General features: G+C 43.8%; 217 protein-coding genes and 2 pseudogenes (2 of these 219 only partly in view). 98 read left to right on the top strand and 121 right to left on the bottom strand.

Translation table 11 applies throughout. The annotated features are described in order from the left end of the window. The 4 genes from AAFX28_RS05475 to AAFX28_RS05460 form a co-directional block, all read left to right on the top strand. On the top strand, nt 1-169 hold the end of the coding sequence (locus tag AAFX28_RS05475) for an ABC transporter ATP-binding protein (protein WP_408686374.1). The gene continues 821 nt to the left of window position 1, outside the view; 169 of the gene's 990 nt are visible here — the last part of the coding sequence; its start codon lies beyond the left edge, outside the window; its stop codon occupies nt 167-169. Between the two features lie 8 nt (nt 170-177). Further along, on the top strand, nt 178-1176 hold the full coding sequence (locus AAFX28_RS05470; RefSeq protein WP_408686372.1) for an ABC transporter ATP-binding protein: 999 nt from the start codon (nt 178-180) through the stop codon (nt 1174-1176). Beyond that, a complete protein-coding gene (locus tag AAFX28_RS05465) occupies nt 1173-2960 on the top strand; it encodes an aminopeptidase P family protein (protein ID WP_408686371.1) in 1788 nt (595 codons plus the stop codon). The genes AAFX28_RS05470 and AAFX28_RS05465 overlap by 4 nt, the downstream gene beginning before the upstream one ends. A gap of 179 nt (nt 2961-3139) precedes the next feature. After that, nucleotides 3140-3265 carry a hypothetical protein gene (locus tag AAFX28_RS05460; protein ID WP_408686369.1) on the top strand — a complete coding sequence of 42 codons (126 nt, stop codon included), beginning with the start codon at nt 3140-3142 and terminating at the stop codon, nt 3263-3265. A 260-nt stretch (nt 3266-3525) separates the two neighbouring features. Here AAFX28_RS05460 and AAFX28_RS05455 read toward each other — a convergent pair whose 3' ends face one another. The 3 genes from AAFX28_RS05455 to AAFX28_RS05445 form a co-directional block, all read right to left on the bottom strand. Continuing rightward, nucleotides 3526-4503, bottom strand: a complete 978-nt coding sequence (locus AAFX28_RS05455) for a histidine ammonia-lyase (RefSeq protein ID WP_408686367.1) — start codon at nt 4501-4503, stop codon at nt 3526-3528. A 95-nt stretch (nt 4504-4598) separates the two neighbouring features. Further along, nucleotides 4599-5150 carry an outer membrane beta-barrel protein gene (locus AAFX28_RS05450; RefSeq protein ID WP_408686365.1) on the bottom strand — a complete coding sequence of 184 codons (552 nt, stop codon included), beginning with the start codon at nt 5148-5150 and terminating at the stop codon, nt 4599-4601. Nucleotides 5151-5341: 191 nt separating this feature from the next. After that, nucleotides 5342-7813 carry a collagenase gene (locus tag AAFX28_RS05445; RefSeq protein ID WP_408686363.1) on the bottom strand — a complete coding sequence of 824 codons (2472 nt, stop codon included), beginning with the start codon at nt 7811-7813 and terminating at the stop codon, nt 5342-5344. A 238-nt stretch (nt 7814-8051) separates the two neighbouring features. On the opposite strand from AAFX28_RS05445, the gene AAFX28_RS05440 reads away from it, so the two are divergent. After that, nucleotides 8052-8552 carry a hypothetical protein gene (locus AAFX28_RS05440; RefSeq protein WP_408686361.1) on the top strand — a complete coding sequence of 167 codons (501 nt, stop codon included), beginning with the start codon at nt 8052-8054 and terminating at the stop codon, nt 8550-8552. Nucleotides 8553-8602: 50 nt separating this feature from the next. Here the strand turns inward: AAFX28_RS05440 and AAFX28_RS05435 are convergent, their stop codons facing one another. Next, entirely contained in the window at nt 8603-8842 is a 240-nt protein-coding gene (locus tag AAFX28_RS05435; protein WP_408686359.1) for a YdcH family protein, read from the bottom strand. Between the two features lie 240 nt (nt 8843-9082). On the opposite strand from AAFX28_RS05435, the gene AAFX28_RS05430 reads away from it, so the two are divergent. Continuing rightward, nucleotides 9083-9868, top strand: coding sequence for an SDR family NAD(P)-dependent oxidoreductase (locus tag AAFX28_RS05430; RefSeq protein ID WP_408686358.1), 786 nt, complete (start codon nt 9083-9085; stop codon nt 9866-9868). A 52-nt stretch (nt 9869-9920) separates the two neighbouring features. On the opposite strand, the gene AAFX28_RS05425 is transcribed toward AAFX28_RS05430, so the two are convergent. The 3 genes from AAFX28_RS05425 to AAFX28_RS05415 form a co-directional block, all read right to left on the bottom strand. Beyond that, nucleotides 9921-10877, bottom strand: coding sequence for a LysR family transcriptional regulator (locus tag AAFX28_RS05425; protein ID WP_408686356.1), 957 nt, complete (start codon nt 10875-10877; stop codon nt 9921-9923). A 10-nt stretch (nt 10878-10887) separates the two neighbouring features. Continuing rightward, a complete protein-coding gene (locus AAFX28_RS05420) occupies nt 10888-11346 on the bottom strand; it encodes a YaiI/YqxD family protein (protein WP_053439592.1) in 459 nt (152 codons plus the stop codon). Between the two features lie 148 nt (nt 11347-11494). Beyond that, nucleotides 11495-12883 carry an MATE family efflux transporter gene (locus AAFX28_RS05415; protein ID WP_408686355.1) on the bottom strand — a complete coding sequence of 463 codons (1389 nt, stop codon included), beginning with the start codon at nt 12881-12883 and terminating at the stop codon, nt 11495-11497. A gap of 178 nt (nt 12884-13061) precedes the next feature. Here AAFX28_RS05415 and AAFX28_RS05410 point away from each other — a divergent pair, with 178 nt between their 5' ends. Next, complete coding sequence (locus tag AAFX28_RS05410; protein ID WP_408686353.1) at nt 13062-13967, top strand: LysR family transcriptional regulator; 906 nt, start codon at nt 13062-13064, stop codon at nt 13965-13967. 59 nt (nt 13968-14026) lie between these two features. Here the strand turns inward: AAFX28_RS05410 and AAFX28_RS05405 are convergent, their stop codons facing one another. Then, a complete protein-coding gene (locus tag AAFX28_RS05405) occupies nt 14027-14908 on the bottom strand; it encodes a LysR substrate-binding domain-containing protein (protein ID WP_408686821.1) in 882 nt (293 codons plus the stop codon). Nucleotides 14909-15035: 127 nt separating this feature from the next. Between AAFX28_RS05405 and AAFX28_RS05400 the strand changes: the two genes are divergently transcribed. Beyond that, entirely contained in the window at nt 15036-16214 is a 1179-nt protein-coding gene (locus AAFX28_RS05400; protein WP_408686351.1) for an MFS transporter, read from the top strand. A gap of 40 nt (nt 16215-16254) precedes the next feature. Here the strand turns inward: AAFX28_RS05400 and AAFX28_RS05395 are convergent, their stop codons facing one another. Together AAFX28_RS05395 and AAFX28_RS05390 are read right to left on the bottom strand one after the other, a co-directional pair. Then, nucleotides 16255-16518 carry a hypothetical protein gene (locus tag AAFX28_RS05395; RefSeq protein WP_408686349.1) on the bottom strand — a complete coding sequence of 88 codons (264 nt, stop codon included), beginning with the start codon at nt 16516-16518 and terminating at the stop codon, nt 16255-16257. A 2-nt stretch (nt 16519-16520) separates the two neighbouring features. After that, nucleotides 16521-17141 (bottom strand): LysE family translocator, encoded by a 621-nt coding sequence (locus tag AAFX28_RS05390; RefSeq protein ID WP_408686347.1) that lies wholly within the window; start codon nt 17139-17141, stop codon nt 16521-16523. Nucleotides 17142-17579: 438 nt separating this feature from the next. Between AAFX28_RS05390 and AAFX28_RS05385 the strand changes: the two genes are divergently transcribed. Beyond that, a complete protein-coding gene (locus tag AAFX28_RS05385; RefSeq protein WP_408686345.1) occupies nt 17580-18884 on the top strand; it encodes a dicarboxylate/amino acid:cation symporter in 1305 nt (434 codons plus the stop codon). 404 nt (nt 18885-19288) lie between these two features. Then, nucleotides 19289-20407 (top strand): M28 family metallopeptidase, encoded by a 1119-nt coding sequence (locus AAFX28_RS05380; RefSeq protein WP_408686343.1) that lies wholly within the window; start codon nt 19289-19291, stop codon nt 20405-20407. Nucleotides 20408-20485: 78 nt separating this feature from the next. Here the strand turns inward: AAFX28_RS05380 and AAFX28_RS05375 are convergent, their stop codons facing one another. Genes AAFX28_RS05375 through AAFX28_RS05365 form a run of 3 tightly spaced genes read right to left on the bottom strand, consistent with a single transcriptional unit; the run spans nt 20486 to nt 22826 of the window. Next, entirely contained in the window at nt 20486-21610 is a 1125-nt protein-coding gene (locus AAFX28_RS05375) for a M20 family metallopeptidase (protein WP_408686342.1), read from the bottom strand. Between the two features lie 8 nt (nt 21611-21618). Further along, the gene (locus AAFX28_RS05370) at nt 21619-22086 is read right to left on the bottom strand and encodes a YjiG family protein (protein ID WP_126572850.1); all 468 of its coding nucleotides are present in this window, start codon (nt 22084-22086) and stop codon (nt 21619-21621) included. Continuing rightward, a complete protein-coding gene (locus AAFX28_RS05365) occupies nt 22086-22826 on the bottom strand; it encodes a nucleoside recognition domain-containing protein (RefSeq protein ID WP_408686340.1) in 741 nt (246 codons plus the stop codon). Before AAFX28_RS05365 ends, AAFX28_RS05370 begins: the two co-directional genes overlap by 1 nt. A gap of 337 nt (nt 22827-23163) precedes the next feature. On the opposite strand from AAFX28_RS05365, the gene nhaD reads away from it, so the two are divergent. Further along, entirely contained in the window at nt 23164-24600 is a 1437-nt protein-coding gene (gene nhaD, locus AAFX28_RS05360) for a sodium:proton antiporter NhaD (protein ID WP_408686338.1), read from the top strand. Between the two features lie 77 nt (nt 24601-24677). Here the strand turns inward: nhaD and AAFX28_RS05355 are convergent, their stop codons facing one another. Genes AAFX28_RS05355 through AAFX28_RS05345 form a run of 3 tightly spaced genes read right to left on the bottom strand, consistent with a single transcriptional unit; the run spans nt 24678 to nt 26896 of the window. After that, complete coding sequence (locus tag AAFX28_RS05355; protein WP_408686336.1) at nt 24678-25055, bottom strand: hypothetical protein; 378 nt, start codon at nt 25053-25055, stop codon at nt 24678-24680. A gap of 3 nt (nt 25056-25058) precedes the next feature. After that, nucleotides 25059-25535 (bottom strand): methylated-DNA--[protein]-cysteine S-methyltransferase, encoded by a 477-nt coding sequence (locus AAFX28_RS05350; protein ID WP_408686334.1) that lies wholly within the window; start codon nt 25533-25535, stop codon nt 25059-25061. Next, the gene (locus AAFX28_RS05345; protein ID WP_408686332.1) at nt 25532-26896 is read right to left on the bottom strand and encodes a DNA-3-methyladenine glycosylase 2 family protein; all 1365 of its coding nucleotides are present in this window, start codon (nt 26894-26896) and stop codon (nt 25532-25534) included. The genes AAFX28_RS05350 and AAFX28_RS05345 overlap by 4 nt, the downstream gene beginning before the upstream one ends. 149 nt (nt 26897-27045) lie before the next feature. Between AAFX28_RS05345 and AAFX28_RS05340 the strand changes: the two genes are divergently transcribed. Continuing rightward, nucleotides 27046-27249, top strand: coding sequence for a hypothetical protein (locus AAFX28_RS05340; RefSeq protein ID WP_408686330.1), 204 nt, complete (start codon nt 27046-27048; stop codon nt 27247-27249). Here the strand turns inward: AAFX28_RS05340 and AAFX28_RS05335 are convergent. Both AAFX28_RS05335 and AAFX28_RS05330 read right to left on the bottom strand, forming a co-directional pair. Continuing rightward, nucleotides 27235-28509 carry an ATP-binding protein gene (locus AAFX28_RS05335; protein WP_408686328.1) on the bottom strand — a complete coding sequence of 425 codons (1275 nt, stop codon included), beginning with the start codon at nt 28507-28509 and terminating at the stop codon, nt 27235-27237. The genes AAFX28_RS05340 and AAFX28_RS05335 overlap by 15 nt on opposite strands. Continuing rightward, nucleotides 28506-29189 (bottom strand): response regulator transcription factor, encoded by a 684-nt coding sequence (locus AAFX28_RS05330; RefSeq protein ID WP_408686327.1) that lies wholly within the window; start codon nt 29187-29189, stop codon nt 28506-28508. The genes AAFX28_RS05335 and AAFX28_RS05330 overlap by 4 nt, the downstream gene beginning before the upstream one ends. Before the next feature lie 163 nt (nt 29190-29352). Between AAFX28_RS05330 and AAFX28_RS05325 the strand changes: the two genes are divergently transcribed. After that, nucleotides 29353-30129 (top strand): efflux RND transporter periplasmic adaptor subunit, encoded by a 777-nt coding sequence (locus tag AAFX28_RS05325; RefSeq protein WP_408686325.1) that lies wholly within the window; start codon nt 29353-29355, stop codon nt 30127-30129. A 10-nt stretch (nt 30130-30139) separates the two neighbouring features. Further along, nucleotides 30140-33133 carry an efflux RND transporter permease subunit gene (locus tag AAFX28_RS05320; RefSeq protein WP_408686323.1) on the top strand — a complete coding sequence of 998 codons (2994 nt, stop codon included), beginning with the start codon at nt 30140-30142 and terminating at the stop codon, nt 33131-33133. Nucleotides 33134-33293: 160 nt separating this feature from the next. Here the strand turns inward: AAFX28_RS05320 and AAFX28_RS05315 are convergent, their stop codons facing one another. Next, a complete protein-coding gene (locus AAFX28_RS05315; RefSeq protein ID WP_408686321.1) occupies nt 33294-34190 on the bottom strand; it encodes a LysR family transcriptional regulator in 897 nt (298 codons plus the stop codon). 196 nt (nt 34191-34386) lie between these two features. Between AAFX28_RS05315 and AAFX28_RS05310 the strand changes: the two genes are divergently transcribed. Beyond that, a complete protein-coding gene (locus AAFX28_RS05310; protein ID WP_408686319.1) occupies nt 34387-34749 on the top strand; it encodes a DUF413 domain-containing protein in 363 nt (120 codons plus the stop codon). A 151-nt stretch (nt 34750-34900) separates the two neighbouring features. Here AAFX28_RS05310 and AAFX28_RS05305 read toward each other — a convergent pair whose 3' ends face one another. The 3 genes from AAFX28_RS05305 to AAFX28_RS05295 are packed head-to-tail and all read right to left on the bottom strand — an operon-like array spanning nt 34901 to nt 37674. Then, a complete protein-coding gene (locus tag AAFX28_RS05305) occupies nt 34901-36148 on the bottom strand; it encodes an NAD(P)/FAD-dependent oxidoreductase (RefSeq protein WP_408686318.1) in 1248 nt (415 codons plus the stop codon). A gap of 35 nt (nt 36149-36183) precedes the next feature. Next, complete coding sequence (locus AAFX28_RS05300) at nt 36184-37251, bottom strand: methyltransferase (protein ID WP_408686316.1); 1068 nt, start codon at nt 37249-37251, stop codon at nt 36184-36186. A gap of 30 nt (nt 37252-37281) precedes the next feature. Beyond that, nucleotides 37282-37674: a hypothetical protein gene (locus tag AAFX28_RS05295; RefSeq protein ID WP_408686314.1), complete on the bottom strand. Its 393-nt coding sequence runs from the start codon at nt 37672-37674 to the stop codon at nt 37282-37284. A gap of 71 nt (nt 37675-37745) precedes the next feature. Between AAFX28_RS05295 and AAFX28_RS05290 the strand changes: the two genes are divergently transcribed. The 17 genes from AAFX28_RS05290 to AAFX28_RS05210 are packed head-to-tail and all read left to right on the top strand — an operon-like array spanning nt 37746 to nt 52933. After that, nucleotides 37746-38471, top strand: coding sequence for a beta-ketoacyl synthase chain length factor (locus tag AAFX28_RS05290; RefSeq protein ID WP_408686312.1), 726 nt, complete (start codon nt 37746-37748; stop codon nt 38469-38471). Next, nucleotides 38471-39235 carry a lysophospholipid acyltransferase family protein gene (locus AAFX28_RS05285; RefSeq protein WP_408686310.1) on the top strand — a complete coding sequence of 255 codons (765 nt, stop codon included), beginning with the start codon at nt 38471-38473 and terminating at the stop codon, nt 39233-39235. Before AAFX28_RS05290 ends, AAFX28_RS05285 begins: the two co-directional genes overlap by 1 nt. Continuing rightward, a complete protein-coding gene (locus AAFX28_RS05280) occupies nt 39222-39512 on the top strand; it encodes a phosphopantetheine-binding protein (protein ID WP_408686820.1) in 291 nt (96 codons plus the stop codon). Before AAFX28_RS05285 ends, AAFX28_RS05280 begins: the two co-directional genes overlap by 14 nt. A gap of 15 nt (nt 39513-39527) precedes the next feature. Further along, a complete protein-coding gene (locus AAFX28_RS05275) occupies nt 39528-39785 on the top strand; it encodes an acyl carrier protein (protein ID WP_408686308.1) in 258 nt (85 codons plus the stop codon). Further along, on the top strand, nt 39785-40345 hold the full coding sequence (locus AAFX28_RS05270) for a hypothetical protein (protein WP_408686306.1): 561 nt from the start codon (nt 39785-39787) through the stop codon (nt 40343-40345). The genes AAFX28_RS05275 and AAFX28_RS05270 overlap by 1 nt, the downstream gene beginning before the upstream one ends. Before the next feature lie 5 nt (nt 40346-40350). Further along, entirely contained in the window at nt 40351-41748 is a 1398-nt protein-coding gene (locus AAFX28_RS05265) for an AMP-binding protein (protein ID WP_408686304.1), read from the top strand. Between the two features lie 12 nt (nt 41749-41760). Beyond that, nucleotides 41761-42120, top strand: a complete 360-nt coding sequence (locus AAFX28_RS05260) for a 3-hydroxyacyl-ACP dehydratase (protein WP_408686302.1) — start codon at nt 41761-41763, stop codon at nt 42118-42120. A 1-nt stretch (nt 42121) separates the two neighbouring features. After that, nucleotides 42122-43825 (top strand): glycosyltransferase family 2 protein, encoded by a 1704-nt coding sequence (locus tag AAFX28_RS05255; protein ID WP_408686300.1) that lies wholly within the window; start codon nt 42122-42124, stop codon nt 43823-43825. Continuing rightward, on the top strand, nt 43806-45359 hold the full coding sequence (hutH, locus tag AAFX28_RS05250; protein WP_408686298.1) for a histidine ammonia-lyase: 1554 nt from the start codon (nt 43806-43808) through the stop codon (nt 45357-45359). The genes AAFX28_RS05255 and hutH overlap by 20 nt, the downstream gene beginning before the upstream one ends. Continuing rightward, complete coding sequence (locus tag AAFX28_RS05245) at nt 45359-45805, top strand: acyl-CoA thioesterase (protein ID WP_408686296.1); 447 nt, start codon at nt 45359-45361, stop codon at nt 45803-45805. The genes hutH and AAFX28_RS05245 overlap by 1 nt, the downstream gene beginning before the upstream one ends. Further along, nucleotides 45802-46413 carry a LolA family protein gene (locus AAFX28_RS05240; RefSeq protein WP_408686294.1) on the top strand — a complete coding sequence of 204 codons (612 nt, stop codon included), beginning with the start codon at nt 45802-45804 and terminating at the stop codon, nt 46411-46413. Before AAFX28_RS05245 ends, AAFX28_RS05240 begins: the two co-directional genes overlap by 4 nt. Continuing rightward, the gene (locus AAFX28_RS05235; RefSeq protein WP_408686292.1) at nt 46385-48715 is read left to right on the top strand and encodes an MMPL family transporter; all 2331 of its coding nucleotides are present in this window, start codon (nt 46385-46387) and stop codon (nt 48713-48715) included. Before AAFX28_RS05240 ends, AAFX28_RS05235 begins: the two co-directional genes overlap by 29 nt. Further along, entirely contained in the window at nt 48715-49341 is a 627-nt protein-coding gene (locus AAFX28_RS05230; protein ID WP_408686290.1) for a DUF3261 domain-containing protein, read from the top strand. Before AAFX28_RS05235 ends, AAFX28_RS05230 begins: the two co-directional genes overlap by 1 nt. 5 nt (nt 49342-49346) lie before the next feature. Then, nucleotides 49347-50534 (top strand): beta-ketoacyl-[acyl-carrier-protein] synthase family protein, encoded by a 1188-nt coding sequence (locus AAFX28_RS05225; RefSeq protein WP_408686288.1) that lies wholly within the window; start codon nt 49347-49349, stop codon nt 50532-50534. Continuing rightward, on the top strand, nt 50527-50991 hold the full coding sequence (locus tag AAFX28_RS05220) for a hotdog family protein (RefSeq protein WP_408686286.1): 465 nt from the start codon (nt 50527-50529) through the stop codon (nt 50989-50991). The genes AAFX28_RS05225 and AAFX28_RS05220 overlap by 8 nt, the downstream gene beginning before the upstream one ends. Then, entirely contained in the window at nt 50988-51713 is a 726-nt protein-coding gene (locus AAFX28_RS05215; protein ID WP_408686284.1) for a 3-ketoacyl-ACP reductase FabG2, read from the top strand. The genes AAFX28_RS05220 and AAFX28_RS05215 overlap by 4 nt, the downstream gene beginning before the upstream one ends. After that, a complete protein-coding gene (locus tag AAFX28_RS05210; protein WP_408686283.1) occupies nt 51710-52933 on the top strand; it encodes a beta-ketoacyl-ACP synthase in 1224 nt (407 codons plus the stop codon). The genes AAFX28_RS05215 and AAFX28_RS05210 overlap by 4 nt, the downstream gene beginning before the upstream one ends. 68 nt (nt 52934-53001) lie before the next feature. Here the strand turns inward: AAFX28_RS05210 and AAFX28_RS05205 are convergent, their stop codons facing one another. Next, on the bottom strand, nt 53002-53433 hold the full coding sequence (locus AAFX28_RS05205) for a GNAT family N-acetyltransferase (RefSeq protein ID WP_408686281.1): 432 nt from the start codon (nt 53431-53433) through the stop codon (nt 53002-53004). A 253-nt stretch (nt 53434-53686) separates the two neighbouring features. Between AAFX28_RS05205 and AAFX28_RS05200 the strand changes: the two genes are divergently transcribed. After that, on the top strand, nt 53687-54328 hold the full coding sequence (locus tag AAFX28_RS05200) for an HAD family hydrolase (protein ID WP_408686279.1): 642 nt from the start codon (nt 53687-53689) through the stop codon (nt 54326-54328). Nucleotides 54329-54392: 64 nt separating this feature from the next. Here the strand turns inward: AAFX28_RS05200 and AAFX28_RS05195 are convergent, their stop codons facing one another. The 3 genes from AAFX28_RS05195 to AAFX28_RS05185 form a co-directional block, all read right to left on the bottom strand. Further along, nucleotides 54393-55094 (bottom strand): DUF1028 domain-containing protein, encoded by a 702-nt coding sequence (locus AAFX28_RS05195; RefSeq protein WP_408686278.1) that lies wholly within the window; start codon nt 55092-55094, stop codon nt 54393-54395. Between the two features lie 20 nt (nt 55095-55114). Further along, on the bottom strand, nt 55115-56506 hold the full coding sequence (locus AAFX28_RS05190) for a YfcC family protein (protein ID WP_408686276.1): 1392 nt from the start codon (nt 56504-56506) through the stop codon (nt 55115-55117). Nucleotides 56507-56617: 111 nt separating this feature from the next. Further along, entirely contained in the window at nt 56618-57865 is a 1248-nt protein-coding gene (locus AAFX28_RS05185; protein WP_408686274.1) for a M20 family metallo-hydrolase, read from the bottom strand. A 230-nt stretch (nt 57866-58095) separates the two neighbouring features. Between AAFX28_RS05185 and AAFX28_RS05180 the strand changes: the two genes are divergently transcribed. Continuing rightward, complete coding sequence (locus tag AAFX28_RS05180; protein WP_408686272.1) at nt 58096-58842, top strand: FadR/GntR family transcriptional regulator; 747 nt, start codon at nt 58096-58098, stop codon at nt 58840-58842. A gap of 61 nt (nt 58843-58903) precedes the next feature. Here AAFX28_RS05180 and AAFX28_RS05175 read toward each other — a convergent pair whose 3' ends face one another. Next, a complete protein-coding gene (locus AAFX28_RS05175) occupies nt 58904-59386 on the bottom strand; it encodes an Lrp/AsnC family transcriptional regulator (RefSeq protein ID WP_408686270.1) in 483 nt (160 codons plus the stop codon). A 119-nt stretch (nt 59387-59505) separates the two neighbouring features. Between AAFX28_RS05175 and AAFX28_RS05170 the strand changes: the two genes are divergently transcribed. Together AAFX28_RS05170 and AAFX28_RS05165 are read left to right on the top strand one after the other, a co-directional pair. Beyond that, on the top strand, nt 59506-60111 hold the full coding sequence (locus AAFX28_RS05170) for a LysE family translocator (protein WP_408686269.1): 606 nt from the start codon (nt 59506-59508) through the stop codon (nt 60109-60111). A 438-nt stretch (nt 60112-60549) separates the two neighbouring features. Further along, on the top strand, nt 60550-65544 hold the full coding sequence (locus AAFX28_RS05165) for a hypothetical protein (RefSeq protein WP_408686267.1): 4995 nt from the start codon (nt 60550-60552) through the stop codon (nt 65542-65544). A 179-nt stretch (nt 65545-65723) separates the two neighbouring features. Here AAFX28_RS05165 and AAFX28_RS05160 read toward each other — a convergent pair whose 3' ends face one another. From AAFX28_RS05160 to AAFX28_RS05130, 7 genes are all read right to left on the bottom strand, one after another. Further along, on the bottom strand, nt 65724-66470 hold the full coding sequence (locus AAFX28_RS05160; RefSeq protein WP_408686266.1) for a phosphatase: 747 nt from the start codon (nt 66468-66470) through the stop codon (nt 65724-65726). A gap of 18 nt (nt 66471-66488) precedes the next feature. Next, nucleotides 66489-67223, bottom strand: coding sequence for a nucleoside/nucleotide kinase family protein (locus AAFX28_RS05155; RefSeq protein ID WP_408686264.1), 735 nt, complete (start codon nt 67221-67223; stop codon nt 66489-66491). 11 nt (nt 67224-67234) lie between these two features. Further along, the gene (locus tag AAFX28_RS05150) at nt 67235-67753 is read right to left on the bottom strand and encodes an MltR family transcriptional regulator (protein WP_408686819.1); all 519 of its coding nucleotides are present in this window, start codon (nt 67751-67753) and stop codon (nt 67235-67237) included. 57 nt (nt 67754-67810) lie between these two features. Further along, nucleotides 67811-69082: a zinc-binding dehydrogenase gene (locus tag AAFX28_RS05145; protein WP_408686262.1), complete on the bottom strand. Its 1272-nt coding sequence runs from the start codon at nt 69080-69082 to the stop codon at nt 67811-67813. 49 nt (nt 69083-69131) lie between these two features. After that, nucleotides 69132-70538, bottom strand: coding sequence for a PTS mannitol transporter subunit IICB (locus AAFX28_RS05140; RefSeq protein WP_408686260.1), 1407 nt, complete (start codon nt 70536-70538; stop codon nt 69132-69134). Between the two features lie 59 nt (nt 70539-70597). Beyond that, complete coding sequence (locus AAFX28_RS05135; RefSeq protein ID WP_408686258.1) at nt 70598-71041, bottom strand: PTS sugar transporter subunit IIA; 444 nt, start codon at nt 71039-71041, stop codon at nt 70598-70600. Nucleotides 71042-71614: 573 nt separating this feature from the next. Then, entirely contained in the window at nt 71615-73003 is a 1389-nt protein-coding gene (locus tag AAFX28_RS05130) for an SLC13 family permease (RefSeq protein ID WP_408686256.1), read from the bottom strand. Nucleotides 73004-73325: 322 nt separating this feature from the next. Between AAFX28_RS05130 and AAFX28_RS05125 the strand changes: the two genes are divergently transcribed. Both AAFX28_RS05125 and AAFX28_RS05120 read left to right on the top strand, forming a co-directional pair. Further along, nucleotides 73326-74102, top strand: coding sequence for an SDR family NAD(P)-dependent oxidoreductase (locus AAFX28_RS05125; protein ID WP_408686254.1), 777 nt, complete (start codon nt 73326-73328; stop codon nt 74100-74102). Nucleotides 74103-74107: 5 nt separating this feature from the next. Further along, nucleotides 74108-75102 (top strand): annotated as a pseudogene (locus AAFX28_RS05120) (AraC family transcriptional regulator ligand-binding domain-containing protein). A 52-nt stretch (nt 75103-75154) separates the two neighbouring features. On the opposite strand, the gene AAFX28_RS05115 reads toward AAFX28_RS05120, so the two are convergent. Both AAFX28_RS05115 and AAFX28_RS05110 read right to left on the bottom strand, forming a co-directional pair. Further along, nucleotides 75155-76003, bottom strand: a complete 849-nt coding sequence (locus AAFX28_RS05115) for an alpha/beta hydrolase (protein ID WP_408686252.1) — start codon at nt 76001-76003, stop codon at nt 75155-75157. 108 nt (nt 76004-76111) lie between these two features. Continuing rightward, on the bottom strand, nt 76112-76699 hold the full coding sequence (locus AAFX28_RS05110; protein WP_408686251.1) for a TetR/AcrR family transcriptional regulator: 588 nt from the start codon (nt 76697-76699) through the stop codon (nt 76112-76114). A gap of 232 nt (nt 76700-76931) precedes the next feature. Between AAFX28_RS05110 and AAFX28_RS05105 the strand changes: the two genes are divergently transcribed. Beyond that, nucleotides 76932-77954: an acyltransferase gene (locus tag AAFX28_RS05105; protein ID WP_408686249.1), complete on the top strand. Its 1023-nt coding sequence runs from the start codon at nt 76932-76934 to the stop codon at nt 77952-77954. A gap of 44 nt (nt 77955-77998) precedes the next feature. Here AAFX28_RS05105 and AAFX28_RS05100 read toward each other — a convergent pair whose 3' ends face one another. From AAFX28_RS05100 to AAFX28_RS05075, 6 genes are all read right to left on the bottom strand, one after another. Then, nucleotides 77999-78520 carry a DNA mismatch repair protein gene (locus AAFX28_RS05100; protein WP_408686248.1) on the bottom strand — a complete coding sequence of 174 codons (522 nt, stop codon included), beginning with the start codon at nt 78518-78520 and terminating at the stop codon, nt 77999-78001. Beyond that, a complete protein-coding gene (locus AAFX28_RS05095; protein ID WP_408686246.1) occupies nt 78521-78907 on the bottom strand; it encodes an MAPEG family protein in 387 nt (128 codons plus the stop codon). A 124-nt stretch (nt 78908-79031) separates the two neighbouring features. After that, nucleotides 79032-79721 (bottom strand): glutathione S-transferase family protein, encoded by a 690-nt coding sequence (locus tag AAFX28_RS05090; RefSeq protein WP_408686244.1) that lies wholly within the window; start codon nt 79719-79721, stop codon nt 79032-79034. Nucleotides 79722-79829: 108 nt separating this feature from the next. Next, nucleotides 79830-80402: an RNA polymerase sigma factor SigZ gene (sigZ, locus tag AAFX28_RS05085; protein ID WP_408686242.1), complete on the bottom strand. Its 573-nt coding sequence runs from the start codon at nt 80400-80402 to the stop codon at nt 79830-79832. After that, nucleotides 80389-80682, bottom strand: a complete 294-nt coding sequence (locus AAFX28_RS05080; protein WP_408686241.1) for an ArsR/SmtB family transcription factor — start codon at nt 80680-80682, stop codon at nt 80389-80391. The genes sigZ and AAFX28_RS05080 overlap by 14 nt, the downstream gene beginning before the upstream one ends. A 93-nt stretch (nt 80683-80775) precedes the next feature. Next, entirely contained in the window at nt 80776-81093 is a 318-nt protein-coding gene (locus AAFX28_RS05075) for a helix-turn-helix transcriptional regulator (RefSeq protein WP_408686239.1), read from the bottom strand. 152 nt (nt 81094-81245) lie between these two features. On the opposite strand from AAFX28_RS05075, the gene AAFX28_RS05070 reads away from it, so the two are divergent. From AAFX28_RS05070 to AAFX28_RS05055, 4 genes are all read left to right on the top strand, one after another. After that, the gene (locus AAFX28_RS05070) at nt 81246-81569 is read left to right on the top strand and encodes a hypothetical protein (protein ID WP_408686237.1); all 324 of its coding nucleotides are present in this window, start codon (nt 81246-81248) and stop codon (nt 81567-81569) included. A 215-nt stretch (nt 81570-81784) separates the two neighbouring features. Next, the gene (locus tag AAFX28_RS05065) at nt 81785-82885 is read left to right on the top strand and encodes a permease (RefSeq protein WP_408686235.1); all 1101 of its coding nucleotides are present in this window, start codon (nt 81785-81787) and stop codon (nt 82883-82885) included. Nucleotides 82886-83027: 142 nt separating this feature from the next. Beyond that, nucleotides 83028-83297 carry a DksA/TraR family C4-type zinc finger protein gene (locus AAFX28_RS05060; protein ID WP_134835472.1) on the top strand — a complete coding sequence of 90 codons (270 nt, stop codon included), beginning with the start codon at nt 83028-83030 and terminating at the stop codon, nt 83295-83297. Nucleotides 83298-83561: 264 nt separating this feature from the next. After that, complete coding sequence (locus AAFX28_RS05055) at nt 83562-84725, top strand: amino acid permease (protein WP_408686818.1); 1164 nt, start codon at nt 83562-83564, stop codon at nt 84723-84725. A 64-nt stretch (nt 84726-84789) separates the two neighbouring features. Here AAFX28_RS05055 and AAFX28_RS05050 read toward each other — a convergent pair whose 3' ends face one another. From AAFX28_RS05050 to AAFX28_RS05000, 11 genes are all read right to left on the bottom strand, one after another. Further along, on the bottom strand, nt 84790-85146 hold the full coding sequence (locus tag AAFX28_RS05050; RefSeq protein ID WP_408686233.1) for a YibL family ribosome-associated protein: 357 nt from the start codon (nt 85144-85146) through the stop codon (nt 84790-84792). A 204-nt stretch (nt 85147-85350) separates the two neighbouring features. Next, nucleotides 85351-86769, bottom strand: coding sequence for an alginate export family protein (locus tag AAFX28_RS05045; RefSeq protein WP_408686231.1), 1419 nt, complete (start codon nt 86767-86769; stop codon nt 85351-85353). 98 nt (nt 86770-86867) lie between these two features. Beyond that, nucleotides 86868-88451 carry a PTS transporter subunit EIIC gene (locus AAFX28_RS05040; RefSeq protein WP_408686230.1) on the bottom strand — a complete coding sequence of 528 codons (1584 nt, stop codon included), beginning with the start codon at nt 88449-88451 and terminating at the stop codon, nt 86868-86870. A gap of 3 nt (nt 88452-88454) precedes the next feature. Further along, nucleotides 88455-89861, bottom strand: coding sequence for a Sapep family Mn(2+)-dependent dipeptidase (locus tag AAFX28_RS05035; protein ID WP_408686228.1), 1407 nt, complete (start codon nt 89859-89861; stop codon nt 88455-88457). Between the two features lie 59 nt (nt 89862-89920). After that, a complete protein-coding gene (gene rpiA / locus AAFX28_RS05030) occupies nt 89921-90625 on the bottom strand; it encodes a ribose-5-phosphate isomerase RpiA (RefSeq protein ID WP_408686226.1) in 705 nt (234 codons plus the stop codon). Between the two features lie 2 nt (nt 90626-90627). Further along, a complete protein-coding gene (gene tkt, locus AAFX28_RS05025) occupies nt 90628-92622 on the bottom strand; it encodes a transketolase (RefSeq protein WP_408686224.1) in 1995 nt (664 codons plus the stop codon). Between the two features lie 11 nt (nt 92623-92633). Further along, complete coding sequence (tal, locus tag AAFX28_RS05020) at nt 92634-93587, bottom strand: transaldolase (RefSeq protein ID WP_408686222.1); 954 nt, start codon at nt 93585-93587, stop codon at nt 92634-92636. Between the two features lie 4 nt (nt 93588-93591). Then, nucleotides 93592-94326: an HAD family hydrolase gene (locus tag AAFX28_RS05015; protein ID WP_408686220.1), complete on the bottom strand. Its 735-nt coding sequence runs from the start codon at nt 94324-94326 to the stop codon at nt 93592-93594. Nucleotides 94327-94346: 20 nt separating this feature from the next. Further along, on the bottom strand, nt 94347-95504 hold the full coding sequence (locus tag AAFX28_RS05010; protein WP_408686218.1) for an iron-containing alcohol dehydrogenase: 1158 nt from the start codon (nt 95502-95504) through the stop codon (nt 94347-94349). Between the two features lie 79 nt (nt 95505-95583). Continuing rightward, complete coding sequence (locus tag AAFX28_RS05005) at nt 95584-96306, bottom strand: ribulose-phosphate 3-epimerase (RefSeq protein WP_053439523.1); 723 nt, start codon at nt 96304-96306, stop codon at nt 95584-95586. Between the two features lie 9 nt (nt 96307-96315). After that, nucleotides 96316-97158: an HAD family hydrolase gene (locus AAFX28_RS05000; protein ID WP_408686216.1), complete on the bottom strand. Its 843-nt coding sequence runs from the start codon at nt 97156-97158 to the stop codon at nt 96316-96318. Nucleotides 97159-97372: 214 nt separating this feature from the next. Between AAFX28_RS05000 and ulaR (AAFX28_RS04995) the strand changes: the two genes are divergently transcribed. Continuing rightward, nucleotides 97373-98146 (top strand): HTH-type transcriptional regulator UlaR, encoded by a 774-nt coding sequence (gene ulaR / locus AAFX28_RS04995; protein WP_408686817.1) that lies wholly within the window; start codon nt 97373-97375, stop codon nt 98144-98146. A gap of 159 nt (nt 98147-98305) precedes the next feature. Beyond that, nucleotides 98306-101194, top strand: a complete 2889-nt coding sequence (locus tag AAFX28_RS04990; protein ID WP_408686214.1) for an alkaline phosphatase family protein — start codon at nt 98306-98308, stop codon at nt 101192-101194. Between the two features lie 50 nt (nt 101195-101244). Here the strand turns inward: AAFX28_RS04990 and AAFX28_RS04985 are convergent, their stop codons facing one another. Further along, on the bottom strand, nt 101245-101883 hold the full coding sequence (locus AAFX28_RS04985; RefSeq protein ID WP_408686212.1) for a CatB-related O-acetyltransferase: 639 nt from the start codon (nt 101881-101883) through the stop codon (nt 101245-101247). Nucleotides 101884-102102: 219 nt separating this feature from the next. On the opposite strand from AAFX28_RS04985, the gene AAFX28_RS04980 reads away from it, so the two are divergent. The 8 genes from AAFX28_RS04980 to guaD all read left to right on the top strand — a co-directional run bounded on the left by AAFX28_RS04980 (nt 102103) and on the right by guaD (nt 112480). Beyond that, complete coding sequence (locus AAFX28_RS04980; RefSeq protein ID WP_408686210.1) at nt 102103-102873, top strand: DUF4344 domain-containing metallopeptidase; 771 nt, start codon at nt 102103-102105, stop codon at nt 102871-102873. A gap of 36 nt (nt 102874-102909) precedes the next feature. Beyond that, nucleotides 102910-103293 (top strand): thiol-disulfide oxidoreductase DCC family protein, encoded by a 384-nt coding sequence (locus AAFX28_RS04975; protein ID WP_408686209.1) that lies wholly within the window; start codon nt 102910-102912, stop codon nt 103291-103293. A 197-nt stretch (nt 103294-103490) separates the two neighbouring features. Then, nucleotides 103491-105152 (top strand): methyl-accepting chemotaxis protein, encoded by a 1662-nt coding sequence (locus AAFX28_RS04970; RefSeq protein ID WP_408686207.1) that lies wholly within the window; start codon nt 103491-103493, stop codon nt 105150-105152. 199 nt (nt 105153-105351) lie between these two features. Then, the gene (locus AAFX28_RS04965) at nt 105352-106083 is read left to right on the top strand and encodes a GntR family transcriptional regulator (RefSeq protein WP_408686205.1); all 732 of its coding nucleotides are present in this window, start codon (nt 105352-105354) and stop codon (nt 106081-106083) included. Between the two features lie 312 nt (nt 106084-106395). Next, a complete protein-coding gene (gene xdhA / locus AAFX28_RS04960; protein ID WP_408686203.1) occupies nt 106396-107841 on the top strand; it encodes a xanthine dehydrogenase small subunit in 1446 nt (481 codons plus the stop codon). Further along, a complete protein-coding gene (xdhB, locus tag AAFX28_RS04955) occupies nt 107834-110221 on the top strand; it encodes a xanthine dehydrogenase molybdopterin binding subunit (protein WP_408686201.1) in 2388 nt (795 codons plus the stop codon). Before xdhA ends, xdhB begins: the two co-directional genes overlap by 8 nt. Before the next feature lie 30 nt (nt 110222-110251). Beyond that, complete coding sequence (gene xdhC, locus AAFX28_RS04950) at nt 110252-111103, top strand: xanthine dehydrogenase accessory protein XdhC (RefSeq protein ID WP_004411205.1); 852 nt, start codon at nt 110252-110254, stop codon at nt 111101-111103. A 39-nt stretch (nt 111104-111142) separates the two neighbouring features. Next, on the top strand, nt 111143-112480 hold the full coding sequence (guaD, locus tag AAFX28_RS04945; protein WP_408686199.1) for a guanine deaminase: 1338 nt from the start codon (nt 111143-111145) through the stop codon (nt 112478-112480). Nucleotides 112481-112552: 72 nt separating this feature from the next. On the opposite strand, the gene AAFX28_RS04940 is transcribed toward guaD, so the two are convergent. Both AAFX28_RS04940 and AAFX28_RS04935 read right to left on the bottom strand, forming a co-directional pair. Next, complete coding sequence (locus tag AAFX28_RS04940) at nt 112553-114667, bottom strand: ATP-binding protein (protein WP_408686197.1); 2115 nt, start codon at nt 114665-114667, stop codon at nt 112553-112555. Beyond that, the gene (locus AAFX28_RS04935; protein WP_408686195.1) at nt 114660-115151 is read right to left on the bottom strand and encodes a hypothetical protein; all 492 of its coding nucleotides are present in this window, start codon (nt 115149-115151) and stop codon (nt 114660-114662) included. Before AAFX28_RS04935 ends, AAFX28_RS04940 begins: the two co-directional genes overlap by 8 nt. 305 nt (nt 115152-115456) lie before the next feature. On the opposite strand from AAFX28_RS04935, the gene AAFX28_RS04930 reads away from it, so the two are divergent. Then, nucleotides 115457-116245 carry a hypothetical protein gene (locus tag AAFX28_RS04930; RefSeq protein ID WP_408686193.1) on the top strand — a complete coding sequence of 263 codons (789 nt, stop codon included), beginning with the start codon at nt 115457-115459 and terminating at the stop codon, nt 116243-116245. A gap of 45 nt (nt 116246-116290) precedes the next feature. Here the strand turns inward: AAFX28_RS04930 and AAFX28_RS04925 are convergent, their stop codons facing one another. Then, the gene (locus AAFX28_RS04925; protein ID WP_408686191.1) at nt 116291-117235 is read right to left on the bottom strand and encodes a LysR family transcriptional regulator; all 945 of its coding nucleotides are present in this window, start codon (nt 117233-117235) and stop codon (nt 116291-116293) included. Between the two features lie 173 nt (nt 117236-117408). Between AAFX28_RS04925 and AAFX28_RS04920 the strand changes: the two genes are divergently transcribed. The 3 genes from AAFX28_RS04920 to AAFX28_RS04910 all read left to right on the top strand — a co-directional run bounded on the left by AAFX28_RS04920 (nt 117409) and on the right by AAFX28_RS04910 (nt 121407). After that, nucleotides 117409-118386, top strand: coding sequence for a hypothetical protein (locus tag AAFX28_RS04920; RefSeq protein WP_408686189.1), 978 nt, complete (start codon nt 117409-117411; stop codon nt 118384-118386). A 271-nt stretch (nt 118387-118657) separates the two neighbouring features. Beyond that, on the top strand, nt 118658-120472 hold the full coding sequence (locus AAFX28_RS04915) for a hypothetical protein (protein WP_408686187.1): 1815 nt from the start codon (nt 118658-118660) through the stop codon (nt 120470-120472). Nucleotides 120473-120717: 245 nt separating this feature from the next. After that, nucleotides 120718-121407, top strand: a complete 690-nt coding sequence (locus tag AAFX28_RS04910) for a hypothetical protein (protein ID WP_408686185.1) — start codon at nt 120718-120720, stop codon at nt 121405-121407. A 124-nt stretch (nt 121408-121531) separates the two neighbouring features. Here the strand turns inward: AAFX28_RS04910 and AAFX28_RS04905 are convergent, their stop codons facing one another. Then, a complete protein-coding gene (locus tag AAFX28_RS04905) occupies nt 121532-122863 on the bottom strand; it encodes an MFS transporter (RefSeq protein WP_408686183.1) in 1332 nt (443 codons plus the stop codon). Between the two features lie 299 nt (nt 122864-123162). Between AAFX28_RS04905 and AAFX28_RS04900 the strand changes: the two genes are divergently transcribed. Together AAFX28_RS04900 and AAFX28_RS04895 are read left to right on the top strand one after the other, a co-directional pair. Next, complete coding sequence (locus tag AAFX28_RS04900; protein ID WP_408686181.1) at nt 123163-123882, top strand: SDR family oxidoreductase; 720 nt, start codon at nt 123163-123165, stop codon at nt 123880-123882. A gap of 207 nt (nt 123883-124089) precedes the next feature. Then, nucleotides 124090-125145: a hypothetical protein gene (locus AAFX28_RS04895; protein ID WP_408686179.1), complete on the top strand. Its 1056-nt coding sequence runs from the start codon at nt 124090-124092 to the stop codon at nt 125143-125145. 81 nt (nt 125146-125226) lie between these two features. Here AAFX28_RS04895 and AAFX28_RS04890 read toward each other — a convergent pair whose 3' ends face one another. Continuing rightward, a complete protein-coding gene (locus AAFX28_RS04890) occupies nt 125227-126027 on the bottom strand; it encodes an arylamine N-acetyltransferase family protein (protein WP_408686177.1) in 801 nt (266 codons plus the stop codon). A 13-nt stretch (nt 126028-126040) separates the two neighbouring features. Continuing rightward, nucleotides 126041-126562 carry an NADPH-dependent FMN reductase gene (locus AAFX28_RS04885; RefSeq protein ID WP_408686175.1) on the bottom strand — a complete coding sequence of 174 codons (522 nt, stop codon included), beginning with the start codon at nt 126560-126562 and terminating at the stop codon, nt 126041-126043. Nucleotides 126563-126898: 336 nt separating this feature from the next. Here AAFX28_RS04885 and AAFX28_RS04880 point away from each other — a divergent pair, with 336 nt between their 5' ends. From AAFX28_RS04880 to AAFX28_RS04865, 4 genes are all read left to right on the top strand, one after another. After that, a complete protein-coding gene (locus tag AAFX28_RS04880; RefSeq protein WP_408686173.1) occupies nt 126899-128134 on the top strand; it encodes a membrane dipeptidase in 1236 nt (411 codons plus the stop codon). A 152-nt stretch (nt 128135-128286) separates the two neighbouring features. Continuing rightward, entirely contained in the window at nt 128287-128724 is a 438-nt protein-coding gene (locus tag AAFX28_RS04875; RefSeq protein ID WP_408686171.1) for a hypothetical protein, read from the top strand. Further along, entirely contained in the window at nt 128724-129710 is a 987-nt protein-coding gene (locus AAFX28_RS04870; RefSeq protein ID WP_408686169.1) for an efflux RND transporter periplasmic adaptor subunit, read from the top strand. The genes AAFX28_RS04875 and AAFX28_RS04870 overlap by 1 nt, the downstream gene beginning before the upstream one ends. A gap of 325 nt (nt 129711-130035) precedes the next feature. Next, nucleotides 130036-131262 carry a dipeptidase gene (locus AAFX28_RS04865; RefSeq protein WP_408686167.1) on the top strand — a complete coding sequence of 409 codons (1227 nt, stop codon included), beginning with the start codon at nt 130036-130038 and terminating at the stop codon, nt 131260-131262. A gap of 115 nt (nt 131263-131377) precedes the next feature. On the opposite strand, the gene AAFX28_RS04860 is transcribed toward AAFX28_RS04865, so the two are convergent. Continuing rightward, on the bottom strand, nt 131378-132316 hold the full coding sequence (locus tag AAFX28_RS04860; RefSeq protein ID WP_408686165.1) for a helix-turn-helix domain-containing protein: 939 nt from the start codon (nt 132314-132316) through the stop codon (nt 131378-131380). Nucleotides 132317-132726: 410 nt separating this feature from the next. On the opposite strand from AAFX28_RS04860, the gene AAFX28_RS04855 reads away from it, so the two are divergent. Next, the gene (locus AAFX28_RS04855) at nt 132727-134049 is read left to right on the top strand and encodes a carbohydrate porin (protein ID WP_408686163.1); all 1323 of its coding nucleotides are present in this window, start codon (nt 132727-132729) and stop codon (nt 134047-134049) included. 112 nt (nt 134050-134161) lie between these two features. After that, nucleotides 134162-134635, top strand: coding sequence for a GNAT family N-acetyltransferase (locus AAFX28_RS04850; RefSeq protein ID WP_408686161.1), 474 nt, complete (start codon nt 134162-134164; stop codon nt 134633-134635). Nucleotides 134636-134688: 53 nt separating this feature from the next. Here the strand turns inward: AAFX28_RS04850 and AAFX28_RS04845 are convergent, their stop codons facing one another. The 6 genes from AAFX28_RS04845 to puuE form a co-directional block, all read right to left on the bottom strand. Further along, nucleotides 134689-136608 carry a methyl-accepting chemotaxis protein gene (locus AAFX28_RS04845; RefSeq protein ID WP_408686159.1) on the bottom strand — a complete coding sequence of 640 codons (1920 nt, stop codon included), beginning with the start codon at nt 136606-136608 and terminating at the stop codon, nt 134689-134691. Nucleotides 136609-136749: 141 nt separating this feature from the next. Next, on the bottom strand, nt 136750-138030 hold the full coding sequence (locus AAFX28_RS04840; protein WP_408686158.1) for a urate hydroxylase PuuD: 1281 nt from the start codon (nt 138028-138030) through the stop codon (nt 136750-136752). Between the two features lie 23 nt (nt 138031-138053). Next, complete coding sequence (locus AAFX28_RS04835; protein WP_408686156.1) at nt 138054-138605, bottom strand: ureidoglycolate lyase; 552 nt, start codon at nt 138603-138605, stop codon at nt 138054-138056. Nucleotides 138606-138619: 14 nt separating this feature from the next. Then, a complete protein-coding gene (gene alc / locus AAFX28_RS04830) occupies nt 138620-139606 on the bottom strand; it encodes an allantoicase (RefSeq protein WP_408686154.1) in 987 nt (328 codons plus the stop codon). Nucleotides 139607-139684: 78 nt separating this feature from the next. Next, a complete protein-coding gene (uraD, locus tag AAFX28_RS04825) occupies nt 139685-140200 on the bottom strand; it encodes a 2-oxo-4-hydroxy-4-carboxy-5-ureidoimidazoline decarboxylase (protein ID WP_408686152.1) in 516 nt (171 codons plus the stop codon). A gap of 1 nt (nt 140201) precedes the next feature. Further along, the gene (gene puuE / locus AAFX28_RS04820; protein WP_408686150.1) at nt 140202-141125 is read right to left on the bottom strand and encodes an allantoinase PuuE; all 924 of its coding nucleotides are present in this window, start codon (nt 141123-141125) and stop codon (nt 140202-140204) included. Nucleotides 141126-141470: 345 nt separating this feature from the next. Here puuE and uraH point away from each other — a divergent pair, with 345 nt between their 5' ends. The 6 genes from uraH to AAFX28_RS04790 all read left to right on the top strand — a co-directional run bounded on the left by uraH (nt 141471) and on the right by AAFX28_RS04790 (nt 148193). Then, on the top strand, nt 141471-141824 hold the full coding sequence (gene uraH / locus AAFX28_RS04815) for a hydroxyisourate hydrolase (RefSeq protein ID WP_408686148.1): 354 nt from the start codon (nt 141471-141473) through the stop codon (nt 141822-141824). A gap of 134 nt (nt 141825-141958) precedes the next feature. Then, nucleotides 141959-143302 carry an NCS2 family permease gene (locus AAFX28_RS04810; protein WP_408686146.1) on the top strand — a complete coding sequence of 448 codons (1344 nt, stop codon included), beginning with the start codon at nt 141959-141961 and terminating at the stop codon, nt 143300-143302. Between the two features lie 146 nt (nt 143303-143448). Beyond that, nucleotides 143449-144858: a nucleobase:cation symporter-2 family protein gene (locus AAFX28_RS04805; RefSeq protein WP_408686144.1), complete on the top strand. Its 1410-nt coding sequence runs from the start codon at nt 143449-143451 to the stop codon at nt 144856-144858. Nucleotides 144859-145007: 149 nt separating this feature from the next. Further along, nucleotides 145008-146369, top strand: coding sequence for an 8-oxoguanine deaminase (locus AAFX28_RS04800; RefSeq protein WP_408686142.1), 1362 nt, complete (start codon nt 145008-145010; stop codon nt 146367-146369). Nucleotides 146370-146558: 189 nt separating this feature from the next. Further along, the gene (locus AAFX28_RS04795; RefSeq protein ID WP_408686141.1) at nt 146559-146936 is read left to right on the top strand and encodes a hypothetical protein; all 378 of its coding nucleotides are present in this window, start codon (nt 146559-146561) and stop codon (nt 146934-146936) included. Between the two features lie 198 nt (nt 146937-147134). Continuing rightward, entirely contained in the window at nt 147135-148193 is a 1059-nt protein-coding gene (locus AAFX28_RS04790) for a GGDEF domain-containing protein (RefSeq protein WP_408686139.1), read from the top strand. A gap of 17 nt (nt 148194-148210) precedes the next feature. Here the strand turns inward: AAFX28_RS04790 and AAFX28_RS04785 are convergent, their stop codons facing one another. From AAFX28_RS04785 to AAFX28_RS04775, 3 genes are all read right to left on the bottom strand, one after another. Then, entirely contained in the window at nt 148211-149230 is a 1020-nt protein-coding gene (locus AAFX28_RS04785) for a hypothetical protein (RefSeq protein ID WP_408686137.1), read from the bottom strand. Nucleotides 149231-149337: 107 nt separating this feature from the next. Then, nucleotides 149338-149811, bottom strand: a complete 474-nt coding sequence (locus tag AAFX28_RS04780) for a PaaI family thioesterase (RefSeq protein WP_408686135.1) — start codon at nt 149809-149811, stop codon at nt 149338-149340. A 111-nt stretch (nt 149812-149922) separates the two neighbouring features. Then, on the bottom strand, nt 149923-150768 hold the full coding sequence (locus AAFX28_RS04775; RefSeq protein ID WP_408686133.1) for a DMT family transporter: 846 nt from the start codon (nt 150766-150768) through the stop codon (nt 149923-149925). Between the two features lie 180 nt (nt 150769-150948). Here AAFX28_RS04775 and AAFX28_RS04770 point away from each other — a divergent pair, with 180 nt between their 5' ends. Further along, entirely contained in the window at nt 150949-151290 is a 342-nt protein-coding gene (locus AAFX28_RS04770; RefSeq protein ID WP_408686131.1) for a rhodanese-like domain-containing protein, read from the top strand. Between the two features lie 26 nt (nt 151291-151316). Here the strand turns inward: AAFX28_RS04770 and AAFX28_RS04765 are convergent, their stop codons facing one another. Next, nucleotides 151317-151910: a hypothetical protein gene (locus AAFX28_RS04765; protein WP_408686129.1), complete on the bottom strand. Its 594-nt coding sequence runs from the start codon at nt 151908-151910 to the stop codon at nt 151317-151319. 146 nt (nt 151911-152056) lie between these two features. Here AAFX28_RS04765 and AAFX28_RS04760 point away from each other — a divergent pair, with 146 nt between their 5' ends. The 3 genes from AAFX28_RS04760 to AAFX28_RS04750 all read left to right on the top strand — a co-directional run bounded on the left by AAFX28_RS04760 (nt 152057) and on the right by AAFX28_RS04750 (nt 155609). Continuing rightward, on the top strand, nt 152057-152605 hold the full coding sequence (locus tag AAFX28_RS04760) for a TetR/AcrR family transcriptional regulator (RefSeq protein ID WP_408686127.1): 549 nt from the start codon (nt 152057-152059) through the stop codon (nt 152603-152605). Nucleotides 152606-152685: 80 nt separating this feature from the next. Next, nucleotides 152686-153546, top strand: a complete 861-nt coding sequence (locus tag AAFX28_RS04755; protein ID WP_408686125.1) for a tetratricopeptide repeat protein — start codon at nt 152686-152688, stop codon at nt 153544-153546. A 332-nt stretch (nt 153547-153878) separates the two neighbouring features. Further along, complete coding sequence (locus AAFX28_RS04750; RefSeq protein ID WP_408686124.1) at nt 153879-155609, top strand: ABC-F family ATP-binding cassette domain-containing protein; 1731 nt, start codon at nt 153879-153881, stop codon at nt 155607-155609. A gap of 57 nt (nt 155610-155666) precedes the next feature. On the opposite strand, the gene AAFX28_RS04745 is transcribed toward AAFX28_RS04750, so the two are convergent. From AAFX28_RS04745 to AAFX28_RS04720, 6 genes are all read right to left on the bottom strand, one after another. Next, nucleotides 155667-156146 carry a hypothetical protein gene (locus AAFX28_RS04745; protein WP_408686122.1) on the bottom strand — a complete coding sequence of 160 codons (480 nt, stop codon included), beginning with the start codon at nt 156144-156146 and terminating at the stop codon, nt 155667-155669. 13 nt (nt 156147-156159) lie between these two features. Continuing rightward, nucleotides 156160-157833 (bottom strand): LruC domain-containing protein, encoded by a 1674-nt coding sequence (locus AAFX28_RS04740; RefSeq protein ID WP_408686120.1) that lies wholly within the window; start codon nt 157831-157833, stop codon nt 156160-156162. A 251-nt stretch (nt 157834-158084) separates the two neighbouring features. After that, a complete protein-coding gene (locus AAFX28_RS04735) occupies nt 158085-158399 on the bottom strand; it encodes a DUF1992 domain-containing protein (RefSeq protein WP_408686118.1) in 315 nt (104 codons plus the stop codon). Between the two features lie 25 nt (nt 158400-158424). Further along, nucleotides 158425-159054 carry a TetR/AcrR family transcriptional regulator gene (locus AAFX28_RS04730; RefSeq protein ID WP_408686116.1) on the bottom strand — a complete coding sequence of 210 codons (630 nt, stop codon included), beginning with the start codon at nt 159052-159054 and terminating at the stop codon, nt 158425-158427. Nucleotides 159055-159210: 156 nt separating this feature from the next. Beyond that, nucleotides 159211-159795, bottom strand: a complete 585-nt coding sequence (locus AAFX28_RS04725) for a type II secretion system protein (protein ID WP_408686114.1) — start codon at nt 159793-159795, stop codon at nt 159211-159213. A gap of 48 nt (nt 159796-159843) precedes the next feature. Further along, nucleotides 159844-160770, bottom strand: a complete 927-nt coding sequence (locus AAFX28_RS04720) for a LysR family transcriptional regulator (RefSeq protein ID WP_408686112.1) — start codon at nt 160768-160770, stop codon at nt 159844-159846. Between the two features lie 115 nt (nt 160771-160885). On the opposite strand from AAFX28_RS04720, the gene AAFX28_RS04715 reads away from it, so the two are divergent. Both AAFX28_RS04715 and AAFX28_RS04710 read left to right on the top strand, forming a co-directional pair. Beyond that, a complete protein-coding gene (locus tag AAFX28_RS04715) occupies nt 160886-161821 on the top strand; it encodes an SDR family NAD(P)-dependent oxidoreductase (RefSeq protein WP_408686110.1) in 936 nt (311 codons plus the stop codon). A 16-nt stretch (nt 161822-161837) separates the two neighbouring features. Then, complete coding sequence (locus AAFX28_RS04710) at nt 161838-162218, top strand: DUF4345 family protein (RefSeq protein ID WP_408686108.1); 381 nt, start codon at nt 161838-161840, stop codon at nt 162216-162218. Between the two features lie 87 nt (nt 162219-162305). Here the strand turns inward: AAFX28_RS04710 and choV are convergent, their stop codons facing one another. The 8 genes from choV to AAFX28_RS04670 form a co-directional block, all read right to left on the bottom strand. Continuing rightward, nucleotides 162306-163493 carry a choline ABC transporter ATP-binding protein gene (gene choV, locus AAFX28_RS04705; RefSeq protein ID WP_408686106.1) on the bottom strand — a complete coding sequence of 396 codons (1188 nt, stop codon included), beginning with the start codon at nt 163491-163493 and terminating at the stop codon, nt 162306-162308. A gap of 2 nt (nt 163494-163495) precedes the next feature. Further along, nucleotides 163496-164338 carry a choline ABC transporter permease subunit gene (gene choW / locus AAFX28_RS04700; RefSeq protein WP_171758201.1) on the bottom strand — a complete coding sequence of 281 codons (843 nt, stop codon included), beginning with the start codon at nt 164336-164338 and terminating at the stop codon, nt 163496-163498. A gap of 90 nt (nt 164339-164428) precedes the next feature. Beyond that, a complete protein-coding gene (locus AAFX28_RS04695; protein ID WP_408686103.1) occupies nt 164429-165367 on the bottom strand; it encodes a choline ABC transporter substrate-binding protein in 939 nt (312 codons plus the stop codon). A 34-nt stretch (nt 165368-165401) separates the two neighbouring features. Then, nucleotides 165402-167093, bottom strand: coding sequence for a choline dehydrogenase (gene betA, locus AAFX28_RS04690; protein WP_408686101.1), 1692 nt, complete (start codon nt 167091-167093; stop codon nt 165402-165404). 21 nt (nt 167094-167114) lie between these two features. Then, entirely contained in the window at nt 167115-168575 is a 1461-nt protein-coding gene (gene betB / locus AAFX28_RS04685) for a betaine-aldehyde dehydrogenase (RefSeq protein WP_408686099.1), read from the bottom strand. Nucleotides 168576-168588: 13 nt separating this feature from the next. Further along, on the bottom strand, nt 168589-169191 hold the full coding sequence (gene betI / locus AAFX28_RS04680; protein ID WP_408686097.1) for a transcriptional regulator BetI: 603 nt from the start codon (nt 169189-169191) through the stop codon (nt 168589-168591). A gap of 475 nt (nt 169192-169666) precedes the next feature. Beyond that, on the bottom strand, nt 169667-170461 hold the full coding sequence (locus AAFX28_RS04675; RefSeq protein WP_408686095.1) for an MBL fold metallo-hydrolase: 795 nt from the start codon (nt 170459-170461) through the stop codon (nt 169667-169669). A gap of 148 nt (nt 170462-170609) precedes the next feature. Continuing rightward, a complete protein-coding gene (locus AAFX28_RS04670) occupies nt 170610-172226 on the bottom strand; it encodes an NAD(P)/FAD-dependent oxidoreductase (RefSeq protein WP_408686093.1) in 1617 nt (538 codons plus the stop codon). A gap of 182 nt (nt 172227-172408) precedes the next feature. Here AAFX28_RS04670 and fdxA point away from each other — a divergent pair, with 182 nt between their 5' ends. From fdxA to AAFX28_RS04640, 6 genes and pseudogenes are all read left to right on the top strand, one after another. Then, entirely contained in the window at nt 172409-172732 is a 324-nt protein-coding gene (gene fdxA, locus AAFX28_RS04665) for a ferredoxin FdxA (protein WP_269977949.1), read from the top strand. Between the two features lie 391 nt (nt 172733-173123). Next, nucleotides 173124-173549 (top strand): annotated as a pseudogene (locus AAFX28_RS04660) (response regulator transcription factor); the annotation flags it as partial. A gap of 8 nt (nt 173550-173557) precedes the next feature. Then, a complete protein-coding gene (locus tag AAFX28_RS04655; RefSeq protein ID WP_408686090.1) occupies nt 173558-173860 on the top strand; it encodes an AcfA family outer membrane beta-barrel protein in 303 nt (100 codons plus the stop codon). A 230-nt stretch (nt 173861-174090) separates the two neighbouring features. Beyond that, nucleotides 174091-174393, top strand: coding sequence for a NirD/YgiW/YdeI family stress tolerance protein (locus AAFX28_RS04650; protein ID WP_408686088.1), 303 nt, complete (start codon nt 174091-174093; stop codon nt 174391-174393). Nucleotides 174394-175277: 884 nt separating this feature from the next. Then, the gene (locus AAFX28_RS04645; protein WP_408686086.1) at nt 175278-176285 is read left to right on the top strand and encodes a phosphatidylinositol-specific phospholipase C; all 1008 of its coding nucleotides are present in this window, start codon (nt 175278-175280) and stop codon (nt 176283-176285) included. A gap of 1094 nt (nt 176286-177379) precedes the next feature. Beyond that, nucleotides 177380-180580 carry a chitinase gene (locus AAFX28_RS04640; RefSeq protein ID WP_408686084.1) on the top strand — a complete coding sequence of 1067 codons (3201 nt, stop codon included), beginning with the start codon at nt 177380-177382 and terminating at the stop codon, nt 180578-180580. Nucleotides 180581-181129: 549 nt separating this feature from the next. Here AAFX28_RS04640 and AAFX28_RS04635 read toward each other — a convergent pair. The 6 genes from AAFX28_RS04635 to AAFX28_RS04610 all read right to left on the bottom strand — a co-directional run bounded on the left by AAFX28_RS04635 (nt 181130) and on the right by AAFX28_RS04610 (nt 186630). After that, nucleotides 181130-181864 carry an RNA methyltransferase gene (locus AAFX28_RS04635; RefSeq protein WP_408686082.1) on the bottom strand — a complete coding sequence of 245 codons (735 nt, stop codon included), beginning with the start codon at nt 181862-181864 and terminating at the stop codon, nt 181130-181132. Between the two features lie 110 nt (nt 181865-181974). Beyond that, nucleotides 181975-183513 (bottom strand): response regulator, encoded by a 1539-nt coding sequence (locus AAFX28_RS04630; RefSeq protein WP_408686080.1) that lies wholly within the window; start codon nt 183511-183513, stop codon nt 181975-181977. 155 nt (nt 183514-183668) lie between these two features. Next, the gene (locus AAFX28_RS04625; RefSeq protein ID WP_408686078.1) at nt 183669-183890 is read right to left on the bottom strand and encodes a DUF6500 family protein; all 222 of its coding nucleotides are present in this window, start codon (nt 183888-183890) and stop codon (nt 183669-183671) included. A gap of 163 nt (nt 183891-184053) precedes the next feature. Beyond that, on the bottom strand, nt 184054-185154 hold the full coding sequence (locus AAFX28_RS04620) for an alkene reductase (protein WP_408686076.1): 1101 nt from the start codon (nt 185152-185154) through the stop codon (nt 184054-184056). Nucleotides 185155-185166: 12 nt separating this feature from the next. Further along, the gene (gloA, locus tag AAFX28_RS04615) at nt 185167-185547 is read right to left on the bottom strand and encodes a lactoylglutathione lyase (RefSeq protein ID WP_408686816.1); all 381 of its coding nucleotides are present in this window, start codon (nt 185545-185547) and stop codon (nt 185167-185169) included. A 159-nt stretch (nt 185548-185706) separates the two neighbouring features. Further along, complete coding sequence (locus AAFX28_RS04610; RefSeq protein WP_408686074.1) at nt 185707-186630, bottom strand: DMT family transporter; 924 nt, start codon at nt 186628-186630, stop codon at nt 185707-185709. Nucleotides 186631-186827: 197 nt separating this feature from the next. On the opposite strand from AAFX28_RS04610, the gene AAFX28_RS04605 reads away from it, so the two are divergent. Then, nucleotides 186828-187406: an HD domain-containing protein gene (locus AAFX28_RS04605; RefSeq protein WP_408686072.1), complete on the top strand. Its 579-nt coding sequence runs from the start codon at nt 186828-186830 to the stop codon at nt 187404-187406. Nucleotides 187407-187411: 5 nt separating this feature from the next. Here the strand turns inward: AAFX28_RS04605 and AAFX28_RS04600 are convergent, their stop codons facing one another. The 6 genes from AAFX28_RS04600 to AAFX28_RS04575 all read right to left on the bottom strand — a co-directional run bounded on the left by AAFX28_RS04600 (nt 187412) and on the right by AAFX28_RS04575 (nt 191096). Then, nucleotides 187412-187876, bottom strand: coding sequence for a hypothetical protein (locus tag AAFX28_RS04600; protein WP_408686070.1), 465 nt, complete (start codon nt 187874-187876; stop codon nt 187412-187414). Then, nucleotides 187876-188283: a hypothetical protein gene (locus AAFX28_RS04595; RefSeq protein ID WP_408686068.1), complete on the bottom strand. Its 408-nt coding sequence runs from the start codon at nt 188281-188283 to the stop codon at nt 187876-187878. The genes AAFX28_RS04600 and AAFX28_RS04595 overlap by 1 nt, the downstream gene beginning before the upstream one ends. Nucleotides 188284-188338: 55 nt before the next feature. Further along, nucleotides 188339-188836 carry a hypothetical protein gene (locus AAFX28_RS04590; protein ID WP_408686066.1) on the bottom strand — a complete coding sequence of 166 codons (498 nt, stop codon included), beginning with the start codon at nt 188834-188836 and terminating at the stop codon, nt 188339-188341. A gap of 2 nt (nt 188837-188838) precedes the next feature. Further along, a complete protein-coding gene (locus tag AAFX28_RS04585) occupies nt 188839-189279 on the bottom strand; it encodes a hypothetical protein (protein ID WP_408686064.1) in 441 nt (146 codons plus the stop codon). A gap of 2 nt (nt 189280-189281) precedes the next feature. Then, the gene (locus tag AAFX28_RS04580) at nt 189282-189629 is read right to left on the bottom strand and encodes a hypothetical protein (RefSeq protein ID WP_408686063.1); all 348 of its coding nucleotides are present in this window, start codon (nt 189627-189629) and stop codon (nt 189282-189284) included. A 234-nt stretch (nt 189630-189863) separates the two neighbouring features. Continuing rightward, nucleotides 189864-191096: a peptidoglycan DD-metalloendopeptidase family protein gene (locus tag AAFX28_RS04575; RefSeq protein ID WP_408686061.1), complete on the bottom strand. Its 1233-nt coding sequence runs from the start codon at nt 191094-191096 to the stop codon at nt 189864-189866. A gap of 159 nt (nt 191097-191255) precedes the next feature. Here AAFX28_RS04575 and AAFX28_RS04570 point away from each other — a divergent pair, with 159 nt between their 5' ends. After that, nucleotides 191256-192125: an aspartoacylase gene (locus tag AAFX28_RS04570; RefSeq protein WP_408686059.1), complete on the top strand. Its 870-nt coding sequence runs from the start codon at nt 191256-191258 to the stop codon at nt 192123-192125. Between the two features lie 74 nt (nt 192126-192199). On the opposite strand, the gene AAFX28_RS04565 is transcribed toward AAFX28_RS04570, so the two are convergent. From AAFX28_RS04565 to AAFX28_RS04540, 6 genes are all read right to left on the bottom strand, one after another. Beyond that, complete coding sequence (locus tag AAFX28_RS04565) at nt 192200-193534, bottom strand: dihydroorotase (RefSeq protein ID WP_408686057.1); 1335 nt, start codon at nt 193532-193534, stop codon at nt 192200-192202. 139 nt (nt 193535-193673) lie between these two features. After that, nucleotides 193674-194630 carry an HTH-type transcriptional regulator YidZ gene (yidZ, locus tag AAFX28_RS04560; RefSeq protein WP_408686055.1) on the bottom strand — a complete coding sequence of 319 codons (957 nt, stop codon included), beginning with the start codon at nt 194628-194630 and terminating at the stop codon, nt 193674-193676. Then, nucleotides 194605-195795: an MFS transporter gene (locus AAFX28_RS04555; RefSeq protein ID WP_408686053.1), complete on the bottom strand. Its 1191-nt coding sequence runs from the start codon at nt 195793-195795 to the stop codon at nt 194605-194607. Before AAFX28_RS04555 ends, yidZ begins: the two co-directional genes overlap by 26 nt. A 124-nt stretch (nt 195796-195919) precedes the next feature. Then, nucleotides 195920-196105 (bottom strand): hypothetical protein, encoded by a 186-nt coding sequence (locus AAFX28_RS04550; RefSeq protein ID WP_408686051.1) that lies wholly within the window; start codon nt 196103-196105, stop codon nt 195920-195922. 182 nt (nt 196106-196287) lie between these two features. After that, complete coding sequence (locus tag AAFX28_RS04545; RefSeq protein WP_408686050.1) at nt 196288-198447, bottom strand: TonB-dependent siderophore receptor; 2160 nt, start codon at nt 198445-198447, stop codon at nt 196288-196290. A 135-nt stretch (nt 198448-198582) separates the two neighbouring features. After that, a complete protein-coding gene (locus tag AAFX28_RS04540; RefSeq protein WP_408686048.1) occupies nt 198583-199545 on the bottom strand; it encodes a helix-turn-helix domain-containing protein in 963 nt (320 codons plus the stop codon). Between the two features lie 145 nt (nt 199546-199690). Here AAFX28_RS04540 and AAFX28_RS04535 point away from each other — a divergent pair, with 145 nt between their 5' ends. Further along, nucleotides 199691-200458 carry a siderophore ferric iron reductase gene (locus tag AAFX28_RS04535; protein WP_408686046.1) on the top strand — a complete coding sequence of 256 codons (768 nt, stop codon included), beginning with the start codon at nt 199691-199693 and terminating at the stop codon, nt 200456-200458. A gap of 95 nt (nt 200459-200553) precedes the next feature. After that, on the top strand, nt 200554-201504 hold the full coding sequence (locus tag AAFX28_RS04530; RefSeq protein ID WP_408686044.1) for a LysR family transcriptional regulator: 951 nt from the start codon (nt 200554-200556) through the stop codon (nt 201502-201504). 17 nt (nt 201505-201521) lie between these two features. On the opposite strand, the gene AAFX28_RS04525 is transcribed toward AAFX28_RS04530, so the two are convergent. After that, nucleotides 201522-203003, bottom strand: a complete 1482-nt coding sequence (locus tag AAFX28_RS04525) for a DUF1254 domain-containing protein (RefSeq protein WP_408686042.1) — start codon at nt 203001-203003, stop codon at nt 201522-201524. Between the two features lie 325 nt (nt 203004-203328). Here AAFX28_RS04525 and AAFX28_RS04520 point away from each other — a divergent pair, with 325 nt between their 5' ends. Next, the gene (locus AAFX28_RS04520; RefSeq protein ID WP_408686040.1) at nt 203329-203928 is read left to right on the top strand and encodes a class I SAM-dependent methyltransferase; all 600 of its coding nucleotides are present in this window, start codon (nt 203329-203331) and stop codon (nt 203926-203928) included. 53 nt (nt 203929-203981) lie between these two features. Here AAFX28_RS04520 and AAFX28_RS04515 read toward each other — a convergent pair whose 3' ends face one another. The 5 genes from AAFX28_RS04515 to catB all read right to left on the bottom strand — a co-directional run bounded on the left by AAFX28_RS04515 (nt 203982) and on the right by catB (nt 209508). Continuing rightward, a complete protein-coding gene (locus tag AAFX28_RS04515) occupies nt 203982-205106 on the bottom strand; it encodes a DUF1254 domain-containing protein (protein WP_408686038.1) in 1125 nt (374 codons plus the stop codon). A gap of 275 nt (nt 205107-205381) precedes the next feature. Next, complete coding sequence (locus AAFX28_RS04510; protein WP_408686036.1) at nt 205382-206230, bottom strand: pirin family protein; 849 nt, start codon at nt 206228-206230, stop codon at nt 205382-205384. A 129-nt stretch (nt 206231-206359) separates the two neighbouring features. Continuing rightward, complete coding sequence (locus AAFX28_RS04505) at nt 206360-207994, bottom strand: methyl-accepting chemotaxis protein (protein WP_408686034.1); 1635 nt, start codon at nt 207992-207994, stop codon at nt 206360-206362. Nucleotides 207995-208271: 277 nt separating this feature from the next. Beyond that, a complete protein-coding gene (locus tag AAFX28_RS04500) occupies nt 208272-208775 on the bottom strand; it encodes a DUF2867 domain-containing protein (RefSeq protein ID WP_408686032.1) in 504 nt (167 codons plus the stop codon). Between the two features lie 106 nt (nt 208776-208881). After that, a complete protein-coding gene (gene catB, locus AAFX28_RS04495) occupies nt 208882-209508 on the bottom strand; it encodes a type B chloramphenicol O-acetyltransferase (protein WP_408686030.1) in 627 nt (208 codons plus the stop codon). A 193-nt stretch (nt 209509-209701) separates the two neighbouring features. On the opposite strand from catB, the gene AAFX28_RS04490 reads away from it, so the two are divergent. Both AAFX28_RS04490 and AAFX28_RS04485 read left to right on the top strand, forming a co-directional pair. Next, complete coding sequence (locus tag AAFX28_RS04490) at nt 209702-210997, top strand: alpha/beta fold hydrolase (protein ID WP_408686028.1); 1296 nt, start codon at nt 209702-209704, stop codon at nt 210995-210997. Between the two features lie 99 nt (nt 210998-211096). Continuing rightward, complete coding sequence (locus tag AAFX28_RS04485) at nt 211097-211309, top strand: hypothetical protein (RefSeq protein ID WP_408686026.1); 213 nt, start codon at nt 211097-211099, stop codon at nt 211307-211309. 184 nt (nt 211310-211493) lie between these two features. On the opposite strand, the gene AAFX28_RS04480 is transcribed toward AAFX28_RS04485, so the two are convergent. The 6 genes from AAFX28_RS04480 to AAFX28_RS04455 form a co-directional block, all read right to left on the bottom strand. Continuing rightward, nucleotides 211494-212375 carry an L-ribulose-5-phosphate 3-epimerase gene (locus AAFX28_RS04480; RefSeq protein ID WP_408686024.1) on the bottom strand — a complete coding sequence of 294 codons (882 nt, stop codon included), beginning with the start codon at nt 212373-212375 and terminating at the stop codon, nt 211494-211496. A gap of 8 nt (nt 212376-212383) precedes the next feature. After that, the gene (locus AAFX28_RS04475; RefSeq protein WP_408686022.1) at nt 212384-213031 is read right to left on the bottom strand and encodes a 3-keto-L-gulonate-6-phosphate decarboxylase UlaD; all 648 of its coding nucleotides are present in this window, start codon (nt 213029-213031) and stop codon (nt 212384-212386) included. Between the two features lie 4 nt (nt 213032-213035). After that, complete coding sequence (locus AAFX28_RS04470; protein ID WP_408686020.1) at nt 213036-213857, bottom strand: pyridoxal phosphatase; 822 nt, start codon at nt 213855-213857, stop codon at nt 213036-213038. Nucleotides 213858-213877: 20 nt separating this feature from the next. Then, complete coding sequence (locus AAFX28_RS04465) at nt 213878-214576, bottom strand: L-ribulose-5-phosphate 4-epimerase (protein WP_408686019.1); 699 nt, start codon at nt 214574-214576, stop codon at nt 213878-213880. A 9-nt stretch (nt 214577-214585) separates the two neighbouring features. Beyond that, on the bottom strand, nt 214586-215053 hold the full coding sequence (locus tag AAFX28_RS04460) for a PTS sugar transporter subunit IIA (RefSeq protein WP_408686017.1): 468 nt from the start codon (nt 215051-215053) through the stop codon (nt 214586-214588). A 72-nt stretch (nt 215054-215125) separates the two neighbouring features. Next, nucleotides 215126-216958 carry a PTS ascorbate-specific subunit IIBC gene (locus tag AAFX28_RS04455; protein WP_408686015.1) on the bottom strand — a complete coding sequence of 611 codons (1833 nt, stop codon included), beginning with the start codon at nt 216956-216958 and terminating at the stop codon, nt 215126-215128. Nucleotides 216959-217298: 340 nt separating this feature from the next. Here AAFX28_RS04455 and ulaR (AAFX28_RS04450) point away from each other — a divergent pair, with 340 nt between their 5' ends. From ulaR (AAFX28_RS04450) to AAFX28_RS04440, 3 genes are all read left to right on the top strand, one after another. Beyond that, nucleotides 217299-218054: an HTH-type transcriptional regulator UlaR gene (ulaR, locus tag AAFX28_RS04450; protein WP_159657777.1), complete on the top strand. Its 756-nt coding sequence runs from the start codon at nt 217299-217301 to the stop codon at nt 218052-218054. A gap of 122 nt (nt 218055-218176) precedes the next feature. Continuing rightward, nucleotides 218177-219244, top strand: coding sequence for an L-ascorbate 6-phosphate lactonase (gene ulaG, locus AAFX28_RS04445; RefSeq protein ID WP_408686013.1), 1068 nt, complete (start codon nt 218177-218179; stop codon nt 219242-219244). A 264-nt stretch (nt 219245-219508) separates the two neighbouring features. Continuing rightward, nucleotides 219509-220006, top strand: coding sequence for a fasciclin domain-containing protein (locus tag AAFX28_RS04440; protein WP_408686011.1), 498 nt, complete (start codon nt 219509-219511; stop codon nt 220004-220006). Between the two features lie 130 nt (nt 220007-220136). Here AAFX28_RS04440 and argF read toward each other — a convergent pair whose 3' ends face one another. The 3 genes from argF to AAFX28_RS04425 all read right to left on the bottom strand — a co-directional run bounded on the left by argF (nt 220137) and on the right by AAFX28_RS04425 (nt 223848). Then, on the bottom strand, nt 220137-221183 hold the full coding sequence (gene argF, locus AAFX28_RS04435) for an ornithine carbamoyltransferase (protein ID WP_408686009.1): 1047 nt from the start codon (nt 221181-221183) through the stop codon (nt 220137-220139). Between the two features lie 120 nt (nt 221184-221303). Next, nucleotides 221304-222395 (bottom strand): agmatine deiminase, encoded by a 1092-nt coding sequence (gene aguA, locus AAFX28_RS04430; protein ID WP_408686007.1) that lies wholly within the window; start codon nt 222393-222395, stop codon nt 221304-221306. 16 nt (nt 222396-222411) lie between these two features. Continuing rightward, nucleotides 222412-223848 (bottom strand): APC family permease, encoded by a 1437-nt coding sequence (locus AAFX28_RS04425; protein WP_408686005.1) that lies wholly within the window; start codon nt 223846-223848, stop codon nt 222412-222414. A gap of 397 nt (nt 223849-224245) precedes the next feature. On the opposite strand from AAFX28_RS04425, the gene arcC reads away from it, so the two are divergent. Further along, nucleotides 224246-225154, top strand: coding sequence for a carbamate kinase (gene arcC / locus AAFX28_RS04420; RefSeq protein WP_408686003.1), 909 nt, complete (start codon nt 224246-224248; stop codon nt 225152-225154). Between the two features lie 145 nt (nt 225155-225299). After that, the gene (locus AAFX28_RS04415; RefSeq protein ID WP_408686002.1) at nt 225300-225926 is read left to right on the top strand and encodes a TetR/AcrR family transcriptional regulator; all 627 of its coding nucleotides are present in this window, start codon (nt 225300-225302) and stop codon (nt 225924-225926) included. A gap of 75 nt (nt 225927-226001) precedes the next feature. Here AAFX28_RS04415 and AAFX28_RS04410 read toward each other — a convergent pair whose 3' ends face one another. Together AAFX28_RS04410 and AAFX28_RS04405 are read right to left on the bottom strand one after the other, a co-directional pair. Further along, the gene (locus AAFX28_RS04410; RefSeq protein ID WP_408686000.1) at nt 226002-226382 is read right to left on the bottom strand and encodes a VOC family protein; all 381 of its coding nucleotides are present in this window, start codon (nt 226380-226382) and stop codon (nt 226002-226004) included. 112 nt (nt 226383-226494) lie between these two features. Further along, nucleotides 226495-227031, bottom strand: a complete 537-nt coding sequence (locus AAFX28_RS04405; protein ID WP_408685998.1) for a dihydrofolate reductase family protein — start codon at nt 227029-227031, stop codon at nt 226495-226497. A 98-nt stretch (nt 227032-227129) separates the two neighbouring features. On the opposite strand from AAFX28_RS04405, the gene AAFX28_RS04400 reads away from it, so the two are divergent. The 3 genes from AAFX28_RS04400 (at nt 227130) to AAFX28_RS04390 (ending at nt 228855) form a co-directional block, all read left to right on the top strand. Beyond that, nucleotides 227130-227696 (top strand): TetR/AcrR family transcriptional regulator, encoded by a 567-nt coding sequence (locus AAFX28_RS04400; RefSeq protein WP_408685996.1) that lies wholly within the window; start codon nt 227130-227132, stop codon nt 227694-227696. Between the two features lie 41 nt (nt 227697-227737). Continuing rightward, complete coding sequence (arfB, locus tag AAFX28_RS04395) at nt 227738-228151, top strand: alternative ribosome rescue aminoacyl-tRNA hydrolase ArfB (protein ID WP_408685994.1); 414 nt, start codon at nt 227738-227740, stop codon at nt 228149-228151. A 62-nt stretch (nt 228152-228213) separates the two neighbouring features. After that, a complete protein-coding gene (locus AAFX28_RS04390) occupies nt 228214-228855 on the top strand; it encodes an START domain-containing protein (protein ID WP_408685992.1) in 642 nt (213 codons plus the stop codon). Between the two features lie 76 nt (nt 228856-228931). On the opposite strand, the gene glgB is transcribed toward AAFX28_RS04390, so the two are convergent. Next, nucleotides 228932-230686: the 3' portion of a 1,4-alpha-glucan branching protein GlgB gene (gene glgB, locus AAFX28_RS04385; protein WP_408685990.1), read on the bottom strand. 423 nt of this gene lie beyond the right edge of the window; 1755 of the gene's 2178 nt are visible here — the last part of the coding sequence; its start codon lies beyond the right edge, outside the window; it ends in the stop codon at nt 228932-228934.

The following is a 230686-nucleotide window of genomic DNA, read 5'->3' as shown; positions in this document are numbered from 1 at the left end:
AAGTGCGCTGATTCATAACAAGGGCTGCCCGTTTAAAGAGCGTTGCAGTAATTACAGAGCAGAATGCAGCGCAACTGTACCACCGTTTCGTTCGCTATCTAGTCACCAAGGTCTTGCTTGCCATGTTAATGCACCAGCGACCATTGCCAATATTGCCCGCTCAGCTTAGGAGAATGTATGACAAAACCTGAAATATTGCTCTCAGCACGCGATCTCAAAGTCCACTTTGCTATCAACAAACATATTCTGCCAAGCAAACGTAAAGTCGTTAAAGCGGTTGATGGTATCGATCTCGACGTTTATCGCGGTGAAACATTAGGTATTGTTGGTGAGTCTGGCTGCGGTAAATCGACCCTTGCACGGGGTTTACTACGTCTTATTGAACCAAGCGACGGGCAACTGCACTGGAAAGGTGAAGATATGCGAGGCTTTGGCAAGAATGAACTGGCAAAGCGTCGCCGAGAGTTTCAGATGGTCTTTCAAGATCCGTCAGCCTGTTTAAACCCTCGATTGACGATTGCCGAATGTATCGCTGAGCCTTTACTGACTCACGAACCACAATTAACGCGCAAAGAAATCGAAAATCGAGTCATTGCTATGATGGACAAGGTTGGCCTGCTTGCGAGCCAACGAAATAGATACCCTCATGAGTTCTCAGGTGGGCAATGTCAACGCGTGGGCATTGCTCGTGCACTGATTTTGAAGCCTGATTTAGTCGTGTGTGATGAGCCCGTCAGTGCTCTCGATGTCTCGATTCAAGCTCAGGTCATCAACCTACTTGATGACCTTAAGCAAGAAATGGGGCTGACACTGGTGATGATCGCCCACGATCTAAGCGTCGTTCGACATATCAGTGACCGTGTAATGGTGATGTATTTAGGTAAACCGATGGAAGTCGGACGCTATGACAAAGTGTTTGATGATGCTAAACACCCTTATACAAGAGCGCTGCTCTCTGCGGTACCCATTGCTCACCCAACACTCGCGCGCAATCGCGATATTCAATTGTTGCCGGGAGATTTGCCATCACCGCTTAACCCACCAAGCGGTTGCGTGTTCAGAACCCGCTGCCCAAGCGCGACGGAGCTCTGCGGAGAACAAAAGCCAACCAAGAGTGGGCAGATTGATCACCATATTTTTTGTACACATACTTTGCTAGGAAGCCAACAACTATGACAATCACTACGGTTCCACAACGCCTTGACGCCTTACGCAAAGGCATGAACCAGCATAACTTTGACGCTTACATCGTCACAAACAATGATCCTCATGCCAGTGAATATTCAGCAGACTACTGGTTAGCGCGCCAATGGATTTCAGGGTTTACTGGCTCCGCCGGAGATGTGGTTGTTACGAAAGATGGCGGCGGCTTATGGACAGACGGCCGTTACTATATTCAAGGTGCAGAACAACTGGAAGGTTCTGGGCTAGCATTGTTTAAGGCAAGACTCCCAGAAACACCAACAATAGCTGAATGGCTAGCTCAAACTCTGCCAGAAAACTCCACAGTAGGTGTAGATGGTCGCAGTATCAGCCAACAGTTTTTTGCCGAGCTTAAAGCAGCCTTTAGCGGTCAATCGATACGTATTGTGCTCGACCAAGACCTGATTTCTCCGATATGGCATGACCGCCCTGCTCGTCCTTCGTCTCCATTATTCAACCACCCAATAAGTGTTGCAGGGCTGAGCGCAACAGATAAAGTGACACAGATTCGTCAGTACCTAACCGAACAATCTACCGACGCTATACTTATTAGCACGCTCGACGACGTGATGTGGACGCTGAATGTCCGTGGCGGTGATACCAATTACTGCCCGATTTCCGAAGGCTACCTACTGATTGACCAGAGTAGTTGCCGCTTGTTCATTGATCCGAGCAAGTTGACTCATTCTGTAAGCCAACAGCTCGCTCAACATCAAGTCCACATCCATGACTATGAGCACCTTAGCACAGCGCTAAACCTTATAAACCAGGGTTCTACACTTATTTATACTGCGAAGAATAGCGACAGCCTGCTCATCAGCCAAATTAAATCAGAGCTTACGCTTGTCGATAAACCATGCCCAGTGACTGTAATGAAAGCGCAAAAGAACCAGACCGAGCTTAACAGTCTAGAAGAAACTCTACGCCAAGATGGTGCAGCTATGGTCAAGTTCATGAAATGGCTCGACGAACAAGTTCCTAGCGGCAACGTAACCGAACTCAACGCCGAACACAGATTAATGAGTTATCGCAAGCAAATCGATGGTTACATCTGCGATAGCTTTAGAACAATTGCTGGTTATGCTGAGCACGGCGCAAAAATGCATTACGCAGCAAATGAAGAGAGCAGTTATCAGGTCGGCGAATCTTATTTCTTTTTAGTCGACTCCGGCGGTCAATACCCTGGTGGTACTACCGATATTACGCGCACATTCCATTTCGGCTCGCCGACTGAACAAGAAAAACGCGACTACACTTTGGTGCTCAAAGCAGTCATTCGCCTCACCCAATCTCGCTTCATGAAAGGGTCGACCGGTGCGAATCTCGATATTATGGCGCGCGGTGTTCTTTGGCAGCATGGTATTGACTACAAATGTGGCACTGGTCATGGAGTGGGCATTTGCTTAAACGTTCACGAAGGGCCGCAAAACTTCTCACAGAATCCTCGAGAAGTCGCCTTATTGCCAGGAATGGTCATCACCAATGAGCCAGGAGTTTACCGCGAAGGAATCCATGGTGTGCGTATCGAAAACATCATGAAAGTTGTGGAAGTTGAAGAAAACGAATTTGGAACATTCTACGGCTTTGAAACCATTACTCTGGCCCCAATTGCGACATCGATGATTGAAAAATCTATGCTCGATTCAGGCGAGGTAGCTTGGTTGAATGGTTACCATCAGAAATGCCAATCTCAGCTTGATTCTTACCTTTCTGCCGACGAGTGTGAGTGGCTCAATAAGGCAACGCAACCAATTTAATTCTGAATCTCCTTTTGTTGTGTTTACAACTTAAGTTTGCCGGCCTTCGGGTCGGCTTTTTTCTCCGTTTTCCCCATGTTTTCTGCAAATAAACACGACTCATCTACACTAATTAAAAAGCACAACTAAGTTCGAACAACGACAAGCTAGGAACCCAGATAGGAAAAGGGAGCCTATTTATGGATTCTGTTGCGCTGTATATTACGTTGGAAGTATTCATAACGACTTGTTGTACCTACATTGCTTCTCAGATGCTGCTAGGCAAGGTTCATTTTGCGAGCCTTGCACTGATCGTCATTTTTTAGCTCCTTACTTACATTTATTCCAGTTGTTGGCTGGGTGATCAGTTTAGGGATACTGGTATATCTTTTACATCGAGTCACCACCATTTCTGTCGAAGAGAGCTTGCTCATTGCTGTCGTGGGGAAAGTACTTAGTTATTTCATCACCGAAGGCGTTCTCTACTTCGCAGCGCTCTGAGCATTCGTTAGCGCACAATTCGAGATTGGACACTCAAAAAGGGGCGCTTATCCCCTTTCTATCGTTAACACTTGAACCCGTAGACCTAGTATATCTTCGATTCATTGACGAAGAAGTTTTCGTTTAAATACTTAGCCACTGGAACAAACGCAGAGTTTGAAAAGTTGGACGCATTATTCGCCCCAGAGCCTACCTTTAAACCATCCGTCGATTCTAAAGGTGTAGAAGGTGCAGATGTCCATTCGGCGCTGGTTTTGAACTTCCCAGTCAACATATATTCGTAGACAACACCAAAGCCAGCTCCTGGATTTAGGTTAGCCTTAATATCATGAATTTCGTCCAGTTTTCCGTTGCTTTCATCTACTGAATCACTCGGGTCTTCATCACAATCTACAGCAGTACCCTTAACCCTAGGTGTCGTAACGTAACCATTGCCGTAATTACATTCATTGTAATAGAGCGAGCTATCGTAGTTGATCAACGATATATGATCGTCGTAGGCATTTTTGAGCTTCATCCCCAATGCATGGTTATCGTCACCATCGATGTAATAGTCAAACAACTGCATCATTTTTTGATAAGCGGTTGTGGTCAGTGTTTCATCTGTTCCACCAATATCGGTATAGACCAACTCAATACCTTCGAGTGTCGAACTATTATCAGCAAAGCGAGAAAGATCGAGTATAAACTCTTCATCCAATGTACTACCGCTAGGTTCACCAGTAGTTACACCGATAACAATGGTACGATTAGAAAACCTCTGGTTAACATCACTTGATGCCATATGTAGAAAGTCTTCAACTTGCTTAATAACCGTTTCATGTTGCTTCTGAGTGGCAGTGTTCATCGGCAATACATAGACACCATCTTCAAACGCACAATTCGCAACATCAACACGCTGTGATATAACCGTACCATAGCTCTTTTCATAACAATCGAGCTTACTATAAACCTGTGCATTAACCGGATTTGGTTTCGCATTGGTTGATGAGCCATCATCACAAGCCGTTAAAGTAATAATCAGCGGAAGAACAAGCGATATCGGGTGTCTTTTGAAGTTCATGGACCGAGCCTTGAGTTTGCAACTCTGTAGAGTATTGGAAGATAGATATTAAGGTCGGGCGTCCTTGCCCTATGCAAAAATGCCAACGTGGCAAATTAGAATTTGTATGCCAGACCAACGTTGGCTGACGCTACGTCATTATTGCTTGCACTAAATACTTCGTATGTTGTTTGCAGTGTGAAGTGCTGAGTAACGTCCCATCCAAGGCCTAAGCCATATACTGCACTAGTGTCACTGTCAGATAGAGTTCTTGACTGTCCCGCTTGAATTGTCGCAACGGCGTCAATATCAAAGTTGTGATAACCAAGCTTTGCCATTAGGTGAAAATGGTCGCCAAAATAAACTTTAGGTAACAGGTTCACACCGTATGAAGTGACGCTCGCTTTTGTCGAGATATTGGCCCACTTTTCGGTTGTTGATCCTAAATCCTTGTATTCCACTTCTGTCGCCAAAACAAAACGATCGCTCAACGCAAAGTTGTAACCTGTGTAAGCGGTAAAGCCATCTTCAACTTCATTACTAGAGGCTAGGATGGTGTCGTAGTGCATCATTGAATATGCGCCACCGACGTAAAAGCCATCGCGTGCCACTGCTGCTGTTGAAAGTGACGCAGCAATCAGTGACATCGCTAGAATCGTTTTTTTCATAATGGTTCCTATGATTTTTATCAGTCGTGTTGTTGCGACGAATCATAGCAATACTCATTTTTCTTGTGTGTAAGCGCACGTAAGCCCATGTAAGGGATACAGGAAATGGAAAGAGATGAAAGGCGAAAGCCAGCTAAAATTTACATTGTAAATCTTTTGCTGGCTTGGATTTAAATCAATTTAGTTGAGGGTTATTGGCGACAAGTTTGCGTATCAAAATCCACCGCAATCGCTGCGTTTTCAAAGCTTCCTGACACTTTTAAATACCCCCAATAGTTTGCTTGTCTGCCTAAAGTGATGCATTCACTTGTACCAGGATTGTCAGACCAACCATGCAAGTTTGAACCCTGATCATTTGGCCAACCATAGTTGCTATACTCAAGCTTCAGCTCTCCTGAACCATTACCAGAGGTAATCGCCATAGACTGATACTGATCCACCCCTTCAATGCTCAGCCATACGACTGATTGAGTAGCAAGACATGCAGGCTCAGACGCAACAAGTCGCCCCCCGCTAACCTTACCTTTCACCACACAATCATTTGGCAATCCACCAACACCACCAGCGGCTGTAATGGTGATAACTGCTGTAGCGGTATTCGCATAACCTTCGTTATCCGTCACCGTTAGGCGGACTGTGTAGTTCCCTGCGCTTGTGAATTGGTGCGTCGGATTGGGCGATGTGTTGGTCGTGCCATCACCGAAGTCCCATAGGTATTGGGTAATCTGGCCATCTTGGTCTTGGCTACCTGCACTGCTGAATGATATTGATTCATTGACTTTACCTTCACTCACAACGTTAATTACTGCGGTTGGTGCAGATGGCTGCTCACCACCACCATTGACCAATTGCTGCTGCCATTGCTCAAATTCGCTCTGATATTGCGTGGCCCATTGGCTAATTATGGTTTTGTATCCGCTCCAATTACCGCTACGTGTTTCCACTAGCATCTGGTTAACGTCGTCCATGTGACGCTCGAACATAAAGCGAACTGCGAGATAACCCCAACGATAGATTCGATCAACATCAAAGCCGTCATAAGTTGTTTCAAAGATTTCCTGCAATGTATAGGTCGAACCATCCAAAATTGTTTCAATCGCACGCGGATTGTTGTCTTCATTGGCAACATATTCCGCTACCCCTTCGCTCCACCACACCACTTTTTCTGTCGGGTGGTTAAACCCGCCATACATATCAAAGCGTCCATCGAGGTAATGAACATACTCGTGTTCTAAGTTCCACACGAAATGGTCTGCATTGGCGTAAGAAGCCTCGTAAGCGATGAAGTTCGGAATATTCCCTGGGGTCGCAGGATCGCCTTCGAGGTACATCCCGCCGTTATTGGTATCAATATCGAAGATTGGGCCGGCATATTTGCCATAATCATCACTGGTATCAAAAATATTGACTTGAAGTTGAGTGTTGTGGTCATCAGCAACTGGCTGATTACCTGTTTCAAGACGGGTATGGAAATAGCCTTCTTCGTACCCCATTTTGTCACAAGCTGCTTGGTGTTGTGCAGGCGTCATATTTTGCGACAAGATTCGTATCGTTGGACTACAGGTATAACTTTGTGCCAATACCAAAGATTTTAGCTCTTGCTCAAAGTTACATATTCCAAATTCTGAACACTCCACGTAATAAGATGCCGTGTCAGCAGTTGCAAGCCAAACACTATCACCGTAGCCAAACATCTCATATTGGCTGAAGATGCTCTTCACTTTCGTTTTTACGTTCGATTCAATCGCAGTATTGGTGTATTGAAGCAGCCGGCCAAGCTCACGACCTGCATTCGCTGTCATGAACTCATCATCTCGGCCGATAGAATCACGGTTCGCGGCAAAGTTACCCAATGCATCCACTAAACTTTGTTGTGCGCCAATTTTCGCGACGAACTCATCATTCCATTGACCGCCGAATAATATAGTAAACACACCGTTTACCGCGTTTCTCATATACCATTGCTGCGCGTATTGAGCATTCCAACGAGTTAACCACTGTGTCACAACATCAATGTATTCATGCTGAAGTCCCGCACTGTCCATTGCAATAATGACTTCACTGAGCACCTTGCCATGCGCGTCACTATTTTCATAGAACGCAGCATTTCTCACAAACGCATCAATCGCTTCTCGCACCGCAGGCTGCACCCAAGAAACGAAACTAATACGGTCATTGTAAAACTCGGCGTAATAACCCGCTCTGAGGTATAAGAACAGAGCTTCAAGCTCATCACTACCACCACCTTGATAGGAGCGCGCTAAAGAGGCGGTATGCTTGGCGACGTTGTACATATTGCCAGATTCAAATGCCGATTCTTGTATGCGACTTTCCGCCGAAAAAAGCTCATTAACACAATCGCTGCCTTGGCTAGTAATAGCATTTATCAAAGCACTGCTACTTGAGGTTGCAAAGGCTTCAATATCACAAACAACCGCGGCTTCCACTGACATTTGTGAAAACATTTGCATCGTTGGCTGCGGCTTTTTTACAAGGGTCTTAGTTGGTGCATACTCATGTTTGTTTTGTTCAATACCATGATGAGCGTCATGCTCATGATTTGTCGTATGATCAACAACTTGAGGGGTTGGCTCACTGAACGCATAGGCATTCAGACTAAATATCGCGCCTGCCACGGCAATTGCTAACTTCTTAAGTTCCATCTTAACTCTTCTATCGTTTGACTATTCAAATAAGGAGGTCTTTCTTGACCAACGCATAGGTGCGTCAACCTGAATCTAGACCCGAAGCATCATTCAATGAAACATTTTGTTAACATTCATTTTTTGAGTCTCAATTTGTAAGCTATGAAGATTCGATAACTAAGCTCCTTTTGATTTAGACCAAAGCAACATGTTGTTTATGAAATAGAATACGCAATAAAAAGATTGGAGTGTAATTGTGAAGTTGATGGCCGATCGAACTGGTGAGCAGTTCCTTGAAATCAAACAACAAAATGGAGACGAGCTTGAAGTTCAGTTTATTTCCAATAAAGGTGACCCCAAAGGCAAAGTATTTAAGGACTCTTTGAAAGGGTTGTTGTTAGCCGGCTGGAGTCATCGAACAACCTCTACAGCCATTGGGTTAAAACGCTTTAAGCAAGGATATGTCAACGACGCTCATGTCAGTTTTGCATTGCATCAGTTATACCCTCTAGGCCGTATGGTCCGTCTACCAAATGGCGACAAAGTGCGCATAGCTAGCTACGCAAATACCCATCACGACGGATACTACATGTTTGTTCGTAGTAATGATGACAAGTTAGTCAGAATGAAAATAACGCCCGATTGGGAGTTAATGGCGTCTGAAAAATTACTCGCTTTACCTTACTACCCCGCTCCAAGAAGCCAAAAAGAGAACGATAACATCAATGAGTTTGATGCTTGGGCTGGTGGTTTTTAGAATATCACTCAAAAAAAAGCCCCTACGGCTGGGGCTTAATGGTGTGTTTGCTACAGCGATTGAATCTTGGCGTGCAGTATATCTTTTAGTTCGGCACGATCATGTTTCATCTTATGCATGTCCTCGTCACTGATTGGTGAGTCTCTTAACTCCAATTTACGGATCTCTTTATCTAGAGCATTGTAATCTTTCATCATGCGCGCAAAATCTTCATTATCACGCGCGAGTGCGTTGATAGCGTCTTTGTGTTCAGGGAATTCTTTAATCAGAGAGTGATCTTCACCAAGCATACTTGCACCTTATTTTGATTGGAATAAATCTGTTCGAAATTTAACCATAGCAAGAAATTAATTCACTGTGTGTGTCACTGCGCACTTCCTTGCATTTCACTATTACATCTGACCCTGAATAAAATGAGTTAACCACTCTATTATGGATTTTTAGTTCCATAATGATTGGTGTTTTAAGTTAATGCTAAACAAGATGCATTGCACCATACTAGAGCCATCAGCAACGAAGAGGACAACACAATGCAAAAAGTTATTTTGGTCACAGGCGCTACAGACGGTATTGGTTTCGAAACAGCAAAAGTGCTGGTTGAGCAAGGTCACCACGTATTAGTCCACGGTCGCAGTCCTTCAAAACTAAAAGGCGTTGAAGAGAAGCTTTCTGCACTAGGTAAAGTGTCGAGTTACGTTGCTGACCTTTCTAATTTAGCCGAGGTCGACACTTTGACAGATACCCTAAAGCGAGATTTTTCTAACATCGACGTGGTGATCAACAACGCCGGTGTCTATGCAACAAATCAACCGGCAACACAAGATGGGTTCGATGTGCGCTTTGTGGTGAACACACTAGCACCTTACAAATTGGCCAAAGCGCTATTACCAATTATCCCAACTTCTGGCCGAGTAGTGAATCTCTCTTCAGCAGCACAAGCAAGCGTTAATATTGACGCGCTAAACGGAAAAAAAACGTTAGGCGATGGAGAAGCATACGCACAAAGCAAGTTAGCGCTTACTATGTGGTCACGCCATTTAGGGTTGGAGAATAGAGAGCAAGGACCAATCATCGTTTCTGTAAATCCTAAGTCGTTCCTAGGCAGCAAAATGGTAAAAGAAGCTTACGGGGTGGCAGGTAACGACTTAAGTTTAGGCGCAGACATTCTGGTACGAGCAAGCCTATCTGACGAGTTCAACCAAGCCGCCGGTCTTTACTTTGATAATGACGTGGAAGCGTTTGCCGACCCACACCCTGACGCCCTAAATCAAGCAAAGGTTAACCAAGTAGTCGAGGCGATTGACGCGCTGATTTAGATAATCAGCGCAAGGCGATAAACACGCTTTCCTATGCTGAGTAGCTGTAAGGTCATTTAGTTGCTTTATAGCTCTCAGCAAAGTGAGGGATATATTGCTCCCAAATTGGTGGCGTGCCTATATAAGCTTGAGCCGCAGCAATAAACTCTCTAACTAGTGCTGTCTGCTTACGATGGGGATATAGTGCATACAAAGCTAGGCCTTGGTTGCATAGTAGATGGTCAGTTAACAAAGGTTTGAGCTTCAAATCTTCAATGTTTTGATTGAGGTTTGACGATGCAATCCATGCGTAGCCTAGTCCATCCGCTACGGCGTCAATTAAGACAGAGACATCATTGACCTTACAATTGCCTTTCATCTTGTAATTCGTCGCGACTGTCGCTTCAGGTGTTTCACCCAATCTCATTGTATCAACGGTCAAAGATCGGTTGGTATATATCACTGATGGCAACTTAGCTAACTCTTCTGGCGTTTTCGGCTCACCATACTGCTCGATAAAGCTATGTGATGCCAAAAGGACCGGACGAATATTTGCAATCTTCTTAGCAATCAAGTTTGAATCATCCAAACGACCTAAGCGGAAAGCAAGATCAAAGTGATCAGAAATAATGTCTGAGCGCTTATCATCTAACAGCAATTCAATTTCTACATCCGGATAGCTCGCCATAAACTTGGTGATCACTGGCTGTAGGTGGTTACGACCAACATGGTACGGAGCGGTGATTCGGATTCGGCCTTTTGGCTGAGTGTGATAAGAGTCAGCAATTGACTGAACGTGATTTAGCGTGCCAACCAAGTTATGTGCTTGCGTTAAGATTTCTTCGCCCGCTGGCGTCAGTGAAAAAGAGCGGGTCGAGCGGTTGAGAAGTTGTACCCCAAGCTCAGACTCCAGTTTCTTAATCTGCTTAGACAAAGAAGAGTTATCCATGTCATGAAGTGCTGCCGCCTTAGTAAACGAGCCTTGCTGTACGACATCAATAAAAAGAGAGAGTTGATTCACTAACGCCATCTAAATAAACCTATTTTTGCGCACGTTGCCACTGTACTAACCACTTATCTAAATGATTAGCGAATTGCTGACGGTCGGCTTGGCTCAGCGGTGCAGGCCCACCAGTCTGAATGCCACTGCTGCGCATGGTTTCCATAAAGTCACGAATATTCAGACGTGATTTGATGTTCTCTTTAGTGAACATTTCTCCGCGAGAACTCAGCGCATGACCACCTTTAGTGATAATTTCATCAGCCAGAGGGATATCACTTGTGATTACAAGGTCACCCGTTTCACAACGTTTAACGATTTCATTGTCGGCAACGTCAAATCCGGCTTGGACTTGTAACATGGTCACTTTTGGTGATGCTGGTGTACGAATAAACTGATTGGCAACCAATGTCACCTCTACACCCGTACGCTCAGACGCGCGAAATAAAATATCACGAACCACAACTGGACACGCATCCGCATCAACCCAAATCTTCATCAAACTAATTTTCCTTTATATAGGGGCTTGTTATACCCCACCATTAGACCGCAATTCATTCCAGCTTAATAGCGATATTTACTCATCAACAATATCAGCTTCTTAAACTTTGTTGCGTTCACTCCCTTATCAGCCCTGCACAGCTCTATCAATTACGTGAAAAAGTGCCTTTAACATCTCGAACATAGTCCTTTAGCGGGTTACGGTTTATCAGCGGTGATTCGTTTTTCGTCAGCCAACCATCAAGCAACTTTTTCGCGTAAAGGCACCCCAATATATTGGCAACCGCTACTCCAGTCCAAAGTAGCTCAATCGTGAACAAACCACCAATAAATGCTAACGGGATGGTGAGCAACAATGACTTCACTAAGGTGACTCGCAGTGACATTTTTGCTTGCTGAACACCATTGAAGAACGACGTCGCCATTAACACGAGACCAAACGCTGGGAACGTAGCGCCAACAATATAGAAATACCAACGCCCGAACTCAATCACCTCAGTATCAATGCTAAAAATACCAATAACCGATTCAGCAAATACAATGGTTAGCAAACCAAATGCAATCCCCCAATACACCGTCATACGCCCTGAGAGAGCAACAATATTATCCAGTCGACGATATGCTTTAGCACCATAGTTTTGGGCGGTTAACGGCGTCACAATAACACTTAAAGCAAGTATTCCAGTCAATACCAACGACTCAATTCTCGTCACAATACCAAATGCTGCCATTGCACTTTGACCGTATTGCGATACAACAGCAGTAATCACGGCAATCGCGATTGGGTTTAAAATTTGAGCGACGACTGCTGGGCTAGAAATTAACACTATCTCTTTCAATTGCAGTCTTATTTGGTATATCGAAGTGAGTGAGAACAATTTGTTTTGTAACAGTAATAGCAGCATACAAAACAGAATCACGGCCCAAGATATAACGGTCGCATACGCAGCCCCCGCCAGTCCATAATTAGGAAAACCTGCATTACCGAAAATCAGCAAATAGTCAAAGACCACATTGACGATTCCACCTAATGCCATAACCACCATCGTTTTGATCATGATCCCTTTCGCCATCAGGGCTGAATTTGCGATTAAACCACCGACTAAGATCATCATTCCTAGGTAAATTGGCTGCATATATTGCTCGATTAAATCGATAGAACCGCTATTCGCCCCCAGCAAAGAAAAGGTATTTTCCATAGTGAAAACACCTATTACACCAAGCACTGCCGACAACGCACTGAAAGACAACACCGAAATGGTGACCAATGATTGAGCCTTAGTTGCATTCTTTTCACCGAGTGCGCGTCCAACCGTTGCTGATACCCCTGCAGATATCCCCATAAATAAGCTAATAATGAAGATGTAAACCGGGTAGGTATAACTGATTGCAGCCAATTCTTGCGTTCCTAATTGGCCAATAAAATAGCTATCCACAAGCTGAAATAAGAAAGTCATCAGCATTCCAAACGCTGCAGGAGCTGCCATCGTCAGCAATGATATTTTCACCGGTTTATCAAGGAGTGGGTTTTCCATCTTACATGCCCTCAAGCGTTTAATTAGCGTCGTAATGAACAAGACTCAGCCTGTTTGTCATAAAGTCAGCTTGCTCAGTTGTGATGTAATTAGCATAGATTGTGCTCATTTATTTATTAATAGGGTAAATGTGCAATGATTATTTCCATATGAATTGGAATAAAACTTAGAGGCTGAAATGGCGAGCGCGAAAACAGATTTACTCGATGGCATCGTAATATTTGTCGAAGTCGTTAATAGCGGCAGTTTTACCAATGCAGCGCAAGCGACCTTACATTCGACATCGTATATCAGCAAAGAGATTAATAAACTCGAATCTCGACTAGGAGTGAGACTACTTCAGCGTACAACTCGCACTCTTAAGCTCACCCCAGAAGGCAAAGAGTTCTATGCGCGCTGTCAGCAGATCATTGATGATGCTGTAACGGCGGAAAACCTAGTGTCTGGCAGTCAACGAGAGCCTCAGGGGACGTTAAGGATAAGCTGCCCGGTCAGTTTTGGGTTAACTAAGCTTCAACCTGTTTTAGTTCAGTTTGCTCAACAGTTCCCTAAAGTACAACTTGATGTTGATATCAATGATCGCATGGTTGATGTGATTGATGAGGGTTTTGACATCGTGATTAGAGCATCAGAAGCAATGGATGATTCCAGCCTAATAAGCCGTAAGCTTTGTTCTAGCTTTGGCGTGACCGTTGCCTCCCCTCAATACCTTAAAGATTATGGTACGCCTAGTCACCCGTCAGAGCTAGAAAGCCATCGCGTCATTGCCTACAGCCTGAGCAAACAGCCTCATAAATGGGTATATCAAGAGCGTAACGGTGAGCCTATCGAAGTGCTTACCACAGCAAGAATGATCACGAACAGCCCTCAACTTGAACTAGCAATGTGTAAAGCTGGCCAAGGCATTACTCGTTTACCAAGGGATCACATTAATGATGAATTCGAACAAGGGTCACTCATAGAGCTTTTTCCTGACTTTCCTCCTCTACAGTTACCTATCTATTTGGTCTATCCGAGCAAGAAGCATCTGTCAGCCAAAGTCCGTGCCTTCATTGATTTCGCCGTCACTCAAATAACGGATTAAGAGAACAGTGGAGAGTTAGTGACGTCTTGGTGGCTATCTCAGAATAAAGCTGCTTTGCCTCACAAAGAGAGCCTAGGTTGAATAAAGTCGATAAACGCAGAAATTCGCCTCGCGACGGACGAGGATTTGTAATAGACGGCGTTAACCAACTCTCTATCAGTATTGAGCAGCTTTTCATCCTCTAGAATCGATACCAGTCGCCCTGCCTCCAGATCTTGTTTCACCATGAAGCCTGATAAACATGCGATGCCATTTGAGCTAAGAGCGAGCTGCCGAACCGTTTCTCCATTGCTGGACAGTAAACTTGGCTCTAACGACTTAAACCCTTTTAGCGGCCATTGGTTGAGAACCTTAGGTGCGTTAAAACCTATGATTTGATGTTGCGATAACTCTGGTACTGACTTAGGTATCCCATGTTGAGCTAGGTAATCGGGAGAAGCGACAATATAGAGTGGGCTTTTCCCGAGAGGTTTCGCATGCAATGTCGAATCTTTGAGTTGACCAATACGAATCGCGACATCGGTACGTTTCTCTAATAGGTCAACAAAACCTTCATTCGAAGTGAGCTCCAACTCTATATCTGGATAGGCTGATTTAAACTCATGTATAAGAGGCACTAACTGATGAAAAACAAACGGACTAGCAGCATCGACTCGTAGGTGACCCTTAGGTAGCTCCCCACGCGAAACGATCTCCTCTTCCGCTTGCTTAATGATATCTAGCCCTTTACGAATCGACTCAATGAACTGGCGCCCTTCATCGGTGAGTTCTATGCGTCTGGTGGTTCGATTAAGAATCGACACCCCAAGCTGTTTTTCAATTTTACTCACCGCTCTTGATACGCGAGCGACCTGTATATCTAACGCATCGGCGGCTGCGGAGAACCCGCCACTGTCGACCACGGTAAGTAACATGTCCAATTCATCGGAACGTGTGCGCATGTCATTCATCTCTATAATCCAATTACCATCATTTATAGCAAAAGTAATTTGATAAGAGCACTATTTTTCACAAATAAAGTTTCTTGAATAATGCACGCCATCAAACAACACAACGATGAGAATCATTATGCCAATTGCTCTATTCGCATTAACGCTGAGTGCTTTTGCTATCGGCACCACCGAATTCGTCATTGTCGGACTCATTCCTACAATGGCAGCAGACCTTTCCGTTTCACTACCTTCTGCTGGTCTGTTAGTTAGCTTGTACGCTTTAGGAGTTGCGGTTGGCGCTCCTGTTCTTACGGCTCTAACAGGTAACTGGCCGCGTAAGAAGGTGCTACTTACAGTGATGGCACTGTTTGTTCTAGGTAACCTATTGGCGTGGCAAGCACCTGGCTACAATACCTTGGTCATGGCTCGTATCCTGACAGGTCTTGCACACGGGGTGTTCTTCTCGATAGGCTCTACCATTGCAACCGGGCTGGTTTCCAAAGAGAAAGCAGCCAGCGCTATTGCCATCATGTTTACTGGCCTAACCGTTGCGCTAGTAACCGGAGTACCACTGGGTACCTACATCGGTCAAACTTTTGGCTGGCAAGCAACGTTTTTGATTGTCGCAATCTTAGGTTTAATTGCTCTAGTAGGTAGTGCAGCGTTAGTACCAAGTAACTTAAAGCAGCCACCAGCGACAAAACTCTCTGCGCAGCTTAAGGTACTCACACAGCCTCGCTTGCTATTGGTTTACGCCATCACTGCATTAGGTTACGGCGGCACGTTTACGGCCTTTACCTTCCTTGCGCCGATTCTTGAAGAGATCTCTGGCTTCAACTCTAGTGCTATTGGCTTAATCATGCTGGTTTACGGCGTCTCGGTTGCGGTAGGTAATATTTGGGGCGGAAAAATGGCTGACTCTATGGGCCCAATCAAAGCGCTAACGGTTATCTTTGTCGGCTTAGCCTTAGTATTACTTGTATTCAACTTTACCGCTTACAACCCTATCGCAGCTGTTCTTACCATTCTGGTTTGGGGAGCGTTCGCATTTGGTAATGTACCTGGCTTACAAGTATACGTGGTAAACCTTGCTGAAAAATACGCACCAGACGCGGTGGACGTGGCTTCTGGCCTCAACATCGCGGCATTCAATGTGGGTATTGCGCTGGGCTCTTGGGGCGGCGGTTTGATCGTCGAAGACTCAGGGCTGATGAATACGCCTTGGGTTGGTGCGGCAATCGTACTGGGTGCGCTTCTATTGACTCGCTTAAGCGGCGCATTGGATAAACGTTCTCTAACGCTTCAACAAGCTTAAAAAAACAGCCCCTAAGTATTCGCTTACTTAGGGGCTGGAATCATTTCACACGCATGAGTCGATGTTTTACTTTTTCTAGCTCAAACTCCTTTACTTGCGAGCGCTGCATCTTTTCAATCTGTTCGATCATCGTTTCCGAATACCCTTTGCGTTTCATCCATTGCATCGGTTCGGAAAAGCTGTCTTCGTTGACCACATAAGACTCCCCTTTGTGTTCACCGGCATAAACACTGACAACCCAAACTCGTGACTGGAAATCCAGAACTTCCATCAAACCTGCTTTAATTCGATTGAGTAAACCCATCACTAACTCGTTAACAGCCAAACGCCAACGCCCATCATTAAAGTGCCAGCAATACGATTCATCAAACGAACATTTTGTGATTGACCAAGTAATTTTTTCAATCCTTTACCGCCAGTGGCATAAAGCGTCATACAGATGAATTCGAACAACAAGATAATAGATACCAGAACAATCAATTGTGGCGCTAGTTCAGCGGATTGATCGATAAACGGCGGTAGCAAAGAAATCATAAATGCCCACCCTTTAGGGTTCGCAATAGCAGTAACAAAGCCTTGTACAACTAGATCCCAATCACTTTGTGGTGCAGGTGCGCTTTCGTCTATGTTAATCGCAAGCTTTCCCTTTGAACGCCACATTTGGACACCAAGGTAGAACAGGTAACCTCCACCAATCAGCTTGAGTGCAACAAACAGCCATGGGTAATTGAGCATCACTGCGGCAATACCCAGCACTGCTGCTACAGCAACAAGCCCGACCCCAACAAGCTCACCAGCCATCATCCAAAGCGCTCGACGGTAGCCAATACTCATTCCTAGCGTTAATGCTAAGGTCATACACATTCCCGGAGTAATCGAGACAAAAAAGAAAGTTGGAATAAACATTCCCAGCAAAGCGGTATTCATAACTATCGATAGTTTTATTTATTGTATTAGTGACCGTCTAACATAGAACAATACCTTGTTAAAACCAATACATCTTATGTGCTATTTGGAAGGGTTTGTCAGGATAAAGGTGGGAGAAAATATCAAGACATGTGCATAACTCATGACTATATATGCAGCTCTAAGTAGAGCCAATTGATATATGCACTTAATTTCTCAAGTAATGAGAAAGAGCTCATGTTTAACAATTTGCATTAAAATCGTTAAAAAACAACATTTACAGATAACACCGTTAATCATACTGGTTACCACCAGGTTAAATCTGCATTTTTTCTAGTGACCATTATCACATCTATAAATCTGAGCGGTTATTTCTCTTTTTTATTTTTGAAGTCGCCTGCTAACCTCCTGCTCGCCTTGAAGTGAACTCAAGGTGCATAACTATAAGGAGTGTTCACTATGAATACCAAGAAACCGATGTCGCTAACTGGCCGTGTTATTTTAGGTATGGTTGCGGGTATCTTGACCGGGTTTGCGATTCGCAGCCTATTTGCTGACAACGGATTTGTCGATGCATACATTGTAAATGGATTATTTGAAGTCGGCGGCCAAATCTTTGTTGCCAGCTTAAAAATGCTTGTTGTTCCACTGGTGTTTGTGTCGCTTGTTTGCGGTACAAGTTCACTGAAAGACCTATCTACTTTAGGTCGTATGGGTGGTAAAACTCTCGGATTTTACGTTGCTACCACGGCTGTAGCCATCACTTTAGCCCTAACTATGGGTAACCTATTCCAGCCAGGTGCCGGTGCAGATCTTACCGCGGCAAGCTCTTTCAAATCAGCTGAAGCACCATCATTGGGCCAGGTGATCATTGATATGTTCCCAACCAACCCAATTAGCGCAATGGCGGAGGGCAAAACACTGCAAGTAATCGTATTTGCTGTGTTGTTCGGTATCGCTATTAGTGCAGCTGGTAAGCCTGGTGAACGTATCGCTTCATTCTTCTCTGATTTGAATGAAGTCATCATGAAGCTAGTTGCTATCTTGATGAACCTTGCACCTTACGGTGTGTTCTTCCTAATGGCGAAGCTATTCACTGGCCTAGGGCTAGGCGCTATCGTTAACTTAGCAGAATACTTCCTCGTACTAGCAGGTACACTTCTGCTACATGGTTTAGTTACTTACAGTGTAATGCTAAAAGGCTTTACTGGTCTTAGCCCAATTACCTTCTTGAAGAAAATGGAAGATGCGATCATGTTTGCCTTCTCTACTGCTTCTTCAAACGCGACGATTCCAGTAACTATGGAAACAGCGAAGAACCGTATGGGTGTTGAAAACCGAGTATCTTCGTTCACCGTTCCACTAGGTGCGACAGTGAACATGGATGGTACGGCGATCATGCAAGGTGTTGCGACTGCTTTCATCGCGCAGGCATTTAATATTGACCTGACGATGGGTGACTACCTAATGGTCATCATGACAGCAACACTAGCTTCTATCGGTACTGCAGGTGTACCTGGTGTTGGTCTAGTCATGCTGGCAATGGTACTGAACCAAGTAGGTCTACCGCTAGAAGGCATCGCACTTATTATGGGTGTTGACCGTCTACTTGATATGATTCGTACTGCAGTAAACATCACTGGTGACAGCGCTGTTACGATCATCGTTGCGAAATCAGAAGGTGCTCTTGATGAGTCTCGCTTTAACGACCCAATGGCGGGCGTTAAAGAAGAAGAAGTGCATCTGAAGCGCACTGAAGCATAAGTTATACTGCTCACACATGGCCCTCAACCTTAGGTTGGGGGCTTTTTGTATTTGTAACATTTGGCCTTCCATCCCTGTATCTATTCGAATAATATCCTTGCTTTCCTATCCCTCACTCAGATAATCACGCCGTAATTTGTATGACCTTCACATAAACGGACTCAAGCACCGCTGAACAAACCAACGTGCAAGAACCATCTATGCATGTATAACCGCTTAACTCGCAATTTTAATTACTCACACCATTGCCCCATTAATTCCCACACCAATAATCATTCACCGACGCATATTTTTCACATAATTAGTCGGTGCTACTGTTGAGCTATTTCACAAAATTTCTGGTATCCCCTGTGTTAATTTAAAGGCCACCCTCTTATTTACCCAATCAATATCAAGGACATGCGATGAAAACAACAATACTGTGCTCTGTGATTACGGGCCTACTCTCCTTCTCTGCTTACAGCAACAGCAATAACGAAATACCCATCGATTATGGCCAAAACGCTATTCAATACTTAAGTCAAATAGCACAAGAAAAACAAGGTATTGGGGCTAGACCTGCAAGTACTGAACACGAACAAGAGGCAGGGGCTTGGATACACGACAAGCTCTCCAGCTTTGGCTATGAGGTTCAGGTACAACCATTTACTTATAAGATAAAAAACAAATCTAAAGCCTCGACCAACTATATTGTCGAGAAAAAAGGGCTATCCGATAAAGTCATTGTTTTAGTCGCCCATTACGATTCAACTGGAGATGACCACGGTTCATTAGGCGCAACGGATAACGGTGCTGGTCTAGCGGCTGCAACCGCAATAGCTGAAGCATTACAAAACAAAGAGTCCATCCCATACACAGTTCGTATCATCTTTGTTGGTGCGGAAGAGAACGGCTTAAATGGATCAAAATACTACGTAAAAAATGCAGCCGAGAGTGGAAAACTAGATGACGTCATCGCGATGATTAACTACGACACGGTTGGCGGTGGTGATATCGTTTATGTCCACTCAGCTCACTCAGACTATGGCGAGTACAAGAAGGTATGTAAAACCCTTGGCTTCAATGAGTCGACCTACAACAATCAAGCTTGGGTCAGAGACGGTATGCTAAAGGCATCGGTCAGTCAAATTGGTGAAGCGAATAAATACGTAATCCACCCAGAATTCCCAGGCTATCCTGAGGGTGAAACAGGCTCTTGGTCAGATCATGCACCATTCGCTTGTGCAGGAATTCCTATCGCTTACGTAGAAGCGACGAACTTCAATATTAACGGTCAAGATGGTTTCGATGGTTATTCACAAACAGAAAACCCAATGATGTGGGACTGCTACGACAAAGAAAACAAAACCGCATGTGACCGCGATACGGAATCCAAATGGGGAAAAATTTGGCATACAGAGTTTGATCGATTAGATGTTCTAGAAAAAGCATTCCCCGGAAGAGTGAATACCCAAACATCAAACAACGTTGAAGTCGTTGTGGAGTATCTAACCAATAAAGATTACTTCCCAAACAACAGCTAGCCACTACTGTGTGAAATACCAAAAAGCCCGGAATTGTCCGGGCTTTATCTTTATCGTTAGTCAGCTATTTTTAATAACCTATTTTGCTAGCTTCTCTAATACACGCATTAACATCTTGATGCGCGGTTCAATCGACTCTAACAACAGGTATTCTTGATCACTGTGGAAGCCAGCACCAATAGGACCTAACCCATCAAGAGTTGGAACACCTAAGATTGCGGTATTGTTCGCATCGGAACCGCCACCAACTTCTTTCCAATTGATGTCGATGGCCAGCTCATCAGCAGCTTGCTCTACCAATGTCATCAACCCTTGAGTTTGCTCACTTGGTACCATGGATGGTTTGTACGCTTCTCGCTCTAGCTGGATAGAAACACCATCAACAAATGGGCGCTGAGTCAGTGCGTGCAGCTCAGTATCAACGTCATCGTACTCCGAGTTACTCCAGAATCTTACATCCACAATCGCTTCAGCGTGGTCAGGTACGATATTCGCACCAGCGCCGCCAGAAACAATACCAACATTCAGTGTTGTTCCAGACTCAAAATTAGTCATTGCATTAATCGCAATGATCCAATTCGCCATTTCTGTAATAGCACTACGACCGTTTTCTGGTTCGTTGCCAGCATGAGCAGCGACACCGCTAAAGGTCATCTTATAACGGGCCATGCCTTTACGTGCTTTCACTAAGCCACCATCAGCACGAGCCGCTTCTGCAACCAACACATTTTTAGCGTGTTTAGCCGTCGCTTGAATCCAATCCACAGAGTCGAGCGACCCTGTTTCTTCATCAGGATTCATGCAGATACAAATCGACAACTTATCGAGTACTGATGGATCAAGGTTACGCATTGCATAAACAACGTTCAGCAAGCCAGATTTCATGTCAGATACACCCGGCCCATACGCTTTTTCAGCATCGGTTGTCATTGGACGTAATTCCGCTGTGCCGACTGGGAATACAGTGTCCATATGACCAATCAGCATCACATCAATGTGTTCTGCTTCAGGTTTGTTACGAATCTCCAATCCAACGCCTGCTTTACCGCAGTCAACTCGCTTTACCTGCCAGCCTACTAGCTCGGCAAATTTTGCTTCAAACTGATCAGCGATAAATTTAATACCATCAACAGTGTAGGTACCGCAATCGACATCAATCAGAGGGCGTAGCTCTTCCAAGTATTCATTCAATGAGAAGTTCATAGCTCACCCTACACAAACAAGTTCATTACAAGCATTGCACCGAACGCGTTAAGAACAGAGATAGCAATCATCACTGGAATGTAGCGGCCTTCAGTACCAATTGGGCCCATAATACGTCCCATGTACTGAACCTGAGAGCCCATAAGGTAGATAGCCGGTGCTAAAATCGCAATGTGAGCACCGTTTAGAATGCCTTGGTCAAACAATGTGATGACAACGCCAACTGCACCACCCATCGACATCCACGCACCGATTAGAACCGCTGCAGCTTCACCAGGAAGACCAAATACCGCCATGATAGGGGCAAAGATCGTCCCCATCGCATCTAACGCACCTGTAATTTGTAGCGCTTTAATGATCACGAATGCCATCAATACATTCGGTACGGTTGATGTTGTTGCGATAACCCAACCTTTCTTAGCACCTTCAACGAAAATATCAGTAACCATTGGTTTTCTTGCTTTAACTTCGCTCATTATGCTGTCTCCTCTTTTAGGTTCTGGGCATCGTTGTTTTTGTCTTCTTTGTCTGCTTTCCCTTCAGTCAGGTTTAGGTAGATACGGAATAGGTTCGCACCAACAAACTTGAACACGAACATAATTGCGACCGCTAGACCAATTGAAGTAGTTACTGCTGTCGAACCGTCAGCCAAAGTCAGAGTAAACAGCACTGCACCTGAAGAGAAGAAGTTAACGATGGTTGCACCTGCTGTGAACTGGAACATTGTGAAGACATCGGTTTCACGTTTCGTGAGTCGCCCTTCGTCTTTCAATTGACGAGTCATCGCAGCACCTGCATCAGTACTTTGTAGAGATGCAATTAGAGCAAGGCCCGAGCTGCCAGGGATACCCATTAGTGGACGAAGTAGAGGAGTAAGAAGCTTACGAGCGGCATCTAAAGCACCGTAATGTTCAAGAACGTTGATAACACCAAGAGCGAACATTACAGTTGGGATAAGAGTTAACGCAAAGATAAAGCCGTCGCGAGCACCGCTACCGCCTTTACCACGTAAAGAAGTAGTCGCTGCTTCGACACCTTCTGCGGTATCTTTGACGTCGTAAGCAACTTTACCAAATGAACCATTTAGCGTCGTAAAATCGAGTACACCGTACCATTCATTTGACTTCATTAAGCCTGAAAAGAATACCACCGCAAACGCTAGGGCAACGTAGCATCCCCACGTAACCTTGCGCTCTTTCTGAGTTGGATTGGACATAAATCACCTATGTTTTTCTTATGTGGAACAGAACACATAGGATCTTGAGTCAAAGTCATACCGGTAGTGATGATCATAATCAAATAGTGATACAAACTATTAATAACTTTCAACCCGCTATCATATTTTGTGATTAACGCCATAAACAGAACATCGACCCAACCATAAAAATCAACATTGCATATCATAAAGATTCATACTTTAGTCATAATCGGTTAATTAACCGGTGACAATTTAAACAGATCAAACTTACTTCACATATCAGTTATCAATTACTCACTAGAATGGATTCACCATAAAAACAACAACTTTCCAAAAACTTTCAAGGAGTGAAAGTATGAAAATGTCGTGGTCCATTTTTGTTGCCCTTTTTTTACTGCCCGTATCTGCTTTTGCCGCCACTACTACCAACCAAACTCTACCATTAACTGATTCAACCATTGGCTACGCCGCTTTGATTATCTTTGGTTTTGCTTATGCGCTGGTGATGCTCGAGGAATACTTGCAATTACGCAAATCTAAGCCTGTGTTGCTCGCAGCGGGTTTAATTTGGGCAATGATTGGTTATGTTTATTCTCAATATGATCAAATCGAGATCGCCAAAGCCGCTCTAGAGCATAACTTGCTCGAATATGCTGAGCTGCTGCTATTCCTGCTTGTTGCCATGACGTACATAAGTGCTATGGAAGAGCGACGTCTGTTTGATGCCCTACAAGCTTGGATGGTGGGTAAGGGATTTAATTTTAAAACCCTCTTTTGGCTAACCGGTATTTTGGCTTTCTTTATCTCGCCAATCGCGGACAACCTCACCACAGCACTTTTAATGTGTGCAGTGGTAATGAAAGTCGGTGGCGATAACCCCCGTTTTATTAACTTAGCGTGTATCAACATTGTTGTTGCGGCTAACGCAGGGGGCGCATTCAGCCCGTTTGGCGACATCACAACCCTAATGGTGTGGCAAGCTGGTCATGTTTCCTTTGCTGAGTTTATGCCTTTGTTCATTCCATCCGTTGTGAACTATGTACTTCCTGCGATCATCATGTCGCTATTTGTTCCGAACACGAGTCCAAATGTGGTCCACCAACACGTCGAGTTAAAGCGAGGTGCCAGACGCATCGTTGCCCTGTTTATCCTCACTATCGCGACCGCCGTTGCCTTCCACGCGGTACTTCATTTCCCGCCAGTCATTGGCATGATGATGGGACTGGCCTATTTGCAGTTCTTTGGTTTCTTTCTGCGCAGAACACTCAAGGCATCTCTACACAAGAAAGCGGCTAAAGCGATCGAGAACCGCGACGATCTCGCTTTAAAACGGTTAGGTTCAGTTGTCCCATTCGATGTATTCAGACGTGTTTCTCATGCCGAATGGGACACTCTACTGTTCTTCTATGGTGTTGTGATGTGTGTCGGCGGGCTGAGCTTACTCGGCTATTTAGGGTTAATCTCTGAGGTCATGTATACCCAATGGGACCCTATTTGGGCTAACGTGATGGTGGGAATTTTGTCTGCTATTGTCGATAACATTCCAGTGATGTTTGCAGTACTAACCATGGAACCCGCAATGGATATGGGGAACTGGTTGCTTGTTACATTGACTGCTGGGGTCGGAGGTAGCTTGTTATCAATAGGTTCAGCAGCAGGAGTTGCATTGATGGGGGCTGCACATGGTAAATATACCTTCTTTGGTCACCTTAAGTGGATGCCCGTCATTGCCATCGGTTATGCCGCCAGTATCGCAGTCCATTTAATGATGAATTCGGCGTTATTTACCTAACCATCCTTAAAAACAATATAAAAAGAGCTGCCATTGAGCAGCTCTTTTCGATATGGGGATTAACCTTGGAAGTCATGTTATTCATAGCGTTTCAACCAAGTACTCGACAGTTGATATTTAGCACAGACACTGCAAGTTAACAGCTCGTTATCGCCATGAATACGCATGACAATATCGTCTCGCTTTTCTTTAGAGTTATTCCGCATCTGTATGATGAGGTTATTATCTTTAACTTCGAATGGTTTGGTAAAGCTATCACCGTCGTCTTTGATTACGGTCACTTGCGCGTCGCTAAACTCAAGCAAATCACCATTGTGCTGGTTCTCGTAAACACCGATAAATGAGTAAGTTTTTTTATTGAGCATTCTCTCAGCTTTTTCTTCTGAGCAGCCCAATAGAACAGTAGACATCAAGCCGACAACACCAAGGGTCACTTTCCAGTGTTTTGTTCTCATGAATTACTCCACTTTCTCCAGCTCTAAAAGTTTAGCTTTTCGTTCAACACCACCAGCATAGCCAGTGAGCTTGCCATTTTTACCAATAACGCGATGACATGGAACAATAATCGAAATCGGATTTTTCCCATTGGCCAACCCAACCGCTCTTACCGCTTTGGGATTGCCGATCGCATCCGCTAAGTCTTGATAGCTCCACGTCTGGCCGTATGGGATGGTCGTTAGTGCATGCCACACTTGTTTTTGGAACTCTGTACCTTGCGCAGCTATTGGTAAGTCGAACGTAGTACGTTTCCCCGAGAAATATTCCTCTAACTGGTTGATACTATTAGTTAGTATAGGATCAGACTTAGTATACTCACCCAAATTTTCTGGTTGTGTGGTCTGAGTCTCAAACCATGCGCCCAATAGGCCTTGCTCATTCGCTTGTAGCGTTATTGTCCCCAAAGGCGACGCAAAGTGGGTATAACGATTGTTCATGTATTGCTCCAGCAATGAAATGTCGCGTAGCTCCCCCATGGAGAGACTGCGTCGGAAGTTAATTGAGTAAAGGACTCACACGCTTTTTTGACCACTAAATCGCTATCAAGGAAACAGTTTGGCTCACTACTCCCACGCAATCGTGCATAGTTGACCGTCCAAGGACCAATCCCCTTTAAACGTAGCCAATCTTCTAACGGTTGTTCTTGATGGTCAATCATATAATTCGCAAACCTCGCCAGCGTCTCTTTTCGGCTTTGTGGCATCCTTAGAAACGACAAGTCAGCTTGGTTCACTTCTGTAGGTGTAGGAAAATGAGTGATTCCCGATGGTTGCAAGGTGTTCACGAGCAAGTTCAATTGACCAATAGCAGCCTTAATTGACACTTGCTGACCTAAGATAGCTCTTACCCCTGCCTCCCAAGGACTCCATACACCGGGAATTCGGATTCCTGATCGCTTAATAAGCGTCGGTTCAATGGAAGATAGGAGATCTTCTATTTGCAATATATCGCTGTCTAGATCGAACATACGGCGAATTTGGTTGACCAGTAAACGTAGTTTCTTCATATCGTCGAGTTTGAACTCAACCCTCATGACACCGGGTTTGGTATTCGCGATAGAGAACCATCCCTTACAACCATCTATTTCAATAGTTCGTTCGTACGAGTTTTTCGAAATTCTCTCTAGTCCTCCGATTGAACGGAGCTGATAAAAGTCGAGCATATACTGCCAATCTAGTGGTCCTCTGAAAGCAAGGTCAATATGATTAAATCGACCATCGGATTGTGTTTCTTTACGAACTTGGCTCGGTGCGAGGCGCATTGTCTGCTTAAACGCATCATTAAAGCGACGAACACTGTTAAAACCACTCGCAAGTGCAATGTCGGTTATCGAAAGGTGACTAGTATGAAGCAGTTGTTTTGCAAACATCAGCTGATAGCAAATCGCATATTGCTTGGGAGACATTCCTATATGCTGATTAAATAGCTTACGTAGATAACGATCTGAAACGCCGAGTCGCTCTGACAATTCAAGAAGTGAAGAGTGAGTCAGTGCTCCCTGCTCGATCAGGCTAACTGCCCTGTGAAAAGTTGCTTCGATACCTTTCCATGCCCAAGAACTTGGTGCACTGTCAGGGCGACAGCGTAAACATGGTCTATACCCAGCCTGAAGTGCCTGAGCTTTATCGAGGTAATATTCGACATTTTCTTCTTTAGGCAAATTGGCTGGACAGATCGGTCGACAGAAAATACCTGTTGTTTTCACCGCTACGTAAAAACGGCCATCAAAACGACGATCCCTCGCCATTCGAGCAATATGACAATCTTTTTTTGTTAATGTGGTGTGCCCGGTTTCCATTATCTTTCTGCTATTCTTCAGACTGTTATGTAAAGTTTAAAACTTCACCATCTAAATACTAGCCATTTTCGGAACTCAAGCGAATTTACCAACCTATATTCTTCTTCTAGGATTAGAGTGCAGACAAATAAATAATAAGGAAGTTGGCTATGAACCTGCACTCTTGCACTATTGTGCTTAAAGACGATCTCACCATGACGTGTGATAATGTCGAGCAGACACTCGGCATTATTGACGATCACGGTCCCACCAATATAGACCGTATACTGATTGATGCTTTTGATGGTCAGTCTATACGCTCTTTCCATGAAATGAGCATAGAGGAATCGATCGAGAGTTTAATGAGTCTCTAATCGTATTAACTGTGCAAGACAGCCCTGTTGTTGTGGGCTGTCTTGTAACGAAAATCCCCAGCCATAACTCTGACAGATTCGTTCTACAATCAATAACCCTAGCCCATGATCTGTTTCTGGTTCTTCACTTAACCCTCGCCCGGTGTCTATCACCTCAATTTTATCGTGGCCAATACATAAAGTGATACTACCGGCTTCAGTAAATCTGATCGCGTTATCCAATAGGTTTTTCAACACCATGTTAAGAACACTCACTGGCATATTCAAAGTGCACTCCTCCTCCACCGAAACATTCAAGGTCACGCCAGAAGCAAGCTTATTACGATAGATGTCTAACCCGAGTTGTGACTCCAAAATAGGGTGTTCTTGTTTGCTTTGAGTCGCGTTCTCTTGCTTCACGATATTGAGCAGTACTTCAATCGTCTCTTGCATTCCCTTACCCGCTTTCAATATACGCTCCCGCTGGCGTACTTGAAATTCAGGATCATTCTTCATCGCTTGAAGGTTCGCTGCACCTAAAATGACAGAAATAGGAGTCTTCAATTCATGACTAGCATATTTAGCAAACATCAATTCCTGCTTAGCTACACGCTCCTTCATATGCGAATAACTATTAAGATGGGCGGTCAGCTGCTTTAACTCATCAATGGCATGTTTAGACGTTGAAAAGTCTTCTTCTCTATGTGTCGCAAGCTGATGACTCAAATCAGAAATTGGAGACATTAGCCCATCAAAGACTCGTTTTAGGGAATAGCGAAGTACGGTGATCAAAAAGATCATCAACAGCATAGAAATCACCATCAAGGCGTCCCAACTGTCATCACCAAAGTCGATTGCTCTGGAGTCGATCGTCAAGTAAAGCGGCAGGCGCTTTCCTTGATAATCAAACATTTGGTGGAAAACCATATAGCCATCAAAATCAAAAGAACGAAAGCGAGTCACTTCGTTCGGCTTATAAGGGAGTAGTCCACGGAACTTATCGGGTAACGCGTCCGTCTGGTAATAGGCCGTCACATGCTTACTCAGCTCAGCACTTGCCACCTGATCTAATTCATAATGCTTTAAGGCAATATCTCGAAAAGACTTTAAGTGATTTTCTATTTGATTATCTTCATAAAAAACTAAGCGAATAGAAAAGGCAAAAAAGACAATAAATGATGTGGTGAGAGCAATGACAGAGAATGTCGTCAGCAAACGCGATTTCACATCTTCGATTGAGTTACCACGCTTTTTCTTGAATGCGCTTTTGGTCAGGATCATTGTGTCACCAACTTAAAACCAAACTTAGGAACCGTCACCAGCATAGAAAATTCAAACGGCTTATCAAGCACATTCCTCAGCAAATAGATATGACTGCGCAGTACATCTTTGTCAGGTGCATCTTCTCCCCACAATTGATGAATTAACGCATCTCGAGAAACGACCTCTCCCTGGGCTTTCACCAACATCAATAGAATTTGATACATGGCCGGAGTGATGTCTAAAGCCTTTCCGTCTCGTGCAATGGTATGCGCCTTTTCATCAATGACTAGGTCACCAAATGCCAATTGGGTACGGGCAACTTTACCTTTGAAACGTTTGATTAAGGCGCTTAAACGAACTTCTAGTTCTGGAAACTGGAAGGGTTTCGTGACGAAATCATCAATGCCCGAATCAAAGCCCGATAGCAAGTCTTGTTGTCCATTGAGTGCCGTCAGCATTAGAATCGGAGTGGTACAGCCCTGCTCCCTAAGCTCTTGTGCGGCTTGAAAACCGTCCTTTTTTGGCATCATGACATCAAGAATGATCGCATCAAACTCACTTTCCAGCGCGAGATTCACACCAAGTTCACCATTGCTGGCAAAGTCCACCTCTGCACCTTTCACTTCAAGAAAATCCGCCAAGATACCTTGTAATTCTTCATTGTCTTCCACAACGAGAATACGACTGCCTTCAATCATGGTTTACCCCTTCCAACTGTACTATTTAATGCTCATGTAACCGGTGTCGAATTTATGTCGAAATTAGTGTGGGTGATATTCTTTTTATTGTCGAATCCAATTCGACAAAAACTCGACATAGCCAAGATGAAAATCTCCCCCAAGAAATCACGGGGAAATCATCATGAATGCAAAACTAACAACGCTTTCTTTAGCAACAATGCTTATTGCTGCACCTGCACTCGCTGTCGAGCTCATCGGTCAAGTAGAAAGCAAGAATAGACAAAGCGTCGTTGCTGAAGTTAACGGCGTTGTAGAAAGCGCAAACTTCGAACCGGGTGATAAAGTTGATCAAAACGCCTTACTGGCGAACATCAAAACTCAAAACTTCGACTTCGAGTTGTCCAAGAAACAGGCTGGCCTAGAGCTCGCTCAAGCTGATTTACACCTCAAACAAACCACTTTTGAGCGTTTCCAAGAATTAGTGCGAAAGAACAGCTTGTCCGCCAATGACCTCGATACCGCCAAAGCTGAATACTTGAATGCCAAAGCCAATCTCCAACTGGCTGAAATTGAATTAGAACAGGCTAGGCAAAACCTCGATGACACCAAAGTAACATCGACAATGGGCGGCTTCATTGTCAGCCGAAGTGCCGAAGAAGGTGCATGGGTAAACCAAGGGGACCTGCTATATCAATTGGTCAACATTGACACCGTTACCATCAAGCTTTTAGCAAGCGAATATGACATGACATCTTTGAACGTTGGTCAAGCCATTGAAGTTTGGTCTGAAACTGAGCCATCCAAAAAGATTCAATCGGTAGTAAAACGCATAGGTGTCGAAATGGATGCCAATGCTCATGCCTACCCGATTGAGGTCGAAATCAATAACCACGATTACTCGCTAAAGCCAGGGATGTCTATTTATGCCTCAACCGACATCACCGAATCAAATCAATAGGTCCTAAATTATGATTGCTTACTTCGCTCAACGGGGCTTTCTTGCTCGAATCATTACCCTTATGGTTCTGTTACTCGGCGCGGCATCGCTCACAACACTCAAGCTCCAAGAGTATCCGGATGTTGCATTTGATTCCGCGGACATCATCACCCAATACCCTGGCGCTACCGCTCAAGATGTCGAACTCAATATCACTAATCCGATAGAGAAAGAGTTGCGCACCGTTCAAGGCATCAATCACTTTATCTCTGAATCTACGGATGGACAGTCCTTTATCGAGTTGGAATTCAACGAAGGCGAAGACTCTGCCAAGATATTACGAGACATCCAGCAAGCGGTTGACCGTGTCAGCGGTTTACCCAAAGACATTACGAGTCCACCAGTCGTCACTCAAAGGCAGACCTCCTCATTTGAGGTACTGACTTTTGGCGTGAGCCTAGCGCAAGACAATGACGATGCAGCGGCGCTACAGCATTACGCCCGTCAATTAGAGAAAAGCCTACTCGATGTCTCAGGAGTCAGCTCTGTTTCCATGAGTGGATACAACGAGCGCGAGTTTTGGGTTGAGATAGATCCGACCAAAGCGAGTCGTTACCAAGTGTCGTTAAGTGAAGTCAGCACAGCCATTTCACAACATAACCTGTCTCAGTCTGGCGGAGTGGTCGAATCATGGAATAATGAGCAGAAAATCGTCACCATGACTCAGGTTCAATCTGCCGAAGATATTGGTGATATCGTCGTTAAAGCCCTTAGTAACGGTACGATTGTCAAAGTGTCTGATGTTGCGAATGTGGAAGATACATTTGCCAAAGCCACTCAACTCGGTCTACTAAATGGTCAATCCGCAGTACTTTTCTCAGTAACGAACAGTGGCAGTGCGGACATAATCACTACGGTTGATAACGTCAAGAACCTGATCAGTTCAGAACAAGAACGTTTCGTCACTCAGTACCAATTTGATTACGGTATGAACCTCGCTGACGATATGCAAAACAGATTTTCGATCGTGTCAATGAATGGAGTCATTGGTCTAGCACTGGTTCTTATCGTATTGAGTATGGTGCTAAAGCGTCAGGTTGCGTTTTGGGTTTCGCTCTCTATTCCATTTTGTATTCTAGGGGTGCTTGCTGTCCTCCCAATGTTAGGGCTTAACCTTGATAGCATTACTTTAGCGGCACTGCTGTTAGTGATCGGTATTATTGTCGATGATTCAGTGATCGTCGCTGAGAGTATCTACCAAGAAAAAGAAAAGGGGAAATCAGGTCTAGATGCCGCTGTGTCGGGCACGAAAAAGGTGGTCAAGCCTATCATTGCGAGCCTATCAACCACAGCATTGGTATTTATTCCGATGATGTTCATTCCTGGAACAATGGGTAAAGCGGTACTCGTTATTCCTATCACCGTAATCGCAGCGCTGCTGTTCTCGCTGATGGAGTGTACGATCACCCTTCCGGCACACTTATCCGGTGCATTGGAAAGTAAAAAAGGCAACTCAAAGGGCAAGTTTAACGGCATTAGCCATGGTTACCGCCGCCTATTAACCAAAGCTTTGAGGTTTAAGAAAAGTGTCATTCTGGCTGCTCTGGGAGTCAGCATTGCATCAGCGGGGCTGATCTCAACATTAAAAATAGATATCTTCCCATCGGAAGCGGCAAAATACATTGAAGTCTATACCGAAGCTAAGCCTGGTACACCATTAAACGAAATTCGTTCTGCGCATCAAGCAGTAGAGCAAGCCATAAACGAACTACCAAAGAATGAGCTTGCTAGTTATGAGCTTACTTATTCTTCACCGGTTAGCACTGGTGTCATTACATTAACGAACTACGAGCAACGTGACCGAACGGCCGCCGAGATCATCAAGAGCTTAAATGCGCATCTAGCAAAATCAACGCAGCAGCTCTTCGTCAAGTTTTCTATTGATGCTGGCGGTCCACCACCGGGGGAACCTGTAGAAATTAGAGTATTAGGCGGTACCACAACGGAGCGAGATCAAGCCGTCACATTAGTGTCGGACTGGCTAAACAAACAATCAAGAATCAGCGGCGTCACTAACAATGAAGCACTTAAAGATCCTCAGTTAAATATCGTGCCGCAATACGATTGGTTAGCCAAATATAACCTAACGGTCTCAGATCTCGCTTCTGCTCTGCGAATTGCTTTTGATGGGGACTCTGTCACCTCTACCTGGCTTGGCGACCAAGAAGTGGATATACGTGTCATTCTTAATGAAGAGCATCGTGATTTTGAAAAATTAAAAACCACCAAAATCTATACTGCGGAAGGTAAGCACGTACCACTTAGCCGACTAGCAAAAGTGGAAGAAATTGAAGCACCTCGGCTTATAAAACACTACAACGGTGAACGTGAAGTCACAGTGACCGCACAAATTACTGATGAGTCACTTTCACCTGTGACATTGTCAGAGCAACTTGTCACTGAACTGGCCGGTCAATATCCACAGAGTGTCACCATTGACGTCGGTGGTGAAGCAGAGAATACCAATGAAACCATGAGTGGCTTTATGGTGGCTTTCCCTGCCGCAATGGTAGCGATTTTCTTTGTCCTTGCCGTGATGTTTAACTCGTTGCTACAACCACTATTGGTCATGGCTGTGATTCCATTTGCTGTGATAGCGTCTTTGATGGCACTAGTCGTCCACATGCAAGCACTCTCCTTGTTTGCCTTGATTGGTGTACTCGGTATGACTGGCGTTGTCGTGAACAATTCACTGGTGTTGATCAATCGCATTAATGAATTAAGACAAGAAGGTCAACAAGCTATGGACGCAGTTATCAACGCCTCTGTAAGCCGTCTTCGCCCAATCTTATTGACGTCGGTCACAACGGTGGTAGGACTGTTGCCTTTAGCTTATGGCCTTGGTGGAACCGACGTGTACATGGGACCAATGTCACTCACACTTGGCTACGGTCTATTGTTCTCGCTCCCCGTTGTTCTACTCGTTATACCGAGCTTGTATGCACTGTTCTTTGCCCGTAAGTGACCTTTCATGCCATCTAGATGACGCAGCCTCATACGTTTGCGTCAATCCACTGCCTAGGAATTCTTTGCTAGATGGGCTTTTTATCCAACGCAACGGCTCATAGATACGAAAAAGCCTCGGACTTCCGAGGCTTTAATCTATTCAGTTGACTGATTATGACTTACTCTTCATCAACAGGAAGGTCGGCCATCTGCTGCAAACTGTAAGCGGTTACTGGGTCAATCGTCTTAACTAGCTCTTCAACTTGTTTAATCGCATCTACCGACGTACTCGCTTTGCGGTAGCTGAGGTAAATCGGACGATACCAATCTTCAACACCTTGTACTTTGAACAACTGCCCACTCGCTAAGAACGGCTCAACAAGTGACGCAGGTAAGTAAGCACTTCCTCCCTTTTCAAGGATGAAGTCTAGAGCGATACGCGCTGTCGATGTACGTAAGTATGGCGCTGGAATCTTTGGATGTCGCTCAGCATGCTCAGAAGCAAACTTCGTCCCCCAATCGACATAAACGTACTTATCTTCAAATACGGTCTCTAATGCTTCTTCTCGGGTCGACACCAAAATCAGCACCACATCAGCGACTTTCTTGCAGTTAAGCTCGTCTGCTTTAATTTGGTCAAATGCAAACGCCATATCCAGTGTACGCTCTTGCAACTGACGATTCAGCACTTCACGGCCCATGATCTCTGCCATAAAACCATAGCCTTCAAACTGATCAGTGACCAAGCTTAAACAGTTCTGTAAGTAAGCATCCCAAACGCTAGGCGTACCGCCTAAAGTCAGCTGAAGGGCTTTACCGCTTTCAAGAGAGAGTTCTAGTTTTGCTTGCTGCAAAGTGCTGACCATCACTTCTGCATAGCCAATTAAACGCTCACCAGATGAGGTCAACTTGATGTTGTTGCGGTCACGAATGAACAACTGAGTATCAAAGTAACTTTCCAGTTGCTTAATACGAGCACTCACCGCTGCTTGGGTGATGTACAGGTTTTCTGCTGCTTTACCAAAATGCCTGACTTGAGCCAGTTCTAAAAACGTTCTAAAGACTTTTACGTCCATTGGATTACCTCTACCGACAATCTTGTAAGGTTAGCAAGTGCGGTGAAATTTTATAATCTTTCAATCACTAAAGTGTTATCTAAATTTAATAAAACTATTCAATAGTTAAGATAAAAAGGTTTTGTTTTTCTTTTATGAATTTTCCGCCTACTTTTCGCTCTAGTTCCACATGTAGGTATTTATAGAGGCTACCAAAATGTCAGACACTCAATTTCGTCATGGCAAAAAACGTTTTTACGACAACACTAAATTCCCACGAGGCTTTGCTAAGTCGGGTGATTTTACGCTTGCAGAGGAAGAAATCCTAACCCTTTATGGTGATACCATGCTGGGCTTAGAGTCTGGCGAACTGCAAGCTGAAAATGCGGAAGAAAAACATTTCGTTAAAGTACTGGTCCACCCAGGAAAAGCGAAATCAAAACTAGAACGTGTTTGGTTGAAGTACATTCAACTTGCGCGTGGCCGTAAGCGTTTTCATACCTTAAATGGCCGCACCAAGCCTGATGCTAGCAGCATTGAGGACTACTCAGATGATGTGAGCTTGGTAGAAGAAGATTAATCCCGAATTAAAAAGCCCTGATATAAACAATTCAGGGCTTTTTATTACTTGGCTAACATGGCGACTTTTTTCAGAAAGCTATCTCGTAGATGCTCTTGTACAAGCAAAAGGCAGATATTTCGCTATGAAGACCCTTGAGGAAAATCAATCCTTATGCGGTTTGCTCTTCACGAATGATCTCAGCCAGCGTCTTTAGCCTCTGCGAACTGTGCTTAACATACGGGTTATCAACATCCCAAGCATAGCCAGCTAGAATTGAACTTATCATTTGTTTGATACGTGGATTTGGGTTTTGGTAAAAAATGACATCTTGCAGAGTGCCGTTGTACCAACCTTCAACATATGTTCTAAAGGTGTTCACTCCTACCATCAGAGGTTGTGCGTAATCTTGCTGCCAATCGACTTTCTCACCGTTCAACTGACGTACCACACATTCTGCTGCATACTGAGCCGACTTCATGGCAATAGTCACACCAGATGAGAATACAGGATCAAGGAACTCACCCGCGTTACCAAGCAATGCATAATGTGGCGTCGCAAGGTGCTTCACATTAGCAGAATAACCGCCAAGTTCACCGGCTGGATTCGGGTATTCAGCATTAGCAAGCAATTGTTGTAGACCTGGTTCTTCATTGGCTAGTTGCTTAATCGCCGCTATTTTATCTTCAGGGTAGCTGTCGAAAAACTCAGGTTCACCAACAACACCGAACGAACAAATACCGTTTGAGAAAGGAATCAACCAATACCAGACATCATGATTATCGGGGTGTACTGAAATCAGAATTTTATCACGATCATACTGAACATCTGATGCATCAATATTGTCTACAACATGAGTAAAAATCGCTTTACGTGGAGGCAAACATGAAGGCTCTTCAAGACTAAGCATTCTCGGTAACACACGGCCAAAGCCGCTTGCGTCTAACACATAGTCAGCTTCTATTTGATATGGGTTACCTTCAGCATCATTAACGGTTAAAAGGGAACGCTCGCCTACAAATTCCATCGCTAAAAGTTCATGTTGATAACGAATTTCAACGCCTTGATCTTCGGCACTATCGGCAAGCACCTTGTCAAAGTTACCGCGCTGAACTTGAAAGGTTGTGCCAGGCCCTGGTGTAAACTTGTCAGTAAAATTGAATTGGGTGTACACGCCCTCACGTCTAAACGCTGCGCCATCTTTATACTGAAAACCAGCTGCGTTAACCGCATCTAACATGCCAGCTTGCTCAACAACTTCCATGCAAGCGGGTAACAAGCTCTCGCCAATAGAAAAACGAGGAAACTGCGCTTTTTCAATCACAGTAACCTTAATATTTTGCGCATGAAGTAACGCAGAAACGGTAGAGCCAGACGGCCCAGCCCCGACAACTAAAACTTGGGTATTTTCTTTATACATAACGACTGTTCACTCGCTCACGGTCAGATGACCATTTATTGCGCTTTTAATTTTAATAATGTGTGGCCAAGGCCAATATTGTCAGTGCGTTCTTCGACCACCAAACCCGCTTCTTCAATGATCTCAAGGAAATCATCACTGCGGTAGAAACGGCTGTTACCATTCGCAAGACACGTAAAGTAAAGCGACGTCGCATTTAAGCTGTATGAGGCGGCATCATACTTTTGCGCATCCCAGAACAACTCTAGGATGTAAACTGAATCACCACTACGTAGCTGGTTTTTAACCCGCTTCAAAATGCTTAAGATTTCCATCGGTGAAAAACAGTCTAAGAACTGACTCATCCACCATACATCAGCGTGTTCAGGTAATGTTTGCTTCTTATCAAGCATGTTGGCTGGAAACGGAGTAACACGGTGAGAATGACCATTGAGTTCAGCATTAGCCATCGCCATTTCCAGCTGCTGAGGAAGATCAACAATAGTAATTTCAACGTCCGCATTATGATTGCAACACTGCATTGCCCACTTACCTGTGTTCCCACCAATATCCACTAAGGTTTTTGGTTTATCTTTGAACACTTCCTCTAATAAGATCGGAAACGAACGATCAGAGTAGAAGTGATCAAACTTAAACCAACTTTGTTTTGCTTTTTCCGGCAACTCTGACAAGCCTTGATAAATGGTTTCCCACTCACCAAGCTCTTTAAGGCCAGCAGGCTTACCTTCCACAATGGACTCTGTTAAGTGCATCATAGCCGCATAACAAACGTCAGCAGTGAAATCCATGTTGGCGTTAGTCATTCCATCATGAAGAATAAAGTAACCTAAGTTAGCTAAAGAATAGTTAGGCTTTTCCCATAAAACGATATCAGCACTGATCGCCATATCCAGAAGGACTTTGACACCATATTCAGAAACACCTGTTTGCTGCGCAATTGTCTCAGCGGGCAAACCTTGGCTACCTGCATTATCTAGTGCCTTTAAAACACCGATATCACGCAACGTTCTGGCGGTGTGGAATGCAATGGGTGCAAATGAAAGCTTTTGAGCTTCTGTCTTTGCCTGTAAAGCGTTAAATCGATCTTTATTTTTATCTAGCACGAAAAACCTAACTATTTATCTTCTAATTTCTTACTCAGCCGCTGCGACTAGCGACAGTTGACGTTTAATATCTACATTCAGGTTGTTCACCCAACGATTGTAGTTGCGATGGATTTTGCCACCTTCTGCTTTCAAATTATCTGAGTTGAGATAAAGAATGGAGTAGAATTTAGCGTTATATGGAATTTTGACTTCCGCATAATGCGAGCGAACGTGAATTTTGGCGTTAAGTTCACCTGAATTAACTTCTTCCACAACCCAACCGCGATTCGTTGCCGCTTGCATAATCGCCATCTTAACTTGTTTACTTTGAAGATTATATCCAACTGGAGTATCCTCAACATTCATTACTGGCTGAACACGCCCACATCCGACAAGTAATAAAGCAAGCAATAGTGAGCTGAGTAACTTAAGTGGTGACATATTAATAATTCCTTATTAGGTTTGTAAGTCGGTAATAGTATTTCGCTGTAAACACAACAATTCAATCTATTATGCCAACATCAGTTCTAAACATTTCATTTAATATCGATTCATGGCTCGCGCATTCTAACGGATTCTCGCTGTCTCAAGATTGGGAAAATTGGGCAATTAGTTTGCAGTGGCCAGAAGAAAGTAAACTGATTACATCTGCAATTCCGCCAATGATGCGCCGACGAATGAGCAATTTGTCCAAACTTGCGGTACAAACGGCGATTGAGTTATTGAATGAACATAAGGTTGATTACTTAGTTTTTTCTAGCCGACATGGTGAGTTACAACGTAGTGCCTTACTCATTAAAGAGATACTACAAGGAGAAGAGGCGTCTCCAATGGCATTTGCTCAGTCCGTGCACAATACTGCCGCTGGCCTCGCAACCATTGCAACGAAAAAACCGATTCCTTTGACCTCCATTTCTGCGGCAGAAAACACGTTCCAAAGTGCGATTCTAGAAGCTTGGCTTTATCTTGACGAACACCCAGATCATAAAGTGCTCGTCATAGACTTTGACGAACCTTTACCTGAGCCCTACACAACCTATGAAGCTCAGGTTTACCGCGGCTATGGCCTTGGGCTAGTCCTTTCAAACGGTGAACAGATTAGTATCTCTGCTTGTGAATCAACGGAAGAAAGTAACTCTGCACTGCCTCAAGGTTTAGAGTTTATCCGTCACTACTTATCACCACAGAATGAATGGCATATTCATTCTCCTCACCAATCTTGGCATTGGAAGCGCTAATGAGAATGCTCAATCAATATTGGCGCGTATTCGCTACTGGATTCTGTTTTACTGTTTTTGGACTCGGAGGCTTAGTCCTCAGCTTTATTGTGATTCCTATTATTCGATTATTATCGAAAGGACAGACGGAAACCGAATATAGAGTTCAAGGTGCAATACAGCGTTCGTTTAATTTCTTCTGTCAAACGATGAAGTTTACTGGCGCGATTGACTACAAGATCGTTGGCGCTGATATATTAAAAAATGATAGAAATTGTTTGATTGTCGCTAATCACCCAAGCTTAATAGATTATGTGCTCATCGCCTCTCAACTCGAACGTTGTGATTGCTTAGTAAAATCAGCGATATGGGTAAATCCATTTATGAAACATATCGTAAAAGCTGCTGGGTATATTCCAAACGAAACACCGGATGATTTATTGTCTATTTGTGAACAGCGCTTTGATCAAGGGAACGTATTATTAGTTTTCCCTGAAGGCACACGAACAACGCCCGGTGTTGAATCTAAATTACAACGTGGTTCGGCACAAATAGCCGTGCGCACAAAGCGAGATTTACGTCTAGTACATATCACAGTCTCTCCGAGTTTTCTCACAAAAGAGAAAAAGTGGTATCAAGTACCCCCAACCAAGCCTTTTTTCCTCGTTGAAGTTAAGGATAAAGTTGAGGTTGAGCCTTTTATCAAGCAAACTACGACCCCAACGCTAGCGGCTCGCCGTTTACAACAGCATTTGGCTGACACACTCTTTCCTGAAAACCCATAGTCACAAGCAGGTCCAAGTGGAAAAACTACATAACGAAATCAAACAACTTATAATTGATGCGCTTAATCTAGAAGATTTAACCATTGAAGATATTGAAACTGACGCGCCTTTATTCGGCGACGGCTTAGGTTTGGATTCTATTGATGCGCTCGAACTAGGTTTGGCGATCAAGAAAAAGTACAACATTGTTATTGATGCAGACGACTCGAATACCCGTGAGCACTTTGCATCGGTAAGCAATCTTGCTAACTATATCTCTGCCCAAACAAGTGAATAATTCGTAGGTACTTTCATGACAGATGTAAACAAAGAACAAGTATTTGACCAAGTGAAAAATGCACTTGAAGAATTGTTTGAAATTGATGCAGCGGATATTGTGCCAGAAGCACACTTATACCAAGACCTAGATTTAGATAGCATTGATGCTGTGGATCTTGTGGTTCACCTACAGAATGTAACAGGCAAAAAGATCAAACCTGCGGAATTCAGTACCGTTCGCACGGTTGATGACGTAGTAAACGCAGTGACAGAGCTTCTTAAGGAAGCCTAATGCGTCAATTGCTGACAATCTTGTCCGCAGTTGTTCTGCTTGCCTACCCATTTGCAATCTATTTTGGCATAGAACGCTATGGTATTTCCTTGGTGGGGATAATACTTATCTTCGCCTTGGGAATTCGGCTGCTGTCCGTTCAACGAACCCAGCTTAAAGAACTTAAATCTGTTGCTCAGATCAGCGCGATAATTGGGATTTCATTGGTCGGCCTTAGCATCCTATTTAAGCAACATGGATGGATGACGTTTTACCCTGTTGTCGTTAACCTATGTATGCTGATTGTGTTCGCATCCAGCTTTAAGCAGCCACAAACCATCATTGAGCGCCTAGCTCGCCTTCAAGAGCCTAATTTGCCAGAAAGTGGGGTGGTTTACACCCGTAAAGTTACTGCAATTTGGTGCGGTTTCTTCATTTTAAATGGACTGATAGCACTCTATACCTGCTTTCAATCTTTAGAAATTTGGACGCTCTACAACGGTTTCATCAGCTATGTACTGGCTGGCCTGTTAATGGCGGTCGAATGGGTAGTTCGCCAGTTTATTCGTAAGGATCACTAGACATCATGCATTTATCCTCCAATGACTTTGTGTCACTAGAGAACTTACTCTGCGCGTCACGTTCTGCCACTACCCCAGTTGCGTTCGATCATGAGAACACCATTAGTTGGGCTGAGTTTCAGCATGATGTTGCCTGCTATGCAAAAATGCTCTCAACGCATAACGCTGAGCGCATCGCACTGTGTTTTAGTGACAGTTACCTATTTTCAGTCGGCTTTTTTGCAGTTTGCTATACACAAAAATCCTTGGTGCTACCAGGTAACTACCAAACAGAAGCAGTAAAAGAGCTGCAAGAGCACTTTGATTTACTGATGCATGATGATGCTGTGTCAATCGCCGATGGGATTCCTGAACTCACCGTGCGCAAGCAATCCCATTTATCAACTTCACCCCAGCCTATAGGCGGACAAAGCTCAGAGAACTTGCAGCCTTTAGATGCATCAACAATTGACCTAACTCTTTTTACGTCAGGCTCAAGCGGCAAAGCGAAAGCAATCAACAAAAGCCTCGCTCAACTCGATACTGAAATTGCAATCTTACAATCCCTGTGGGGTGAGCAACTTGAAGGTACTCGCATTGAGAGTACTGTGTCTCATCAACATATATACGGATTGCTTTTCCGATTGTTATGGCCGTTATGTGCAGCGCGACCGTTCGCTATCCAGAACCTAGAATTTCCAGAGCAGATTGTTCATCATGCCAACTCAGATACTGCTTTGATCAGCAGCCCTGCACTGCTGAAAAGGCTAACTGAAGAACATCAGCGCACTCCCCTAAGAGCGGTTTTCTCTTCGGGAGGCCCATTGCCAAATTCAGCTGCTACGCACAGTGAGGAGCTATTTTCTCAGTTACCAATCGAAGTCTTTGGCAGTACCGAAACTGGTGGTATTGCTTATCGTCAACAGTTCTCTGCATCCACTTATTGGACTCTTTTCCCTAGTGTCGAAGCAGAACTGAATCAGGAGCGCTGTTTAAGGTTATGCGCCCCTCATATCAATGGTTCACACTGGTATCAAACTGCCGATGAATGCTATTTTCATGATAAGGTTTCATTTGAGCTTAAAGGCCGAACTGACCGCATCGTTAAAGTAGAAGAAAAACGGATCTCTTTGGTAGAAGTAGAGAAACGCCTAGAACAGTTGGCGTGGATCAGCGAAAGTGCTGTTATTCCAATGACTGAAGGTAACCGCTTGTCTCTTTGTGCTGTTTTAGTACTAACAGATGCGGGCAAACAAGAGATAGAGACTTTAGGTAAAGGCAAGTTCTGGGTAGCCCTAAGAAAAGCGTTACGTGACTGGTTAGAGCCGATTGCGATCCCTAGAAAGTATCGCGTAGTCGACGAGGTTCCCTTAAATAGCCAAGGGAAAAGACAAGTCGCCGAGATAGAAAAGTTATTCCAATAAAGATTAATAGAAATGGAACAGAGAAAACCAACCATTACTGACGTGAACGTTGTCGATAACAGCGCTACCATCATTATGAAGGTAGACGCGAATATCTTGGACTTTCGTGGTCATTTTACTCACTTCCCATTGCTGCCGGGTGTGAGCCAAATCGATTGGGCGCTTTTTTACGCCATCGAGCATTTAAACACGCCGCCCCTATTCAAAGGGATGGAAGTGATAAAATTTCAAGAACCGATCCTGCCAGATAGCACTGTAAAACTTGAGCTAATTTGGGATGATGACAAACAAAAGCTCGCGTTCAAGTACAGCTCTCAAACATCAGAACGTCTTATCATTCACTCTTCTGGCAAAATGAAGTTAGGTGAATAGTGTGAGCCATTATCAAGCTTGTTTTTTGATCCCTTGCTACAACCACGGCAATACCATTGCTGACGTGGTATCGTCCCTACGCCTTTTTGAACTCCCTTTTATTATCGTGGACGACGGCAGTAATCAAGAAACGAAACAAGCACTAAGCAAACTGTCTCAACAAGAAAACCTCACCTTAGTCACCTTAGAGAATAACCAAGGTAAAGGCGGCGCGGTGATGGCAGGTATTCGCCAAGCAGACCAACTAGGCTTTAGTCATGTCATTCAAATTGATGCCGATGGTCAACATGATGTTGAAGCTTTACCTAGGCTCATGGCGTGCTCAACAGACAATCCTGAACACCTCATTTCAGGCCAGCCTATTTATGATGACAGCGTTCCTAAAGCGCGTTTATATGGTCGCTACGCAACCCATATCTGGGTATGGATAGAAACTCTCTCTCTTGCAATTAAAGATAGCATGTGTGGCTTCCGCGCTTATCCCGTACAGAGCACTATCGAGGTATTGGATAAATACGACATCGGCACTCGCATGGACTTTGACATAGAGATTCTAGTGCGCATGTACTGGGAAGGCGTCGAAATAGACTTTGTCGAAACACGGGTAATTTATCCAGAAGGTGGAATATCTCACTTTGACGCACTTTGGGATAACGTAAAAATCAGCTGGATGCATACGCGATTGTTTTTTGGCATGTTGCCAAGAATCCCAAAACTTCTCGCTCGTAAACACCGAAAAACCTCCAATGCTCATTGGTCTAAGCGCCAAGAACAAGGGACTATCATCGGCATAAAGCTGATGTTGGCAATATACAGCCTGTTAGGCCGCAAAGCATTTAATCTTATCCTTAAGCTCGTCATTCGCTACTACCACCTCACAGGAAAGGATGCGAAGCAAGCTTCAGAGACCTATTTGACCCAACTCTCTAGCTACGCATCTCAGCAGCAAATTGAATTGCCTCAGCCATTAGATAGCTATCACCATCTACTCTCTTTTGGCCACACCATGATCGATAAGCTTGCCGCATGGAAAGGTGATTTTAGTGTTGATAACCTCACTATCCATGGTCAAGAACAGTTTCAGGAGATGGTGGATAATAAACAAGGTGTCTTATTGCTAGGCTCACACCTAGGTAACATCGAACTGTGTCGAGCCCTGGGTCGTCGACACAAGCACATAAAGATCAATGCCCTTGTCTTTACCGAACACGCTGAGCGATTTAATGCAGTAATGAAAGCCGTCAACCCAAACTCTGAGCTGAATCTAATACAGGTTAGCTCCATGGGGCCTGACACCGCTATCCTATTGCAACAAAAAATAGAACAAGGCGAATGGGTAGTAATTGTGGGTGATAGAACATCCACCAGCAAAGAAAGCCGCTCTGTTTGGGCTGACTTTTTAGGTAAATCTGCTCCTTTCCCGCAAGGGCCATTTATGCTGGCTTCGGTGTTGAAAGCGCCGGTATATTTACTATTTGGCTTGAGAGATGACTCAAGTGAAACTCCTCACTTCAACGTCTACTTTGAGCATTTTAGCGACAAAATCGTATTACCAAGAAAAGAGCGTCAAAAAGCGCTACAAGAGGTTGTGCAGAGCTATGCCAAGCGACTGGAGCACTACACGCTACAAGCCCCTTTACAATGGTATAATTTTTTCAATTTTTGGACATTAAGTAATCAGCAAGATGACGACGCAAAACAATAAAACCATTACGTTTGGCGCACAGGCTCTTACCATCGAAGATGTGGTAGCCATTGCTCAAGGTGCCAATGCCGACCTAAATAGCTCGCCAGAATTTACCGCTAAGATCGACCGCGGTGTTGCATTTCTTGAGCGACTATTAAAAGAAGAAGGCGTCATCTATGGCGTAACAACTGGCTATGGTGACTCGTGTACGGTTGCGATTCCGCCAAACTTAGTCGATGAACTACCCTTGCACCTGACGCGTTTTCACGGATGTGGATTAGGTGATGTACTTTCTCACGAACAAGCACGTGCTGTACTCGCAACTCGTCTTTGCTCTCTGGCTCAGGGTGTATCCGGCGTCACGCACGACTTACTCAATCAAATCGTTACGTTGATCAACCAAGATATCGCTCCGCGTATCCCGCAAGAAGGTTCTGTTGGTGCAAGTGGTGACTTAACGCCTCTTTCATACTTAGCGGCTGCACTTATTGGTGAACGCGACGTACTGTACAAAGGTGAAACACGCCCAACAGCGGAGGTTTTCGCTGAGTTAGGTATTGACCCTATTCACCTTAAGCCGAAAGAAGGCTTAGCGTTAATGAATGGTACGTCAGTCATGACTGCGCTCGCCTGCCTTGCCTACAAACGCGCTGAATATTTAGCGCAGCTATGTACCAAGATTACAGCAATGGTCTCTGTTGGCATGCACGGCAATGACTTCCACTTTGACGAAGCGTTATTTGCGGTTAAACCTCACCCAGGTCAGCAACAAGTCGCCGCTTGGCTACGTGACGATCTAAAAGCAGAACGTCCACCGCGCAACAGTGACCGCCTCCAAGACCGTTATTCTTTGCGCTGCGCGCCGCATGTTATTGGCGTAGTACAAGACTCTCTGCCATGGCTACGTTCAATGATCGAAAATGAACTGAACAGTGCCAACGACAACCCAATCATCGATGGTGATAACGAACGTGTGCTGCACGGTGGACACTTCTACGGTGGTCACATCGCAATGGCAATGGATACGCTAAAGACTGGTATCGCCAACCTTGCTGATCTGCTTGATCGTCAAATGGCACAGCTAATGGACTATAAGTTCAATAACGGTCTACCATTTAACCTAACGGGTGCTGAAGGTGAGCGTAAGCCAATCAACCATGGCTTTAAAGCAGTACAAATCGGTATCTCGGCTTGGACAGCAGAAGCGCTGAAACACACCATGCCAGCCAGCGTGTTCTCTCGCTCTACAGAATGTCACAACCAAGATAAAGTGAGTATGGGCACTATTGCTGCTCGCGACTGCCTACGTGTTCTAGAACTAACAGAACAAGTAGCTGCTGCGTCCTTACTTGCGAGTATTCAAGCCGTAGAAATCCGCCGTCGTCACAATGAACTCGACGAGCACCATATGAGTGACAACTTGAAGATGATTCGTGATGCAGTGTTAAGCGAATTCGAATTCGTCATCGAAGACCGTCCATTGGAACACGATTTACGTCACTTTATCGAGCGTATCCAGCAGCGTCACTGGTCGCTCTATTTGGAGGCGTAATGGAGCAAGAGATCCTTTTTCCTCTTGAGTCGGAGGTGACTATGGTCACCTCTTTCCAAGATGCTGATCCTATGGGTGTGATATACCACGGTAACTACTTCCGCTTTTTTGAAGAAGCTCGCCGTATCATGATGGATAAAATTGGCTACGGTTACTTGGCTATGAACGAATCTGGCTATATGTGGCCGATCATTGATACGCGAGTAAAATACGTCAAAGCGATCCCATTTAACCATGAGATCCGAGTGACTGCGAAGCTGACCGAGTGGGAAAACCGCCTGCGTGTTGACTACATCATTTACGATGCCCAAACGGGTAAACGCATGTGTAAAGCGCACACAACCCAAGTGGCGGTTTCTATCAAAGAACAAGAGATGTGTTTCGCCTCTCCGCATATCTTTATCGACAAAGTAGAGCAATGGCACCGAGAAGGAAAAATAGCATGATCAAACGCTGTCTGGCTTCACTGCTAATTTTGGGCTCTCCTCTTGCATGGTCATCTGTCACTGATTTGGCGTCGCTGCAGGTTCAACTTGCTCAACACGAAACCGTACGAGGGGATTTTGTTCAGCAACGTCACATTGAAATGTTTGAGCAGCCTTTAAGCTCAGAAGGTAAGTTCACTCTAAATAAAGAGCAAGGCTTACTGTGGCAGCAAGAAACCCCCTTCCCTGTCGGTTTAGTTCTAACACAAGACAAACTTCGTCAGACCTTTGCGGGTCAGCAGCCACAAGTTATTACAGCCAAAGAAAATCCGATGGCGTTCTACTTTAGCCACATATTTCTAGCAGTATTTCATGGTGACACTGACGCACTAAAAGAGCAGTTTGATATTGCTTTCAACACAGAGTCAGACCAATGGACAATCGAACTGACACCACTGAGTCCTCCGCTAAATTCGGTATTCGAGTCGATAACTCTGTCAGGAAGTGACAATATCGACCAACTAGAACTGTTAGAAATTCGTGGCGACAAAACCGACATTAGCTTCTCAAACCAAACACATCAGCCTGAAAGGTTAACCGATGTTGAAAAGCAACAATTCAACTTCTAACCCTTGGTTTATGGGCAAACGAATTGCTATTGCATGGCTTGGACTGGTCTGCCTGTTCTTAGCCTTGCTGGCAAATCAATGGTTTTTTTCTCCTCAATCGCCCATTGAAACAAACATTCTAAAACTACTGCCTAAAAACCAGCAAAACCCAGTCGCCGAGCAAGCATTTGAAAGCGTATCGAATAATCTGAGTGATAAGGTCGTTTTTGTTGTCAGTGCTACAGAACCTAACAACAGCTATATAGCCGCAGAAGCTCTCGCTCATTCACTTAAATCTACAGGGCTATTTTCAGAAGTCGTGGGAAAAGTCGAAGCCGAGCAACAAAGTCGTTGGGCAGAGTACTACTATCAGCACCGCTTCCAACAACTGACGCCTGAACAACGTGTGCGTTTGACTGACCAACCACAAGCGCAAGTCCAATATGTCTTACAGTCTCTTTATAACCCTTTTTCTGGTGTCACTGGTAAAGAGCTGAGCAACGATCCATTTCTGATCTTCCGCGACTATCTCTCACAGCTGACACAACTTAATAACGCTTTTACTTTAAACAATGGCTTTCTTACGACCAATTACCAAGACCAACAATATGTACTGGTTAGTGCGACGCTTAAAGACTCGCCCTACAGCCTTAGCGCACAAAACGGCGTCAGTGAGATTCAAAGAATAGAACAAGCACTCACCGATCAATATGATGCACAGTTTTATCATACAGGGGTGCTTTTCTATGCTGAGTTTGGTACCCAAAGCGCTAAGTCAGAAATCAGTACCATTGGGCTATTTTCACTACTTGGTGTCGTGGTATTGATCATTGGCGTCTTTCGTAGCACCGCCCCACTTTCTTTAGCATTGCTCTCGATAACCGTCGGTTTGGTCGCAGCCTTAGCAGTCACGACTTGGCTATTTGGCACCATACACCTATTTAGTTTAGTGTTCGGGGCTAGTTTGATTGGTGTATCGATCGACTATGCGTTCCACTATTTAACCGAGCGTTTGGCCGCTGGGAATCAATGGGATAGTCGACAAGGCTTAAAGCATATTTTTGCGGCCATCACTATGGGCCTGTTGACCAGTTTGATTGGCTATATGGGCATGCTGATTGCGCCATTTCCTGGCTTGCAGCAACTCGCGCTATTTTCATCGATTGGATTAGCTGCTGCCTATGCGACTGTTGTGGCATGGTATCCCGTTCTGGCAGCTAAGCCCGCGAAAACAAGACCACTTCCAGGACTGACTATTTGGCAAAGCTGGCTCACTTTATGGTCTAAGCCAATAGTTCGTCGCTCACTGCCATTAACTTGTTTGATTGTCGCGTTACTCCCACTTGCTAATCTTCAATACGATGATGACATTCGCCAACTTCAAGCGATGCCAGAGTCATTAAAACAACAAGAAGCGTTTATTTCACAGCTAAGTGGCTTAAATTCCTCGCAGCAAATGATTGTTGTTACAGCGAAAAACGATGAACTGCTACTACAGAAGCTAGAGTCCTTTGATGAACAGCTTGCGCTTTGGCAGGAACAAGGTGTTATCGAAGGCTATCAAAGCCTTACTCAATTCATCAGCTCCACTTCGACGCAACAGCGTGATTTTGAGTTGATCAAGCAGCTTTACCACAATCAGGGAACCACTCTGGCGAGTACATTAAAGCTCTCGTCGTCACCGCAATTTGAACAGAGCTTTGAATCGGTTTCTTTGCAAGATTATCTATCTCACACAGTTTCAAAACCTGTACGCTTTTTGTATGTAGGTCAGGTCGGCGATCACACAGCAAGCGTCGTTCTACTCAAGAACCTCGCTAATGTAGATATCATCAAAGAGTTTGTCGCTACGCAGCCTAATATGATCTATCTAAATAAAGCCGAAGAAATCTCCGCCTTGTTTGCCGAGTACCGTATCAAAGTCATGGAGCTTATCGCCATTGCATTAGTGGTTATTGGCGCGGTATTAGCTAAGCGCTATGGGGTAGTACATACTGCCAAGATTCTTATTCCATCGTTAATAGCCTGTATTGCCGGATTAGCCGCAGCATCCGCTATTGGATCAACACTAAATCTGTTCAATTTATTAGCACTTATTCTCATTATTGGGATCGGCATCGACTACACGCTGTTTTTTGCTGAAAAAGCCCGTAGTACGAGTACATTACTCGCCATTACACTATCGGCTATGACAACGTTGCTTTCATTTGGCTTACTTTCATTAAGTCAGACTCATGCGATTCATAGTTTTGGTATCACGGTCTTGTGTGGCATTTTTGTCGCGTGGCTATTGTCTCCACTAGCAATTAAAGAGAGGAACTAGTGAAACTGACTCACATCACTAAAGTGCTAACGACCATCGTCCTCTCTGGGGCTCTCGCGGCATGTGTGACTGCCCCTCAAAGCACAACACCCCAAGTCGAAATAGCACAGGGGCAAAATGTCAGTTTGCCGTCACCAAGCTCTCTTGGTTATGGTCTAAGCGCCAGCCAACTGATTACGGCAACTTGGAATGTAGATAGTAAAACCCGCTCAGAACAATTACCTGTTCAACTACAAGTTAATGAAGACAAGCTCGTTCTCGCTGGTTTTTCATCATGGGGAACGCGCATTTTATCTCTTAGCTATCAAGACGATGCAATTTCTACTGATGTACTTAGCGGATTAGGCAGCATACTTCCTGCGCCAGAACAGGTGCTATTTAACCTAATGATCACTCTGTGGCCTTCTTCTGCTTGGGAAGCCCCGCTAAATAAGGTAAGGTGGCAAATGATTGATAGTGCTGGTTCTAGAAAAATTTTTGATAGTGAAGGCAATCAAGTTATCGACATAAAGTACGATAATACCGAGAAACTCGAAGGGGATATTCTCTTCCACCATCTCATTGATGGCTACACTATAAAAATCAATACTCTCCAGCATCAAAAAGTACAACTGACACCGCAGTAGATCCCATGAAAGTAAACGTTTCTAACCCCATTTTTATCCAAAGCTGTGGCTTTCATAGTGCTATGGGCTCAAATGAACTTGAGATACATCAGTGCTTAAATGGTCAGCGTCAGCCCAATATGGTGGCAGACTCCCAGACCTTAAACACTGGTGTATCTACTGTGGTTGGCCAAGTCAATACAACGCTGCCGAGTATTCCAAGTCATCTTGAGGACTTTGACTCCCGCAACAATCAATTAGCCCTATCAGCTTTGTTACAAATAGAAGATAGCGTTAACCAAGCCATTCAACAGTATGGACACTCACGTGTTGCCGTCGTCATCGGAACCAGTACCTCAGGAATCTCGGATGGAGAAGCCGCGTACAAGCAGCAGATAGAAACTGGTGCGTTCGCTGATGACTTCCATTACCGCAAGCAAGAGCTCGGTAATACTAGCGAGTTTATCGCTCAGTACTTTGGCATTACAGGTCCCTGCTACGCAATATCAACCGCTTGCTCATCCAGTGGGCGCGTCTTTATCACAGCTCAACGCTTGTTACGAAGTGGCATTGTCGACGCCGTAATTGTAGGTGGTGTGGATAGCCTTTGTCGACTAACGTTAAACGGATTTCATGGCCTAGAAGCGTTATCACAAACCTTGTGCCAACCATTTAGTGCGGACCGTGATGGTATCAATATTGGTGAGTCAGCTGCGTTGATGTTAGTCAGCAAAGAGCCTGCAAAAATTGCCTTACTCGGCGCCGGAGACAGCTCTGACGCTCACCACATTTCAGCTCCACACCCTGAAGGAAATGGAGCTGAAATGGCAATGCAAAAAGCACTTGATACTGCGGGGCTGACAGCTAATGATATTGGCTATATCAATGCTCACGGAACAGCGACACCACTCAATGATAGTATGGAAAGCAAAGCCATCTATCGAGTGTTTGGTTCAAGCGTACCAGTCAGTTCGACCAAGCCTCTAACTGGGCATACCCTTGGAGCAGCAAGCGCAACTGAAGCCGCCATTGCGTGGCATATTTTAAAACATGATTTAGAGCTACCAATTCAGCGTTGCCAAAACAAAGCCGACGACATTGCTGTTTCACTTGTAGAAACACCAACAAAGCTTGCAGGCAAAGCGATTTTAAGCAACTCTTTTGCATTTGGTGGTAACAACATTAGTCTAATTTTTGGTTACACCCATGACTAACTTTCCCTCAATTGATCAGCTATTGCCTCATGACGATCCTATGATTTTGATCGATGAGGCTCTAGACATACAGCAAGACACCATTCACTGCCAAGTCGAGATCGGTGCGAAAAATCCATTCTTCGATCAAGAGACTCAATCACTCCCTGCCTATGTGGGTATAGAGTTTATGGCTCAGTCTGTGGCAGCTTGGTCTGGCTACCACTCATTACAAAATGGTGAACAGCCGCCAATTGGTTTTTTACTAGGCAGCCGCCGCTATACTTCTCATTGCGATAGATTCCAAAATGGACAACGACTTGATGTGTTCGCTGAAAAAGTAATGGAAGATAATGGTATGGCGGTGTTTACGGCGCGTATCGAATTCGAACAACAAATAGTGGCAAGTTGCCAACTCAACGTATACGTCCCAACAGAAGAAAAATTACAAGAAATGAAAATCAGGAGTCAACAATGACCCGACAAGTATTAGTTACAGGTGCAAGTAAAGGGATCGGCAAAGCGATTGCAACCCAACTTGCAGCAGACGGATTTACAATTGTTGTCCACTACATGGGCGACATGAAAGGTGCACAAGACACCTTAGACATGATTGAAACCAACGGTGGCAATGGTCGCCTCATTCAGTTCGATATTAGCAATCGCGAAGAATGTCGCGAGAAGCTTGAAGCCGATATTGAACAACATGGTGCTTACTATGGCGTCGTGAACAATGCGGGTATCACACGTGATACTGCTTTCCCTGCTATGACAGAAGAAGAATGGGATGGCGTTATCCATACCAACTTAGACAGCTTCTACAACGTACTACACCCTTGTGTAATGCCGATGGTACAAAAGCGCAAGGGCGGCCGTATTGTGACGCTTGCATCGGTATCAGGCCTGATGGGTAACCGCGGCCAAACCAACTACAGTGCAGCAAAAGCAGGAGTGATTGGCGCGACTAAGTCCTTGGCACTCGAGCTAGCCAAACGAAAAATCACCGTAAACTGTGTTGCGCCAGGTCTTATCGATACTGGCATGGTGGATGAGCACGTCAAAGAACATGCGATGCCGCAGATCCCTCTACGCCGCATGGGTGAGCCAGAAGAAGTGGCAGGCCTAGTCAGCTACCTGATGTCAGACATTGCAGGCTACGTTACCCGCCAAGTTATCTCGGTAAATGGAGGCCTAGTATGAGTCGCCGCGTCGTAGTCACTGGCATGTCTGGCGTAACCGCTTTTGGTAACGACTGGCAAGCGGTTGAGCCTAAGCTTCGCGCTTGTGAGAACGCCACCCAATACATGGAGTCTTACGAGCAGTATGACGGCTTAAACACCAAACTGGCTGCGCCTGTTGACAACTTTGAACTACCGAAACACTACAAACGTAAACAGGTTCGTGGCATGGGTCGAGTATCCAAACTAGCTACTGTCGCAACCGAAAACGCACTTCTCCAAGCGGGTCTTATCGGTAACGATGTCCTGACTAACGGACAAACGGGTATTGCTTATGGTTCATCAACGGGCAGTACGGATGCGATTGGTGCATTTGGCGTCATGCTGAATGAAAAGACCACCAGAGCGATTACCGCAACCACTTACGTGCAAATGATGCCGCATACAACAGCGGTCAACGTCGGTCTGTTTTTCGGACTAAAAGGCCGCGTAATTCCAACCAGCAGTGCTTGTACATCTGGCAGCCAAGCGATTGGTTACGCTTACGAAGCCATCAAGCATGGTTACCAAACCGTCATGGTCGCTGGTGGTGGTGAAGAGCTTTGCCCTACCGAATCTGCGGTATTTGACACTCTGTTTGCGACGAGCTTAAAGAACGAAGCCCCGAAATCTACTCCGCGTCCATATGACAGTCACCGTGATGGCCTCGTCATTGGTGAAGGTGCTGGTACCCTAGTGTTAGAAGAGTATGAACATGCTAAAGCACGCGGCGCTAAGATCTATGCAGAGATCATCGGCTTTGCTAGCAACTGCGACGCAGCCCACGTCACTCAACCACAAATGGAAACCATGCAAATTTGTATGGAAATGGCGTTGCAAAATGCAGGTATCGAACCAGAAAAGATCGACTACGTATCGGCACACGGTACAGCCACCGATCGCGGTGACATTGCGGAAAGTAACGCGACGGCAAACGCTTTAGGCAAAGTGCCTATCAGTTCACTGAAGAGCTACTTTGGCCATACACTCGGAGCATGTGGCGCCATTGAAGCGTGGTTGAGCCTTGAAATGATGCATACTGGTTGGTTTAGCCCAACACTCAACCTAGACTCTCTAGACGAGCAATGTGGCAACCTAGACTACATTATAGGCACAGGCCGTGAGCTTGAAGTGAAATACCTAATGAGCAACAACTTTGCCTTTGGTGGCATCAACACCTCAATTATCTTTAAAAAGATCTGAGCCTAGACTCGATTGGTAAATATAAAACGGACTGGCCATCACCAGTCCGTTTTTTTATTCATACTTCGCTACGGCAGCTTGCGCATATGTACAAATTGGCTATCTTGAACTGTCACCTCAAAGCCATATCTTTCATATAACCTGCCAACGCGGTTACCCTGTAAATAGCACAGATTAATGGGTAGGTTATGTTGAGATGCTAACGTGATCACTTCCTTCAGCACCGTGCTACCGATGCCTTGACCTTGACACTGTGGAAGTAAAAAGAATCGACCAAAATACAAATGGTCATTGTGGACTTGAACCAGATAACTGCCTACTCGCTTTCCATCGATTTCGATAATAACAGGCTTATCTTCTTGCCATTCTTGCTGATGAATCGATTGTTGGATTTCTTCATCCCAGCCAAATATTGCTTTTATCGGTTCGTACTCTGCGGCTTTCTTAAGCTCGAACAAAAAATCAAAATCTCCCTGCTCTGCTTCTCGCGTGCTATACACTTAACGCTCCAAATAATGAGTAAAAATAAATCACGGGGCGATTGTAACTACTTTGACGCATATGCACGATACCCACCAATAGATAGAGCCAGCAATTGCTTTCAAACCCACTCATAATGGTGGATTTTATGTCACTTTCTAATCAAAATATTCTTTGATTTAGGAACAAAAATACGACAATTTTCTCCGCGTTTTTTCTTATCTAACATGGTAAAAATAAAGTCTGAACTTGTTACCAATGCGAGAGAAATTAATGATAAAAGCAGTATTGTTTGACATGGATGGACTCATCTTCGATACAGAGTCTATCTATAAAAAAAGTTGGCAGTTCGCAGCAAAAGAACAAGGTTTAGAACTAACGGATGAGTTTTACCAACAGTTCTTCGGCGTTCAAGATCCAGAATGTGAAGCTATGCTAGAAAAGCATTTTGGTGACCGCATTGATATGACCCTATACAAGCGTACACGCGATACAGATTTTCAAAGACTCCGTGAGCAAGGTATCGCAATGAAACCGGGCTTTGACGCTCTGTTTCAAGCCATTAGACAAAGAGATCTTAAGCTAGCAATAGTCACCTCATCTTACCTTTCTGACGTACAACATAACTTCCGTAATACCGAGTACTTAGAAAAATACGATCTGATCGTTACAGCTGAAGATGTCGATAAAGGTAAGCCAAGCCCTGACTGTTATATGATGGCTTATAACAAACTTGGTATTGAACCACACGAATGCTTGGTGCTGGAAGATTCGAATAACGGAGTCCGCTCAGGACTGGCAGCCCAATGCCAAGTGATTATGGTCCCTGACTTGCTGCCCGCTGACGAAGATAACAAACACGTTATACAAGTCGCCACACTTGAAGATGTGATCCCTTATTTAGACTCATTGTAGCCCTAACAAAAAGGCCAAGTAGGGAATACCTCTTGGCCTTTATTCTTTTCAAGACGAGCATTAACTACTTATTGGGTAAGTGACTAAGAAACTCTTGGAAACTCGCTTCACGAACATGACTGAGCACTTTTGTCAGTGCATCGATTAAATCCCCGTCAGCCCAATCGACTCGAATATCTATTGGTGCATGAGTGAGGCTTTCAATTCTCAAAGACGCGGAAAATGTACCTCGCTTATCTCCACCAGCTCGCAACGCTGCGGCCAACGCTGCTATCAAGGTTTCTGGTAGCTGGGACTCATAGTCTTGACGATATTCCGGCTCCGCTCCTGTTTTCACAGATGCGAAGTTAAGCACTGTCTGCTCAAGGAAAGAATTACAAAACGCGTCCAACACAGATTGGCTTTCCAGCATATTCCCTGCAACAGCAACGGTTGGTAGAGCAATAGACCCTACTACCGCAATGTTATCCTCTCCATGAATAAAGGCACTGCTACCTAGTCTGTCCATTACCATACACTGACGCTTTGAGAATTCAGGATCCCCCATCTTCAGATGTTCAATCGTCTCACGAGCACTCATGCCTTGTGACAAACATTTACGCGCTTGCTCTGCATACCAAGGGTTCGTGTATAAACCTTGTGTCGCACAGCCACCTAAATTGCGCCAACTGTGATTTACATACCCCCCAACAGCCACACCACCTGTGGCTGTAATAGATGCGGAAAGGCCTGTTTTAGGATTTACATGAATAAGTGAAATCGTCATACATTCTCGTATACAAAGACTTAGTAACCGACCATTTGGCCAATAAATAGAGCAACCCAACATAGAGCGTAAACGAACACCATGAAAGGCAAAATCGCTTTTAGCCATTGTTCATAAGAGACACGACCAAGAGCCAGCATCGCCAATGTGCCACCAGACGTAGGAACAATTAGGTTTGTTAGACCATCACCAACTTGGAAAGCCGTGATCATCAGCTGACGACTCATGCCGACCAAATCCGCAACTGGAACAAGAATTGGCATTGTCACCATTGCTTGACCAGAGCCCGATGGAACAAATAGGTTAATCACACCTTGAACAACACTGGCCACAATCGCTGAAACCGCGATAGGCATATCTTGGATTAATGAGCTTAATGCATTGACGATAGTGTCGATGATTTGCGCTTGATCTAATACCACTTGAATCGATGCAGCAACACCAATAACCAACGCGCCAGCTGTAACGCCTGAAGCACCTTCCATCATTTGCTTCACAATATCATTAGCGCCTAAACCGTTAACGGCGCCAATAACAATTGCCATCAATAAAAACAGACCCGCAATTTCGTTGATGTACCAACCATTTGCAAACACACCGTAAAGCATCACTCCTAGACCAACTAGAAAAACACCCAGCGTTAACTTGTCTGTTTTCTCCAAACGGTAGTCGGATAGATCTTTACTCAACCCTTCGGCAGACTCAGGCTCTTTGAAGTCCATTTTCACTACGCGTGAACAGATGTAGTACGAAAGCAATGCCAGAGAAGCAACAACCATGACAACACGTAGCCATGCACCAGAGAAGGTTGGCAATTCAGCAATCCCTTGAGCGACGCCAACGGTGTATGGGTTGATTGGCGACAGCGCAAAGCCAATACCAATGCCACCGACGGCCATGACTGTACCGACGAGGCTTGAGTAGCCTACCGCGGCAGAAATAAGCACAGCGACAGGAACAAGAGCGATATTGTTTTCAAAGCCGACCGCGACACCAAAAAAGCCATAGATAAACGTACCGATAGTAATAATCAGGTTACGGTTCTTAACACCGGCTTTATTCACTGCTACGCCAGTTGCATTTTCTAACGCGCCAGTACGCTGCAGAATATGAAATAAGCCACCAGCGATAAAAACAATAAATAAATAGGGAGCTGCGCTAATCAACCCTTTCGGTATTGCTACAAAAATATCGAAAAAGTGAACCGAGGGTACATCATTTAAATACGTGAATGAATCCGCCACGACTGACGTTCTACCATCATTCACCACTCGTTCAAATTCACCAGCTGGTACAATAAAGGTAAGCACATATGTTGCCACCAGTATCATAAAGATCAGTACCATTGGGTCTGGCATATTCTTATACCATGGCCTCTTTTGAGCTGTTTCCATATTCTTTGTCATATCCATAACAAATCTCTCCTTAGTATAGGGACGAACACTCGGGTAAATGAGCATTCTTGTCCACAAGCAAAACGAAATGAATCGGTACAGTAGGAGTAACTCCCTACTTTAAATTGTTTATTGTTGTTTCATTAGCAGACAGAAGTGGTTCAAAACCTCGACTGCTGCAATAAGATCTTTCTGTAGTATCGCTTCTTCTGGGTGATGACTTACCCCGTCGGTACAACGAAGGAATAACATCGCAATGTCCGTCAGTTTGCTGACCGCTAGCCCATCATGACCGGCACCACTGTATAGATGCATCGGCTCTATTCCTGCTAACTCAACCGCTTCGCTCAACGTTTGCGACAATGCATCCGCACACTTAACCGCAGATTGCTCATAGGTTTGTTCATGGCGATAAGTTAGGTTGTATTGAGTCATTAGGCTTTCGATATTCGCTAACATTTCCTCTCTTGCTTTAATGCGAGAAGTGTCATTTGGCGAGCGTAATTCAATGGTGATATCTGTTTGCTGAGGGATTACGTTGACACCATTCGGGAAGTTGGCAATTTTTCCGACTACCCCTACAAGGTCTTCTTCACGCTTACATAGTTGGTCGAACATATGAATCACTTGTGAAGCACCGACCAAAGAATCTTTTCGCAAATGCATTGGAACTGTACCTGCGTGGCTCGCTTTACCAATAATCGACAGTGTATGACGTTCAATACCCGTCATTGCCGTTACCACGCCAACAGGCAAGTTTGCTTGTTCAAGCTGAGGGCCTTGCTCAATGTGCAGTTCAACAAAACCTAGTACATCATCTTTGTTGTAAGCATCTTGACTGATCAAATCGGGATTACAACCAAATGCCGCCAACGCCTCTTTCATCGTGACACCATCAGCATCTTGCGCATCAAGCATGGCTGGATCAAAAGTTCCTGAAATCGCTTTCGAACCTAACAGAGTGGATTGGAAGCGTGTACCTTCTTCATCACTGAAGGCAATAACCTCGATATGGAATGGAAATTCAATTTGGTTCTGGTGGAAATAGTTCACCATCGCAATAGGTAGGATTACACCAAGAATACCGTCATATTTTCCGCCATTGGGAACCGTATCTTGATGCGAGCCAAAAATCAGCGTTTTGGCATTAACGTTCGAGCTAGCGTAACGACCGATCAGGTTCGCAGCATTGTCCATATGGACGTTCATTCCTGAATCTGTCATCCATTCACGGAGTTTTCGGTTAGCACCAGCGTGCTGTAATGTCGCACAAAGGCGCGTCACACCTTCGACGTCCGGTTGCTTAGTCTCACTACATTGAGCTATCGACTCAAGCCATTCCCACGCTAGACTCGCCGTTTCTACAAATTTGTCCATTTTTCGCTCTACCTTTGCCCGTATTTAATTTAATTTATCATGATAAATATCAAATTAAACTTATTTATCATGATAAATTGACATTTTTGTGAGTGTTATTCGATCGATAATCGGATAGTTTCATAACGATTGTACTGAGCGAAAAAGGTCATTTAGAGCAGAAAACAGATGACATTCGACGAAATTACGTCAAAATTCAACGAGTAGGAAAATGGTGAGGCAAAAAGTACGTGGCGAGCAGCGCAAAAGGACGAAGAACACAACAATTGGCAGAATCCATTAAGAATTGGATTGTGGATCAAGCATTGCAGCCTGGAGATCGTCTGCCCAACGAATCAGAGGTTATGGAGACCTTCGATGCTTCAAAAAGCACCGTACGCGAAAGTATGCGTATTCTTGAAGCTCAAGGTATATTAACTACAAAGACAGGCCCAAAAGGAGGCGTCTTTGTCAGTGAGATGAGTGAAAGTAAAGCACAATCACTCCTCAGTAATTATTTGTTTTTTAAAGATACTTCTATTTCTGACTTGTACCAGATGCGCTTATCCCTTGAGCCTGAAATCGCAGCCTCATTGGCGGGAACGTTGAGCGAAGCTCAGTTGCAAGCTCTTCACCAACAAATAGACAAGTATCAACACCCACCAGAGGATATCTATCAAGAACGGGAGCACCATATCGCTTCTCTTGAATTTCATAGCCTACTTGCGGGTTACTCTCAAAATGAGTTACTGAAGTTTGTTGTCCGATTTACAGCCCAAATGCTGACTGAGTTGACCATTTATCGCAAACTATACGAACCAGGAAACCACAAGCTTTGGCACACTGGTGTTCAAAGCCAGCGTACCTTGGTCGACGCGTTACGCTCGGGAGATGCGGTAAAAGCAAAACATGTTATGCAGAAACACATGCTGACTGCTCATCAACTGATGATCCAGCAAGAAGCAGAAGTCGCTCACCGCTTTATCTCAGAAAGCTAGTCAGCAGAGAGAAGCTACCCTACTAAACGTTCAGCTTCTCTCATCAAAAGAAGTCAATAGCTTAATCCAAAGGCAATTGGAAAGTGCTTTTGATCTCTTTGACGGAAACATTTGATTGGATTGAGCTCACCCCTTTAACGCGTCTCATCGAGCTGATGCGTTCAAAGTATTCATCTAGGTCTTTGGCTACGACTTGAACCAAATAATCAGCCCCACCGGCTATACAATGACACATCACAATCCAATCAGACTCTCGCACGAAGTCTTCAAAAGGCTCAGTATTTTCAACTTCATGGCTACCTAACGTCACCTGCGTGAAACCAGACACTTGAAAACCAAGCTTTTTGCGGTTCAATTTAGCCGAATAACCTTCAATGTACCCTTCTTCTTCCATTTTTTTCCAACGGCGCCAGCAAGGAGTCTCACTTAAGTTCACCTTCTCAGCTAGCTTACTGTTGCTTATTCGGCCATCCGTCTGAATGTGACGCAATATGGTTAAATCTGTGTCATCCAGCACATTGTTAGTGGATTCTTTCTGTTTCATAACCCAATTAGAAATAGTCTGCCCAACTTAACGTTCACTTTAACCTATTTAGCAATTTTATTCCTACTCACTTCGTTAGACTGTTTACAAACTAAAACAACGACAGACTAGGAAGTGTTATGAGTGTCGAATTAATGACAGCATTTATGCTGTTTGCTGTGTCTATTTCTCTGGTTCCAGGAGCAGGCAATATTGCTTTGTTGGGGTTATCCAGCCGCTATGGTTTCTTTGCGACTTTGCCTTTCGTTTTAGGCAGCGCGGTCGGAGTCATTATTTTGCTCGTTGGTGCGAGCGTTGGACTAGTAGGACTGTTCAGTGTGTATCCCGAACTTTATACATTGCTAAAATGGCTTGGTGCTAGTTACTTGCTCTACATGGCATGGGGGATTGCCAACTCACGACTAGAAGCGGACAGTGACGCCCAGAGGTCTGGCTTTGCTTCGGGTGTGTTTGTTCAGATCCTCAATCCGAAAAGTTGGGTGGCCTCTTTAACTGTGTTTTCACAGTTTATCTCCCCAGACAGCAGCTACTGGTTCCAAGCATTGATCATTATTACTGGCATGGTCGTTACTGGGGTCATTGGTATGCTGATATGGGCTTACTTTGGCACGATGCTAAGCCAAATTATTCAATCGCCTAAGAAACTTACCGTTATTAACCGCTGTTTTGGCGGAAGCTTGGCATTCGTAGCACTAGTTGTGCTTATTCAGCCAAATGTAATCTGAGATAAGAAATAAAAAGATGAGGAAAACAAATTAAAAACCTCATCTTTCTATTATTATTCACACTCAATGAAAATTAATATAGATATTATACTAAATAACTTTACGAATATAAAATAAACCTAGTAAACTTGCACATAAAAATAAAGCAAACACTCTACAAAAACGAATCAAAACCCTTGTAAAAACCACTCAAAAAACACCCCAAACCCCAATAAAACCAAGCCATGCCTCATAACAAACTAGCAAACAAGATTCCCCCTACAAATACATAAGATATTACTTCATTTGCTCATAAATAGTTAAATATATAATTAGGAAAATCCAACCTATAAACCAATTAACACTAATTGGTTAGTCTTCAGTTTAAATAAAAACTTGGTTCCAAACATTATTTAATAACTCCAACATTCGTTTACTCTATGTACTAGGAGAAATACGATGAGAGCAATTCCTTTTTTAAAGAATTCTATTGCTATCAGCACATTAAGTTTCTTATTAGCCGGTTGTAACCTTGACAGCAACGGTAATTCCGTTTCCGATAGTGAGAACAACTTTACAAGCAGCAATATGCTGATCAGTTCAAAATCAGATAACCAATTTCTGCCCTCGACTACTGGTCAACTTGTCACCTATACCTTAAGAGAACTTGACGGTACCCCTATCAGTCACCAAAAGGTCAATTTAGCTATTACTGGACACGCCACCTTTGGAGAGACTCAAGCAGTCATCCAAAGTTCAGGCAATCACAGTCAAAAGCCGACTCTTACTGTACAAACTGATGAAAACGGAGAGTTTTCAGCACATATCTACGCGACGGCCACCGGAGAATTTACCCTAACGGCTTATATAGATAATGAACTGATACTCTCTGATAGCTATCTAGTGAGTAACCTAAATCAAGACGGTTCACCGGCTATTGCTGTCACCCGCCTAAGCGTAGTCGGTAATATTAATCCAGTAATTGCAGATTTTGCTTCACCAACTAAAGTGACCGAAATCGCGGCTTACGATGCGTTTGATAACCTATTTTCTAATGCCAACTTAGATCACTTCGTCGTATCAGCCGATAATACTCAGAGTGGATACAGTGACATAAAGGCCACTATATCAACGAACTCAGGAAATTCAGGTAACGTATTGGTTAGCGCCTACGTTGACACGAACGCGTCTGCGACACCAAGCAATAACACTTTAGCAGTGACCTATGACCCCACCCCTGACGCCTTCGGCCAACCTAATGGCAGCGGCGATGAGGTCGAGATTCAAGTTGCACTAACATTTGAAACCCTTCCTGCAGAAGCGAACGATATTAGTGACTTTATTAGCAACAACTTGGATACCATCGGTGGCACTAACGGTTCGGTCGAATTAATGAAAGATGAGTCCGGTGTTGTCATAGGAGTGACCGTTCACGATCCTGATACTCAACAAGTTTCTGAAGTAAAAAATGTACAAGTCACTGATGAAGAAAAATCGAAAGCAGTAAACGCATTGCCAGACGCTGTGACGGTAGACCCTGATGCTGACTCAACGACGTTAACTCAGTTTGAGTCAGTAACTAAAGATGAAAACGGAAATATCGTCTCTAATTCAGTCACGACCACCATTGAATTTGATGATGGGGCAAGCGGAACACAAACGGCTACAGTAGTTGAGACGGTGAAAGAGTCAGCCAGCCTAGAACTGAATGCTAAAAGTGATGATGCTGACCTAACATTACTTGATAACTTAACAGGTCGCGTTGAAGAAACCCAAGTCACTTTACCCGATGGTACGGTAACGAAAGAGACCACTGTGACCAGTGTACAACCAGATGGCAGCGAGATTACGGCTCAGCATAGCGCGTCGACAAATGGGAGTGAATCATCTATAGCTGGCACACTCACTGGCGAGGTTGAATCAGTAACCGTTACTCAAAAAGACGCATCTGGAGAAGTACTTCAAGAGCAGACTTTATCGACAGGTAAAGACGTACAGGGCAACGATGTCATAGCAACCTCTGACTATCAGTCAAATGGTGTATTACAGGTAGATGGAGAAGTCGTTGCCGGAGCAGTAGACCAAAGTTCAGTACAAAAAACTGATGACCAAGGTACGCAAACATCAGAGCAGGTAGCAGCCGTCACACCAAATGGTCGTGGTGATCTGATCATTGCTCCACCGTCCACAACCATCGTACCCGATGGTATCGATAAAGGAGATGTCGCTCCGCAGAACGTACCTGTGAATGGTAATGCTACAGATGCAACGGTCAATGCACTAGCTACCGTTTTTGAACGAAACTATGGTATTGATTTCGACGGTTGGGACATCAATAAACGAGTTGTCACTTACATCATGCGTGACGTTATGGACTATGATGCCATGCTTACCATGCTGAAAAACAAGCAAGACGACTCTCTTAAACAGTTTATGCAGAACTATCCGATGAGCAGCACCAATGGCTTTATCACCGTATTGTCGGTGGCTGGCCAACATAAAACATTGGTCATGGTCGGTAATAAAGATGACGAGACTAAAAAAGAGTTGGTGTTTGATAGCCGACCTAAACAATGGCAATTCATGGCAAACATGGCATCAGAAGAGAATGGCTTCCAGTTTCCACGAAACATGTTGCTTAGTTTAGATGATGGTCGTACCTACATAATCAAAAATGGCGACTTCGTAGACCCAACAAGTAACATCAATGATGCTGGACTAGGAAATAATGCCTATGGCACTGATGATGACGGTAATGTATACCTAAAAAATTCCGTAAGTATGGGGTATGCAGCACGACAACATCGCTTTAACCTCGACTATGCAAACGCTGTTTTATTATTGCAGCCGACAGGGAGTGCAAAGAAAATATTATGCGTGCCAATTGATAACGACATATCAAACCAATGTAGCCGATTGAATGCCTTAAATGACGGTAGCGTTACATGGTTAGATCTATTTAACCAACCTGAATCACTCGAAGGGAAAAATTTAGGAGTAACCGTCGAAGGTGAATATGGTAACAAGATTTTCGCTCTCAATAACGAAGGGACCTTCTATCTTCAAGGTTATCATACTGACTTCTTCCCTGGCATCCAAGCAAGCAAAGATAGCTTCGATTATGGTTCAATTAACGGTGGCGTTTCTTGGATACGTACTGGTGATAAAATCTATGTTACAGGCAAAGTCTATGGGTTTGATAAAACTCGAAATGCGATAAATATTGACCAATATAAAGTATCGGGCAAAACCTATGACTACCTGCTCTCTGGAGCTAAGTTCACACAGATTCTTACTGAGGAATCAGGTTCGACTTTGCACTTAGTCGCTAACGATGGTAACAACATTTACCTTAAAGGACAGAGCCTAAACTACGTATACCATACCAATGGCTATCCATCCCGCGGGACAACTTATCCAACGGTTACAGTCACATCCGAAGATAGCATGGACCAACCAACAGCCTATCTGACTGCATCTCCTATGGATGAATTCCGAAATTTAGCCGATAAAAACTTTGCCTACATCCTTCCAGATGAAGATGGGAATGTATTGGATGAAAATGAAACAAACACAGTAAACCAGCCGTATAAACCGGCGATCAACCTTGATGGTTTCTCTACACCTTACAAAAACTTGTGTGTTCTGGATAAGGATAACGCGGGTGTGACAGACTTTTCACTGTGTAGCGACCGCTATGTATTAGGCGTAGAAGCGCCGACGGTCTTACCAACTGTAGTTCAGCGCTTTGTTGACCAAAACCAATCCGCGGGTTGGAAAGAGAACACACTTTGGGGAGAATGTAAGTCATCGTCTTCAGACGTCGATACGTCTGGCCCTGATACCAAAGCACACATACCTTGTGATTATGACAACAATGGCACTGCAGACGATGGTTTCCGTGTATTACCATACAGCACAACAGGTGATACAAGTACAATCAATGGCCAAAGCCGATTAGCTGAAGAAAACTTCTCGAAGCAAGTGACATCGACGGATGATCTATTTGGTTATTACCTACCAGTAGTGAAAGTGTATGGGAAAGGAGACAGCACGTTTAAAGTAAAAGGAATCAGTAATGATTTCGCACAAGGCATCACTCCACTTGTCTACGTGTTAGCCGACGGGGGAATACTCGTCGGAGTTGATTACTTGAGTATCAACAGTACACATTATAGCGATAATGACGGTATTAACCCTGATGTGGTCCAAGGCGACAAAGGCAATGAGTATGCTACTCCTACAGACGTCTTTGCTGAGCTTCTAGAGCCAACAGATGATTTAAACAGCATTGCTGTCAACATCGATAACAATCCACCAAATAGTTGGCGAGTAAAAGCATACTACACAATTACAATACGCAAAGACGATAAAGAGTATGTCATTACTCGCTCAAACACTCAGGCCTTTACTCATGAGAACGGCAATGACATAGCGACGGCTATCACCGTCAACGCAAGAACTGACGGCTACGATAGTAATGCACCTAGCACTAACACCGAAAAGCCTAAAGCGCAGATAATCGCTGAAAAGCTATTGGATCATTGGAATGCAACTTACCAAACCAACCGCCAGTACCGCGACATTGTCGAAAGCGGAAGTATGCAGTGGAGCTACCGCTTTAAAGATGGATCTCTTGCCTTGTTTGACACACTTGTAGATCTTGACCCTGAAGGAGACAGTGCGCAGCCTCTAACAAACTTTGAGGATTTTGTGGGCAAGAAGTTCTTAGCCTCACTTCGACTAGATGATAACTTTACTGGCCTAAGTACATTGTCAGTCCTCAAATTCGAGAACGGTTTGTATTGGCCATATGCGAAGGAAGATACTGAATGGCTTAGAATGCATGTGACTTACTTCCTCAATCAGTCACCAATCAAACTTCCTGACCCGGCGACTGGTAAAGACGGAATTTGGATACGAGAGCCAGATCAATCAGTGTATGACGAACTAAACAACCACAATAATGACTACTGGAAAGCTAATATTTATGGCCTTCATCTAAACCCTGATTATGTTTTTGGCAGTTTGAAAAAAGACGTAGATTCACTTGACTACTACCTGTCATTCTATGCAGATAAAAATAACGCTGGTTTTTACGATTTTAATGTATTTTCTACTATCAATCGTAACTGGGTAGGTTCACCGGTTTGGCAAGCTCAAAACTACTGGAACCGCCTACCAACAAGCGACGCAGTGCTATTTTTTGATGAAGATGGAAACAATCGTTTCTATGACTCTCAAGGAGATTTCGTAGTAGACAATGTAATTTCAGTCACACCGCATTTAGGTTATTGGGTTACCGCGTTGGCTTTCTATCATTACGATAGTGGAAACAACCAATTTACGACTCAAATGGTGACTACTCAAGAAAGTGATTACACCAGCGATTGTTTGAACTATATCCTTGGAAAATCAGAAGCAACCTGTAGTGAGGTCATTACAGCTCCATAGCATTGTAAAGCCAAGCTGTAACTGATGATCATAAGCTTAAGTCCTTCGGTAACTACCGAAGGACTTTTTTGTAAGAAGCCACTTTGAAAAATTAATTGTAGATTGACGAAAATAGCCATACTAAAAAGCCCTACGTGCAACAGCAGATAGGGCTTATCATGTATCTGGACTTTTAACTGCTAGTACAGCTCTGAGAACTCTTCAATACGAGCTTTTCCGCGCAGTAGTAAGAAGTTTAGGAAACGTGATGTAGAGGTTGTGATGATTTTCTCTTCATCTACACCATGTTTTTCTAACAATGCTTTTGCTAGGTCTAATTTAGCAATTTCTTCGCAAAAATGAGCATCAGAGCCAGTCGAAAAATAAACTCCAACCTGTTTACCAATTTCCACGATTTCCGAGCATCTCACGTCGCTACCTTTGCGGCTTTTTCCTGTCAAAGATGTGTTGTTTACTTCAATAGCAACATTGTGCTCTTTTGCGCATTCCAACACTGCTCGAATATCGAAAGGAAAGTTAGGGTTACCTAAGTGACCTAGTACATCCGCTTTACCATTCTTTATTACGTTGATTAGAGCTTGAGTATGGACCTCTTCAGTCGAAGGCGGAAACACTGGCTCATGGAAACTGGCAATAAGCCAATCAAGATGCTGGTAAGATGATGGCGGTAAGTCTAACTCTCCCTCCACATTTAAGGTGTTCGCTTCACAACCTCTAAGGATTCCGACATCGTGGAGAAAGCGGGGTAAGATTCTTTGATTATTGAAAAACCAGTAATGGGGGGCGCCTGGCATTTCAGGAGCATGATCCGTTGTACAAAGAAGCTTTAACCCCTTATCTTTGGAGGCCTGCGCATTTTCTATAATAGTGCTGTAAGCGTGCCCACTGGCAATCGTGTGAGTATGGCTATCGACAACGATTTCCATCGTGCCTCCTAAATTCAGTTAGTTGATTTCAAACGAACCATCTTGATTCATGTAAAGCGTTAAATCAGCAGCGATTGAGTGATTTAGAACTTTATCGACGTTCTTCGAGTCTGATTTCTCGTAGAATGCTTTTGCTTCTTCTGCTGACGTACCACCACGGATCTTACGGTTAACTAATCGCTGTTCAAGATATTTTGGATCAGTATTGATGAAAATCGTAAAGTCCGCGAGCTCATGCAGCCCATTCCAAACAGGCTCATCAAGCAGTAGCCAATTTCCTTCAATCACTACAATCTCTTTTTCAACAGCGATAGCATCATCGACAGGATCATGTAAGTTACGATCATAATATGGCCACTTTGGGTCCGTCACTTTCAATTGCTTTAACTTATCGATCAGAGAGGTCAGGTTGAACGTTTCGTGCGCCCCTTTAATTGAACGCAGCTTTACTCTTTCGCCATCACGCTCGATTTCATTACTATCTAGAATCTCATTTGGGTAATGAAAGCCGTCGAAAGGCAACACTTGCAGTGGTTGTACATTCTGTTCGGTATGCGATAAGTGTTCCCAAAACGCAGCCAATGTTGATTTACCACTGCCAGGAGGAGCAGCAAGAAAGATCACGGTACGTTGCTGTTTTTCGTTAAATAGTCGAGAGAACTTTTCAACAAGCGGTTTATGGATCTGTTCGATATCTTTATCGGGGAACGTCGCTTCTGTTTCGAAGCCACTGACATTTAATGACACTTTCATGCTAATAGCCTTTAACTGGTTATTTCACTTTCAACCGTTTCAAGTAGCCCTTCACAAGACAACTTCAGGACCGTTTTGATCAAAGAGTTATAACGTACTTGAGAAAACGCATCGAAAGAGGAGAATTTGAGTTGGTTGATGGAGTCCAAATAGAAACTGCCGTCAGACTTTTTTAATGTCGATTGATTGCTAATGAAGTCGTAGACCATGTCATCACTGAACGCGATATCTTCGCTGTGTTGACAAACATAGCCATACATTTGGTCGAACAAGTTAAGATCAGCATAGGTTTCAAGAGATATTTTACCCATTGCGAACATCAACTTAGACACAACATCAATCCCCACCAGCGGACCATCCTCCTTTAGAAGAGGCGTCACTGCATATTCAATTACCAAAGGGTCTTGAACAAACACTCGTGGCAACAACGTTTTTAAATGGGCTGAAATTAGTTGATGGGACGCCCTCATAAAAGTGGTTGCGGTTTCGCAATCCTCTAGTGCATCCAATAACTCTTCTTGTACTGAAATAAGTGATTCCCTCATAGATTGTGGTAGCCCTTCGACTACCACAATAACAACCGTTCATTAAGCCGTTAGGCTAACACCGTAAAACTCAAGTAATGCTTTCTCTGCAACTTCATTCCACACGTAGTTATTCTCACGAAGAATTCGGTCTAACTCCCCAAAGAATGGGTTCTGGTCAGCCAGCTTATGGAACTCATCAATTGCCGTCAGTGGCAGATCGATATGTGGATAGATAAGCTTCTTACCACCTGGAATATCCAATTGATTCAATATGGTATGAGGCGCGGCTTCTAATCCACCAACGTGCGTTAGCATGAATGAAGGGTTAATCTTACCAGCTTCAGAAAGCTCTAGCGATTCGACCATGTCACCTGTTGAGCCACCAGACGTGCCAACAATGTGAGTTGCTTCATAGTGTACGTTGTAGAAGTTAAACGGTACTTTAAACTGCTTATCTGTTGGGCCAGCAAAGAAGTTCAGACAGCCATCATTCCCGAGCAAGTCATCCGCTTGTTCTAGAACTTGTGCAACCGCTGCATAAACCATGACATCGTCATAGCCCTGCCCACCATTAAGCTCTTTCAAATACTCTACAGGGTTATCTACTGTTGCCGTGTTTACGTAATGAAGTTCAATGCCATTTTCAGCGGCTTTCGATACTGGAATTAAGCTTTCTGCTCGCTCCAATCGCGCTTTATCAATGTCAGTGACGACAATGCGACTAGGTTTCACTGGACCATTAATTGCGTAGTCGATTGCACCAATACCCATAGGGCCTGCACATGCTAATAGTGCTAAAGAACCACCCTCTTTGATACCCATCTCATGTTCGTAAACATATGGCGTAGTATGGTAACTCGCATGGAATGCACCGATGATGCATGACATTGGCTCAGCAAGTGAAGCGTTCGCATAGTAAGAACTCTTGTATGGAAGAACGCAGTCTAGATCAATCGCCACTTTAGGAATAATTGAATAAGTGGCATTACCACCAAATGTTTCGTAGCTGTAACCCGCAGAGTACCCTGTAGGCAGTCCCATTGCAGGTTGAAGGACAAAAGGTTCACCCGGTGAAAACTTATCGCGTAGATTTGCGCCTACCTCAACAATCACACCCGCGTATTCATGACCAGTCATCACTGGCACTTCATCAATGTTTTCAGGAACACGTTTGTGTTTACTACCAAGCAAGGCTGCTTTATAAGTAGATAGGCAAATGCTGTTTGATACGTTTTTAACTAATAGCTCATCATCTGAAATCTGAGGAAGTTCAAACGTTCTCAATTGAACATCTTTCTCGCCACAAATAACCGCTGCAGTTGTTTGAACCATGATTTTCTCTCCAAAGATGGGGCCATTAACTGACCCCAGAATTTTAAATTTATGCTTGCTGACCGATGGTATCCATTAGGTTGTCTAATGCAGGGTCATGTAAGAAGTTCTTGATTGTAATGACTGGCAAACCTGTTGCTTTCACCGCTCGACTTTCTAAGCTTTCGTGGGTAACGACCACATCAGCATCACTCGGTACCTTCTCGATAGCAAAGTTCTTCACTTCGACGTTGTAGCCCGCTTTTTCGAGTTTACGTTTGAAGGTTGATGCCCCCATCGCACTTGAGCCCATGCCTGCATCACAAGCGAATGCTACAAACTTAATCTCTTTTGATGTTGCTTGAGTCGCTGCCTGCGCTGGCGCTTTTGCTACCGCGCCCTCAGCTTTCATATCTTTCATATCAGTGATTGATTGCTCGAACTCATCTTCTGACTCTTCTTTCTTACTCACTTTCAAGATTGCGCTAGCGACTAGGAATGAAACGATAGTGGCCGTTGTTACACCTGCGATAGTCGCTAAGAAACTGCCTTTAGGCGTTAGAGCCAGGTAAGAGAAGATTGAGCCAGGACTTGGACCTGCTACCAAACCGCCATCTAACAGATTGAAGGTGGCAATACCCGTTGCAGCACCAGCGATCATTGCGACAATCATGATTGGCTTCATTAGTACGTATGGGAAGTACAGCTCATGGATACCACCAAAGAAGTGGATAATGATGGCACTTGGCGCTGATTTCTTACTTAGACCTTGACCAAATTTCGCATAAGCCAACAGCATACCTAAACCAGGACCTGGGTTAGACGCCACCATAAAGAAGATTGATTTACCCGTTTCAGCCGCTGCCTGCAGGCCAAGTGGGTAGTAAATACCTTGGTCGATTGCGTTGTTCAGGAATAAAACTTTTGCTGGCTCGTTGATAATAGCCAATAGAGGAAGAAATCCTGTTGCAACTAGCGCTTCGATACCTGATTTAACAAAAAGATTAGCGGCAGTTACCGCAGGGCCAACAATCGCGTAAGCAAATAGACACATGATCATGCCGAAAATGCCTAGCGAGAAGTTGTTCACCACCATCTCAAAACCTGATGGAATTTTGTCTTGTAGACGTTTGTCGATTTGCACAATCACCCAACCACTCAGTGGACCCATGATCATTGCACCCACAAACATTGGGATTTCAGCGCCAGCGATTACACCCATAGTACCGATAGCACCTGCTACTGCACCACGTTTGTCACCAACAATTTGACCACCTGTATAACCAATTAATAGTGGTAATAAATAGGTAATCATAGGACCAACAAGCTCACCAAAATACGCGTTTGGCATCCAGCCTGTTGGAATAAATAAAGCGGTAATAAAGCCCCAAGCGATAAAGGCGCCGATATTTGGCAATACCATTGCAGTCAAATGACCGCCAAAGGCTTGCACTTTTGCTCTTACATTTGTACTCACGTTATGTTCCTTCTAACAAAGGTTATTATTTTGTAGCTCATAAATTGTAGAATTGAGACTTAGTAATTCTTAATAATCTCTAAGACTTCTTGCTTTGATGCGGACGCTGATAATTTTGCTATGTTTTCTTCATCAACCAGCATTTCGCTAAGCGCTTGAATCACTTCGATATGTGTATCTGAGTCTTTTGCGGCTAGTGTCAGTAATACATTTGCTGGTCCCATATCTGAACCAAAGTCGACGGGTGATTTGAAGACATGGATGCCAAGGCCAGTTTTTAGTACACCAGCTTCCGGTCGTGCATGTGGCATTGCAATCCCTGGACAAAGCACGTAATAAGGTCCATTATCGTGAGTTGATTGGATGATTGCGTCTGCGTAATCTGCGGTTACGTAACCTTTATCCTGAAGGTAGCGCGTTGTCTCTTTAACAGCATCTTCCCATTGATAGTCAGAGTGGTTAATGACATCAATTAGGTCGTGGTCAATAAGGTCGTAAAGCATAATAAACCCCAGTGGTTCGTGTTCGTTGTTGTTGGGTTTATTATTAATGGAAAGGGACGGGCTGAGAAGTAAGGTTAATTTGTGAACCAGCTCAACAAAAATAACGAGTCAATCACTATTAACAGATCAACCAATCATTTTCTCAATGAAATTTAATTACAGATTTTATCTGTATTACTTTTCAATAGCCAAAACAAATCAAAAGTCACATTATTGATTTATTTTTAAATATAGAAAAATTAGACATAGATCCAATTAACCATCTTGACTAAGAATTATCTGTGATTATCGTCTCACATAATTTTTCAAATTCGGCTAAGTTAGCACGGATTGATTGTGATAAATCTCTCAATTGAATTCCAAAATAACTAATTTCGTACTTAAAGTACCAAATTTCAGATTTGTTCATGCTGACACCTTCTTCCACCCTCCATAAATAGAAAAACTCCCCCTTTGAGGTAGATATTCAAGAGAATTCATTGAGTAGCGGAGCGCGCTTATCCACTTTGATCGCACCAATAGAAAAGCCCTACTAATTGATAGTAGGGCTTTGGTGTAATTAAAAGTAAGGTGTTACGCCCAGAACGTTAGTGCAATGAAGGTCAGCACACCGATACAAGCTAGGTTTAAGATGATCCCAACACGCATCATTTCGCTTTGTTTGATATGACCTGAGCCGAAGACAATTGCGTTTGGTGGCGTCGCAACTGGCAACATAAACGCACATGAAGCAGCAACCGCAATCAACACAGAAAGAATGACCGGCGACATGCCAAATGCCTCAGCCACAGTTGCGAAGACAGGAATAAGTAGTGCTGCACTTGCTGTATTACTCGCAAACTCCGTCAAGAAGACAACAAAGATCGCGATGACAGCAATGATGAAGAAAATGCCTAGATGAGCAATCATTTCACTCAAACCATTCGCGAGGAATACGCTCGTACCCGTTGCTTTTAAAACATTACTCAAACAGATACCACCACCGAATAGCAATAACACGCCCCAATCAGCAGTCTTCTCAATATCTTTCCAGTGCACTACTCTCGCAAAGTTCACTGCAACAATGGCACCTAGCGCAACTACGGTATCAAATTTAGCGTATCCGCCTAACATTGCGTTGATTGGTTTACTAAAGATCCAAAGACATACTGTTGCTGCAAAAATACTTAATGTAACAACCTTACCTTTGTCCCATTCAATCGGATTATGGTTAAGTTCGAAGTCTCCACTTAGATCAGGTTTTAATACTGCGAACAAAACCGCAATCGCTACAGGCAATAGGATTATCGCAGTCGGTAAACCAAAGCTCATCCACTCTGTAAAAGTCAAACCAACTTCAGCAGCAGCAATAGCGTTTGGCGGGCTGCCAACAATCGTCGCGATTCCACCAATACTTGCACTGTAAGCAATGCCCAGTAAGACAAACACATAAGTCTTATGGCCACTTTCCGAATTCACTTTACTAAGTACGCCTAAAACAAGCGGTAACATCATCGCAGCTGTTGCTGTGTTACTGATCCACATTGATAGGGCTGCGGTGACACCAAACAGCATGAATACCGCAACGCTCATTTTACCTTTCGCTATGATCAGTACTTTATCGGCAATCACTTTGTCTAATCCCTGGCGATGCATAGCCGCAGCCAGCGCAAAGCCACCTAAGAATAGGAATATTATCGAGTTAGCAAAGTTATTGAGGGCCGTTTGGGTATCAAACACACCAAATAACACCGCCATGATCGGCACTAAAATAGCAGTAACTGTGACGTGAAGCGCTTCTGTTAACCATAAGATGGCAACAAATGTGAGCATACTGATCCCTAATACAACTTGAGGATCAAACGGAAGAGTAAAATACAGGGCTGCAAACAGGGCTACATCAGCTAAGACTATTAGACTGTTGCGATTGAAGAACCATTCTCGGGTATTGCTGGGTAAAGGGACACTATCATTTCTATTCATTATTATATTTCCTTATGAGGGCCTGATGGCATATCAAATGATCCCACACAAACCGTTTTAGAAATATTTTCCATTGCGAAATTGTTAACCACATCAATTTTAAGGTTAACAATGTTAAATACATGATAAATTTAACTATTTTACATACATTTAATAGCTCAGTATCTCGCAGTCTATTCTACAATAGTTATCAGTTACTCCATGAAGATAAATATAACTTGGCACCATCGGCTAGCAATGTGTCATCTTTTGCCAGTGATTGGCGCGATTAGATTGCCTATTATTTCCCCATCAGCACAATAGATAAATTGAGGAAGTAACTATGGCGAACACAGCACTCATTACAGGCGCATCTGGTGGTATTGGATTGGAACTAGCCAAAATACATGCAAGTAAAGGCGGCGACCTAGTTTTAGTCGCACGATCTGAAGATAAATTGAATGCACTTAAATCAGAGCTAGAAGCTCAGTTTAAGAGTCGTGTCTTCGTAATTGCTGAAGATCTATCTGATCCACTATCAGCCGACCGTGTCGCCCAAAAAGTATCTGAATTAGGCCTTAAAATTGACACGCTGATCAACAACGCTGGATTCGGTGGCCATGGTAAGTTTCATGAAAGAGATTTGCACGATGACCAAGCAATGATGCAACTCAATATGGTGACACTGACCAATCTCACTCACCATTTCCTAAAAGGAATGGTAGAACGTCGCAACGGAAAAATACTAAACGTCTCGTCTACTGCTTCGTTTATACCAGGCCCTTTACAGGCAGTTTATTACGCAACCAAAGCGTATGTTACCTCTCTGACTCAGGCAATCGCAGAAGAGGTTGCCGAGTATAATGTCACTGTCACTGCACTTTGTCCTGGTCCTGTTGCGACTGGCTTTGTTGAGTCGGGTGATCTAGACGGTGTTGATGCTTGGAAAAACGCTAACTCTCCTCGCTCTGTTGCTGAGTGTGGTTACAAAGCTATGGAGAATGGTGATCTCGTCGCATTTAATGAGGCAGGCCTGAAATTTCAACTCAATTGGGTAATACCTTTCTTACCACGTAAGATGGTGTTAAAAATGTCACGTAAGTTTATGGAAAAGAGCTGATTATCATGAAGCGAGCGAATCGATTTGCGGTCTCTCCGGTTTGGAAAGTGCTGCTCACGGATATGAATATAAATTTTAGAGATGTGCTCGCTTACGCACAGCTTCCTAGTGATTTATTTAATCGTAGTAACGCTTCGCTCGCACCTCATGAGTACTTTCAGCTTTGTGAAGGATTAGAAAAAGCATCAGGCGGCAAAGAAGTCCCTTTACTCATGGCTCAGCATTTATCGGTTGAAGCATTTGATGCGCCCTTGTTTGCAGCGATATGCAGTCCAAACCTAGACACGGCCCTCAAACGTATCAGTCAGTATAAGCCGCTGATTGGGCCAATGATGTCACAAGTGGATAAGCAGTCACATTTCACTCAGATCACCGTTCGCTGTTACGGGCACCGAGGTGAGCTGCCTAAAACGATTGGGCTAATTGAGACCGTATTTTTTACTCAGCTTGCTCGGTTAGCCACAAGACACCACATTGAGCCGTTATCGATCACGCTACAAACTCTACCGACAGAAATCGCTCAATATGAAGACTATTTTGGTTGTACATTGAAACAAGGTAATGAAGTCTCTATTCGCTTCTCTGCAGAAGATGCAGAGCGCCCTTTTCTCACTTCAAACGTCGCTATGTGGGAGTTTTTTGAAAACAAGTTAAATCAAAAGCTCGAAGACTTAGATAATGATGCCTCTACCGCCCTACGTGTACGTGCTGTTCTTTTGGAAGCACTCCCTAGCGGGCATAGCTCAATTGAAGATGTGGCGGATAAGCTCGCGATGAGTAAACGCACGCTTCAGCGAAAACTCAGCTCAGAAAATGAGAGTTATCAAGATTTGCTGCAAACTGTGCGCGCGGAACTTGCCGATCACTATTTAAAAAATCGCAAATGTCTTTAGCTGAAATATCCTTTCTGCTTGGCTTTCAAGAATCTAACTCCTTCATTCGCGCTTACAGTAACTGGAAAGGTATATCCCCGGGCCACTTCCGAGAACAGTGCCATTAAATTAAGATCAAAAAATGGGGCTAATTGAGCCCCATTTTTCTTAAGAAATGAACTACTTCACTAATGCATCAAAGCTATCCATCACTTCTGAACATTTCATGACTCGCCCATGGCCCTGCCCTTGAGTCGCTACCAAAGTAACATTTTCCATTTCATTCGATGCCTTTTCTGAGACACTAAACTTAGCGAACTTATCACCTTCATCATGAACAATAATCGTGGCAGATGTACGTAGCTTGAGCTTATTATATGGATCCACCGATTGGATTGGGTAACGATACTGCTCTTCAATTTCAGAAACCACTGCGTTAAATAGCTTCATCGAATAGCCCGAACGCGCCACACTGCCAAACAAATTATCAAGATAATCCAACACAGGCGCAATCAATAAGAAAGGCTTACCATTTAGCTTTTGGTGATGACATTCGATCGATGAAGCAGATCCCATGCTATGAGCGACTAAACCTGCGACGTCATCCACACTATCTAGAATAGCTTCTAGGCCTTGTACAAACGCAGGAATATGTCCATAAACACCACCACTTTGCCCATGACCAGGATGATCGTATGCAAGTGCCGTAAACCCTCGGCTCGCAATATGTTCCATTAGCGGATAGAACTGACTTGCACTGCCAGACCAGCCGTGTGCCAACACCCAAACAGGGCCACTACCCAAAGTATAAGTCTGAAGAGTCCCTTCTTTTGAAGAGACTTCCCCTTTCACCAACCCGGTTGGCTCTGCATTCTTAGGTTTAGTTCGAGCGGGAGTCAGCAGTAGCTTGCGCGCGGTATTTTCCGCATGTTTTGGAGCAATAGTATGATGTAGACGCGTTGTTAGGTTAATAAGGCTCTTTTTCACACTGAATTTTTGCGAGGTATTAAAGTAAATCTTCTCACTCATGGTTCTTTCCTTTTAAGGCTCAGCCTGTTCATATTACAAAAACGAACGACCGTGCTATTTTTATATAAATAATAAGCCAAACGCATTGCTTGGCTTAGTTAAATTCTATTATTTCCAGCTCGCTATTTGGCGTTTCACACCTTGCCAAAAGTGCTCGTAGCTCGCTTGCTCTCCATGAATGGAGTAAAACAAATGCGCACTCAGATAAAGACCGTACAATTCAAAAATCGCCTGTTTAGGGTCAAGGTCAGCACGAAACTCACCGTTCTCAACCCCTTTTGCGACCTGAATAGTCAAATAGCCAATCCAAGTCTCTATCGTTTTCTTAAGTACCACTTGTGTCGGCGGTGTCTCTGACCCTGTCTCTTTCCAAGCATCAAGGAACATACAACTCCCTTGGAATGAGTGATTCCAACCCAACCAGTTATCGAGGAGTAGCGTCAGTTTTTCTTCAATCGATATCGACGTACTCACGCGCGCAGGCGCAATCACTCGCTCGGTAAAGATCTGGTTTGCATGTTCTAATACTGAGATCTGTAAGTTGTCTTTCGAATTAAAATGGGCGAAAAGGCCACTCTTTGACATCTCACACTGCTTGGCCAACTCACCTATGGTCAGACTCTCTAATCCATTGATGCTGGCTAATTCAAAAGCTTTGTTCAAGATGTTATCTCGGGTGACTTTGCCTTTACTCATACAACTCTCTCATCAGTAATCTTATTATTTTTAGCACACTCGTACTTTTTTTCAACCAATCAATACACTTTCTTTCTCTTCCTACTGCTTAAAAACTAAACACTCGAGTTTTGAAGTGCATCTCAAAGTCAGAGAAAGAGTGCCTCAATTCGACCACAACTTGATTTTGCATGACTATCAATAGCCAGAAAACTGGTATATGTGCGCTACTTTGTTTGTTTTGTTTATCGTTATGGAAAATAAAAAAATTCAGAGCATCGAGCTCGGTCGAGTCATTGCTATTTTGGCTATCGCGGCTATGCACTGCCAGATGTTTCTAACCTATTGGCAAGTTGATGGCACGCCATGGTTTGGATACATATTCAACCAAATCACTCGATTTGCCGTCCCCCTGTTCTTCTTGATTTCCGGCTACCTTATTCAGCCTAAATTGATCACAGATCCGATAGGTACGTTAAAGCGCTACGTTTCGCCTCTACTTAGGGTGTTCATTGTTTGGAGCATCATCTGTTTGGCGATGCCGTTCAATCTCGGAAAAGTGGCTGAAGTGGGCTACTTGGCAGAGCGCCAAGGCTATTGGGGTTTTCTCGCTCAAACACCACTAAACACGCTATTTGAAGGGGGACTCGTTCACCTGTGGTTTATTCCCGCACTAATATCCGCAGCGGTTATCACGGCTTTGCTTGCCAAGTGGAATAAGCTCACCCTACTGGTTCCGCTTGCCTTTGCAATGTACATCTATGGCGTTTTAGCAGGTAGTTACCAAGGTCTAACTGAGTTCTGGGCACCAATTTTTACCCGCAATGGTCCTTTCTTTAGCACCTTATTGTTTGCGATTGGCTTTACCATTCGCCAGAAAGGCATTCGAACAACAACACGTCAGGCATTCACTTTGACTTTGTTAGGATTCGCTATGCACTTTACAGAGGCCTACCTTTTGAACCAGCACGAACAACCATTCAATGCCAATGATTTCTTATTTGGTACAGTGCTATGGGGGACAGGTTGCTTCATGTGGCTTCTCGCCAATCCGACGCTAGGAGAAGGTCGTTGGTTAACAAAGCAATCTAAATACGTACTTCCTTTGTATGTCGCTCATTTACCTATGATCATCGTAATGATGAACGTTTCAGGAATACTTCAATTCACCGGCTTTACGAAAGATATGACAACATTGTTTGGTGCTATTGTTGTCACTTTCCTGCTCATCAAAGTATTAGAAAAGACACCGCTGTATCGCTGGTTATTCAGATAAAATACACAAACGTTAAAGCGATGGTTGGTTCCATCGCTTTTTCTTTAACTAGGCTTCCTCGCCAAGTCTCTTGCCAGAATCAACGCCAATCCAAACACTTGAAGAAATAAACCTATATTTTTGTACCAGGCTACTTGCTCATTTAAGGCCGACATCAATTCGGTAATACTCAAGTTTTCCAAATACAACTCATCAATTTGGTCACGATATGTCTGTTGTGTCTGATTGATAAGGCTCATTAAATCGACTAATGAATCTAACTTTATTGGTGGGATCTCTTCACCAACCCAATGACCCAATTGTGCTCGTATTACCTGTTCGACTTGCGGCGAAAGCGTTTGTCCTTGTCCAATATGTAGCAACAACATTTCCCGCTTTCGTTCTAACATTTCAACGCTGTTCCAAGCTAATTGAATCGAATAGACGTTCTCATTTTTTTGCTCTGAAAGTCCAGCGTTCTCAGCACTCAGCTTATCAAGCACCACGCTCGACATAAGCAGTGCCATAACATTGAGGATCAAACCTGTGAGTACAAGTACCCATGCTGGAGGCGCTTTCATTGTCATCTACCACAATTTATCAAACGGTAAATAGGTAACATTGAGAACGATTAACACTGCCATAACCAAAAACGTTAGTTTCATGCCTGACACACGACCTTTCAGTCTGTCTGCCAGAATTCCTTTGGCATGAAGAATACGCCCAACAACAAAGGCAAGACCACATAGGTGAATCATCCAAGGGGCTGCTCCGTTATACTCCAGCAAAGCCATCAAGATGAGTGTAATTGGAACATAATCGACCGCATTACTGTGGGCACTTCTCGCGATAGTTAAAGCATCAACACCACCATCCGCGTATTTCACCTGAGCTTTTCTGCGTTGCTTTATCACCTGTATCGATAACCAAATCATTAAGGCTGCCAAAATTGCCGCATAGAGCGCTGTTACCATTATTTTTCTCCATATCTATCAGATAACTAAGACCTTATCAGTGTAGATAATCTTTCATCGATACCAAGCAGCAAAAATAAAAAAGCCTCGCAAAATAGCGAGGCTCAATCACACTTATGGAATATTAGCAGCAGTTAGTGCCGCAGCCGTTGTTTGGCTTACAATCTTCACCTTTACCTAAGAAAGTTTGTTCCGACAAGTAGAAGCCCGTGAACGCAGCTTCAAAATCTTCAGACACAGTCTTCTCAACTAATCCTGTCTCCATGATTTGTTTTTGCCACTCTTGCACTTTTGGAAAACCATCCAACATATCAAAGCAGGTGTGCGATTTAATGATGTGCGCACGATGAAGAAGTGGTAGCCATGCCATGTCGACATTACTTAATTGCTGACCTTTAAAGAAAGGACCTGCAATTTGCTTCTCAACTTTGGCAAACGCTTTAGCAAGGTTAGCCACTTTTTCTGTTAAAGCCCCTTTGTCATTGCTACGCATGGTGCCACACTGAGCAAGGTAGTGCTTTGAGCCTAAATAACTCCAAGCACGGTCTAGAGCACGCTGCTCATTTGTTACGCCCTGCTCTAGCGGCCCAAATTCATCTTCAATGTATTCAATGATCGCATCAGATTCAAAAAGCGCGGTACCGTTTTCGGTTACAAGTAGTGGTACTTGCCCATTTGGAGAAATATCCAAGAACCATTGAGGTTTGTTACTTAAGCTAATGTATTCGATTTCGTATGGAATTTTTTTCGCTTCTAATGCAGCAGTGACACGTTGAACGAATGGACAAATTTTAAAGCTGATAATCTTAATCATGTTACGACTCTTCTCATTAAAGGGGATGCTCGTTTGCATCACTTACACCCCTAAGACGAGCCGCCAAATCAAAAGACGAAAATTAAGTGAAGTTTTTTCAAATTAATTTCAGCAGCTTCCACAACCATCTGATTTAACTTCACATTCCATAACATTGCCGTGTTTGTCCAACTCTAAAGTACAGCAACCTTCAAACAATTTACGAAGCTCAACTCGCCCTTTTTGCACGCGTGATTTCAATGTTGAGTAACTAATGCCGACTTTGTCAGCGAGTTGTTTTTGACTAACGCCCTGTAAATCAACCGAATCAAGTAACTTAGACTGTTCTTCAGGCAAAGCGTCAACAAATGGCTTGATACATTCCGCCATTTCTTGTTCTAAGGATGCATCTTCTTGTTCGAACCATAAATCTTCAGCTTGGAGCTCACCATCTCTTTGATACCTCGCTCTCTTGCGATAGAAATCAATAATGGTGCGGTTTGCCAATTGAAATAGCCAAGACTTCACGCTATCAGCATCTTTCACAGTACTCAGGCTTTGATGAGTTTTGATTAAGATCTCTTGTTGTAGGTCATCCACATCATCAGGATTACTCACTTTTGAATGAAGAAACGCTTTTAGTGCTTGTTGATATTGGCCCCAAACAGTTTCCAAGGTCAGGGTTGAATTAGCAATGTTCATCGGCACAACACTCGTCTTGTAAGAAGCCAATCACGCCTTCTAGGCACTGATACTCTGCAACACAATAAAGTGTGCGGCCTTCGCGTCGTTGACTTAATAGTCCAGCTGAGGCGAGGCTTGAGATATGATGTGATAGTGTAGAACCGGGGATGCCGAGTTGTTCTTGAATAGTACCGACAGCAACACCCTGATAGCCCGCTTTAACAACAGCTTTATAGATGGATAGCCGAGTAGGATGCCCGAGCTCTTTTAGTGCTTTTGCAACAACTTCAAGTTCCATGGGAAACTCCGAAATAAACAATATATTTCCAAAATAATCGAAATATCTATTTTTTGCAAATATCATTGTTATGTGGAGTAGAGGATAGCCCTTTTAGTTTTTGAATGACTTAGATATCTGCAAGATAAACCGAATCAACAGCAACTTCGACTCTTTATCTAGCAAGCGAACAGCTGAAACCAGATCATCCGATTCAATTTTTCTAACCGACAATTCATCCATCGCTACATCAAGGTGAGTCATCCCAAGTGTACGTAAGATAGAACGATATTGGGAAAGCTTAAGGTCCGATTCACCACGCTCTATTCTTTGATAAGTTTTCGTGCTCATCCCCGCCAACTTTGCTACTTGATCTTGGGATAACCCAGCTTGTTTCCTGCGTTCCATTATCACACGAATAATTGGGTCCATAGCTTTCCCCCTGCGAAAATTGGACTTATTTGTCCTATTTAACGCAATAACTGGACCATATTTTCCCCACCACATTTACCCGAAATAGGTAGGTCCATAAAATTGAGTAAAAAAAGAGACTTACACAGTTTTTCGCTTATTTAGGGACAATCATGCGCTACCCACTCAACGCAAATTGCAAAGTTCATACACGCAATTTGCAAAAGATCACTACCGTCCACTGCGACCTAAAATGGCAGCTGACGGAGCCTCTCTCTGAAGAGGCCAAGCTGTCACTAACGCAAGTTCAACAGAGGTTGATGACGTATAAAGAGTTAAAACTACACGAAGGAATGATCGCCCTCAGCGAGATCGAAAGCATACTGAGTCATATGTCAGAGCCCGAGCGTGAGATAGCGTTTTGTGGCGTCGTGTGTATCGATTTCCACATACGGTTGATTGATAGCTGGCTAGCTCAAAACCGAACTCGATTCTAACCTCCCCCAAGCATTTCCCCTCCGAGAGCTGCAAACATGTCGCAGCTCCAAATCAAACTCAAACTTTAAATCACTATTAATCAATACCTTATGAATTTATTTCGATATTTATCGAAATATTTATTGATCTCATCATTTTTACTTCTATAATTCGAGAAAAGTCGAAATGAATTTGAAGATTCAAGTTCATTAATTGAAGAATTTGGAGTTACCTTATGAATACCGTTTTTCCAAGCAATGAGTTGATGTCAATGGCAGGTGAAGCACTCGACATGTTTGCCTTCCTTGCAACCGAATTGATCATTCTCTTTTTAGCAATCAGTTACATCGTTGGCGTACTACAGGAGTTTTTAACACCAGAAAAGATCCAGTCGATCTTAAGTTCACGCAACGGTAAAGGTTACGTGGTCGCAGCTCTACTTGGTGCAATCACACCGTTTTGTTCTTGCTCCACAATTCCTTTCTTGAAAGGTCTTTTAAGAGCTCGTGCAGGTTTCGGCCCTATGATGGTGTTCCTGTTTGGTAGCCCACTACTAAACCCAGTCATCATCGGTTTATTTGTTGTCACCTTTGGGTGGAAGGTAGCTCTGTTCTACTTCCTAATTGCGATGACAGTATCTGTTGTGGCTGGCTACGTACTTGAGAAGTTGGGTTTTGAGCGTTACGTGAAGCCAGAAGCTTACCAAGCTGCATCTGAATCTAGCTGTGGTACAAGTTGCGGTGATAGCAAACCTGCACCGAAGAAAGAGAGTGCTTGTGGTACTTCTTCAAGCTGTGGTGAGTCTGCTCCAGTTATGGCAAAAACTGACGCCTGCTGTGGAACAAAAGAAGAACCTAAAGTAGAAGTAAGCTGCTGTGGTACAGATGGCACAGCGACCGCAACAGTTGTGGAGACAAAAGAACCAAACCGTTGGGTGAAGATCTGGCACTCAACTTGGAAAGACTTTAAACAAGTGTTCCCATACTTGATGCTAGGTATTGCGATTGGCTCATTCATCTATGGCTTTATCCCAACAGAACTGATTGCAGAATATGCTGGTGCAGGTAAGTGGTACGCAATCCCTGTGGCTGCGGTGATTGGTATCCCACTATACATTCGCGCAGAAGCAGTGATTCCGTTAAGTGCAGCTTTGGTACAGAAAGGAATGGCTTTAGGGTCGGTAATGGCGTTAATTATTGGTAGTGCAGGCGCAAGTCTAACAGAAGTGATTTTGCTAAAATCAATCTTCAAAAACCAAATGATCGCTGCGTTTCTTACCGTCATCCTGAGTATGGCAATCGGCGCTGGTTTCTTATACAGCTTCATCTTTGGTTAATCTTTAACTACGTCAATAAAAGCCCTTATCTTAGGGCTTTTATTACATCTGGGTAACAGTGATTAACGATTCCAATTATTATCAATTGAGGTGAATTAAACGATAATGAGCTCCTAGTCATTCATTACCTTTGGAGACCATTATGGCGAATGGATTTACAAAAGATGGTGGCGTTCAAGACCAAATCGATGCCACTGTTATTGATGCAATTAATCGCGCTCGTGCGCACCTACACCACGAACATAACGACAGCGAATACTGCTTAGAATGCGGCGAACTGATCCCGGCAGCACGAAGAAAGATCCTTCCTGGTGTTGAGTACTGTATCGAGTGCCAAGAGAAGCAAGATGCACGCGAGAAAGCATTTAGTTCCTACAACCGTAGAGCCAGTAAAGATAGTCAATTACGATGACAACAAAGGCGTAGTCGTCGACTTCGCCTGATATGAACATGCACACTCATTGTAACCATCCCATCAACGCCATTACATTCACCACAAAAATTTCTCATTTCAAAAACTATTCACTCAGTAATTACCAGCAAAATATTTTAGAAAAAATCAATAATTCTTAGAAAAAACCAACTCCGTTTTGAGCTCAAGTTTGTTAGGCTTGTGGAAATATTTTTTTACAACTTAATCTGTATTTATTTTTAGGTAAGGTATTTTCTTTTGAATATGAAGTTATTTGGCAGTTCCTTGATCTTAGCGGGAACCGCTCTTGGGGCAGGCATGCTTGCGATCCCCATGGTATTGGCCCAATTTGGTTTTATCGTCAGTTCCGTTTTAATGCTGTTTATCTTTATTGGTACCACTTTCTCTGCTCTTCTTCTCGCTGAGGCTTGCAGTAAAACGAAACAAAGTAACAGCATGAGCAGTGTGGCGTATTTAACCCTAGGCAAGTCAGGTCAGCACTTCATTAATATCTTGTTCTACCTACTGCTTGTTTGTATGTCCATTGCTTACATCCTTGGCATTGGTGACATCCTCAACAAACTGCTGAATGATGTAGGGATCTCAGTGTCTACCTCAACCTGTTACACCCTATTTAGTTTACTGATGGGTGTAATCGTGGTTGCGGGCAAAGGGCATATCGACCGCCTTAACCGTGGTTTATTCTTAATGATGGTCGCGATGCTGTTTATCGTCATTTTCTCGTTGCTCAACAACATTAATCTCGATTACATCACTCAAGACTCAGATTACTCAGTCAACGATATCGTAAAATACAGCGCGATTATCTTTACCAGTTTCGCGTCGATGGTAGTGATCCCGTCTTTGATTGACTACAACCGTGAAGCAAGCCAAAAAGAAATCAGAAACATGATTTTGCTAGGCTCACTGATCCCACTATTCTGTTACCTAGTATGGTTGTTTGCCATCATTGGCAACCTTGGAACAGAGGCCATCAGTCGCTTCCATAATATCTCTGAACTGATTAACGCCTTCAGTGAATCGCAATCGATGATAAAAACGATTGTGGGAATCTTCTCAGCGCTTGCGCTTGTGACCTCTTTCCTTGGTGTTTCGATGGCGCTTTACGATCAAAACCAAGATGCAATTACAAAAAGTAAACCAGCCGCTTACTTGCTGACGTTTGTGCTACCACTGGCTTTAGCAAGCCTATTCTCAAACCAGTTTGTCAGCATGCTCGACTACGCAGGAATGGTATTAGTATTCTTAGCGATTTGGGGACCATTAATGATGGTAAAAAAGGTACGCAAGCCAGATTTTCCTGACCTGTGTTTAGAAAGCTCTTATACCGCAGGCGGAGGCACTTTGGCACTCAATGTCACTTTCTTGTTTGGTGCCTTGATCTTCGTTTCTTGGTTTATGAGTTGATCCCCAGCTGTAAAACGAAAAAAGCGCCAAATTCGGCGCTTTTTTGATATCTGTTGAAGCTCGATTAAAACTTCTTCGGTGCGTAACCTGTCATCACTTGAAGTTTTAGTTCTTTGCCCAGCTTTGTCATTGGGTGAACAACTACTAAACCGCGCACAGACTTTTTCAGTTTGCCCATATCAGCCTGTTCTGCTTTAGTGATTTCACGAGAAAATGGCATATCTAGCAGACTTTTACGCTCTTTGTTCATGTCGTATTTCTGCTTGTGCTTCATTGAGCTCACTTTCTTGTTTAGCTTTTCTAGCTCATCAGTGAACTTCTTGATCATTTCACCATCACCACGGCCTTTTGCAGCATCAAGTTTGCGATTGCAGTTGTCGATACGGTTGTTCAGGTTTTGTAGTTCTTTCTTAAGGCTCATGGTCATTATCTCGTTGAAACAGAAAAGGGCGGCGAGTGTAGCACAGGGCTAATCACTCCCCTAATGATTATCGTCAATTTGTACAAATATCGTTCAAGAAAGCAGTTTGACCATTAAAAAAACGCCCAACCTAAAGGCTGGGCGAAAAGACAGAGGATTATTTCTGAGTCACAAGACTCTCGTAATCAAATAGGACAAGACAAATTAGAAGTTGTAAATAAGCGCCAACTCTACACGCGCGATATCTTTGCTATCAGGACCAACAACATCATCTGTGTAGTCACTTGATAGAGCATAGTAAGTATTCACTTCTGTTTTTAGATTACCGGTAATGTAGTTATGGAACTGTAGATAGAACTGGGTGTACGCGTATTTCTCATCAGAGTCTTCACCAAACAGTACGTCTTGGTTAAGGGTGTAAATAGCATCATCCGTATTTGCACGCCATGTAGACATGAAGCCAGTGATAATTGTCTGCTTAGGTGCGTATTCAATGACCGAATACCCCCCCACTTGCATGGCGTTACCGTAAGCGCCATCATGAGCAAAGCCCAATGGGTCACCCGTCCATAATGGATTAAACGTAGTCACTTTATCACTATCTGCGTCAGACCCCGAAGCGTAATGCAGATTCATACCCACACGGTAGTTCCAATCCGCTTTCCAGTTGTAGTTCAAGTCTGCATAAACCATATATGCTGAAATGTCTTTACCTGCATGATCACCAAACTGGTAAACACCATCAAGCATGTAACCAAAACCTTCACTCACAAAATCATGCGCATGCAAACCAAGCACTTGAATGTCTACGTCACCATCAGGTGCGTTTACAAAGCTAGAATTGGTCAGCTCATTACTCATCACGTAAGCTTGCATTGCACCAAAGTCAGTGCGCCAGTTGGCAAAAAGGCCTGTCGACTTCTTACCGTTGGTTTTATCATCCCAGTTCCCACTAAAGCTGCCATCTTCATACAATGGGAACACTTCTTCACCGTAGTAAGCGTCAAAGTTAATCCCACTCACACTATATTTCGCGCTGACTGCGTTCCAGCTTGATTGAACCGGGGTCGGTTCACGGTTCATCATCTGCCATTCATTCAAGTAGATTTCTTGACGACCAAGACGCGTACTTAAATATTGCTCACCATCATCCAGTAACTTAAATTCGGTGAAAAGTTGGTGAAAATCCGTACCCGCATCATCCACAGGACCTGGCGCGTCTAAGTTGGTGTAGTTGGTACGAATTTCACCAAATACTCGCATCCAATCTTGGTACGTTACATCAGTAGAGAGTTGTAAGCGTGAACGCAATTCATTGTGCTTGCGTGAGTCAGGGTCATACATATGATTCCAACGATTATCGAACGCTACCTTCACGTTACCCGCAAACGATACTTTCCAATCGCCATCCTCTGAGATATCCAAACGCTTTAACTTCTCAGAAAAGCTCTTTTGACTCTCATCCAAATTATCTACGTAGCTCCAGTCTTCATTCGCACGATCACCCCAGAACACTATTGGGTTGCGTTCACTCCAAGTCGAGGTCTCGGTTTCAGCCGCATGTAAGACACCAGAAATTGATAACGCCAGTAAGCTTAATGAACATTTTGTAATGGTTTTCATTATTGTATTTCCATATTTTGGGCACAAAGAATCCTTCCTGCGACCCAATGGCCACAGGAGGAGTTTGTTGTTATAGGTAATTTTTTATTATTGGAGAGTTACGAGTCCACGCCGAGCGCTTCTTTGATACCAGATGCGATAGTGATTACATTGGCACCGTAGATAACTTGGATTCCTTTTGGCATGCGGACCACACCAATGGCGTTAAGCTCTTTCTTCCAGAAGTCATCACTTGCTGCGAGAGTTTCATCGTGTAATGACACTCGTAGTCGTGTTGCGCAGTTGGATACGTTCTCGATGTTCTCTGCGCCGCCTAATGCTTTGATGATTTCAACAGGCAGACCTGCCGTGTTTTGCTTCTGTTTCTTCTTGAAGTCTTCTTTGCTGTACAGTGCGATATCACCGTCTTCTTCTTCACGACCAGGCGTTTTAGAATCAAACTTCAAGATAAAGAACTTAAAGGTGTAGAAGTAAATCACGAAGTAAAGCGGAATGATCCACAGTAGTGCCCAAGCATGTACCTTTTCAGGTTGCAGAAGGTTTGGCACCATGAACAACAGCTGGTTGCCGTGGATAGATACGCCCATCATTTCAGTAATCACATACGCAAGACCATTTAGCGGTACGTGCACTGCGAAGAACAGGAATGGTTGAACGAATAAGAAGGTGTACTCTAACGGCTCAGTAATACCAATAACCGCCGCAGTAAATACAGCTGGAACCATGATTGCAGCTACTTTCTTACGGTTTTCAGTTTTCGCTGTTACATACATCGCGTAAGCGGCACCAGTAAGACCACCAATCTGAATTGGAATACGACCACTTGTGAAGTTGTGAGTGATATAGCCAGTTGCATCTGGCGAGCTCATTTGACCGTTCATGATGTTACGAACACCTTCGTAAATCACGCCGTCAATTTCCATCACGCCACCCACACGAGTGTATTCAATAGGGAATGCGATCAAGTGGTGAAGACCAAATGGCAGCAAGCCTTTATCGAAGACACCGAATAAGAATGAGCCAAAGATACCTGAGCTTGTGATAAGCGTTGTAATCGACTGTAGACCGCCCGCAATCGGTGGCCAAGCATAGTATGTGATTAAACCAACAGGCATGATCGCCATGTAAGAGAAGATCACAACAGCACGAGGACCAGAGAAGAAGCTTAACATTGAAGGCATTTCAAATTTGTAGAAACGGTTATGTAGCCATGCCGTCAAACAACCTACGATGATACCGCTGAAAATACCCATGTTGTATGAGAATACACCTAGGTTTTCACCCCATAGTGAGTTGAAGTTTTGTGCATCTACTTTGTCGTAACCTAATGTGTTTACAAGGTAGTCAACGCTTGTTGTTTCTGGTGTCCAACCATTGAACGCAGCTATTGAGCCGACCGCAACGTTGAAACACATAAACATAGTGAAACCAGTGAATGCCGCCCACCCTTTTTCTGATTTAGAAAGGGCAAACGCCAAACCAATGGCAAAGAATGGTGGTAGGTTGCGCATCACCATCAAACCGAGATCCAACATCAGTTTGAAGAATGCGAAAATAACAGAGTCTTGCGCGGACATTTGGTTTACTACGCCCGCACCAACACCGATGTAAATACCTGCAACTACTAACACGATGATAGACACCATCATGCCGCCAGCAAGTGCTTGAACCTTATCTCTCATAATTTACTCCTGAAGTGATATGAGAACTTTCACGTATATTGTTATTGCTTTTCTCAATGACTCTAGGCTGAGCTGTTCATTTGGCTCATGTACCTTGGTCACATCACCTGGAAAAGTAGGTCCGAATGCCACACCATTGCTTAGCGCTCGTGCATACGACGCTGCACCTTTGCTAAAACATTGAGCTTCCATTCTCGTAACTTCGGAATACGCTTTTCCCATCGCTTGGATTAAGTCACTTTCGGGTGAGAGGTAAGATAGAGGTAAGTGCTGCTGTTCGATGATACTCACTCCATACTTTTGGGATAAGTGTTGGAGTTGGGTACGAGTCTCTTCGATAGTTAGCCCTTTAGGAAACCGAAAATCAAAATCCAAGTTGTATCCATGTTCATCAAGGTTGATTGAAGAAACGCAGCAGCTTGTGCCGCCCATTTCATCGTCCATATGTGCTAAGCCTAACTTCGCTCCATCAATGGACTCTGCAAAGCAGTTATCCAATAAGTCGATGAAACTTTGCGAGTTAGCATCTAACCCTTCAACATGGCGCATCACAGCCATAAACTTGTCCATACAATTTGGGACGCGATGCGGGTTGCGAGATTTCTCCCACGGCGTTGTCAATACAACGCGATACAGCTCCTTCTGCTGAGTTACATCGGCAACGCTGTCAAAACGTTGCGCCACTCTTGCTGCCTCTTGACCGGAAAACCAAACCGAAAGGTGGTGACACGTTGAAGTACGGTCTCTCTCGCTTTCAATGTGGTGGATCTGGCAAGTTCCTAAGTTACATAAAGTTGGGAATTCTTTTTGTAACTCGGCATACAAGATACCTTTTTCTCCATTGACGATTGGGAAGTCGCCGTCGGGAGAAAAACCAAAAGCCGGTTGTGGCTGATGGCGAAAGTAATGTTCTACACATTCCCAAGTTGTCTCTTCAGCTCCTCCAATAATGACGCGAATTTTTCGCTTCATCGGTATGTTGAACTGCTTAAACATCTTGAGGATGTACAGCGACGCGATTAATGGTCCTTTGTTATCCGTCACTCCTCGACCAAATACTAAGTCTTCGTTTCGGTGGAGTGAAAATGGTGCAGTGTTCCACTTTGCCTCATCCCCTGCTGGAACAACATCGACATGATGTAAAATGCCGATCTCTTCTTCCCCTTCACCATAACTAATATCGAGCGCATAGCCTTGGTGGTCTCGAACTTCAAAGCCTTCGCGTCTTGCCCAGCTAATCAAGTAATCAAACGCTTTTCTGATACTTTGTCCAAAAGGCGCATTAGTCGATTTAGTGCTTAAGTCACGTACTGACGGAATGGCAATTAATCCAGACAAATCGCTGAGTAATTCATCAGTACAGCTGTCAAAGTACCCTAAGATTTGTGTAGAAAAATTGCGTTCCGTCATCTTTTAAACCTAATTTAATTACTGTTGATAGAGATATAATTAGAGTTGTTATCTAAGTCTCAATTTCGTGCCAACCAATGCACGCCACCGTCATCAGAAAACGCCATAAAGTCTGCTTTTCTGCGAGCAAAAATGCCATTTTCGACGATGCCTGGAATATTGTTGAGAGCGATTTCTAACGCTAATGGCTCACTGATATCTAACCCTGCACAATCAAGAATGATGTTGCCGTTATCAGTGACACAACCTTCACGTTTAATCGGCTTTCCGCCTAGGCTTTGTAGCGCTTTTGTCACAGCGAGTTCAGCCGCGGGCAACACTTCAATTGGCAATGGAAACGCACCTAGTGCCAATTTCAAGCGACCACTATCGGCAATCGTAATAAAGGTCATTGCCATGGTTGCCAGCACCTTTTCACGAGCGAGCGCTGCACCACCACCTTTGATGGTTTCACCACTACTCAAGCCTTCATCAATACCATCCACATACACATCGACACGCTCACAATGCTCAATCGGTTGTTCAACGAGACCAGCCTCTAATAGCGCTTGACTAGAACGTTTGGAACTGGAAACACAATGTGAAAATTCTGCCCCGCTTCGCTTAAGTAATTGAATAAATATTTCAACCGTTGCCCCTGTACCGATACCAATCACAGAAGACGGAGTTAACACACTCAGTACTTGCTCTAAGGCCACTTTCGCAGCCTTAGTACGCAGGCAATCTGAGCTATCCATTTCGATAAATCGTTTTGCCATACTCATGTTTACTTCTCCAATAGCGCTTGAGCTTTACTCACTACGTTATCGACAGTGAAGCCATACATTTCAAACAACTGCTCAGCAGGTGCAGACTCACCAAATGTGGTCATGCCGATGATGTCACCATTAAGGCCAGTGTATTTGAACCAGTAGTCAGCGATACCCGCTTCAATTGCGATACGCTTACTAACCGACGCAGGTAAAACTTGTTCGCGATACTCAGACGTTTGTGCTTCAAATAGATCAGTTGATGGCATAGACACGACGCGGCAGCGAACGTTAGAAAGCTGTTCTTTCGCCTGCATTGCCAGCGCGACTTCAGAGCCTGTAGCAATCAAGATTAACTCTGGTTCACCATCGCAGTCAGACAAGATGTACCCACCTTTTGCTACGTCATTTAACGTTGATTCATCGCGTTCGAATTGAACAAGGTTTTGACGAGAGAAGATCAGTGATGTTGGGCCATCTTTACGCTCAACCGCTGACTTCCAAGCCACTGCAGTTTCTACTTGGTCACATGGACGCCACGTGCTCATATTTGGAGTTAAACGCAGTGATGCAATTTGCTCTACCGGTTGGTGTGTTGGGCCATCTTCACCTAGACCGATTGAATCATGGGTATAAACAAAGATGCTGCGTTGCTTCATCAATGCTGCCATACGTAATGCATTACGTGCGTATTCCATGAACATCAAGAAGGTGCCGCCGTAAGGAATGAATCCACCATGTAAAGCAATGCCGTTCATCATTGCCGACATAGCAAACTCACGTACACCGTAGCTTAGATAGTTCCCTGAAGCATCTTGTGCAGAGATAGCCTTAGAACCAGACCAATTAGTCAGGTTTGATGGCGTTAAATCTGCCGAACCACCTAGGAATTCCGGTAAGTGAGCACCGAACGCTTCAATCGCGTTTTGTGATGCTTTACGTGTTGCAATCGTCGCAGGGTTGGCTTGAAGCGTAGCAATCACATCTTGGCTGATTTGCTGCCAGTTTTCTGGAAGCTCACCTTCTACGCGGCGCTTATATTCTGCTGCGAGTTCTGGGAACGCTTGCTGGTAGGCATCGAAACGGTTTTGCCATTGCGCTTGAGCATCTTTACCTGCTTTTTTGCCATCCCATTGAGCGTAAATATCACCCAGAATATCAAACGGTTCATATTCCCAACCCAGATTCTGACGTACCAATGCGACTTCTTCTTCGCCCAGTGGTGCGCCATGGCAGTCGTGACTTGCTGACTTGTTTGGTGAACCAAAACCGATAATCGTTTTACAGCAAATTAGTGTCGGCTTACTTGTCTCAGCTTGTGCCTCAAGAATCGCGTTACGGATCGCTTCAGAATTATGGCCATCAACATCAGCAATTACGTGCCAGCCATACGCTTCGAAACGTTTTGGTGTATCGTCAGAGAACCAACCTTCTACTTCACCGTCGATAGAAATGCCGTTGTCATCCCAGAACGCGACCAGTTTGCCTAAACCAAGAGTACCAGCCAGTGAACATGCCTCATGAGAAATGCCTTCCATCATGCAGCCATCACCCATAAAGACATAAGTGAAGTGGTCAACAATGTCATGACCAGGACGGTTGAATTGCTCACCCAGCACTTTCTCTGCCAGTGCCATACCTACGCCGTTGGTGATCCCCTGACCTAGCGGTCCAGTAGTCGTCTCAATACCAGGTGCATAACCATATTCAGGGTGGCCGGCTGTTTTTGAATGAAGCTGACGGAATGACTTAATATCTTCCATTGTCAGGTCATAGCCCGATAGGTGCAGTAAGCTGTAAATCAGCATCGAACCATGGCCGTTTGATAGAATGAAACGGTCGCGATCAGACCAAGTCGGATCCGTTGGGTTGTGCTTTAGAAAGTCGCGCCACAATACTTCAGCGATATCTGCCATACCCATTGGCGCACCTGGGTGACCAGAACCTGCTTTTTGCACTGCGTCCATGCTAAGAACGCGAATTGTATCTGCCAGTTTAGAACGAGTAATCATAGCCAAACTCCTTACAGACGCGCTTCAATCATGGCTTCAAGCTTGCCCTGATCGACTGCAAAATTACGGATACCTTCAGACAGTTTCTCCGTTGCCATTGGGTCTTGGTTCATTTCCCAGCGGAATTCAGCTTCTGTCATTGCATTTGGTGCAGGTTTCACTTCGTCACGAGGCGCAAATAGAGTTGCTTCAACGTCACCTTCTTGTGCAGCCAGTTGGTCTAAAATTGCTGGACCAATCGTTAAACGGTCACAACCCGCCAATGCCAATACTTCGTCAGCATTACGGAAGCTAGCGCCCATAACCACGGTGTTGTAGCCGTAATCTTTGTAGTAGTTGTAAATGTTTGAAACCGAGACCACACCTGGATCTTCATAAGGCAGGTATTCTTTCTTATCTGTATTAGTTTTGTACCAGTCAAGAATACGGCCTACGAAAGGAGAAATTAGGTAAGCCCCAGCCTCAGCACATGCTTTTGCCTGTGCAAAGTTAAACAGTAAGGTTAGGTTACAGTTGATGCCTTCTTGCTCTAACACTTCTGCCGCGCGAATGCCTTCCCATGTCGACGCTAGTTTGATCAAGATACGCTCTTTCTCAATCCCTGCCTCTTGGTACATAGCAATCAGCTTACGCGCTTTTACTAAACTTGATTCTTTGTCAAAAGATAAACGCGCGTCTACCTCTGTTGAAATACGGCCTGGTACTGTCTTTAGAATTTCAACACCAATGTTTACAGCCAATTTGTCGCTCGCATCAATTAGCTGCTGTGCCTTGTCTGCACTTTGTTGTTTTGCCCACGCCACTGCATCAACGATTAAATGATCGTATTGAGGCATTTCCGCAGCTTTTAGTACTAGCGACGGATTCGTGGTCGCATCTTGCGGTTGGAAAGCAGCGATAGCATCAATGTCACCCGTGTCGGCAACAACTGTGGTGTACTTTTTAAGTTGTTCTAGTTTGTTCATGGTTCTATCTCGATAAATGTTCAATTAATTTTGCTAGCGATAACTGGCTCATAGACGACAGCACCAAATTGGCGTGCGATACATCCAAATGCCGGGTTAATAGGTTGGTTACCACAACCGTTGAAATATCTGCTGATCGAGCCGCTGTAATTCCAGGAGGGGAATCTTCAAATGCAATGGCTTGATGAGCAGAGACTCCAAGCTTTTCGAGACTAGTGAGGTACACATCTGGGCACGGTTTGCGCCTTTCTGGAGCAATCTCTTCCGCACCAGTAAAGCAGTCAAAGTAATGGTCTAGATTCAAACGCTGTAGAATTGGAAAGTAATGCTCACGCTCTGAGCTTGTGGCCAACGCAAGCTTAAGCCGCTTTTGTTTGGCATAATTGAGATAATCACGGACACCTTCGCGTTCAGAAAGTGTGGCGATAAACTGATAGGCTAAATCTAAGATTTTATCTCTGATTTGAATGTCAGAGTATGAAAGACCTGAATGGTGGCGATAAAGATTGTAAAGAGCGGTTGCTGGCGCTGAGCTCCCAACTAGTCCAGCAACCTGGAGAGGCGATACGTCTACACCATATGGTTTCATCAAAGCTTCCCAGGCTCTGAACATACAGCTTTCCGTGTCGACTAAAAGACCATCGAAGTCAAAAATAAGCGCTTTAAAACGGCCACAATCAATGTCCTCTCTTTCCACATTGTTGAGGGTTAGTTTATCCACACTCATCTTCCCTTCCATGTTCTAAACTCCTGTTTTCGTTATGCTAAGCTCGCATGAAGAATTGACTTCATCTCTTCACCCGATGTCAGCGGTAAGTTGAAGCAGAACGCAGGCTCTAACGCTTGAACGTCTTGCTTAGTTACCCCGACCTGAGTCAAATTCGATTCCAAACCGATTTGCTGTAGAAAAGTGACCAAATGTCCTGCTAAAGATTGCGCTTTCTCTTCGGTGCTTCCCACGGCACCAAACAACTCGGCAACTTGAGCATAACGTTCTGGCTGCTTACGCCACTGAAGCTGAACATACGCTGGATAAACCACCGCTAACGTCAGTCCATGAGGCAAATCGGTCTTTTGACTGCCTAAGATTTCCCCTAATGGGTGAGGCGCGCCCGCACCACCATTTGCCAGTGAAATTCCACCTAACGTGTCCGCAGTAGCAAGTTCACAGCGACCTTGGATATCTGAACCATTTGCAACCACTTTTGGTAGGTTATCTACAACTAACTTCATCGCTTGAAGCGCTAGCTGATCAACAAATGGTGATGGTCGTGTCCCGGTGAAAGATTCAAACGCATGTGAAAATGCATCAAAACCAGTCATCGCCGTCATTCGTGGTGGAAGCGTTAGCATCAACTCAGGGTCAATCACTGCTTCTAGTGGAAAAAACTCAGGATGGAACAAAGTCAGTTTGGCATGCTGTTCAACGTTAGTGATTACTGCCGCTTGCGTTACTTGAGAGCCCGTACCAGAGGTTGTTGGTACCGCAATCAAAGGCACAACAGGCGCAGGCAGCTTGGCAATATCACCAAACGGAGAGTCGTAAGTTGCAAACCAATGCGACCAGTTAAGCTCTTCTGCGTTAATTGTCGCTGCAATGATTTTTGCGGTATCAATCGATGAACCACCACCAACAGCCAACACCACATCACACTCAGCGGCTTGTGCCACTTGGCGACCTAATTCAACGACTGTTGTCGGAGGGTTAGGTACAACACCATCAAAGTGAGTGATCGTAATGCCTTCATTTTCTAGCAAAGAAAAAATACGGTCATAGGCAGGCTTTACTGCTTCAAAAATTGGTTCTGACACCACCAAGCAACGTTTGCCATATTGCGCAACTAACTGACCAATTTTTTGTATTTCACCCGGACCAAACGTTAGCTTAGTCGGTTGATAATGTTGAAATTGTGTCATGATAAAATCCTTGGTTATGGTGCCAGACCGGAGCATATAGGGGGTTGTCAGCCCAGCACCAAATTCATTTAACGTTTAATTAAGCCGGCTCTACTTCTGCTTCAGCAGCAACGTTTTTCTCAGCTTGGTCAAGTGCAGCGCGGAAGTCATGAACACCCGCTGTGATGCCTTTTTCGTGACCAAAGATGTTAGTAGACGCAACCATCACATCAATGTCTTCTTTAAGTAATGCTTCTAGGTTGTGGTTACGGATACCACCATCAACACATAGCTCACAGTTAGGGTTACGCTCATTGATCAGCTGACGAGCTTCACGAATCATTTCAATTGCTGACTCACGCCATAACCACTCATCGTTGTTTACGCCGTGGATAACAATGTGCAGACGGTCAAGGTAGTAAATCGCTTCTTTAACGAAAGAAACTGGAGTGAAACAGCCGACTGTTAGACCAAACTTCATGTTGTAGTCACGGCAGTACTTCATCATGTATGCCAGTGGTGCACCTAAGAAGTTCTCAGCAGGAAGAATCAGCATATCTGCGCCTGCCGCTGCGATTTTTTCTACAAACAAGCGATCACAATCTTTGAAGTATGCGTGCACTTCGATTGGCTTGTCTGTGTACTGACGAATACCTTCAACGATTTGGTGGCCGCCCATTAGCTGCATGTTTTTTAGGTCATGCATGTCTGCTGCGTCACAGTGAATGTAGTCCGCGCCTGCGTCTGATACTTCTTTTACGATGTCAGCCATGTGGCCGTAATCAACGTGCGCTAAACCTGCAGCAATTTTTACTTTTTTCATGAGATTTCCTTAGTAGCTAAATGAGTGTTGGCATGTGTGCTGACCTTCACGAACAATAAGTCGTAAATATTGGCCAATGCCGCAACCGTTGTTATCTGTGATAATGAGATTGGCTAGTCCGCGTAGTGCAGGGCTAGCATTTGCCATCGCGACCGGCTCGCCAACGGCTTGAAACAATGACGTATCGTTGTCGCCGTCACCAAACGCAATGGTGAGATTTGGATTTAGGTTATGGTGAGATAACCAAGTTGATGCAGACTGTCCTTTATTTACCCCAAGGCAAGTAATATCGAGCTTTGTTGGTGTGGAAAGGTCCGCTTGTAGGATGTTGGTTAGTGAGTCACGAAGCTGGCACAGCGCCTGTTTGTCACTGCTAGACACCAATACTTTATATACGTCTCCACATACTTCTTGCAGTTCAGTCACTGACGGGATGATTTCCATATGGGCATCGATACCCAGTTGACTCATCTGACGTTCAAGTCCTTCAAAGTGGCTTGACGTCTGTGGCGCATAAATGCCGTTTTGAGCATAAAGAGTAAAATTAAACTGGCCCAAGTTAAGCATATCCAATAGCTGGTTCAGTTGCTTAACGTTAAACGCCTGAGCATTTTGGTATTGCTGACTTGCAACATCGTATTGGTAAGCGCCGTTACAACAAATCAATGGGGCGGTAATACCAAGTTGATTGGCAAAAGGCAGCATCAATTGATGAGGTCGTCCACTTGCCAACGTCACTTGATAACCTTCATTTAGCGCTTGTTGAATGGCTTCAACATTGTTCACACTAATCTGGTTGTGATCGTTTAGTAAGGTTCCATCTAAATCGATAATGATTGCTTGATACTTCACCTTGGCCTCCTTTGACTCTTCGTGACGCAAAATGACTATAAACCGTCAAATTCGGTCACGTAAAGTCAAATTTGACTTTTTATGGCGTTTTTATTGGTAAAGATCACAAAATAACGTCAAAATAAGTTCACAAAACGTCATTTGTAAATTTAAATTGCTCAAAACGTCAAATTCGGTCAAAATAAACCAAAAGAAATTCAGGATGCAGTACAAAATGAATGAAGCTCAACGTCACAGACGCTTACTCGAATATTTAGATAGCCATACCTTTATTACTACTAACGATTATGTTTCGATGTTAGATATCTCTTTATCTACTGCTCGTCGAGACATCACTAAGCTTGCAGAAGATGGCAAGTTGAAGAAGATTAGAAATGGCGCAGAGGCGCTAACTAGCGAAAGCAATCATCAACATCACACGCCTTCAAGCTTTATTCCCAGTGAGTATGATATTGAAAACCTTGATGCCAAGAAGCGTATTGCAAAAGCAGCGGTTGAGCTTTGTGATGAGCACGACAGCGTGATCGTCAGTGGTAGCAATACCACCTTCTTGATGGGAGAGTATTTAGCAGGCCGTGATGTTCAGGTGGTAACTAACTTTATGCCACTCGCACACAGTTTGATCACTCAAGATCATCAGAGCATCATCATACTAGGTGGTCAGTACTTACCTGAACGTCAGATCACCATTTCCCCTGATGAAGAAGCAGCTGACGATCATAAAAGCCGTTTCGTCTTCTTTACGGGTACAGGAGTCACGCCTGCAGGTATTCATACTTCTGACTTGCTGGTTTATATGGCGGAAAAAAAACTACTGGAATATGGCGCAAAGCTGATTGCTTTAGTAGACAGTAGCAAGATAGGTAAGCATGGCGGTAAATTATTGGCGACAGCAACACAGTTAGATACCTTAATTACCGATGCAGATGCAGATCCAGATGTGCTTGAATCACTCAAAGCTTCTGGAGTGAATGTTGTGGTTGTTTAATCGACCGATTTGATTCACGTTTCAATTCGCTAGGTAGAACACTCTGCCTAGCTATCCAATATTAGAACCGTGTAAACCTTCTTATTTAGCCACCCTTGCACTCTCATTTTCTGATGCCACAATGTAAAGCAGATAAAGGAATGAATGAGAATAATATCAATGAGTTGGTTTAAAGCTTCCACCCTATCGGTTGCGTTGACAAGCGCAATATCCCCCTCACTTTACGCTGATATTGGCAATACTCCCGTTGTCGGTGGACTGTTTAATTCCAGTGAAGTGCTGAAAAATCAGATCGTCTCATCACTGACCTATTCAACCACATTCGCACGTGACGTAACCTTGTTCACCATCGGTGGTATGACGCTCGAGACCTACTTATTGACGCTACCGCTAGACAGTAGCACTAAAACTCGTGTGATGGGCCAATTGGCAGATCCGAGTTACTCTATCCCTCTCGGTTATTTTCTTTATCAATTTTGCGATCGCTATACGGGAATTGAGAGCGGTGACAAATTTAAAGCTTACTTACAAACTGTTTATGATAACCAAGCACTTAAGGGCTTCGAGCACTCTTTATTTCAACTTAATGGGAACCACCAGCCAGAAGAAAAGCAACACGCCAAAGATCAAGCCCATCAGGAAGGCTTGAAGATAGATAATGAGTTTATGGCGGCCATGGTGACCGTTTATGACGCTTTGGTTCAAATTGGTGAGTGGCAAGATATGGAGAGTCTTCCTGAACAATACACTTACCTTACCTCTTCAGAGCAAGACCTTGCGTTAGTGGCAAAGATCCAACCGATTGTCGTCAATATTCTCAACCAAACGGCTTCAGGACTGGAAGAGGGAGAAATGAAACATGCCCTTCTTGCGATCGTCACTGATGGGGCGCCTGAACTCGCTTCCAAACCGAACAATAAAGCGCAAGCACTGACCATTACGCTGATCGACTTTATTCGTTTGAACGTGCTTAAGGCATACCGCCAGTTCGTTTATCAAGATGAAAGGCAGCAGCGACTCAATGATTGGTTGCAAACCGCTTTTGATAATCAGCCATCACAAGCTATTGAATTCCTGAAATCACAACAAGAAAGACGCTTTGCGGTTCAAATTACCGTCGACGGTTTGCAGCAAGGTTTAATTGAAGGTCTGGTTGATCCAGGCAAGCCATTTATCTCTCACGCGTATCAACGTCATCTATCGCAGGCGGAGCTCAACTCTCCACTGGCACAATCGAGCCCTGAGCATCAGCAAGATGTTCGCTTTATGCAGATCCTATCTGAGCAGCCGTATAAAGACCCTCACTACCTACCGTTTTTTAAACGCTTATACGCTGAGCATAAAGACTCGATTGCGCGAACCGGTATCTCATCCACACCAACTATCAGTGTACGAAACCTACCGATTATCAAGACTGGGGCTAAAGTTGCCGGAGAAAAAGGCACGGGGATTCCTAACTTCCACTTTGTCGACCGCCACGAAGATAGAGCCTATTATTTCTTCGGCAATGATGCCTTACAGCTCGATCGTTTGATGCAAAAGAATCAAGTTCAAACCATGTTTGATCGCTTAATACATCTAAAAACACTCAACTGTAACGCCCAATATGACTGGAATGCTCATACCAGCTATGACGGTTTGGTCAATTTAGGCGCTGGCGAAACACTGAGAGATTTTGGTGAAAAGCGTTGTTTAAAAGAATTAGATGAGCGAGCCAAAGTAGAAGTCATGTTGACCAAGCAGCGTCAATCGCTAATCGACAATATCCAAGCTTACCAAACAATCCCTGCGTGGGATTTTTATACCAAGATCACTCGCAAATGGAAGATTGAGCAAGATATCGAGAGCTATAGCGAGCTTGATGGCCAAGGGATGCCAGATTACACCTTGGTTTATAACCCTTGGCCAGATCACTTTGCCCATTTTGTCGGTCCATTTAGTGACGAGATCATCATGCCAACAGGTGAGCTAAACCGACTCGACTACTGGATCTCGCGCATCGAGCAAAGTTACAAAGATGCCGGCATTTACGCTCAAACCTTATGGGGTATGGCAGGTGACCACGGCTTAGCACCAGTCTACTACACACTCAACCCTGAAAAAGCCATTTTTGAACCACTAGAAGAGAAGTTAGGTTATCCGTTAGTGATCAAGAAAATCTCTTCAGATGAGGGGGAAGGGCCAAAGATCACCAACGCACTCAACTATCCGAGTAACCAAGGTACCGATGTCGTTGTTGCCTCCACTGCCGGTGGTAACTTTATGCTCGACTTCTTCAACTCTAAATCAGGTTGGAAGACGCAACCCATCTATAGCGAGCTAGTGAAGTGGCGACCTGTAAACGCCTCGGATAAAGAGAGTGTTGATATTATCTCTGAATCTCTCAACTACTTAGGGGATAGCTTAGATTACATGGTGGTGCGCAACGATACCTGCAATGACAATCATTGCCAGGCTCGTATCATCGCTAACCGTGAAAACATCAGACACGATGAAATCGTCATTAGACAGGATGATCGCTACTACTATGGCAATGTAGGTAAAGATACTTCCAAGGTGACCTTACTAGAGGCAAAGTCACTCAACCCTTACCTGCCTAAACCCAGTAACCAAGAACTAAACAACTATGCTCACTTGATTGAAAAATGCATCAATAGAGCTGTAATCGACAGCCCGAATACTTGGTGTGACACACAAGAGTGGCGTTCATTAACCCGATTTACTCCAAGACCGGATTCCATCGTTCAACTTGCGCAGCTCTATGCTGAGGAAAGAGCTGGAACAATAAACCTATTTCCAAGAGAAGGTATCGGTTACAACACTAAGGTCCCTGGCCGCCATGCGGGCGAAAGCTATTTAGAGAAAGATGCTTTTATCGGTTTCTGGGGAACACCGATTGGCGATAACCCAACACCGCTTACCTCTGAAGCCAATGGCTCTCTCGCACCTACGCTGTATGAGTATCTAACTGGTGACAAGGTTACCGCAGGTGAAAACGGTTGGGGCTACCCATCTTTACTGAATAAGCTTGATATTCAAACCAAGTAGACTTATACAAAAAAAAAGCGCCTTTGAGGCGCTTTTTTATATTCGACGATTTAACGTAGTCTAGAGTCATATTCGCTAACAGCTTGCTCTAGCTGATTAAAGTCTGATTGAGATAAATACTTTTTCAAAGCGTTAAACTTCTCTTCAGACCAATCATACACCTTCATCGACAGTAACTTTTCTATCTGTTCCACCTCAAAGCGATATTTGATGAACTGTGCTGGATTTCCGCCAACAATCGCGTAAGGCTCAACATCTTTCGTAACGACACTATTCGCTGCGACGACCGCACCTTCACCAATAGTAACGCCCGGCATGATCATCGCGCGCATCCCAATCCAAACGCCGTCATGAATAATGGTATCACCTTTGCCCTGATAGGAGCGCTCCACATCATCTAAGAATGGATATAGACAGAACCAATCCGTTCTATGGTTGTGATTACCACCCATTAAGATGACGGCTTCAGCAGCAATACAAACGTAGTCGCCGATGTAAAGCTGATCAACCTTCCAACGAGACTCCCACTGCCGACTCACTTCGTCACCATGAAGGTAGCGTACTACTGATTGTTCAAAGCCATTATCCCAGCAATCACTGTAGTAGCTATGCTGACCCTTAATATGAATGTTCATATTGGTTACTACTTGATGAAATAGCTGAAATTTAGACCAATGTTTTTGTGTCATGACAAACTCCGGTAGTAGTTGGTTTTGCCACGGAACGATTTTCGTGGCGTTGTTTAGACGTTCAAACTAAACAGCGCTCACTGAACTCTAGGTTGCTTTAACAGCGGCTCTTTTTTCATTGTAGACTCCTAGTTAATGCGCACAGACTAAGCAGCAAAACATTTTTTGTGTCAGTATTGTGTTAATCCATTTATAAAAACAAATATATAAGGTCTGTCTATGTTCAATCGTTTGTTCATCGGTACACTACTCTCACTCTCCGCCTACGCTTCCGCCTCAGAGAACATCCAAATCCGCTACCTTGACCCAAGCAGTCAAGCAGAGAAGCAAGCTCAGCAAGCCATTGAGCAAAGCGGTGTTAATGAAACTCTTGTTGATCTGTCGGACAATCTATTTCCATTCGATAATAAATTAACCATCGAATACGGCAGCAATGATGGTCCTTTGTATGATCCCGACAAACACGTTGTGCAAATGCCGTATTCCTTTTATGAGGAAGCACTCCATTACTTTGAGAAAAACCAATATCAAGAGAAGTATGGTAAGCCAGCTCAATCAGGCGCGATCGACACTGTACTTCATACCCTGTTTCATGAAGCTGGCCATGCTTACATCGCCGATCAAAACATTCCGATCCTTGGCAAAGAAGAAGATGCTGTCGATAACTTAGCCGCTGTATTGATGATTGAGTACGTTGAAAGCGGTTCAGATGCCGCGATTAGCGCCGCAGATATGTTTGCATTTGAGTCTGATGACAGACCTGATTACTACGACTTTGGCGAATACATCGACGAACATAGTTTCGATCTACAACGCTACTTCTCTACCCTATGTTTGGTGTACGGCAGTGATCCCGAACAACATGCCAACCTATTGGATGAAGTTGAAAACGATTACCTCGCAGATCGTAAAGACTTCTGTATCTATCAATATCAAGCAATCTCAGACAATTGGCATCGCTATCTGGCCAAGCAAAACACTGATCAATAACCGATTTCCGTCGTAGAAAAAATAAAAGAGGATTTTATGACAAAACTTACCATCTTCTACGACGGTTTCTGCCCGCTTTGTGTCAAAGAAATGGAGAAGCTGAAAAGCTATGACCATCATAACGTCATTCTCATCGTCGACATCCATACTTCGGCTTTTAAGCAGTACCCAGAAATTAATGCCGATGAAGCATCCACTATATTGCATGGCATAGACGCTCAAAATCAGCTGATCCTTGGACTTGATGTCACCTACCAAGCGTGGCATTTAGTGGGTAAGGGTTGGGTGTATGCTCCACTCCGTTGGACAATATTCAAACCACTTGCAGATAAAGCGTACCTTCATTTTGCACGCAACCGATACCGTTGGTCCAAACTTCTGACGGGGAAAAGTAGGTGTGACAGCGGCCAATGTAAGTAACAAATAGTACTAATGTCTAATAACTAAGACTAATAAACCTATCAAGTTTCACAGTCCTGAGCCGATAAATTGACTAATCTTATAAAGTAAACTTTTGAACTATAAAATTATAATCCAATAACTCGGCTCAGATTCGAATCAGATTCATTAGTCTTTTTTGAGTGCTGTAGCCATTAATACAAAGACAGGATGCTTGTATGAGTCTTACTATTCGTAGCCGCCTTTATATTTTGGCGCTCGTTCCGCTGCTAGTCATCGCTCTGGGGATGTTAAGTTTCACCTACATGAAAACAACAGAGTTAAATGAACAACAAATAGAGCTCACCCGCACTAACATGATGAACATGAAAAAGGCGGAACTTAAAAACTATATTCAAATGGCTAAGTCAGCTATCACCCCTTTTCTGGAACGCGGAGCTTCTTTAGAGGAAGCGCTACCAACACTCAAAACGCTTGAATATGGCAAATCTGGCTATGTCTTTGGTTACGATTCGAAAGGTGTTCGCGTTGCAGTCGGGAAAAGCGACAAAGGCATTGGGGAAAATTATTGGAACCTTCAAGATAAGCAAGGTAACTACCTAATTCAGGACTTAATCCGTAATTCTAAAACTGGGGAATTCACCACCTACTACTTCCCTAAGCTTGGTGAAACCGTCGCACTGCCTAAACTCAGCTACTCTATTTTTGTGCCCGAATGGGATCTTATGCTCGGCACCGGTTTCTACACCGACGACATTGATGCCATTGTTGCAGAAATGGAAAACGCGACAACCAGCGCCCTGCAAACTACCCTATCTGCCATCATTGTATTCTGCTTAGTTATTGCGATCATCGTAGCTATTTTTGCTGTGGCTGTGAATCGCACTATCATGAAACCACTTCAACTATTTGATCAATCCATTAGTTCATTTGCCAGTGGGGATGCAGATCTAACGGCAAGAATGGAAGACTTCAAAGCACCGGAGTTCTCGAAGCTCAGCAAAAACTTCAACGCCTTCGTTGCGAGCCTGCAGGACATAATCCGAAGCGTCACTGATGTCGGCCAACAAGTAGTTGATGAAACCAACAACATGTCGCAGCGAGCAGCCAAAGTTGATGAACTTGCTTCAGGTCAACGAGAAGAAACCGAGCAAGTTGCTACAGCAATGACAGAGATGACCACGACCGCGAGCGAGATATCCAATAACGCGAGTCAAGCAGCGCACTCAGCAAAAGAAGCAGATGACAACGCCAAAGAAGCTCAGGATATTGTGAATTCATCAGTTCAGTCCGTAGAAGCACTAGCGGAAGAAGTATCCAAAGCCAGCGGAGTGATTTCTCGCCTTGAAGGTGACGTTCAGAATATTTCCTCTTCTCTCGCGGTTATTCAAGACATTGCCGAACAAACCAACTTACTTGCATTGAATGCAGCGATCGAAGCGGCACGAGCTGGTGAACAAGGCAGGGGCTTCGCCGTGGTTGCGGACGAGGTTCGTAAACTAGCGAGTCGAACTCAAGACAGTACTGGTGAAATTCATCAGATGATTGAGCAGCTCAAAGCAGCCTCTGACGACGCAGTCAAAGCAATGGAATCAAGCCAAAAACGTGGTGCTACTACTGTTGAAGAAGCCAATGCTGCGGCACAAGCTTTGATTCAGATTCAAGATTCTATTGGCACAATCATGGACATGAACTCACTTATTGCAACAGCAACCGAAGAGCAAAGCCTAGTTGGACAAGAGATCTCGCAACGTATTGTAGTGATCTCAGACCAAAGTTCGCAATCGGCAGAACTTGCTAATGACAACCGTAACGGTAGCCAAGCGCTGAAAAGTCGAGCTAATGAACTATACGAGCTAGTTGGCCGATTTACGGTATAACTTGACCTAAAACGATAAAGCCGCCAATCACTGGCGGCTTTTTTATAAGCTCCAGGCGTGTTATCAAATTGTTTCATTTCTAACTCTGTTGGTGATGAGTTCAAAGTCGCAAAAATGTCGCTATGCTAGCCACATGTATACAAAGTAAAGTATGATTGTTTTATCAGGGAAATAAATGGTTTGAGAGTGAACGCCGCCTATGGCAAATCTAAAAAATTCTGTGGCAAAAAATGTAAAGACTAAAGTCGCCGGTCAAACACAAGATGACGTTGTCTACTGCCACATCTTCGATGCAATTCTTGAACAGCGTCTGCCACCAGCGACCAAACTAAACGAAGAAGCGCTTGCAGAAATCTTCAATGTAAGTCGCACCATAATCCGACGTGCACTACTGCGCTTATCTATGGAGCAAGTGGTTAGCATCCGTCCGAATCGCGGTGCAATGGTTTCTGCTCCAACAAAAGAAGAAGCAAAGCAAATCATTAAAGCTCGTGAAGTGATGGAGCTTGCCATTACTGAACTAGCGGTTGAACATGCGACGCCAGCAAAAATTGAAGAGTGCCGCCGCTTAGTAGAGAAAGAAAACCAAGCCTTTGACAATGATGATTATGGTAAAGGCTTACGTCTTTCAGGTGAGTTTCATATTAAGCTTGCTGAAATGGCCAACAATGCGCCGTTACTTGCGTTTCAACGCAGCCTTGTCTCACAAACCTCACTACTCATCGCCCAATATGAAACCGGCAATCATGCAAACTGTTCGCTGGATGAACACGAAAACTTACTTGATGCGATAGAGTCTGGAGATGCAACTCGTGCCGTAGACTTAATGCAAGAGCACTTAGACCACATCCGCTCTAAGCTGAACCTTGATAGCAATGCAGCCTCAAATGACCTGCATGTCGTATTTTCTGATGTTCTGAATAATCGATAGTCTAAAGTATCTCGCAAAATTCTAAGCCCAGCGCTCTGCTGGGTTTTTTAATCCCTCCAACAAAATTGTACACAAAATAAAATACAATATTAAAAATCTTTACATAGAGATTTATCACTTAAAGATAACAATTTATCTTTTAAATACATAACCTTAAAGACATAACGCCGAATTATCCTGTTATAAAAACCACGTTTTCATGTTGCATTATTGTAAAAATAAAGTTGACCTTGAGGTCAAATTAGCCAATTATTGACCTGAAGGTCAGAAAAATTACATCGGAACAATAGTGTCAATGCACAAGGAGGTCTCTTGATTACTTTCCTACTCAATCAAGAACTCAGACAAGAGAGTGAACTGTCACCAAATATGACAGTACTTCAGTACCTGAGAACAGAAGTACAAAAGACAGGAACAAAAGAAGGCTGCGGCTCAGGTGATTGTGGCGCCTGTACCGTGGTACTTGGTGAAGTAATCGACGGGAAGCTTCAATACCGCTCCGTAAACTCTTGTTTGACGTTCGTCTCTAGCCTACACGGCAAACAGCTAATTACTGTGGAAGATCTACAAAACAAAAATAAATTGCACCCTACGCAACAAGCAATGGTCGACTTCCACGGATCACAATGTGGCTACTGTACTCCTGGTTTTATCATGTCGATGTTCGCACTAAGTAAGAACAAACCAGAAGCAAATAAAGAAGACGTGATGGAATCACTGGCAGGTAACCTATGTCGCTGTACAGGTTATCGTCCAATAGTTGATGCCGCTTTGTCTTTAGCGTCTGATGAGCCATTGATGGACCAGTTCGTTGAGTTGGAAAAGACCACCATCGCAAGACTGCAAACCTTACAAGAACAGCCAGCAAGCCTGAGCTATGGCAACTTAACCGCGTACCTTCCTCGTAGCGTTAATGAGCTGGCTGATCTTTACTCCGCAAATCCTAACGCCAAACTGGTGGCGGGCGGTACGGATTTGGCACTTGAAGTGACTCAGTTCCACCGTGAAATCGAAACACTGATTAACGTCACTCAAGTTGAAGATATGAAAGTGTGTGAAGAGAGTGAAGATGCGCTGCATATCGGCGCTAACGTTGCCATCAGTGATGCCTACAAGCTTCTTACTAGTCACTATGCCGATTTTGGTGAATTACTCCACCGTTTTGCGTCACTGCAAGTTCGTAACCAAGGCACACTAGGTGGCAACATTGGTAACGCTTCTCCAATCGGTGATGCGCCACCACTCCTCATCGCGTTGAATGCTCAGGTGAAGCTGCGTCGCGGAAAACAGTCTCGTGTTATGCCAATCGAAGACTACTTTATCAGTTACAAAGTCACTGCTCAGCAAGAGAGTGAATTCATCGAGCAAGTGATCATTCCAAAGCCGAAAGACAATGAGACATTCCGTGCTTACAAACTGTCTAAACGTTTAGATGATGACATCTCTGCAGTATGTGGCGCTTTCAATATCCAAATTGAAGATAACAAAGTAATTAGCGCTCGAATCGCCTTCGGCGGGATGGCAGCAACGCCAAAACGCGCCACACGCTGTGAAAACGCTTTGTTAGGAAAAGAGTGGACTCAGGCAAATGTCGACGAAGCGATGAAAGAGATTCTCAACGACTTTGAACCACTGTCCGATTTCCGTGCGAGCAAAGAGTATCGCTCAATGACAGCGGCCAATATGCTACGTCGTTTCTACATCGAGCAGAACCATCACAACAACCAGATTGAAACAAGGGTAACGTCTTATGTCTAACGCACACCATCAGACCCTATCTCATGACGAGATGGTCGCCATCGTAAAGCAGGATCTTAAAACTGGCGTTGGTAAAAGCGTAAAACACGACAGCGCCCCAAAACAAGTAACGGGTGAAGCAGTTTATATTGATGACCGTTTAGAGTTTCCTAACCAGCTTCATGTGTACGCTCGTTTAAGCACGCAAGCACATGCGAAAATCACTAAGCTTGATGTCTCGCCATGTTATGAATTCGAAGGCGTTGCGATCGCCATTACCCACGAAGACATTCCAGGTCAACTGGACATAGGTGCGGTTTTCCCTGGTGATCCACTGCTTGCTGACGGTCTTGTACAATACTACGGCCAACCGATCATTGCAGTGGCTGCTAACGATATGGAAACAGCACGTAAAGCGGCTCAAGCGGCTATCGTTGAGTATGAAGCGCTGCCACCTGTTCTTGATGTCAAAGAAGCACTTGAGAAAGAGCTATTCGTTACAGAAAGCCACCAGCAAAAACGTGGTGACTCTGCAACAGCCATCGCTAACGCAAAACACGTGATTGAGGGCGATATTGATATCGGTGGTCAAGAGCACTTCTACCTTGAGACCCAAGTGAGTAGCGTAATGCCAACCGAAGATGGTGGCATGATCGTTTACACCTCTACTCAAAACCCGACCGAAGTACAAAAGTTAGTTGCTGAAGTACTGGGTGTACCGATGCACAAAGTCGTAATCGATATGCGTCGTATGGGTGGTGGTTTTGGTGGTAAAGAGACCCAAGCAGCAGCTCCTGCCTGTATGGCAGCCGTGATTGCTCACCTGACCAAGCGTCCAACAAAAATGCGCCTGCCTCGCGCTGAAGATATGACCATGACGGGTAAACGTCACCCATTCTACAACCAGTACAAAATTGGTTTTGATGATGATGGTGTGATTAAAGGCTCTGAGATCATTGTTGCCGGTAACTGTGGTTACTCACCAGATTTATCCAGCTCGATTGTCGATCGTGCTATGTTCCACTCTGACAATGCCTACTACTTGGGTGATGCAACCGTTACTGGTCATCGCTGTAAGACCAACACAGCATCAAATACCGCTTACCGTGGTTTTGGTGGCCCGCAAGGCATGATGACGATTGAACACATCATGGATGAAATTGCACTATATTTAGGCAAAGATCCACTCGAAATACGTAAAGCGAATTACTATGGTGGTGAAGGACGCAATGTCACTCACTACTACCAAACGGTTGAAGATAACTTCTTACCAGAAATTACCGAACAACTTGAACAAAGCAGTGACTATCACGCACGCCGTAAAGCCATCGCTGAGTTCAACAAGCAAAGCCCAATCTTGAAAAAAGGCTTAGCGATTACTCCGGTGAAATTTGGTATTTCATTCACGGCGACTTTCCTAAACCAAGCAGGTGCTCTAGTACACATCTACACCGATGGCAGTATTCATTTGAATCACGGTGGTACTGAAATGGGACAAGGCTTGAATATCAAAGTGGCACAAATCGTTGCACAGGAGTTCCAAGTTGATGTTGAACGTATCCAAATCACCGCTACCAATACCGACAAAGTACCGAACACATCGCCAACCGCAGCCTCATCGGGCGCCGACCTCAACGGTAAAGCAGCCCAAAACGCCGCATTGACGATCAAACAACGTCTGATTGACTTCGCCTCTAGCCACTTCAAAGTCTCGCCAGAGGAAGTGATATTCAAAAATGGCATGATTGTCATCCGTGATGAAATCATGACCTTTGAATCCTTTGTTCAATTGGCTTACTTCAACCAAGTATCGCTATCGAGCACTGGTTTCTACCGTACGCCAAAGATCTACTACGATCATGAGAAAGCACGCGGCCGTCCGTTCTACTACTACGCCTACGGTGCCTCTTGTTCAGAAGTTGTGGTTGACACGTTAACTGGTGAATACAAGATCCTTCGTGCAGACATTCTTCACGATGTAGGTGCATCGCTTAACCCAGCGATCGATATTGGCCAGATTGAAGGCGGCTTCTTGCAAGGTGTCGGCTGGCTAACAACTGAAGAGCTGGTTTGGAACGAACAAGGCCGATTGATGACCAACGGTCCGGCAAGTTACAAGATTCCAGCGATTGCAGATATGCCGATAGAGTTCCATACCCATCTTCTGGAAAACAGAGCAAACCCAGAAGATACGGTATTCAACTCAAAAGCTGTGGGTGAACCTCCGTTCATGCTTGGTATGTCAGTGTGGAGCGCTCTAAGAGATGCTATTGCTTCTGTTGCTGTAGATGGTGCAATTCCAAAACTGGATACACCAGCAACACCAGAGCGCGTTCTGATGGCAATTTCTAAAGTAACTCAGCCGCAAAAGACCTCACAACAAAGCACTCAGGAAGCATAACAAAGGGCTTAACCGTTCAAGGAGAGACGTATGTTTAAGGACAATTGGATTCATGAACTGGCACAACTAGAAAAAAACAGCGAACCATGTGTGATGGTAACGGTATTGGAAGACCGTGGCTCTGTGCCAAGGGATGCCGGGACCAAAATGCTGGTGACCCGTGACCGACTGATTGCCACTATTGGTGGTGGTCATTTGGAGCATGTAGCGACCAAAATGGCTCGTGAAATGCTTATTGCGGGTGAACGCTCACTAAAAGTAGAACGCTTTAATCTTGGTGCTCGTTTAGGTCAATGTTGCGGCGGAATGGCAACACTGAGCTTTGAACCCATTGGCACCGCTCAAAAGCATCTAGTTGTGTTCGGTGCTGGTCATGTCGCCAAAGCCCTTTTACATATCGTCTCCACCCTTCCTTTCCGAGTCACATGGATTGATGAACGAGATGACGTGTTCCCTGAAGAACTGCCACGAAATGTCACCAAACTAGTCACCGATGATCCAGTGGGTGAAGTTCGTGACTTACCACCAAACAGCTACTACTTGGTGATGACTCACAACCACCAGCTCGATTTCGATCTAGCAAGAGCCATCATCGACCGTGATGACAGCGTCTATTTCGGCATGATTGGCTCACTGACCAAACGTAAGAAGTTCGATATGCGTTTAGCGCAGCGTGGTTACACCGATGCACAGATCGACACTATGATTTGCCCAATTGGTGTCAGCATGGTGAATGGCAAACACCCAGCTGAAATCGCTGTGTCGGTTGCAGGTGAACTCATCGCACACTATCAGGGTATTCCACTTGAACAAAAGCGCCCTACGGCACACAGTAAAAGTAATCAACAGAGCGATTCCCAGTTGGAAGAGAAAATCGCCTAACTCGATTGCACAGCAATTGAGTTTTAAAAGGAAGTAACAATGACAACGCAACGCAAAGCTTATCGTGCAGCCATTTTGCACAGCATCGCTGACCCGAAAGATGTCGGTCTGGATAATTCATATCAGTTTTTTGATGATGGTGTGATCGTCGTTGAAGACGGCCATATTGTCGATATCGGCGAAACTGAAGAAGTCCTCGCTCGCCAGCCCAAAAACATCAGCATTACTGAGTATGAAGATAAGCTGATTACCTCAGGGTTTATCGATACCCATATCCATTACCCTCAAACGGGCATGATTGCCTCTTATGGTGAACAGCTGCTTGACTGGCTTGAGAACTACACCTTCCCTGAGGAGCGTCGCTTCAAAAATCCAGTTTATGCGCATAAAGTGGCTAAGCTATTTTTTGACGAGCTCGCAAGCAACGGCACTACAACCGCACTGGTTTTTGGTACCGTGCACAAAGAATCGGTCGATGTGTTCTTCGAGGAAGCTCAAAAGCGCAAACTGCGCATGATCGCGGGTAAGGTGTTGATGGATCGTAATGCGCCAGATTACCTAACAGATACCCCAGAGTCGGGCTACGAAGCGTCAAAAGAGCTTATCGAGAAATGGCACAACACAGATCGACTACTGTATGCCGTAACCCCTCGTTTCGCGCCAACCAGTACACCAGAGCAACTTGCAACGGTGGGTAAACTTCTTGAAGAGTACCCTGATGTGTATATGCACACTCACCTTTCTGAAAACAAGAAAGAGATTGAATGGGTATTAGATCTGTTCCCAGAACGTGACTCATACCTTGATGTTTACGATCATTATGGTTTGCTGCACAAGCGCTCCGTGTTCGCTCACGGGATCCATCTATCGGACTGTGAATGTAAACGCCTGGCCGATACCGAGTCTGCTATCGCCTTCTGTCCAACTTCCAACCTGTTTCTAGGCTCAGGTTTATTTAAGCTACCAAAACTTGAAGAGCACGGCGTCAGAGTCGGAATGGGCACCGATGTCGGCGCAGGAACCAGTTTCTCGATTCTGCAAACCATGAGTGAAGCGTACAAAATCATGCAGCTTCAGCAAGAAAAGCTTCATCCATTAAAATCTCTCTTCTTGGCAACACTCGGCGGCGCACGTTCGCTTCATCTTGAAGATAAGATTGGTAACTTGGAAGTGGGTAAAGAAGCCGACTTTGTAGTGCTTGATTTACATGCGACACAGCTAATGCGCTTTAGAATGCACCAAGCAACCACGCTTGAAGAGAAACTGTTTGTCTTGATGAGCTTAGGTGATGACCGCACTGTTTGTGAAACATTTATCTACGGTGAAAAAGCTTACGACGCTCAAGGGCAGATCGACGTAAAGAAGTTCGCTAGCTAAACAATAACAGGGTCCGTTAACCCAACGCTCTCTACATATCATTCAGCGCTCTCCTTGTGGGGAGCGTTTTCTTTACTCGTACTTTGCCACTACGCGTGCCATCAAATCCAAACGAACTGGCTTAGGTAACACATCATTGAAGCCTAATTCCAAGTAAGAAATGACGTCTTTTTCAAATGTATTAGCAGTCAGAGCAACAATGGCTGAGCCAGGCGCTAAGTTATCTCTCCTAATTCGTTTTAACGCCTCAATACCGTCCATTACTGGCATTTGGATATCCATCAAGATCAGATCAAATTGCTCCTTTTTCAGTGCATCAAGGCACTCTTGTCCGTCATTCGCAATCTCAACCTTGGCGTTAAGCGTCGTAAGCATCTTTTGAGCAACGATTTGATTCACCTTCATATCTTCCACTAGCAAGACAGAAAAAGCAGACCCTTCTTCACTCTCTTCCAATGTGAATTCTTCATTCGCATTTGACGATAAATGCGATAATGCATCAAAAAGTGTGTACACATCATAAGGCTTGCTTAATCGAGTAAGGTTGTTCAAATCTGGTAGTTCTGCATGCACATCAGCGAAAGCTATCAGGTGTTTTACCTCTGGAAGTGAGCCCATCATTTGCACGATATCGATCTCATCTGCGGGTGAGTGAATGTAAACGAGGATTCTTCCATTTGGAGAGTACAAGTTAAGACGTGAAAGCTCATCCACAACCACTGGTTTTATAATGGCATGATCTGCAACTACTCTGACTTGCTCAATTAAATCGGCTGATAGCTCTAACCTTTGCTCAGAAATCACCTTAACCGGCACACTCACGATAAATGTCGTACCCAATTTAAGCTGGCTTTTGACTTGAATCGTTCCGCCCATCAACTGTACTAAAGACTGGCAAATTGAAAGCCCAAGACCGGTTCCTCCATATTTACGAGTGATGGATTCATCTGCTTGGGTAAATTCTTTGAAGACGTTCTCGAGCTGCTCTTCCGTCATTCCGATGCCTGTATCTTTGATCGTAATGATCATTTGCTGCTGTTGAACATCCAAATCAAAATGAATATCAACGAAACCGTGGCTGGTGAACTTGACGGCGTTAAAGCTGAGATTATTGACGATTTGCAGCAACTTGGTTTTATCTGCAACGATTTGATAACGCTTATTCATCGCACTTGAGAAATACACCTCAACGCCCGGTTTGCTCATCTCAATGAAGATGGTTCTTGAGACATCCAACAATTCATCACAATAAAACGTATCTTGCTCTAACTTTATTTTTCCTTGTTCGATTTTACTAATGTCGAGAACACTATTGATAAGCTTGAGCAAATGCTGACCAGAGCTGTTGATTAGAGAAGTAAACTGACGCGTTTGCTCGTCACATTGCAAAAAATACTCTTTTTGGCTTAGTCCAATCACTGCATTAAGTGGCGTGCGCATCTCATGAGACATATTGGCCAAAAAGCGGGCCTTTGCCGTTGCACTCTGCTCGGCGAGTTTTTTCGCCTCTTCGATACGCTCTGTACGTTCATGCAGATCTTGACTTAGTCGAATCTGATTAACATACATCCATGAAATCACACCAATCATTAGCATAGAGAACAGTAAGATAATACCCAAATAGATCGATTGACTGTCATAAAAGTCCTCTTTGTATTGGACAAACTCCATCTGGTTTTTCTGCACATTGGAGACAAAATTAGATAAATACACATTGAGGTCACGGTAGACAATATCTAACTCTTTGAGCACTGATAGTGTTAATGCGTCATCGGCAACATTTAGGCTATTAATACGAGTAAACATGAGCTCCATATCTAAGAGCATTCTAGACAGCTTTTTCAGATTGCCATACTGCGCGTGTATTCGTTGGGTTCTATCCGCTTCAAAATCTTGAAAAATACTAGCGCGGTGAACCCGAGCTTTCATTTTAAGTTTCGCGAGTGCTTTACTAGATGGATCAGCCGAAAATAAAAGCAGTTCATTTTTAACCAACAACAGCTTACCTTTAGCCGAGATATTGTTGTTAACTATGGTCACGTAGGGTTGTGGCGAAACATTCTTGATTTCAGACTGGGAATAAAACACATAGCCAATCATCATCATTAAAGATATGCACAGCGTTCCAATAACAATTGAAAAAGCAAGACCGGGTTTCCAGAAGCGTTCTACTTGATCTTTACTCAACGATAATCTCTCTCACTTGCCACACCGAAAGGCTATAGAAAAAATCGTTCCTCAGTTCCGCGTAGTCTGCAAAAGGGAAAACAACAAACAGAGGACCTTTGTCATCGATTGTCATTCGCTTGCCTGCCTCATGAGTCGCGAGAATTACTTGATACTTATTAATGTCAGATATTGGGATTGTCACAACATAGTCATCCCAGGCAATCACCTTTATGGATTCCCCTTTTGCGCCCACTAACCTCAAGATGTTACTGATTGCAGGGCCTTTGTATTCTACAACTTGCTCAACCACGTGGTTATTGGTTTTGACGGTGCGCTGAACCATTTGATCAATCATGCTTTGGTCAAACTCAGCCCCTACTTCAGCGTTTGATTGCGTAATATTTCCCGACACCCACAAAATAGGTTCTCCAGTCGGAGGGGCCAGCGCGAATACGCATTGACTAAATACCCATAACAGACTGGCAGCTAACGTTTTTTTCATATGGCGTCTCCATCTCACTAGGTTAATGAGCATCAATCAAGGTTCAATAAAACGAGTATAGTCAATGTTCTAATGCTAAGTAGAAGTCACATCTGGTATTGAGTGAGTTGATATTGTGAACACTATTCGCGGCGTTTCTCGGAATCTCGAACCGAAGCAGTCAACGAATGATATGTAACTTTTATGAAGCCCCACTTAACACCTGATTAAGTGATTGTGAATTCCGGCACACACAAACTATTTGTACAGTTCTGGTTAGTCTTAACTCTACATGGACGTAGACCTACCACTTAACGAGGTTACAAATGTTTATACGCAGGTCTATTCTGGCTCTAACATCCCTTTCTATTGCACCGCTTTCCATGGCACAAGAGTCTGAAATTCAAGATATGTCCGACCCTTTGGCGGTCTACACCCAAGCAGGCTTTGGTTACACAGATAAAGGTCTCAACATCAAGCTCGGCCAAACCTATGATACGGGCAATGATTCGACAATGGGAATGAATGTACTCGAAGTTAAAGGCTTTGGCGGCGAGGCTCTAGGCTGGAGCAACCGTAATAGCGATGACAGCATCGACTCGATTCGATTTAGAAATTTTGGTGTTGACCTGACTAATGGTCGTGGTGCACAAGTCGATATGAACTGGGACTTTGATCGCAACCAAGGTTCAGCATCTTACAGTTTCATTCAAGCATTGCCACAACTAGGAATGTTCAACTTCTACCCACTAGCTGGCTTAGGCATTGCCGCAGGAGAGGAGTTAGACGGGACAACGGGTGGAGACTTAGACTCTAACCAGGTTCGAGATCGTTATAACCTACATGGTACGTTCTACGTGGCAGGTATGTACGCAAAAATGCAAATGACTGAAAAGATTTGGCTCAATTATAACCCAATGTATATGGGCACAATTTCTGGTTCATCAGCATACCAGGATACTGGGTTTCAGCAGGATGACTCAATCATGACCCATGAGTTTTCAATTGGTTATCAGTTAATGCCAAGAGCCAATGTACGCTATTTTGCCAACTGGACAGAAAACACCAACTACAACGATGGTGATCATCGTATTGAGTTTAATTACCAGTTTTAATCAATAGGTGAAAGCGAGCTGACCTGCTTCTTCGCTTGTCAGCTTTTAAACCTCAATCAGTGATTTCATCATTTCATACAACCATAAGTGCTTCTTACTCTTTCTATTTTTCTTATGGATATAGGCACACAAACGCAACGTCGTAAGTTCTTCAACATCCGTTACTTTTATTGCTCTTAGCCCCTCTCCACAATGTTTTACAAAGTTCTCTAGTCCCGGAACAACTAAGTCTGTTCTCAACACAATCTCGCGAATACTGATGGCCGATGTACTCCTATGAACCACATTAATATCTAGGCCTTTCTTAGCGACAACTTGCTCAATGAGGGAAGTATGGAAAGTATTAAAAAACGGCATTTCAACGAGAGCAAAGTCGTAGTCTAAAAGCTCCTCAATCGTTGCTGTTTCTTTCTTAAAAGGATGGTCTTCTCTCACCACCGCAACGAAATTAACTTCTCCTAAAGGTAGCTCGTAGATATCTTTTGTCGTATTAGAAAACTGAAACTGAACTGCAATATCTACCTGATCCGTTTTCATCATAGCTGGCGTTTCAGTGGTCATATTGTGAGAAGCGAAAGTCACGTTTGGACACTGCTTTGAAATCTCAGCAAACATCATCGGAGAGAGCCAAGGAATGATTTGCTGCCCCATATCGACAGTGATAGTGCCATCAAGGTCACTAGGTTCAAATTCGCCGTGAGTATTCACCGCATTGGACAAATGAGTTAAAGCTGGAGACAAAGCGGAGAAAAGACTGTCAGCGAACGGAGTCGTATCAAAACCTTTTGGAGTTTTAACAAATAATTCGTCCTCAAAGTGGTCTCGCAACTTATTAATGTTTTGACTCACTGCAGGAGGGGAAATAAATAGCAATTCAGAAGACTTCTTTAAGTTACGCTGTTGATATACAACAGAAAACAACTTTAGGAGATTTAAATCGAGATTTTTAAACTTATCGCTACTCATCATTGGTCCTTCGACTTCATCCACATATTAAGCTCAGCTTAACAGCAAGGTAACTAAATTCAAATATTCGAGTTTTAATTGGCTCTTTATCATCGCAGACATAGGTAATGGAAAACGAGTCAGCGAGCACTTTGCCACGCTGATTCGGCAAGTTTTAGAAGGACGATGATTAAACCTTCGAATCAGCGAGCAAAAATATGAAAAAAACGATTCTAACTTTATCTCTAATGGGCACCTTCAGCTGTGTGGCTGCACCCGTGACAATGGACAACTACGTTGTTGCTGAATCTGATTGGTACTTTACAGGCGTACAAGAAAAAGCCGGCGTGAACACATGGATGCATGATGATCCCGTGAGTATTGAGAACCAACAAGTGATCCGTTCTAACCGTGATGTTGTCTACTCCATTGCTATCGTTGATGTCAGTAAAGGAGCTACATTCACAGTACCCAAATCTGATGAATTTCAGATTATTCACATTATTGATGAGCACCATTTATTCCACCAAGTTGTGAAAAATGGTGAAACCCTAAAAGTAACAGCAGATGACATTCAAGGTGAGTATGTTTACCTACTAGCAAGAACACGCGATAACGGTGACTACACCGACACAAAACATCGCCAAAGTCAGTTAAAGTTTGAAGCAAATGCAGCGCGACCATACACATCAAAAGGCTTTGATGCCGATGAAGTTATTGCTTTTCGCGATGAGTTAGTTCGTCAGGTCAATTCCGGAGAGCAACCTATTGCTGGGCACAACGCCTTCGGAAAAACGCTAGAAGATGTTGATCCCCATAACTACCTGTACGCTGCAGCTTATGGCTGGGGTGGGTTACCTATGGATACCGCTCAATATGTGCCTCTGCAAGTTACTTCCGACGAATGCCAAACGTGGACCATTGAGAAGCCGTCCCTAGATTGGAAAAACAACGGTTATTTATCTGCTACTTTCTATGGTGCTGATGGCTGGATTCATGAAAATGATTTTTATATTCCGCACAGTGAGATGAAAGATAATGGCAATTCTTTCTCATTCACAACCAACTGCGAGCTAGGTTTAGGTAACGCAACAGTAGAAAAAGGTGGCAACTTCTTAGTTAGAATGTATCTACCTCTTGATGCTGCACTCGTCAAAGCACAAGCAGACAATATGTACACAGTTAAAGGAAAGTAGCTTCATTAAGTTGACCAATAAAAGTAGATAGGGCTGGCCATGTGTCAGCCCTATCTATTTTGTCTTTTCTATCATTCCAACCTTAACTTTATGAATAGACTAACTTTTTAAAGCACTACTTATCAATAAAACTTATTAAGCTCAGCTTAACATCTACTTTAAAATCGATGAATATTCAGAAATAAAAGAAGCCATTAATATTCACGCATCGCTTCCAAGGATGGTCCGAAATAAATTTTAACTCTAACTTAGATAAACCGGACTTAATTACATGAACATGAATAAAACAATTTTAGCCGCTTTGATTACAACCGCATTTTCAAGCAACGTTCTAGCGCAAAAAGTAGATATTGAGCAAGCTAACTTAGCAACAGAAAAAACCATTCAGTCTCAAATGGAATCTATTGATACCGCAACCATGGCAAAGCTTAATGCACAAAATAGCAAGATCGTAGAACTTGACGGCAAAGTGTATCAACAAGATGAGTCAGGCATGTGGAAAGCAATTGGCGGTGGTGCTCTTGGTCTTACTGCTGCGCTATTTAGTGGTTCTTCAAGTAGTGGCAATTCATCACCTACTATAGATGACGATTTCCCAATCGCAGATAACGATACTCCGGGCTTTCCAGGTGTAGATAATGATATTCCTCGCGATATCAATCTAATTACGCACGGTGATACTGCATACATGTACGTTAATGGTGAAGAAGTTCGCAGTGCAACTCTCGACGTAACATCAATAGACAACTTTACAATTACTGGCTCAGAGGGTGCTACGTTCCATGTAACTGGCAATGATGTATTGGTAACAATGGTGAACGGTGAGAGCGTTAAACTTCATAACGTGAATCGTACCGACGACCGCAATATCTCGTTCTCTGTTGAAGGTGAAAACTACAACCTGCACCGCACATACAGTGGTGAAGTTTGGGTTCAGAAAGAGCAAGGTAACGGCACTGGAAACTGGGCAACGGTAAAGACTGGCGCAGATGTACTGGCTAACATCCAAGAACGTCAACTGATCAATGCGATTGATAAGACATTACCAGAAATGGATAACAGACCAGATAACGGTCTTAAAGCTCAATGGTCTATTGGTGAAGACGAAAAAGGTCGTAAAGCGCTCATGAATAATGGCGAAGTCGTGGCTTACATAGCTAATGATGGTACTCGCTTACGCAATGCAGACAATGAGCCACTGGGTTCAATCACATCATCAGTAAATGGTAACGGTGCAACGACTTATTCTGTAACACTCAATAACAACTCTAAATATGAAGGCGCTACAATTACTTACCGCGAAGGTAATGCTGGCAACCACAATATGACATTCACATCTTCTGATGGTCAAACGACTTACCATTGGAGACACGATCGTGGTTTTTACAAAGTAGACGTGGATAATACTTGGGGGCAAGAGCTTCCTGATTTAGACAATTCTCCAGAATGGGGAGTTGATGCACCTCAATGGGCGGATTATGACAATGATAGCATCAAGAATCGTGAGTTCACCCAAGACAAGAAAGCTCTCGAAGCTCTAGCTAAAGAAGCGGGATTTGAAATGATGGGCGACTACCTTGATTGGCAGTCTGGCTTCAGCGATTTCTCCGCTGAAGAAAAAAACGAGATGGCTTTCACGATGCTATCAGGAGGTGAGCTGACTGGTAAACAAATCATTCTAATGAACAACCTGACATTGAATGGCAATGTATCAATGCTTCAAACGCTTATGAACGACGCATACAATCACGTTGGTTCATGGGATACCGTGACAAGTGCTATCAATGCTGCATATGACAAAGAGTTTACGACTGACGGACTACAAAAGTTTGCAGGTCGTAATCAAGATTCTTTAGGTGCTGAACGTAATGCTCAAGCTATCAGACTTCTTATGAGTATCGAAGCGAATGGTGCTGAATGGGTCAAACATCAGATTAAAACAGAAATCAAAGACCGTATCGTTACTGACCCTGATTTTGGTCAAGGCGAGCGCCTAAAGAATATCGACCGTTCTAAGTTAAAGGATCTAGACCAATCGCAACTTAGTAACATCAGGACTCGCATTCAAACACGTTTAGCTAAGTAACTATTAGCTCTCTTTACAACTAGACTTCAGCTGTCTTTAGATACCCTGTTTTCTAGCTGTAATGCTTATTAACTGAACCAATGAGTTCATGTAGGACAATGGATTGTCCACCCTTTTTAAAGCCTATTAAGCCTCTCTTAATAGGTTTTTTCAATTAACTCAATATTCCAATTACTCTCTTATTCATATCATCTTCATCAATGCTTAACAGCTCTCATGGATAGAGATCTAGACACGGTTTCAACATGAATAAAATACGTACCCTCGCACTACTTTGTTTCCCTCTGACTGCACATGCTGATTGGCAAGATGTCGTTGATTACGTCGGTGATACATTTAGAGTTTCCATAAGCAAAGAAAACTACCTTGAACAAAACTATGATAACGAGCTGACCTACACACTCTATGGATCGCACAACTTCAATGAGACTTGGCGTGTATTCGGGCAATACGATAGCGATCATTTTGGAGAATTAGGCATTGGATATTCGTTTATTGTTGCAGATCTCATCTACAACGAAGTCACCGTTGCAGCGGGTGGTAATCTAGACGATGTGGATGTGTATAACGCTGGACTGTTTAGCGCTTTTGCTTGGGAAGATGCCGTTTTTTATACCGACATTACCGTTCAATATATAGACCAAGAACATTATTTTTTTCGAGACGAAAGCATTTCGTTAGATAAAACCATCGGCAGTTTTTATGACGTAAATGATTGGCTGTCTCTATCTCTCTCATACACTCATCAAATGACTCATTACAATAAGCTTACAGGTAACCATTTAAAATGGTATGGAGACGGGGGGTACTCTCATTATTTGAGCCCCGGTGTCACCGTCTCTATATTTGGAGTTAAGCCGACCGTTTCATATAACTATTACTTTGACACCCCTGAACACAACACTATTGATTTCAACCTAACTTTTGACTTTTAGATTTCACGTTTAGTCAGGTAAATCCACGCTAGCCAGTGTAGGCTCAGGGATCGCTTGCTCAATCCACCTAGATAGTGCAGCAAACAAGACTTGTTCCACTATCTTTGTCAACCAATCATAGTTCTTAAAAAATCGGCTTCCTTCGGTCTTTGATGTAGAAAAGTAGACTGATTGAAATAAACAAGAACGAAAAATAGTAGAAGAATGACGAGAGAGATGCGATGAAATCCACGTGCTCTTCTATTTGTTGCTCAGTGTATCCCTGAGATAGCAACTTATAGTAGTAAGCGTATAGAACGCCTATCAAACCGTAGCCTAGGTTAAACATTAAACCTTTGAAGCTGAGTACCGTGGCTCGATTATGGGATTCAGTCTTCTTGTTCAGGTGATAACTAATGAATATGTTCATCGTCATAATGATGAAGATTAATACTAGCGCGGGTATGACTCCATAGATAGACCAGCCTAAACTAATCCAATAGTAGGTGGCCATGGTCGCTAACCCCATGATCACAATAAAACTTTTTGGCGCTATACTTTCCGCTAATCTACGACTTTGCCCTGCAAGAACGATTTTGAGCACACTGATCCCAGCGCCAATAAAACCGAAGTAGAGTATCGGGATATCTATCGCACTGTAGTATTGGCTGTTCATGGTTAAGAACATGCGTGACGTGTGCTCGAATAAGCTGTAGTAAAGTAAAATGAAAAGCACGTAAGGTGTCGAAAGTACCCACTTACCCGTATTCAACGTCAGTTTTAAGCTTTCCATCGTGGTTGCCAATTTACTGCCATCATTAGATAAGACTTTTTTCTCTTCCTGCATATTGAATGCGGAATAAATAGCAAACATGGCAACGATTAACGTGGCATAAACAGGAATACGCATAATGTCTTGCGTGCTTTCTGGCGCTGTAAAACCTAAAGCAGAATAAACGTGAGTCATAACGTTCACATCATACATAGCGGCACCGATTAGAGTCACAAAGATGCCAACACTCGAAGAAATACGAAGCTGGATCTGTAAAACTCGTGGCCACAGCTCTTCTTTGCCCTGCTCCTTTAAAGTGTCGTAGGCCAAAGCTTCATCAGCGCCACTTGCCAATGCCATGGCCAAGCCACTTAATATCCGGTTAATCAAAAATACCACAAAGACCAAATCTAAGTTGCCCGTAGGTACAAAGGCAATCATTGCGATCTCAATAAACATTACTAGTGAAGATAGAACCACTAGTTTTTTACGGCCCAACGTGTCTGCAAACGCTCCAGACGGCACTTCAGCAAGAACAATCGTGGCAGCCCACACCACATTGAGCATGGCAAATTGAGAAAGTGTTAAGCCGTAGTCGAGGTAAAGTAAGGTGAATACTGGGTAATAAAAACGTGCAAAGTAGCTACTTCGAAACATTAGGAAATAGCGTACATTGCGAATTTGAAGGATCTCTTTAGACGTCATGTCGTTTACTGCTCTTTAGATAGCATAAGCTTATTAGAACTCATTGGGGAATGATAAAAAAATGGTTCAGTCTTTAAAATCATAGGATTATAGCAAAGATCCTGACCATACAGATTTCGAAAACGCATCAAAGTGCCACCCTAACTACCTTCTTAGCTTGATTATTGTTGCTATATGGCAACAGTAATTTGATTAAATTGCTATATATCAACTAACAAGATTTTCTTAATATACCTCCATCGCAACGAACTACGCTAAGTAAGACCGTTGCTTCTTAATTCAAGATTTGGAGAAACAAAATGAAAAAGTTAGTTGTTATTACAGGTGCAAGTTCTGGTATTGGTGAAGCTATTGCTCGTCGTATGAGCGCTGCAGGTCACCCACTGCTTCTTCTTGCTCGTCGTGTAGAGCGTCTTGAAGCGTTAGACCTACCAAACACTATGTGTGAGAAAGTCGACGTAACAGACAAAGCGTCTTTTGAAGCAGCCATTGCTAAAGCCGAAGCTGTTTACGGTGAAACTGATTGTATCGTAAACAACGCTGGTATGATGCTACTAAGCGAACTTGCTGACCAAGATGCCGCTGAGTGGAAGACAATGTTCGATGTAAACGTAATCGGCCTAATGAACGGTATGCAAGCAGTACTAGCGCCAATGAAAGCACGCCAATCTGGCACAATCATCAACGTAAGCTCAATTGCTGGTCGTAAAACATTCCCGAACCACGCAGCTTACTGTGGCACTAAGTTCGCTGTACACGCTATCTCTGAGAACGTTCGTGAAGAAGTAGCAGATTCAAACGTTCGCGTTACAACAATTGCACCAGGTGCAGTTGAAACTGAACTTCTATCTCACACAACATCTGAAGAAATTAAAGCAGGCTACGAAGACTGGAAAGAGAGCATGGAAGGCGTACTTGTTGCTGATGATATCGCTCGCACAGTAGAGTTTGCTTACCAACAACCACAAGGTGTGTGTATCCGTGAGATTGTTGTTGCTGCAACTCGCCAACAACCATAACCACCTAATTAAACCTATCCATAAGCCTCGCACTGCGGGGCTTTTTTTATTTCTGCGTTAATGACCTTTCTACTTGTCAAACGAAGGTGTTAGTCTTGCTAGGCTATTACTATGATTAACCTGCAATGTAACCCACGACCGGGCTAGCAAGTTATCCTCTCTCAAATTATTCATGAATTGAAAACAAATAAGTAAACGACCTATATCATGACAATAAGAATGACTGTTGCGGCAGCACTGTTGTTGAGCTTTTCTGCCTCAGCAAATTGGGACAACCCTGTCGACCGCTACAAAGAAGAATACAAAAACCACCTATCCGCTCGCTGCCCAATTGCGTCAGATGACATTAAACACTTTGTCTATTTTGCGATAGATCGGGATGCCATTCATGACCATCCACTCCTTCATCATGACCGCTTTATTGGTGCGCAAATCATGTACCCATGGGCCAAATTGGAGCCTAAGCGAGGAGAGTATGATTTTAGTATCATCCGCGAAGACTATAACTACCTGAAGTCTCACGGCAAGAAGCTCTTTATACAACTCCAAGATGCGACATTTTATAGTGAAAATAAAGGAGTCCCTGAGTATCTCTTTAGTGAAGAGTTCAATGGCGGAGCCATTCATCAATATACTGACGATGGCGTAGCTCAAGGCTGGGTAGCTAAGCGCTGGAACCCACAAGTTCGCGAGCGATTTGCTCAGTTACTAGTGGCTCTGGGTAAAGAGTTTGATGGGAAAATAGAGGGGATCAACCTCCAAGAAACCGCTATCGGCATCTCAAAAGAAAAAGACCCAAGCTTTTCAGAGCAGAAGTACCTCGACGGTTTAAAGAGTAACATGTTGGCACTGAAAACTGCATTTCCTAATTCGACCACAATGCAATACGCAAACTTTGTGAATGGAGAGTGGCTTCCATGGGAAGACAAAGGCTATTTGAAAAGTGTCTATGAATATGGCGAAGAAATTGGGGTTGGTTTAGGTGCTCCTGATTTGATGATGAAACGACGTGGGCAGCTCAATCACGCTTTGGCGATGATGCATGAATATGATTACAGTGTGCCTATTGGGATTGCTATCCAAGACGGTAATTATATCGGCCAGACAAATAATACTCAGGTTGTAGACAAACGCGAGAATATCGTCCCAGTGCTACACTCTTTTGCAGAGAAGTTTCTCAAAGTCGATTACATGTTTTGGGTCAATCAAGCACCATATTTTGAGCAAGACGTTATGCCTTGCTTCTCAACGTCCCAAGACTAAAAATATTGATGTTTCCTTTTGTACGCAGTAATACAAATCATTACGTACAAAAAGGGAACATTAATCGTTACTAAAAGTGACTTAAGCAGGCTGAAAATAGCCTTCAAGCGTGCTGAAAGGCACTTCGTTCACAATATTGAAATGGGTTTTTAGTGCGTGATTATATGACTCTTCACACTCCAATATTGTTTCAACGTGACCGTTTTTTTGGGCAATTTTGAGACGATTGTTGAACAGCACATTAGGGCCATATTCTGTTCTAGAAACAGCAACAATATTGGCAGTGAACAATGAGCTTTCTCCGGTAGAAGCAAAGTGATTACCGTAATCAATATCTCCCTTACAAACGTAGCCCAAGTCTAGGCTATAGAGATCTGACCAAATCCCTTCCTCTTTGCTTTGGAGCATAGCTCCAAAATTCGAATCTTTCACAAATCTAAAGGTCTGTGTGTCCGTAGTTAGCTCTGTATCATAAGTCAGAGGTAGAGGTGATCTTGGGGTGTTTGCACCAAATCCAGCATCGACTAACCAGATTTGACCGCCGATCGTTACAGTATTGACTAAATGTCCACGCCCAGACGGCTTACCCGATAAATGCACTCTCGCTAGTTTCTGCTCCACATCATAACCGATGGCTTGGAGCACAAGATGTAATAACCCATTTAGTTCGTAGCAGTATCCGCCCCTATCGCTAAGAAGCAACTTGCTAAATAAAGATTCTTCATCTAGCTGGACTCCTTTGCCGTGAATAACATCAAGGTTTTCGAAGGGGATCGTTTGATGCTGTCGTTGGTGCAACACACAAAGCGTTTTGAGATCAGGAGTCACCGCTCCCTCAAATCCAACTTTACTCAGATACGCCGTTAGCATTTGCTCATTCATATTACTCACCGCTCTAAATTGCTGAGGACGCATACGCTAGGGCTTGATTAAACTCAACCTGAGTAACCACCCCTTTGTCCAAGTCAAAATTGTCATAAAAGTTAGGTAGCGAAATTGTACCGATAACATTTGCTGCGAAATATGGCGCTGCTGATGCGGCGGAATCAAGAACGGTTTGAGCACCATTGGCACCAGGGGAAGTAGATAACATCAAAACAGGCTTATTTTGAAACACCTTCATATCAACTCGAGAAGTCCAGTCGAAGAGATTTTTATACGCGGAAGTATAGGTTCCGTTGTATTCGGCAAATGAAACAACGATAAGATCTGCGCTACCCAGTTCGTTGTAAAACGCGTGTGCTAGCTCATGAACGCCTGATTCTTGCTCTCTATCTTCACTATAGATTGGCATTTCAAAATCATTGATATCGATGAGAGAAACATCAGCACCGTCGAATTGTTGAGCAGCATACAATGCCAATTTTTGGTTGATCGAGTTTTTGCTGTTACTTGCGCCAAAAGCTAATACTTTCATGTAATGTCCTCAAATTTAGATTATGTATCGTTAGGTTACCCAGTCCAACGAAAGTGAAATAAGTGGCTGATAACCTAAGCTTTAGACGCGATTGTGAAACCTCAACCTAAGTTGAGGTCAAGAGAATATTTCAAAAAGTTTCGATTCTTTAGTTCTAAAGAACTTTCGTTGGCGCTACGCCGCAACAAACCGGGCTATAGACGTTGGCATTGAATTATTGACACTATCAATTAAAAGATCAAAGTGGCGCAAATTGCACATTCTCATCTCTTATTTCACTTACTATCTTCTACATCAACCAAGCACTTAACCGCTTAACTATGTAGAGGCTATGTCATGAAAAAACTACTTCTTGCAGCAACAATTGCATCCTTATCTGCAGCCGCAAACGCGTCAATCGAGACAAAAGACTGGCATGAATTTGCTTCTCCAGAAGCGCAAGAATTTGCCAAAGCAACCATTGTATTGGACTTCTACGCTTCACCTAGTGCAGTGGGTTTCACCGAAGATTCTGACGTTGCTAAGTATATCGACCTTGCGCATGAGCGTGGTGTGACTGGAGCCTCTGTCACTATTGCTGCACCACATACACCAAACATGTTGGCCTTTAAATCAGAACACGCTAAGTGGACACAAGCGTCATCTTCCGCAAAAACACCTATTCGATATGTCGAGAGCGTTGAAGACTTTCGACTAGCGCATGAAAACGGTGAATACGCGATTATGTGGGCAAGCCAAACAACCATGCCTTTAGAAGGTGATGCCTCAAACGTTGCAGTCATGGCGGAACACGGCATTAAAACCATGCAACTTACCTACAACGAAACCGAGCTTACGGGTTCTGGTGTTATCTCTATGATCAACGGCGATAAATCTGGCCTAACCGAGTTTGGTAAAGAAGTCATTGATGAAATGGTAAAACATGGCATCACCGTCGATTTATCACACACTTCTCATTACACAACGGAAGATATTACTGACTACATGCAGAAGCATCACCAAGGTGTGCCTGTCATTTATTCACACTCACCAATTGCATCAACTTATGGTTGTGAGCCTCACGAAACGTTGAGCGAAACCAAGCAACGTATGGCAGAGAAGAACCTACAAAAAGATCATCCAGATTACCGTCTATCAGCATGCTACCGGCTCATTTCTGATGAGCAAGCAGAGACAGTTGCAGAGATGGGTGGTGTGGTTGCAGTGACCGCGACAGAGTTCATGATGGATGGTATTTGGCCAGAAGATATTTCACCAAAGCAGTTTGCAGAGATGATTGACGGCGCAGTAAAAGTGGCAGGTATTGACCATGTCGGTATTGCAACCGATGACATGATGACAACAGCAAAAGTAGTGCCTTTCGCCGTCGCTAACGCTGATAAGTACGCAGATAACGGTTATATGGTGAATGCCTTCAATAAAGGGGCGACAGGTTGTGCTGAGCTGTCCAAACACATCGCAGGTGTCGTCGATGCATTGTGGGAGATGGGTTACTCAAATGAAAACCTAGCTAAATTGTTTGGCGGTAACTTAATGCGAGTTTACGAACAGACATGGACGCCAAAAGCTTAACCAACGTGGCCCGCTGATTGTGGGCCATTTTTTAGCCGCTGTCTGTATTTTCGCTCCAAACAATTTTGGCGGGAAATGGCAAGTTTGAATCCAAACTCTCTTTACTATGACAGCAAACAGACAGTGATAATAAAGTAAGTTGAGAAATCAATATGACCGTTGAAGTTCAGATACCACCAAAGCCGTCGTTTTTAACTAGGCATAAAGTGAAGTTTATAGTGCTACTTGCTCTCGCATTTATTGGGCTAGGGGCAATGGGCTTAAGTTCCGCTTTTGTCATCCATCATACTGACATTCCAGACTCTTACTGGACGACGACATCCGTTCTAAAAACTAAATTGCTCGACACTCCAGTCTTTATTGGCGCATTGACCATGATGACAGTCGCGACCATTGCTCTTGCTTTATGGGGCTACTGGAAACTCCACTCATTGCCCAAAAAACATTCTGCTCATACTGGTCAACCAAAGTTAGTATTTTGGCTCTGCATGCTGGGTTTCTTTTACGGTTGGTTATGGATTGCAGCCATCATCATTGTAGTGATCGACTGGGAAAGATTGTCGAATGCGATTAAGAGGTTAAGCCACTAATGAAAGAGTTATTGTACCCCTATATTTTTATCTGCTGGTTACTACTCAAAACTGGCATTGTGAAGAAAACAGCGACAAGCCTGACTACTATGGCGATCATCGGAATACTTATGAACGTCGCTGTCTTTTTCGGTCACCGTTTTTACTCGCCTGTAGATTTGACCGACTCCTCGGTTGTAAGGGCTCAATCGGCCATTCTTAGTCCAGTAACAGAGTCAATTGACAAGTATTATGTCGACCACAATGAGCGAGTAACCAAAGGTCAACTACTGTATACCTTGGTAGACGATGAGCAGCAAAATACCATTGACCAGCTTGAAGCAGACATCGGTAGCAAAACCGCTCAGTACGAACAAAGTAAAGCCGACTTAAAGCGACTTATGCAGCTAAAAAACAGCGTTGCTGAGCGAGATATTGATACGCTACAAAGCCAAATTGAGGGATTAGGTTACGACATTGAATCACTTGAAGCGAAACTGGCCCAAGCTCAATATGAATTAAGTCTGTTAGAAATCAGAGCGCCATTCGATGGTGCAATTACAAGGCTTGATACCGCAGAAGGATCGCGGGTAGGTAATCTACAAATATGGAGTACAGAAGATAAAATACTGGAAATGCGTATTCCTGATCAGCTATGGAACCGAGTAAAGCCGGGGCAATTTGCGGAGTTTTATGTTGATGCCTATCCGGGACATATTTTCCGAGGCCGTGTTCATTCAACGACATTAGCAACGGGAGAAGCACGAGGCAGTCACTTAAGCCAAGAGCCAGGAGTTGCGCAGCAGTTAATGAACAACTCAAATAATCTAGGCCGTACCGTTCTGATTGAATTTACCGATCCACCCGGCATAGAGATCCCTATCGGTGCAAGAGGCTCCGCATGGATTGCAACAGAGAAACCTTTCGGGTTGCTTGAGCCTATCGATATGCTGGGAGCGGCAACATTAAGGCTGAAAGCAATGAAGAGTTTCCTAGGCGCCTTCTAATTTAAAACCTAAAGCCTGCGTTACTTTCGATGAGTTTCGCAGGCGAAGGCTTGATTAGTTGCGCTTCCATATTATCCAACGAGAGTTCTAAGCGGTTGAGCTGAAATGATAAGAAACTGTCTTTATATAACATATTGTTTGCGTTATTGTTGAGTGATTAAACTTATGAAATTGATAGATTAATACTCAGTTTCTGAGTTTATCTTCTATCATATTTTGAAGTAACCAAAATATTGGTGGTACCCATTCTGCTACTTGGTCGTTTTGGCTAAAGAATAGATGCACAACCATATCTGGATAGGTTACATAGAAACAAGGAAACGTTATGAAAAAGCTCTTACTTGCTACAGCCATTGGGTTGGCTTCTACTAGCGCATTCGCATCAATTGAGACTAAGGACTGGTATGATGAAGCTTCCCCTAAAGCCAAACAGTTTGTTAAAGACACGATTGTCTTAGACTTTTATGCCTCTCCAAGCGGTACTGGGTTTACCACCGATTCACAAGTTGCGGATTATATCGACCTAGCCCATAAGCGTGGTATTACAGGTGCATCTGCGACAATCGCAGCGCCCAACACCCCTAACCTTCTTGCTTTTAAATCAGAGCATGCCAAATGGACTCAAGCAACGTCTGCTGCCAAGACTCCTATCCGCTACGTAAAAAATGTAGAGGACTTCCAACTGGCGCATGACAACGGTGAGTACGCCGTTATGTGGTCATCGCAAACGACTATGCCGTTAGAAGGGGATGTTAAAAACGTTGCAGTGATGGCTGAGTATGGCATTAAAACCATGCAATTAACCTACAACGAAACAGAGCTGACTGGTGCTGGTGTTATCTCCATGATTAACGGAGATAGTAGTGGCCTGACTAAGTTTGGTAAAGAAGTCATTGATGAAATGGTCAAGCATGGCATCACCGTCGACCTTTCCCATACCTCTTACCAAACAACCAAAGATATCACTGATTACATGCAAGCTAACCACAAAGGTGTGCCTGTTATTTATTCACACTCACCAGTTGCTTCTACATATAACTGTGAGCCACATGAAACAATCAAAGAAACAAAGCAGCGGATGGCTAATGGCAACATCAAAGAAGGTGATCCTGATTATCGACTTGCAGCCTGTTATCGATTGCTTTCAGACGAGCAAGTTAAAACTGTTTCAAATATGGGGGGCGTAGTTTCGGTTGTTGCCGCAGAGTGGATGCTGGATGGTGTTTGGCCTGAAGATATTACCCCTAAACAGTTCGCTGAAATGATTGATGGGGCAGTTAAGATAGCGGGTGTCGATCACGTTGGAATTGCGACAGATGATATGATGACCGTCTCAAAAGTGGTGCCATTTGTTCAAGCTAACCCGGATAAATACGCAGATAACGGCTATATGGTTAATGCTTTCAACCTAGGTGCAACTGGTTGTGCTGAGCTTTCCAAGCATATGGCTGGTGTCGTTGATAGTCTGTGGGAAATGGGATATTCAAACGAAGACTTAGCCAAGATCTTTGGCGGTAACTTAAAGCGGATTTACGCTCAGACTTGGAAATAATCACTACATAAAGCAAAGCGAACCATATACATTCAGCGCCCACAGATGGATATTTGTGGGCGTTTTTTATGAAGAGGAGAAGATCCAAACGTAACTGTATTTATATAAGCCTGTGTTACTTTCGATGAGTTTCTGAGGCTTTTTTTCGCCATTGCAGCGGAGTCGTTTTTTCTGACTTCTTAAAGGCCCGAATGAACTGCGATGTATCAGCGTAGCCTAAGTGCTCTGCTATATCGGAAATAGAGGCCTCTCTTTCAATCATGACTCGTTTCGCAAACGCCATATTGAGTGACTCTTTCACGCGGCTAAATGAGCTCCCCTCCCTACCTAAGTAACGTTGGATCGTTCGTGGTGGAATCATAACTATGTCACTGAAAGTATCTAAATTGATGTCTTGTCGGCCGATATAACTTTCGAGAGCACAAGATACTTGCTGCGTGAAAGTCTGTGTTGTTTCAATCCAACACACATCAGATTCTGTAAATCGCTGGTCATTGGATAGTCGATAAAACAATCCTGAACTGTCTTGCCCCATAAACTGAGGCGCTTCAGTTGAAATTTTCAGTTTATCTAACCCAGTTTTTTCTTGAGACGCTAAATGATATTTAAATGGAGCTGCAATGTCGGAATGTTCTTGAAACAGATATTGATGCACGACAACAAGCGCATAAACCTCACACACAAAAGTGTAAGGCTCGGTATTATCTAAGGTTATCTCGGCAGAGAATTCCGTTGGATAACCACCTTGAACAGAGCTCTTAAATTCGGCACTGCGAATAGGAAGATAATCCCCCAGAAGATCGAGCGACCAACTCGTGTTATTTGTCGCACACATTAAGCGTATTTGTTGTGAGTAACCTTCAGCTCCAGCCTGAACAAATTTGATAAACGTTTCAGGAGGTAGACTTTCAAAAGCGACTTGAAGTAAACGTGCGAACGAATGAAAGGGGACATACTTCGCTGAAGTAGAGTCTAAATACACTGGTAGTTGAGCCTCATGGATTATCGGCCAAATGTCTTTTACGTAGTGTTTGAGTACTTCGAGCTGGGCCATCGCTGCCGCTTTATGTATGAGTGGAATCCTACGCCTCATCACTATAGTCCTTTAACTTAACCTATTGATAATAAATGATTGTCGCAATTTGATACCCACCTCATTACATATTAAACATTGTTATGATAGATTGAAGTTATTAACTTATCGATAACACATTAGATACTCGAAAATTTAATCTTAATGAACAACATCTTACCCATGAGATGATGTTCATTCTACTTGATGGAATCGCTGTAAGGATACATGTCATGATTTCAATTTTTCATCATTTGATGCTCAGTTCTTTCCTGATAATGGATGCTTACCTAACGCGACAGTTCCTTCATACATAACATGGCGGGAAATGCCTATTTCTGATGTGTAAATTCGTAATAATTGCCTTAGCTCAGTCATCTTCGGAATATTTTATGAATCCTAGTAACCATGCTTGTCCAACCAGTCAGCACCAATTATCGACCTCAAGATTAGCCTTAAAACTGAGTGCTATTACGTTTGCAGTTCTGCTGTCCACCGTTCCCACGGTAGCAAATGCAAGCGCAAACTTCGGCAGTCCAGATTCCGTAGACAATACCCTGAATGAAAACACTCGAGAGAAAAAGAGCTGGCGAGAAAACCTAGAGCAAAACCATAACCTAACGTTTGGCCTTGATTACCAAGCATTAGGGCTCAGTGCCTCTGAACCCGTTCAAGGAGGAGAAGACAAAGCATCCTCTGGCGTAGCTCGTTTCTATGGTTCTTGGAACTTGACCGGACTTGAGTCAGGAAATACAGGGGGCATCGTATGGAAGGTGGAGCACCGCCTCGCTTATGGTGATATGACGCCGAAAGAATTTGCATTTCAAGGTAACTTCACAGGTGCGGGTAATGGTATTGGTTATGGCGGCATGATTGCTCCAGCGTTTAGCGATCAAGGTACACGCTTAACCAACCTATATTGGAAACAGAAGCTCAATAACGGCGACACCTCTTTTATGGTCGGTTACCTTGATACAACGGATTACGTCGATGTATATGCGTTAGCAAGCCCGTGGAATGGCTTTACTAACCTTGCATTTAGCACAGGTGCAGGCGCCATCGGTTTACCTGACGATGGTGTTCTTGGCCTAGCGGTTGGACATATGTTAACGGACAATTTCTACACCATCGCTGGTATTGCTGATGGTAAAGGCAAGTCGGACAAACCATCAGATGGCTTTGATACTCTGTTCAATGATCACAAGCTATTCACGACCTTTGAGTTAGGTTGGACTGCATCGAAAGAACAAATCTACACAGATAATATTCACGTTACCTTTTGGCATTTAGATTCTGGAACTCAACATAGTCTCGTAAATGGGGAAAGTGGCCAGGGAGTAAATTTCTCTGCAAGTTTTATGGCAACACCTCAAATTATGCCGTTCCTACGTGGGGGCTTCTCAGAGGGTGATGTTGCACTTTACGAACAATCCATCACAGCAGGGGTTGGATACTTCGGACTTGGCAGTGCAAGAAACAATCTCGGTTTCGCCATGAACTGGAGCAAAGTGAATGAATATTTCTCTAACGTCATGAAAGGCATCAATTCAGTCTCTGATTCGAGCCGTTCACAAGTAACGAGTGAGCTTTATTACAAAATGGCTTTGGGTGAGTTCGTCGAAATAACCCCGAATATTCAATATATTAAAGATCCTGCGTTTTCTAACGAAGATAAGACTTGGGTGGCAGGTCTACGCGCACGAATCATCATCTAGTTTTGATGACCTTGAAGGCACGTTTATCGCCTATTAGTTATGAGTTAAGTGCTAATAGACCAAAGAAGCGCTAATATGAATCTCCAATCAAAATAGCTTCAGAGAGCTTTCAATGAACATAGTAAAAGTTGACGCAAGCAACACCCATGTTTATGCCAATTTGTATCAAGGCTATGGTGCCGAGTTTTCTAGAATTATTGACGACAAGCCTAATAAAGACGGTCTATTCGAGATTTACCCTAAATTAGAGGGAAACGTTACAGGATACTTACTTTACTTGGAAGGAGTCCCTGCAGCACTGACGGCAATCGATGAGAAGTCCCCGAAAGAGTTTGAGATCTGTGACTTTTACGTACTGCCCTGCTTTCGTAAAAACAAAGTGGGCAAAAGATTTATCTCACAATTATTTGAACGCTTAGGTGGCTCTTGGGAAATCAAGCAAGTCGCTGGCGCTGATCACGCAATTCACTTTTGGCGTGATGTTGTCGGTGATTACACCTCTGGCAACTTTGAAGAAGATATCTATCAAGATCATAAGTGGGGTACGGTCACTAGGCAGCGTTTCACACACGATGTAGACCTCTAATAGAGAAAAGGACTGCCGTTTACAGCAGTCCTTTCTTCATTTCGCATTTGTTTCTAAAACTTAAACTTCGCCACCAGCTCGCTTAATGAATCAGCATTACGTTTTAACCCTTCGCAATGCTGCGATGTTTGCGTGACCATCTCAGTGTTACTACGTGCAACATCAGCAATACTTTCTACATGAGGGGCAATTTCATTGATCACCTGAGACTGCTGACCAGTTGCCGTTGCCGTCTGCGCACTCAATTGGTGGATCTCTTCAATAATACTGTTAATCGATGCTAGATGATGCTCCGAAGATTGTGCGGCTGTGAGGCAGTTTTGCCCAATCTTATGGCTTTCACTCACTTCACTCACCACGGTGTTACTCAAGCTTTGTAAGTTTTCAATAATTGTTCGGATTTCACTGGCCGATTCTTGAGTACGTGAAGCCAATGTACGGACTTCGTCTGCGACCACAGCGAAACCTCGCCCCTGTTCACCTGCCCTTGCAGCTTCAATAGCAGCATTCAACGCCAGTAGATTGGTCTGTTCCGAAACACCGCTTATCACATCCAGCACCGTGTCGATCGCATTGATATCGTTAGATAGCTTTTCAATACTCTGGTTACTTTGGTCAAGCTGCTGGTTCATTGCTTCCGTGTGAGCAAACGTATCACTGACTGACTCTAAGCCGTTTTTCACCTCGATTGTAGTCTGTTGTACATTGTCTGACGTATGGTTTGCGTTGTTTGCAATCTCTTCTGAGCTAGCACTCATCTCATGTATCGCAGTAGCAACCTGATTAATATTCTGCTCCTGACCATGAATCTGTTGTTTCATCTCGTTAGCTTGCTGATCAATATATTCAATACTCGTGACTAACTCTTGGCGAGAAGTTTCTATTTCTTGCAGAACATTTCCCATATAAGCAACAAACTGGTTGTATCCTTTAGCGATGCTGCCTACCTCATCATTTCGGCTTTCATCTAATCGTTGTGTAAGGTCACCGCCGCCTCCCCCAATCTCAAGAAGAAGTTCTGCAGTGGTTGATAATGGCTTTAATAGAACATGAGTCATATAAGCGCTGACTGCGACAAACAATAGCGCAATAGAGACGCCTATCCAGGTCATAGTTTCAATAAAATGATTTATCTCAGCCAAGACTTCACTGGTCGGCTGCACTGACACTAACACCCACCCAAGCTGGGGCAATGCCATTAAGCCTACCACCATCGACTGCTGATTAATCTCAACTTCGTTGATGTCCAACCCACTATTGCTTAATCCTGATAAGAGAGTGGTCACATCGCCCATTCCAACTGCTGATAAAGGCTTGCCGACAAGAGCTGTATCAGAATGGATCTTAATCGTTCCTTGACTATCCACCAGCATTAATCGACCGGACTCACCCAGCGAGAAGTTGGCGACGGTATTACCTAAGTTAGCCAAAGATAAGCCTATCCCAGTCACACCAATGCGCTGTCCATTGCGCATAACTACTTGGTTGACGAACACAGTGGCCAGGCCTGTTGATTCATCGACATCAATCGACAGCTCGACCGATTTATTGCTACTGAGAAAACCATAGAACCAAGCATCATCCGCAGAGCTTTGCGACATTGTTTTCAATACCCCATTAGGGACGTAGTAGGTATCATTTACCGTCGTCACATAGAAAGCAGTAAGGGCATTAAACTGCTGCTTGATACTTTGTAGTTGCTCAACAATTTGTTCACTATTTTGCCCATCAAACTCTTTAATTAGCGCCAGTTCGGACATGACTTCAGCCACAACTAAGGGTTTTTCCAGCTCCAACTTTATTTGGTTACTGACCTCTCCTAGCGCTGCGGGCATTTGCTGAGAGTAGGTCTTATCCAAGATGATTTTTTGCCCTTGGCTAACGGTGATGCTAATAAGTACAGCAATGACGATGATCACTGCGCCAACGGTCGCCAATATGGTTTTATGTCGAATACTAAGAGCACTTCGCATTACATCAAACTCCTTTTGAGGCATAAAAAACCCCGGAACAGGGGCCGGGGGATCTCACATGAGATAAATAGCGGGAAATACCACGTTTGCATGTATCACGTCTATCGGGCTTGCATTCCGATAGACGAGATTCCTTGGCCACTAATTAATCATTGCACCTTGCTCTACCCAAACTCCGATAAGCGCTCGCTCATCTTCTGTCATTTGAGTCATGTTACCTAGCGGCATGTATTTCGTTGTCACTGTTTGCGCGATTCGAGGGCTGTTCGCTTGGATCTCCTGAGGTGTATCAAGGATCACCCCTGCTGGAGCTGCTGCAAACGCCGAATGTGTTGGAGTCGCAGAGTGACACACTGAGCAGCGTTCTTGAATCACTTGGTTAATGGCTGCAAAGTTCACCCCAGCATCAGCAGGTTGAGCGTCTGAACTGTTAGTTTGAGAGCTGTCAGTCGATGCGTCGTCTAGTGACACATCAGCCGGAGCTTCCACAACAACAGGCGCTTTAGCAACAGGTGCTGCTGGTTTGTTCGCATATGGTGATGTCACAAACGCCAATGTAATCATACCCAGTGCGGCAACAGGTACAGTCCAAGCAAACTTCTGACTACCATGGCGCGTGTTAAAGTAATGGCGAACCAAGATACTAAAGATCGCAAGGCCAGCAAGAATTGCCCAGTTATATTCCGAACCATAAGTACTAGGGAAATGGTTACTGATCATAATGAACAGCACTGGTAACGTTAGGTAGTTATTGTGACGAGAACGCAGTAAACCTTTCGCTGGTAGAGCAGGATCAGGTTCGCGGCCTTCTTCAATCGCACTGACTAAGTTACGTTGCGCTGGCATGATCACTCGGAATACGTTACCCACCATAATGGTACCGATGATTGCACCAACGTGAATGTACGCACCACGGCCACTGAACACTTGAGATAAGCCATAAGTTGCACCAACTAACAATACGAATAGCACCGCACCCAACAACATTGGTGTTTTGCCTAATGGCGAGTCACAAAGAAGATCGTAGATAAACCAGCCTGCAACCAAAGCGCCAATACCAATCGCAATCGCTGTGCTCGGTTCCATACCAGAACCAGGAGCAATCAGATAAATTTCGGCGTTAAGATAGTAAACGACGCCCAATAACAGCACGCCTGTGATCCAAGTGAAATACGCTTCCCACTTAAACCAATGCAGGTGTTCTGGCATTTCTGGTGGCGCCAGTTTGTACTTCTCAAGGTGATAAATACCACCACCGTGAATCGCCCAAAGATCGCCCGATAGGCCCGTTTTTGGATTGACGCGATTCAAATTGTTTTCTAGCCAAACAAAGTAAAACGAAGCACCAATCCATGCGATGCCAACTATCATGTGAACCCAGCGAATCGCTAAGTTCAACCACTCCGTGATATGTGGATCCATAATAAATTCCTTCTTACAGCACTCTACTCAGAGAGCATTACTTCCTGTCTGTTACTCGCCTGAATATCTTCTAAGTGTAGTGAAACCAAATCGGCTTCAAAGAAGACTTCATCACAGTTATGCCCCTCCCCACCTCGGTCGACGATCAGGAACTGGTCTTGATCGGTCAACGCAAGTACTGGGTGGTGCCAAACACCTTTGTGGTAATTGACACCTTGGCGTCCGTTACTATAAAACGCGCGGCAATGTTGCAGTGATGGGTTGTCCCCTTTGGGAGCAACAACAATGAGATACGGTTGACCAAGCAATGGAACAAATGCCTGTGACCCTAGTGGATGACGTTCTAGCATTTCTATCGTTAACGGGTAGCTAAGTGGTGTCGCTTGGAAGATGCTAATGATGGCTTCGCCACCTTGCTCTTGTACATCTGTCTTAGCCAGTTTGTGATAACGACGAGTCGATCCATTGTTGATCATGAAATAGTCACTGTTATCTACTTCAATCACGTCACCAAACTCTGCAAATGATTGTTTGGTTAATGGTTCGATTGCTAAACGACGAATTCCATTGCTCATAGTCCTTCCCTCGCTTATTTCGCTTTTGTGCCAAACAAACGTAGACGGCTAATACCACCATCAGGGAAGATATTCAGACGCACGTGAGTCACTGCACCTAGGTCATTAACCTCTGAAGTGAACTCATGAATATCGTGGGCTTTGAGTTTTTGCGCTGGTAGTAGCTCACGCCAGAATAAGCTTTGCGTTGCCACCTGATCATCAGTACCACCTTTCACATACGCAGCCTGAATTGAGCAACTGTCTGGGAAGTTACCTTTAAAGTGCGCCGTATCAACCACAACGCGATCAACATTGCCTGCATGACCAAGAGCGACAATCACCCAGTCATTACCTGGTGTGCGGCGACGTGCAGTTTCCCAACCATCACCCATGTTTTCACCACGGCCAGGGCCAAGAATGTTCGACTTGTTACCGTAGTGCTCATCACTACATGCCAGTGCACGACCACCATTTTCAACGGCAGCTAAATCCACTTTTTGCTGATCATCAATACGATTCCAGTCAACGCTTGGGCGACCGTAAACGCGCAGACGTGCTACACCACCATCTGGATAAATGTTGAGACGCAAGTGAGTAAATACCTCATCACTTTCAATTTCTTCTAGGTGGTGATGGTCACCTTGTAAGCTCATTGATGGCAGAATTTCTTGCCACTGCGTTGCATCAGTTGGGTCACCATCAGGGGAATAACATGCATCAATAGACGCTGATGGCGGGAAGTTACCCGTAAAGAAAGAGGTATCAATATCAACACCAGCAATCGTACCAGCTAAGCCTAAACGAATGACACAGTAGTCGTAACCTTCACCACGTTTACGGCGGCTTTCCCAACCATCCATCCATTTGCCGTGATCATCATATAAATCGTCTTTCCATTCTGGAGCTTCACGGCGTAGTAGTCGGCTTTTATCAGCAAAGAAATCGTCAGTAGCGTAAATAGCTTCAGCGCCAAGTTTGTCGTCAGCAAGATTAATGTATTGTTCAATGTCTAAGGACATGTCCTTTATCCTTCCAATTATTCAAAAATAGGTTAATGAGTAGTAGTGTTAAAACGAGATAGTCGACATCTCCGTGACTTACATATCTCGTAAGCGAAACAGTGCGATCTTATTGATTTCCTGTATCGCTGTAGCAAACTCAGTGTCACTATCATTGCCTAATCGCTTCTCGAACGACTCAAGAATTTGGTAACGATTGGCCCCTTTCACTGCCATGATGAAGGGAAAGTTGAAGCGTTGTTTGTAACTGTCGTTGTACGTTGTGAATTTTTCGAACTCATCCGCGCTGCACTGGTCGATCCCAGCGCCGGCTTGCTCAGCAGTTGATGCTGCTGTGAGTTCACCATTGATTGCTGCTCTACCTGCTAAATCAGGGTGAGCATTAATAAGTGCAAGTTGCTTTGCTTTTTCAGCATCAAGTAGCGCTTCCGCCATTCTCAAATGCAAGTTAGCAATAAAATTGTCTTGGTCACTTAGCCCTTGGTCATAGACAGATTCTGCGACCCACGGGCTATGCTCATACACATCACCAAAGTGAGAGACAAATTCCGAACGAGCCATCTGTGATGGTTTGCAAAAACGAAATTCAGTCATGTTACTTCTCCTGTTGTGGTGTGTATGGGTGGTGCTCATGCCAGTGACGAGCAATATCAACACGGCGACATAGCCAAACATCATCATGTTGTTTTACGTAATCTAAAAAGCGTTTCAGTGAGGCAATGCGCCCTGGGCGGCCAATCAAACGACAGTGCAAACCCACTGACATCATTTTCGGCGCTGTTTCACCTTCGGCATAAAGCGTATCGAAGGTATCTTTAAGGTATTGGTAGAACTGCTCACCAGAGTTGAAGCCCTGTACCGTAGCAAAACGCATATCGTTGACGTCCAACGTATATGGAATTACTAGCTGCGGATGGCCAGTTTCAGTATGCCAATAAGGTAAGTCGTCGTCATAAGCGTCTGAGTCATATAAAAAGCCACCTTCTTCAGCGACGATACGACGAGTATTTGGTCCGGTACGACCGGTGTACCAACCTAAAGGTCGCTCACCTGTGATCTCTTTGATGATCTCAATCGCTTTCATCATATGGTCACGCTCTTGCGACTCATCCATGTATTGGTAATCAATCCAGCGATAACCATGACTACAAATCTCATGACCTGCTTGAGCCATCGCTTGTGCCACATCTGGATGGCGCTCAATTGCCATCGCAACAGCGAAAACTGTCAGAGGGATTTCATACTCATCAAACAGTTTCAGTACTCGCCACACACCAGCGCGGCTACCATACTCATAGATTGATTCCATACTAATATGACGCTCACCTTTAATTGGCTGTGCGGCTGGAATCTCTGATAGAAAGGCTTCAGACTCTTCATCCCCATGCAGAAGACAGCGCTCACCACCTTCTTCATAATTCAATACAAATGACACGGCGATACGAGCTCCACCAGGCCATTTAGGGTGCGGAGGATTCGCCCCATAGCCAATCAGATCTCGTGAATAATCCTTATCCATTCAGGCTCTCCTTAAAACAAGACATTTCGTGGATGTCTTTTTAATCTCTACATTCATTGTATACAATAAATTATCTTAATGTAAAGATTTTGTTGTTAAAGTTACTTAATAGAAACATAAGCCTATAATTCATAGACTTAACGACATACAAGCCATAATGAGTGATTTGTATCATGTCACACATTTTACTTTTCGCTCCTTTTGTTAATAACATTTTTATAACAACAAGCTTTACTATATGGGTATTTTGTGTACATATATACTTATCAAAAGCAAAGTTAGAACAACTTTGTATACAATAAAGAACCTAAAAATTAAGGAGAGCGCTTAGCGCTATTAATAATTATGGGCAAATTGACGACACACGTATTGGATACAATGAATGGAGTTCCCGGAACTGATATCCAAATTGAGCTTTTTCGTATCGAAGGTGATGTGATCACGAAAATCAAAACCGTCGAAACCAACTTTGACGGCCGTACTGATGAGCCAGTACTAGAAGGTGACGCATTTACTACCGGCAAGTACCAACTCGTTTTCCACGTCGCTGACTACTATCGCAACAAAGATGTCGATCTTGGTGAGATCCCTTTCTTAGATGATGTAGTGATCCGCTTTGGTCTGGGAGAAGAGGGAGCACACTACCATGTGCCACTATTGGTTTCTCCATACAGTTTCTCGACATACCGCGGCAGCTAAAAAGAATTTCTAACAACGTCAAACTTAACATTCATTAGGAAAATTGGAGTCTAGGTCGCGAGCCAAAAGAGAAGGCAGCACACTAGAGCGTGGTATTCAATTAAAGAAACACCAACACAAAAGGACTTGCTGACATGAACGAAAGCAAAGCAGAAGTGCTAAACAACGAAGGCCAATCCGGTGGCCTTTTAGAGCGCTTTTTCAAACTGAAAGAACATGGAACCAGCGTAAAGAACGAAATGATCGGGGGGATCACGACATTCGCTACGATGGCCTACATCATTTTCGTTAACCCTCAAATCATGGCTGCGTCAGGGATGGACTCAGGAGCCGTATTCGTCGCTACCTGTATCGGTGCTGCGATTGGCTGTCTATTAATGGGTCTATTCGCTAACTGGCCAGTTGGCTTAGCACCTGGTATGGGTCTTAACGCCTTCTTCTCTTTCACCGTCGTCAGTGAAATGGGTTACAGCTGGGAAGTCGCGCTCGGTGCCGTATTCCTATCAGGTATCTTGTTTGTCGGGATGAGTTTTTACAAAGTCCGCCAATGGATAATTGAAAGCATTCCGGTGAGCTTACGCTACTCAATGACAGCAGGTGTTGGTCTCTTCCTTGGTCTTATCGGCCTTAAAACAGCGGGGATCGTCGTTGAAAACCCAGCGACTTTGGTCTCTCTAGGTGACTTCACCAAACCTGATGCAATGCTAGCCGCAATCGCGTTTTTGATCATCGCTGTCTTGAGTGAGCGTAGAGTTTTTGGTGCCGTTCTGATCGGTATTCTAAGTGTCACCGTTGTTGGCATGATGCTAGGCCTTGTTCAATACAACGGCTTCTTTGCAGCACCGCCAAGTATTGCTCCGACCTTTATGGCGATGGATATTTCAGGTGCATTCAACATCTCAATGGTCAGCGTGATCCTAGCATTCCTATTCGTCAACATGTTCGATACTGCGGGTACATTGATGGGTGTCGCTGAACGTGCTCATCTCGTCAATAAAGAGACAGGCAAAATTGAAGGGCTTAGCAAGGCGTTAAAAGCAGACTCTATCTCAAGTGTTGCTGGTGCTTGTGTCGGTTGTCCACCAGTAACCAGTTACGTTGAAAGTGCTGCAGGTGTTGCTGCGGGTGCTCGTACAGGTCTTTCTGCGATTGTCGTAGCCGCACTGTTCTTAGCTGCTATTTTCCTATCTCCTTTGGCTGGAATGATTCCATCATACGCTACAGCAGGCGCGCTAATTTACGTTGCTTTTGTAATGATGAGCAGTATGCAGCATGTCGATTGGAAAGACTTCACCAATGGTGCTCCTGCAGCAATCACAGCTCTGATGATGCCACTGACGTTCTCTATCGCTAACGGTATTGCGCTTGGCTTTATCACTTACACAGTTCTAAAAGTTGCTACGGGTAAAACGAAAGATGTATCTATCTCAATGTACATTTTGACTGTTATCTTCGTCGCTAAACTTATCTACATCTAATCCAATTAAAACCTAGTAAATCTAGCCTGAACAAACGTTTAGGCTAGGTTTCTTTACGAAAAAATTCGTGACCCTACGCAGTTTGTAGAAGTCAATTGTCCAATCTACGAGAGCTAAACCACTCAACGCTCTCTGAGGTATAACCAATGAAACTTCTGTATACACTCAACCAAAAGCCGCCTCACGGCATTACTTTACTCCTCGCTCTGCAACACATGCTCGCCTCTATCGGTGGTATTGTTGCTGTCCCTCTTATCGTTGGTGCATCTATCGGGTTGCCTAACGCAGAAATCGTCTCACTGATCAATGCAGCTCTACTCGCGTCCGGTATTGTCACCATGGCGCAGTGTATCGGTTTTGGCCCTATTGGGATTCGCTTACCTGTAGTGATGGGTTCTAGCTTTGCCTTTCTTGGCGTGGCGATAGCCATAGGTCGTGAAGGTGGCGTTGCCAGCATTATGGGCTCGGCACTGGTTGGCTCATTCGTCGTCATCATTGCCAGTTTCTATATGGATAAGGTGAAAAAGCTCTTCCCTACTGTCGTCAGTGGCGTTGTGGTGACTCTTATCGGCTTAACCATCTTACCTGTTGCAATGAATTGGGTTGGTGATGCTCCTGCCTCTAGTGAAAACTTCGCAACGTTACCCAAGCTTTTCTTAGCGCTTGTGTCATTAGGTATCGTTGTCGCTGTCTCAGTTTACTGTAAAGGCGCGGTTGCAGCGTCTGCAATTGTGATAGGCCTTGCGGGCGGTTATATCGTTGCGCTTTCACTTGGTATGGTGAACTTAGATGACATTACATCTGCCGCATGGGTTGGCGGGCCAGAACCTCTAAAATATGGATTAACCTTTGAAGCAAGTGCCATTGTTAGCATGAGCTTGGTTTACATTGTTGTTATTGCAGAAGCGACTGGTGACTTTATGGCACTGGCAAACAACTGTGATAAAAAAATCGAAGGTAAAGACCTACAACGTGGCCTACTCGGTGATGGTTTAGGCAGTACGCTTTCGTCAATTCTAACCGCTATGCCACTAGCGTCATTTAGCCAGAATGTCGGTATTGTCGGCATTACCGGTGTCGCAAGTCGTTATGTAGTAGCCGCTACAGGTGGCCTACTGATCCTAGGTGGCTTGTTCCCGAAATTGGCTGCAATTGCAGTAACCATTCCGAAGCCCGTGCTAGGTGGGGTTGGCTTCGTCATGTTTGGCATGATCGCTTATGCGGGTATTCGTATGCTGGTTATGGCAGCAGATACCAAACGCAATGCGCTTGTTATCTGTGTTGGCTTAGCGTCTGGTCTCGCGGTTACTTTCGAGCCTCGTTTGTTGCAACACTTACCTCATGACATTGCTAACTTCCTACACTCTGGCATTACTACCGGAACAATCATGACTGTTCTTCTACACCAATTACTGCCTAAATCAACGAACAAAGAAGTGCGCGAAGCATTAACTGAAAGCAAAGTGCTAGTTGAAGAAAAAATCATTCGTAAATCTGATGATGAAGAGCCAACAAGTACAGTACAAACAAAGCTAGAAGCTAAGACAACTGAATAGCAATATAGACTTCAAAAGGAGACCAAGGTTCTGCTATTAGGTAGAAATCTACACAACAATAACCTCGCTAGGAATACTAGCTAACTTTCAACTAAAACGTTTAAGACCCTCTCCCCTGAAATGGCTGAGATGGCTAAGGACTATTATGAATGGAAACCATCTGGATTAAGAATCCACTGGCAATTTACACCGGTAACATGCAAGACGCCCAAGGTGGTGTCGTGGTAAAAGGAAACCAAATTGCCGAACTCATTCCAAAGCATGGGACACCCTCCCATCATATTGATTACGTGGTTGATGCATCTCACCATGTCATCACACCTGGGCTAGTAAATGCCCACCACCACTTTTATCAAACACTGACCCGCGCTTATCCTGACGCGTTGAATAAAGAGCTCTTCCATTGGCTAACAAGCCTCTATCCTGTTTGGGCAAACCTTGATGAAGAGATGATGAGTGTCGCCACAGAACTAGCTTTAGTTGAGCTTATGCTGTCAGGCTGTACTACCGCTTCAGACCATCACTACTTGTTGCCTAGCGGCCTTGAACATGCGATTGATCTGCAAGTTGAAACCGCTCAAAAGCTTGGCGTGCGCGCAATATTCACCCGCGGTTCAATGAGCTTAGGAGAAGATGAGGGAGGCCTACCACCAAGGCACACTATTCAAACAGAACAAGCGATTGTCGATGATAGCTACAGGCTAATTCGTCAATATCACCAACATCACGATGGAGCAATGACGCAAATTGCGCTCGCACCATGTTCTCCTTTCTCGGTCACCACAGACTTAATGAAAGAAACGGCTTACATTGCCAAACAAGAAAATGTCATGATGCACACCCACTTGTGTGAAACTCTCGACGAAGAAGATTTTTGTGTTGAAAAGTTCGGGTTGCGTCCAGTCGATTACCTTGAAGACGTTGGCTGGCTTAACGACAAGACTTGGCTGGCCCATGGTATTCATTTCAATAGCGAAGAGATCCGCAGACTCGGCCAAGCTGGAGTCGGGATTAGCCACTGCCCAACATCAAATATGATGCTCGCTTCTGGGATTTGTAAGAACAACGACCTTGAAACAGCGGGCGTTAAAGTCGGCTTAGGGGTGGATGGCAGTGCCTCAAACGACGGCTCAAATATGATCGCAGAAGTGCGTATGGCGATGTACCTACAACGCTTACAATACGGCTCAGCAAATGTAACTCACTTTGATGCACTTCGCTGGGCGACAAAAGGTTCTGCTCAAGCTATGGGACGAAGTGACATCGGTGAACTAAGTGTTGGCAAGCAAGCAGATATTGCGATGTTTAAACTCGATGATATCCGTTTCTCTGGCAGCCACGACCCACTTGCCGCGCTGTTGCTTTGTGGCGCACAACAAGCAGATCGAGTCATGGTAGCCGGCCACTGGCGAGTCCTAAACGGGGAAGTCATCGGCGTCGATATCCATCAATTGATGGAACGTCATAAGCACGCTGCAAAACGTCTAGCCAAGAAAGCACTAGGCGAATAACACTGAAACATGCCTCAACATTCGTTGGGGCATTATTATCTTTTAAAGCTCTTCCTCTTTTCTTAGTTAATTCCTTCAAATAATACCTGCTCATCCAAACAGTTAAATTTGTCACTGAAATGGTGTTCTTTAAAGTCTGGTTATTTTAGACTGTTGAAAAATAGTGTCGGATGTAACTAAGGATAAAACATGAGCTCAAATAACATCTTAAGCCAAACGCTAATAGAAAGTGGACGAGATATCCCTCTACAAGAGCTACTATTTGCAAAACGAGTTTTAGATAATTACTTGTCTATTGCTCAGCCAAGCAGCCCTATTGAACTGCTTGCGGAAATGAGAGAAGCCGCTTTAGGTGTAGAGTACTTCAAAACCGACAGTAACCCGTGTGAAGCACGCAATGTTATCAGTACTATGTTTACTGAAATCCAAACAGCACAGTCTTTTGATGATTTTAAACTGACTGCAAGTAAGCCTCGCCAAGCTCTGCATGAACTTGTCGAAGATAGAGCAAGCCTAATCAAACATGAACGTGGTCTACTACTAGCAGCAGGTTACGATATCTCTTAAATAGCCGTTAATTCTGTATTGACCAAAAAGCCAGTAACGTTCAATGCTGGCTTTTTTATCGTTTTATAACGGCACATATTATCAAGAAAGGCCTTGCTTTAACCCTCCTATATTTGCCCCATTAATACTTCCAAATTTAACTTTGTATCTTGAGTGACGATTTATAAATACTAAGGTATATTGCCCGCACCGGAACCAATGAACATATGGACTGTTGTGCTAACTAAAGGATTAGAAAAGTGGCTTGGTGTAAGCCGTACTCAAGAAGAGTTTAGGGAAAGCGTATTTGTCTTTTCTTCCTTGACGATCTTGTCTTCTGTGCTCGCGTTATTCATTTACTACAACACCGTATTTATTCCAAATTACCTACTCGCATCAATTGAAGCTACAGGGTTAGGCCTATGCCTTCTGGCCTACTTTTGGCTATGGCAAAGTCGCAACGTTAAAGTCGCGGCAACCATCATGGTTTCGGTAATGACATCTGTCAGCTTGCTATTTATTGTCGGTTCGGGCCACAGTGAGTTTGCCTTAGCGTTTTCGTTCTTAACTCCTGTTGTTGCTATATTTGTTCTCGGTTACAAGGTAGGCTCAGTGTTTAGTTTGGTAAGTTTCGCGATCATCGCGTACATTTGCCTGATTGATATGCACAACTGGCCGCCTATTCCATTCGACACCATCAGTTTTATTCACCTGTCCATCGTCTATCTGTTTTTGTTCTCGATCGCCTATTTCTATGATTCAGGGCGCCGTAAAACGCTAGCCTTATTAAGAGAGTCCAATCGCCAACTGCAAGTACTTTCTCATACTGATATGCTCACGCAATTGTTTAATCGACGTCATATGGAAGCACTATTACTTAAGTCTCAGCAAATTCAATGGATCGCCATCATCGACATTGATGACTTTAAGAAAATCAACGATGACTATGGCCATGACGTGGGCGATAAGGTACTGATCCAAGCGGCTCGAATTTTGGACTCTGAAGTTGAGGGAGCCGGAAAAGTAGGTCGATGGGGAGGTGAAGAATTCCTAATTGCTTTCGAAGCCACCAGTTATGCCATTATTGAACAGAGAATAAAGTCAATCCATATGTCCCTTGAAAATCATGACTTTGGCATTGACCGACCTGTAACAATCAGCTGTGGCGTGGCATCTCATCAAGCAACGGTCAGCACCGATTCTTTCCGTAAGGCAGATGAAGCGCTCTACCAAGCTAAAAGTTCAGGTAAAAACTGTTTTCATGTTGCCGTTAACTGAAGCTAGCGACTAGCTTTCTAAATGACAACGTGACCCGATGGAGAAAGATTCTGCATGAGTTTTATCAACTGATCTTCATCGAGATCCCCTGCACCGGTCGTAGTTGTAGGGGCAAAATATTTATCCATAATGATTCTCCTATCATTACTCTTTCCCTTCGACTTATGAAGTTCATTTAGCTCAAGATTAAAACCTTCCATATGCGCTTTCAACTCTGTGGAAAAATGCAATGAACCTGCAGTTTCTGAGATCATCTTAAAGTGATTGTCTGGGTCATTCGTATCAGGATGATTCTGATAAATAATATGCTGTAAATTTGAGTACTTTTTATAGCTGGAATCGTTAATCGTTTTAAGGATAGGGTTTCCTCGATATGTGCCAAAGGTACTGGAATGAACACCTAGTATATTGTCCCACCTCTTAAACTCAGTTGGGCCTGCCGTTAAGATGCTTAGTGCCTCTACCCTCAACTCTGTCGGAAGTTGCTCTAGAGGTTTATTATCGACATCATTCCAGATCCCTCCTTCGGCATAGATCAACTCGGTTTTAATGATATCCGCCCCTGAAGCCAAATGAGGTCGTCCTCCTTCCCTCGATGCCTTAAACTGCTGGTATCTTGGACTCGCTTGGAAGTTCGTAAACCAAGCCTCATTGCGCATATCCTTAACAAGGATGTTAGGAACTTTCGGTTGTAAAGCGTTAATATCCTTTGGATTATCAAACAAAACATGAAGGACTGTGGTGTACTCACTGTTCGTATCAGCAATCTTATTTAAATTTGAGATATGTTGTTTTAGTGGGTCAAACTTTCCTTGCCAGAAGTGATGAATAACTTTTGGCACCGGTTTCAATTGTTGCTCTGGTTCTGCTGCCATAGAAAAACTTTGAGGAACCATTCGTGGTAAATCGGCTTGCGACTCGTTGCTAAAACGAATTGAGGAGGAGCCTAAAGTCTCACTTTGTTTTCCTTCAAGTGCCAACTCTTTGACATTAGGTTTTGCTGATTTCTTCGTCGCTTTCCGCTTCCAAAAAGGCATACAGATTCCATTACTTTCAAAAATATGAACTGGAACTCATACTAGGAGTAAGCACAAATAAATAAGAGCAGTAAAGGACGAAGTTAGCGTAGGAAAGGGCCGCTTTTCTATGGATTAAACCATGCGTTCGGTACCTTAACTGCAATCACCTCAGCTCGGCAGCATAACTCTCCGTTAGAAAGAAGTTCACACTCCAAGGCAATCTTCTTGTCAAAGATTTCGACAACTCTTGCTTTTAATATCACCGCGGAACTGATTGAAACGGGTTTTAGAAAAGAGACATTAAGGTTACCCGTTGCAAACCACACAGGCTCACCAATACCAACCTCTTGCCCCCTCACTTGATAACCTTTAGCTATCGCCATGCAAACACAGTGGCAATCGATGATAGTAGAGATAATTCCGCCATTTAGAAAATGAGTTGGACCCGCACAATGATGAAGAGATGGCTCGAATTCGCAGGTCGCTTCGACATCTGACTGCCAGTAGCTTTTTATCTGTAAGCCAAGTTCGTTGCGCGTTCCGCAGCCATAACAATGGTTGTTTGGAATCTGATCTTGAATGGCTATCTGCTGCTTCATGTCATCACCTATTTTCAATATTTATATACTGAATATAGACGGTATCCTCCATTATGTTATTGCTTTAGAAGGTAATTTCCCGTTTATTGAGTCGTAATTAAATGAATTAACCTAGCCTTTAGATTTAGCTAAAAATATCAAAGCGATCCCACTTAAAACCAGTAATGACGAGATAGCAGCAGTTAGAGTTATTGGCTCACCTAGCCCTATACTTCCTGCTGCAAATGCAATCACAGGTACAGCCAACTGGGAGACAGACGCTTGAAGCACTGAGATGTGTTTAACAACTTGGTACCATAAGATGTAGCCGAAGCCGGAAGCAAAGACGCCCGACATTAACGCCCATAAAACACCATTAGCTTTGATAGTCTCAATTGAGACAAGTAATGGGCTGGCGATAAGGGCGAGTACACTTGCAAGCATAAACCCTTGGGTTATTGAGACCGAAGCAACGCTATTTTTACGCCCTAACAAGGTAAAAATGCCCCAGCAAACACCTGCAACAAGCATTAAAGTTGCTGCACTCAAACTTGGTGCCTCAGCCGACGGAAGCATCAATACAGCGAAGCCAAATAACGCAACTCCAATACCGAGTATTTCTTTAGGGATTAAGCGATTTCCAGAAAGAACGTGGAACGCCACTAAAGTCAGTTGCACCATACCAAAAAGAATCAAAGCACCTGTACCGGTACTAAGTTGGGTATAGGCATATGAAAAGCAGACTGCATAACCAAAAAGAGAAATGCCCGACCACCAGCTGTGTTTATCAGTAAAGAAGCTATAACTCATTTGACCGCGCCAACTTTGTATAAGTAACAGCGTTACAGCTCCAGATACGAGGCGCAGCCAAGTAAAAGAGCCCGGATCGATAACGTGATTCGCCAATGCTAGGCGACAAAAATATGAGTTGGCAGCGAAGGCTATTAGCGCGACGACGAGTAGTGAAATATTGTGCATGACTCTCCCTTTTAGCTAGAAGAGTGTAGTGGTAAATCAAGTACCGGTAATAGCTCTAATAATTCTGGCTAAGATAGTTTGGCTATATCTAGCGATTATTTACGCCTCTTTTGACATATCTCGTAGCGAATAACCATCAATAAGATATGCTGAACAAAACGTAATCAAGAGATACACATAATGAGACGATTAGCACTGATTTTCACACTTTTAGTATCATTTAGTTTGCCAGTTTCGGCTTCATCTCGCGCAGATATTGGTTGGGAATGGATAGAACAAGGCGCCCTGATTGTTGATGTAAGAACGCCACAGGAGTTTGCTGATGGGCATTTAGACAATGCAAAAAACTACCCACTTTCAGAGTTGGACAAGCATTTTTCCAATATAGATAAAGACGCTCAAATCGTTCTTTATTGTCGCAGCGGCAATCGTTCCGGCCAAGCGTATCAATATCTAACCGCACAAGGCTTTACCAATCTTCATAATGCCGGAGGACTGGTAGAAATGCAGCAAGCCAAATAGCCCAACATGCTTACAAATTCTCTGTCCTACTTTTCTTCAGGTCGATAAGGCTCTTCTCTTAAGATATGGCTAACCAGAAGTTTTAGATACAATAGCGGCAAGAACCATTCTAATCCTTGTGGTGCTTGAGCCCAATAAATTGCGATAAGTAGACTTAGTGAGTAAAGACTCAAGGCAACTGGACGTTGTAAATACAAGGGTGTTTTCATAACTAAACCACACGCTAATACCATGTAACCACCGATAGCGGCAATCCAAACCATATCGAAGTTTAAAAACGCCCAACTGTAGAGAGAAAGCTGCACAAAATGAGTCATGATAAAGCTCATATGCTGCTTGAATCCTTGCCCTTCACGGTGAAACCAGCGCTTCGCACTCGACGTTGCATTAGTGATGATGCCGCCCACAATGTCTACAGTAAGTAAGCCCGCAATTAAATACTGCACACCAGTCCAACCTAACTGCGCGAAATAAGCGTAAGCAACCAACACAATGCCTGCGACGAAAGGAACATAGAGTTGTAAGTCTTTCTCTTGTTTGGTTGCACCAGGACCTATCAGTTTATCAATTCCTCCCCAAAAACCAGTTCTTGCTTGAGGAACGTTCCAATCAATTTTCATATCAAACCCTTATTTTCGACCGCTTGGTCTTTTTAAATTAATACGCTTTAAATCCAAGGTAAAGATCTTTTTTGTCCACTCGGTCTAAGTAAAAGATCTTGTGGTATACTGGCGTTCATAGCGGTAACAAAATCGAGAATAAAAATATGCCGAAGATCGTCGATCATGAAAGTAGACGTAGAGAAATTGCCCAGAAAGCAACGGAAGTATTCCTAGATTTGGGGTATAAAAACATTGGTATGAGACAGCTTTGCGAACAATTAGGTATGAGCAAAAGTGCCGTATATCACTACTACAAAAGTAAGGATGAGCTATTCAAAGCCGCAACTGAAGCAATCGTGAACTTTGATGTGGAAATGCTAGCAGGCAGACCTAGCGCCGCGGAAGCGACCCCAACACAGCAGGTGGAAAACTTCGTGTTGATCTTCGAGCAGATGGCTCCGCGTTTCTTCCAAGAGATGAAGCTCGTCGCCGATTACATTGACGTGATTGGACAACAAAACGTAGCGACAGATGCATGTATGTTACTCGCTAACCAAAAGTACACCGCAATGTTAGAAAGCTACGTTTCACCACTGCACAAAGAATCACTATATACCCTAATACTAGGGTTACTAAATCATCAAGTGATGCTGGGTAAAGCACTGGACAAAACATTTGTAACTGAACAAGTTGAACGAGTACTAATCAACTAACTCTCAAAGTTTGCATATAAATCATTCCTGTTTGCCATAAGAGTTTGCTAAGGTTTAAGTCTAAGAAAACAATGCGTTAAATGGATGTGCTCATGCCTGTATTTCTTGCTTTATTAATCGGCGTCTTAACTTGCCTACAACCTGTCTATGCAGAACAACCCAAATACTCGGAATCTGATTTGCTCGATCGTCCTCTAATGGAGCGATACATCCTTGATGAGTTAAAATCGCTTCGCCAAGAACAACAAGATCTAGAGCGCAAGTTGACCATCCAAATCACAGATCGAGAGCTCAGCGTTGCCGACAAGTCGTTGAACTACGCCAATGTGACGGTGACATATTTCTTCTACATTATCGCTGGTGTTGCGTCACTGATCGCTTTTGTCGGCTGGCAATCTCTGCGAGAGTTCAAAGCCAATACAAAAGAGATGGCAGATAAACGCCTCGAAGCCATTGCCGATGAGTATCAGAAAAAGTTTAGCGCCTTGGAGCGGGATCTAAAGCGCAAAACACGCATCATTAGTGAAAACAATAAAGAGATTGAAAAGATCAACGAGATTCATAACCTTTGGCTTCGTGCGCAAAGTATGCCAACCGCAGAGCAACGTATTGACGTCTATGATGAGATCTTAACCTTGCGTCCGGGCGATCTTGAAGCCTTAACCTATAAGGCTGATGCAGCGATGGAAATCAAAGAGTACCACTGGGCTTTAAGCCTATGTAATCGCGTGCTTGAGCTTGACGATACCAATGGTCCAGCGCTCTACCAACGCGCTTGTGCCTATTCTCGATTAGGCATTGAGGAGCAAGCAATTGAAGATCTCACTCGAGCAATTGATGCTAGCCCATCAATCCGAGATCTGATTGACACAGAACCTGATTTAGAAGGTATGCATGGCAATCCACGCTTTGATGCTTTACTCAGCGAGAGTGACGATTAACTCCTTCCTAGAGATAAACTAGACAGTTTTTAAGCGATTATTCTGTACTTTACCCAATTCCAAGTTAGAATCATCGCAATCATTCATCTGAAGTGGCAACACTTTACAATCAATTTAAGGAGGAACTTATGTCTATGTGGTGTTCAATCAACCCACGCTTTTATGGCATGAAGGACCGCTCAAGAGTTTCAGATTTCGCGCTGCGATAATCTCGACTTGAGCGAATAATTACCTTTCGACAGAGACGTCACCCGAGTACTTTCCCTCAAGCTCGAAGAATTATTGTCAGCCCATGACAACGGCCTTTTGCGCCCAAAATTCTTGAGAACACTATGAGTACTTTTTTAACTGCACAATCACTAACCCTTTCTCACACAGCAACACCAATCTTCAAAGATCTAACGTTTACGATTCACCGTGGCGACAAAATTGGTCTTATCGGTCATAACGGCTGTGGTAAAAGCTCCCTACTCAAACTGCTTAGCGGTCAATTTGAACCAAGCCAAGGCACGTTTGCCAAAGCCAGTTCATGTTTGATGCGTTATGTTGAGCAGCATTTACCTGAGTCTTTAAGTACACATTCCGTAATAGACGCGTTAGCAGAATCCTTATCAGGTGATGATATTTGGCGCGCTGAGCTCTTATTGGATGAACTAGGGTTTTCGACCACAGAACGACACATGCCGGTTGAAAATTGCAGCGGAGGTCAGCAAATGCGGCTCTTGCTTGCACGTGCGATTATCCATCAACCTGACTTACTGCTTCTGGATGAGCCGAGTAACCACTTGGACTTGCCATCGCTCCTTTGGCTAGAGCAGTTCCTATCAAACTGGAAAGGCTCATTCGTATTGGTATCTCACGATCAAACCTTGCTCGATCGCGTCACCAACACCACTTGGGTCATGCGAGATCGATCTCTGCATCATTTCTCTTTGCCTTGCTCTCAAGCGAGACAAGCATTGAAAGAGAAAGATGAAGCCGATCAACTTCGCCATGCCAGCGAGCAGAAAGAGATCGACCGAATCGAGAAGAGCGCCAAGCGTTTAGCCACTTGGGGCAAAGTCTACGACAACGAAGATCTTGCTCGTAAAGCGAAAACCATGTTCGCCCGTAAAGAGCGATTAGAAGAACAACAAACAGAGTTATCAGAAGGTACACCCTGGGCTCTAGAGCTTAAAAGTGAGGCTCTTCCTGCGAATCGTTTACTTGAGATACTACCCTTTTTGGTCTCACCTCTAGATAGCGATCATCACCTGTTTGAGATGTCAGAAACACGCGTAAAAAGTGGCGACCGTATAGCAGTGCTGGGCAGTAATGGATGCGGTAAATCGACGTTACTTAACCTGCTCTATCACGAGTATCAACAGACCCAAGTAGAGTCAGCATCACTAAACACAGATGTCACGTTTCATGACCGTTGTAAACTGGGTTACTACGATCAATCATTACAGCAGCTCAATGACTACGACACCATTAGTGAAGCTCTGCAGGCGTTTGCTTCGATAAGTAGTGAGCAAGCCAAACGCTCACTGATAGGTGCTGGCTTTGAGTATGCGAGGCACGATCAACACGTCGCGAGCCTAAGTGGTGGTGAGCGCGCTAGACTGCTATTCATCGGTCTAACATTAGCCCGCTATCACATGCTATTTCTTGATGAACCAACTAACCATTTAGATATGGAAGGAAAAGAGGAGCTAATCGAAACTCTACAAGAGTTTGAAGGAGCGGCTCTTTTGGTCAGCCATGATAGAAGCATGATCGAACAAAGCTGCAACCGCTTCTGGTTTATCGAAAATGGAGAGCTCACCGAGTATCTTTCAGTCGATGAAGTGTATGAGAAGATCGCCACAGTGACCCTTTCAACTTCTCAAGAGAATAACACTGAGCTTGGGATCACCAAGGACACGTTAAAAACCTCCCTAACTGAAGAGCAACTACTAGAAAGGCTCGTTGAATTGGAAACTCTGCTGGAAGCGGATTTAGGACGTAAACCTAAACACCAAAAACCTGCAATGCAGCAAGAGTGGCAACAGGAGATTGAAAACATCACCGCACAGCTATAACGATCAAGCCGGAGTCTACCTCCGGCTTTATTTAAGGTTCTTTAGCAGCACTCACTTTCAAAAATCGAGATGGTAGTTATTATTGGATTGATCCAACGAGATTACCCAGTTCTTTTCAGGTTCACTTGCACTCATTGGCACCCATTGCGCATAGAGCTTGCTCCAATTGCCATTCACTTCTAACTCGACCTGATTAGTTCGGGTCGGGTAAATAGTCGTTATCCGAGACATAGGATCAGCAATCTCAACGCCATCTTCAGTCGTAAACGCCGACTTGGTATAGAGGTGCAAAGCACCTTCAGCAGTGCCCTGATAATTCATCGATAGCGTTATTTTATCCCCGATACAAAAAGCAAAATCCCGCTGCGCAACAATATCTTGAGTATCAATAAGCTGAGCTGATGTAGTTTGAGTTGGCGTGGTAGAAGAACCTGAGCCACTGCTGCCTCCGCTACTATCACCGCCACCGCCTCCTCCACAAGCCAAGATTAGCGTGGAAGTCGACATGATGGTCAGAAGTTTTGTTGAAGTATTCATGTTGGGCTCCTTGCTACTGTGCTGCTGAAATCACTTTGCCATTCGTTGGCGTGTTGTACCAATTGGTGTCCGTTTCACCACTGCTTGTTACCCAAGTTGAAAAGCTGGAATAAGCGTGGCTGATGTCGGTGTTCTCAGTTGGATGGTCCCAATCATCTCGAACATTGATCGCCCATGGCATATTGTTGTTGGTAAGGAAGTATTTAGAGCCGCCTGTCGCATCATCATGCAAATTGAACAGAGCATTGTTCATTTCCCCTGTCCCTGAGAATGACTGAAAGTGAGTTTGCCAACTCATACCAGGGAAAGTTAGAACAAAACTCCCGTGGTAAGTCCCTTCTGCCGCAAAGATAAACGAATCATAAGGCGGGTAACCCACTTGGTCTCTTGCAATGGGAGTCGTCAACTCAACCACCATTTGGTAGCTGAGAAGATCGGCCGCTTGCTCATCTAGACAGTTACTTTGAGTACGATAGAAAGTACAGCTGGCTGTTAAAACACCCAATGCATCCAACTCGGCTCGCAAATTTTCCGAAACCACCAAAACAGTCTCACTACCCGATTGCAATACCGTATGTTCAACAGCCTGACCATTTTTGGTCACGATGACAGAAGCTACGTTGGATGAGTCGACATTCGGCAGTTTCACGGCAAAGCCATTTGAGTAACCCGCTCCCATAGCTTGCAGGGTGTAATCGACAGTAATGGTTTTCAATTCACGCTGACCATTTAAAAGCTCCGTTACTCGGTAGCGCCACACGACATCGTTGAAGTCATAGTCTCCCATCAACGGCCAACGATCTTCGAACGCCATCGTTGCATAGGTGTCGGAACTTGGGTAAACCGAAGTAACCGTAACTTCTGGATCGTTTTCTTGCACTAACACTTCGTATTTTGAATCAGTAGTACCATCGGTATTCACACCATCTACTGCCGAAAAAGGCGAAATGTCCACGGTGAAGATCAAGTCGTTAAAATCGTTGTCGCCACTAGGGCGTTTAATGTCCTCAAATCCGAGCACCAAGAACTCATTCTCGGTGTCCAAAAAAGCGACATTATGCCTGCGATAATTCGCTGTGGTTTCCGGGTTCAAGCTAGAAAGACTGTAGAAAGGCGTGTTCCAAGGACCAAGGTATTGGATGTTGTTATATGTACTTGCGCTCCAACCATTTGGGATAACGAAAAACGCCAACGTTTGTCCTGCCGTAAGCTGAACGTCAAGGTCTATAGTGTCTCCCTCTTGCATATCACCATCGGGCGCCTTTGAGGCATTTGGGAAGATAACCATATGAGCTTCGATGTCATCTTTACTAGCAGGTGGATTGTTGGTGTCATAAACAAAATAGCCAAGAGTATTGCGATACCCTGCACCTTCATTGAGAAAGGTAACCGAGGCAGTCGCATAGTCAGCTCCATCGAGTTCATCATCAATATCGATATTGGAGTAACGATCCGGGGCGATAAAAGCCGTATTCACATAAGTGCCTTCAGGTAACATTGAATAGACATTGGTGAGAGTATCTTGGGGTAACTGGTCTGCAATCGAAGTAGCCTCTAACGGCTTACCCTTGTAGGTGTAGTTGGAGTTTGCATTGCCTGATTCAAACGATAGATCGTTGGTCGTAAGTGCGTAGCCCGATATTGATACGCAACAACTGGTTAGCGCTATAAATTTCGCTGCCTTCATGCTATTCCCCTCATCAACTAAGTCCTTGGTCTTAAGGGGGTAACGCAAATATGATGCCTAATTTATACTCAATAAAAACAGCGGGTTATAATGTTATTTATGCCATTCCTATTTTGAGAATGAAGCTGGTTGGCAAAGTGATTAGAAAGAAGAAAAAGCCAACTGATGAAATAACCGCACGGAAATAACGACAAAAGGCACCGATAACTGGTGCCTTTTTCATCCGCTGCTTAGCTGAATTATTCGGGTTTCTACATACCTTCTAGCAATAGATTTCGTTTGAGTTCCAAAGCTCTGATCTCGCTTTTTAATACCTCTTTCTCATCACTATTTTTAAGCGAATCCAACTGTTCTTTTTTGCACTCTATCTGTTTCATCAGTTCGACAGCAGGAGGAAGACAATTCGCATCTTTAAGTATCTTCATGCCCATCCGATGTTCGGCCGGCGTATTAAAATAATCATCCAAATCAAGCTTTTTACCTTTGAATTGATTGTTTTCCAACTCACCCGTTTTTTCTGCGTTGCGTATCCATCCGCCAATAGCATTATCCAAAAATATTGACATATCTAACCCTCAACGATTTATGCGACTATCGGTAAACGGCTTTCAGCCCTTCTATTACGATATTCAAACCTTCTGAAAAATATTCATCATAGTTAACTGGCTCAGTCTGGCTCATCAATTGAGCTAGATAAGGAAGATGTTCAGCCCCTTCAAAGCTTGGTATGCTCTCAGTCGTAGAGTGCTGTTGCAGATACAGAGCTTGTTCTTGGTGCTGAACAATATCCGTAACTTTGGTAAACACGGTTGCAAATGCCATAAAGCCTTTCTGGATATCAAAACCACTTTGGTCAAGCACACGGAGCGCATCATTAACCAACACACAGCTGCTCGGCGTAAACTGTTGGTTATATCGGACAAACTCGACCGAGCCCGAGATTGCTAGCAGTGCAGCTCGGAAGTTGTTTCCAAAGCTGTAAAGGTACGTTTCCCAATCTTCTCCATGAGGTTGAGCAACACTTTCCATCACGTAATCACAGCATTGAATAATCAAGTCATCTTTAGAGTTCACGTGTCGATATAAGGCCGTCGCGCTTACACCTAAAGCTTTTCCAAGTGCGTGCATGCTGACTTTAGCTAAGCCAATTTCCAATGCGCATTTTATGATCTCTTGCTTTGTAATTTGAGCTGGTCGCCCCTTAACACTCTTCGCTTTCATACGTCACCCAAATTTAGTTAACGACATTAACTTAATGCCATTAACTAAAAAGATCAAGAGAATAAAAATCGTCAGACACGAAGAAGATTCAGATACTGCAGATACAAAAACGGCCTACAACAAGTGCTGTAGACCGCGATTGGTTGAGGTCTAAGTTTAGTCGTGAGTATAAATATATGATTGGCCCGTCATACACACAATCCACACCAATCCGCCTTCGAAGCGAACGATACCTGTGTTATCCACTTCGCTGTCATTTAGCACACCATCGAACTGTTTGTTGATTCCTTTGGCTACTTCTTCAGGGACACTCCAAATACACGCTGCCACTTTGCAAGATTCAGAATTTGCATCACAACCTTCTGGTGTACTTCCTTTGCTCCATTGTGTGTCCTGTTTCGCGAGAAGCTGAGCTGCAATGTAGTCAGGGTGACTGACGTATTGCTCAAAGCCAAACCAATCATTGTTGTATGGTAAATAAGGTCCATTCCACCCTTCAATACCGGGATCTTCTATCAAATAATCTATCGCGAGATACCCATACTCAACGTCTGTATCTGAGGTGATTGGTAAGGTGCGGCCTGTGTCTTGTTGATACTCAGTAACGGCGTGCAACATGGCTTGGAGCTCTTCAACCACTTGTTGCTGCTCATCCATCACAGATTCATTTGCTTGGACTGACCAACAAGCTAACGACAATAATGATGTCAGTAAGGTATTTATAATTGTGTTCGTTTTCATAACAACTCTTATTTCATGTTAGTTCGCATCTGAGCGAGTATTGCATCACTAATCAAATGCTTTTTTTGCCGTCCCAGTTACCCAAAATTCACTTTCTCTTTGCTGAACTCGTTCTGCTAAGAAATCGACAAAGCAACGAATTCTCGCCGTCGTTCGTAGATCTCGATGAAGCAGTAACCAAATGCTGCGGTAAGGTAACGGTTTTTGAAATGGTGCGCGGACAAGGTTTGGGTGTCTATCTCCAAGGTTACACGCCAAATAAGCCATACCAAAGCCTGAAGCGGCCAATGAAATTAACGGAATCAATTCAGATACTCGATGCTTCAACGTCGCTTTAGGGTAATAGCTCTCTTTCAACCATTTAGCCGTTGTATCACCTTCAGGTTCATGCCAACCGATAAAACTCAGCCCTTCGCCTAAGTTATCTCTGATTTTCTGCGCGTACTCATGACTGCAATAGGCTGCCTGAGACATTTGAACCAGACGTCGTCCGACAGCATCATCGTAGACTTCATCGGCGACACGAACAGAGACATCAGCCTCGCGGCGGTTAAGATTAGCAATGTCGTTACCAAATTGCAGGTTGAGCGTAATATCAGGATAACGATCTGAAAAGGCAGCCAAATCGTCCATTAAAGACGTCATCGCCATACCATGTGGCATCGAAACATAGATAGTGCCCACCGGATCAGCGTCTCGACCTATGATCATACGCGAAGCCGCGATCATTTCTTCTTCCACTTTTTCGGCATAGGGAAGCAGCTCTTCACCGATTTGAGTTAGCACTAATCCTTGCTTAGAGCGGTCAAAAAGGCGGCTTCCAATATGTTCTTCCATTACTGATAGGCGTCGAGTAAGCGTAGTGTGATTGATATCAATACTCTCTGCCCCTCCGCGTATCGTCCCTGCTCTTACAACAGCTAAGAAGACTTTGAGGTCATCCCAGTTGAACGCATATTGTTGATTATTTGGCATTTCCTCTCCATGGTTCATTTTTGACACACGATGTCCATTTTTACCTATCTACAGAGCACATTTCAACCATGGTAACTTAATCGTCAGTCAGCCATCACAGCAAAAAGAGACAACCATGGACACAATAAAAACCGTTTTAATCACAGGTGCAAATGCAGGACTTGGCTTCGAGGCCGCTCGCCAGCTAGCACAGCGTTCAGACATCAAAAAGGTTTACCTAGGATGTCGAAACCAACAAAAAGCAAAGGAAGCCAAACAGCAGCTTGTCACCGCTACCGGGCGAGATATTTTCGACATCGTCATTATCGATGTATCCAACTCTGACTCCGTTCAAAACACGGTCAACCAGCTCAGCGCCCCTATTGATGCGGTCATACTAAATGCAGGAGGAACAGGAGGTCGCACACCGAATCAACTGACCAAAGATGGTGTCACTACGATCTTTGCCTCAAATGTATTTGGTCATGCTGTCTTAGTCGAAGCACTGATCAAACGTCAGCTCATTACCTCGACCATTCTTTACGCGGGATCTGAAACCGCACGAGGAGTACCTAAAATGGGTGTACCTAAACCAGAACTGAAAACCTCATCAGTCGAAGAATTTACTTCGATTGCGAACGGAAACCTATTTGGTAGCAAAGCCGATCCTTTAGAGATCTACGGCACCATAAAGTTAACTGGAGCGTTGTGGATGAGCTCAATGTCTAGACAACACCCACACCTTAAATTCATCACAATGAGTCCTGGGGGAACAACAGGAACCAATGGAATGGACGATTTGCCTTTCTTGAAGAAACTGTTTTTCAAACATATTGGTGGCTTAGTGATGCCGATGATGGGAATGATGCACAGCGTCGAAAAAGGGGCAAAACGCTACTTAGATGGGCTTTTTGATCCTCGCTTTGAAAGCGGCCATTTTTATGCGAGCCAAGCGGGCTCTCCAACCGGACCACTTGTCGACCAAGTTTCAATTGAGCCTTCATTGGGTAACGTCGCTGCGCAAGACAACGCACGCCATGCTATCCAGCAATTTATTAATGTAAACGCATAATATAAAGGAGTTTACCATGGATATGACACTTCAAATTCTCGTCAGCTTAGCAACCTTTCTTTTGAGTGCCCTAGGCTTGATGTCGATGTTCGCCCCGCAAAAAATGGTAGCGAACTTTTCATTAGAACCCGTCGGTAATGCCGGTATGAATACGATACGTTCAGTGATGGGCGGACTTTTTCTGGCCAGTGTGTTTATGTTGCTACAGGGGTTACTGACAGGTGAGACAGAAAGCTATTTCTTCGTCGCGATCATTATGATTGCCGTTGCGATTGGCCGCATGGTTGGACTTCTCTTTGATGGTTTTAACAAAGCTGTGATACCACCGCTTATGTTAGAAATCGTTATTGCAGCAGTATTGATGTTTGCTCACTTCAAAGCAGGTGGTTTTTACTAAATCCTCCCATTCACCTACTGCAATTAAGAAGAGCGCCTATGCCCGGTGGCGCTCTTGCTTTGTTAAACGACTGATGTTAACGCTAGCCTAAGCTGCTTGCGGGGAATTATAGTTCCCCAATAATGCATCATAGAATTCACTGTCATTCAGCACACCGACCAACTCACCATTTTCAACTAACAAGATAGGCTGTCCACTGCGTTGCTTGAGTTCAATGGCTTCACGCATTCCGATATTAGGGCTAGTGACGACAATTGAGCCTTGATTGACCTGCTCAATGTCGCCGCTTTCACTGTCCCACTCGATTAAGGTTAGATCGTCACCTTTCACAAGTGACAACTCATTACTCGATTGATCCACCCAAACTGGCTGAGCCGAACACACTTGTAGTCGATTCTGATCTTGTTTTAGCTCCTCAACTGGCTGCATTAGCGAGCGTCCTTTGAGTACATTCAGTGGATTAGTATGAGCGACAAAGTCACGCACATAATCATTTTCAGGCGTAAGAATAATATCTTCAGGCTTACCATGCTGAATCAATCGACCTGACTCCATAATTGCAATGTTGTTGCCGATTTTCAGCGCTTCATCTAAGTCATGGCTAACAAATAAAATCGTCTTGTTGAGCTTCTCTTGCAGCATGATGAGTTCATCTTGAAGCTGTGCTCGAATCAGAGGATCAAGCGCAGAAAACGGCTCATCCATTAAGAGAATATCCGTGTCCATAGCAAAGGCCCGGGCTAGGCCTACACGCTGCTGCATACCACCAGAAAGCTCATGGGGGTACTTATCTTCCCATTCAGAAAGCCCCACCATTTCAAGTTGTGCACGGGCTTTCTTTCGGCGTTCAGATTTCCCCATTCCTTGTAGCTCTAAACCAAAAGCCACGTTATCCAGTACGGTGAGCCAAGGCATTAAAGCGAACTTCTGAAACACCATCGACACGCGGTGGGTACGCAAGCGGCGCAGGGTTTCATCATCACAGCTTGCTAGATCGACTTTCTCATCGCCATCTTTCAGCTCTAACGCGCCACGAGAAATCTCATTAAGACCATTTACCGCGCGAAGCAGACTTGATTTGCCTGAGCCAGATAGGCCCATCAACACGCAAATCTCACCTTCTTGGACAGTAAGCGAGACATTATCAACACCAACCACTTGCGAAGTTTCATCAATAATTTCTTGGCGAGTTTTGCCGTTATCTAACAGCTCCAACGCCAGTTGTGGTTTATCACCAAACACCACATCGAGGTTTTTAATGGTAATCGCATCCATGATTAAGCTTCCTTCTGGTTTGGTGATTTACACAGACGATCAAGAATGATCGCCACAAGAACGATAGCAAGTCCAGCTTCAAAGCCTTGCGAAATGTTTACCGTGTTCAACGCGCGAACCACAGGTTTACCTAGACCGTCTGCACCCACTAGCGCGGCAATCACCACCATGGAGAGTGATAACATGATGCACTGCGTCACACCTGCCATAATGCTAGGCATAGCGGCTGGCAGCTCTACTTTGAATAGCAACTTCATTCGCGTTGCCCCAAATGCTTTACCCGCTTCAACCAGTTCTTCTGGGACTTTAGTAATACCTAGGTAGGTCAGCCTAATTGGTGCCGCAATCGCAAAAATTATTGTCGAAATAAGGCCAGGAACGATACCTAAACCAAACAACACTAACGTCGGGATTAGATATACAAACGTCGGAACCGTTTGCATTAAATCTAAGATGGGCCTTAGCACGGTATAAAGCCAAGGACGATGCGCTGCCATGATGCCAAGAGGTACGCCAATTAATACAGAAATCGTTGTCGCTGCAAACACCAGAACAAAGGTTTCTAGCATTTCTTGCCAGTAGCCGAGATTTAAAATGGTCAGTAAAGCACCAATGACAAACAGAACCAACGGAACACTACGATGCAAATACCAAGCGATAGCTGCGGTAAACACGATAGGCATTGCCGGTGGCATCCACTTAAAAATATCTACAACAAAAAGAATGATTGTCTCTAAAAAAATAGCAATCGCATCAAACAGACCAGCAGCATTAAAAGTTAGCCAATCAACCCCTGCTTCCATCCATTGACCCAATGGGATTTTGTTGTCAGTAATAAAATTCACAATACAGCCTTTGTGGTAATGATTATTTAGCGTGTGAGAAAGGGCAGGCAAGGTGCCCACCCTAAGTGTCGTAAATTAAAGCATCATTTATTAAGCTTTCGAATTGATGTAGCTAGTAACGGCACCTTGCGCTTCTTCACCTTTCAGAGTTTTCACTCCGTCTAGCCACGCTTCAACTTGCTGTGGATTCGCTTTTAGCCACTGCTGAGCCGCTTTTGCTGGCTTGACGTTCTGGTTAAGAATGGCTTCCATTAGCTCATTTTCCATCTCTAAGCTGAACTCAAGGTTTTTAAGCAAGTTGCCTACGTTTTGACACTCAGACAGGTAGTTTTGGCGAACATTGGTATAAACATTTGCGCCGCCGTAGTTAGGGCCGAAGAAGTCGTCACCACCGTCAAGATAAGCCATTTCAATGTTGCTGTTCATTGGGTGTGGAGCCCAACCTAAATAAACAATCCATTGATTACGACGCACTGCGCGTGACACCTGTGAAACCATGCCCGCTTCACTTGATTCCACTAAGCTGAAGTCTTTCAGACCGAATGCATCACTGTCGATCATCGACTGGATTAGACGGTTACCGTCATTACCCGGCTCAATACCGTAGATACGGTCTTTAAATTTATCGCCGTTCTTCGCCAAATCAGCAAAACTCTTCACGCCCGCGTCATACACATACTTAGGTACGGCTAGGGTGTACTTCGCCCCTTCAAGGTTCGCGCGAACTGTCTCAACTGTGCCAGCTTCACGGTATTTAGCGATATCTCCCTCCATGGTTGGCATCCAGTTGCCAAGGAAGATATCGATATCACCGTTCGCCATCGACGAGTAAGTCACAGGCACTGACAGCAAATCCGTTTTGGTTTTGTAACCCAAACCTTTTAGCAGCTCAGACGTGACCGCCGTCGTTGCAGTAATATCTGTCCAACCAACATCAGCAAAACGGACGGTTTCACATTGATTAGCATAAGCGTTCATCGCTAGGCTGCTAAGCGCGATGGTCGAAAGTGTTTTTGTCATCATAGACATGTTGTTTTCCTTGTAATGATTACTGACTTGGGGGTTAGCCCAACTCTCTACGTGGAGAGCCATTTCTTTGTGTTGTTTGCCAGTCTGGGGCGATCCAAACTGGTTGTTCGTTCATTTCCATCACTGGCTTACCCAAAATCATGTCTGATGCACGCTCTGCAACCATAATGGTTGGTGCATTCAGGTTACCGTTTGGAATGGTTGGGAAAATGGAAGAGTCCACGACTCGTAGACCTTGAATACCGCGAACTCGACAGGCTTCGTCAAGTACTGCCATAGGGTCATCATCTGCGCCCATTTTGCAGCTACATGATGGGTGATACGCGCTTTCTACGTTCTCTTTTACCCACTGGTCGATCGCTTCATCAGAGTGAACATCCGCCCCTGGCTGAATTTCTTCGCCGCGGTAGTTGTCCATTGCAGGCTGCATTAAGATTTCACGAGTTAAGCGAATACAATCACGCCAATCTTGCTTGTCTTGCTCAGTCGAAATGTAGTTGAACTCTATTTTAGGTTTAGCGTGAGGATCAGCAGATGTGATAGCAATTGAGCCTCTGCTCTGCGGCTTATTCGGCCCCACATGAACCTGAAAACCATGGCCATCAAACGCGGCTTGACCGTCATATCGCATCGCGGCTGGCAAGAAGTGGTATTGGATATTTGGCCATTTCAATCCTTTGCGCGAACGAATGAATGCGCAAGATTCAAAGTGGTTAGTCGCGCCTAGGCCCTTACGAGTTAGAATCCACTCTGTACCAATCAAACCTTTGCTGATAAGCCCCAATTTACTGTTAAGCGTAATCGGTTGAGTACAGTGGTATTGGAAGTAAACTTCGAGGTGATCTTGGAGGTTTTCGCCAACGCCCGGTAAGTCATGCGCTACGGCAACACCCGCTTGTTCAAGAACGGATTTAGGGCCGATACCTGAAAGCTGCAAGAGTTGAACAGAGCCAACGGAACCGGCACTAGAAATCACTTCTTTATTGGCGAATGCTTTGTTTACGACACCTGACTTTTCGAACTCAACGCCCATTGCCTGCTTATTTTCAAGTAGAACTTTATGCACAACCACACCCTTAATTAGAGTGAGATTAGGGCGTTTGAGCGCACGCCTTAAGTAGGCGTTAGAAGTTGAAGCACGCACACCACCATCGACAGTCATGTGCATTGGGCCAAAGCCTTCTTGCTGGTAGCCGTTGTAGTCAGACGTTTCTGGATAACCTGCATCTTTTCCGGCATCAATGAAGGCTTGATAGAGCGGGTTGCGCTTCATATCGTTGCCATTGCAAGTACCTACAGGTCCATTGCCACCGCGATATTCATCTTCACCACCAATCCAACTTTCGGCTTTGCGGAAATAAGGCAGACATGACTGATAATTCCACCCTTGTGCGCCATGCTCTTCCCATTCATCGAAATCACAAGCGTGGCCACGGACATAGACCATTCCATTGATCGAGGAGCTGCCGCCTAACACCTTTCCGCGCGGACAATGCAGTTGTCGGCCATCAAGCCCTTTTTCAGCCACTGTCTCGAACTGCCATGCATATTTTTCAGTATTCATTGGGTAAGAAAGCGCCGTCGGCATTTGAATGAAAATGCTCTTGTCTGTACCACCAGCTTCAAGCAGTAGAACATTATGTTCGCCGCTTTCACTCAGCCGATCCGCCAACACGCAGCCGGCCGAACCCGCGCCGACGATAATATAATCGTAGCGTTCCATCATTTAATCTCTCCGTGATTTCAGTTAGGCGTACGGGCTGGCGTAATCGCCAAGCTCAATCAATACACTCTTTGTTTGGGTGTAGTGCTTGAGGGTTTCAGGGCCATTTTCACGGCCAATACCAGAATGTTTATAGCCACCAACCGGCATTTCAGCAGGTGAGTCACCCCACGTATTAACCCAACAGATCCCGGCCTGCATTTGATGAATAACTCGATGAGCACGCGAAAGATTTTGCGTAAATACGCCCGCGGCTAAGCCATAGTCAGTGTCGTTGGCTCGCGCAATTACCTCTTGTTCATCACTGAAGGTAAGCACAGACATAACAGGGCCGAAGATCTCTTGCTGTACATGAACCATGGTGTCGTCACAATCAACAAATACGGTTGGTGCAACAAAGTTACCGCTTGCTAATCCATTCTCTGTGACCTGATAGCCACCAGTAAGAAGCGTCGCACCGCTTTGCTTTGCGCTTTCGATTGCAGCTAATACTTTGCCTAAATGTTCTTTTGAAATGAGCGCGCCAATCTGAGTATCCATATCCATTGGGTTACCAACGATAAGTTTCTCAGTGCGAGCTTTGAGCTGTTCAATAAATTGCGGATAAATCGATTCGTGAACAAATACACGCGTACCGTTAGTGCACACTTCACCTTGGGTATAGAAGTTCGCGACCATGGCAGCAGAGACCGCATCATCGAGCTTGGCATCATCAAACACAATCATCGGCGACTTACCACCAAGCTCCATTGTCACTTGCTTGAGCGTTTGCGCACTGTCAGCCATGACTAACTTACCCGTACCTGACTCACCTGTAAAAGAGACCTTGGCGATATCCGAGTGTGCTGTCAGCATTTGACCCACTCGATGATCACCTTGTACTACGTTGAACACACCATCAGGCAGGCCCGCTTCCGTAAAGATTTCAGCTAACTTTAATGCTGTCAGAGGCGTTTCTTCAGAGGGCTTAAATATCATCACGTTACCCGCCGCTAGAGCAGGAGCTGACTTCCACATTGCGATTTGAATTGGATAATTCCACGCGCCAATTCCCGCACAAATACCCAACGGCTCGCGGCGCGTATAGAAAAATTGAGTGTCACTTAAAGGTTGTTGCTCACCTTGCATGGCTGGGGTAAGGCCTGCGAAATACTCAATAACATCAGCACCAGTTGCGATATCAACTTCAATGGCTTCTTGCAATGGTTTGCCTGTATCAGTCACTTCCAAAGCCGCCAATTCATCATTACGTTCACGTAGAATTGCGACGGCTTTTAGCAAAATTCGGCTGCGTTCAGTAGGGCTCATCGCCGACCAAACAGTAAAACCTTGCTTAGCCGCTTCAATTGCTGACTCTATGTCTTGTTGGCTTGCCTGACCAATTTCCGCGATAGGTTCGCCATTAGCTGGGTTGTATGTAACAAAGGTTTCGCCAGATGTCGCGCTGACAGCTTTGCCGTTGATGTAGAGGTTTTTCATATCCATGTGAAAGTCTGACTTAATGATTATTTTTTGAGTAAAAGGTAAGCTGCTTATCGAGGTAGTCATTAATGATCAAGCGTGCTTTATCGGCATCAATGCCTTGTGGGTTGAGCGTTCCACGTAGCCAGATGCCATCAATCAATGCCGCGATACCATGAGCGACAACTTCAGCTTGGTCGTTGGTGAAAAGAGCTTTTAGTTCGATTTTAAGATGAGACAGCAAACGCTTTTCATTAACGTGCTGCAATCGCTTGAGCTTTTCGTCATGCATCGAGTAGGACCAAAAAGCTAACCACGTTTTAGCCACTTGGTTTTCTGCTTGGAAACCGACAAAGTTGCCATCAACAATCGCGATAATGCGCTGCTGATGTGCCTCTTTTGGCAACTTGGCAAGTTTATCCATGATCGTAGTCGAGTGCTGACGCAAGATCTCTCGCATCGTCTCTTCAAGCAAACCATGTTTACCACCAAAATAGTGATTGATGATCCCCGTCGAAACACCCGCTTCTTTGCTGATCAAAGCGATGCTCGCGCCATGTAAACCCACGCGATCAATGACCGCCATCGTTGCCTTAACAAGCTGAGGCTTTCTGATTTCTGGCATGCCAACTTTCGGCATTTTAAGTCCCTATTCTTTTTTTATTGAACGTTCAATTAAATATAAAATGCCTCAAAATCCTTTCGATCTCAAACTATTTATCTATAAATCCGATCATTTATCATAAAAGCAGCTACCAACTCTAATAATTTTAGAGCCAGAAAGATCAACCACCATCGAGCAATACGCTATCAAAACAACTTGGCCAAATAATAAAAATAACAACCAAAATCAACAGCTTAACCACAACCCACAAGAGAAGCTCAAACTAGACAAACACATCAAACCAAATGCTACAAACTCAAAATTTGACAGTATAAAAATATTTAGAACGCGAAGTATTTTCCTAATCCCATTGTTCTAACAAACTAAAGTCACAACCAGTTTGGTGTGTTTACGTAAGGAAGCTTAAGTATCTAAAAAGCACTTCAGAGAGAGGCTAAGACCTCGGTTAGCACGAGCCAATCCGAGGCAACATAGAATCAGTAATAGAGAGTCAATGAGGCGTGTGAAATGACGTCAGATTGAACTCTAACGCAGGTTTAAGCAGTTTTGGTGAAGGAAGTTGCTCATCTCGGCCTTCCCTAGTTTCGACAAATTGCGAGCATGTAGTAAGCTCGTCCAGCATCATGTTGTCGTGTTTTTCTTCCCCGATGGTCGTTTTGTATTGGAGGTTCTCTACCTTATCAGGATAGTTATGGCACAAGTACACTTCTGTGCTGTCTTTTAATTCATAGAGCTTTCTGATCGATTCAAACATCTTTTCCGCACTACCTCCGGGGAAGTCAGCGCGACCTGTACCATGGTAAAACAGCGAATCTCCAACAAACAAAGCATCACCAATTTTAAAGGTTAGGTCTGACGGTGTGTGACCCGGCGTACTCATCACTTCCAAATGAGAGTTTCCAAAATCCATCTCTTCGTTCTCTAACAAGAAATGTTCAAATTGGTACAGCTCACTTAAACAAAGATCTCCCTTCCATTGTGCGTACACCTCTTTTACCCCTTCGGAGATATAAATAGGCGCATTGAGGGACTTGCTCAGGTAGAAAGAGCCAGACAGATGATCAGCATGGATATGGGTTTCTAGGATAGCGACGATGTGTAACTGATTCGCTTCGATATGGGAAATAATTTCATCGGCAGATTGGTAGCTAATTTCATCTGACTCCGGGTCATAATCTGCCACCGGGTCAATAATAATCGCTTCGTTGGTATCACAATCAGCCACCACATAGCTGATGGTCCCACTGCTTGAATGGAAGAAATGTTGAATATTCTGAGATGCCATTTTTCCCCCTCAGGAAGACGTTTCCTTTACTATTTACAAAGCACTCAACAGTATTCAGTGTAGCCTCTCCCCTCACCTTTGACGGACAGACATTAAAAAAGGCTCCAATGCTGAGCACGGGAGCCTTTCCATTCATAGAGTTATGGCCTTATGCGTTTGCTGCGTCTTCAACCATCGCTTTAGATAGCGCTTCTGCAACCTTGATGCCATCAATACCTGCCGACAAGATACCGCCTGCGTAACCTGCGCCCTCACCCGCTGGGTAGAAGCCTTTTAGGTTAATGCTCTGGAAGTCTTTACCACGCTTAATACATACAGGAGACGATGTACGAGTCTCTACGCCTGTCAGTAGGCCGTCGTCCGATGCAAAGCCTTTGATCTTCTTGTCGAACGCTGGAATCGCTTCACGAATCGCTTCGATTGCGAAGTCCGGTAGCGCTTTAGAGATGTCCGTTAGGTGGATACCCGGAGTGAATGACGGCTGAACATCACCAATCTCACTTGGATCGCGACCTTTCAGGAAGTCACCGATCTTCTGTGCTGGCGCATCGTAGTTTTCACCACCAAGTACGTAAGCACCTGACTCAAGCTCACGCTGGAAGCGGATACCTGCTAAAGGGTCACCTGGGTAATCACGCTCTGGGTCGATGCCGACAACAATAGCGCTGTTTGCATTACGCTCTGAACGAGAGTACTGACTCATACCGTTTGTTACTACGCGACCTTCTTCAGAGGTTGCTGCAACAACAGTACCACCAGGACACATACAGAAGCTGTAAACAGTACGACCATTTTTACAGTGGTGAACCAGTTTATAGTCAGCCGCGCCAAGAATAGGATTACCTGCGTTTTTACCAAAACGCGCTTCATCGATCATTGATTGTTTGTGCTCGATACGGAAACCAACCGAGAAAGGCTTCGCTTCCATGTACACACCGCGATCGTGCAGCATCTCAAACGTGTCACGCGCACTGTGACCTACGGCTAGAACTACGTAGCGAGATTTAATCTCTTCACCGTTTGATAGGGTTAAACCTGTGATTTGCTCGCCATCCATATGAATGTCGTCAACACGAGTGCTAAAACGGATTTCACCACCCAGTTCGATGATTTTTGCACGCATTTTTTCGATCATCGTCACCAGTTTGAACGTACCGATGTGCGGCTTACTCACGTACATGATCTCTTCAGGTGCACCTGCGGCTACAAACTCAGTGATTACCTTACGGCCGTAGAAGTTTGGATCTTTTACTTGGCTGTATAGCTTACCGTCAGAGAACGTACCTGCACCACCTTCACCAAACTGTACGTTTGACTCCGTGTTCAGTGCGCGTTTACGCCAGAAGCCAAACGTATCTTTAGTACGTTCACGCACTTCTTTACCACGCTCAACAACGATAGGTTTAAAGCCTGCTTGAGCAAGAATAAGAGCAGCGAATAGACCACATGGGCCAAAGCCGATCACGACTGGACGCTCAGTGATGTTTTCTGGTGCTTTCGCCACGAACTTGTACTCCATGTCTGGAGTCTCTTTTACGTGCGGATCGCTAACAAATTGCTGTAGCAACGCAGCTTCGTTTTCTACTACCACATCTAGTGTGTAGATAAGCAGGATGTTGGCTTTTTTACGAGCATCATAGCCACGTCTAAATACATTGTAAGAGATGACTTGGTCTTCAGAGATCCCAAGCTTCTTGGTAATGGCAGCGGTTAGCGCCTCTTCCTCATGATCAAGAGGAAGTTTAATTTCATTTAAACGTATCATGTTTGATGTCTCGTATAGATAGGTGTCTTAGCCAGAACCGTTCGACTAACGGTCAGCTCACAATGGCGCGCATTTTACGAGAAATTGAATTGTCTGTCATACTAAATCAAACATATTGAATTTTAGCTTGGGATGAGTATTATCCCCTCTCTTCTATTTTGACTAACTTAAGAGCATTCATCATGGCGTTTGTCGTAACTGATAACTGTATCCAATGTAAATACACTGACTGTGTCGCTGTATGTCCGGCAGATGCGTTTCATGAAGGCCCAAACTTTATGGTCATCAACCCAATCGAATGTATTGATTGTGGTCTGTGTGTTGATGAATGTGATGCCCACGCAATCTTCCAAGAAGACGAAGTGCCTGACGATCAAAAAATCTATGTTGAGCTAAACGCTGAACTAGCCGAGCTATGGCCAGTACAAACGGAAGTGAAACCTGCGATGGATGAAGCAGAAAAATGGAATGGCGTACCTGACAAATTAGGTATGTTAGAAAAGTAGCGATAAGCAAAAGTGAATAACTTGAAGGGCTGGCGAATACGTCAGCCCTTTTTGTAGGCGTCGGTTTTGAATTCCACTAAATTTTTTGGACAAAAATATGTCAGTGATTTTTCTGGACTAACAGCTCATGGAAACTACATGTATGGAAAGACTCACTTAGAATTGATTAGTGGAGCATCTAACGCGTTTGGAAGGAGACTTAAAAATCCGCAATAGCTCTTAAATAAATTCACAGCATTCTTGGGGGCTTTACGCCAACATCTACACAGAATGATAAGTTAATGCAATATTTTTGTGCGTCCTTTGCATAAATTAACTTTCAACTTAAACTAGACAATCAACCAGTTGAATCAACTGCAAGCAGTGACACCTTCTAGCAAAAGAAATAAAGATGAAGATATTAATCTTCGATGACAAGCACTGCGTTGTCGAGACCATAGTCGACTACCTCGAATTGATGGACATGACTATAGACTGTGTATATCACGGCGAAGCTGCTTTGCATCTCGTCCATGACAATCATTACGATGTAATTGTCATGGACGTTACGATGCCAAAGCTTGATGGCATTTCTGTGGTCAAAAAGCTACGAGAAGAATTGTCCTGCAATATACCAATCTTATTTTTGACAGCCAGAGATAGTCTAGAAGACAAAGTCTCAGCGTTTAACGCAGGTGGAAACGACTACTTACTCAAACCTTTTGCATTGGAAGAGTTGGTACTTCGCCTAAAAGTCTGTCCAAGGCTCGATGCGGGCAAGCTCACTTTTGCCGATGTTATTTACGATACTCAAACCGAAGACGTAACCCGAGCAGGATCAACGCAATGAACAAAACATTGACTCCTTTCGTGCTAGCAAGTGCATTATCCAATGCCGTAGTAGCATCACCATATCTAGGCTTGGAGTATGGTTATAACTCCACAGACCACGATTACAAAACAAACTTTGCGCCTGATAACGTTGTGTTAGCTCCAAGCAGTGAAGACGGTGTTTTCAACGCGTTTGCTGGTTACTCATTTAATGAAAAGTGGGCGTTAGAATTTGGTTATTACCAATACGACCTCGATAATAGTCATTCACAATATAACGGAACTGTTAGCTTTCCGAGCGGGAACTACCACAAATGATGACAACGAATTCAACAATACGCTGGCCCATGAGAAAAAATATTTCAAAGAGATTGGAGGAATAATAACAGCAGGTGCCGAGTACGCAGTTTTACGACAATTAACCTTAGGCGCCAATGCCAAATATCAAATAGACAGCTTTTCAACTTCGACTTCATTCAACATTTCAACCATTTACTACTTTTAATTTTTAACTTTAATAATAAGTGAACCCAAACTTGGAAAGAGTATTGTTTGCTTCGACTTTATTGTTAATTTCAAACACAGTATTCGACGCGTTTAACGGCCTAGTTTCTACCGCACTTGAGGCAAGAGAGGAAAGCTACGCAGAACTTACAGGTAACATTGTGAAATCACTTGGCAATGAAACTTATTTGTTCAAAGACCAAACTGACGAAATCCAAATTGAAATCGACCGCGAAGGTTGGATGGGCCAAGACATCACACGAAAAGATAAAGACGTTATTCGTGGTGAAATCGATCCAGAATGGACAACAAACCAAATTGACGTTGACATCATTAAGAAGCTGTAATATTAACATCGAAAATATAAAACCATTCCGGCTCCCCGCTTTATCTGTATAAATCTCATTTTCGTCGCATTACCTAGTGAAGTCTTCGGGAATAATGAGAATACAAGTGTAGTTTTCAGAAAAGGCTGATAGTTTTTAGTACTTACATTGCTTTATAGTTCCTACGAAACAGGCAATGGATATAAGCTTGAAAAGTGATCATTCATGCTTATTATGCAAAGGACTGCCATTAAAACCGATGTCGTGTATACTTCATCGGTTTTTTTGTACCTGTTATTTTTATACTTTTCCGTGTAAATTTCGTTATTGAACCTTTTTATCCAGTCGGATAATTACTTTATTGCTTGAATACATTCAACGGCCCTAACACAGGTGTAGATTTCATTATTTTGCCATTAAAGAAGCCCTCCGAGTTTTCAGCTTCAACAACAGTCAAAAGATTGACTAGGCCAGTTTGAAATCAGACATCTTATTCATTCCACATAGATTTTTGACTTAGAGTGCCAGAATGATCAAAATTCACAACAATGCTAAATCGTTCGTCATTGATCTTACCAATCATTGTTGCAGACGATGATAGCTTCTGTGTTGAGCTAGTTTTTTGCAACAACCCCTGATCGATATTAGCCTCTTTGAAACGATTAAGCTTGTTGTCAGTCTAGTGAGATAATTCTGATTTTGTAGTTAACAGATTGGGAAAAGGCTGCTTTTTACTAGCTTATTCATTGATAATGAAGGGATTAAAAAATGTATAAAGGACATATATGATAACTCACAAATTATTTCTTATGACTGCCTTAATAACCATCAGTTTTTCTGCTTTCTCACATAATGACAATGCATATCATCACAATAAATCAAGTCTACCATCAAAGAGCTCTTGGATGAGTAACCTCAATAACGAGACTAGAATTCGAAATATATCTATCCCTGGAACTCATGGTTCTGGTTCGCAACATGGTGGAGCAATTGTAAAGAACCAAACATTATCTATAACTCAACAATTGAATGCTGGCATTCGATTTCTCGATATTCGATTGAGACATATTGAAAACGTTTTTGCTATACATCATGGTGCTTTCTACCAAAAACAAATGTTCGGAAAGGTAATCAATGATGTAAGAGTATTTTTAGAAAAAAACCCTGATGAGTTCATATTCATACGAGTAAAAGAGGAACATAACGAAGAAAATAATACTAGAAGCTTTGAAGATACTTTTAACATGTATGTAAATAACAATAGTGATATCATCTGGATCCCAGAAATTAGAACTGAAAACCCAATGGTTAGAGACGTCAGAGGGAGAATAGTTTTTCTGCAGAATTTTGCTCCCAGAAAGTACAAATGGTTTGGTCTTGACTATTACAACTCATTCGATATTCAAGATGAATATAAGCTAGCTACAAACTGGGATTTATACTCTAAATGGACTCGGGTAAGAAATCATTTAATTAAAGCAAATAAAGAACAAATAGCGCACATCAACTTTCTCTCTGGGAGTACAGGAAGCTTCCCTTATTTTGTAGCAAGTGGTCACTCTTCTCCTGGTACAAATGCCCCTAGACTACTTACTGGATTAACAACTCCAGGGTGGAAAAATACTTATCCAGATTTTCCAAGGGTTGGCTGTTTTATTGGTATTTGCTCCATTGCATTTGAAGGGGTTAATACACTAACTAAAAACTACATTGTAAATAATGAGTTAAAATATGTTGGAATTGTTGTTATAGATTTTCCTGGAACTGGTTTAATCAATGCTATTATTGACACAAACAGAAAAAATGGTAAGTTTATGTCAAAAGAGATATGTTGGTCTATAAGTGCTTTTAACATTACTCTCTGCATAAACTCTCAAAATGGCGAATTGTATATTAAAGACAATGCTAAATAATCGTTATTATCGCAACCCTAACTTTCACCCTTGAACAATGCTATCATATGACTATAAGAATAGTACTGATCAATGTTTATTATTTTGGTTATTCCTTTAAGGAGCAATAGCAAAGTCAGCTTTGACGAATTAACAACCTGAGTATAATTATATTTATTAAGAAAATAAAAACTCAATGTCTGACCATGCTTATTGACAGTTCAATACAAGTAGATTAATTCTCATTTCATATTAATGTAGATTTTATTTTTAGGAACAAATCGCATACATTATTAACTTTGTAGTGTATCACTTTTTACGAAGTGGCGGCGCAAAAATAAGTTAATCAAAAAGGATTATTTTCAAATAAAATTGGTTAAAAATAGACATCCATGGGATTACGACCTACTAATTAAATGTAATTATGACAATTAAACAGAGTCATTTAAAGCCTCTCAGTCATTTTAAAAACTGAAATTAAAATTCTCCAATCGAGAACAAGCCACGATCAATAAATTTCCTTTGGTAAATAAATACGTTTTTTGTTTTTACAAATCCCTTGAATAAAACATTATATAACTACTTCATGTTTAGCCCAAACAAATAATACAGAAGGATTATTATTGCTCACTCTTTTAAACTCTTATTTATAGGACCATTCCATATAGGATAATTAATGATTAGTTCATAATCTACAAACGCTTTAGCATTCCTTAGTTTGTACGATGAATACCTATCTTGGCTGTAAGATATTCCACCATATTCACCTACCTTGTTTAAGTATGGATTAGATAAACCTCTCCACCACTTAGGTTCTAAAATTTCCTATTTAATACCATGATATATATAACAGAGTTCTTAGGAATTGTTTTCATAGGTTCTAATTTTAGGCACAAATGTCGACCTAATGGATAACTAGAAGCCAATGAAAACTTGAAAATGATAAGCAAGATTTTGGTTGTTTTGCTTAATAAAAACATAGAATACTACGCTCACTCTGGTGAGGTGATAAAAATATCATTCCAATTTCAAACTGAGAGCAAATGCCATAGACATTTACATCACTGCCCATCACAGTTTCTGTTTGAATTTTGTTCACACGGAGTGTTTTATAAATGAAAATCAGATACCCACTATTAGTGGTATCAATAGGATTGGGCTGCAATGCTTTTGCAGCCCAATTACCTTTTGGTGCTGACAAACAACCACTTGAAAACGCCGTAATTCAATGGGTAACCTATTGGGATAAAGAAGTTACTTCTGCATGTTATACTGTTGATGGCAATGATCTTGGCTGTTCAAGTGATAATTTAACCTTTACAGAAACAGGTGAAGATTGGGCCACTAAAGAACCAATGGGGGAGTCATCAGGTCTTTTTCCGATCCCAAATGATATGAACCCTGGTGAAGGCACTTTTGATGCAGTGATCAAAACCTGTACGTCGGAATGTACGGAAAGTACAGTACAAATTACTTTCGGTAACTCTGATAGCGGTAACGGTAACGGTAACAAGCCATCCAAAAATTTTTCACTACTACCAACCTCTCAAAACCCAATTTATTCTGGTACCGATAAACCAACGCTTGCTCAATTAAATGAAGAAGAACTCAATATTATTGAAGCAAGCCCAAGCGCCGCTCTAATTAAACAGCAACTCCTTTCTGCTCGCTTTATAAAAGGTGACATCAAGCTAGATTTTTCAAATCCTGCGTCTCTCCCTGAAAATGTCAAAACCATTATGTCAGTATTTAGCGAAGAGGATTGGAACTACCTGTTTCCAATGAGAAAAAGTGTTTATCAATATGAAGGCTTTTTAGAAGCTGCAGCTCGCTATCCTGCATTATGTAATGACAATCCTAAAGGCGAAATAAATCAAGAATCTCTGTGTAAACTTGAATTATCTACAATGTTTGCTCATTTCACGCAAGAAGTTGGCGCACATTTGGGGAATGGATACGTTTATGAAGGGGAACAGTTAGACGAATACAGACAAGGGCTATATTACATAGAAGAAGCTGGCTGTGAAGCTAATGAAGACGGTGTATCTCGCTGTACCGGATACAATGGCGGCAGCTCTAAAGATGTTTGGCAAGGTGTAGGCTGGCCAGGCTACCCTAATGCTCAATATTATGGTAGAGGTGCCAAACAGCTGAGTTATAACTATAACTACGCACCGTTTTCAAAAGTGATGTTTGGTAATGACCAAGTTCTTTTAGAAAACCCTCATCTAGTGGGAACCGAGGGGGCATTAAGTATTGGTTCAGCCGTGTATTTCTACATGCAACCTCGGTCACCAAAGCCGAGTATTCACGATGTGGTTGTCGGACGATGGGAACCAAATGCGCTTGACCTAGAATATGGCCGAGAAGAAGGTTTTGGGGTTACCATCAACGTAATTAATGGCGGTGTAGAGTGTGGTGGCTCTGAGCCTGCTCAAGGCGTGCCTTCTCAGCCTCGTAACCGAGAAATTTATTATAAAGGCTTCGCTGAATATTTCGGTATATGGGACAACTTGGATTTGGCCTCTCAAAAAAACGACTGTTGGAATCAGATGAGCTTTGGTGATGATAGCTCTGCTGCTGCAGCTACATTCTGGGAAAAGTCTTGGACTGAAGCTGGAAAAGGGCAATTAGTTTCCTATGAAGCGTCTCCTTACAATATCTTCTTTTCTGGGGACTATGCTGAATTTATCAAGAAGTCATTCTATCACTCTGTAAACGGTGTTGTTGTGCTTGAGAACATTAGCGAAAAATTGGGATCAGTTAAGCCTCTGTATGATGGTGAAACTTCATTTATCAGTAACCGTCAGATTGTGTGGAGTGGCAATTCGCTGTCAGTCTTTGATCCAACAATGACCGATTTGATAAGTACGCTTCAATTTGAGGAATCATTATCTACAGTTGCTGGTTTGAGTAATGGTAATATTCTCGTCGCGTATGGAAACAACGTTGAAGTCATTACTCTTGATGGCAGTACTATCCAAAAGCTATCACTTGACAGCAAGGTTATGGCGACTGATGCAGTTCGTATTGGCTTCCGAAATAATAAGCAACATAACGTGGTTATCGCAACAGAGTCGTCTGTATATGAGTTCAAAATCCAACAAGGGAAACTCAATCAGAAGTCACGTAAAGCAACACAAAATACGACAATGGTTGCTGCTAATGAACAAGGTAAAGCCGTTGCGCATGATAACAATGTTAAGGTATTTAATGATACATACCCAGATGGTTATCGTATTCAGTTAGCCCATGAAGTGGCATCACTGGACAGCCTATATGGTGGCGGATTTGTTGCTATAGGTGGAACACCAGCACAAGTCACTGTAATTCGTTCCAATGCTGAAAACTTTTATACCAAGTCGTTTGAACTCGATGCTGATGTTAGAGGCTATTCAGTGGCGCCAAATGAAACCGGTGGATTTTCAGTTGTTGGTCAGTCAGCTTCAACGAATGAAATCCTGGTGAATTTCTATACTCAAAGTGGTGAGAAACTCACAACGTCTAACGTCCATGATGAAAACCTTCTCGCTCATAGCGTATTAGATCGTATTCAAGACATCTCAGCAGAGACATTATTAAATGGTTCTTTACAGGTTTATTGGTCTGAAGGTAATAAAGTACTCACCCGAACTATTTCAGCTCCAGTGAATATACAAGGCTCGGAGTTAGCAGGACAAATCTCAATTGATGAGATGGATTTGTATGCTGACACTGTTGTGGTTGATATTAAAATTGTTGATTATCAACCGGTATTTACAATACCTACAGATTTATTCAAAGGTGAAAATCGAGTGATGTTCCGCATTGACGGAAAATATATTGGAGAGACTTATTCTGGTCGCTCTTACTACGGAAACACTCGTATAAATGACGGGGTCGCTAAGTTTAGAAGAGGGGGCATAGCTCTTAAAGTGGGACAAAGGCTAACTATTGGCGTTTATTCAGGTAAACCAGGGTTAGGATCAAAATTATTGGAAGAGCTATATAGCTATGAAGTCAAAGCATCTGACTTGGAATTGAATGTTTCACTTAACGAAGTCTCCGCTGAAATTCATAGCAACACTCTTCACGTGACAATGCCTGAAGAACTATTTGATTCTGAGACTAGAATTATAGTTAGGCGTAATGGAAAATATGCGTTTGAAACATACAACGGTAGTGCATATTACTCTGCAAGGACCAGGAAAAATGGGTACGTTACTGTACGTAGGGCCATCAAAGGATTAAGTAAAACAGATCAATTTATAGCACAGATAGTGGCTGGCCGCCCAGGGATGTCAACAAGCATAAAATTACAAGAAAAAAGTCTGTAATTACTGTTCAAATGCATTGTCTTTAAATAGGCAATAGACCAAAATCTTGAAGGTAAGGAAACTAAGTTTCTTTACCTTCAAGCGTTTTTATAATAAAGGGGATGTTAGACCCTTCATAATACTTTAAAGGCTTAATCGCTGGACTACGTGGTAAGTAATAACCCTTCCGCTCTCTCTGCATTAATCAGTTTTATCAACAATCTTTGATAGTCATGTACAATGCTTGTTGCTAGTTCAGCCGAAATCTCTGAACTGTCATAAAACAAACTATCCAGTTACTCTCCTGGAAATAAACACAACACTGCAAGACGTAGGGGCCTTTGCTTTAATGCTTAGCCAGTAATCGACTTCTTTGTCATCGTACTCGAGTAACTCCCAATACGCTTGATAACATTGTGTATTGGACTAGGGGACAGAGGTGGTTCGAAAGGTTGGAAGATTCCTCATTCGCAACTTTGTAGTCCCAAAGAATGACTTTATTGAGGAAAGAAATTGCGTTGAACGCAGTGATTTACCATCACTGCGCTTCATTGTGTTCTTAAGCGGTGCTTAGTTATGCTGACGGCGCAAGTTATCCAGAATAATGCCAGTCGCCATCGCTACGTTCAGTGACTCAGCACCACCAAAGGCAGGGATAGTAATCTTGTCGGTGACGAACTTAGCAGCCTGCTCGCGAATACCGTGAGATTCGCTACCCATCAGTAAAATACCCTCGGCAGCAAACTCTGTTTTATGCACGCTTTCCCCTTCTAGAAAGGCGCCGTAAACAGGTAGGTTCGATTGCTCTAGGTAATTTGGCAAATCGAGTTGGCTCACTGTCACACGACCAAAGCTGCCCATGGTTGCACTAATCGTTTTTGGGTTATAAGGATCGGCACAGTCAGTACTCGCCACAATATGCTTAATACCGTACCAGTCTGCGACACGAATGATTGTGCCAAGGTTACCCGGATCAGACACGCCATCTAACGCAATCATCAGACCCTGAGCTTTTGGTGTTGCTACCTTTGGAATTTCGACTACAGCAATGGCAGCGTTGTTGCTCACCAAGGTACTAGCTTTAGTGAGATCGTCCAATGATGCTTCGATACACTCAAAGGTGTTCAACTCAACGTGGTTCTCATCTAAGAACTCAGTCGTCGCAAAAATCTGTTTTACTGTCAGATCGCTATTGGCCAACTCAAGTACGTTTTTCTCACCTTGAACCAAAAATAGACCGTGCGCTTTACGCTGTTTCTTTTGGCCGAGCGCTCGTAGTAGTTTAAGTTGGTTTTTTGAAATCATAATCTGTCCAAGGTAAAGGGGTAACCCAAATAAAAGCGCGGCAATTATAGAGTAAAGCTCGACTGAGCTAAAGGGCTTACTTTATCTCATCAACACGGGAAAATTTCACCTTACAAATATGCGTGTAGTGCACTCAACAACTGATTGCTTGAGAAAGGCTTTTCAAGAAACTCACTGGCTTCAACTTCAACGCACCTAGGCCATGCTTCTTGCTTGGTGTCAGCAGAAGAGATAATTATGGGAACACGACTCAAACGTGGATTAGAACGTACTCGTTTGGTTAACTCCAAGCCTCCTTGCGCTGGCATATGAAGGTCAGTAATAATCAAATCAACACGCTTTTCTTTTAGAATATCGAGCGCCTGTTGAGCGCTTTTGGCTTTAACCAATTCCACAGGCGTTACAGACAACATCGCTTGCAATAACACCAAATTTATTGGCGTGTCATCAACAGCAAGAATGACTTTACCTTCCCAGCCCTGCATAGTGCTTTCTGAAGTAGTGAACTCTTGGAGTGAAGTGGCAGTTCGCCCCTTTACTTCGACAACTAGCGTGCTCGGGATAACAACGGAAAACGTCGAGCCTTGCCCTATCTGAGATTGAACACTCATTTCACAACCTAAGGAGTCCACGATCTCTTTTGATATGTTTAACCCAAGTCCAGTTGACGCTGCATCATCATATTTCTCACTGGCATCCTTTGAGAAGAAGGGAAGGAAGATCTTAGAGAGGTCATCAATTCCTTTGCCAGTATCAATCACATCTAATTTTATAGCTTGTGGTACTTTGCTCAGCGCCAGAGTAATGGATCCATGATCGGTAAACTTAATCGCATTAGAGATAAGGTTTATTAGAACTTGAAAGAATCGCGAACGATCTGACAACAAAAAGCAGTCGCCAGAGTCCAAGTTGTTCACTAGCGTAAGAGTGAGTCCTTTCTCTTGGACTCGGTAAGAGAACAAGTCATGCGCATTGTAGAGTAGCTCCACGATGTCGAACTCACTTTGCTTGATATTCAGTGACGTATGCTGAAGTCGGCTAGCATCAAGTAGGTTGTTTACCACATTTAAAAGATGGTGCCCCGAGTCGTGAATGATCTTTAACTTTTCTGGTACGTCACTGGCGCTATGATCTTTTTGTACCAATTCGAGAAGACCAAGCATAGCATGTAACGGGGCTCGTAATTCGTGGGACATACTAGAAAAAAAGCGCTCTTTGGCTTTGGTTGCTAATAGTGCGTCAAACTCTGCGCTCTTTAAAGCTGTCATGTCGGCATGTGTACCAGTGAAACGCAACGCATTGCCTTCAGAATCTCGTTCTACCACTTGCCCCCGGTCGAGAATGTATACCCAATTTCCGTTGGCGTGCTTCATTCTATGCATGTTTTCGTAGAACTCAGTCTTGCCTTCAAGGTGGGCTTGGATATCCGCCAAACAGCTATCCATGTCATCAGGGTGCACTCGAGATGACCAATCATCCAAGGTCATTGAAAGATCGCTCAACTTCAGCCCCAACATCTTTGCCCAGTTATTATCAAAAACGACTTCATTCGTTACAGGTGACCAATCCCACATCCCCAATCGAGTGCTATCTAGTACCAATTTGAGACGCTCAGGAGTGTTCACTGTATTGAGTACGATTTTCTGCATCGCGTAGGCAATCCTTATCTACAAAAAGATCATTAGTCATAGTGTAGACAATCTTCAACACACCATACGTATGCTTACTCTGCATAGAGCACAGAATTAAAAAAATGAACAGTAAGATGGGAGCAACATATCAAACTAACAACTCCCTGTTGTCGTTAGCTCACCTCTGTTTGAATCAATGAGATAATTTTCGTCGCCTTCTCAAAATGATCGAGTTTATGGGTTTGAATCCACCATGTGGCGGCTTCCATTAACAGCTCTGGATCGTCATTTTTATTGGCAAAGAATGCATAGAAAGAAACACCCACACCCTCGCCTTTCTGAGCGATTTTCTTTTGGCAGACTGCAACGATTTTTTCTTGTAATGACTGACGCATAAATTGATTCCGAGCTGATTAAAGAACGCCATAGTATCAGTAAGTTAGGGGGAAGAGATTAAATTGAAATGTGTATCTGCTATGACTCACAATATTGAGAATATACAAAAAAGCACCTCACTGGGGGTTGTGAGGTGCTTTAGCTTAGTTTGACTAAATTCTGTTAGCTTGCTTGATATTCTGGATAATCAAGTAGGCCTTTCTCAGCGCCACCGAACAGCGTTGCTGGGTCATGCTGTGCAAGTGGATAATCATTAAGAATACGATTTGGCAAATCTGGGTTGGCGATAAATGGGCGACCAAAACCAACCATATCAGCTAAACCATCATTCACCGCTTGCGCTGCTTTTTCAGTATTGTAGCGACCTGCGTAAATGATTGTGCCTTGATACGCTTCACGTACAGCCACTTTGAATTCAGACGGTGTGTCTGGTGCGTCGTCCCAGTCAACTTCAGCAATGTGCATGTAAACCACATTCAGTTTGTTCAACAGTGCAGCTGCTGCGGTGTAAGTTTCTACCGGAGTTTTGTCGACCGTACCATTTAATGACGTAAATGGAGCTAGACGAACCCCAACGCGATCTGCGCCGATAGCATCTGTCATTGCTTCAACGACTTCACCTAAGAAACGTAGTCGGTTTTCAATTGAGCCACCGTATTCATCGGTGCGGTTGTTCGCTTCAGAATCGATAAACTGGTTAATGAGGTAGCCATTTGCAGCGTGCAGTTCGATACCATCAAAGCCAGCTTCAATCGCGTTCAGTGCAGCCCAACGATATTCTTCAATGACGTTTTGAATATCTTGCTTAGTCATCTCACGTGGTTCAACTACATCAACAAATCCAGGTTCATCGCTGCCATTGTCGATAAAGACTTTTACATTTTCTGCTTTCAATGCAGAGGACGAAATTGGCTGCTGACCACCAATGTTATCAGGGTGAGTAACACGGCCCACGTGCCATAGCTGAGCGAAAATTGCGCCACCTTTAGCGTGTACGGCATCGGTCACTTTCTTCCAACCAGCAACTTGCTCTTTCGAGTAAATACCTGGTGTCCAAGCGTAGCCCTGACCCATTGCAGAAATTTGAGTACCTTCTGCGACAATCAAACCTGCGCCAGCACGCTGAGCGTAATAGGTCGCCATCATGTCATTTGCAACGTTGCCCGGTTGACTTGCACGAGAGCGAGTCATAGGTGGCATCACGATACGGTTTTTAAGTTCAAGCTTGCCAAGTTGGATTGGTTGAAATAATGCGTTTTTCATCGTGTACTCCTATTACTTGCTTACTTGAATAAGTTCGATTTGGTAACCATCTGGGTCGGTAATGAAGGCGATATGAGTTGAACCACCTCTCACTGGACCTGGTTCACGAGTCACGTTACCGCCGAGCGCTTTAATTGAATCGCACGCGGCATAAATGTCTTCAACGCCGAGAGCAAGGTGACCAAACGCATTACCCATCTCGTACTGATCAGTATCCCAGTTGTAAGTGAGTTCGATAGTCGTACCGCCCTCTTCATAGCCAACAAACACAAGCGTGTAGCGATATTGAGTATTTTCGGTACGGTCAAGAACACGCATACCTAGAACCTTGGTGTAAAACTCGATCGACTTATCTAAGTCAGTCACGCGGATCATCGTGTGCAGAAATTTCATCATTTACCCCTATCAAATGGCTACAACAGCTCGAATGCTTCTTAACTATTGTGTCGGTTGTTCGTTTCATAAACTTTGCACTAACGATACTCGACCAGCCTAAAGACAGGAAATTATCAATTCTTATTATATAAATAATGTTTTGTTATCATTTGAGCACTACGAAACCGCTTTATTGCTTTGACGGTACACCACAGGTAATACGGCACTGGCAACAATCACTATCAATCCAGCAATAGCTAACCCGTTTGGTATCTCAGCAAACAGCCAATAACCAAAGCCGACCGAGTAGATAATTTTTGCATACTCTACATTCGCAATCACATTCGCTTCACCATACTTGTAAGCAGTAACGCCTATCCATTGCGCTAAAGAAGACAACGCACCGACACAAATCAGTAAAGCGAACTCACTCCAACTCGGCCATTGCCAATTTAGTAAGCTTGGAATCAATGCCATGAGTCCAACAAAGACCGCTTGATAGGCTAGTAAAGTAATTTTCGGCTCTTCTTGCGCCACTTTTCGAACACATATCACTGCGACCGCAGCACCTAAGGCTGCAACCAATCCCGCTCCGGTATATAGCAGCGACGACTGCTCAAATTGCGGCTGAACCACCAGCATCACGCCTATAAAACCCACGATGATAGTAAACAAGCGTGATGTAGATACCCGCTCAGATAAGCAAACCCGAGAGATACAAGCTACAAACAGCACCTGAGTAAAGCCCAGAGCGGTGGCATCTGCTAATGGAATGTTACTGACGGTCACGAAGCCTAAATAGAGTGCTGTGAATGCCCCTAAAATACGCAACGTATGCAACTTCACTCTTTTTGGTTTGATGAGGATATCGATGTTTTTAACGATGGCTGGAAGCAACAACGTGACAAAAACGAGCTGACGAAACAACAATATTTGAAATAGATCCAAAGAGTCACTCAACAGTCGAACAATGACACCAACAACGGTAAACAATGCTGTCGAACACAATGCCAACAAGACACCTTTCCATACATTAGGTAGGTGGGAAAATCTTGTAAAAGGAGCTTTAAATAAGTGATGAGATAGGGTGTGATTCTGCATAGCTTTCGACCTTGATTTATACAAGTTCGAGAGTCTAAAGGTGACACTAATAGACGGGTCAAGCGTAGGTACTGCGCTTATCCATCATTCGGTTTTCTTTCCATGCTACTATTCGAACATACACAGTAACCTAGAGTAGCAATGTGAATAGCTTCGAGAACTTTGAGCCGCAAATACTCGCCTTTATAGAGCGAGAAATGGTACAAGACCCCGCCCATGACCTTAGCCATGTTAAACGCGTCGTCAGCACTGCCCGCTCTCTATGCGAGCAAGAAAAAGCCAACCTCAATGTTGTTCTTTGCGCTGCGTATCTGCATGACTGTTTTACCTTCCCAAAGAATCATCCAGAACGTGCAAAAAGCTCAATGGTTGCGGCAGACAAAGCAATCCAATTCTTAGAGGAGATTGACTTTCCTCCAGATTGCTTTGATGCGATTCATCATGCCATTTCTGCTCACAGCTACAGTGCAAACATCACTCCGAAAACATTGGAAGCAAAAATCGTTCAAGATGCCGACAGGTTAGATTCTCTTGGAGCGGTGGGAATTGCACGATGTTTGCAAGTAAGTACTAACTTTGGTGCAAGCCTATATCATGCCGAAGACCCTTTAAGTGAACATCGAGAACTCGATGATAAGAATTACACCATAGATCACTTTTTTACCAAACTGTTTAGGCTGGAATCGATGATGAACACTCCTGCAGCAAAACAAGAAGCGAAAAAGAGAACAGAATATATGCGCGGGTTTATCGAACAGTTAGCCAGCGAAATGTAATAAACTCACCGGCACTCAATACCCCACTCGATGTGTATGTTAAGTAGGCCCGCTGGTACACGATCTTCAGACGTCTCTACGCGCGCAGAAACATGAACAATACCGTCAGGGTTAAATAATTTAGGATGAAGTTCGACACCTTGTTGCCAATAATTGATATCACCTTCATAAACGTTAGGCGCTTCGAGTTTGAAGTGAACTTGAGATGGGTCGACGATATCTTCCAAATCCCCTAAATGAATTTGATTAAGTTTGAAATGCACACGTGACCCTTTACGATTTGATACCAGCTTCAAGGTCGTGGTTCGGTTTTCATAATCTTGGCCAAACGCTAACGCCCCAAGGTTCTCTATTACCGTAAGTCCGCATTGCTCTGACACTTCTCGATGAAACGTAATCGGCGCAGAAACGTTGGCAAAACTGGGACAAGCCACGAACATTACCCCCAACCACAGGATTATTTTGCGCATTAGTTCACCATCACTCGAACAATGAAATCAATCACCGCTCGTTCAGTTACTTTGACACTACTTAATGTTTCTCGCTCGTCTGTCGCTACTTGATACACGGAGCTGAGAGTAATCGGCTTATTTTGATAGGTGTATGAGATCATGACGTCACAGTTCACACGCTGCTCCTCTTCGCCGATGGTAGAGGTATCTGTGTAGTTAAATCTGCTCTCTATTTCCATCAGCTCGATCTTCGTCCAATCAAGATATTCAGAGTTAGATAATGCGTCGAATATTCTGCGTTCATGATTCGCAGCCCCTTCTCGGCACACAGCATCCCACTGACGAACTTCCTCGGCTTGAAAACCATTGGCATACACTGGATAGCTCAATGTCATTGACAGCAATATAGGTATTCTTAGTCTCATAATAAAATCGATCGGTTAGCCCTTAATAAAGGGCTAACCTTTTGCACTGAGTGTATTAGTGACAGTGGATTTCCCAAGTGGTGTTCACTTGATACGAATCAGCATCAAGGTTGTTCTCGTCAAACACGACGGTTGAAGCAAGGTCTACTTCATTGTCATCACGCAAACTGTCTCTAGGGATCGTCAAATACCCTTCCTCTTTCCACTCAGCTGCCGTTCCTTCTGCGGCACCCATAACACTCAAAGACTTAAATTTAATATCATCTTCCGTGACGTTTTGATCTTCTAGCGCCCCCAAGTCAATATGCTTGAGTTTCATCTTTGTGTCTTTGTCATAGTTGTTGATCAATGTAATGGTCGCAATATCAGGGTTATACGCCCCACCAAAACCTAGCTTACCTTCGGAATCATTGATTTCGATACCACATTGACCTTCTATCTCCGCTCGAAAGATCACGTCACCGCGGTCATCGTGTGGTCCCTGTGCAAAAGCCGCTGAACTACATGCAACGGTTAACACCGAAGCCCCCAACAGTTGGTTTAACTTATTCATGTTTACTCCGAAAACACTGTGTTGTTTTGTTTCATTTTAAGTAGCCGATATTTCTCAGCTTCGATTTGTAAAAGTTTGAGTTCATGTTCAGCCTGAGCGAGTTCTTCTTGGCGAGCACGATCGCGCAATTCAAATTCGTACAGACGTGTACAATCAACCCGTTCATTACCCCCAAACTGGAACGTCACCGCCGCGTAAATTCCTGCTTCGTCTTGGTTTTGGTAGTAATAGTTGTTGTAGTAATTATCACTATCCTCATTTCCCTGAGCGCCATAAGTGCCAAACTGAAATGTCTTTCCTGTTGAAATTGCTTGTTCACAGGTCGCACCTTCAGCGGTACGAACTCGGTCAGTACCAGAAGGATTTGAAACGCTTGGGATTGGATTGGAAAACGCACTACAAGCAAAGATCGAGCAGAGCAAACCGCACATTAATACCCTCATGGTTAAAACCTCTGAAAGTGTAAAGTGCTACACACTTCGTAACTGTTTGGAGAATCACTCACCATACGGGTGCAAACGAGCTTTTGTGTGGTCTTGCCTGGGGGAGTATTCACACTGATGTCCAATTCAATGTCTTGATTGGGCCCGAGTGAAATTTTGTTTGGGAAAGATTTATTATCGATACGTAGATAATAATCCGCAGGTTTGTTGTAGCGGTTAACCAGAACAAAGCTGACTTGGGTCTTGTCCGAATAGCTTTGAAACTCTTTGTTCTGCCATTTGTGAACATTGGCAAAAGACAAAGACGTCATCGCAAAATAGGTTAAGAGGATATAAGTAAGCTTTCTCATGGTATGTCATCTCCCAAAAGTGAAGAGGACAAAATAGCCGCGGAAAACCTCGGTTACTTACCATTTTACGCCACTGAAAAACCGATGAACTCCTTCTGACGTTACGTTGACATTAGGCACTAAGAGCACGAATTTCATATTTATCAGAGCAATACAAAATCCTGAAAGAAGGCTAAAGACAAATGAAGTTTCACCACAGTTAGTCCCTAAACTGCGATAAACGAAAAGTCGCATCTACCCTTCTAATTTGTGGGACTCAATACGTGTGTCAAAAGCAGCAATTCGATCTTTGAATGCCGCTTTGTCTTTCTCAGCGATAGAGCTCGCCAGTGGTAAGTCCGCTTTCATTGGATCGACAGCTCGATTCCTAACTAACACCTCGAAATGCAAATGAGGTCCCGTTAATCGGCCGGTCGCGCCAGACAATGCAATCTTTTGTCCACGTTTCACTTGCTGGCCTTTCTTAACCAAAAACTTACTCAAATGCAGGTAGCGCGTGGTGTAAACACTGTTATGTTCGATGACTAGATACTTACCCGCATAAGGGTGATTTCTTACCCCCACCACTCTACCGTCACCGGTGGAATAGATAGGTGCGCCTACAGGCGTCGCAAAGTCAGTTCCATTGTGTGGTGAGATGCGCCCTGTTACCGGATGTTTGCGCTTAGGATTAAATGCAGACGTGATCCGTCGATACTGCTTATCAATAGGATAACGGTTAAATGCACGCTCAAGGCTTTGTCCATCGCGATCATAGAAACGGCCATCATTAGCTAAATAAGCCGAGACCTCTCGTCCAGAGAGCTGGAACGAAACAGCTTGAATTTCACTATTTCCTGTTGGGTGATCCCCCAAAAACTGACGATTAATCAATACATCAAAACGATCACCAGCTCTTAAAGTACGAGAAAAATTAATTTTGTCCTTCAGTACTCGCGTAATGTTGGCTATCTGATTAGAAGTGAGCCCTGTTTTATGTGCAGAAAGAGAAAAGCTGCCGTTGATCGTTCCACTGTACAACACCTCGTGCCACTCGCCCTGTTCTTCTTCAAACTGGTACTCGAAGTTTCCTTCGCTATCCAGTCGATACGTAGCACGCTCGACCAAGCTAAGGTGATAAGTTAAAGAAAGTAGCTCTCGAGTTTCGCTATCGATGATAAATTCTAAGTGATCGCCGGGCTTGATCGTATCCAATTGCAAGTGCGATAAATCGGCCTCCAGCACACCTTGCAGCTTTGAATAAGGGATACCCCACGAAGAGAAAATATCACTCAGGGTGTCACCTACTTTCACAAAGTAGTGAGCTTTGATTGGTGATGGCTCTGCTTTTTGTTCATTGGCTGGAGTAACCACGATCTGAGAGGGAGGCTGTTTCGGTGTCGTTGTTTCATTAAAGAGAGTGATAAAAACAGCGCTTGAAAACGCAATCACTGCGACTGCAAGGGCGGTGGCTCTAAAGTATTTCATTCAAAGTAAGTAACCTATAACACAATTGCTATGTTATAACATAACTAAAAGTGCAATTCAGCACAAAAACTTATAGGGGAAGCACTCTCACGAAGGTTGTCAAGGCAACATTCCCATGGTTCTCCCCGTTAGCAATATTTTATTAGGACTCACCAAACGATGGAAAAGATGAAGCAAGTTTTGCTTGTCGCTGGGACTCATGGCAATGAACTTTCAGGTATCTACATACAAAAACTCATAAAAGAGCGACTCTATACCGCTGATCGCTCTACGTTTACTACTACGACAACCATCGCCAACCCTGAAGCCATTAAGAAAAATGTTCGCTATCTCGATACCGATTTGAATCGCAAATTCTCCTCTCTCGACACAAACGGAAATATTGAAGGTCACGAAGCCGAGTTAGCGAAACACTGGCGAAGTAAATACGCGAAAAACAACAATGAGTTAGTGATCGATCTACATAATACCACCAGCAATATGGGCGCCACGCTCATATTACTTTCTAATGATCCTTTCTATACAAAGATGGGCGCTTACGTAAAACAAAGGATGCCCGGTTCGAATATCTTGTTTGAAGATCGTAAACCATGGTCTGAACAACCTTATCTTTGCACTAGTGGCCAGTATGGCATCATGATTGAAGTTGGCGCTCAGGCACATGGCTCCCTCAAATTTGAAACTCTTGAACTAATGAAGCAAATGCTGAGTTACGTTCTCGACTATGTAGAGAAACACAATCTAAACCAACTAGGAGAGCTTAATCATTACGATGCCTTCTTCTACACTGAGGAGCTGAATATCCCTCTCGATAGCGATAGCATGCGACTGGCGACCGTTCACCCAACAATCTGTGGGCGCGATTTTGAAGCAGTAAAACAGGGGGACCCATTATTAGCCACCTTCTTTGGCTACGATATTCATTGGGAGCAAGCTCATAAGATATACCCTCATTTTATCAATGAGAGCGCGTACAGCGCAGCACATATCGCAATGGCATTAGCGACAAAACAGACCGTGCACGTTTAGCGATGGAATAATAAACACCCCAAGCAATATAGGCTCGGGGTGCTTAGTAACAATAATGCTAGAGTCAAAGAAAGTTACTTAACAAAGGCCAATCTCATTGCGCCTTTTGGTTCTTCAGCAACCGCACCATCAGCATACACCCGATAGCCATTGACCCAAGTTCCAATAATAGATGCATTGAACTGGTGCCCTGAAAATGGAGACCATTGACAGTGATAGAGCGTGTTTTCATTGGTTGCTTCCGTTTGAGACTCCAAATCTACTAACACAAGATCAGCAAAATACCCTTCGCGAATATAACCGCGATCTTCGATTGCATAACGAATCGCTGGGTTATGAGCTGTCTTCTCCACAACCTGCTCAATACTCATTCGACCATGGTGGACATGATCAAGCAGTGTTAGCAGTGCATGTTGCACAAGAGGTAGGCCCGCTGGCGCTTGATCGTAGGCAACCTTTTTCTCTTCTAATGTATGAGGTGCATGGTCGGTCGCGATAATATCAATGTGACCCGTATTCAGCGCTTCAACGAGCGCATCACGATCGCTCTCATGTTTAATTGCTGGGTTACACTTAATTAAGTTGCCTTGTTGTGCGTAGTCTTTATCGCTAAACCATAAGTGATGAACACACGCTTCTGCTGTAATTGACTTATGTTCGATTGGGCCAGCTTCAAACAGGGCGAGTTCTTTTTCCGTCGTGATGTGTAACACATGCAGCTGACTTCCATGCTTTTTTGCCAATTCGACAGCATAAGATGAACTGGCATAACAAGCTTCATCATCACGAATGACCGGGTGATCTTGGATGGTCAGCTCAGACTTAGTCGCTAATAGCTGCTCTCTATTTTTGGCAATGGCAGGTCCACTTTCGCAATGAGTTACAATCAGTACAGGAGAGTCACGGAAAATATCATTGAGCGCCTGATGATTTTCTACTAATAGGTTGCCCGTAGACGCCCCCATAAAGACTTTCACACCACAGTGCTTTCTTGGATCGAGACGTTTTATTTCCTGTAAGTTATCTTCCGTTGCACCTAAATAAAAAGAGTAGTTGGCCCACGAGCTATTTGATGCAATCGAAAACTTTTTCTCTAGAGCTTCAATGGTTGTCGTCGCGGGGTTAACATTTGGCATCTCCATAAAACTGGTGATTCCCCCTGCAACAGCAGCACGAGATTCTGATGCAATCGTCCCTTTATGTGTCAATCCAGGTTCACGAAAATGAACTTGATCGTCAATCATCCCTGGAAGTAAGTAAGCCCCGTTAGCATCAATAACGGTGTCTCCAGTCGCGGGCTCTATTTCGCTGTCGACTCTATCAATACGCTGACCAACAATGCGTACATTAGTCTCAAACACATTTCCTTCATTCACGACTCGAACATTTTTGATTAGTGTGGCTGACATGAATCACTATCTCCTCAATTAATTGATATGTTATAACATAACAATTAATTGAGCAGATAATATTATAATTACGTATATTGAGACATGAATGTTACAGAAAGTGAACAAAGAATCCTTCGCTGGTTGAGATTGCTCGTCGTTAGCCTTCGCTATACAAGCTTTTAATCGTCTCTCTAAGCCATGTGATCTTACGATTCTGGTTGTTGCGTTTATGCCAAATCATCGTAAATGGGATCATTAATTTGTGCTGTTGGGATTCTTCAATTGGGATTGGCAAGGCAACCAAATCAGGATGAAGTTGTTCACAGTATCTTTGACAATATTTTGGAGCTGTCGTGAGCATCTCATGCCCCTGCTTTTCTGCTACAAACAAGGCTTGTTCAAAACTCGACATGGTCAAGCTCACTTTTCGTGTTAAGCCTGATTCAATTAAGATTTCATCCAGCGCCCACCTCTCGCTTTTCTCCCACACCACATTGATATGCGGATAGCTCAAAAAGGTGTCTAAGTTCCACTCCTTCTCAAGCAAGGGGTGATCTTTTCGCACATAGACAAGGGGTAAATCAGTGAACAGAATTTCGTAATCGATAAAGTAAGGCAGTAGTTCGAGGGATTCACGCGACCTAGGGTGGCTCTCACGACCTGTAAAACCGATGTCCAGTTCGCCTCGGATAATCGCATCAATAGAATCGTAATCCCAGTTGCTGAACTTCACCTTTGAATCAGGGTAGGTTTGATGAATATGTGAAGTAAGTTCATCAATCATAATCAGTGACAATGGGGATTCAACACCTAGATTAAAGCGGACCCCAGTAGGAGCTTCATCTCCCCTTCGAGCCACAAGCTGGCTGCCTATCTGCATCCAATCTGACAGCCCCTCTTGCATACTTGCCGCTAAGGTTGTTGGCCTCAACCCTTGGGGAGTATTCACAAAAAGAGGGTCATCAAACCAATCGCGAAGCTTTGCTAATGATTTACTCACTGTTGAAGGAGTAACATTGAGCTTTTTCGCAGCTTTAGTGACACTCTGCTCTTGCAAGAGCAATTGCAGAGTGAGCAGTAAATTTAGGTCAAGACGGGCAAGAGACTTTTTCATGGAGCTCACTAGATGGCTGATTTGACACTAATAATATTAGAGAGAGTCCAATAACGCTACCCATGACCAAAGCAATTACCAGCATCATAACCGCCGATACACCGAGTAACGCCATCACCCAGATATAGAGCGCAGACCAAGAAACCTGTGCAATACCGAGCATCGAGCTAGCTAACCCTGCTTTACGCGAAAAGAGGCTCAAGGCTTGGCTCATTGCAACACCAAAACCCATCGAAAAACCCATACTAATCAAGACAAAACCGATCATGTAAAGAGTCGAGCTATCACCATTCAAGTGAGCCGCGAGAATGGCGATAGCCGACATCATTGTTATTACCTGTGACGTTATCAGTAAGGTTTTTTGCTTAAAGTAAGTGAGTGCAATTGGCGCTGAGAAAGATGTCGACATGCCAACCATTGCAAGCAGAGCCATCGCTGTTGAATACTCACCACGACTATAGTTGAGCGTTTCCATCACAATCATTGGTGACGTGTTTACGTAAGAGAGAATTGCGGTTACGCCGAGCGAAGTAAATAGCACTCGTGAGATAAAAAATCGATTAAGTAAAGACTCTTGAGAGTGCATCGCACTAACACCCTCACTCTTAGTCCCCTTTGGCAACGTCTCTTTGAGAATAAAGGTGGCAATAAAACCAACTATCAGCCCCATTCCAGCCATTGTGGTAAACAACACAGGCCATGGGTACTTGAGCATAATCAAATTACCAATCACTGGCGCAAGCACCGGTATCATGCAGGTAATCCCATTGAGCATTGACAGTACTTTCGCGCGTTTTTGGTCGTCTAACGTATCTCGTAAGATAGCGAACGCAACGACGTAACAACACGCTGCACCCACCCCTTGAAAAAAGCGCATGATTAAAAAGCTGTCACTGGTTTCAGCACTTCCTGCAAGCAGCGAAGAAATAGCGAATATTGCTGTACCCACTATCGCCACTGGTTTACGGCCAAAGCGATCAGCAATGCCTCCAACAAAGATCATTGTTGTCGCCATACCTGCAAGATAAATAGAAAACGCAATATGAAGCTGAGATTCACTAGCAGCTAAATCACTCGCTATTTGAGGCAGCGCGACCAAATACAAATCTATTGCCGTTGGATAAAGCAGGACAAATGCAAAACTGCACAAAAGAAATCGGGACATAACAAAACTCGCTCACTGTAATCGTTTGCGAGAATGATATGTCAACCAAAGAGAATTAGCGTGTTGCCATTATGACAACAGGTATTTCCAATCACGACATCGACCTTTAACCATCAAACAAAGGTCAATTTTCAAGCCCTATTCTTAGCTCGTCGTTTTCATGGTAAAGGTGTGCTTGGTTTTGATCGATCAATACCATAGCTGATAGAGGGTTGACTGAGAGTACGGCGCCTTTCCGATAAGGGATAGGCACATCCCAAGGGTTGTTTTGGTATAAACCTTCTTGATCAAACTGGATAAGTACGTCCATGTTTGCCTCCAAAAACACATTAAGCACCTACTAATTTTAGTTCTTAATAATATTTTTGTTAGTTACCAGGAATGTAAAAAAGGATAAGAAACCGATCTAGGGTTCTTATCCTTTGTATTCGTTACGAAAGTATTGTTTAGCTCTTGCCGTCTAAATGATTTCGCTCTGTGATAATGAAGTGATTAGAAGTCATATTTAACATTCAGCTCAATAGACTGTTCTGCACCGTACCAACAATTGTATTTGTCGTAGCAAGTGTAATTATCCGTATCAAACAGGTTGTTGACGATTAGGTTTGCCTGAGCACCAGTTAGTGATTCACTTGCATAGCCTAGGTCGTAGCCAACAGAAAGGTCGACAACAGTATAGGAAGGAACTTTACCTTGAGTGTTGGATGTATCCATCTGCATTTCGCCCACATATCGAGCTCCACCGCCAATACGAGCGCCATCAAGCATGCCTGAGCTAACGTAGTAGTTAGTCCAAAGCGTTGCTGAATGTTCAGGTACATAAATTGGCGTTGTTCCCTGTAGACCATTCTCGCCGTCTTCAGTAATTTCAACATCCAAATAGGTGTAGCTAGCCAGTACGTCAACTGAATCACTTGGGTACCAACGAGCTTCTAATTCGACACCTTGAGAAGTGACTTCACCCACTTGTAATTGACCTTGGTAATCAGCCGATGATGGATCAGTGATAACCACGTTCTCTTTCACAATATGGAACACAGAAGCGGTTGACTCAATCACACCATCTGCAGATTGATACTTCATACCACCTTCAATTTGGCTACCGGTTTCCGCTTCAAACGGTTCATTAAATGAACTTACGCCTGCGACAGGCTCAAAACTTGTCGCGTAATTAATAAACGGTGAGATGCCATTCGAGAACTCATAGAGTGCACCAACACGGTAAGAGAATTCACTTTGGTCTGCTTTGGTAATCGCACCATCGTAGTTACTGCTTGCTTCATATTGATCGTATCGACCACCAGCAATGACAACAAGTGAGTTGTAACGCAGCTGATCTTGGAAGTAAAAACCAAGCTGCTCTACATCGACTTTATCATTACTCACACTCGTCGCAGACAGCTGACTACGATCGATCATATTGTTGTTCGGATCGTAGACATTAAACCCACTGATGGAACCGAACGAAGAATATTTTGCGTCACCGCTAAGCTGTTGATAGTCAAAACCAAATAGCAAATTGTGCTCAACGTCACCGGTGAAAAGCTGCTTAGATAATTGGTTATCGATAACGAAGCCAGTTGAGCTTTCATCCGTGCTGTAGATGTTACGAGTTAACTCGCCTGTTTGAACATTAAAATCACAGTAGCCGATACTTTCATCACAGTAGTGATAAGTATTTTCTTGGTACAAAGAGGCGTCGGTATAACGTGCATTTTGTAGGAATGTCCAGCCACTCTCAAACTCATGGTTAATCTTGTAGCCCAACATTAACACTTCACGTTCAAATGTACTCCAGTTCTTGTCCCCAGCCGATGTCGAAGGAGAAATAGAACCAAGTGAGCTATCCGTAATCATACCCATTGAAGGTAGCGATGAGTTAATCCCCATAGAAGGATCATTCTGGTAATAAAGATTGAAATTAATGAGTGTACGATCAGTCACTTGCCAGTCTAAAGATGGCGCAAATACATAACGCTCTTCTTCAGCAAAATCAACTTGGCTATCTTGTTTACGAGCTAACGCAATAATGCGGTAAGAAAAGTCACTATCACCGATTTGACCAGTGGTATCGATTGACGCTTCCATCAGGTTTCTTGAACCAGTGGCAACACCTACGGACGTACTGTCTTGCGTCTGCGGAGCTTTAGCGATGATATTAACCATACCTCCTGGTGGCATTGCTCCGTATAGTACCGATGTCGGGCCTTTGAATACCTCAAGCTGTTGAATTGCAATCGGATCGATCTGCGGTTGTAAGTTCCAACCATTTAAATATTGAAGCGCTAAGCCGTCATAGTAGTTAACGTTTTTTGTATCAAAGCCGCGAATTGAATAGTTGTCATACATTGTAACTGACGCACCTTTTTGCTCAGTTACTACACCCGGTGCGTAGCGAAGTGCTTGCGATACGGACTGAACACCACGCTGCTCAAGCAACTCACCATCGATAACCGTAATACCTTGCGGCGTTTCTTCAGGCTCTAAGGCAGTCTTTGTCGCCGTATTTCTATACGCTTTACCCAAAACAGTAATTGTTTCTAGTTGAGTCGTATCTGAAGTGTCCTGTTCGGTTGCCAAAGTGGGAGCTGAAAATGTAGCTAGCAACGCAAGCGCTAGGGCTGAGCGCTTAAATTGAGTTGTGTTGTCCATGTTGTCCTTCTGTACCAATGCTTTTTCTTTGTTGAGAATAAATATCATTTGCATTGTATTTATAATCACGAAAGAAAGTTAACAATTTGGTGCAACTTAAATAGAAACCATCGACAGAGGCAGAGTGCACGCTAATCACACCTTGGTAATCGGCACCCAATACTCCATTTCTGCATCCCGTGAATCCGCATTATAGCTCTCCGGGTAAACCTCTAGTTCATATCCGTCTACACCACGATAACCAGAAGAAGGTAACCAGTGCAAAATAAACCATTCAAGAGTTTTCGGTAAGCTATGTATTGGCCCTTTATGCTTAACCGCCGCATAGGTCTGTTGTGGTACATTCAACACTTCTAAGGTCTCAGAGACCAAGCTCGGTAGCTCAGGTATAGGGAAAGTATCACTGAGTTGCATGCCTGCCCAATATTCTATATTGCTGCCATCAAACGCAGCACGAGTCACATCCACCACGCCAAGAAAGTTTCCTTGCGATTTCGGATGATGAGCAGCTTCTAGCTCTAATTTCTGCCACAACTGGGGAACGACATAAGCAAAGTCAGGCGAGAGCGAAAACAGGCCTTTTATCTCACCGCGAACACCATTGAGAACAAACGCAGGCTTGGTATCAATACGCACCTCAACAAACGAAAATGCATTAGCACCGTCAATGTTCAATTCAGAAACTTCGATAGGCTTCTTTAAACCTATACGCTGCGCGTTTTTTTTGTAAGCTCTAGGGCTTTGACCAAAGTACTGTTTAAATGCGCGGCTAAAAGCGATTTCTGAATTGAACCCCATCGACAATGCAATATCGATAACACGTTGATCAGAATCTAAAAGCATCTCTGCTGCTGCACTCAATTTCAATTCGCGAACATAGTTAGCGACCGTTAGACCAGTTTCAGCTTGAAATACACGTTGCAATTGCCAGCGAGACCAACAACTTTTCTCTGCAATGTCCTCAAGTGAAAGAGGCGCATCAAGATTGCTATGAATAAACGTTAGCACCTTACTTATACGATTAAACGTCGCAGCAGTTTTAGTTGTATTTAATGCTTTAGCCACAGTGTCCCCATAAAACAGCTTAGTTAATGACATTTTTACCATTACTTAATGGCAATAGCACGAAATCAGCGCATAAAAATGATAATCATTTACAACAATGCACCATTTTGTTAGGTTTCTTAATATAGATTACGCTACCTTTTCGAGCACTTCACCCAAATCCAAATGAAAGCACTATATGTTTCCTGATTGGCTAAAACCGGCTTGGTTTCAGGCTCCACCCCCAAAGGTTTATCAATCGATATTTGACTACTCTAAGCGAGTTTCCCCTTACCTAGAAGGAAGTTTTGGTGAACTACCAAAGACGTGCATTTCTACTCGCACCAAGCTAAGTAGCGACCAAATCAAAACCCTATACTTACAACTTGCAGAAACTCATCCCGAAGCAGGTAGCAGTTACTGGTTGACCCGAACATGGGATTTACTGTGTTGGCAGCCTATTTATATTACCTTTATCTCGATTTACGGATTGAAGTCCTTACCCGATTTTAAACATTTTGGTCAGTTCACCAAACACAACTACATCGCTGGATATCGTTTTGCCTCCCCTGATCATGTTCATGGCGAGATAGAAGAGTTAATCCCACAAGCGGCCGAGCAACTCACTGCACTATTTGACCATTACCGAGAGCAAATAAACCAATGGACGCGTATTCGACCAGGGTTCACCAACCACCTGTTAGCAGACCTGATTCTTAGGTGTCTAATTCTGTTGCAAGAGCATGAACCAACCCTCGACAACGAGTACATCACTGAACAAGCCAGATTGTGGCTTCATGGATTTAACTTACCGGTCAAGCACCTTGCTAGTTTGCAACTTCATCCCAAAGGCGAAAAGCTCATCTTGGCTCGAATGAGTTGTTGCCTTGTGTATAAGTGCCAGTCGGGAACACTGTGTGCCGATTGCCCAAGACAAAAGCAGAACAAATCTAGAGAAAAAGCGTAATAGCGGCTCAATGAGGTCAGCCCCAAATTAACGCTTCAATAGTCATGCGTATTGGTTAGAATAAAAAGTAAGTGATATAACTTTGGCGCATAGAAATGGTTACTTTAGAGCAACAGCTATCTCGATTGGATCTCAACCTGCTGGTTTCACTCAGTGTGTTACTCAAAGAGAAAAATGTCACACGAGCTGCGCAAACACTTTACCTTTCCCAACCTGCGATGAGTCGAACTCTAGGCCGCCTGAGAGACTTATTTGACGACCCATTATTCTATCGTGAATCCAGTGGTTTAGTGCCTACCCAAAAAGCACTTGAGTTGCAGTCTCCGCTCGAAGAGCTACTTCGCAGCTTGCATAGTTTAGTCGCACTGCCCACTTTTACGCCTGAGCAATGTGACCAAACTTTTGTCTTGTCAGTGCCCCCACTGATGAGCCATTTCTTGTGTATTCCACTTGCAACATCCCTCAATAACCAAGCCCCTTTAGCCAGCTTAGTTGAGTTTCCTGTCGCAAGAAATCCGGTCCAACAACTCGCTTCTCGCGATGTGGACTTTTCAATCCATGTTGAAACCCCTGACAATGGCATCGAGTTTCCTTACGAGAAGATCGGCAGCTCATACCCTGTTTTTTATGTCTCGCCTCATCATCCACTAGCAAACAAAAAAAACGTAACACTTGAAGACTGTTTAAAGTATCGATTCGTCGATATGAGTCTGGATATTCGTTCCTCTTTTGGAATGAGCAATCCAGTGGATGTCTTGCTGGCTAAGAAGGGAGTTGAGCGAGATATTGCTTTTAAAAGCGGTCAACTAATGACACTTGTCGAAGTTATGCAACATAGCGAAACCGTGATGATTTCGTCTCACCTCGTTGCGGGCTCAAAAGAAGTGCAAAATAAGCTGGTTCCAGTTTTTGCCCTAGATACAAATCCAGATTGTGTTGTCTGCTTATACCTTATTGAACATAAACGAACTGCGAATAGCGCGGCTCATCAATGGTTTAAGCAACTTCTCATCGAAACAATTCAACGAGAAGTGCTCATCGTATAACGGAGTTTCGTCAGCCGTTACTTAAGTTGAAGATCACTCGGTCGCCATGATTTATCAAACCAAGCTTCAGTCGGACCATACGCTCGGAAGATAACGTTATAGCCCTTGTTAGGCATCGTCTGAACCCAGTTGCCTTCCCAACCTTTAGGCGCCTGTGGCGCAAAGTGGATCGTAATGGAGCCATCTTCATTCTTGCGAATATCCTCACTCAACCCGTCAACACCTGCTGATTTCTGGTCTGTCTCTAGCATTGAACGCGTTTGGTTGTCGTAAACCATAAACGACCAGAAGTTTGCCACAGGAACACCTTTCGGTAGCGTCACCGTGTAGTGTTTACTGCCATCAAGCAGTTGGTCTGACGCGTCGCGTGTTGCAAGAAGATACGCAGAGCCTTTACCCACTGTATTGGTCACCATATCTGGTGTAATCCCTGTCGCCATAAAGTGGAATGTGGCTCGTTCATCGACAGAAATAACCCCTTTTTCATCCATAAATTCATGACCTGAGATTAAAGGCGTAAACCAGTGGCGATCATCGTACACTTTCATATTTTCTTCAGGATAGAAATACGTCGAACGTGTTTCTGCCGTAGCGATCTTAGCTGCTTCAACAAAGACCGCCTGCATACGTTCATCAGGTTCAAATGCCTTACCTTTTTCGAGCCCTAAATCTTGCGCTAAACCGATCCACTCTTGGTCCCAAATTTCGTTCGGCTCATATTGAATCAAGGTATTTAGCTCATCGTAGAACTTCTCATTCATTGCATGAACAGTATTGTATTGTCGGTCTGTGAGATTGATAAACTCAGTCTGATCTTTTTCGCCGTATGGATACAGCTTCATCGTTTGTTTTAGCTTGGCGATGTTGTTATCCACTGTCTCTTTTTGGCCGACAATACGCAGAAGCAACCAATGCTGGTACCCTTGCGTTTCAATTGGAATATACCCCTCTGGCACTTCACCTTGATATGAGCTGTGATAGATAAAGTATTTACCTCCTTTACCTTGATCTAATGGGTGTGTCACTCCGACTTTTCCGGCAAACTTGAAAGCGGCGTTATCTAACAAGCCTAACACTGGGGTGCCGACTTCTAGTACAACAGGGCCCTCTTTTACGTCGATTTCACTCGTGACATAAGGTGTTGTGGTGTTCGGCGTTAACCAAATACTGCGCGCATTCAACATGCCCTCAGAAATACCGATGGTCTGATTCGGTTTCATGCCAACACTTTCATGTCCAGCAAACAAGCCTTGCATCGACGCCACTTGTATTCCAGACAAGAACACTCTGACCGCAGTAGCCGTATCAACAAAGTCTCGCGCTTTTAGGTGAGTGTCTAGGGATGGAGCGCCAGATACATAGTTCATTTCCCCCAGATACACTGAATCCACTTTCTCGGGGGTGATGATATCGTCTGGTACGTTTGCTTGATATTTCGGTGCGGCCATCGCCGATACTGAGACTGATGAAATAAGTGCTGCTAGTAATAATTTAGACATTTTTAAACCTTACTTTCGATTGAACCTGAACGCACGCCTATGTCCTTTTTACTCTAATCCGATTTAGACAATAATTGCCTATAGCGCGTTAACTTGGATAAATCATAAACAACATTAGATATACTTAAAAATCATAATATTTAATATCTGTTATGCACAAAATGGATAGTTGGCACGAGGAACCATTGAACGGAAAAACCGCCAGACTGGCTCTCACAACAAGTTCCTGGGTACAATAAAACCTCCGTCTCTATGAGCCGGAGGTTTGTCTATTTGGCTACCGTCTTTGTAACCAAAGTATCATTCAATATTAAGGAAGAGAGTAATGAACCCTAGTGACATCGGCAAAGCTTACGACCAAATAACCCATATGTGGCAAAGCGACGATTTCAATATGAAAAATGGCATTGATGCACATAATCGTGCTCTGCAATTTTCAACCAATAGCGGCAAAGCTCTAGAGGTGGGTTGTGGCTGTACATGTCGATTTATCGATTTACTCTCTGAGCAAGGCTTCGAGGTTTCTGGCTTAGATGTTTCTACTAAGATGCTCAAACTGGCCAAAGAAAAACGGCCCGAAGTCAATTTTATTCAGGCTGATATTTGTCAGTATCAGCTAGAGGATAAATACGATTTTATTACTGCCTGGGACAGCATTTGGCATATTCCTTTATCGCAGCAACGTGATGTTATCACCAAAATCATTGATAGTCTTAACACTGGCGGCGTGTTTATTTTCTCTTTTGGTGGTACAGATTCTGAAGGTTCTCACACCGACAGTTTTATGGGCCCAGAAGTGTACTACTCGTCACTTGGCACAAACGGGTTCTTGAATTTGTTTATTGAACTTGGATGCAAAATTCGACACTTAGAGTTTGACCAGCACCCTGAGTTACACACCTACTTAATCGTAGAAAAAGCGTAATAATGATCAAATAAAAAGAAGGCGATACACGCCTCCTTTTTGGTTGTAATAAATTACTTTGTATGCGGCAGTTCAACACCTTGTGCGTAGCTAACAATCTCTTTTTCAGAAGTTGGCTTATACATACGTAAGATGCCTGTCCAGCCCGCTTCGACATCAATATTGTTCACTGCCGAATCACCACAATTGAAGTTTACAGTGTAGCTACCATCTTGGTTCGGTTTTAGCTCACCTTCACGATTAGACAATGCGAATTTCTCGCGATGTACATACGCATCTTCACCATACGTTGTGATTGAGAAGAAGCCTTGCTCATCAAGAGGTGGAGCATCAAATGTCATTGTCTGACATACACCTGAACGGTCTTCTGCAATCAATACTTTGTAGAACGCATGCTCACTCGGTAAACCACCAAAGCCCATGGATGTCATTCCCAGCGCATGGAACTGCTCAACTTTTCTAGGCTGAACATTTTGTTCTGGCTTTATTGCCTTACCTTCGGGAGCCCCCATCGCTTTGGTAAAGTCTAACTGCATAACATTCGCTTCCAATGCAATACGGACTTGCTCACGTTCGTTCTGGTCAAAGCCTTTTGGTACGTAACGCTCCGAAGAATTAGCCGTTCCTTTGATCATATCTTGCTTACGATTACCTTCAGCAATATGAGCAGGGTTGTTCGATTGTACCTGAGTTCGTGCAATAACCCACACATGCTTACCTGATGTCAGCATATCAGGCGTCACAGTCACTTTATTTTTACCTTGCTCTGCGTAAAGAACCGCAACAGTGCGATGGTTTTCATCAATTACCTGCAGAGTTTGGTAACTGTCTAGCACCGGAAGCTCAAACGTAACCCCGCCTTGAGTATCCCAAATTGACTTCGAGTAGAGCGTGTCGCGATTCTGACGAACCACCGTTTGGGTTTCCATAGTCAATAAAATACGGTCATGTGTGAAGTGGTTGATCCCTGATTTAGCTTGCTGTTCAAAGAAATATTTGTCTGATTCAGCTGAAATGAAATTCCCTTTATTAACCTCAATATCTCCTCCGTTCTTAAGCTGCAACTCCGTTGGTTGTCCTTTCTTCGGTAGATGATCACCTAGATCATGTGCGATAGCCGGAGAACCAAATGCAACCAAACCCATTGCAACGATTGAAGCGATAATTGTGCGTTTCATAAAGAATCCTCATTTTTTATTCGAAGAGATAACGCGGAGTGCGTACCTCTTGTCTACGGGATTCATAGTAAACAAACACCAAAATCATGTTTGATAATCGGCGGGCTCAAATTTGAGCAAGCCCTTCATCTGAGGTAAGAGTGAGTAAATTCGCTTAGCTAGAAAATAAAAAGCCACCCTAAAGCAGGTGGCAAACGAAAAACAAACAGGCAGTAGATTGTTCGTTTTCTTTTATGGTGCTCAAACTAAGCACCAATAGGTGAAATTCAATGGCGTTAATAGGTTTCAAAAACCCCAGCGTTGTAATCTTGAATCGTCTGTTCAATCTCAGCCATGCTGTTCATAACAAATGGACCATAGTGCACAACGGGTTCATCAATCGGTTCACCAGCAAATATCAACACTCCGCTCATTTCATGTGCTTCAAGTTGAAGTAGTTCGCCCTTAGTCAGCAATGCCATCTCATGTTGCTTAATTGAACGTTCACCGATCTGTACATGTCCTTGGTAAGCATAGACCATCACATTAAAATGTTGTTGGAGTTCAATTTGCGTTTTTTGCCCTGACTGTGCACGCCAATCAACGACACTTAACTCAACACCTGTCTTGTCGAGAGGCCCACGAATAACCTGGCCATCAGCGATAACTGTCCCCGCTAACGCACGTAGCATCCCACTAAGTTCGGACTGGTGTTCAGTGATAACCTCTGGCTGAAAATCAAAGTACTGAGCAGGTTTCATCTTGTCGCGAGCTGGCTGGTTTATCCAAATCTGGAAACCATGCAACTCACCTTCTTCCATGATTGGCATCTCACTGTGAATCACACCTCGACCCGCAGCCATCCACTGTGCCCCTCCGGAGCGAAGCTCACCGACATTACCCATATGATCTTTATGCTGGAAGTGCCCTTTCATCATATACGTCAGTGTTTCAATGCCACGGTGTGGGTGAGGGGGAAAGCCACCGACGTAATCTGCTCGTTGGTCAGATTTCAGTTCATCGACCATTAGGAAAGGAGAAAAATGAGAGTTGTTAAAACCAGCCACACGCTTGATCTTCACCCCATCACCATCGGATGTAGCATGTGCTCGGATGATTTGATTGATTTGTCTTGCGTTGCTCATGAGAAGCTCCTTGGCTGTGCTTTAACTGAATGAAGTCAGTTTAACGCTTCAACCAAGGAACTTGAGCAGAGGGATTAGAGCTAGTCGTTCGAAAACATTGAATAAGTAGGGCTCAGGACTAAACGTCCATTAGACCTTGAAAAATGCAAGTTGTCGCTTTTGTTTTTCCGCTAACAATGACAGCTCGCCACTTGCCGTTGCGCTTTGACTAATGCCAGATACGTTCTGATTCACAAGTTCAGATATGTTAATAATATTACGGTTTATTTCTTGAGTTACTTGGAATTGCTCTGATGCAGCGGTTGCAACTTGAGCATTAGCATCATTAATATCTTTAACCGACTCAGTAATACCGACAACCGCATCACTTGCCTGCGCAGTCAGCTCATTGTTGTCAGTCAGCATGGTTAGGCTAGTTTCCATACTTTCATTGGCTAAGGATGATTGCTTCTGCAAATCCTCAACGATAGATTGGATTTCTGTCGTTGATTCCTGTGTTCTCGCCGCCAGCTTACGTACTTCATCTGCTACTACAGCAAAGCCTCGGCCAGACTCTCCAGCTCGGGCAGCTTCAATAGCTGCGTTCAATGCCAATAAATTAGTTTGCTCTGATACATCACCAATCACTTCGATAACGTTATTGATTCTCTCTGACTTTTCTTGTAATTCAAGCACAACTTTTGCTGCATGGTTCAGAGCTTCAGACATTTGCTCACTCGCATGATTGGTCTTTTCAAATATATCTAAACCTTGTTTGGCAAAGCTGTTTGCTTCATTGGCTGTCGTATCAGCAAGAGAGGCGTTCTCACTCACATTTTCAGCTGTGCTTGCTAATTGATTTGCTGCAGAAGCAACTTGCTCAATTTCACTAAGCTCTTGTTGAGCATTTTGTTCGGCTTGATTCATTACAGTTGCCAACTCTGTGGAAGAAGCAGCAACGAGCTCTGAAATTGAATTAAGTTCACTCACCGTTTTATTAAGTTGTTCTACCGTGGAGTTAACATATTGACTTAGAAGTGTAATCTCATTATCACCTTCAACCTCAGTGCGTACTGAAAGGTTGCCAGCAGCTAGTTCTTTCATTACTGCCTGAAGCTTTTGAATTGGAGTAACGATTATATTGGAGAGGAAGTAACACATTATCAGTGAAAAAACTAACACAAGGCCAACCGAAATCCCGGCCATTTTTTGCACATTGGCGTTAATGTCTTTACTTTCTTCTAGCTCACGTAAAATGAAATTATTGACGAGAGTAGACAAGTCATTGATCGACTCCACCATATTGGCGCCAGCACCTTTATAGGATTCAATGAACTCTTGGTATTCTTTGTCACTAATCACCTCTTGCTCATGTTGGCTTGCCATTTCTACGGATTTCGCCGAGAAAGAAAAGTAAACTTCGATAGCATTATACGTATCATCAAGTTCTGTAGTGAAAAGTCCGCTTTCTTGAGCGGCAATACTATCCAAGTCTTTTTTTACACTCTCTCTCAATGGTTCAAGAGTTTTCACAAAATCCGCGCGTAGTGAATCATTGTAAAGTGCATACACACCAGCGATGCGTAGTGGATAGATTGTATCGTCAATTTTTGACAAGGTATCTTTATAAAAGACCAATGAATTAGTGTGAAACTCGATCTCTTCTTGTTCATGGATCAGTCTGTCCTTTGCGACCCACAAGGTCACCAACAAAATGATGCTTGTAAGCAATACAGGCAATAACGCTTGGTTTCTTATAGAAAGATTTTTTATTGAAAACTTCATATACAACTCATTAGTAAGTTTGCTGAATTTGCAATCAATATAAATAAAGAGCAAACAAGGTAAAGATACAGCCAGCAGTTTAAGGAATATCCACATATCACTTAGGTGATTTCTTACAATCCTACTAATTATGCAGTCAGGAGCTCGGCTTAATAGAGCAATTAAGTGACCTAAAATGTTGGTAAATCTAAGGTAAAATCAGACGTAAAAATCCCTCAAAACTATGCCTATAAAAAGAGAGATTGATCATCAAGCCAACACTTGAAAAGTATTGGAGTCAGTTTGAATAGAGTTGCTTCAAGGAGCTCGGCACGATCACTTTGTGTACTGGAGCAACGAAGAACATATAGATTTTGCCGAATCTATTTTTGACATGCACAACCGTCGTAGCGTGCAGTGTCGCCGTGTTTCCATTCGGCACTAGAAGAAATGACAAACGAACATTAAGGTGCTTATCGCAATCTTCCACTACGATTTCATGATGACGCAGACTGACAATAGAAAAGATCCCGACTTGATCGCCAACGTTATACTCTTCAATGGGTTTGTTTTCATTAAGATCTGCCATCCGACCTAAGTGCTTTAAACCAAGTTTAGACACAATGCGATTGCGTAAATCCATTAAGAAATTAACCCATTTAGGCGTGCGATTGACCATCTTGAAATAGATTTTTAGAGCCGACTCACCTTGATAAGGAAGCTCAATTGAAAAGCTATCAGCAAAATAAGCTTGGGGAAGATACGGGTGAATATCAGCCTCACTAGGCAATTCTATTGGCATTTTTATCTCCATTTCTCGCAGGCAAAACCACCTTAGCGATTAACGCAGACAAAACAAAGGCGAGGCAATAAAATCCTCGCCTCGTCTCACCAATAATACGTGTTAGCTATCGAATGTTCTGTTGCCAGTGACGATATAACCCATCGATATCAGCACTGCTCAGGAGCTTCATGATTCCTGCAAGCTGTTCATCAGACCAATGCCACCACTGCATTTCACACAATTTATCGATTTGCTCGGGAGAAAAGCGAAACTTAATGTGCTTAGCGGGGTTAGAGCCGACAACCTCATACGGCTGCACATCTTTAGTCACCAAGGCTCGACTGGCAATAATTGCTCCATCACCAATGGTCACACCTGCCATGATCATCGCCTCTGAGCCTACCCAAACATCATTACCTATTACAGTATCACCTGAGCGCTGAAAGCCATCTTCTGCACCTGAAAAATGTTCGTTATCTTGATAGAAAAATGGGAATGTCGTTATCCAATCAGAGCGATGGCCTTGGTTACCTGCCATCATAAATACCACGCCTGAACCAATTGAACAGAAATTGCCAATGATAAGTTTATCGACATCATTTCTATCAGACGTCAGGTAGCGAGCGCAGTCATCAAAACTGTGTCCGTGATAATAGCCCGAGTAGTAACTATGGCGCCCAACGATAATATTGGGGTTAGTCACTTGCTCTATCAAAGGTTTGCCAGCAAATGGTGATTCAAAGTAGTTCATAGTTTCATTCTTTTAGTTAGTCTCTTTGAGGTCTCTTGACCTAGCGTATTTAGGATATGCCGAAATTTGATGCTCGTCACTCTACTTTCACTGGTGCTGAACTAAGCCCGCACATCACAAAACTTACGTTGGTCTCAGTATGTCATCAGGTTAAGATAAGCCGTCAAATAGTCATGGAAGTTAAAACAAAATAATGAACGCTCAAGAATTTATTGATGCGGGCGTAAAATATACCCCGCACACTTTCCAGTTGCCGCTGGACTATTCAAAGACCGATGCCGATACTATTGAGGTATTTGCACGAGAGCTATCACTGGTTTCTGATGGTGACAGTAACAAACCTTGGTTGGTCTACTTTCAAGGTGGTCCTGGCTTTCCATCACCACGCCAAAATGGTCATAGTGGTTGGGTGAAGCGTGCCCTGCAAGAGTATCGTGTATTATTGCTCGACCAACGTGGTACGGGTAACAGCAGTGTCATCAACCATCAAACTCTAGCTCACCTAACTGCTCAGCAGCAGGCTGAGTATTTAAGCCATTTCCGCGCGGACAATATCGTGCGTGATGCTGAAGAAATTCGTAAGCAGTTCGGTGTTGAACAATGGTCTATTCTAGGCCAAAGCTTTGGTGGTTTTTGTTCACTGACCTACCTTTCATTGTTTCCTAAAAGCCTAACGCGCAGCTTTATTACTGGTGGTGTACCTTCAACAACTCGCCATGCTGATGACGTTTACCAAGCAACGTTTAAACGCACATTAGAGAAGAACCAAGCCTTCTTCAAACAGTTCCCGAAAGCGCAACAGTTATGCAAACAGATTGCTGATCACTTGGTTGAGAACGAAGAGTATTTGCCTAACGGTCAGCGTTTTACTGTTGAACAATTCCAGCAGATTGGCATTAACTTCGGTATGAGCGATACCTTCCTGCCAACTTACTATACGCTTGAAAATGCGCTAATCGAAGTCAATGGTAAACCGCAATTACGCTATGAGTTTCTAAACAGCATGTTGATGGAACAAGGCTTTCAAACCAATCCAATCTACGCAATTTTGCATGAATCGATTTACTGCCAAGGTTTCGCCTCCAACTGGAGTGCACACAGAGTCCGTCAAGACAACCCAACGTTCAACTATGACCCAAGTAAGCCATTCTTGTTTACTGGCGAGATGGTCTTCCCGTGGATGTTTGACCAATACCAATGTTTGAAGCCGCTTAAAGAGGCCGCTGAATTACTAGCAGCAAAAGAAGATTGGACACCACTGTATGACGACAACGTACTGGCGCAAAATAAAGTGCCTGTTAGCTGCACTGTCTACGCCGATGATATGTTTGTGGAAATGGATATTAGCCGCGAAACACTAGCAAAAATTCCAAACTCAAAAGCATGGATCACCAATGAATATGAGCACAACGGCCTACGCGCTGACGGCGAACGTATTCTAGATAAGCTGATTGCGATGGGAAATCAGACTGCGGCGACACTAGATTAAAACTCAGTTAAGAAGATAGGTATGAGTTTTTGGAGGAACATCGCAGATGCAGAATAATCGAAAGTGATATAGTCCTTCAAAATCTAAATTTGGAAAAATATGATGCATTCAACCGACGCGATTGAGCTAGTCAAACTAGGCGTAAATATCGAAATCACAAAAGAATCTTCACTGCACCCAACCGACGCTCTAGAAATCGTCAAGATTGCCAGTGAAATTGGTACTCACGTTACTGTGAAAAAGAAGTACCACACGGATGTTCTGATGGAGATGGCGAAAGTAGGACGCGACCATATTACTGTTGCTATATAGACGTATCCTAAAAACGGTTTAGACCTAATCTTCACCGTCAAATAAAGTAGAACGTGCAACATATTGGGGGCAATATGTTGCACGTTTTTGCCAGAAAGGAGCATGGATTTTCTGACATTAGCGATGTTAAAGCCGCTAATCTGTTTAGCCATCCGGGTGACCTTCAGTGCTTCTATTTAAAGGACTAACCTCCAAACAAAGGCATCACTCCCGTTTGACGACAAACTTCGTTTAAGCGAATCTGAGCTTTCAAGATGTTCTCTTTCCAGTGTTCATCTTGCGCCCACATTTCGATCACCAGTGGCACTACACACTCCGTTTCTTTCAATGTTTTGAAAATCGCATTGAAATCGACTTCTCCCTCGCCAATCACTAAATCACGGAACTGTCCTTTGTATTCAGGAGTGACGCGATACGTGTCTTTAAGGTGAATCTGCGTAATGTGCGGTTTACTCAGCTTAAGCTCTGTCACGATGTCATAATTCCAACCTGAGATATTGCCTACGTCTGGATACGCGGTGAAATAAGGCGAATCAATCTCACGGCTTAACACTTCAAACTTGCTCAACGAGTTCAGGTAATCCGTGTCCATGATTTCAACCGCTAACATCACCCCAGCACGCTCCGCCAGCTGTGCCGAAAGCTTCATGCCTTCGATAAAGCGCAGGTGTGTCGCTTGATCTGCAGGCTCGTAATACACGTCGTAACCCGCCAGTTGAATGGTGCGGATACCCAACTTGTACGCAAGCGTAATTGCCTTCTCCATATGGATAACAGCTTGTTCTCGCACTTTAGGATCAGCCGAGCCAAACGGGAACTTACGGTGAGCACTTAAACACATAGACTGTAGTGGCACTTGGTGCTCTTCACATAAGCGGCGTAGGCCATAAACCTCTTCATCGCTCCAATCTAAGCGGCTGCGTCTTTCATCGGATTCATCGACCGAAATTTCAAGGAAGTCAAAGCCTAACTCTTTCGTAGTTTTTAGCTTATCTTCCCAGCTTAAGTCATTCGGTAGGGCTTTTTCATACAGCCCGACACGATGGCGCGCTAAGTTTTGGTACATAACGCCTCCTAGTTCCAGTAGCGGTTGATTTGTTCTTTCAGTGCTTCGGCAGTTTCTTGGCCTTTCTTACCCGCCAATGCGCGGCCTGCAATAAAGGTTTTCGCTTTAATGCCTTCAAATAGGTACAAATCTTCTGGCACGATACCACCAGTGATTGAAAGCTCGATACCCAGTTCAGACAGGGCACGCATCTTAATTAAGTCTGCTTCTGTCCAGCCCACGCCCGCCAACTCAGCATCACGAGAACGGTGGTAGATCGCTTGCGTAATGCCTAGGTCAACCCATGCTTGAGCATCTTCCATGGTCCAGTTACCGTAGATCTCGATTTGAATTTCGCCATTAAATTCATCAGCGACTTTCTTACATGCATCAATGGTTGCAATGTGCGCCGCTGCTGAAACCGTAATCCAGTCAGCTCCTGCTTCAAATGCCATACGAGCCAGAATCGCGCCGCCATCTGTGGTTTTCATGTCACACACCAAGATATGGTCAGGGTGGTTTTTACGCAGTGTCGAAACCGCCTTCATTCCTTCAGCGAACGCAAGGATAGTCCCCACTTCAATCACGTCTACGTAGCTCTCTACATTGTTCGCAACTTCAATAGCAGCAGGCAGGTTCGTTTGGTCTAGGGCGATTTGAATCATTGGTTTAGTCATGGTTTTATCCTTTAATTTGTTCACGTATTAGATGGGCAAGGCCATCTTGATTGTTATCTGTTTTACACACGGTTTGAGCGTTCGATTTGACGGTGTCGTCAGCATTAAACATCGCTACGCCTAAGCCCGCGTATTGAAGCATTGATATGTCGTTGTGATTGTCGCCAATAGCAATCACTTGAGAGGGCTGAAAACCCAGTTTATTCACGTATTCAGCAAGGCGCAGGCCTTTACTATTGCCCTTCGCGGCAAAGTCGATTCGGTTCAACCATGAACGTTCGCCGTTAAAGTGATCTTTGACCCAAGGCGTTTGTATTAAGCGATCGACCGACTCTTGCTCCCCTTCCACTACAAACTTCCACACAAACTCGGTGTTCTTCGCCGTTTCAGAGAATGAATCCACGCGATAGATGTTTGGCTTGTGGCGCTCTGGAGCCTGCTCAGCCCACTCTTCCAATGCCAACATGTAAGCAAACGGGTTGTAATTGGAGTAAGTCATCGCATCGGTAATGTACATCACCATCTTGAGATTGTGTTCCTGCGCTAATTCGATAAACGTTTGAGCATGCTGATGCTCGATGGCGTTCTGCGTTAAAACGGTCTCGGTTTGGTAGTCATACACGTAGGTTCCGTTGCAGCAGATAATCGGAGTTTCTAACCCTAACTCATAGTAATAAGGCCTAGCAGCGGTGTGATGCCTACCCGTAACGATCATCACATGGCAATGTTGCTTGGCCTCTTGGATCGCTTTTTTCACTTCAGGATGGATGGTGTGATCATCAGTCAACACAGTTCCATCAAGGTCTAACGCCAATACTTGATACATCGCCTCTCCTCACATCACACTTATTGCTGCCCGTAGTAAGCATTTTCGCCGTGCTTACGTAAGTAATGTTTGTCTGATAGCTCCGGCTGAATCTTGATGCCGCTGTTTAGTGAGCGTGTAGCCAATGCCATTGCCGACACTTCCTCTAGCACAACCGCGTTATGTACGGCGTCTTTGGCATCTTTCCCCCAAGAGAAAGGGGCGTGCCCCGCCACAATCACACTAGGTACTGCCATCGGATCGATATGACGCTGGATAAATTCTTCGATGATCACCAAGCCAGTGTTCTTCTCATATTGATCAGCAATTTCGCTGTTCGAGAGCTTGCGAGTGCACGGAATATCACCATAGAAATAGTCAGCATGTGTCGTGCCCAGAGCTGGAATATCAATGCCCGCCTGCGCCCAAATCGTTGCACTGCGAGAGTGGGTATGAACAATGCCGCCGATGTCTGGGAACGCTTTGTAGAGCTCCAGGTGAGTAGCAGTATCACTTGAAGGATTCAGCTTGCCTTCAATGATGTTGCCCTCTAAATCCACTACCACCATGTCTTCAGCCGTCATGTCACTGTATTCGACACCCGATGGTTTAATCGCTATCACGCCATTTTCACGGTCAAACTCAGAAACATTGCCCCAGGTAAATGTCACTAAACCGTACTTAGGAAGCTGCAAGTTCGCTTCTAAAACACGTTGTTTCAATTGGCTATATTTGGACATATCGACTCCTTAAGCCGCTTCTGCTTGTGCAAGTGCCATATCAATCAGATTCGCCACATCTTGTGGTGTTTTACATGCACGTAGTTGGGAAAAGTCTTCATCAAACTCGATTAGGTTCGCGACCTGCATCGTACCTTCGATATGCTCTTCTGAATCTTTGCCTGCCAAGGTGATTAATACATCTACAGGCTCATCTACGTCTTCAAACAAGATTGGGGTTTCTAATACCGTTAGCGCAAAGCCTGTTTTGATTACGCCGTCTTCTGGGCGGCAGTGTGGTAGAGCAAATGCATCGTGAATACAGATATATGGGCCTTCAGCGCTGATTGCTTTGATGATCGCATCGTAGTAACGCTCTTCAGCGACACCCGCTTTTACCAAGGCATCAGTACCGATTTTGATAGCCGACTGCCAATCTGCTGCTTTTGCATTAAGTTGGATTGAATTATTGGTAATCAGAGATTCTTTCAAGTTCATCGTTTTGCTCACTCAGTAATTTGTTATTAGTATTTTTATTAGCCCAGCCGCTTAGCCGCTGGGCTAGTTCAGTTATTTATGGAAGTTGTTTTCGATAAGTGAAATCAGCTCATCACCAAAGGTTTTCACCATAATCATGTTCTTCACTGCTAGCTGCTGCTTACCTTCTGGTAGGTTGGTAATCTTTTCAGCCAGCGCAACCGAAGTAACGATGATGTCGAATGAACCTAAGTGTGATTTGTAGTCTGTGATTGCACTGTTGAATGTGGTTGCAGGTACGCCTTTCTTATCTAAGAACTCTTTAATCTTCTTAGAACACATCATTGAGGAACCTTGACCAGAGCCACAGCACACGAGAACACGTACTGGTTTCTGTTCAGCGGCGCTGCTCGCTTGTGGATCCTCAGCCACTGCTTGAGATTTCAGAGGCGCTTCTGACTTAGCCGCTTGAGAATTAGGAGCTTCAACCTCAATTTCTAGACCTTCTGGTGTTACTGCTGTCATGGTTTGTGCTTGTTGCGCTTCGCCGTCTTCTTCAGCTCGCAGTGCTTTCGATGCGAAGTACATGTAAACACCCGCTAGTGCGACAACAACAAAGAAGAACATACTAGAGCTAGAGATACCTTGCATGATTGGTGGGAACACTAGTGCCCAGTCAGCCATACCCATCCAGCCATTAAACTCAGTACCAGATTGAGCGAAGATATGAATAGCCCAAGCCGAACCAACCACCTCGATAATGCCCATTACGAAACAGATCTTCATCACCGCTTTCCAGCCGCCGAAGTGGTTAGCGAAAACACCAATCGTTGCGTTAGAGAAGAACATTGGAATGAAGCCAGGGATGATCATGATTGGCGCGTCGAACGCCAACATCGCCAATACCGCGGTAAATTGGCCTACAGCACCCCAAAGGAAGCCGAACACCATTGCGTTCGGTGAGTATGCGTAGATAGCAGCGCAGTCAATCGCAAGAACCGCATTCGGGATTAGACGTTGAGAAATACCGTTGAACGCTTCAGAAAGCTCGGCAACGAACATACGTACACCAGTTACGATAACTTGAATGGCTACCGCGAATTTCAGACCCGTTTCGAAGATGTAGATAAGCCAATGTGTGCTACCTGCCATCTCTTGAAGGTTATCAAGACCGAAAGAGAGAAGAATGATGCCGAAGAATGCTGTCATGACCAAAGTGGTCGCAGCAATACTGTCGTGGAAGATGTGTAACCATTTCGGTAGGTTGATGTGGTCTACACTGTCGTTCTTATCACCTAACTTCGGAGCAACTTTAGTTGCAACCCAAGATGCAAATTGCTGTTGGTGACCGATCGAGAAGCCTGCTCCGCCTGTCACTTCTTGTGTAGGCTTGAACATGATGTTGGAAGAGATGCCCCAGTATAGAGCCATCAAAATTGCAGAGTAGATAATGGTTTCCCACATACCCGCGCCAAGCACGAAGTAGAAAACAGCAATCAAGCCAGCTTGTTGGAACATGATGTGTCCCGTAAGCATGATGGTGCGGATACCTGTGATTCTGCGGAAGGCTACTAAAAGGATGTTAATGCCTAGCGCCATGAGGACTGCGTACCCAACCCAGGAGTAGTTGTCCCCCATGGTTTCCATAGTAGCCATCATGGAGGTGTACGGGTCAATTACCGAACCTGTCAGTCCATGAATTTCACTCATCTTTTCAATAACAGGTTTAAAACCCGCTACCAGCGTCCCCGCACCCACTTGAACAATCATAAAACCAACAATGGTTTTGATTGAACCCGAGATAACGGTTGTTGCGTCACGTTTGAGAAGGATGTAACCGAGACAAGTTACGATACCGAGCAGCAAAGGTGCTTTAGTCATAACCTGACTGTAAAAAATATAGAAGATATCGTATAAGAACTCCATATCTTTACCCCTGATATAATTTGTATTTTTAATGGTTTGTAGGATTCAGTGATGTCTTGTTTTGCTCACGAGACAAACTTTAACAATCAAAAGTAATCATTCAATGCTCACTTGTGATTACTTTGATTTATATCAATTATCCACCTTCAGAATGTGGTTAATTGGGCACTGGATCACACGAAAAACATTATTTTCAATAAAAACAACAACTTATAAAAACACGTGATTAAGATCTTGTTTTTCAATTACGATGATTTGACAATCACCAACGTGATTATTAGAATCACAACAAATCAAAAGTAATCATAAAATTGTCACAGAGACTAATAGAGTGATAAATATGAACGAAGTGCAAAGACACAACGGTATCTTATCGTTACTAGAAGAAATGCAGACGATTAACGTCTCTCATATTATTGATAATTTTAATGTTTCCCCAGCTACTGCAAGGCGTGACATTGCAAAATTAGATGAGCTTGGCAGGCTTCGAAAGGTACGAAATGGCGCCGAAAGAATAGAAAATCAAAAGAGAAAGTGGTCACCGCTCAATATTAACAGCACAGAGTTTTATGAAGAGAAAGCTCAAATAGCGCATGCTGCTGCGGAGCTTTGTCAGGCTGGTGACACAGTAGTCATTAACTGTGGTTCGACGGCTTTCTTACTAGGTCAACAATTGTGCGGAGAAAACGTTCAGATCATCACGAACTACTTCCCGCTCGCAAGCTATTTGATCAACGAAGATCATGACGACGTGATCATCATTGGAGGCCAATACAACAAAGCTCAAAACATCTTCCTAAACCCAGCACCAAACTCATTGGGCGGCTATGCAGGGAACTGGATGTTTACATCAGGTAAAGGGCTAACAGATGCAGGCCTTTATAAAGCCGATATGTTAACCGCCGTTGCTGAGCAACAGATGTTAGAGCAAATCGACAAGTTAGTCGTTGTGGTAGACAGCTCTAAAGTTGGCCAAAGAACCGGAATGCTATTTTGCAATACTCAGCAAATAGACATTGTTATTACCGGTAAAGATGCCAACCCAGATGTTGTTAAAAAGATCGAAGCTCAGGGGACGCAAGTCATCTTAGTGTAAGTCCGAAGGGCTAACCCGCCCCAGAATAATTATTAATTTCAGCTCAGTGCCTTAGTCCAAATTAAGGCGCTTGGCTCCCTACATCCAAAATTAATCAAATTTGTGAAATAAAAGGTATCATCATGAGCAATGTAAACGAAATCACTCGCGAGTCTTGGATTCTAAACACATTCCCTGAGTGGGGAACTTGGCTTAACGAAGAAATTGAAAATACGGTCGTTGAGCCGAATACATTTTCTATGTGGTGGCTAGGTTGTACTGGTATTTGGCTTAAGTCTGAAGAAGGTGCAAACATCTCCATGGACTTCTGGTGTGGTACTGGTAAAAAGACTCAAAAAAATCAATTCATGAAAAACCAACACCAAATGATGCGTATGGGTGGTGTTGAAGCCTTACAACCAAACTTGCGTACTGCTATCTTCCCGCTTGACCCATTTGCTATCAAAGAGATTGATGCGGTAATGGCGTCGCACGATCACGCAGACCACATTGATATCAATGTCGCCGCGGCGGTACTACAAAACTGTGGTGACCACGTTAAGTTTATTGGACCTAAAGCGTGTGTTGACCTTTGGATGTCTTGGGGTGTGCCAGAAGATCGTTGTGTGATTGCGAAAGTAGGCGATGAGATTCGTATCAAAGACGTCAACATTAAAGTATTAGATGCATTCGACCGTACAGCTCTAGTAACACTACCTGAGGGCACATCTTCTCTAGACAAAGACATTCTAGATGGGATGGACGACCGAGCTGTAAACTACCTCGTAGAGACAACTGGCGGCTCTGTTTACCACTCTGGTGACTCTCACTATTCTAACTACTACGCGAAGCACGGTAATGACCACAAGATCGACGTAGCACTACTTTCTTACGGTGAAAACCCACGCGGTGTAACCGATAAAATGACGTCTTCAGATATTCTTCGTGCAGCTGAGTCTTTGAACTGTGAAGTAGTTGTTCCATTCCACCACGACATTTGGGCTAACTTCCAGAACGACCCACGTGAAATAGAGATGCTGTGGAACATGAAAAAAGATCGTCTGCAATACGGCTTTGCTCCTTTCTTCTGGCAAGTAGGTGGTAAATACACTTACCCAACAGATAAGGGCCGCATGCATTACCAGCATTTCCGTGGCTTTGCTGACATCTTCAAAAATGATCCGGAACTGCCTTACCGCGCATTCCTGTAATCAATACAGGTAGTATTATAAGGGAGCGATTAGCTCCCTTTTTTTATGGCTAACTCATTGTATAAGTTACAGAAAGACAGTGATAACACGATCGCCGATCTGTCACTATTAAGAACAATGCTCACTGGGTGCCACAAGTTATTATTTGGAGTACTAGCAGTAGAGATTCACAAAAATTGATCTGTTTTCAAATCTTTTGCGTAGAGATTAGCGAGCAAAACAACAGCTAACTGGAGCAAAGCTCCTCACCCAAAGGATGGACTCATGTTTAAATATACAATTTCACTTGCGGCTGCTTTAATCGCACTGTTCACATTTATTTTGCCAGCACAAGCACACAACCACGGCATGAAAGCCGACATTGTGGACGTAGCAGTCGAGAATGGATCGTTTACTACACTTGTCGCGGCTGTCAAAGCAGCAGGATTGGTCGAGACTTTAAAGGGCGAAGGTCCATTTACCGTATTTGCACCGACTGACGAGGCGTTTGCCAAGTTGCCAGAAGGCACAGTGGAATCATTGCTTCTACCAGAAAACAAAGACAAGTTGGTAGCGGTGCTTACTTACCACGTTGTTGCCGGAAAAGTCATGGCAGCTGATGTTGTCAAATTGGATAAAGCGACCACAGTGCAAGGCCAAGATGTGATGATCAAAGTGATGGACGGTAACGTCATGGTTGATAATGCCAATGTAGTGGCAACTGACGTTAAAGCTAGTAACGGCGTTATCCACGTTATTGACCAAGTCATTCTTCCTAAATAATTTCTGAACTTAACTCAGCCTCCTGGACAGACCATGACTCTGTCCCTTACTAAGACAGTGTTAGCTAATCAGCAACATAAAAGCCCCAAACCTAGGTTCGGGGCTTTTTAGTTTCTATTCGATTTATGCGTTACAAAGTGCTCAAGAAGCTATTGATCTTCTCTTCATGATGCTTGATGGTTTCTTGCGTAGGGATAACAGAGTCCTTGTGCGTAAAGTAAACCAAGATAGCCATTTGAGCCGTCAGACGGTTTTCAGCCTCATCGAATGCCACGGAGTACTCACTCTCTAATGCGCCACGAGTCACTTCTTCTTTGTCGTTTGCTGGCAAGCAGTGAAGAAGCATCGCGCCAGGACGAGCTTTTGCCATCAGCTCTTCAGTGATGACGTAGTCCGGCATAAATGCCGCCAAGCGCTCTTCTTTCTCGTCCATCTGAGTAACCCAGTAGAAGCTATCGCCGTAAACCACATCACAATCACTGATACGTTCCACGTCATCGGTAATTTCAATCGTACCGCCAGACTCTTCACAGAAGTTCAGCGCCATATCAATCCACTCTTGTTCCATTTGGTACTTCTTAGGGCCAATTTGCTTAAAGCCCATGCCATATTTTGCACAAGTCAGCATTAAGGAACGGCACACATCCGTTGCATCACCCATAAACGCCAGCGTTAAGTCAGACAGCTTACGTCCATCAGTAATGTGCTCTCTGATAGTGTAAAGGTCAGCCAGCATTTGAGTTGGGTGGAAACGTGTATCAAGGCCATTGATAACCGGCACTGTCGACATGTTTAACAAGCCATCCAAGGTTTCAGGGCTATTGGTACGAGCCATGATGACGTCACACATACGTGACAGAACGCGTGAGGTATCATCAATCGACTCTTTACCACCTAGGTGAATATCTTTCGGAGAAAGGAACAGCGCGTGACCACCAAGTAAAGTTGCTGCTACCTCAAACGATACACGAGTTCGTGTAGAGCCCGCTTCAAAGATCATACCCACTGACTTACCTTTAAACAGTTGTGGAATTGCGTTGTCTTTACGCGCCTGTTTTAGGTACGTCATTAGCTCCATCATGTTATCCATCTCTTCAACAGAGAAGTCTTTCATTGACACCATGTGCTCAAGGTTTGCTTTATTCAGTTCAGTCGCACTAGAAGAAGGTAATTTCATAATATGTTCCTATTTTTCGTCGTTTCACGTTTTCGTTTAAGTCGATCTCGTGATGATTTCGTTTCGGTTGGATTTAAATTTTGTTGTTGCTGTTTTTATGTTTGAGGCGATGGCCTCAGGTTAGATTCTTGGTACTTGCTGAGTAATGCAGTGAATATTGCCGCCACCGAGTAAGATCTCTCGCGCTGGAATACCATTCACTTCATAGCCCGGATAGATCTTTTCTAGGATTCCGATAACGTCGTCGTCATAGCGTTTATCCAGTAGAGGAAGAACAATCTGTTTGTTTGTAATCAGATAGTTTGCGTACGACGCGGCTAAGCGCTCACCCGCTTCACGCTCCATCCCTTCTGCAATATCAATCCCTGCGGCTTCATCAGCAGACATGTACAAAGGGCCAGGCATTGGCAGCTTGTGTACTTTGATTTCTCGTCCTTTAGCGTCGGTTTGGCTAGTGATGTAGTCATACGCCTCTCGGCTGATTTCATACTGAGGATCGTTCTTATCATCACACCAAGTCAGTACGACTTCGCCCGGCTTAACCACATGTAAGATGTTGTCTACATGACCATTGGTTTCATCGTTATAGAGGCCACGAGGTAACCAAATTACCTTCTCAACATTGAGGTGTTCGCAAAGCACTTCGGTCAGTTCTTCTTTACTCAAGTCTGGATTGCGACTTTCATGCAATAGGCACTCTTCGGTCGTATAAAGTGTGCCTTCGCCATCCACATGGATTGAGCCACCTTCCAATACGATCGGCGCTCGATATCTTGAGTCTCGGATGGTTTCACACATCTTTTGCGCGACTTGGTTGTCTCTGTTCCAAGGTGAGTACAAACCATCAACGAAACCGCCCCAAGCATTGAATTCCCAGTCAACACCGCGACGCTCTCCCTTATCATCAACGACGTATGTCGCACCAATATCACGCATCCATGAGTCATCGGTTGAGACTTCTAGAACTCGAATATCTTCGGGTAAACGAGACACCGCGTTGTCGTATTGAGCTGAACTTGCGAGCATCGTAACTGGTGTGGTTTTGCTTATCTGCTCTGCAACCTCCGCGAACACTTTCTGCGCTGGTTTCGCTCCATCACGCCAGTTATCTGTACGCTCAGGCCACGCCATCCAAATTTCATTGTGTGGCTCATGCTCACCAGGCATTCTGAAACCATCATGTTTTGGTGTGGTATCAATTACTTTTTTCATTGCTCTGTACTCCAACTTAAACTTGAACTTCTTTACTTTCTGCAGTGTTGTCAGTGCGACCCTCTTCGTCACTTTGTGCTTGTTTGCGCTTGAGAGCCCCCAACAAAATCCATTCACCCACCAACACTGTCGCAATAACCCCAATCAATACCGGCCCTGTGTACCCCCAATCAGCAACCGTGAGATCCAGCGCTTCCGGGAAGATAAATAGAATCACAGCTTGGAAAATCACAAAAAAGCACACAATCGACATCAGCCACTGAACGGGCATACCTCCCGGCACTTTGAATGGTCGCTCACGCTTGCCATCAACAACGCGCAGTTTCAGATAGGCTGGGAACATGAATAGATAAGGAAGTAAGAAAATGCAGCTTGAGAAGGCAAAGATAGACCAGAACAAATCATCGTTACCTTGAGCAAACAGTGCGTACGACAAGATGACAACCGTTGAGACTATGCCTGTAATGTTGTTAGCGCCAACTGGAGAGCCTTTCTCTGATACTTTTGCCACTGGAGCAGGGAGTTCACCTTCTTGAGCCGCTTCTGCCGCTGCTCGGCTTGCTCCCATTGTCCAACTCACCATGTTGCCGATAAGTGTCAGTAGGGCGAACGTGCCAAAGACGTAAACCATTGCCGTACCAAACGGGCCTTCGCCAAACAAGGTTTTAAACGTGTCGATCAGACCAGCCACAAGGCCAATGCTCTCAACAGGTAATGCCATCAAAATTCCAACCGTACCGAAGATGTATAGGAAAGCAGTGATACCGATGGAAAGGAAAACAGCCTTAGGCATGTCGCGTACGTCTTTCATCTCTTTGGTCATCGTCGCGACAAGCTCGAAACCCATTAGATTAAAGACAATGGCTGGTAGAAAAGAGACCGCTGAATCTAATGAAGGCATCATCGCTGGCAAAGTGAACTCATTAGCAACGCCATTTTTCATCGCGTAGATAAATCCGCCCACACCTAACGTGCTGATTACGATGATTTTTAATACCGCGCCGATGTTCGTTACCCACACGCCAATATCAGCAGAAACATTACAAATCCATACCGTTAACCAAGTTAACAAGATACAAATGGCAATCTGCCCCCATAAAGACAGGCCTGGCATAAACAGCTCTGCGAACATACCCGCGAACATGATGTAGACCGCTGGCATCCACAAGCCTACGTTTATCCAGTAAAACCAAGTGGTTCTTACTGCCCATTTAAAGTTGAAGGCTTGCTTTACCCAATCGTAAATGCCCCCTTCTCCTGGATAGGCGGTACTTAACTCTGAAGTGATTAGTCCGTAGGGGATAACAAAGAAGACCAGCATTAATACCCACCAGCCGATGGCGCTAACGCCAATACTTGCTGACGCGGTTAATGTGTCGACTACTAGCACAGCACACAGTGTAAAGAGTGCTATCCCAGTGACCCCCATTTTTCCTTGCATTTCGTTGCTCATCGCTTAGCTCCTTAATATCTAATTCGGAACTTATTAAACGGCAAAGCGATAAGGTGAACTGGGATGAAAACTGAATATCGGTTTTGAGCGAATGAACTCAAATTGCAAATGAAATAGAACCGACAAAAACTGGATAAAAAGCGACCAAACACTGAATGATTGATTTTCATCAACAAAAACACTGTTTATTTATTGAGCATCTTAAATTAAAAACAAGATCACATATCCGTTTGAATTCGTGATTATTTTCACTTTCTGTGATGGGGTGGCAACTAAATCGCCCCACTTTTGAACAGAAATCGAATTGTGATTTTTATCGCCAATAGCGCACTAATATTTCAATAGAGTATTTCCATCTTACTTGGTTTTTGACCAATCATTATTTGGAGATTAAGAGATGTTGAAGCCTATTATTGTTGTTGCGGTCGGTGGCAATGCGCTACTGCAACGCGGAGAAGTAATGAGCTGTGAAAATCAGCAAAAAAGTATAGAGCAAACGGCAAGTTCATTGGCTGCGCTAAGCAAAGATTATCGCTTGGTTATCGTGCACGGTAATGGTCCTCAAGTTGGTTTACTCTCTCTCCAAAATGATGCCTATAAAGAGTGCCCGCCGTATCCGTTTGATGTATTAGGCGCTGAAACTCAAGGTATGATCGGTTATCTGATTCAACAAGGGCTAAATGCTGCAATCGAAGATCGCTTTACCACCACAATACTGACGCGCATCGTGGTCGATGAGAACGACCCTGCCATCGCAGATCCAAGTAAATTTATTGGTCCAGTTTACACAGAAGAGCAAGCTAAACAGTTGGCTGAAACTAATAATTGGATAGTAAAACCAGATGGAGTGCACTGGCGTCGCGTTGTCCCATCTCCTTCACCTAAAGAAGTATTGGAAATCAAAGCAATTAAAGACTTACTTGAGAAGGAGCATCTTATTATTTGTGGCGGCGGCGGCGGCGCACCAGTCATAGAAAGAAATGGTGCCTATGTCGGTTTTGAAGCTGTGATTGATAAAGATATGACCGCAGCACTTATCGCCGAAGAAATTGGGGCTCAGCACCTACTGATCCTAACGGATGGTACGCATGTTTGTTTAGATTGGGGTACACCACAAGAACAAAAGCTTGAGAGAGTGACGGTCAAAGAGATGAAGGGATATCACTTCCCTGCCGGTTCGATGGGGCCAAAAGTCGATGCATGCTGTCAGTTTGTAGAAAGCACCGGACAACATGGTCATATCGGCGATCTTTCCTGCGCACTAGAAATCATTGAAGGGAAATCAGGCACACATATCCAAGAGTAGTTTGGCTCAAGCTCAGTTTTTGCCTAGATATTCATACGCACTAAACAAAGGGTTAATGACGTCAAACTTCATATTGATAAGATTGATTTCTGAGCATCAACCCTTTATTTTTAAACCTGCTTTGACAATAAGTGACGACCGTTTTATGCGAAAAGTAACAACAAAAGAGAAACTTACCAAAATCCATAACGCCGTTGCTCAATTAATGGAAAGGCGTGAAGCGACAGATATCTCTATGTACGATGTGGCAAAGGAATGCGGTATGGCTACATCGACCGTTTATCACCACTATCCTAACATCGAGAATCTATTTCATAGCTTATTAGACGATGTGTTTACTGATTTCGACTCGTTACTTGGTCAATGTATCGATGCCGACAAAGTCACGCATTGGACTGATATTAACCGCATGATCGAAACCGCATATGTGGATTACTACAACAATAATCCAATCGCGAGAAAGCTAATTTTAGGTCGTCACACTTTTACAGAGCTTGGCCACGCCGATACCAAACATGACTTAATATTGGGCAGAGAAGTAGAAGCCATCTATCGTCAATTCTTCGATGTTCCTCAACTTACCCAACCCATCAATGTATTCGCGATCTCATTGCAAGTCGCCGACAAGATATATTCATTGTCTTATCGTGAACATGGCTGCATCACCCCTGAACTTGCCAACGAAGCACTTCGCTTAACGGAATCCTACCTTCAGCTTTATATTCCTCATATTTGTCAGAAATCGAGTCCACATCGTGTGGTACAGCACTAGATAATCCGTCAGCACCTATCCCAATACAGAAAAAGAGCTGACAGATTAATTGAAATATTGAGGGATGATTTGGGGTTAAGCCATCGAATGAAGGCCAATCATATTACCTTCGGTATCCGACACCATTGAAATAAAGCCATGTTGGCCTATTGAGAATTTAGGGTGTACCACTTTACCGCCTGCATCTTCTACTCGCCCTTGTTCCACTGCGCAGTCTTCACAGGAAAAATAAACCAAGGTACTATTTCCTCCGGGAGCGACACCATCCATTTTTGCTAATGCCCCAGCTGCGCCATATTGCTCCATGGATGACGGAAAGCCCCACATCTCAATATCGACTTTGGGTTCATCACCAATCTTCTCTAGCGTTGTGTCAAACACCGTTTGATAGAACCCTTTAGCGCGTTCCATATCCGCAACGTAAATTTCAAACCAACCTACCGGATTCATCTGCATAATCTAGCCTCCTTCATTGCCACATATAGTGATAATAAAAAGCTAGTTCAAACACAGCATTCTTGCGCGGTTAAAAACCAATTTCCTTTTCGGGTCTCAAAGCTGAATCACGTTAGTCGTTTATACGCTGATAAGTGGTTTGTACAATAGCATTAAGGAAAGTTTGGCTCTTAACCAGCCTGAAAGATTGCATCGTGTCCAACTCACCAAACAATGGCGCGCCCCCACCAAGCAAAACAGGAATGGTGGTGATGTTCAGCTCATCGATTAAGCCCTGTTTAAGGAAGCTTTGAATCGTCTTGCCACCGTCAATATAAAGATCGTTATAACCTTGTTCACGTAGGTTTTGAACAATGTCAGAAAGTTCACCATTCACTAAGAAGACCTTATCTTCATAGCCTTCTGGCACTTTTGTCATCGTATTGCTTAGTACGAAAACAGGTTTTGAGTATGGCCATTCAACGCCAAAACTTAACACTATGTCTAACGTGTTACGCCCCATCACTAACGCGTCTACTCGCTCCATCAAGGGCGCAAATCCCATATCGATATTGTCAGGGTTTGGCACTGAGTGTAGCCAGTCTAGACCATCATTCTTGTCAGCAATGTAACCATCTAAGCTGGTTGCGATAAATACGATATTAGCCATCAAGGACTCCTCACGATGAATATTTGGATATGGAACTAAACTGCGATACAATAATTCTACACTGTAGAATTACTGTCTTAGAATAAAAAGGATCAACGATGTCTGTCAAGGAAAAACGTCGCGGTCGACCAAAAGGAAGCCAAGTTCAACTCACTGCTGAAACGATCTTAAGCCAAGCGAAACACATGATGCTTGAGCTAGAAAAAATGCCGAGCATCCGTGCCCTCGCGACTGAGCTAGGGGTTGATGCAATGGCGCTTTATCACTACTTTGACAACAAAAATGCCCTACAAGAGGCGATCATCATTTCCTTGATTGAAGAGATCTATCAACCAAAACAAAAAGGACAGTGGCAACAAGAACTAAGCCAACTTTGCTATAGCTATGTTTCGTTGCTTCATCAATATCCTGGATTACTGGAAACATTGCTGAAGATGCAAACAAGCGGGCCCGCCGAAGTATTTATTGAGCGCTTCAATCACATACTGTCTCCTCTTTCTCTGTCAAATGACGTGAAGAAAGATGCCATCGATTTGCTGGCCGATTATTTACACGGGTTTGCGTTGGCGCTTAACTGCCAACCTAAGTGCGACTTAACCCTTGAGATGATGCAAAGACCGCTCAATTTTTACTTCCAAGCATTTCAACCCGCACTCAAAAGTTAAATCGTTTACAATGGCAACGAAACAAACCTAGAGTGACTATAATGCTGAAGATTTCTAACACCGTTACCCTGCAAGCTTGGGAGATCCAACTTACGGCAATTCGAGCACAAGGCGCAGGCGGACAAAACGTCAATAAGGTTTCTTCAGCGATTCACCTACAATTCGATGTAAAGCACTCAACTCTACCTGCCATCTACAAAGAACGTATCTTAGCCCTGAAAGACTCGCGTATCTCAAAAGACGGCGTTATCACCATTAAGGCGCAGCAGTTTCGCACTCAAGAGCAAAACAAAGAAGATGCCTTAAACCGTCTAGCAGAGATGATTCAAGCGGCCATGGTTGTACAAAAGAAACGTCGAGAAACCAAGCCAACAAGGGCCTCTAAAGAACGCCGTTTAAAAGGTAAGAATATAAAGTCTCAGACTAAGTCATTACGTGGTCGCGTAAAACACTGACTGTTATTCATCATCAGTTTGTATATGCTAGAGAGAAGGATGAATTCAAGATAGGACCTGCTATGACGACCTTAGGGAAAAGTGCGTTACTGATCGGATTGTTCACTTCTCTCCCTGTCTGGGCAGAAGCGTTTAGTGGTTGGCAGTTCGAAGGCGATAACGACGGAATATCTATCTATTCTCGTGAACACAGTGATGGTTTGGTAGAAGTGCGCGCCCAGATGTTCACACCGACCAGTTACGGCGCTTTCTTAACCCTCCTAGAAGATAGCGACAATGTACCGAACTTAATAGATAACGTCAGTCATAGCCGAGTTCTATCGCAAGTTTCTGCGACAGAAAACATTGTCTACACCCAGTTCACCGCGCCTTGGCCTGCGCGTGATAGAGACATGGTCACCTACTCAAAATACACTCTTGATGAACTAGGCTTTACGTTAGATATCGAAGACGCACCTGATTCCGTATTGCCAGAACAAGAAGGTTATATTCGTATCCGCAATGTGGACGCGACTTGGACTCTGCAAAAGCTCACCAATGGTACAACCTTGATTGAATATACTGCATTTGCTAACCCTGGAGGTATCCTGCCTGACTGGATCATCAATAGCCTCACTAAAGAGAGTGCACGTAACACCTTCAAGAACCTGCGTGAGCAACTGCCTTTGTACCAACAATTTACTCACCCTCAAATTAGCGAATAGTTCTTCCTGTACTGTTCCCAAAAACAAAAAGGTCAGCGATAAACGCTGACCTTTCGAATAGCTGTATAACAAATCGTTATTTGAGCTTATAGAATACCGTTGCCAAAGGCGGTAGACGCAGCGACAGTGATTGTTTTAACCCTTCACTTTCCACTTGCTCAGAAGCAATATTGGAGTGAATTTGGTAGTCACTGCCATTGTACTTACTATCATCCGTATTGAGTAACAGTTCATACTCACCCGCGAGTGGAACACCTAAGCGGAATTCATCATGCGGTACTGGGGTGAAGTTAGTCACCACGAGAATACGTTCACCGTTATCGCTTAAACGCTCATGAGCTAATACAGACGCTTCTGCTGCATCTTGTAGGCGCCACTCAAAACCACGAGGCTCACAATCCAACTCGTACATTGCCTTTTCAGACGTATATAGCTTATTAAGATCACGAGTTAGCGCTTGAACCCCTTGGTGACGTTCAAACTCAAGCAAAAACCACTGCAGTTGATCATCATGGTTCCACTCCGCAGTTTGACCAAACTCCGCACCCATGAAGTTAAGCTTTTTACCCGGCTGAGCATACATATAACCTAGGTATGCACGTAAGTTAGCCGTTTGCTGCCACTCATCACCCGGCATCTTATTGTGAATCGAACCTTTGCCGTAAACCACTTCATCATGTGATAGAGACAAGACGTAGTTTTCACTGTGCGCGTAAACTAGCGGGAAGGTAACAGTATCATGGTGGTATTTACGGTGTACGGGCTCTTCTTGGATATAAGACAGAGAATCGTGCATCCAACCCATATTCCACTTAAAGCCAAAGCCTAAACCGCCCATAAAGGTTGGTGCTGATACACCTGGGAAAGCTGTGGATTCTTCAGCAATCGTCATCGCGTTCGGGAAGTGTTTGTACACCTCTTCGTTCATCCACTTCAATGTCGCAATAGCATCGTAGTTTTCGTTGCCACCATCCACGTTTGGTATCCACTGATCGTGGCTACGTGAGTAATCCAGATACAACATAGACGCAACCGCATCCACACGAATACCGTCAATATGGAATTGCTCGAACCAGTACAATGCGTTGGAAACCAAGAAACGGCGAACATGCTCACGACCAAGATCGTAGATGTAAGAGTTCCAATCTTGATGCCAACCACGACGAGGATCAGGATCGTGGAACAGAGGCGTCCCATCAAAATTAGCCAAGCCGTGATCATCTGATGGGAAGTGTGCAGGTACCCAATCTAGAACAACACCAAGACCCGCTTGGTGACACTGGTCGACGAAGAATTTGAAATCATCAGGTGAGCCAAAACGACTGGTCGGCGCAAATAAACCAACTGGCTGGTAGCCCCAAGAACCATAAAATGGGTGTTCTGACACTGGCATCAGTTCAATATGGGTGTACCCCATATCAACTAAGTAAGGGATAAGCTGCTCAGCTAACTCACGGTAGTTAAGAAAGTCACCATTTTCGTTACGACGCCAAGAGCCAGCATGTAGCTCATAGAAAGACAGCGCTTCTTTGCGTTTTTCAGTGACCGAGCGAGTTTGCCATTTAGAGTCTTCCCACTCATAACGCGAATGGTCATAAGTCACTGATGAGAATGAAGGATATTGCTCAGCATAGGCGCCCCATGGGTCAGCTTTATGCGGTAGCCCTTCTCCATTTGGACCTTTCAGCTCAAACTTATATTGGGTACCTTCTGGTAGGTTGGGAATGAAGATACCCCAAATACCATAATCTAGTCGCTGCATTGGCGTGCGGCGCCCGTCCCATTGGTTAAATTCACCAACCAAGCTACAAGCCGTCGCATGTGGAGCGTA

It is taken from the genome of Vibrio sp. TBV020 (assembly GCF_046056895.1).
Lineage (GTDB): Bacteria > Pseudomonadota > Gammaproteobacteria > Enterobacterales > Vibrionaceae > Vibrio.
The sequence above is the reverse complement of the archived record's forward strand: the minus strand, read 5'-3'. Positions and strand labels throughout refer to the sequence as shown.

Excerpts from the sequence above, each read along its gene's own strand:
- AAFX28_RS05265 (WP_408686304.1), top strand. The coding sequence starts at position 40,351 with ATGCATTTATCCTCCAATGACTTTGTGTCACTAGAGAACTTACTCTGC.
- AAFX28_RS04885 (WP_408686175.1), bottom strand. The coding sequence starts at position 126,562 with ATGAAAGTATTAGCTTTTGGCGCAAGTAACAGCAAAAACTCGATCAAC.
- AAFX28_RS05055 (WP_408686818.1), top strand. The coding sequence starts at position 83,562 with ATGAAGTTATTTGGCAGTTCCTTGATCTTAGCGGGAACCGCTCTTGGG.
- AAFX28_RS05435 (WP_408686359.1), bottom strand. The coding sequence starts at position 8,842 with ATGCTTGGTGAAGATCACTCTCTGATTAAAGAATTCCCTGAACACAAA.
- AAFX28_RS04980 (WP_408686210.1), top strand. The coding sequence starts at position 102,103 with ATGTTCAATCGTTTGTTCATCGGTACACTACTCTCACTCTCCGCCTAC.
- AAFX28_RS04865 (WP_408686167.1), top strand. The coding sequence starts at position 130,036 with ATGAAAAAGCTCTTACTTGCTACAGCCATTGGGTTGGCTTCTACTAGC.
- AAFX28_RS05190 (WP_408686276.1), bottom strand. The coding sequence starts at position 56,506 with ATGGATATGACAAAGAATATGGAAACAGCTCAAAAGAGGCCATGGTAT.
- AAFX28_RS05185 (WP_408686274.1), bottom strand. The coding sequence starts at position 57,865 with ATGGACAAATTTGTAGAAACGGCGAGTCTAGCGTGGGAATGGCTTGAG.
- AAFX28_RS04485 (WP_408686026.1), top strand. The coding sequence starts at position 211,097 with ATGATGCATTCAACCGACGCGATTGAGCTAGTCAAACTAGGCGTAAAT.
- AAFX28_RS05080 (WP_408686241.1), bottom strand. The coding sequence starts at position 80,682 with ATGGAACTTGAAGTTGTTGCAAAAGCACTAAAAGAGCTCGGGCATCCT.
- AAFX28_RS04640 (WP_408686084.1), top strand. The coding sequence starts at position 177,380 with ATGAAAATCAGATACCCACTATTAGTGGTATCAATAGGATTGGGCTGC.
- AAFX28_RS05390 (WP_408686347.1), bottom strand. The coding sequence starts at position 17,141 with ATGAATACCGCTTTGCTGGGAATGTTTATTCCAACTTTCTTTTTTGTC.
- AAFX28_RS05005 (WP_053439523.1), bottom strand. The coding sequence starts at position 96,306 with ATGAAAAAAGTAAAAATTGCTGCAGGTTTAGCGCACGTTGATTACGGC.
- AAFX28_RS05365 (WP_408686340.1), bottom strand. The coding sequence starts at position 22,826 with ATGTCCAATCCAACTCAGAAAGAGCGCAAGGTTACGTGGGGATGCTAC.
- AAFX28_RS04905 (WP_408686183.1), bottom strand. The coding sequence starts at position 122,863 with ATGACGTCTAAAGAGATCCTTCAAATTCGCAATGTACGCTATTTCCTA.
- AAFX28_RS04510 (WP_408686036.1), bottom strand. The coding sequence starts at position 206,230 with ATGAGCAACGCAAGACAAATCAATCAAATCATCCGAGCACATGCTACA.
- AAFX28_RS05350 (WP_408686334.1), bottom strand. The coding sequence starts at position 25,535 with ATGAACAATCGTTATACCCACTTTGCGTCGCCTTTGGGGACAATAACG.
- AAFX28_RS04755 (WP_408686125.1), top strand. The coding sequence starts at position 152,686 with ATGGATGTGCTCATGCCTGTATTTCTTGCTTTATTAATCGGCGTCTTA.
- AAFX28_RS04845 (WP_408686159.1), bottom strand. The coding sequence starts at position 136,608 with ATGCGAAGTGCTCTTAGTATTCGACATAAAACCATATTGGCGACCGTT.
- AAFX28_RS04745 (WP_408686122.1), bottom strand. The coding sequence starts at position 156,146 with ATGAATACTTCAACAAAACTTCTGACCATCATGTCGACTTCCACGCTA.
- AAFX28_RS05045 (WP_408686231.1), bottom strand. The coding sequence starts at position 86,769 with ATGAAAACCATTACAAAATGTTCATTAAGCTTACTGGCGTTATCAATT.
- AAFX28_RS04535 (WP_408686046.1), top strand. The coding sequence starts at position 199,691 with ATGTTTCCTGATTGGCTAAAACCGGCTTGGTTTCAGGCTCCACCCCCA.
- AAFX28_RS05075 (WP_408686239.1), bottom strand. The coding sequence starts at position 81,093 with ATGGACCCAATTATTCGTGTGATAATGGAACGCAGGAAACAAGCTGGG.
- AAFX28_RS04860 (WP_408686165.1), bottom strand. The coding sequence starts at position 132,316 with ATGGCCCAGCTCGAAGTACTCAAACACTACGTAAAAGACATTTGGCCG.
- AAFX28_RS04490 (WP_408686028.1), top strand. The coding sequence starts at position 209,702 with ATGAACGCTCAAGAATTTATTGATGCGGGCGTAAAATATACCCCGCAC.
- AAFX28_RS04590 (WP_408686066.1), bottom strand. The coding sequence starts at position 188,836 with ATGAATAAGTTAAACCAACTGTTGGGGGCTTCGGTGTTAACCGTTGCA.
- AAFX28_RS05115 (WP_408686252.1), bottom strand. The coding sequence starts at position 76,003 with ATGAGTGAGAAGATTTACTTTAATACCTCGCAAAAATTCAGTGTGAAA.
- AAFX28_RS04460 (WP_408686017.1), bottom strand. The coding sequence starts at position 215,053 with ATGAACTTGAAAGAATCTCTGATTACCAATAATTCAATCCAACTTAAT.
- yidZ (WP_408686055.1), bottom strand. The coding sequence starts at position 194,630 with ATGAAAAAGTCTCTTGCCCGTCTTGACCTAAATTTACTGCTCACTCTG.
- AAFX28_RS04990 (WP_408686214.1), top strand. The coding sequence starts at position 98,306 with ATGAGTTGGTTTAAAGCTTCCACCCTATCGGTTGCGTTGACAAGCGCA.
- AAFX28_RS05305 (WP_408686318.1), bottom strand. The coding sequence starts at position 36,148 with ATGTATAAAGAAAATACCCAAGTTTTAGTTGTCGGGGCTGGGCCGTCT.
- AAFX28_RS04415 (WP_408686002.1), top strand. The coding sequence starts at position 225,300 with ATGCGAAAAGTAACAACAAAAGAGAAACTTACCAAAATCCATAACGCC.
- AAFX28_RS05065 (WP_408686235.1), top strand. The coding sequence starts at position 81,785 with ATGAATACCGTTTTTCCAAGCAATGAGTTGATGTCAATGGCAGGTGAA.
- AAFX28_RS04875 (WP_408686171.1), top strand. The coding sequence starts at position 128,287 with ATGACCGTTGAAGTTCAGATACCACCAAAGCCGTCGTTTTTAACTAGG.
- AAFX28_RS05235 (WP_408686292.1), top strand. The coding sequence starts at position 46,385 with ATGTTGAAAAGCAACAATTCAACTTCTAACCCTTGGTTTATGGGCAAA.
- AAFX28_RS04530 (WP_408686044.1), top strand. The coding sequence starts at position 200,554 with ATGGTTACTTTAGAGCAACAGCTATCTCGATTGGATCTCAACCTGCTG.
- AAFX28_RS05215 (WP_408686284.1), top strand. The coding sequence starts at position 50,988 with ATGACCCGACAAGTATTAGTTACAGGTGCAAGTAAAGGGATCGGCAAA.
- AAFX28_RS05330 (WP_408686327.1), bottom strand. The coding sequence starts at position 29,189 with ATGATTGAAGGCAGTCGTATTCTCGTTGTGGAAGACAATGAAGAATTA.
- AAFX28_RS04720 (WP_408686112.1), bottom strand. The coding sequence starts at position 160,770 with ATGCCAAATAATCAACAATATGCGTTCAACTGGGATGACCTCAAAGTC.
- AAFX28_RS04890 (WP_408686177.1), bottom strand. The coding sequence starts at position 126,027 with ATGAATGAGCAAATGCTAACGGCGTATCTGAGTAAAGTTGGATTTGAG.
- AAFX28_RS04805 (WP_408686144.1), top strand. The coding sequence starts at position 143,449 with ATGAAACTTCTGTATACACTCAACCAAAAGCCGCCTCACGGCATTACT.
- AAFX28_RS04695 (WP_408686103.1), bottom strand. The coding sequence starts at position 165,367 with ATGTCTATGATGACAAAAACACTTTCGACCATCGCGCTTAGCAGCCTA.
- AAFX28_RS05070 (WP_408686237.1), top strand. The coding sequence starts at position 81,246 with ATGCGCTACCCACTCAACGCAAATTGCAAAGTTCATACACGCAATTTG.
- AAFX28_RS05425 (WP_408686356.1), bottom strand. The coding sequence starts at position 10,877 with ATGGCGTTAGTGAATCAACTCTCTCTTTTTATTGATGTCGTACAGCAA.
- AAFX28_RS04855 (WP_408686163.1), top strand. The coding sequence starts at position 132,727 with ATGAATCCTAGTAACCATGCTTGTCCAACCAGTCAGCACCAATTATCG.
- AAFX28_RS05460 (WP_408686369.1), top strand. The coding sequence starts at position 3,140 with ATGGATTCTGTTGCGCTGTATATTACGTTGGAAGTATTCATAACGACT.
- AAFX28_RS04550 (WP_408686051.1), bottom strand. The coding sequence starts at position 196,105 with ATGGACGTACTTATCCAGTTTGATCAAGAAGGTTTATACCAAAACAAC.
- AAFX28_RS04505 (WP_408686034.1), bottom strand. The coding sequence starts at position 207,994 with ATGAAGTTTTCAATAAAAAATCTTTCTATAAGAAACCAAGCGTTATTG.
- AAFX28_RS04790 (WP_408686139.1), top strand. The coding sequence starts at position 147,135 with ATGAACATATGGACTGTTGTGCTAACTAAAGGATTAGAAAAGTGGCTT.
- AAFX28_RS05155 (WP_408686264.1), bottom strand. The coding sequence starts at position 67,223 with ATGAAAGTGTCATTAAATGTCAGTGGCTTCGAAACAGAAGCGACGTTC.
- aguA (WP_408686007.1), bottom strand. The coding sequence starts at position 222,395 with ATGAAAAAAGTAATTGATACCACACCAAAACATGATGGTTTCAGAATG.
- AAFX28_RS05165 (WP_408686267.1), top strand. The coding sequence starts at position 60,550 with ATGAGAGCAATTCCTTTTTTAAAGAATTCTATTGCTATCAGCACATTA.
- AAFX28_RS04775 (WP_408686133.1), bottom strand. The coding sequence starts at position 150,768 with ATGCACAATATTTCACTACTCGTCGTCGCGCTAATAGCCTTCGCTGCC.
- AAFX28_RS05465 (WP_408686371.1), top strand. The coding sequence starts at position 1,173 with ATGACAATCACTACGGTTCCACAACGCCTTGACGCCTTACGCAAAGGC.
- AAFX28_RS04965 (WP_408686205.1), top strand. The coding sequence starts at position 105,352 with ATGGCAAATCTAAAAAATTCTGTGGCAAAAAATGTAAAGACTAAAGTC.
- AAFX28_RS05260 (WP_408686302.1), top strand. The coding sequence starts at position 41,761 with ATGGAACAGAGAAAACCAACCATTACTGACGTGAACGTTGTCGATAAC.
- AAFX28_RS04635 (WP_408686082.1), bottom strand. The coding sequence starts at position 181,864 with ATGATTTCAAAAAACCAACTTAAACTACTACGAGCGCTCGGCCAAAAG.
- fdxA (WP_269977949.1), top strand. The coding sequence starts at position 172,409 with ATGGCGTTTGTCGTAACTGATAACTGTATCCAATGTAAATACACTGAC.
- AAFX28_RS04570 (WP_408686059.1), top strand. The coding sequence starts at position 191,256 with ATGGAAAAGATGAAGCAAGTTTTGCTTGTCGCTGGGACTCATGGCAAT.
- AAFX28_RS04750 (WP_408686124.1), top strand. The coding sequence starts at position 153,879 with ATGAGTACTTTTTTAACTGCACAATCACTAACCCTTTCTCACACAGCA.
- AAFX28_RS04760 (WP_408686127.1), top strand. The coding sequence starts at position 152,057 with ATGCCGAAGATCGTCGATCATGAAAGTAGACGTAGAGAAATTGCCCAG.
- AAFX28_RS05200 (WP_408686279.1), top strand. The coding sequence starts at position 53,687 with ATGATAAAAGCAGTATTGTTTGACATGGATGGACTCATCTTCGATACA.
- AAFX28_RS04920 (WP_408686189.1), top strand. The coding sequence starts at position 117,409 with ATGAAAAAAACGATTCTAACTTTATCTCTAATGGGCACCTTCAGCTGT.
- ulaG (WP_408686013.1), top strand. The coding sequence starts at position 218,177 with ATGAGCAATGTAAACGAAATCACTCGCGAGTCTTGGATTCTAAACACA.
- AAFX28_RS04910 (WP_408686185.1), top strand. The coding sequence starts at position 120,718 with ATGAATAAAATACGTACCCTCGCACTACTTTGTTTCCCTCTGACTGCA.
- AAFX28_RS04935 (WP_408686195.1), bottom strand. The coding sequence starts at position 115,151 with ATGAAAAAAACGTTAGCTGCCAGTCTGTTATGGGTATTTAGTCAATGC.
- AAFX28_RS04970 (WP_408686207.1), top strand. The coding sequence starts at position 103,491 with ATGAGTCTTACTATTCGTAGCCGCCTTTATATTTTGGCGCTCGTTCCG.
- AAFX28_RS04915 (WP_408686187.1), top strand. The coding sequence starts at position 118,658 with ATGAACATGAATAAAACAATTTTAGCCGCTTTGATTACAACCGCATTT.
- AAFX28_RS04975 (WP_408686209.1), top strand. The coding sequence starts at position 102,910 with ATGACAAAACTTACCATCTTCTACGACGGTTTCTGCCCGCTTTGTGTC.
- AAFX28_RS04610 (WP_408686074.1), bottom strand. The coding sequence starts at position 186,630 with ATGCAGAATCACACCCTATCTCATCACTTATTTAAAGCTCCTTTTACA.
- AAFX28_RS05310 (WP_408686319.1), top strand. The coding sequence starts at position 34,387 with ATGTCAGACACTCAATTTCGTCATGGCAAAAAACGTTTTTACGACAAC.
- AAFX28_RS04770 (WP_408686131.1), top strand. The coding sequence starts at position 150,949 with ATGAGACGATTAGCACTGATTTTCACACTTTTAGTATCATTTAGTTTG.
- AAFX28_RS05430 (WP_408686358.1), top strand. The coding sequence starts at position 9,083 with ATGCAAAAAGTTATTTTGGTCACAGGCGCTACAGACGGTATTGGTTTC.
- betB (WP_408686099.1), bottom strand. The coding sequence starts at position 168,575 with ATGGATATGAAAAACCTCTACATCAACGGCAAAGCTGTCAGCGCGACA.
- AAFX28_RS05220 (WP_408686286.1), top strand. The coding sequence starts at position 50,527 with ATGACTAACTTTCCCTCAATTGATCAGCTATTGCCTCATGACGATCCT.
- AAFX28_RS04425 (WP_408686005.1), bottom strand. The coding sequence starts at position 223,848 with ATGAGCAACGAAATGCAAGGAAAAATGGGGGTCACTGGGATAGCACTC.
- AAFX28_RS04540 (WP_408686048.1), bottom strand. The coding sequence starts at position 199,545 with ATGTCATTAACTAAGCTGTTTTATGGGGACACTGTGGCTAAAGCATTA.
- alc (WP_408686154.1), bottom strand. The coding sequence starts at position 139,606 with ATGTCCTTAGACATTGAACAATACATTAATCTTGCTGACGACAAACTT.
- AAFX28_RS05370 (WP_126572850.1), bottom strand. The coding sequence starts at position 22,086 with ATGAGCGAAGTTAAAGCAAGAAAACCAATGGTTACTGATATTTTCGTT.
- arcC (WP_408686003.1), top strand. The coding sequence starts at position 224,246 with ATGTTGAAGCCTATTATTGTTGTTGCGGTCGGTGGCAATGCGCTACTG.
- AAFX28_RS04810 (WP_408686146.1), top strand. The coding sequence starts at position 141,959 with ATGAACGAAAGCAAAGCAGAAGTGCTAAACAACGAAGGCCAATCCGGT.
- AAFX28_RS05445 (WP_408686363.1), bottom strand. The coding sequence starts at position 7,813 with ATGGAACTTAAGAAGTTAGCAATTGCCGTGGCAGGCGCGATATTTAGT.
- AAFX28_RS04390 (WP_408685992.1), top strand. The coding sequence starts at position 228,214 with ATGACGACCTTAGGGAAAAGTGCGTTACTGATCGGATTGTTCACTTCT.
- AAFX28_RS04795 (WP_408686141.1), top strand. The coding sequence starts at position 146,559 with ATGAGCTCAAATAACATCTTAAGCCAAACGCTAATAGAAAGTGGACGA.
- AAFX28_RS04580 (WP_408686063.1), bottom strand. The coding sequence starts at position 189,629 with ATGAGAAAGCTTACTTATATCCTCTTAACCTATTTTGCGATGACGTCT.
- AAFX28_RS04600 (WP_408686070.1), bottom strand. The coding sequence starts at position 187,876 with ATGCGCAAAATAATCCTGTGGTTGGGGGTAATGTTCGTGGCTTGTCCC.
- AAFX28_RS05195 (WP_408686278.1), bottom strand. The coding sequence starts at position 55,094 with ATGACGATTTCACTTATTCATGTAAATCCTAAAACAGGCCTTTCCGCA.
- AAFX28_RS04930 (WP_408686193.1), top strand. The coding sequence starts at position 115,457 with ATGTTTATACGCAGGTCTATTCTGGCTCTAACATCCCTTTCTATTGCA.
- AAFX28_RS04715 (WP_408686110.1), top strand. The coding sequence starts at position 160,886 with ATGGACACAATAAAAACCGTTTTAATCACAGGTGCAAATGCAGGACTT.
- guaD (WP_408686199.1), top strand. The coding sequence starts at position 111,143 with ATGACAACGCAACGCAAAGCTTATCGTGCAGCCATTTTGCACAGCATC.
- AAFX28_RS04545 (WP_408686050.1), bottom strand. The coding sequence starts at position 198,447 with ATGGACAACACAACTCAATTTAAGCGCTCAGCCCTAGCGCTTGCGTTG.
- AAFX28_RS05240 (WP_408686294.1), top strand. The coding sequence starts at position 45,802 with ATGATCAAACGCTGTCTGGCTTCACTGCTAATTTTGGGCTCTCCTCTT.
- AAFX28_RS04730 (WP_408686116.1), bottom strand. The coding sequence starts at position 159,054 with ATGAAAGCGAAGAGTGTTAAGGGGCGACCAGCTCAAATTACAAAGCAA.
- AAFX28_RS05145 (WP_408686262.1), bottom strand. The coding sequence starts at position 69,082 with ATGGTTCAAACAACTGCAGCGGTTATTTGTGGCGAGAAAGATGTTCAA.
- AAFX28_RS04520 (WP_408686040.1), top strand. The coding sequence starts at position 203,329 with ATGAACCCTAGTGACATCGGCAAAGCTTACGACCAAATAACCCATATG.
- ulaR (WP_159657777.1), top strand. The coding sequence starts at position 217,299 with ATGAACGAAGTGCAAAGACACAACGGTATCTTATCGTTACTAGAAGAA.
- AAFX28_RS05335 (WP_408686328.1), bottom strand. The coding sequence starts at position 28,509 with ATGATCCTGACCAAAAGCGCATTCAAGAAAAAGCGTGGTAACTCAATC.
- AAFX28_RS05050 (WP_408686233.1), bottom strand. The coding sequence starts at position 85,146 with ATGAGCCTTAAGAAAGAACTACAAAACCTGAACAACCGTATCGACAAC.
- AAFX28_RS04410 (WP_408686000.1), bottom strand. The coding sequence starts at position 226,382 with ATGCAGATGAATCCGGTAGGTTGGTTTGAAATTTACGTTGCGGATATG.
- AAFX28_RS05380 (WP_408686343.1), top strand. The coding sequence starts at position 19,289 with ATGAAAACAACAATACTGTGCTCTGTGATTACGGGCCTACTCTCCTTC.
- AAFX28_RS05245 (WP_408686296.1), top strand. The coding sequence starts at position 45,359 with ATGGAGCAAGAGATCCTTTTTCCTCTTGAGTCGGAGGTGACTATGGTC.
- AAFX28_RS05385 (WP_408686345.1), top strand. The coding sequence starts at position 17,580 with ATGAATACCAAGAAACCGATGTCGCTAACTGGCCGTGTTATTTTAGGT.
- xdhC (WP_004411205.1), top strand. The coding sequence starts at position 110,252 with ATGTTTAAGGACAATTGGATTCATGAACTGGCACAACTAGAAAAAAAC.
- AAFX28_RS05340 (WP_408686330.1), top strand. The coding sequence starts at position 27,046 with ATGAACCTGCACTCTTGCACTATTGTGCTTAAAGACGATCTCACCATG.
- AAFX28_RS04470 (WP_408686020.1), bottom strand. The coding sequence starts at position 213,857 with ATGTATCAAGTATTGGCGTTAGACCTTGATGGAACTGTGTTGACTGAT.
- AAFX28_RS05355 (WP_408686336.1), bottom strand. The coding sequence starts at position 25,055 with ATGAGAACAAAACACTGGAAAGTGACCCTTGGTGTTGTCGGCTTGATG.
- hutH (WP_408686298.1), top strand. The coding sequence starts at position 43,806 with ATGACGACGCAAAACAATAAAACCATTACGTTTGGCGCACAGGCTCTT.
- AAFX28_RS04500 (WP_408686032.1), bottom strand. The coding sequence starts at position 208,775 with ATGCCAATAGAATTGCCTAGTGAGGCTGATATTCACCCGTATCTTCCC.
- tal (WP_408686222.1), bottom strand. The coding sequence starts at position 93,587 with ATGAACAAACTAGAACAACTTAAAAAGTACACCACAGTTGTTGCCGAC.
- AAFX28_RS04465 (WP_408686019.1), bottom strand. The coding sequence starts at position 214,576 with ATGTCCAAATATAGCCAATTGAAACAACGTGTTTTAGAAGCGAACTTG.
- betI (WP_408686097.1), bottom strand. The coding sequence starts at position 169,191 with ATGCCGAAAGTTGGCATGCCAGAAATCAGAAAGCCTCAGCTTGTTAAG.
- AAFX28_RS05270 (WP_408686306.1), top strand. The coding sequence starts at position 39,785 with ATGCGTCAATTGCTGACAATCTTGTCCGCAGTTGTTCTGCTTGCCTAC.
- AAFX28_RS04555 (WP_408686053.1), bottom strand. The coding sequence starts at position 195,795 with ATGTCCCGATTTCTTTTGTGCAGTTTTGCATTTGTCCTGCTTTATCCA.
- AAFX28_RS05135 (WP_408686258.1), bottom strand. The coding sequence starts at position 71,041 with ATGCTTTACGACCTTATTGACCACGACCTAATTGATGTCATTAACCAC.
- AAFX28_RS04620 (WP_408686076.1), bottom strand. The coding sequence starts at position 185,154 with ATGAAAAACGCATTATTTCAACCAATCCAACTTGGCAAGCTTGAACTT.
- AAFX28_RS04870 (WP_408686169.1), top strand. The coding sequence starts at position 128,724 with ATGAAAGAGTTATTGTACCCCTATATTTTTATCTGCTGGTTACTACTC.
- gloA (WP_408686816.1), bottom strand. The coding sequence starts at position 185,547 with ATGAAATTTCTGCACACGATGATCCGCGTGACTGACTTAGATAAGTCG.
- AAFX28_RS05315 (WP_408686321.1), bottom strand. The coding sequence starts at position 34,190 with ATGGACGTAAAAGTCTTTAGAACGTTTTTAGAACTGGCTCAAGTCAGG.
- AAFX28_RS05470 (WP_408686372.1), top strand. The coding sequence starts at position 178 with ATGACAAAACCTGAAATATTGCTCTCAGCACGCGATCTCAAAGTCCAC.
- catB (WP_408686030.1), bottom strand. The coding sequence starts at position 209,508 with ATGAACTACTTTGAATCACCATTTGCTGGCAAACCTTTGATAGAGCAA.
- arfB (WP_408685994.1), top strand. The coding sequence starts at position 227,738 with ATGCTGAAGATTTCTAACACCGTTACCCTGCAAGCTTGGGAGATCCAA.
- AAFX28_RS04725 (WP_408686114.1), bottom strand. The coding sequence starts at position 159,795 with ATGAAAACGAACACAATTATAAATACCTTACTGACATCATTATTGTCG.
- AAFX28_RS05415 (WP_408686355.1), bottom strand. The coding sequence starts at position 12,883 with ATGGAAAACCCACTCCTTGATAAACCGGTGAAAATATCATTGCTGACG.
- AAFX28_RS04735 (WP_408686118.1), bottom strand. The coding sequence starts at position 158,399 with ATGTCAATATTTTTGGATAATGCTATTGGCGGATGGATACGCAACGCA.
- AAFX28_RS04585 (WP_408686064.1), bottom strand. The coding sequence starts at position 189,279 with ATGAGGGTATTAATGTGCGGTTTGCTCTGCTCGATCTTTGCTTGTAGT.
- AAFX28_RS04480 (WP_408686024.1), bottom strand. The coding sequence starts at position 212,375 with ATGTACCAAAACTTAGCGCGCCATCGTGTCGGGCTGTATGAAAAAGCC.
- sigZ (WP_408686242.1), bottom strand. The coding sequence starts at position 80,402 with ATGAACATTGCTAATTCAACCCTGACCTTGGAAACTGTTTGGGGCCAA.
- AAFX28_RS05010 (WP_408686218.1), bottom strand. The coding sequence starts at position 95,504 with ATGACACAATTTCAACATTATCAACCGACTAAGCTAACGTTTGGTCCG.
- AAFX28_RS05015 (WP_408686220.1), bottom strand. The coding sequence starts at position 94,326 with ATGGAAGGGAAGATGAGTGTGGATAAACTAACCCTCAACAATGTGGAA.
- uraD (WP_408686152.1), bottom strand. The coding sequence starts at position 140,200 with ATGACTGAATTTCGTTTTTGCAAACCATCACAGATGGCTCGTTCGGAA.
- AAFX28_RS04785 (WP_408686137.1), bottom strand. The coding sequence starts at position 149,230 with ATGCCTTTTTGGAAGCGGAAAGCGACGAAGAAATCAGCAAAACCTAAT.
- AAFX28_RS05210 (WP_408686283.1), top strand. The coding sequence starts at position 51,710 with ATGAGTCGCCGCGTCGTAGTCACTGGCATGTCTGGCGTAACCGCTTTT.
- AAFX28_RS04985 (WP_408686212.1), bottom strand. The coding sequence starts at position 101,883 with ATGACACAAAAACATTGGTCTAAATTTCAGCTATTTCATCAAGTAGTA.
- AAFX28_RS05160 (WP_408686266.1), bottom strand. The coding sequence starts at position 66,470 with ATGGAAATCGTTGTCGATAGCCATACTCACACGATTGCCAGTGGGCAC.
- AAFX28_RS04655 (WP_408686090.1), top strand. The coding sequence starts at position 173,558 with ATGAACAAAACATTGACTCCTTTCGTGCTAGCAAGTGCATTATCCAAT.
- AAFX28_RS05110 (WP_408686251.1), bottom strand. The coding sequence starts at position 76,699 with ATGAGTAAAGGCAAAGTCACCCGAGATAACATCTTGAACAAAGCTTTT.
- AAFX28_RS04605 (WP_408686072.1), top strand. The coding sequence starts at position 186,828 with ATGGTACAAGACCCCGCCCATGACCTTAGCCATGTTAAACGCGTCGTC.
- AAFX28_RS04525 (WP_408686042.1), bottom strand. The coding sequence starts at position 203,003 with ATGTCTAAATTATTACTAGCAGCACTTATTTCATCAGTCTCAGTATCG.
- AAFX28_RS05295 (WP_408686314.1), bottom strand. The coding sequence starts at position 37,674 with ATGTCACCACTTAAGTTACTCAGCTCACTATTGCTTGCTTTATTACTT.
- AAFX28_RS04675 (WP_408686095.1), bottom strand. The coding sequence starts at position 170,461 with ATGGCATCTCAGAATATTCAACATTTCTTCCATTCAAGCAGTGGGACC.
- AAFX28_RS05410 (WP_408686353.1), top strand. The coding sequence starts at position 13,062 with ATGGCGAGCGCGAAAACAGATTTACTCGATGGCATCGTAATATTTGTC.
- AAFX28_RS04900 (WP_408686181.1), top strand. The coding sequence starts at position 123,163 with ATGAAAAAGTTAGTTGTTATTACAGGTGCAAGTTCTGGTATTGGTGAA.
- AAFX28_RS04840 (WP_408686158.1), bottom strand. The coding sequence starts at position 138,030 with ATGGATCCACATATCACGGAGTGGTTGAACTTAGCGATTCGCTGGGTT.
- AAFX28_RS04645 (WP_408686086.1), top strand. The coding sequence starts at position 175,278 with ATGAGTAACCTCAATAACGAGACTAGAATTCGAAATATATCTATCCCT.
- nhaD (WP_408686338.1), top strand. The coding sequence starts at position 23,164 with ATGAAAATGTCGTGGTCCATTTTTGTTGCCCTTTTTTTACTGCCCGTA.
- AAFX28_RS05105 (WP_408686249.1), top strand. The coding sequence starts at position 76,932 with ATGGAAAATAAAAAAATTCAGAGCATCGAGCTCGGTCGAGTCATTGCT.
- AAFX28_RS05175 (WP_408686270.1), bottom strand. The coding sequence starts at position 59,386 with ATGAAACAGAAAGAATCCACTAACAATGTGCTGGATGACACAGATTTA.
- AAFX28_RS04625 (WP_408686078.1), bottom strand. The coding sequence starts at position 183,890 with ATGCGTCAGTCATTACAAGAAAAAATCGTTGCAGTCTGCCAAAAGAAA.
- AAFX28_RS04670 (WP_408686093.1), bottom strand. The coding sequence starts at position 172,226 with ATGATACGTTTAAATGAAATTAAACTTCCTCTTGATCATGAGGAAGAG.
- AAFX28_RS05375 (WP_408686342.1), bottom strand. The coding sequence starts at position 21,610 with ATGAACTTCTCATTGAATGAATACTTGGAAGAGCTACGCCCTCTGATT.
- AAFX28_RS04780 (WP_408686135.1), bottom strand. The coding sequence starts at position 149,811 with ATGAAGCAGCAGATAGCCATTCAAGATCAGATTCCAAACAACCATTGT.
- AAFX28_RS04400 (WP_408685996.1), top strand. The coding sequence starts at position 227,130 with ATGTCTGTCAAGGAAAAACGTCGCGGTCGACCAAAAGGAAGCCAAGTT.
- betA (WP_408686101.1), bottom strand. The coding sequence starts at position 167,093 with ATGATGGAACGCTACGATTATATTATCGTCGGCGCGGGTTCGGCCGGC.
- AAFX28_RS05455 (WP_408686367.1), bottom strand. The coding sequence starts at position 4,503 with ATGAACTTCAAAAGACACCCGATATCGCTTGTTCTTCCGCTGATTATT.
- AAFX28_RS05035 (WP_408686228.1), bottom strand. The coding sequence starts at position 89,861 with ATGACGGAACGCAATTTTTCTACACAAATCTTAGGGTACTTTGACAGC.
- AAFX28_RS04455 (WP_408686015.1), bottom strand. The coding sequence starts at position 216,958 with ATGGAGTTCTTATACGATATCTTCTATATTTTTTACAGTCAGGTTATG.
- AAFX28_RS05290 (WP_408686312.1), top strand. The coding sequence starts at position 37,746 with ATGCCAACATCAGTTCTAAACATTTCATTTAATATCGATTCATGGCTC.
- AAFX28_RS05060 (WP_134835472.1), top strand. The coding sequence starts at position 83,028 with ATGGCGAATGGATTTACAAAAGATGGTGGCGTTCAAGACCAAATCGAT.
- AAFX28_RS05090 (WP_408686244.1), bottom strand. The coding sequence starts at position 79,721 with ATGATTAAGATTATCAGCTTTAAAATTTGTCCATTCGTTCAACGTGTC.
- AAFX28_RS04565 (WP_408686057.1), bottom strand. The coding sequence starts at position 193,534 with ATGTCAGCCACACTAATCAAAAATGTTCGAGTCGTGAATGAAGGAAAT.
- AAFX28_RS04575 (WP_408686061.1), bottom strand. The coding sequence starts at position 191,096 with ATGAAATACTTTAGAGCCACCGCCCTTGCAGTCGCAGTGATTGCGTTT.
- argF (WP_408686009.1), bottom strand. The coding sequence starts at position 221,183 with ATGAAATTACCTTCTTCTAGTGCGACTGAACTGAATAAAGCAAACCTT.
- uraH (WP_408686148.1), top strand. The coding sequence starts at position 141,471 with ATGGGCAAATTGACGACACACGTATTGGATACAATGAATGGAGTTCCC.
- AAFX28_RS04880 (WP_408686173.1), top strand. The coding sequence starts at position 126,899 with ATGAAAAAACTACTTCTTGCAGCAACAATTGCATCCTTATCTGCAGCC.
- AAFX28_RS05400 (WP_408686351.1), top strand. The coding sequence starts at position 15,036 with ATGCCAATTGCTCTATTCGCATTAACGCTGAGTGCTTTTGCTATCGGC.
- AAFX28_RS04740 (WP_408686120.1), bottom strand. The coding sequence starts at position 157,833 with ATGAAGGCAGCGAAATTTATAGCGCTAACCAGTTGTTGCGTATCAATA.
- AAFX28_RS05170 (WP_408686269.1), top strand. The coding sequence starts at position 59,506 with ATGAGTGTCGAATTAATGACAGCATTTATGCTGTTTGCTGTGTCTATT.
- ulaR (WP_408686817.1), top strand. The coding sequence starts at position 97,373 with ATGAATGAAGCTCAACGTCACAGACGCTTACTCGAATATTTAGATAGC.
- AAFX28_RS05325 (WP_408686325.1), top strand. The coding sequence starts at position 29,353 with ATGAATGCAAAACTAACAACGCTTTCTTTAGCAACAATGCTTATTGCT.
- AAFX28_RS04515 (WP_408686038.1), bottom strand. The coding sequence starts at position 205,106 with ATGAAACGCACAATTATCGCTTCAATCGTTGCAATGGGTTTGGTTGCA.
- AAFX28_RS04895 (WP_408686179.1), top strand. The coding sequence starts at position 124,090 with ATGACAATAAGAATGACTGTTGCGGCAGCACTGTTGTTGAGCTTTTCT.
- AAFX28_RS05125 (WP_408686254.1), top strand. The coding sequence starts at position 73,326 with ATGGCGAACACAGCACTCATTACAGGCGCATCTGGTGGTATTGGATTG.
- AAFX28_RS05225 (WP_408686288.1), top strand. The coding sequence starts at position 49,347 with ATGAAAGTAAACGTTTCTAACCCCATTTTTATCCAAAGCTGTGGCTTT.
- AAFX28_RS05285 (WP_408686310.1), top strand. The coding sequence starts at position 38,471 with ATGAGAATGCTCAATCAATATTGGCGCGTATTCGCTACTGGATTCTGT.
- AAFX28_RS04475 (WP_408686022.1), bottom strand. The coding sequence starts at position 213,031 with ATGACTAAACCAATGATTCAAATCGCCCTAGACCAAACGAACCTGCCT.
- AAFX28_RS05275 (WP_408686308.1), top strand. The coding sequence starts at position 39,528 with ATGACAGATGTAAACAAAGAACAAGTATTTGACCAAGTGAAAAATGCA.
- AAFX28_RS04630 (WP_408686080.1), bottom strand. The coding sequence starts at position 183,513 with ATGCAGAAAATCGTACTCAATACAGTGAACACTCCTGAGCGTCTCAAA.
- AAFX28_RS04595 (WP_408686068.1), bottom strand. The coding sequence starts at position 188,283 with ATGAGACTAAGAATACCTATATTGCTGTCAATGACATTGAGCTATCCA.
- xdhB (WP_408686201.1), top strand. The coding sequence starts at position 107,834 with ATGTCTAACGCACACCATCAGACCCTATCTCATGACGAGATGGTCGCC.
- AAFX28_RS04765 (WP_408686129.1), bottom strand. The coding sequence starts at position 151,910 with ATGAAAATTGATTGGAACGTTCCTCAAGCAAGAACTGGTTTTTGGGGA.
- AAFX28_RS05100 (WP_408686248.1), bottom strand. The coding sequence starts at position 78,520 with ATGACAATGAAAGCGCCTCCAGCATGGGTACTTGTACTCACAGGTTTG.
- AAFX28_RS05040 (WP_408686230.1), bottom strand. The coding sequence starts at position 88,451 with ATGAGAGATAAGGTTCAAGCACTTGCTGGCGGCATGATGGTGTCTATC.
- AAFX28_RS05130 (WP_408686256.1), bottom strand. The coding sequence starts at position 73,003 with ATGAATAGAAATGATAGTGTCCCTTTACCCAGCAATACCCGAGAATGG.
- AAFX28_RS05345 (WP_408686332.1), bottom strand. The coding sequence starts at position 26,896 with ATGGAAACCGGGCACACCACATTAACAAAAAAAGATTGTCATATTGCT.
- AAFX28_RS04405 (WP_408685998.1), bottom strand. The coding sequence starts at position 227,031 with ATGGCTAATATCGTATTTATCGCAACCAGCTTAGATGGTTACATTGCT.
- AAFX28_RS04800 (WP_408686142.1), top strand. The coding sequence starts at position 145,008 with ATGGAAACCATCTGGATTAAGAATCCACTGGCAATTTACACCGGTAAC.
- tkt (WP_408686224.1), bottom strand. The coding sequence starts at position 92,622 with ATGATTACTCGTTCTAAACTGGCAGATACAATTCGCGTTCTTAGCATG.
- AAFX28_RS04710 (WP_408686108.1), top strand. The coding sequence starts at position 161,838 with ATGGATATGACACTTCAAATTCTCGTCAGCTTAGCAACCTTTCTTTTG.
- AAFX28_RS05095 (WP_408686246.1), bottom strand. The coding sequence starts at position 78,907 with ATGGTAACAGCGCTCTATGCGGCAATTTTGGCAGCCTTAATGATTTGG.
- AAFX28_RS04850 (WP_408686161.1), top strand. The coding sequence starts at position 134,162 with ATGAACATAGTAAAAGTTGACGCAAGCAACACCCATGTTTATGCCAAT.
- AAFX28_RS04835 (WP_408686156.1), bottom strand. The coding sequence starts at position 138,605 with ATGAGCAATGGAATTCGTCGTTTAGCAATCGAACCATTAACCAAACAA.
- AAFX28_RS05405 (WP_408686821.1), bottom strand. The coding sequence starts at position 14,908 with ATGCGCACACGTTCCGATGAATTGGACATGTTACTTACCGTGGTCGAC.
- AAFX28_RS05450 (WP_408686365.1), bottom strand. The coding sequence starts at position 5,150 with ATGAAAAAAACGATTCTAGCGATGTCACTGATTGCTGCGTCACTTTCA.
- puuE (WP_408686150.1), bottom strand. The coding sequence starts at position 141,125 with ATGGATAAGGATTATTCACGAGATCTGATTGGCTATGGGGCGAATCCT.
- choV (WP_408686106.1), bottom strand. The coding sequence starts at position 163,493 with ATGGATGCGATTACCATTAAAAACCTCGATGTGGTGTTTGGTGATAAA.
- AAFX28_RS05420 (WP_053439592.1), bottom strand. The coding sequence starts at position 11,346 with ATGAAGATTTGGGTTGATGCGGATGCGTGTCCAGTTGTGGTTCGTGAT.
- rpiA (WP_408686226.1), bottom strand. The coding sequence starts at position 90,625 with ATGAGTATGGCAAAACGATTTATCGAAATGGATAGCTCAGATTGCCTG.
- AAFX28_RS05320 (WP_408686323.1), top strand. The coding sequence starts at position 30,140 with ATGATTGCTTACTTCGCTCAACGGGGCTTTCTTGCTCGAATCATTACC.
- AAFX28_RS04440 (WP_408686011.1), top strand. The coding sequence starts at position 219,509 with ATGTTTAAATATACAATTTCACTTGCGGCTGCTTTAATCGCACTGTTC.
- AAFX28_RS05395 (WP_408686349.1), bottom strand. The coding sequence starts at position 16,518 with ATGGGTTTACTCAATCGAATTAAAGCAGGTTTGATGGAAGTTCTGGAT.